Annotated in this window: 202 protein-coding genes, 1 other RNA gene, 3 pseudogenes, 1 riboswitch and 3 other annotated features (1 of these 210 running past the window's edge); of the genes and pseudogenes, 23 read left to right on the forward strand and 183 right to left on the reverse strand. The window is 43.7% G+C overall.

Annotation, left to right across the window (positions count from 1 at the left end; translation table 11 throughout):
• The 13 genes from FQV26_RS10145 to FQV26_RS10205 all read right to left on the reverse strand — a co-directional run.
• A protein-coding gene (locus tag FQV26_RS10145; RefSeq protein WP_146557363.1) for an aromatic acid exporter family protein crosses the window boundary here: on the reverse strand, positions 1-210 show its 5' portion. It extends 783 nt beyond the left edge of the window; 210 of the gene's 993 nt are visible here — the first part of the coding sequence; it begins with the start codon at positions 208-210; the stop codon falls past the left edge of the window.
• A gap of 55 nt (positions 211-265) precedes the next feature.
• Positions 266-706, reverse strand: coding sequence for a BrxA/BrxB family bacilliredoxin (locus tag FQV26_RS10150; RefSeq protein ID WP_146557364.1), 441 nt, complete (start codon positions 704-706; stop codon positions 266-268).
• Between the two features lie 65 nt (positions 707-771).
• Positions 772-1,836, reverse strand: coding sequence for a methylmalonyl Co-A mutase-associated GTPase MeaB (meaB, locus tag FQV26_RS10155; RefSeq protein WP_146557365.1), 1,065 nt, complete (start codon positions 1,834-1,836; stop codon positions 772-774).
• Positions 1,836-3,983 carry a methylmalonyl-CoA mutase gene (scpA, locus tag FQV26_RS10160; RefSeq protein WP_146557366.1) on the reverse strand — a complete coding sequence of 716 codons (2,148 nt, stop codon included), beginning with the start codon at positions 3,981-3,983 and terminating at the stop codon, positions 1,836-1,838. Before scpA ends, meaB begins: the two co-directional genes overlap by 1 nt.
• 1 nt (position 3,984) lies before the next feature.
• Entirely contained in the window at positions 3,985-5,679 is a 1,695-nt protein-coding gene (locus tag FQV26_RS10165; RefSeq protein ID WP_146557367.1) for a methylmalonyl-CoA mutase family protein, read from the reverse strand.
• Positions 5,680-5,776: 97 nt separating this feature from the next.
• Positions 5,777-7,120, reverse strand: a complete 1,344-nt coding sequence (locus FQV26_RS10170; protein ID WP_146557368.1) for a dihydrolipoamide acetyltransferase family protein — start codon at positions 7,118-7,120, stop codon at positions 5,777-5,779.
• Positions 7,121-7,333: 213 nt separating this feature from the next.
• On the reverse strand, positions 7,334-8,317 hold the full coding sequence (locus FQV26_RS10175) for an alpha-ketoacid dehydrogenase subunit beta (protein WP_146557369.1): 984 nt from the start codon (positions 8,315-8,317) through the stop codon (positions 7,334-7,336).
• Positions 8,317-9,321, reverse strand: a complete 1,005-nt coding sequence (locus FQV26_RS10180; RefSeq protein ID WP_146557370.1) for a thiamine pyrophosphate-dependent dehydrogenase E1 component subunit alpha — start codon at positions 9,319-9,321, stop codon at positions 8,317-8,319. The genes FQV26_RS10175 and FQV26_RS10180 overlap by 1 nt, the downstream gene beginning before the upstream one ends.
• 13 nt (positions 9,322-9,334) lie before the next feature.
• The gene (lpdA, locus tag FQV26_RS10185) at positions 9,335-10,762 is read right to left on the reverse strand and encodes a dihydrolipoyl dehydrogenase (RefSeq protein ID WP_146557371.1); all 1,428 of its coding nucleotides are present in this window, start codon (positions 10,760-10,762) and stop codon (positions 9,335-9,337) included.
• A gap of 75 nt (positions 10,763-10,837) precedes the next feature.
• Positions 10,838-11,920 carry a butyrate kinase gene (gene buk / locus FQV26_RS10190; RefSeq protein WP_146557372.1) on the reverse strand — a complete coding sequence of 361 codons (1,083 nt, stop codon included), beginning with the start codon at positions 11,918-11,920 and terminating at the stop codon, positions 10,838-10,840.
• A 294-nt stretch (positions 11,921-12,214) separates the two neighbouring features.
• Entirely contained in the window at positions 12,215-13,309 is a 1,095-nt protein-coding gene (locus FQV26_RS10195) for a Leu/Phe/Val dehydrogenase (protein ID WP_146557373.1), read from the reverse strand.
• 2 nt (positions 13,310-13,311) lie between these two features.
• Positions 13,312-14,244: a phosphate butyryltransferase gene (yqiS, locus tag FQV26_RS10200; RefSeq protein WP_146557374.1), complete on the reverse strand. Its 933-nt coding sequence runs from the start codon at positions 14,242-14,244 to the stop codon at positions 13,312-13,314.
• A gap of 135 nt (positions 14,245-14,379) precedes the next feature.
• The gene (locus FQV26_RS10205) at positions 14,380-16,425 is read right to left on the reverse strand and encodes a sigma 54-interacting transcriptional regulator (protein ID WP_146557375.1); all 2,046 of its coding nucleotides are present in this window, start codon (positions 16,423-16,425) and stop codon (positions 14,380-14,382) included.
• A gap of 125 nt (positions 16,426-16,550) precedes the next feature.
• Between FQV26_RS10205 and FQV26_RS10210 the strand changes: the two genes are divergently transcribed.
• On the forward strand, positions 16,551-16,784 hold the full coding sequence (locus tag FQV26_RS10210; protein WP_146557376.1) for a DUF2627 domain-containing protein: 234 nt from the start codon (positions 16,551-16,553) through the stop codon (positions 16,782-16,784).
• An 11-nt stretch (positions 16,785-16,795) separates the two neighbouring features.
• Here FQV26_RS10210 and FQV26_RS10215 read toward each other — a convergent pair whose 3' ends face one another.
• Entirely contained in the window at positions 16,796-17,524 is a 729-nt protein-coding gene (locus FQV26_RS10215) for a glycerophosphodiester phosphodiesterase (protein ID WP_146557377.1), read from the reverse strand.
• 316 nt (positions 17,525-17,840) lie between these two features.
• Here FQV26_RS10215 and FQV26_RS10220 point away from each other — a divergent pair, with 316 nt between their 5' ends.
• The gene (locus tag FQV26_RS10220) at positions 17,841-18,083 is read left to right on the forward strand and encodes a hypothetical protein (protein WP_146557378.1); all 243 of its coding nucleotides are present in this window, start codon (positions 17,841-17,843) and stop codon (positions 18,081-18,083) included.
• Positions 18,084-18,283: 200 nt separating this feature from the next.
• On the opposite strand, the gene spo0A is transcribed toward FQV26_RS10220, so the two are convergent.
• The 18 genes from spo0A to FQV26_RS10310 all read right to left on the reverse strand — a co-directional run bounded on the left by spo0A (position 18,284) and on the right by FQV26_RS10310 (position 37,100).
• The gene (gene spo0A, locus FQV26_RS10225; protein ID WP_146557379.1) at positions 18,284-19,057 is read right to left on the reverse strand and encodes a sporulation transcription factor Spo0A; all 774 of its coding nucleotides are present in this window, start codon (positions 19,055-19,057) and stop codon (positions 18,284-18,286) included.
• A 91-nt stretch (positions 19,058-19,148) separates the two neighbouring features.
• Entirely contained in the window at positions 19,149-20,846 is a 1,698-nt protein-coding gene (recN, locus tag FQV26_RS10230) for a DNA repair protein RecN (RefSeq protein ID WP_146557380.1), read from the reverse strand.
• 16 nt (positions 20,847-20,862) lie between these two features.
• Positions 20,863-21,312: a transcriptional regulator AhrC/ArgR gene (gene ahrC, locus FQV26_RS10235; protein ID WP_142827854.1), complete on the reverse strand. Its 450-nt coding sequence runs from the start codon at positions 21,310-21,312 to the stop codon at positions 20,863-20,865.
• 214 nt (positions 21,313-21,526) lie between these two features.
• Positions 21,527-22,348: a TlyA family RNA methyltransferase gene (locus FQV26_RS10240; protein WP_146557381.1), complete on the reverse strand. Its 822-nt coding sequence runs from the start codon at positions 22,346-22,348 to the stop codon at positions 21,527-21,529.
• Complete coding sequence (dxs, locus tag FQV26_RS10245; protein ID WP_146557804.1) at positions 22,345-24,249, reverse strand: 1-deoxy-D-xylulose-5-phosphate synthase; 1,905 nt, start codon at positions 24,247-24,249, stop codon at positions 22,345-22,347. The genes FQV26_RS10240 and dxs overlap by 4 nt, the downstream gene beginning before the upstream one ends.
• 91 nt (positions 24,250-24,340) lie before the next feature.
• Positions 24,341-25,222 carry a polyprenyl synthetase family protein gene (locus FQV26_RS10250; protein WP_146557382.1) on the reverse strand — a complete coding sequence of 294 codons (882 nt, stop codon included), beginning with the start codon at positions 25,220-25,222 and terminating at the stop codon, positions 24,341-24,343.
• Entirely contained in the window at positions 25,219-25,455 is a 237-nt protein-coding gene (xseB, locus tag FQV26_RS10255; protein ID WP_142827851.1) for an exodeoxyribonuclease VII small subunit, read from the reverse strand. Before xseB ends, FQV26_RS10250 begins: the two co-directional genes overlap by 4 nt.
• Entirely contained in the window at positions 25,448-26,809 is a 1,362-nt protein-coding gene (gene xseA / locus FQV26_RS10260) for an exodeoxyribonuclease VII large subunit (RefSeq protein WP_146557383.1), read from the reverse strand. The genes xseB and xseA overlap by 8 nt, the downstream gene beginning before the upstream one ends.
• A gap of 78 nt (positions 26,810-26,887) precedes the next feature.
• On the reverse strand, positions 26,888-27,754 hold the full coding sequence (gene folD, locus FQV26_RS10265; RefSeq protein ID WP_146557384.1) for a bifunctional methylenetetrahydrofolate dehydrogenase/methenyltetrahydrofolate cyclohydrolase FolD: 867 nt from the start codon (positions 27,752-27,754) through the stop codon (positions 26,888-26,890).
• 14 nt (positions 27,755-27,768) lie between these two features.
• Positions 27,769-28,158: a transcription antitermination factor NusB gene (gene nusB / locus FQV26_RS10270; RefSeq protein ID WP_146557385.1), complete on the reverse strand. Its 390-nt coding sequence runs from the start codon at positions 28,156-28,158 to the stop codon at positions 27,769-27,771.
• Positions 28,159-28,363: 205 nt separating this feature from the next.
• Entirely contained in the window at positions 28,364-28,759 is a 396-nt protein-coding gene (locus tag FQV26_RS10275; RefSeq protein ID WP_146557386.1) for an Asp23/Gls24 family envelope stress response protein, read from the reverse strand.
• Positions 28,760-28,774: 15 nt separating this feature from the next.
• Entirely contained in the window at positions 28,775-30,124 is a 1,350-nt protein-coding gene (gene accC, locus FQV26_RS10280) for an acetyl-CoA carboxylase biotin carboxylase subunit (RefSeq protein ID WP_146557387.1), read from the reverse strand.
• A gap of 17 nt (positions 30,125-30,141) precedes the next feature.
• A complete protein-coding gene (gene accB, locus FQV26_RS10285) occupies positions 30,142-30,648 on the reverse strand; it encodes an acetyl-CoA carboxylase biotin carboxyl carrier protein (RefSeq protein WP_146557388.1) in 507 nt (168 codons plus the stop codon).
• Between the two features lie 128 nt (positions 30,649-30,776).
• Entirely contained in the window at positions 30,777-31,337 is a 561-nt protein-coding gene (gene efp / locus FQV26_RS10290) for an elongation factor P (RefSeq protein WP_146557389.1), read from the reverse strand.
• Between the two features lie 17 nt (positions 31,338-31,354).
• Positions 31,355-32,422 (reverse strand): M24 family metallopeptidase, encoded by a 1,068-nt coding sequence (locus FQV26_RS10295; RefSeq protein WP_315898436.1) that lies wholly within the window; start codon positions 32,420-32,422, stop codon positions 31,355-31,357.
• A complete protein-coding gene (aroQ, locus tag FQV26_RS10300; protein ID WP_146557391.1) occupies positions 32,419-32,859 on the reverse strand; it encodes a type II 3-dehydroquinate dehydratase in 441 nt (146 codons plus the stop codon). Before aroQ ends, FQV26_RS10295 begins: the two co-directional genes overlap by 4 nt.
• Positions 32,860-33,517: 658 nt before the next feature.
• A complete protein-coding gene (locus FQV26_RS10305; protein WP_146557392.1) occupies positions 33,518-36,076 on the reverse strand; it encodes a vitamin B12-dependent ribonucleotide reductase in 2,559 nt (852 codons plus the stop codon).
• 187 nt (positions 36,077-36,263) lie between these two features.
• Positions 36,264-37,100 (reverse strand): lipoate--protein ligase family protein, encoded by an 837-nt coding sequence (locus FQV26_RS10310; protein ID WP_146557393.1) that lies wholly within the window; start codon positions 37,098-37,100, stop codon positions 36,264-36,266.
• A 99-nt stretch (positions 37,101-37,199) separates the two neighbouring features.
• On the opposite strand from FQV26_RS10310, the gene FQV26_RS10315 reads away from it, so the two are divergent.
• Together FQV26_RS10315 and FQV26_RS10320 are read left to right on the forward strand one after the other, a co-directional pair.
• Positions 37,200-37,583, forward strand: coding sequence for a rhodanese-like domain-containing protein (locus FQV26_RS10315; RefSeq protein WP_146557394.1), 384 nt, complete (start codon positions 37,200-37,202; stop codon positions 37,581-37,583).
• Positions 37,584-37,654: 71 nt separating this feature from the next.
• Positions 37,655-38,929: an AAA family ATPase gene (locus FQV26_RS10320; RefSeq protein WP_146557395.1), complete on the forward strand. Its 1,275-nt coding sequence runs from the start codon at positions 37,655-37,657 to the stop codon at positions 38,927-38,929.
• A 520-nt stretch (positions 38,930-39,449) separates the two neighbouring features.
• On the opposite strand, the gene gcvPB is transcribed toward FQV26_RS10320, so the two are convergent.
• The 16 genes from gcvPB to FQV26_RS10405 all read right to left on the reverse strand — a co-directional run bounded on the left by gcvPB (position 39,450) and on the right by FQV26_RS10405 (position 59,673).
• A complete protein-coding gene (gene gcvPB, locus FQV26_RS10330; RefSeq protein ID WP_146557397.1) occupies positions 39,450-40,913 on the reverse strand; it encodes an aminomethyl-transferring glycine dehydrogenase subunit GcvPB in 1,464 nt (487 codons plus the stop codon).
• Positions 40,906-42,273 (reverse strand): aminomethyl-transferring glycine dehydrogenase subunit GcvPA, encoded by a 1,368-nt coding sequence (gene gcvPA, locus FQV26_RS10335; protein WP_146557398.1) that lies wholly within the window; start codon positions 42,271-42,273, stop codon positions 40,906-40,908. Before gcvPA ends, gcvPB begins: the two co-directional genes overlap by 8 nt.
• A gap of 27 nt (positions 42,274-42,300) precedes the next feature.
• Positions 42,301-43,401, reverse strand: coding sequence for a glycine cleavage system aminomethyltransferase GcvT (gcvT, locus tag FQV26_RS10340; RefSeq protein ID WP_146557399.1), 1,101 nt, complete (start codon positions 43,399-43,401; stop codon positions 42,301-42,303).
• A 170-nt stretch (positions 43,402-43,571) separates the two neighbouring features.
• Positions 43,572-43,663, reverse strand: a riboswitch (glycine riboswitch).
• A 142-nt stretch (positions 43,664-43,805) separates the two neighbouring features.
• On the reverse strand, positions 43,806-44,318 hold the full coding sequence (locus FQV26_RS10345; RefSeq protein WP_146557400.1) for a shikimate kinase: 513 nt from the start codon (positions 44,316-44,318) through the stop codon (positions 43,806-43,808).
• Positions 44,319-44,524: 206 nt separating this feature from the next.
• Positions 44,525-44,962, reverse strand: coding sequence for a competence type IV pilus minor pilin ComGF (gene comGF, locus FQV26_RS10350; RefSeq protein WP_146557401.1), 438 nt, complete (start codon positions 44,960-44,962; stop codon positions 44,525-44,527).
• Positions 44,950-45,213: a hypothetical protein gene (locus FQV26_RS10355; RefSeq protein ID WP_146557402.1), complete on the reverse strand. Its 264-nt coding sequence runs from the start codon at positions 45,211-45,213 to the stop codon at positions 44,950-44,952. Before FQV26_RS10355 ends, comGF begins: the two co-directional genes overlap by 13 nt.
• A gap of 25 nt (positions 45,214-45,238) precedes the next feature.
• Complete coding sequence (gene comGD / locus FQV26_RS10360) at positions 45,239-45,682, reverse strand: competence type IV pilus minor pilin ComGD (RefSeq protein ID WP_315898441.1); 444 nt, start codon at positions 45,680-45,682, stop codon at positions 45,239-45,241.
• Positions 45,664-45,837, reverse strand: coding sequence for a competence type IV pilus major pilin ComGC (locus FQV26_RS10365; protein ID WP_261384303.1), 174 nt, complete (start codon positions 45,835-45,837; stop codon positions 45,664-45,666). Before FQV26_RS10365 ends, comGD begins: the two co-directional genes overlap by 19 nt.
• 246 nt (positions 45,838-46,083) lie before the next feature.
• Positions 46,084-47,160: a hypothetical protein gene (locus FQV26_RS10370; RefSeq protein WP_146557404.1), complete on the reverse strand. Its 1,077-nt coding sequence runs from the start codon at positions 47,158-47,160 to the stop codon at positions 46,084-46,086.
• Positions 47,161-47,618: 458 nt separating this feature from the next.
• Positions 47,619-50,243 (reverse strand): hypothetical protein, encoded by a 2,625-nt coding sequence (locus tag FQV26_RS10375; protein ID WP_146557405.1) that lies wholly within the window; start codon positions 50,241-50,243, stop codon positions 47,619-47,621.
• A 780-nt stretch (positions 50,244-51,023) separates the two neighbouring features.
• The gene (locus FQV26_RS10380) at positions 51,024-52,979 is read right to left on the reverse strand and encodes a TnsD family Tn7-like transposition protein (RefSeq protein ID WP_146557406.1); all 1,956 of its coding nucleotides are present in this window, start codon (positions 52,977-52,979) and stop codon (positions 51,024-51,026) included.
• Between the two features lie 6 nt (positions 52,980-52,985).
• Positions 52,986-54,650, reverse strand: a complete 1,665-nt coding sequence (locus tag FQV26_RS10385; protein WP_146557407.1) for an ATP-binding protein — start codon at positions 54,648-54,650, stop codon at positions 52,986-52,988.
• Positions 54,625-56,832, reverse strand: a complete 2,208-nt coding sequence (locus FQV26_RS10390) for a Mu transposase C-terminal domain-containing protein (protein WP_146557408.1) — start codon at positions 56,830-56,832, stop codon at positions 54,625-54,627. Before FQV26_RS10390 ends, FQV26_RS10385 begins: the two co-directional genes overlap by 26 nt.
• Positions 56,833-56,846: 14 nt before the next feature.
• The gene (locus FQV26_RS10395; protein WP_146557409.1) at positions 56,847-57,650 is read right to left on the reverse strand and encodes a TnsA endonuclease N-terminal domain-containing protein; all 804 of its coding nucleotides are present in this window, start codon (positions 57,648-57,650) and stop codon (positions 56,847-56,849) included.
• A 145-nt stretch (positions 57,651-57,795) separates the two neighbouring features.
• Positions 57,796-58,272, reverse strand: a complete 477-nt coding sequence (locus FQV26_RS10400) for a hypothetical protein (RefSeq protein ID WP_146557410.1) — start codon at positions 58,270-58,272, stop codon at positions 57,796-57,798.
• Between the two features lie 642 nt (positions 58,273-58,914).
• Positions 58,915-59,673: a Cthe_2314 family HEPN domain-containing protein gene (locus FQV26_RS10405; protein WP_146557411.1), complete on the reverse strand. Its 759-nt coding sequence runs from the start codon at positions 59,671-59,673 to the stop codon at positions 58,915-58,917.
• A 146-nt stretch (positions 59,674-59,819) separates the two neighbouring features.
• On the opposite strand from FQV26_RS10405, the gene FQV26_RS10410 reads away from it, so the two are divergent.
• Both FQV26_RS10410 and FQV26_RS10415 read left to right on the forward strand, forming a co-directional pair.
• Positions 59,820-60,122 (forward strand): hypothetical protein, encoded by a 303-nt coding sequence (locus FQV26_RS10410; protein WP_146557412.1) that lies wholly within the window; start codon positions 59,820-59,822, stop codon positions 60,120-60,122.
• 71 nt (positions 60,123-60,193) lie between these two features.
• Positions 60,194-60,754, forward strand: coding sequence for a GNAT family N-acetyltransferase (locus FQV26_RS10415; RefSeq protein WP_222433897.1), 561 nt, complete (start codon positions 60,194-60,196; stop codon positions 60,752-60,754).
• 262 nt (positions 60,755-61,016) lie between these two features.
• On the opposite strand, the gene FQV26_RS10420 is transcribed toward FQV26_RS10415, so the two are convergent.
• The 3 genes from FQV26_RS10420 to FQV26_RS10430 are packed head-to-tail and all read right to left on the reverse strand — an operon-like array spanning position 61,017 to position 66,794.
• Positions 61,017-62,195 (reverse strand): restriction endonuclease subunit S, encoded by a 1,179-nt coding sequence (locus tag FQV26_RS10420; RefSeq protein ID WP_146557414.1) that lies wholly within the window; start codon positions 62,193-62,195, stop codon positions 61,017-61,019.
• Positions 62,192-63,766, reverse strand: a complete 1,575-nt coding sequence (locus tag FQV26_RS10425) for an HsdM family class I SAM-dependent methyltransferase (RefSeq protein WP_146557415.1) — start codon at positions 63,764-63,766, stop codon at positions 62,192-62,194. The genes FQV26_RS10420 and FQV26_RS10425 overlap by 4 nt, the downstream gene beginning before the upstream one ends.
• A 34-nt stretch (positions 63,767-63,800) precedes the next feature.
• Entirely contained in the window at positions 63,801-66,794 is a 2,994-nt protein-coding gene (locus FQV26_RS10430) for a type I restriction endonuclease (RefSeq protein ID WP_146557416.1), read from the reverse strand.
• 567 nt (positions 66,795-67,361) lie between these two features.
• Between FQV26_RS10430 and FQV26_RS18940 the strand changes: the two genes are divergently transcribed.
• Positions 67,362-67,571: a hypothetical protein gene (locus FQV26_RS18940; protein WP_146557417.1), complete on the forward strand. Its 210-nt coding sequence runs from the start codon at positions 67,362-67,364 to the stop codon at positions 67,569-67,571.
• Positions 67,572-67,848: 277 nt separating this feature from the next.
• On the opposite strand, the gene FQV26_RS10440 is transcribed toward FQV26_RS18940, so the two are convergent.
• The 4 genes from FQV26_RS10440 to FQV26_RS10455 form a co-directional block, all read right to left on the reverse strand.
• The gene (locus tag FQV26_RS10440; RefSeq protein WP_146557418.1) at positions 67,849-68,649 is read right to left on the reverse strand and encodes a hypothetical protein; all 801 of its coding nucleotides are present in this window, start codon (positions 68,647-68,649) and stop codon (positions 67,849-67,851) included.
• A 114-nt stretch (positions 68,650-68,763) separates the two neighbouring features.
• Positions 68,764-69,327 carry a superinfection exclusion B family protein gene (locus tag FQV26_RS10445; RefSeq protein ID WP_146557419.1) on the reverse strand — a complete coding sequence of 188 codons (564 nt, stop codon included), beginning with the start codon at positions 69,325-69,327 and terminating at the stop codon, positions 68,764-68,766.
• Between the two features lie 28 nt (positions 69,328-69,355).
• Positions 69,356-70,090 carry an adenylate/guanylate cyclase domain-containing protein gene (locus FQV26_RS10450; RefSeq protein ID WP_146557420.1) on the reverse strand — a complete coding sequence of 245 codons (735 nt, stop codon included), beginning with the start codon at positions 70,088-70,090 and terminating at the stop codon, positions 69,356-69,358.
• Positions 70,091-70,329: 239 nt separating this feature from the next.
• Complete coding sequence (locus FQV26_RS10455; RefSeq protein WP_146557421.1) at positions 70,330-70,842, reverse strand: Pycsar system effector family protein; 513 nt, start codon at positions 70,840-70,842, stop codon at positions 70,330-70,332.
• Between the two features lie 49 nt (positions 70,843-70,891).
• Here FQV26_RS10455 and FQV26_RS10460 point away from each other — a divergent pair, with 49 nt between their 5' ends.
• Positions 70,892-71,878 (forward strand): adenylate/guanylate cyclase domain-containing protein, encoded by a 987-nt coding sequence (locus FQV26_RS10460; RefSeq protein ID WP_186759748.1) that lies wholly within the window; start codon positions 70,892-70,894, stop codon positions 71,876-71,878.
• Positions 71,879-72,167: 289 nt separating this feature from the next.
• On the opposite strand, the pseudogene FQV26_RS10465 reads toward FQV26_RS10460, so the two are convergent.
• From FQV26_RS10465 to comGA, 3 genes and pseudogenes are all read right to left on the reverse strand, one after another.
• Positions 72,168-72,293: pseudogene (locus tag FQV26_RS10465) on the reverse strand (competence type IV pilus major pilin ComGC); the annotation flags it as partial.
• Positions 72,294-72,304: 11 nt separating this feature from the next.
• The gene (comGB, locus tag FQV26_RS10470) at positions 72,305-73,348 is read right to left on the reverse strand and encodes a competence type IV pilus assembly protein ComGB (RefSeq protein ID WP_146557423.1); all 1,044 of its coding nucleotides are present in this window, start codon (positions 73,346-73,348) and stop codon (positions 72,305-72,307) included.
• Positions 73,302-74,345, reverse strand: a complete 1,044-nt coding sequence (comGA, locus tag FQV26_RS10475) for a competence type IV pilus ATPase ComGA (RefSeq protein WP_146557424.1) — start codon at positions 74,343-74,345, stop codon at positions 73,302-73,304. Before comGA ends, comGB begins: the two co-directional genes overlap by 47 nt.
• Before the next feature lie 314 nt (positions 74,346-74,659).
• Here comGA and FQV26_RS10480 point away from each other — a divergent pair, with 314 nt between their 5' ends.
• Complete coding sequence (locus FQV26_RS10480; RefSeq protein ID WP_006830462.1) at positions 74,660-74,902, forward strand: DUF2626 domain-containing protein; 243 nt, start codon at positions 74,660-74,662, stop codon at positions 74,900-74,902.
• Positions 74,903-74,981: 79 nt separating this feature from the next.
• On the opposite strand, the gene FQV26_RS10485 is transcribed toward FQV26_RS10480, so the two are convergent.
• On the reverse strand, positions 74,982-75,620 hold the full coding sequence (locus tag FQV26_RS10485; protein ID WP_146557425.1) for an MBL fold metallo-hydrolase: 639 nt from the start codon (positions 75,618-75,620) through the stop codon (positions 74,982-74,984).
• A 151-nt stretch (positions 75,621-75,771) separates the two neighbouring features.
• Here FQV26_RS10485 and FQV26_RS10490 point away from each other — a divergent pair, with 151 nt between their 5' ends.
• Positions 75,772-75,954, forward strand: coding sequence for a DUF2759 domain-containing protein (locus FQV26_RS10490; RefSeq protein ID WP_146557426.1), 183 nt, complete (start codon positions 75,772-75,774; stop codon positions 75,952-75,954).
• Between the two features lie 80 nt (positions 75,955-76,034).
• Here FQV26_RS10490 and FQV26_RS10495 read toward each other — a convergent pair whose 3' ends face one another.
• The 13 genes from FQV26_RS10495 to FQV26_RS10555 form a co-directional block, all read right to left on the reverse strand.
• A complete protein-coding gene (locus tag FQV26_RS10495; RefSeq protein ID WP_146557427.1) occupies positions 76,035-77,939 on the reverse strand; it encodes an LTA synthase family protein in 1,905 nt (634 codons plus the stop codon).
• Between the two features lie 130 nt (positions 77,940-78,069).
• Positions 78,070-78,276, reverse strand: a complete 207-nt coding sequence (locus tag FQV26_RS10500) for a YqgQ family protein (protein WP_146557428.1) — start codon at positions 78,274-78,276, stop codon at positions 78,070-78,072.
• Positions 78,273-78,848: a 5-formyltetrahydrofolate cyclo-ligase gene (locus FQV26_RS10505; protein WP_146557429.1), complete on the reverse strand. Its 576-nt coding sequence runs from the start codon at positions 78,846-78,848 to the stop codon at positions 78,273-78,275. Before FQV26_RS10505 ends, FQV26_RS10500 begins: the two co-directional genes overlap by 4 nt.
• Positions 78,849-78,912: 64 nt before the next feature.
• On the reverse strand, positions 78,913-79,062 hold the full coding sequence (gene rpmG / locus FQV26_RS10510) for a 50S ribosomal protein L33 (RefSeq protein WP_006830468.1): 150 nt from the start codon (positions 79,060-79,062) through the stop codon (positions 78,913-78,915).
• 229 nt (positions 79,063-79,291) lie between these two features.
• Complete coding sequence (phoU, locus tag FQV26_RS10515) at positions 79,292-79,951, reverse strand: phosphate signaling complex protein PhoU (RefSeq protein WP_146557430.1); 660 nt, start codon at positions 79,949-79,951, stop codon at positions 79,292-79,294.
• An 18-nt stretch (positions 79,952-79,969) separates the two neighbouring features.
• Positions 79,970-80,782, reverse strand: a complete 813-nt coding sequence (gene pstB, locus FQV26_RS10520) for a phosphate ABC transporter ATP-binding protein PstB (protein ID WP_146557431.1) — start codon at positions 80,780-80,782, stop codon at positions 79,970-79,972.
• A gap of 28 nt (positions 80,783-80,810) precedes the next feature.
• Complete coding sequence (gene pstA, locus FQV26_RS10525; protein WP_146557432.1) at positions 80,811-81,689, reverse strand: phosphate ABC transporter permease PstA; 879 nt, start codon at positions 81,687-81,689, stop codon at positions 80,811-80,813.
• A 1-nt stretch (position 81,690) separates the two neighbouring features.
• A complete protein-coding gene (pstC, locus tag FQV26_RS10530; protein WP_146557433.1) occupies positions 81,691-82,617 on the reverse strand; it encodes a phosphate ABC transporter permease subunit PstC in 927 nt (308 codons plus the stop codon).
• A gap of 72 nt (positions 82,618-82,689) precedes the next feature.
• Positions 82,690-83,664, reverse strand: coding sequence for a PstS family phosphate ABC transporter substrate-binding protein (locus tag FQV26_RS10535; RefSeq protein ID WP_146557434.1), 975 nt, complete (start codon positions 83,662-83,664; stop codon positions 82,690-82,692).
• Positions 83,665-83,825: 161 nt separating this feature from the next.
• Entirely contained in the window at positions 83,826-86,003 is a 2,178-nt protein-coding gene (locus FQV26_RS10540; RefSeq protein ID WP_146557435.1) for a peptidoglycan D,D-transpeptidase FtsI family protein, read from the reverse strand.
• Positions 86,004-86,116: 113 nt separating this feature from the next.
• Positions 86,117-86,725 (reverse strand): superoxide dismutase, encoded by a 609-nt coding sequence (locus FQV26_RS10545; RefSeq protein ID WP_146557436.1) that lies wholly within the window; start codon positions 86,723-86,725, stop codon positions 86,117-86,119.
• 154 nt (positions 86,726-86,879) lie between these two features.
• On the reverse strand, positions 86,880-87,359 hold the full coding sequence (locus tag FQV26_RS10550) for a DUF456 domain-containing protein (RefSeq protein WP_146557437.1): 480 nt from the start codon (positions 87,357-87,359) through the stop codon (positions 86,880-86,882).
• 303 nt (positions 87,360-87,662) lie between these two features.
• Positions 87,663-89,294, reverse strand: a complete 1,632-nt coding sequence (locus FQV26_RS10555; RefSeq protein ID WP_146557438.1) for a Na/Pi cotransporter family protein — start codon at positions 89,292-89,294, stop codon at positions 87,663-87,665.
• A 167-nt stretch (positions 89,295-89,461) separates the two neighbouring features.
• On the opposite strand from FQV26_RS10555, the gene FQV26_RS10560 reads away from it, so the two are divergent.
• From FQV26_RS10560 to FQV26_RS10570, 3 genes are all read left to right on the forward strand, one after another.
• On the forward strand, positions 89,462-89,986 hold the full coding sequence (locus FQV26_RS10560; protein WP_146557439.1) for a DUF1189 family protein: 525 nt from the start codon (positions 89,462-89,464) through the stop codon (positions 89,984-89,986).
• Between the two features lie 176 nt (positions 89,987-90,162).
• Positions 90,163-91,284 (forward strand): flavodoxin-dependent (E)-4-hydroxy-3-methylbut-2-enyl-diphosphate synthase, encoded by a 1,122-nt coding sequence (ispG, locus tag FQV26_RS10565; protein ID WP_146557440.1) that lies wholly within the window; start codon positions 90,163-90,165, stop codon positions 91,282-91,284.
• A 13-nt stretch (positions 91,285-91,297) separates the two neighbouring features.
• The gene (locus FQV26_RS10570; RefSeq protein WP_146557441.1) at positions 91,298-91,888 is read left to right on the forward strand and encodes a hypothetical protein; all 591 of its coding nucleotides are present in this window, start codon (positions 91,298-91,300) and stop codon (positions 91,886-91,888) included.
• A 47-nt stretch (positions 91,889-91,935) separates the two neighbouring features.
• Here the strand turns inward: FQV26_RS10570 and FQV26_RS10575 are convergent, their stop codons facing one another.
• The 5 genes from FQV26_RS10575 to FQV26_RS10595 form a co-directional block, all read right to left on the reverse strand.
• The gene (locus FQV26_RS10575) at positions 91,936-92,346 is read right to left on the reverse strand and encodes a Fur family transcriptional regulator (RefSeq protein WP_146557442.1); all 411 of its coding nucleotides are present in this window, start codon (positions 92,344-92,346) and stop codon (positions 91,936-91,938) included.
• Positions 92,343-93,197, reverse strand: a complete 855-nt coding sequence (locus tag FQV26_RS10580) for a metal ABC transporter permease (RefSeq protein WP_146557443.1) — start codon at positions 93,195-93,197, stop codon at positions 92,343-92,345. The genes FQV26_RS10575 and FQV26_RS10580 overlap by 4 nt, the downstream gene beginning before the upstream one ends.
• On the reverse strand, positions 93,194-93,961 hold the full coding sequence (locus FQV26_RS10585; protein ID WP_146557444.1) for a metal ABC transporter ATP-binding protein: 768 nt from the start codon (positions 93,959-93,961) through the stop codon (positions 93,194-93,196). Before FQV26_RS10585 ends, FQV26_RS10580 begins: the two co-directional genes overlap by 4 nt.
• 248 nt (positions 93,962-94,209) lie before the next feature.
• Positions 94,210-95,103, reverse strand: a complete 894-nt coding sequence (locus FQV26_RS10590) for a deoxyribonuclease IV (protein ID WP_146557445.1) — start codon at positions 95,101-95,103, stop codon at positions 94,210-94,212.
• Positions 95,104-95,115: 12 nt separating this feature from the next.
• On the reverse strand, positions 95,116-96,411 hold the full coding sequence (locus FQV26_RS10595; protein ID WP_146557446.1) for a DEAD/DEAH box helicase: 1,296 nt from the start codon (positions 96,409-96,411) through the stop codon (positions 95,116-95,118).
• Positions 96,412-96,541: 130 nt separating this feature from the next.
• Here FQV26_RS10595 and FQV26_RS10600 point away from each other — a divergent pair, with 130 nt between their 5' ends.
• Positions 96,542-97,522, forward strand: coding sequence for a 4-hydroxy-3-methylbut-2-enyl diphosphate reductase (locus FQV26_RS10600; RefSeq protein WP_146557805.1), 981 nt, complete (start codon positions 96,542-96,544; stop codon positions 97,520-97,522).
• Positions 97,523-97,685: 163 nt separating this feature from the next.
• On the opposite strand, the gene FQV26_RS10605 is transcribed toward FQV26_RS10600, so the two are convergent.
• The 6 genes and pseudogenes from FQV26_RS10605 to FQV26_RS10630 all read right to left on the reverse strand — a co-directional run bounded on the left by FQV26_RS10605 (position 97,686) and on the right by FQV26_RS10630 (position 102,288).
• Positions 97,686-98,000 carry a DMT family transporter gene (locus FQV26_RS10605; protein WP_146557447.1) on the reverse strand — a complete coding sequence of 105 codons (315 nt, stop codon included), beginning with the start codon at positions 97,998-98,000 and terminating at the stop codon, positions 97,686-97,688.
• On the reverse strand, positions 97,997-98,359 hold the full coding sequence (locus FQV26_RS10610; RefSeq protein WP_146557448.1) for a DMT family transporter: 363 nt from the start codon (positions 98,357-98,359) through the stop codon (positions 97,997-97,999). Before FQV26_RS10610 ends, FQV26_RS10605 begins: the two co-directional genes overlap by 4 nt.
• 443 nt (positions 98,360-98,802) lie before the next feature.
• Positions 98,803-99,240: a MarR family winged helix-turn-helix transcriptional regulator gene (locus tag FQV26_RS10615; protein WP_146557806.1), complete on the reverse strand. Its 438-nt coding sequence runs from the start codon at positions 99,238-99,240 to the stop codon at positions 98,803-98,805.
• Positions 99,241-99,659: 419 nt separating this feature from the next.
• The gene (locus tag FQV26_RS10620; protein WP_261384304.1) at positions 99,660-100,163 is read right to left on the reverse strand and encodes a hypothetical protein; all 504 of its coding nucleotides are present in this window, start codon (positions 100,161-100,163) and stop codon (positions 99,660-99,662) included.
• 430 nt (positions 100,164-100,593) lie between these two features.
• Complete coding sequence (locus FQV26_RS10625; protein ID WP_146557449.1) at positions 100,594-101,166, reverse strand: DapH/DapD/GlmU-related protein; 573 nt, start codon at positions 101,164-101,166, stop codon at positions 100,594-100,596.
• An 81-nt stretch (positions 101,167-101,247) separates the two neighbouring features.
• A pseudogene (locus FQV26_RS10630) lies at positions 101,248-102,288 on the reverse strand (NAD(P)-dependent alcohol dehydrogenase).
• Positions 102,289-102,572: 284 nt separating this feature from the next.
• On the opposite strand from FQV26_RS10630, the gene FQV26_RS10635 reads away from it, so the two are divergent.
• Positions 102,573-102,989 carry a MerR family transcriptional regulator gene (locus FQV26_RS10635; protein ID WP_146557450.1) on the forward strand — a complete coding sequence of 139 codons (417 nt, stop codon included), beginning with the start codon at positions 102,573-102,575 and terminating at the stop codon, positions 102,987-102,989.
• A gap of 154 nt (positions 102,990-103,143) precedes the next feature.
• Here FQV26_RS10635 and FQV26_RS10640 read toward each other — a convergent pair whose 3' ends face one another.
• The 10 genes from FQV26_RS10640 to ccpN all read right to left on the reverse strand — a co-directional run bounded on the left by FQV26_RS10640 (position 103,144) and on the right by ccpN (position 113,143).
• Positions 103,144-103,788: a GNAT family N-acetyltransferase gene (locus FQV26_RS10640; protein WP_146557451.1), complete on the reverse strand. Its 645-nt coding sequence runs from the start codon at positions 103,786-103,788 to the stop codon at positions 103,144-103,146.
• 7 nt (positions 103,789-103,795) lie between these two features.
• Entirely contained in the window at positions 103,796-104,380 is a 585-nt protein-coding gene (locus tag FQV26_RS10645) for a histidine phosphatase family protein (RefSeq protein ID WP_146557452.1), read from the reverse strand.
• 295 nt (positions 104,381-104,675) lie between these two features.
• Positions 104,676-105,788 carry a Nif3-like dinuclear metal center hexameric protein gene (locus FQV26_RS10650; protein WP_146557453.1) on the reverse strand — a complete coding sequence of 371 codons (1,113 nt, stop codon included), beginning with the start codon at positions 105,786-105,788 and terminating at the stop codon, positions 104,676-104,678.
• Complete coding sequence (locus tag FQV26_RS10655) at positions 105,775-106,488, reverse strand: tRNA (adenine(22)-N(1))-methyltransferase (protein ID WP_146557454.1); 714 nt, start codon at positions 106,486-106,488, stop codon at positions 105,775-105,777. Before FQV26_RS10655 ends, FQV26_RS10650 begins: the two co-directional genes overlap by 14 nt.
• 62 nt (positions 106,489-106,550) lie before the next feature.
• The gene (gene cccA, locus FQV26_RS10660) at positions 106,551-106,943 is read right to left on the reverse strand and encodes a cytochrome c550 (protein ID WP_146557455.1); all 393 of its coding nucleotides are present in this window, start codon (positions 106,941-106,943) and stop codon (positions 106,551-106,553) included.
• 262 nt (positions 106,944-107,205) lie between these two features.
• Positions 107,206-108,345: an acyl-CoA dehydrogenase gene (locus FQV26_RS10665; protein WP_146557456.1), complete on the reverse strand. Its 1,140-nt coding sequence runs from the start codon at positions 108,343-108,345 to the stop codon at positions 107,206-107,208.
• Between the two features lie 153 nt (positions 108,346-108,498).
• A complete protein-coding gene (gene rpoD / locus FQV26_RS10670) occupies positions 108,499-109,653 on the reverse strand; it encodes an RNA polymerase sigma factor RpoD (RefSeq protein ID WP_146557457.1) in 1,155 nt (384 codons plus the stop codon).
• Between the two features lie 33 nt (positions 109,654-109,686).
• On the reverse strand, positions 109,687-111,489 hold the full coding sequence (gene dnaG / locus FQV26_RS10675) for a DNA primase (RefSeq protein WP_146557458.1): 1,803 nt from the start codon (positions 111,487-111,489) through the stop codon (positions 109,687-109,689).
• Between the two features lie 198 nt (positions 111,490-111,687).
• On the reverse strand, positions 111,688-112,494 hold the full coding sequence (locus FQV26_RS10680; RefSeq protein ID WP_146557459.1) for a pyruvate, water dikinase regulatory protein: 807 nt from the start codon (positions 112,492-112,494) through the stop codon (positions 111,688-111,690).
• A 10-nt stretch (positions 112,495-112,504) separates the two neighbouring features.
• The gene (gene ccpN / locus FQV26_RS10685) at positions 112,505-113,143 is read right to left on the reverse strand and encodes a transcriptional regulator CcpN (RefSeq protein WP_146557460.1); all 639 of its coding nucleotides are present in this window, start codon (positions 113,141-113,143) and stop codon (positions 112,505-112,507) included.
• Positions 113,144-113,467: 324 nt separating this feature from the next.
• Here ccpN and FQV26_RS10690 point away from each other — a divergent pair, with 324 nt between their 5' ends.
• The gene (locus tag FQV26_RS10690) at positions 113,468-114,844 is read left to right on the forward strand and encodes a glycine--tRNA ligase (protein WP_146557461.1); all 1,377 of its coding nucleotides are present in this window, start codon (positions 113,468-113,470) and stop codon (positions 114,842-114,844) included.
• A 395-nt stretch (positions 114,845-115,239) separates the two neighbouring features.
• Here FQV26_RS10690 and recO read toward each other — a convergent pair whose 3' ends face one another.
• The 20 genes from recO to lepA all read right to left on the reverse strand — a co-directional run bounded on the left by recO (position 115,240) and on the right by lepA (position 135,685).
• Complete coding sequence (gene recO / locus FQV26_RS10695) at positions 115,240-116,022, reverse strand: DNA repair protein RecO (RefSeq protein ID WP_146557462.1); 783 nt, start codon at positions 116,020-116,022, stop codon at positions 115,240-115,242.
• Positions 116,023-116,034: 12 nt separating this feature from the next.
• On the reverse strand, positions 116,035-116,952 hold the full coding sequence (gene era, locus FQV26_RS10700; RefSeq protein ID WP_146557463.1) for a GTPase Era: 918 nt from the start codon (positions 116,950-116,952) through the stop codon (positions 116,035-116,037).
• Positions 116,936-117,346 (reverse strand): cytidine deaminase, encoded by a 411-nt coding sequence (locus FQV26_RS10705; RefSeq protein WP_146557464.1) that lies wholly within the window; start codon positions 117,344-117,346, stop codon positions 116,936-116,938. The genes era and FQV26_RS10705 overlap by 17 nt, the downstream gene beginning before the upstream one ends.
• A gap of 19 nt (positions 117,347-117,365) precedes the next feature.
• Positions 117,366-117,719, reverse strand: coding sequence for a diacylglycerol kinase family protein (locus FQV26_RS10710; RefSeq protein WP_146557465.1), 354 nt, complete (start codon positions 117,717-117,719; stop codon positions 117,366-117,368).
• Entirely contained in the window at positions 117,706-118,188 is a 483-nt protein-coding gene (gene ybeY, locus FQV26_RS10715; RefSeq protein WP_146557466.1) for an rRNA maturation RNase YbeY, read from the reverse strand. The genes FQV26_RS10710 and ybeY overlap by 14 nt, the downstream gene beginning before the upstream one ends.
• 14 nt (positions 118,189-118,202) lie before the next feature.
• A complete protein-coding gene (locus FQV26_RS10720; RefSeq protein WP_146557467.1) occupies positions 118,203-120,323 on the reverse strand; it encodes an HD family phosphohydrolase in 2,121 nt (706 codons plus the stop codon).
• Between the two features lie 181 nt (positions 120,324-120,504).
• Positions 120,505-121,464: a PhoH family protein gene (locus FQV26_RS10725; protein ID WP_146557468.1), complete on the reverse strand. Its 960-nt coding sequence runs from the start codon at positions 121,462-121,464 to the stop codon at positions 120,505-120,507.
• Positions 121,465-121,694: 230 nt separating this feature from the next.
• Positions 121,695-122,189 (reverse strand): YtxH domain-containing protein, encoded by a 495-nt coding sequence (locus FQV26_RS10730; RefSeq protein ID WP_146557469.1) that lies wholly within the window; start codon positions 122,187-122,189, stop codon positions 121,695-121,697.
• Positions 122,190-122,219: 30 nt separating this feature from the next.
• Positions 122,220-123,206: a flotillin-like protein FloA gene (gene floA / locus FQV26_RS10735; protein ID WP_146557470.1), complete on the reverse strand. Its 987-nt coding sequence runs from the start codon at positions 123,204-123,206 to the stop codon at positions 122,220-122,222.
• 4 nt (positions 123,207-123,210) lie between these two features.
• Positions 123,211-124,536: an NfeD family protein gene (locus tag FQV26_RS10740; RefSeq protein ID WP_146557471.1), complete on the reverse strand. Its 1,326-nt coding sequence runs from the start codon at positions 124,534-124,536 to the stop codon at positions 123,211-123,213.
• A 407-nt stretch (positions 124,537-124,943) separates the two neighbouring features.
• A complete protein-coding gene (gene rpsU / locus FQV26_RS10745) occupies positions 124,944-125,117 on the reverse strand; it encodes a 30S ribosomal protein S21 (RefSeq protein WP_008431605.1) in 174 nt (57 codons plus the stop codon).
• A 95-nt stretch (positions 125,118-125,212) separates the two neighbouring features.
• Positions 125,213-125,881 (reverse strand): deoxyribose-phosphate aldolase, encoded by a 669-nt coding sequence (deoC, locus tag FQV26_RS10750; protein WP_146557472.1) that lies wholly within the window; start codon positions 125,879-125,881, stop codon positions 125,213-125,215.
• 120 nt (positions 125,882-126,001) lie between these two features.
• A complete protein-coding gene (locus FQV26_RS10755) occupies positions 126,002-126,739 on the reverse strand; it encodes a 16S rRNA (uracil(1498)-N(3))-methyltransferase (RefSeq protein WP_146557473.1) in 738 nt (245 codons plus the stop codon).
• 12 nt (positions 126,740-126,751) lie between these two features.
• Positions 126,752-127,693: a 50S ribosomal protein L11 methyltransferase gene (gene prmA, locus FQV26_RS10760; protein WP_146557474.1), complete on the reverse strand. Its 942-nt coding sequence runs from the start codon at positions 127,691-127,693 to the stop codon at positions 126,752-126,754.
• A gap of 130 nt (positions 127,694-127,823) precedes the next feature.
• A complete protein-coding gene (gene dnaJ, locus FQV26_RS10765; protein WP_146557475.1) occupies positions 127,824-128,942 on the reverse strand; it encodes a molecular chaperone DnaJ in 1,119 nt (372 codons plus the stop codon).
• 113 nt (positions 128,943-129,055) lie between these two features.
• Complete coding sequence (dnaK, locus tag FQV26_RS10770) at positions 129,056-130,882, reverse strand: molecular chaperone DnaK (RefSeq protein WP_146557476.1); 1,827 nt, start codon at positions 130,880-130,882, stop codon at positions 129,056-129,058.
• A 22-nt stretch (positions 130,883-130,904) separates the two neighbouring features.
• A complete protein-coding gene (grpE, locus tag FQV26_RS10775; protein ID WP_146557477.1) occupies positions 130,905-131,513 on the reverse strand; it encodes a nucleotide exchange factor GrpE in 609 nt (202 codons plus the stop codon).
• A gap of 17 nt (positions 131,514-131,530) precedes the next feature.
• Complete coding sequence (gene hrcA, locus FQV26_RS10780) at positions 131,531-132,565, reverse strand: heat-inducible transcriptional repressor HrcA (protein ID WP_146557478.1); 1,035 nt, start codon at positions 132,563-132,565, stop codon at positions 131,531-131,533.
• Between the two features lie 90 nt (positions 132,566-132,655).
• Positions 132,656-133,795 (reverse strand): radical SAM family heme chaperone HemW, encoded by a 1,140-nt coding sequence (gene hemW, locus FQV26_RS10785; protein ID WP_146557479.1) that lies wholly within the window; start codon positions 133,793-133,795, stop codon positions 132,656-132,658.
• 60 nt (positions 133,796-133,855) lie between these two features.
• A complete protein-coding gene (gene lepA, locus FQV26_RS10790; RefSeq protein ID WP_146557480.1) occupies positions 133,856-135,685 on the reverse strand; it encodes a translation elongation factor 4 in 1,830 nt (609 codons plus the stop codon).
• Between the two features lie 216 nt (positions 135,686-135,901).
• Between lepA and rpsT the strand changes: the two genes are divergently transcribed.
• Positions 135,902-136,150 carry a 30S ribosomal protein S20 gene (gene rpsT, locus FQV26_RS10795; protein WP_146557481.1) on the forward strand — a complete coding sequence of 83 codons (249 nt, stop codon included), beginning with the start codon at positions 135,902-135,904 and terminating at the stop codon, positions 136,148-136,150.
• 377 nt (positions 136,151-136,527) lie between these two features.
• Here the strand turns inward: rpsT and holA are convergent, their stop codons facing one another.
• Entirely contained in the window at positions 136,528-137,556 is a 1,029-nt protein-coding gene (gene holA / locus FQV26_RS10800) for a DNA polymerase III subunit delta (RefSeq protein ID WP_146557482.1), read from the reverse strand.
• A 157-nt stretch (positions 137,557-137,713) separates the two neighbouring features.
• Between holA and FQV26_RS10805 the strand changes: the two genes are divergently transcribed.
• The gene (locus FQV26_RS10805) at positions 137,714-137,848 is read left to right on the forward strand and encodes a YqzM family protein (protein ID WP_006828710.1); all 135 of its coding nucleotides are present in this window, start codon (positions 137,714-137,716) and stop codon (positions 137,846-137,848) included.
• Positions 137,849-138,078: 230 nt separating this feature from the next.
• Here FQV26_RS10805 and FQV26_RS10810 read toward each other — a convergent pair whose 3' ends face one another.
• The 12 genes from FQV26_RS10810 to FQV26_RS10865 form a co-directional block, all read right to left on the reverse strand.
• Positions 138,079-140,268, reverse strand: coding sequence for a DNA internalization-related competence protein ComEC/Rec2 (locus FQV26_RS10810; RefSeq protein WP_261384327.1), 2,190 nt, complete (start codon positions 140,266-140,268; stop codon positions 138,079-138,081).
• An 83-nt stretch (positions 140,269-140,351) separates the two neighbouring features.
• Positions 140,352-140,924 (reverse strand): ComE operon protein 2, encoded by a 573-nt coding sequence (locus tag FQV26_RS10815; RefSeq protein WP_146557483.1) that lies wholly within the window; start codon positions 140,922-140,924, stop codon positions 140,352-140,354.
• Between the two features lie 82 nt (positions 140,925-141,006).
• The gene (locus tag FQV26_RS10820; RefSeq protein ID WP_146557484.1) at positions 141,007-141,561 is read right to left on the reverse strand and encodes a helix-hairpin-helix domain-containing protein; all 555 of its coding nucleotides are present in this window, start codon (positions 141,559-141,561) and stop codon (positions 141,007-141,009) included.
• A 202-nt stretch (positions 141,562-141,763) separates the two neighbouring features.
• On the reverse strand, positions 141,764-142,489 hold the full coding sequence (locus tag FQV26_RS10825; protein ID WP_146557485.1) for a class I SAM-dependent DNA methyltransferase: 726 nt from the start codon (positions 142,487-142,489) through the stop codon (positions 141,764-141,766).
• On the reverse strand, positions 142,486-142,824 hold the full coding sequence (gene rsfS, locus FQV26_RS10830; protein WP_146557486.1) for a ribosome silencing factor: 339 nt from the start codon (positions 142,822-142,824) through the stop codon (positions 142,486-142,488). Before rsfS ends, FQV26_RS10825 begins: the two co-directional genes overlap by 4 nt.
• The gene (gene yqeK, locus FQV26_RS10835) at positions 142,821-143,396 is read right to left on the reverse strand and encodes a bis(5'-nucleosyl)-tetraphosphatase (symmetrical) YqeK (RefSeq protein ID WP_146557487.1); all 576 of its coding nucleotides are present in this window, start codon (positions 143,394-143,396) and stop codon (positions 142,821-142,823) included. Before yqeK ends, rsfS begins: the two co-directional genes overlap by 4 nt.
• Complete coding sequence (locus FQV26_RS10840; RefSeq protein WP_146557488.1) at positions 143,386-143,952, reverse strand: nicotinate-nucleotide adenylyltransferase; 567 nt, start codon at positions 143,950-143,952, stop codon at positions 143,386-143,388. The genes yqeK and FQV26_RS10840 overlap by 11 nt, the downstream gene beginning before the upstream one ends.
• A complete protein-coding gene (yhbY, locus tag FQV26_RS10845) occupies positions 143,949-144,248 on the reverse strand; it encodes a ribosome assembly RNA-binding protein YhbY (protein WP_146557489.1) in 300 nt (99 codons plus the stop codon). The genes FQV26_RS10840 and yhbY overlap by 4 nt, the downstream gene beginning before the upstream one ends.
• Positions 144,235-145,062, reverse strand: coding sequence for a shikimate dehydrogenase (gene aroE / locus FQV26_RS10850; protein WP_146557490.1), 828 nt, complete (start codon positions 145,060-145,062; stop codon positions 144,235-144,237). The genes yhbY and aroE overlap by 14 nt, the downstream gene beginning before the upstream one ends.
• Positions 145,063-145,073: 11 nt before the next feature.
• A complete protein-coding gene (yqeH, locus tag FQV26_RS10855) occupies positions 145,074-146,177 on the reverse strand; it encodes a ribosome biogenesis GTPase YqeH (protein WP_146557491.1) in 1,104 nt (367 codons plus the stop codon).
• Positions 146,174-146,695: a YqeG family HAD IIIA-type phosphatase gene (locus tag FQV26_RS10860; protein WP_146557492.1), complete on the reverse strand. Its 522-nt coding sequence runs from the start codon at positions 146,693-146,695 to the stop codon at positions 146,174-146,176. The genes yqeH and FQV26_RS10860 overlap by 4 nt, the downstream gene beginning before the upstream one ends.
• 37 nt (positions 146,696-146,732) lie before the next feature.
• Complete coding sequence (locus FQV26_RS10865) at positions 146,733-147,506, reverse strand: phosphatidylserine decarboxylase (protein WP_146557493.1); 774 nt, start codon at positions 147,504-147,506, stop codon at positions 146,733-146,735.
• 95 nt (positions 147,507-147,601) lie between these two features.
• Between FQV26_RS10865 and pssA the strand changes: the two genes are divergently transcribed.
• Positions 147,602-148,141, forward strand: a complete 540-nt coding sequence (pssA, locus tag FQV26_RS10870; RefSeq protein ID WP_146557494.1) for a CDP-diacylglycerol--serine O-phosphatidyltransferase — start codon at positions 147,602-147,604, stop codon at positions 148,139-148,141.
• Between the two features lie 54 nt (positions 148,142-148,195).
• On the opposite strand, the gene mtnN is transcribed toward pssA, so the two are convergent.
• The 15 genes from mtnN to cymR form a co-directional block, all read right to left on the reverse strand.
• Positions 148,196-148,900, reverse strand: coding sequence for a 5'-methylthioadenosine/S-adenosylhomocysteine nucleosidase (mtnN, locus tag FQV26_RS10875; RefSeq protein ID WP_146557495.1), 705 nt, complete (start codon positions 148,898-148,900; stop codon positions 148,196-148,198).
• A gap of 499 nt (positions 148,901-149,399) precedes the next feature.
• On the reverse strand, positions 149,400-150,131 hold the full coding sequence (locus tag FQV26_RS10880; RefSeq protein ID WP_146557496.1) for a DUF1510 family protein: 732 nt from the start codon (positions 150,129-150,131) through the stop codon (positions 149,400-149,402).
• A gap of 132 nt (positions 150,132-150,263) precedes the next feature.
• The gene (gene greA, locus FQV26_RS10885) at positions 150,264-150,740 is read right to left on the reverse strand and encodes a transcription elongation factor GreA (RefSeq protein ID WP_146557497.1); all 477 of its coding nucleotides are present in this window, start codon (positions 150,738-150,740) and stop codon (positions 150,264-150,266) included.
• A gap of 80 nt (positions 150,741-150,820) precedes the next feature.
• The gene (udk, locus tag FQV26_RS10890) at positions 150,821-151,483 is read right to left on the reverse strand and encodes a uridine kinase (RefSeq protein ID WP_186759752.1); all 663 of its coding nucleotides are present in this window, start codon (positions 151,481-151,483) and stop codon (positions 150,821-150,823) included.
• Positions 151,480-152,085 carry an O-methyltransferase gene (locus tag FQV26_RS10895; protein WP_146557499.1) on the reverse strand — a complete coding sequence of 202 codons (606 nt, stop codon included), beginning with the start codon at positions 152,083-152,085 and terminating at the stop codon, positions 151,480-151,482. Before FQV26_RS10895 ends, udk begins: the two co-directional genes overlap by 4 nt.
• 91 nt (positions 152,086-152,176) lie before the next feature.
• Complete coding sequence (gene mltG / locus FQV26_RS10900; protein ID WP_146557500.1) at positions 152,177-153,301, reverse strand: endolytic transglycosylase MltG; 1,125 nt, start codon at positions 153,299-153,301, stop codon at positions 152,177-152,179.
• A 126-nt stretch (positions 153,302-153,427) separates the two neighbouring features.
• Positions 153,428-153,736: a DUF1292 domain-containing protein gene (locus tag FQV26_RS10905; RefSeq protein WP_146557501.1), complete on the reverse strand. Its 309-nt coding sequence runs from the start codon at positions 153,734-153,736 to the stop codon at positions 153,428-153,430.
• Positions 153,737-153,749: 13 nt separating this feature from the next.
• Positions 153,750-154,166 carry a Holliday junction resolvase RuvX gene (ruvX, locus tag FQV26_RS10910; RefSeq protein ID WP_146557809.1) on the reverse strand — a complete coding sequence of 139 codons (417 nt, stop codon included), beginning with the start codon at positions 154,164-154,166 and terminating at the stop codon, positions 153,750-153,752.
• A 2-nt stretch (positions 154,167-154,168) separates the two neighbouring features.
• A complete protein-coding gene (locus tag FQV26_RS10915; RefSeq protein ID WP_058386921.1) occupies positions 154,169-154,435 on the reverse strand; it encodes an IreB family regulatory phosphoprotein in 267 nt (88 codons plus the stop codon).
• An 89-nt stretch (positions 154,436-154,524) separates the two neighbouring features.
• Complete coding sequence (alaS, locus tag FQV26_RS10920) at positions 154,525-157,149, reverse strand: alanine--tRNA ligase (protein ID WP_146557502.1); 2,625 nt, start codon at positions 157,147-157,149, stop codon at positions 154,525-154,527.
• A gap of 41 nt (positions 157,150-157,190) precedes the next feature.
• Positions 157,191-157,400 (reverse strand) — a binding site (T-box leader).
• Between the two features lie 475 nt (positions 157,401-157,875).
• Positions 157,876-160,293, reverse strand: coding sequence for an SF1B family DNA helicase RecD2 (gene recD2 / locus FQV26_RS10925; protein WP_146557503.1), 2,418 nt, complete (start codon positions 160,291-160,293; stop codon positions 157,876-157,878).
• Positions 160,294-160,317: 24 nt separating this feature from the next.
• The gene (locus tag FQV26_RS10930) at positions 160,318-160,977 is read right to left on the reverse strand and encodes a tetratricopeptide repeat protein (protein WP_186759754.1); all 660 of its coding nucleotides are present in this window, start codon (positions 160,975-160,977) and stop codon (positions 160,318-160,320) included.
• 14 nt (positions 160,978-160,991) lie between these two features.
• Entirely contained in the window at positions 160,992-162,110 is a 1,119-nt protein-coding gene (mnmA, locus tag FQV26_RS10935; protein WP_146557505.1) for a tRNA 2-thiouridine(34) synthase MnmA, read from the reverse strand.
• Positions 162,111-162,124: 14 nt separating this feature from the next.
• Positions 162,125-163,258: a cysteine desulfurase family protein gene (locus FQV26_RS10940; protein ID WP_186759757.1), complete on the reverse strand. Its 1,134-nt coding sequence runs from the start codon at positions 163,256-163,258 to the stop codon at positions 162,125-162,127.
• Between the two features lie 15 nt (positions 163,259-163,273).
• Positions 163,274-163,690, reverse strand: coding sequence for a cysteine metabolism transcriptional regulator CymR (gene cymR, locus FQV26_RS10945; RefSeq protein ID WP_146557507.1), 417 nt, complete (start codon positions 163,688-163,690; stop codon positions 163,274-163,276).
• 536 nt (positions 163,691-164,226) lie between these two features.
• On the opposite strand from cymR, the gene FQV26_RS10950 reads away from it, so the two are divergent.
• Complete coding sequence (locus FQV26_RS10950; protein ID WP_146557508.1) at positions 164,227-165,516, forward strand: replication-associated recombination protein A; 1,290 nt, start codon at positions 164,227-164,229, stop codon at positions 165,514-165,516.
• Between the two features lie 106 nt (positions 165,517-165,622).
• Here FQV26_RS10950 and FQV26_RS10955 read toward each other — a convergent pair whose 3' ends face one another.
• From FQV26_RS10955 to hisS, 4 genes are all read right to left on the reverse strand, one after another.
• Entirely contained in the window at positions 165,623-166,387 is a 765-nt protein-coding gene (locus tag FQV26_RS10955; protein WP_146557509.1) for a tRNA threonylcarbamoyladenosine dehydratase, read from the reverse strand.
• Positions 166,388-166,488: 101 nt separating this feature from the next.
• Positions 166,489-166,671: non-coding RNA, 6S RNA (gene ssrS / locus FQV26_RS10960), on the reverse strand.
• A gap of 44 nt (positions 166,672-166,715) precedes the next feature.
• Positions 166,716-168,500 carry an aspartate--tRNA ligase gene (gene aspS, locus FQV26_RS10965; protein WP_146557510.1) on the reverse strand — a complete coding sequence of 595 codons (1,785 nt, stop codon included), beginning with the start codon at positions 168,498-168,500 and terminating at the stop codon, positions 166,716-166,718.
• Between the two features lie 2 nt (positions 168,501-168,502).
• Positions 168,503-169,783 carry a histidine--tRNA ligase gene (gene hisS, locus FQV26_RS10970; protein ID WP_146557511.1) on the reverse strand — a complete coding sequence of 427 codons (1,281 nt, stop codon included), beginning with the start codon at positions 169,781-169,783 and terminating at the stop codon, positions 168,503-168,505.
• A 57-nt stretch (positions 169,784-169,840) separates the two neighbouring features.
• Positions 169,841-170,080: a binding site (T-box leader), on the reverse strand.
• A 111-nt stretch (positions 170,081-170,191) separates the two neighbouring features.
• On the opposite strand from hisS, the gene FQV26_RS10975 reads away from it, so the two are divergent.
• A complete protein-coding gene (locus FQV26_RS10975; protein WP_146557512.1) occupies positions 170,192-171,766 on the forward strand; it encodes an N-acetylmuramoyl-L-alanine amidase family protein in 1,575 nt (524 codons plus the stop codon).
• A 498-nt stretch (positions 171,767-172,264) separates the two neighbouring features.
• Here the strand turns inward: FQV26_RS10975 and dtd are convergent, their stop codons facing one another.
• The 14 genes from dtd to ruvA all read right to left on the reverse strand — a co-directional run bounded on the left by dtd (position 172,265) and on the right by ruvA (position 187,735).
• The gene (dtd, locus tag FQV26_RS10980; RefSeq protein WP_146557513.1) at positions 172,265-172,705 is read right to left on the reverse strand and encodes a D-aminoacyl-tRNA deacylase; all 441 of its coding nucleotides are present in this window, start codon (positions 172,703-172,705) and stop codon (positions 172,265-172,267) included.
• Positions 172,706-172,714: 9 nt separating this feature from the next.
• The gene (locus FQV26_RS10985) at positions 172,715-174,907 is read right to left on the reverse strand and encodes a RelA/SpoT family protein (RefSeq protein WP_146557514.1); all 2,193 of its coding nucleotides are present in this window, start codon (positions 174,905-174,907) and stop codon (positions 172,715-172,717) included.
• 80 nt (positions 174,908-174,987) lie between these two features.
• Positions 174,988-175,512 (reverse strand): type 1 glutamine amidotransferase domain-containing protein, encoded by a 525-nt coding sequence (locus tag FQV26_RS10990; protein WP_146557515.1) that lies wholly within the window; start codon positions 175,510-175,512, stop codon positions 174,988-174,990.
• A 24-nt stretch (positions 175,513-175,536) separates the two neighbouring features.
• Positions 175,537-177,090: a glycosyl hydrolase family 28-related protein gene (locus FQV26_RS10995; RefSeq protein WP_146557516.1), complete on the reverse strand. Its 1,554-nt coding sequence runs from the start codon at positions 177,088-177,090 to the stop codon at positions 175,537-175,539.
• Positions 177,091-177,183: 93 nt separating this feature from the next.
• On the reverse strand, positions 177,184-177,696 hold the full coding sequence (locus FQV26_RS11000) for an adenine phosphoribosyltransferase (protein ID WP_146557517.1): 513 nt from the start codon (positions 177,694-177,696) through the stop codon (positions 177,184-177,186).
• Positions 177,687-180,029: a single-stranded-DNA-specific exonuclease RecJ gene (gene recJ / locus FQV26_RS11005; RefSeq protein ID WP_146557518.1), complete on the reverse strand. Its 2,343-nt coding sequence runs from the start codon at positions 180,027-180,029 to the stop codon at positions 177,687-177,689. The genes FQV26_RS11000 and recJ overlap by 10 nt, the downstream gene beginning before the upstream one ends.
• 86 nt (positions 180,030-180,115) lie before the next feature.
• Complete coding sequence (locus tag FQV26_RS11010) at positions 180,116-180,469, reverse strand: LapA family protein (RefSeq protein WP_146557519.1); 354 nt, start codon at positions 180,467-180,469, stop codon at positions 180,116-180,118.
• A 78-nt stretch (positions 180,470-180,547) separates the two neighbouring features.
• Positions 180,548-182,821, reverse strand: coding sequence for a protein translocase subunit SecDF (gene secDF / locus FQV26_RS11015; protein ID WP_146557520.1), 2,274 nt, complete (start codon positions 182,819-182,821; stop codon positions 180,548-180,550).
• Positions 182,822-183,153: 332 nt separating this feature from the next.
• Positions 183,154-183,468: a post-transcriptional regulator gene (locus FQV26_RS11020; protein ID WP_146557521.1), complete on the reverse strand. Its 315-nt coding sequence runs from the start codon at positions 183,466-183,468 to the stop codon at positions 183,154-183,156.
• Between the two features lie 117 nt (positions 183,469-183,585).
• Positions 183,586-183,861: a preprotein translocase subunit YajC gene (yajC, locus tag FQV26_RS11025; RefSeq protein WP_146557522.1), complete on the reverse strand. Its 276-nt coding sequence runs from the start codon at positions 183,859-183,861 to the stop codon at positions 183,586-183,588.
• A gap of 42 nt (positions 183,862-183,903) precedes the next feature.
• A complete protein-coding gene (gene tgt / locus FQV26_RS11030; protein ID WP_146557523.1) occupies positions 183,904-185,046 on the reverse strand; it encodes a tRNA guanosine(34) transglycosylase Tgt in 1,143 nt (380 codons plus the stop codon).
• The gene (queA, locus tag FQV26_RS11035) at positions 185,043-186,125 is read right to left on the reverse strand and encodes a tRNA preQ1(34) S-adenosylmethionine ribosyltransferase-isomerase QueA (RefSeq protein WP_146557524.1); all 1,083 of its coding nucleotides are present in this window, start codon (positions 186,123-186,125) and stop codon (positions 185,043-185,045) included. Before queA ends, tgt begins: the two co-directional genes overlap by 4 nt.
• Positions 186,122-187,120 (reverse strand): Holliday junction branch migration DNA helicase RuvB, encoded by a 999-nt coding sequence (ruvB, locus tag FQV26_RS11040; protein WP_146557525.1) that lies wholly within the window; start codon positions 187,118-187,120, stop codon positions 186,122-186,124. The genes queA and ruvB overlap by 4 nt, the downstream gene beginning before the upstream one ends.
• 18 nt (positions 187,121-187,138) lie before the next feature.
• On the reverse strand, positions 187,139-187,735 hold the full coding sequence (gene ruvA, locus FQV26_RS11045; protein ID WP_146557526.1) for a Holliday junction branch migration protein RuvA: 597 nt from the start codon (positions 187,733-187,735) through the stop codon (positions 187,139-187,141).
• 125 nt (positions 187,736-187,860) lie between these two features.
• Here ruvA and FQV26_RS11050 point away from each other — a divergent pair, with 125 nt between their 5' ends.
• On the forward strand, positions 187,861-188,394 hold the full coding sequence (locus tag FQV26_RS11050; protein ID WP_146557527.1) for a transcription repressor NadR: 534 nt from the start codon (positions 187,861-187,863) through the stop codon (positions 188,392-188,394).
• A gap of 92 nt (positions 188,395-188,486) precedes the next feature.
• On the opposite strand, the gene pheA is transcribed toward FQV26_RS11050, so the two are convergent.
• The 15 genes from pheA to FQV26_RS11125 all read right to left on the reverse strand — a co-directional run bounded on the left by pheA (position 188,487) and on the right by FQV26_RS11125 (position 199,378).
• On the reverse strand, positions 188,487-189,347 hold the full coding sequence (gene pheA, locus FQV26_RS11055) for a prephenate dehydratase (protein WP_146557528.1): 861 nt from the start codon (positions 189,345-189,347) through the stop codon (positions 188,487-188,489).
• 15 nt (positions 189,348-189,362) lie between these two features.
• Positions 189,363-189,815, reverse strand: coding sequence for an ACT domain-containing protein (locus FQV26_RS11060; protein ID WP_142827729.1), 453 nt, complete (start codon positions 189,813-189,815; stop codon positions 189,363-189,365).
• 16 nt (positions 189,816-189,831) lie between these two features.
• On the reverse strand, positions 189,832-191,121 hold the full coding sequence (gene obgE / locus FQV26_RS11065; protein WP_146557529.1) for a GTPase ObgE: 1,290 nt from the start codon (positions 191,119-191,121) through the stop codon (positions 189,832-189,834).
• A gap of 1 nt (position 191,122) precedes the next feature.
• Positions 191,123-191,638 (reverse strand): Spo0B domain-containing protein, encoded by a 516-nt coding sequence (locus FQV26_RS11070; RefSeq protein ID WP_146557530.1) that lies wholly within the window; start codon positions 191,636-191,638, stop codon positions 191,123-191,125.
• A 146-nt stretch (positions 191,639-191,784) separates the two neighbouring features.
• Entirely contained in the window at positions 191,785-192,075 is a 291-nt protein-coding gene (gene rpmA / locus FQV26_RS11075; protein ID WP_006828764.1) for a 50S ribosomal protein L27, read from the reverse strand.
• A 13-nt stretch (positions 192,076-192,088) separates the two neighbouring features.
• Positions 192,089-192,418, reverse strand: a complete 330-nt coding sequence (locus FQV26_RS11080) for a ribosomal-processing cysteine protease Prp (protein WP_146557531.1) — start codon at positions 192,416-192,418, stop codon at positions 192,089-192,091.
• Between the two features lie 2 nt (positions 192,419-192,420).
• The gene (gene rplU, locus FQV26_RS11085; protein ID WP_146557532.1) at positions 192,421-192,729 is read right to left on the reverse strand and encodes a 50S ribosomal protein L21; all 309 of its coding nucleotides are present in this window, start codon (positions 192,727-192,729) and stop codon (positions 192,421-192,423) included.
• Positions 192,730-192,743: 14 nt separating this feature from the next.
• Positions 192,744-192,825, reverse strand: a sequence feature (ribosomal protein L21 leader region).
• Between the two features lie 220 nt (positions 192,826-193,045).
• Entirely contained in the window at positions 193,046-193,984 is a 939-nt protein-coding gene (locus FQV26_RS11090; RefSeq protein ID WP_146557533.1) for a nuclease-related domain-containing protein, read from the reverse strand.
• Between the two features lie 60 nt (positions 193,985-194,044).
• Complete coding sequence (minD, locus tag FQV26_RS11095) at positions 194,045-194,845, reverse strand: septum site-determining protein MinD (RefSeq protein ID WP_146557534.1); 801 nt, start codon at positions 194,843-194,845, stop codon at positions 194,045-194,047.
• Position 194,846: 1 nt separating this feature from the next.
• Positions 194,847-195,536, reverse strand: a complete 690-nt coding sequence (minC, locus tag FQV26_RS11100) for a septum site-determining protein MinC (protein WP_146557535.1) — start codon at positions 195,534-195,536, stop codon at positions 194,847-194,849.
• Positions 195,536-196,066: a rod shape-determining protein MreD gene (gene mreD / locus FQV26_RS11105; RefSeq protein ID WP_146557536.1), complete on the reverse strand. Its 531-nt coding sequence runs from the start codon at positions 196,064-196,066 to the stop codon at positions 195,536-195,538. Before mreD ends, minC begins: the two co-directional genes overlap by 1 nt.
• Positions 196,063-196,947 (reverse strand): rod shape-determining protein MreC, encoded by an 885-nt coding sequence (gene mreC / locus FQV26_RS11110; RefSeq protein ID WP_146557537.1) that lies wholly within the window; start codon positions 196,945-196,947, stop codon positions 196,063-196,065. The genes mreD and mreC overlap by 4 nt, the downstream gene beginning before the upstream one ends.
• Before the next feature lie 13 nt (positions 196,948-196,960).
• Complete coding sequence (locus FQV26_RS11115; RefSeq protein WP_146557538.1) at positions 196,961-197,989, reverse strand: rod shape-determining protein; 1,029 nt, start codon at positions 197,987-197,989, stop codon at positions 196,961-196,963.
• Between the two features lie 94 nt (positions 197,990-198,083).
• Positions 198,084-198,776: a RadC family protein gene (radC, locus tag FQV26_RS11120; RefSeq protein WP_146557539.1), complete on the reverse strand. Its 693-nt coding sequence runs from the start codon at positions 198,774-198,776 to the stop codon at positions 198,084-198,086.
• The gene (locus FQV26_RS11125; RefSeq protein ID WP_146557540.1) at positions 198,770-199,378 is read right to left on the reverse strand and encodes a Maf family protein; all 609 of its coding nucleotides are present in this window, start codon (positions 199,376-199,378) and stop codon (positions 198,770-198,772) included. The genes radC and FQV26_RS11125 overlap by 7 nt, the downstream gene beginning before the upstream one ends.
• A 386-nt stretch (positions 199,379-199,764) precedes the next feature.
• On the opposite strand from FQV26_RS11125, the gene FQV26_RS11130 reads away from it, so the two are divergent.
• On the forward strand, positions 199,765-201,291 hold the full coding sequence (locus FQV26_RS11130; protein ID WP_146557541.1) for an AbgT family transporter: 1,527 nt from the start codon (positions 199,765-199,767) through the stop codon (positions 201,289-201,291).
• Between the two features lie 38 nt (positions 201,292-201,329).
• On the opposite strand, the gene FQV26_RS11135 is transcribed toward FQV26_RS11130, so the two are convergent.
• The 9 genes and pseudogenes from FQV26_RS11135 to FQV26_RS11175 form a co-directional block, all read right to left on the reverse strand.
• Entirely contained in the window at positions 201,330-202,085 is a 756-nt protein-coding gene (locus tag FQV26_RS11135) for a prepilin peptidase (protein ID WP_146557542.1), read from the reverse strand.
• A gap of 325 nt (positions 202,086-202,410) precedes the next feature.
• A complete protein-coding gene (locus tag FQV26_RS11140; RefSeq protein WP_146557543.1) occupies positions 202,411-203,172 on the reverse strand; it encodes a pilus assembly protein PilO in 762 nt (253 codons plus the stop codon).
• Positions 203,169-203,942: a fimbrial assembly protein gene (locus FQV26_RS11145; RefSeq protein ID WP_146557544.1), complete on the reverse strand. Its 774-nt coding sequence runs from the start codon at positions 203,940-203,942 to the stop codon at positions 203,169-203,171. The genes FQV26_RS11140 and FQV26_RS11145 overlap by 4 nt, the downstream gene beginning before the upstream one ends.
• Before the next feature lie 6 nt (positions 203,943-203,948).
• Positions 203,949-204,887 (reverse strand): type IV pilus biogenesis protein PilM, encoded by a 939-nt coding sequence (gene pilM / locus FQV26_RS11150; protein WP_146557545.1) that lies wholly within the window; start codon positions 204,885-204,887, stop codon positions 203,949-203,951.
• Between the two features lie 63 nt (positions 204,888-204,950).
• The gene (locus tag FQV26_RS11155) at positions 204,951-205,373 is read right to left on the reverse strand and encodes a prepilin-type N-terminal cleavage/methylation domain-containing protein (protein WP_146557546.1); all 423 of its coding nucleotides are present in this window, start codon (positions 205,371-205,373) and stop codon (positions 204,951-204,953) included.
• Between the two features lie 132 nt (positions 205,374-205,505).
• Complete coding sequence (locus tag FQV26_RS11160) at positions 205,506-206,717, reverse strand: type II secretion system F family protein (RefSeq protein ID WP_146557547.1); 1,212 nt, start codon at positions 206,715-206,717, stop codon at positions 205,506-205,508.
• A 1-nt stretch (position 206,718) separates the two neighbouring features.
• Positions 206,719-207,762: a type IV pilus twitching motility protein PilT gene (locus FQV26_RS11165; protein WP_146557548.1), complete on the reverse strand. Its 1,044-nt coding sequence runs from the start codon at positions 207,760-207,762 to the stop codon at positions 206,719-206,721.
• Positions 207,763-207,765: 3 nt separating this feature from the next.
• On the reverse strand, positions 207,766-209,424 hold the full coding sequence (locus FQV26_RS11170; RefSeq protein WP_146557549.1) for a GspE/PulE family protein: 1,659 nt from the start codon (positions 209,422-209,424) through the stop codon (positions 207,766-207,768).
• 22 nt (positions 209,425-209,446) lie between these two features.
• Positions 209,447-209,659 (reverse strand): annotated as a pseudogene (locus tag FQV26_RS11175) (hypothetical protein); the annotation flags it as partial.

Genomic DNA, 209,659 nt, shown 5'->3' on the forward strand with positions numbered 1-209,659 from the left:
AACGATGGCGATTAAACTGGCTACAAATCGGGAGAATGCTGCCCGTATTGATTTTTTTTTAGTTGGCTGTATGCACAGAATGGTTAAAATACCTGCAGACACATAGTAATCAAGCTGCAGCCACTGAGCGATGTAAATTGCGATTGCCACACCTAATGCGGTTTTCATCGTACGGTAACCAATTGAGTAAGGCTTTAAATTCAGCTTCATTGTCCCCTCCACATTTTGGCATGAAAAAAAATGCCTCCATAAGAGGCATTCCTTCTTAAACTTCGTCGCAATGCTGTTCAAATATTGCTTGAATATGTGTAATGACAGACATTGGATCGTGGCCTTCGATTTCATGGCGACCAATCTCGTCAACCATTTTCCCGTCTTTTAAGAAAACGAAAGAAGGCGAAGACGGCAAGTGATCGTCACCAAAAATCGCGCGGGCCTGGGCAGTCGCTTCTTTGTCCTGTCCGGCAAAGACCGTATACAGGTTATCCGGGCGTTTGTCATAATGGATTGAGTGCAAAGCAGCTGGACGTGCAATGCCGCCGGCGCATCCGCAAACAGAGTTGATCATGACAAGGCTTGTGCCTTTTTGTGAAAAGGCTTCATTCACTGCTTCAGGTGTCTCTAACTGAGTATATCCACCGTCAATCAATTCCTGGCGGGCCTGAGTAGCTATATCGTTCATCAGAAAGTTAAAATCCATGCTCATCGAATATCACTCCTTATACTTGCTTCTATTATCATAGCAGGTGTTTAACGGACTTGCAAAAAAGCTTACTCAAAAAGACGCACGATTGCCTGGGCCACCGTCAATTCATCATCCAGCACCTGGTTTTCCAGCACTCTTACCAATTGACGCCTGTCTGCGTCGTCAAAAAAGCGGCTATGCAACTCATCCGTAATCATGGAGCGGAACCAGTCTTTGGTCTGTTCCTGCCGACGCTTTTTCCAATAGCCGCTGCTTTTCACAGCTGTTTCAAACTCCTGCACCATATCCCAGACATCCGGAATCCCGGTATTTTCGATGGAAGAAGCGGCAATCGGCCGGGTTGTCCAGCTGTCCGTAGCCGGCTGCAAAAAATGAAGCATCTGCTTGTATTCCGCCACAGTTTTTTTTGCCAGCCGTGCATTTTCCCCGTCCGCTTTATGAACAACGATGGCATCCGCTAACTCAAGTATCCCTTTTTTCATTCCCTGCAGTTCATCTCCAGCACCGGTCAATACCAGCAGCAGGAACATATCAACCATGCCTCGGACCAGCGTCTCGCTTTGGCCAACACCCACCGTCTCCACCAAGATCACATCGTACCCCGCTGCTTCACAAAGCAACATCGTTTCGCGTGTCTTTTTGTGGACACCGCCAAGAGTTCCTGCGGTAGGAGAAGGACGGATAAAGGCTCTTGGATTACGGGCCAGCTGTTCCATGCGTGTCTTGTCCCCGAGAATACTCCCGCCGGTAAGCGATGAACTGGGATCAATGGCCAAAACGGCCACCCGGTGTCCAAGCCCTGTCAACATTTCACCGAAGGTTTCAATAAAAGTGCTTTTTCCAGCCCCTGGTACGCCGGTAATACCGATGCGAATGCTGTCACCGGTATAAGGCAGCAATTGGTTAAGCAATTCTTGGCCATTCTTCTTGTGTTCCGGATTTGAACTTTCCAGCAAAGTGATCGCTTTACCTAAATAAAGTCGCGATCCACTCCGCACTCCATCTGCAATAATCCCAATATCCAAAACTTCTGCAGCCGGCTTCTTGAACTTTTTCCTCGGCAGGGCCTTCATGCCATCATGAGCGGCATGAACACCATCCATTACACGCCTGGATTTTTTTTGGTCCATCAGTCTGCCACTTCCTCGTAACCGAGACGCACGTAAATCTCTTCAATGACTTTTTGTGCCGCTACAGGTATTACAGTACCTGGTCCAAAAATGGCACTGGCGCCGTTATTGCGGAGAAATTCGTAGTCCTGTGCCGGAATGACTCCGCCGACAACAATCAGAATATCTTCACGGCCAATTTTCGAAAGCTCGGCTTTTAAATCGGGAACTAATGTCATATGCCCAGCTGCAAGCGAACTGACCCCAATTACATGGACATCATTTTCCGCTGCCTGCTGAGCGGTTTCTGCAGGCGTCTGAAACAATGGACCAATATCCACATCAAAGCCCAAATCGGCAAATGCTGTCGCAATGACTTTTGCTCCGCGATCATGACCATCCTGACCCATTTTGGCTATCAGAATACGCGGGCGGCGTCCCTCGTTTTCAATAAAGTCTTCCGTCATTTCTTTAACGATTTCCATTTCCTGCTGGTTTGAGAAATTCGAACTGTATACTCCACTCACTGAACGAATCACCGCCTTATGTCTTCCGGATGCTTTCTCGATGGCATCGGAAATTTCACCGAGAGATGCTCGGTGGCGTGCCGCTTCTATGGCACAGGCTAAAATATTGTCTTCTCCGCTTTTTGCCGCTTTTGCCAATGTTGTCAACGCAGCAGTGACTTTTTCATTGTCGCGTTCCGCTTTCATACGGTTCAGGCGCTCAATCTGTGTTTTACGGACCATCGTATTGTCGATGTTCAGAATATCAATCGGGTCTTCCTGATCCAGACGGTAACGATTAACTCCAATGATCACTTCTTCATTGGAATCGATCTGCGCTTGTTTTTTCGCCGCTGCTTCCTCGATACGCATTTTTGGCAAACCGGTTTCGATGGCTTTTGCCATACCACCCAATTCTTCAACTTCTTCAATCAATTCCCATGCTTTTTCCATCAATTCCTTGGTCAATGATTCTACATAATACGAACCGCCCCATGGATCGATGACATTGGTCATCATCGTTTCTTCTTGCAGAAATAATTGGGTATTGCGGGCGATGCGCGCCGAAAAATCTGTCGGCAACGCAATGGCTTCGTCAAGGGCATTCGTATGGAGCGATTGGGTGTGTCCCATTGCAGCGGCATTCGCTTCAATCAATGTCCGGGTTACGTTATTGAATGGATCTTGTTCGGTCAAGCTCCAGCCTGACGTCTGTGAATGTGTCCGCAGCGCCAACGCTTTGTCGTTCTTCGGTTCAAATGTTTTCATCATTTTGGCCCAGATTTCACGTCCGGCACGCATTTTGGCAATTTCCATAAAATAATTCATGCCGATGCCCCAGAAAAAGGACAAGCGAGGTGCAAAATGATCGATGCCAATGCCTGCAGCTAAGCCGGTACGGACATATTCAAGGCCATCAGCAAGCGTATACGCCAACTCGAGATCGGCGGTTGCTCCCGCTTCCTGAATATGATAGCCCGAAATCGAAATCGAATTGAATTTCGGCATATGGTCAGACGTGTATTTGAAGATATCTGCAATGATCCGCATAGACATGGCCGGAGGATAGATATACGTATTGCGGACCATGTATTCTTTTAAAATATCGTTTTGTATAGTGCCTGCCAACTGCTCCGGTGAAACACCCTGCTCTTCAGCTGCAACAATAAAGAAAGCCATGATTGGCACAACCGCTCCGTTCATTGTCATCGATACCGACATCTGATCTAGTGGAATGCCATCAAACAGGATTTTCATATCCTCAACACTGTCTATGGCAACACCTGCCTTGCCGACGTCTCCCACAACACGCTCATGATCCGAGTCATAGCCGCGGTGCGTTGCCAGGTCAAATGCCACGGATAAACCTTTCTGACCCATCGCTAAGTTGCGGCGGTAAAAAGCATTGCTTTCTTCAGCTGTTGAGAATCCTGCATATTGGCGAACGGTCCAAGGACGTGAAACATACATCGTTGGATAAGGACCGCGAACGTTTGGTGCAAATCCGGGTAAACTTTCTTCCAAAAAATCGATGTCTTTCTCTGTATAAGTCGGTTTGATGTCAATGCCTTCATTTGTGGTAAAGGTGCTCTGTTGTGCAACCGTCTTCGAAGCAACAGCTAATTGATCGAGCGTGACTTTGGAAAAATCCGGTTTAGCCATCTTATAGCGCCTCCTTTCCTAGAGCAAGAATTTTCTCGAGTTTCGCAGTCATGTGTTTGCCGGAATACAAGGTATCACGGATGCCGAATTCTGCCCATTCGGACAATTGTTCTTTCGGGTATTTTCCAGCAAGGTCAATACAGGCGTCGGCTTTCAATTGAGGAATGATAGCGGCAACAGCTTCCTTAGATCCGCAAAGCACCGCATAATCAATATTCTCATCGGCAAGGAATTGATTGATTTCTTCCGCCGTAGCCAAATATGTGCTGATCAATGGTTCAATTCCGCCAACCGCCAAAAATCCTGATACAAAATCTATTTGAGCTTTAATTTTTTTCAGTGGTTCGACCAGAACGATTGCTGATTTTAATGTTGTTACTTTGCTTTGTGCCCGTAGGTTTTCAAAAGGCGTCGCTAAGCGTTTTGCGGTCATGTATTCTAGATGGCCGTCGTCGATTTTTGCATCCTTGACCGGTTCCTGTGGATTGGCATAGATATTTGTGCCAATTAGCGACTGTTTACGCGTTGCCACATTTTTTTCCCGTTCAATCCACTTTGCCTGAATATCGTCTGTCAGCCAGCCGGATTTGATGACTTCTGAATAGCCGCCAGCTTCTTCAATTTCCAAAAAGTAATTCCAGGCAGCTTCTACATATTCTTTCGTCAATGTTTCGATAAAATAAGAACCTGCTGCGGGATCGATTACATGGGAGACATGTGCTTCTTCTTTAATGACCAATTGGACATTGCGGGCAATACGGCGGCTTGAAGGATCAGGTGCAGTCAAAAAATCATGTGGATGGACGGTATGGGCATCCGTTCCCCCAAGTACTGCTGCAAACGTAGAGTTTCCAGCACGCAATAAATTCACGTAAGGATCCAACTTTGAATACGAGCGGACAGAGGTTTCCGTAAATATCGGAATCGTTGGTGCCTCTTGTCCGTATGCTGAACTGAAAGCCTGCCACAATACACGGAATGCACGCAGCTTGGCGATCTCCTGGAAAAACTGAGTATCTATCGCAAAACGGATCCAGGTATTTTTAGCAGTATTGGAAAAATCGGCATCTTCCATTCGCTCTGATAAGATGCTGAGCGCGACTCCGAGTTCGTGTACTGCAGTTCCTCCTGCATGATGAATGGGGACGGTATCAACCAATTGGGTACGGACATTATCTGGTGCCTTAACTGTTTCCTCGGAGAAAATAACGCCTTGCACCTGAGGAAGGTGCTCTGGAGCCACAAAATCGAAGACCCGGAGAATGTTCTGGTCATCGCCGGTCAATTTAAAGTAAATCGGGTACTGGACAATCATTTCTGCTAATTCAATCAACTGTTCATTTGTCCAGTCAAATTTATGGAATCCTGTATAGACAACGGTTTCATTTCCACGGAGAATATCGTCTTTCATCAATGATAAATACTCTTGTGCTGAGTCTGCCATCACTTCCTGGGAAACGAGCCAGCTTGGCTGATGCTTGCCGTGCTGGATGGCAGCCACTTGTGCGGGCACATAATCACCCAGTTGATCGAGCATATCTTTAGTGTATAAAGGTTCAAGTGTCACATCTTCAATTGTTGGTGTTTTAAGCGTTTCTTCGAAGGGCTTGCCTTTAATCGCTTTTTCAGCAGCTTGCTGCCAGTCACTGTATGTACGCGTTGGAAATTTTGTTTTTTTCATCGAATCGATTGTCAAACTATTCCCTCCTCAAAGGCTATCTGCCTCTATTTTACCCGAGTAGACGCCGACATTAAAGAAAAAAAAGCTTGAAGTCCGAAGACTCCAGCTTTTCTTAATAAACTGACGTATTTTCTTTTGACATGTTTTCTAGAATTTCTTTGACGCGAGCCAAAAATTGGCCGCATACCAGACCGTCAAGAACACGGTGATCAAGCGACAAGCATAAATTGACCATATCACGTGCAGCAATCATGCCGTTATCCATGATAACTGGACGTTTGACAATCGACTCTACTTGCATAATGGCAGCCTGCGGATGGTTGATGATGCCCATCGACTGGACAGACCCGAACGAACCTGTGTTATTTACAGTAAACGTTCCGCCTTGCATATCTGCAGATTTCAATTTTCCGGAACGTGCTTTCAGCGCCAGTTCATTGACTTCCTTGCCGATGCCTTTAACTGATTTTTCGTCCGAGTTTTTAATAACTGGAACGAATAAGGCGTTGTCTGAAGCGACGGCAATGGAAATATTGATGTCCTTTTTCTGGATGATCTTATCACCTGCCCACATTGAATTCATCATCGGGAATTCCTTCAAAGCCTGGGAAACTGCTTTCACAAAGAAGGCAAAATAAGTAATATTGAAACCTTCTTTTTTCTTGAATTCACCTTTGATGGAATCGCGGTATTGAACCAAGTTGGTGACATCCACTTCAATCATCATCCATGCATGCGGAGCTTCGTGCTTGCTCTTCAGCATATTTGCAGCAATCGCTTTGCGGACTCCCGTGACCGGAATTTCAATATCTCCTGGTGCACTTTCGATCGGCGCAGCTGCGGCTTTTGGTGCTTCCTGCGAAACTTGCTGTGCAGCCGGCTCATCCTGCTTTGGAGTCTCTTCCTGAGCTTGAACTTTCGGTGCATCTCCCGCTTTCGGGATATTGCCGCTGTCAATCAGCGACATCAAATCTTTGCGTGTGATGCGCCCTTCATTTCCGGAGCCTTCCACTTGCGACAAGTCGATATCATTATCCTGAGCCAAGCGCAAAACAGCCGGCGAGTAGCGCCCTTTCGCACCAGATGATTTTACAGTCTGAGCAGATCCTTGCGTACCTTCAAGCTTCTCAGTCGGCTTTGCACCTGCTGCTGGCATTTCGGCCGCTTTCTCTCCACTCACAGGTTTTGCTTCCTCAACAGGTGCAGCGTCGCCGCCTTCAGTTTCAATGGTACAGACAATTTCGCCTACCGCTAAAGTTTCACCTTCTGATGCAATCAATTCCTTAATGGTTCCGGTAAACGATGATGGGACTTCCGCTGTCACTTTATCTGTATTAACTTCAGCAAGCGGGTCGTATTTATTCACATGATCACCTGGCGCGACGAGCCATTTTTCAATGGTTCCTTCTGTTACGCTTTCGCCCAGCTGAGGCATTTTAATGTTTTCAATAGCCAAGGGAATTCCTCCTTTACTTGATGGTATCCAGTCGTTCTATGGGAGCAGAGTAGATTCGCCAGAGTTGCACGGGCACTTCCGCTTTTCTTTTTGTCCAGCTCCAACGGCCAGCTCCTCGGGTCATAAGCCACGCTGGCTGTGCGGCGGAAACATGCCGCTTCGCCAGCGTGCCTTATGCCCGTCGAATCTACATGGGCGCTTACGCTTTTCGTTTTAAAACTCTGCTAGTTCTCTCATTGCTTTTTCAACTTTATCCGGGTTGATCATGAAGAATTTCTCCATGGTCGGTGCATAAGCCATTGCCGGGATATCCGGTCCAGCAAGACGTTTAATCGGAGCATCCAAATCGAATAGGCAGTTTTCGGCGATGATCGCAGCTACTTCTCCAATAATGCTTCCTTCTTTATTGTCTTCTGTAACCAGCAGCACTTTGCCGGTTTTCTTAGCGGCTTCGATGATGCCTTCTTTGTCCAACGGATAAATCGTCCGCAAATCTAAAACGTGCGCAGAGATTCCATCTTCCGCCAGGCGTTCTGCTGCTTGCAGTGCAAAGTGAACCGCTAAGCCATAAGTAATGACGGTGATGTCTTCACCTTCGCGTTTGACGTCCGCTTTGCCGATTTCAATCGTGTAGTCTTCTTCCGGTACTTCGCCTTTAATCAGGCGATAAGCACGTTTGTGTTCAAAAAACATGACGGGATCTTCGTCGCGGATTGCGGCTTTTAACAGTCCTTTTGCGTCATACGGTGTAGAGGGGATGACGATTTTCAAGCCAGGCTGGTTCGCAAAGATCGCTTCCACTGACTGGGAATGATAAAGAGCACCGTGTACGCCGCCGCCAAAAGGGGCGCGGAAAACGATTGGGCATGTCCAGTCGTTATTAGAACGGTAACGAATCCGCGATGCTTCAGAAATAATTTGGTTAACCGCCGGCATGATAAAGTCAGCAAATTGCATTTCTGCAATCGGCCGCAATCCATACATTGCCGCACCAATTCCAACTCCCGCAATCGCAGATTCCGCAAGAGGCGTATCCAAGACGCGGTCTTCGCCGAATTGATCATAGAGACCCTGTGTCGCTTTGAAGACACCGCCTTTTTTACCGACATCTTCTCCGAGTACAAAGACGTTTTCGTCACGCTCCATTTCTTCTTTCATGGCCAGCGTGATGGCATCAATATAAGACATAATGGCCATTATTCGTCTCCTCCTTCTTCGGCGTAGACATATTTCATCGCATGCTCTGGTTCTGCATACGGTGCATTTTCTGCATAGTCAGTCGCTTCATTGACCGTCACCATAATGCGGTCATTGATATCTTTCTCAATTTCGTCATTCATAATGCCATGCTCTTTCAGGTAAGCGCCGAATGTCAGGATCGGATCCGTCGATTTCTGCGCAGCTAATTCATCTGCTGAGCGATATTGGCGGTGATCATCATCCGAAGAGTGGGCTGTCATCCGTTCAGAAACAGTTTCGATCAAGCTTGGACCTTCGCCGCGGCGTGCACGGTCTGCTGCCTCTTTAACATGCTTATAAACTTCGATTGGATCGTTGCCGTCAATCGTCACACCCGGCATACCGTAGCCAATCGCACGGTCTGAAACGTTTTTGCTGGCAAGTTGGCGTTCTACCGGCACCGAAATCGCGTATTTATTGTTTTCGACCATGATTACTACCGGCAATTTGTGGACGCCGGCAAAGTTCATGCCTTCATGGAAGTCTCCTTGGTTGGATGAACCTTCACCAAGAGTTGTAAACGTAATAAAATCTTTTTTCTTCATTTTCCCTGCTAATGCAACGCCGACTGCGTGCGGCAATTGCGTCGTAACCGGTGATGATCCGGTCAGTATGCGATTGCTCTTCTGCCCAAAGTGACCCGGCATCTGGCGTCCTCCGGAGTTTGGATCTTCCGCTTTAGCAAAAGCTGAAAGCATCAAATCTTTTGGCGTCATTCCAAAATGCAGGACCACCCCGATATCGCGGTAGTAAGGAGCAATATAATCTTGTGTATTGTCAAGAGCGAAGGCTGCGCCAACCTGTGCTGCCTCCTGCCCCTGACATGAAATCACGAAGGGGATTTTCCCTGCGCGGTTTAAAAGCCACATGCGTTCATCCACACGGCGAGCCATCAACATCGTTTCGTACATTTTCAGTAAATCATCATTTGTTAAACCGATTTCTTCATGTTTAGAAGCCATTGTTTTTCCTCCTTTAACTATGAATTGCTTTGCCGTCAACTGCCAATGCCGCTTCGCCCATTACTTCTGAGAGCGTCGGATGCGGGTGGATCGTTTCGGCAATTTCCCATGGAGTTGCGTCTAAGACCATTGCCAGACCAGCTTCCGAGATCATGTCTGTAACATGCGGACCGATCATATGGACGCCAAGTATGTCGTTTGTATCTTTATCTGCGATAATTTTGACAAACCCATCCGATTCACCGTATACAAGCGCCTTACCGATGGCTTTAAAAGAAAATTTCCCGACTTTGACATCGTGTCCTTTTTCTTTTGCCTGATCTTCAGTGATGCCGACGCTAGCCGCTTCCGGATTGGAATAGATGCAGCGTGACACTAAATCGTAATCGATGGCATGCGGGTTGTTTCCTTTGATGTGCTCAATGGCCGTGATGCCTTCATGAGAAGCGACATGCGCCAATTGCAGCCCGCCGATTACATCACCGATTGCATATATATGAGATTCTTTTGTCTGGAAAGATTTTTTAACTTGAATAAAGCCTTTTTCGACGATGATGTCCGTATTTTCAATGCCAATGTTCTCAATATTTGCTTGACGTCCAACAGATACCAGCATTTTTTCAGCAGAAAAACTTTCGTTTTTGCCATTGATCTCTGCTTTGATTGTTACGCCGTTTTCTCCTGTTTCCAATGTATCCGCTAACACTTTGGCACTTGTCGCAAACTTGATGCCTTTTTTCTTCAATAGCTTCAACATTTCCTTGGAGATATCTTTATCTTCTGTAGGGATGATTCGGTCTGCATATTCAATGACGGTCACATCAACACCGAAATCATTAAGCATAGATGCCCATTCGATTCCTATTACTCCTCCACCGACAATAAGAATGGATTGCGGCAGGCTTTCCATTTTCAGCGCTTCATCCGAGGTCATGACAAATTCGCCATCAACGGTCAATCCCGGCAATGTGCGTGGACGAGATCCGGTAGCGATAATGACATTATTCGGGATAAGCATCTCGTTTTCTTCGCCATTCTTCATTTCAACAGAAATGGTTCCGGCGTTGGGTGAGAAAATAGATGGTCCAAGGATTCGGCCGATGCCTTCATAGACATCAATCTTGCCTTTTTTCATCAATCCTTGCACACCCGCATGCAATTGATCAACTATCCCTTGTTTGCGCTGCTGGACACGTGCAAAATCCAAAGTTACCTCACCTGTTTGAACCCCGAAATCCGCTGCGTGATTTTTGGTGGTTGAATAAACCTCCGCACTGCGAAGCAAAGCTTTGCTTGGAATACAGCCTCTATGTAAGCAAGTACCACCCAATTCGCCTTTTTCGACGATTGCTGTTTTTAAACCGAGTTGTGCAGAGCGAATCGCAGCTACATAACCGCCTGTTCCGCCGCCTAAAATGACGACATCATAATTTTGAGCCATGGATTTATCCTCCTCTATCTCTTCAATGCTCAGAAGGAATATCGATCATTTCCTCTGATTGAAGTTTATCACTAGTTAATACGGATAGATCTTTACGCGTTCTTCTCCGTTCAATACCCTTGCTGCACCTTCAGCAAGTGCTTGAAGTTCATTTTCACCGGGCTGGATTTCAACATCGGCAATCCAGCCAACCCGCTCAGTTATCGCTTCAACAAAACTTTCTCCGTAAGCAAGGCCGCCGGTCAGGATAATGGCATCTACCTGCCCCTTTAAGACCGCACTGGCAGCTCCGATTTCGCGGGCAACTTGATAAGCCATTGCCTGATAAATCAATTCAGCTTTTTCGTCGCCTTTTGAAATCCGCTTTTCTACTTTGACTACATCATTGGTCCCCAGATAGGCAAACAGCCCGCCTTTTCCTACTAATCTCTTCAAAATTTCTTGATGGCTGAATTGTCCGGAATAGCATAATTCCACTAAATCACCTGCCGGTACTGTTCCAGCCCGTTCAGGACTGAATGGTCCATCACCATGCAAACCGTTGTTGACATCGATGACACGGCCGCCTTGATGAACACCTACTGTGATGCCGCGTCCCATATGAGCGATGATTAATCGGACCTCTTCATAGGACCGGCCAATTTTTTGTGCATAACGGCGGGCAACTGCTTTGTGGTTGAGAGCATGGAATATGGATTTTCGTTCAATTGACGAGAATCCCGATATACGTGCAATCGGCTCCAGCTCATCCACAACTACCGGATCGACGATAAATGCCGGAATATTTAAACCGTCTGCAATTTCAAAGGCAATAATGCCTCCTAAGTTGGAAGCATGCTGTCCAGAATACCCTTGCCGTAGATCGTTCATCATCCCATCATTAACTGCATAAGTTCCGCCTTGAATGGGACGGAGCAAGCCGCCCCTTCCACAAACTGCTGCCAAATTAGAAACATTCATTCCCTCTTCATCCAGAGCTTCTAAAATAGCGCCTTTTCTGAAAAAATGCTGTTCCGCGATGCTTGGAAATTTCCCAATATCTTCTGCTGTATGGCCTATGGTCTTCTCCATAATCAGAATATCGTTGTCAAAAACACCGATTTTAGTCGAGCTGGGGGCAGGGTTAATGACTAGAATTCGATTCAGCTGTTTTTGCACTCCGATCCCCCATTTCTATTATATAGTGAACCTATTTTCCGCAATTGTCGATAATCGGTATGTTATTAAACGCTGTAGCAAGTAAAATTCAGTTCTTTTGTTTAATCCACATCTCAATAAGGCATCCATCCGTAAAACGAAAGAAGAAGCCAGGTTTACTTGACCTGGCTTCTTACGGGAGCTATGCCCAAAGCGGCCGAAGCAGTATGAAGACAAAAATTTTCAATTGAATTTTTCTTCCATGCTGCTGACGGTCAATAAAGGCATCGAACTTTCACTGATCAAAGGCTCCCTTTATCTTCTGCTTAAAATATTGTGTTCATTTCTTAGGAATTGGGTTCTAGAATTGCGAACGCGCTCAATACGTTCTTCAGCCATACGATCTGCAGCAATATAACTTGGAACGTTATCACGTTTTGAGATAGCAAAGATTTTCGTAATGCTGTCATAGATGGTTTCTACACGCTTCATCGCACGCTCGTTGTTGTAGCCGTACAATTCATCTGCAACATTGATTACCCCGCCTGAGTTGATAACGAAATCTGGTGCATAAACAATTCCGCGTGCTTCAAGCTCATCTCCGTGGCGTTGTTCTTTCAATTGGTTGTTGGCAGATCCCGCAACTACTTTTACTTTTAACTGTGGGATCGTGTCATCATTGATGATAGCGCCCATTGCACACGGAGCGAAAATATCCGCTTCTTGCGAGTAAATATCGTTTGGTGCAACTGCTGTTGCGCCAAATGCTTCCACTGCACGCTGCACAGCTTCTTGATTAATATCGGTCACGATTAATTTTGCGCCTTCTTTATGAAGATATTCGCAAAGCGGGTAAGCTACATTTCCGACGCCTTGAACTGCTACAGTTTTGCCTTCCAATGAATCGTCGCCGAATGCTTCCATTGCAGCAGCTTTCATGCCGATATAGGCTCCGTATGCAGTAACCGGTGACGGATTGCCTGAAGAACCGAATGCTGGAGAAATCCCTGTAACAAAGTCTGTTTCTTCATGGATCAAGTCCATGTCCGCAACAGTCGTCCCAACGTCTTCAGCAGTTATATAGCGCCCATTTAAGCCTTGTATAAAGCGTCCGAATGCACGGAACATTTCTTCGTTTTTGTCTTTTAGCGGATCGCCGATAATAACTGTTTTTCCGCCGCCAAGATTAAGTCCGGCTGCAGCATTTTTATATGTCATTCCGCGTCCAAGGCGGATTGCGTCTTCGATCGCTTCTTCTTCTGTTGCATAATTCCACATGCGCGTTCCGCCAAGTGCCGGTCCGAGCGTTGTGTCATGGATGCAGATGATGGCTTTAAGCCCTGAGTTTTTATCTTGGCAAAAAATTAATTGTTCGTAGTCGTGCTGTTCCATTCTCTTGAAAATTTCCATTGTCAATTCCTCCTAATAGATGTCCCTAAAGTTGATGATGAACAAATGGCCAAGGCCAATGAGTACAATTTACTTTCGGCGCTGTCAGCACGTGAAGACAAAACGATGGGTGCTTTTGCACCTGCCACGATACTGCCGACTTTCGCATTCGAAAAAAAGACCAGTGATTTATACAAGATATTGCCAGACTCAATGGTTGGAACAAGCAGAATATCAGCTTTACCGGCATTATCGCCAGCTATGCCTTTATGTTTAGCTGCATTGATGGATATCGCATTGTCGAGGGCGAATGGCCCGTCCACAATGCAGCCCTTGATTTGGCCACGCTGGTTCATAGCAGTCAACGCGGCAGCGTCCAGTGTCGCCTGCATGTTTGGATTAATAACTTCCACACCCGCTAATGGCGTTACGACCGGCATCTCCACTCCCACAGAATGCGCTATCTGTACAGCGTTTTGAATGATTTGGACTTTTTGAGACAAGTTTGGATTGATATTCATACCCGCATCCGTCACAAAGATTAGCCGGTCAAATCCAGCAACTTCAAAAGCCGCAACATGCGACATGACCAATCCGGTCCGCAGACCATAATCAGGATTCAATACCGCTTTAAGCAGGACAGCTGTCGCAATCTGGCCTTTCATCAGAATATCTGAATCATTCCCGAATACCGATTTCACCGCTTCTTCTGCAGCTGTCTCTACATTGCTGACGTGGGACAGCTGAACGCGGGGATGATTGAGCAGCCGCGGAAAATGCTTTTGCATCATTGCGGTCATTGCAGACTCATCATCGTATAGCCGAAATTTCGCCATTTTCCGGTCGATGGCCATACTGACAGCTTCCAAAACAGCCAAATCAGCTGCAGCTGCAACTGCTACTGTATGCTCAAAAGCATTTGGAACGTTTTCAATTATATGGTTTAATGTGGCCATTGCTGCTCACCTCATTCTTTTTAATTAAAACAGAATGGTTGGCCGTTTATAAGGGATGAAAGCGTTTTATTTGCATTTTTACCCATAATACTTTGCAAATTTCTGCAAAACCCTGCAATAAATTGCAAAAACCGCTTACATCAATCCGTATTTTTCTAGTTTATAATATAAAGTCCGCAACGAAATTTCTAATTGTTTTGCCGTTTTTGATTTGTTGCCGTTAAATTGATTCAGCGCATGATGAAGGATTCCCCGTTCAACTGTATCCAACTGTTCTTGCAACGGGACAGAAGATTGGATAATTACTTCATTTTTTGCTTCGGCAACCCGCAGCATATTTAACGGAATATGTTCCTCAGTCATTATTTTGTCATTCATTTGCATAAAAATCATGGAACGGCTGAGTACATTCTCCAACTCCCTGACATTGCCTGGCCAATCGTAGACGCGCAAATACTGCAGCGCCTTGTCCGAGATGGATTCGACGCTTCGCCCATATTCCTGATTCAACTTCAACAACAGCCGCTCGACAATTCTTGGAATGTCTTGTTTTCGATTGCGCAGAGGCGGAATTAAGATAGGCATCCGGTTGAGACGATAATAGAGATCTTCACGAAATTTACCGTCCAGCAAAGCTTTTTCCATATTGGCATTTGTCGAAGCGATCACCCGTACGTTAACGGGAATGGGTTTGCTGCCGCCGATCCGCAATGTTTCGTGTTCCTGCAGCACACGCAATAATTTGCTTTGCAGCGCAGATGACAGCTCGCCAATTTCATCAAGAAAAATACTGCCGTTATTCGCTTCTTCAAACAGGCCCCGTTTTTCTCCGGTTTTGATGCCAGGGATTGCCCCTTCCTCATAACCGAACAGTTCGCTTTCCAGCAGTTCTTCTGAAAGCGCAGCACAATTTACACGTACGAATTTATTGTATTTGCGTTCACTGGCGCTGTGGATGGCATGCGCAAAAAGTTCTTTACCGGTTCCCGATTCTCCGCGAAGCAGCACTGTCACCAGCGTCTGAGCTGCCAGTTTGGCTTGCTGAAGTGACAATTGCATCTCTGAAGACAAGCCGATGATGTCATCGAACGTATACTTGGATTCCAAGGTCCGGATAATGCTGCGTGCACGGTCCAGTTCTTTCATCAAGGAGCGAATTTCAGTAGTATCGTGAATGACACCGACACTGCCTTTCAATTTATTGTCGACAATAATCGGTGCGACATTGACAATGACTTCCCGGTTTGATGGCCCGACCTTCAAATTGACGCCGCGCACCGGTTTTCGGGTCTGTAAGGCTTTAAGGTGCATGCTTTCCCCTTCAGATATATCGGCTGAAGCCGGCTGGCCAATGACATCTTTCATTTGCAGACCGGTGATTCGGGTATACGCCGGATTAACAAGCAAACCATTGCCTTTTTCGTCCACAACAGAAATAGCATCATCGCTCGATTGAATGATGGCTTCCAACATTGTTTGAATTTCTTTCAGGTCCGTAATCTCTTCAGCAAGTGATACGACTTCCGTAATGTCTTTAAAGACTGCAAATGCTCCTATGGTTTCCCCGTTGTCGTCAATCATTGGAAAACGGGAAGTAACGATTTTCGAGCCGTTTTTCAACTGCAGTTCCTTATTCAATTCAACTCGGCCAGTTTCATAGATTCTCGGCAATTCACTCAACGTAATAAATTCGTGAATATGCTTGCCAATCGTTTCTTCCACCGCTACTTCCAGCATTCTTGCTGCACTTTTATTGATAAAAGTAATGTGGCTCGTTTTGTCTATGCCGATCATGCCCTCTTCTATTGAATTAAATATGATTTTTTCTCTGTGGCTTTCTTTGCTGAGACGATTTATAAAATGTTCTTTTTCTTCCAGTAAACGAACCAATACGTTCGCTAAACTTCCTGGAATAATAACGGTCTTTTCCAAGAAATATGCTTGAAGTTCCTGATGAAGAGAGTTGTTTCCGGTAACATTAAAGATGATGTCAATATCAGAATTACTAAAGTCCTTGTAGTGCTCCGCCACTGGAATACCATGAAATTTAGCGGTTAAAATCGCGCTTGCTTCAGGATTTAAATCAACAACGCCGCGCACTTCCAAATAATCCGTTTCCAAAAGAGTGTTCAAAATAGCTGAACCTCCAATGCCGCCACCTACAATCAATACAGTTTGCAAATTGATTCAACCTTTCTATCGAGGTTTTGCAAGTAATTGCAAGAATGTTTTAAGCGTACCTCAGTAAGGTTTTCTTGACAACTTTAATGGAATTGGAAACAATAGATGCAGAAGGATGTGGAAATATGGGTCGTCTAATAGCGTTTATCATCTTGCTGATTCCTGGGATCATGGCGGCGTATGGCATAAAATTAATGCGTGATACCTTGTTCAATAAATTGATTGAGCCCTACCCGGCTCTTTGGCTCCAATTTACACTTGGCACCATTTTTGTCGTTCTGGGAATCGGTTTTTTTGCAGGTTTTCTGTTAAACCGTGACCGTAAAAAAGGAACCGTCTCAAAAAGATTCCAGAAATAAAAAAATTGCGTCTACCCCATAATAAGGGGAGACGCAATTTTTCTTTTGACCCGGTCTGGATAATTGGTGATAACTCCGACCATTTGCGGATCCAGTCGATTCATAAGCGACTCGGAACCAAGAACGCCGTATAACCGAACTTTTTTGTTCAGCTTCTGAATTTCAGCCCACAAGGACTTATCAAGAATCCGCTTATGGAGGTGAATACTGTCCACCCAGTCCATTTCTTTTATGTGAGCAACCTGAACATTCTTTTTGATGATCCAAGCCATCTCCGTTGAAGGCATTAATTTTTTCATTTCCTTCAATAGCTGCGAGTTGAAAGAAGATAAATGGATATCATCCATGCCTTCAAGCATGGCAGCCAGAATTTGTGGTCCTTTTGGATTTTTTGCAAAAGATTCCTTCAACTCAACATTCAATGGGATTTTCTTTTTCTTCGCCCATTGAAACACTTCATAAGCAAGCGGCATTTGATGAGATTGGAAATTCCGCATCCATATCCTTCCTACACGCAGGTCTTTTATCTCTTCATACGCAAGTGTCTCAATGCTCGCATTGACACCAGTTAAGCGCCTTAAATTGTTATCGTGATAAACGACGACAACTCCGTCTTTGGTAATCTGTACATCAAGCTCGATGCCGACACCAAACTCACATGCTTTTAAAAAAGCAGTCCATGTATTTTCCAATGCATATCCTGAAGCGCCTCGGTGTGCATACACTTTGACTTCAGACAATAAAATCATCCTCTTCCATTTCTGAAATCTACGGCTTTAATGCCGCTTTTTAATAGTTTCCCACCTATTTTAACATTTATCGTCATAGACTAAAAGCCTTGCCGGTTTTTCAATTTCTGCTGATAATTAATTTCTTGTTACGGTTTTATATTTTCAAATTTTTCCTTATGTAAAATGCTACATAGTAAACTTAAAACACCACTTTATCTATGGATACTGTCTTAATACTTTATAATTGCAGCATTGAGAATTTTTCACTTTATGTGCATATTTTGTTTTTCTTAACCATTAAAAAAACCAATAAGCTGGGATCTCATTGGTTGGGGGAATCTTCAATTTATCTATCGATTTATATTTATATTTGCACTTGCTACAAAGACGTCATAGTAAAAAACGCAATCAGTATGCTTACGCAATAGACACCGTAAAAGTACAGCCGGTCGACGACAGTCCCTTCACCATTACCCAAAAAGTAGTCATCAATTTGCCTGATCAATTGCAATTGCGCTCGCCTCTTTTCACTTTGCTGAATTTGCCGATTTTCGCATCACCAGTTTAAGCCGGATGCTTTTTTTCTGTCTAGAAAAACGGCGTCTTAACCTTTTCCTCTATTCCACTTTTCTTAAACACACAAATTCTTGTATAAAAATTAACTCGATCATCGAAAAGCGCATAAACTCTACACTTTCTTATTCATTGTTAAAAAAGTAAAAAAAAAACTTTCTTGACGCTGTTGCGGCGGCAAGAAAGTTCTATTATTTATTTTGGCATTTCGTTTCGCATTTCCAGCCGCAGGCTATCGGCCAGCATTGCGATAAATTCGGAATTGGTCGGTTTTGATTCTAAATGAGCTACGCTGTAACCGAAAATCTTAGAAATATGATCAACAGTTTCATGGCGATTCCACACCTGTTCTATGGCATGGCGAATTGACCTTTCGACACGCGTCGATGTCGTATCGAATTTAGAGGCAATTCCCGGATACAAGACTTTAGTGACTTTATTGAGGATTTCCGGCTGCTCCAATACTAAGGAAACCGCCTCCTTCAAGTAATTATAGCCTTTCAAATGAGGGGGGATGCCGATATCTTTGACCATATTCGTGATCCGGTCTTCTTTTGTCAGCTTGTTAGCTGGCTGTCCTGACATACCGGTCCGGGAATTCATTATGTGATTGATTTGCACTGCCAGACGGTCAGCCTCGAAAGGCTTCATGATAAAATAGGATGCTCCGTACTCAGCAGCCTGGCTCATGATCGATTCCTGTCCAAAAGCAGACAGCATAATGACATCTATCCCGCTCAAATCACCATTCTCCTTGATTGCATCCAGTACAGCAATACCGTCCAGATAAGGCATAATGATGTCCAGCAATAAAATATCCACTGTCTGGTTCTGAAGCATCTCGATGCAGGTTTTGCCGTTATAAGCAACATCCACCACTTCCATATTAGGTTGTGCATTTAAATAATCTTTCATCAGTCCGACCAATTCGCGATTATCATCTGCAATTGCGATTTTTATTTTGTCCATTCGACTCTCTCCTTGGTGACTGACTCTGGTAGATTCCGGTGCAGCCCTCCGGCAGTGGAAGCAACTCACTTCCCCCAACTGCCCTATCAGCTTATTTCATCAATAATTTGCGATCCGCTGCGAGCGACAGCAACTCTTCCGCATGTTGTAGTGTCAGATCTGTTATTTCAGCTCCTGACAGCATACGGCTCATCTCTTCTGTACGTTCACGTCCATCCAACTCAGTAACTGCAGTGGTTGTCCGCTGTTTATCCACTCTTTTTTCAATGAATAGGTGCTGGTCAGCCATTGCCGCTACTTGAGGCAAATGCGAAATGCATAGGACCTGGGAATGAACTGAAATAGCCGCAATTTTCTCGGCAATCGCCTGTGCCACCCGTCCGCTGACACCTGTATCCACTTCATCAAAAATAATGGAAGTAATGCCTTGATGCTTGGAAAAAATGGTTTTCAGCGCCAGCATCATACGCGACAATTCACCGCCTGAAGCTACTTTTGTCAGCGGCTTCAACGGCTCTCCAAGATTTGTCGATATGTAAAAGGATATCGCGTCATGCCCATTTCGGTCAAATCTTCCATTCGGCAATACAGAGAAATTCACTTCAAACGAAGCTTTGGCCATATGCAATTCTTTTAATTGCTCCATAATGGCCTTGCCTAAACTTTTCGCTGCTTTTCTGCGCAGAATCGTCAATTCTTCCGCTTCGACACGCAAATCTTCGGTTAATTCCTTTAATTTTTCCTGATCCAGCTGATAACGTTGGTCACGGTTGACCAATTTATCCAATTCATCTGTCTGCTTTTCATGATACAGCAAAATGTCTTCTACGGAAGCACCATATTTTCTTTTTAGGGACTGAATGACAGCTAAGCGCTGCTCAATGTCGTTCAACCTGGCAGGATCGAACTCCATATCATCCAAAATCCGTTTGATCTCTGTCCCTGTATCTTGGATCAGGTAAAAAGCGCCTGACAGCGTTTCAGAAGATCCAGTGAAGGTTTCATCCACAGCTGCTGCATCTTCAAGTTCAGACATCGCTGTACCGATCCAATCCAACCCTTTGCTTTCCCCTTGAATCGCTTCATGCGCTGCTGAAATGGATTCGTAGATTTTGTTGAAATTTTGCAGTTTTTTGCGTTCCAGTACAAGTTCTTCTTCTTCACCCAAAACCAGTTCGGCTGCTTCAATTTCCTGCAGCTGAAATGTCAGCAAATCAATGCGCTGAGCAATTTGCTGCTCGTTTTCCGTATAAGAGGAAAATTCCCTTTTTAACTTTGTGTATTTATCGAATGTGTGGCTGTAACTTTCTTTTGACTTGGCCAAACTTTTACCGGCAAATTGATCCAGCAGATGAAGATGTTGTTTTTCATCCATCAATTCCTGCGTTTCATGCTGTCCATGAATATCGATCAATGATGCACCGACTTCCCGCAGTATCGAAATAGTAACCAGTTTGCCGTTGATGCGGCAGACGTTTTTGCCTTTGTCATTTAATTCTCTGCGCAGCAAAATATCGCCATCACTCCGGGTGATGCCGAATTCCTCTAGTCTGCGAAATACCGGATGCTGTTCGTCTTCCAACGAAAACAAGCCTTCGATTTCCGCCTTTTTAGCACCATGCCGAATAAATTCTTGACTTCCCCGTCCACCCGCTAGCAGATGGACAGCATCAATGATGATGGATTTACCGGCGCCGGTTTCCCCTGTCAAAACAGTCAGCCCTTCAGAAAAACTGACGGTCAGGGCATCGATAATGGCAAAATTGCGTATATCTAATTCCCGAAGCATATCCGTTCACCTCTTCTTAAAGCATTTCAATTAAACGCTGTTTTAGAATTTCACGATGCTCTGTGTCTCTGCAAATAATCAGGCATGTATCGTCTCCGCAAATGGTTCCAAGAATTTCTTCCCAGTCCAAATGGTCAATTAACGAACCGATCGCATGGGCATTTCCGGGCAATGTCTTCATGACCAGGAAATGGCTAGCCCCGTCAATGCTAACAAACGCATCCGTCAATGCACGGTGCAGTTTCTGCATCGGATTAAAGCGCTGATCTGCAGGCAAACTGTACTTGTAGCGGCCATCCTGCAACGGAACTTTTACTAAATGCAATTCTTTTATATCACGCGAGACGGTAGCCTGTGTAACTTCATAGCCAGCTGATTTCAGCAAGTCCACTAGCTCGTCCTGCGTTTCGATTTCGCGATTCGAAATGAGATCGCGTATTTTGATGTGGCGCTGTCCTTTATTCATGGTGTTCCCCCTTGAATGAATAATTATTCCATATACTTAATATCCTACCTCTATTCCATGCATAAGACAAGAAAAGCATAAACGGTTACAAAGCAGGGATCAAGCGAAACGGCGAATTCCCAGTAGAGCTTATAGCTGAAAGCTGATAAAGAATCCAGGCATTAATCAACCAATATCCTAAGCTATAAGAAAACACATCCCCTTCGGAATGTGTTTACAACAATTCATGTGCTGCTTTAACAGTTTCATCAATCAACGATTCAGAAACTTGAGCTATTTCACTGCCTTCAGCACTGGATTGAAGATGGAATAAGAATTCAATATTGCCTTCTCCACCGGTAATCGGCGAAAACGACATGTTTTTAACATGGAAGCCGGACTCTACTGCGAAGCTGCCAACTTTTTTTAATACATCCCGATGTACTTTCGCGTCGCGGATAATGCCCTTTTTCCCGACATTTTCTCTGCCGGCTTCAAACTGAGGCTTTACCAGCGCAATGACATCACCGCCCGGAACCAGAACTTGCTTCAGGACAGGAAAAATAATACGCAACGAAATAAACGAAACATCGATTGTAGCAAACTCTGGCAGCCCTTGGTTGAAATCTTCAGGTTTGGAATGGCGGAAATTCACCCGCTCCATTACGGTCACCCGTTCATCCTGCCGAATCTTCCAAGCCAATTGATTATAGCCGACATCCAGTGCATAGCAATGCTTAGCACCGTTCTGAAGAGCACAGTCCGTAAATCCGCCCGTCGATGAGCCGATATCAAGCATCAGTTTGGCGTCGACCGATAAATCGAATTCCTGCAGGGCTTTTTCAAGCTTCAAGCCGCCACGGCTAACATATTTCAAATCATTGCCTTTCATCTGCAACGGTGCGTCTTCCAAAATCTTCTCGCCTGGCTTGTTCATGCGTTCAGATCCTGAATAGATAATTCCGGCCATGATGGCCCGTTTTGCTTTTTCGCGTGTTTCACAGATGCCCCGTTCAACTAACAGGACATCCACACGTTCTTTTTTAGGTTTATTCATAGAGTAGTTGAGCCTGCCTGTTTTTTAGATTGCGTCCATTTGGTAATCACACGGACAACTTCGTCGCTGTTCAGATGAATTTCATCCATCAATTCAGAGACATCGCCGTGTTCAATAAATTGATCCGGAATCCCCAGACGGTCAATAACTGACTCGCGGTAATTGTTTTCTTGGGCAAATTCCAGAACGGCACTGCCGAATCCGCCTTGTAGAACGGCTTCTTCAATCGTCACTACTGGAATGTTGCGTTCAAAAATGCTGTGCAGCATTGCTTGATCCATTGGTTTAATGAAACGTGCATTTACCACTTGGGCTGAAATGCCTTGTTCAAGCAATTGCTCCGCTGCGTGCAATGCCATTGGAATAGTTGTACCAAAAGTCAGGATTACTGCATCTGTTCCTTCTTTCAGCACTTCCCATGAACCAATCGGCAATGCCTGAAGCTCCTCGTCCATCGGCACGCCTAAGCCATTGCCTCTTGGATAACGCAAAGCAATCGGTCCGCCGTTGTAGTCAATAGCCGTTTTGACCATATGCTGTCCTTCATTTTCATCTTTAGGCATCATGATGACCATATTAGGCAAGTGCCGTAGGAAGGCGATATCGAACACACCTTGATGCGTTTCGCCGTCTGCTCCAACAAGCCCAGAACGGTCAATTCCGATAAAGACATTCAAATTCTGACGGCAAATATCATGGACCACCTGATCATATGCACGCTGCAGGAATGTCGAATAAATCGCCAGAAACGGTTTCATGTCTTGTGTGGCAAGACCCGCCGCCATCGTTGTTGCATGCTGTTCGGCAATCCCGACGTCAAACATCCGGTCAGGAAACTCAGAAGCAAAACCTTCCAGCTTCGAGCCGACCGGCATTGCCGGAGTAATCGCAACAATGCGCTCATCCGTCCGTGCCAATTTGCGGACAGTTTCAGCAACCAGCCCACTCCATGAAGGAGCTTTCGAAGAAGACTTCACTAAATCTCCAGTTTCCATCTTGTACGGTCCGGTACCGTGCCAAGTGCCGATTGTGTCCTGTTCAGCCGGCAAGAACCCTTTTCCTTTTTTTGTAACCACATGAAGCAGGACCGGTCCTTTTGTTTTCTTGGCATAACGCAGGTTATCTTCCAGCTCTTCCAGGTCGTGACCGTCAATCGGCCCCAGATAGGTAAAGCCCAGCTCTTCAAAGAACATACCTGAAACTACCAGATATTTTAAAGAATCTTTAACCCGTTCAGCAGTTGACGCTAATCTGTCGCCCACAGCCGGGACTTTCTTCAATAAATATTCCAAATCGTCTTTGACTTTATTGTATTTCCCAGCTGTCCGCATGCGGCCAAGCATGCTGTGCATAGCGCCGACATTCGGTGCAATGGACATTTCATTGTCATTGAGTATGACGACCATATCTGTCTGCGCGTGGCCAATATGATTAAGCGCTTCGAAAGCCATACCGCCTGTTAAGGCACCATCGCCGATGATCGGGATGACGTGATTGGTGTCTTTTTTAATGTCACGAGCTGCCGCCATTCCCATAGCCGCTGACAAGGAAGTCGAACTATGTCCAGTTTCCCACACATCGTGATCGCTTTCATTGCGTTTCGGAAATCCGCAAAGACCTTTAAATTGACGCAAGGTGTCAAATTGGCTGGCTCTTCCGGTTAGAATTTTATGGACGTAAGATTGATGCCCTACATCCCAGATAAATTTGTCAGATGGGCTATCGAATACTTTGTGCAATGCCACTGTCAGTTCCACTACACCGAGATTCGGACCAATATGCCCGCCTGTTCTTGATAAGTTCTCTATCAGAAACCGTCTTATATCTTCACTTAATACTTCAAGCTGTTTTGTAGTCAGCTTCTTTAAGAAAGATGGACCAGTAATCGAATGAAGATCCATTGCCATCACGCACCTTTTATAAAATTTTCCTTCAGACTGTCTGTTCATATTATATCAATACACAGGGAATGTACAAATCAGAGCCTTAGAATCAGCTTTTTCTTTGGACAATCAAGTGCGTCAATTGCAGTAGCAATGGTTTTTCGCCTTTCAGCGATTCGAGGGCTTTAATGGCTTCAGAAGCATGATAGTCTAGCTTCTCCTTCGCTTTTGGTAAAGTCAATAAACCAGGATAGGTACTTTTTTCACTTGATTCATCTTTTCCAGCTGTCTTGCCGAGCTCCTGGGAAGTTCCGGTGACATCCAAAATATCGTCCTGTATTTGGAATGCCAGACCCAGATGCTCTCCAAAGCGGCTGAGTGCAACGATTTCTTCATTCGATGCCTGAGCTAATATACCCCCGGCTAAAATGCTGTAAGTCAGCAATGCGCCGGTTTTTAAACGGTGCACCTGCTCCAGTTCTTCAAGCGTCAATTTCTTCTCTTCGCCTTCAATGTCCAGCACCTGGCCACCGACCATACCTTCAGCGCCTGCAGAAACACTCATCAAGTCAATGAGCCGCACTTTATCGTCGCTTGAGACATTAGATAAGCGCGCAACGATGCCGAAGCTGTAAGTCAAAAGGGCATCACCGGCAAGAATAGCGACTGCTTCTCCAAACACCTTATGGTTGGTCGGCATGCCGCGTCTCAAGTCGTCATTATCCATACTTGGCAAATCATCATGAATCAGCGAATAGGTATGAATCATTTCAATCGCAGCAGCCACTTTAAGGGCATCCGGATGTTCCTCACCGTTCAACTCATGAAGAACTGCCAGCAGCAGAATCGGACGGATCCGCTTTCCACCAGCCTGCAGCGAATAATGCATCGACTCTTTCAATACATCCGGAATCGACAAAGACAAGATCTGCTGAGCCATTTCCTGTTGGATAAGTGGTTCATAATGGGTTCTGAATTGAGTTAAATTCATTTGGCATTCCCGTCCATTTCTATGTCAGCCGGCACTTCTTTGCCGTCTTTCATCATCGTTACCAATTGACTTTCCGCGTTCTGCAACTTATCGTGGCAGACTTTTGAGAGCTCCATGCCTTTTTGGTAAAGCGTCAGTGCCTGTTCGAGCGGCACATCCCCTTGTTCAAGCTGGCGGACAATTTCCTCAAGTTGTTCCATTGCATCATTGAACATGATTTTCTTTTCAGCCATCGTTTTGGTCTCCTTCGTTTGCTGGAATTATTTCATCTACAGTTGTTTGGACAGTGCCATCCTGCATCGCGATGGTCAGACGGTCTCCCGTTTTGACCTGCGAAACGCTTTTAACGACGGTGCCCTCAATATAAGGAATCGAATAGCCGCGATCCATAATTTTAAGCGGGCTCAGCGCATCGAGTGTCCGAATCGCTGAAGATAATTGCTGCGAACGGTTCTTCAGCAACTGATTCATCTGATAATCGAGCCTTCTCGCGAGTTCCGTTACGTCTGTTTCAGACTGACGGATCCGTTGAAGTGGAATGCGTGACTTTAGCTGTTGGTCCAAAGTCCGGTAGCGTTCTTTAGAGCGGTTCAAATGCTGCAGGGATTCCCGCTGCAAAGATTCGGTTGCGCGCTCGACACGTTCAATAAACGGCCGGTACAGGCGCTCCGGATATGCCAGTGGAAATGAAGAAGCCAAACGGTTCAATGACTGCTTTTGCTGATTGACCGTTCCGGAAACGGTCCGGTACATTCGGTTGCGGTAACTCGATATGCGTTCCAGCAACTCCGCCTGGCTTGGAACGGCAAGTTCCGCCGCTGCTGTTGGTGTCGGCGCCCGAAGATCCGACACGAAATCGGCAATGGTGGTATCGGTTTCATGTCCAATAGCGGAAATGACCGGAATCTGAGAATCAAAAATGACACGAGCCACCGCTTCTTCATTGAATGCCCATAGATCTTCGATGGAACCTCCGCCCCGCCCGACGATCAAAACATCGAAATCACCTTGATTGGCGGCTTGAATAGACTGGACGATGGATTGTGTCGCACCGCCTCCTTGAACAAGGGTCGGGTACAATACAACATCAGCCAACGGATAGCGGCGATGAAGCGTAATGATAATATCGCGTACTGCAGCGCCTGTCTGGGCAGTCACTACTGCGATCCGTTTTGGAAACCGCGGCAATGGTTTTTTATGGGCAGCATTAAACAAGCCTTCTTTAGCCAATTTCTCTTTTAACTGTTCAAATGCCAGGTAATAATCACCGATGCCATCAGCCTGCATGGACTGGGCGTATAATTGGTATTGGCCGGATGCCTCGTAAACTGTAACATCCCCACGGATAAGTACAGTCATCCCGCTTTCCGGTTTGAATTTGACGCTTTTCGCACTGGCTGAAAACATAACGCCAGGCAAACGGGCAGCATTGTCTTTCAAGGTAAAGTAAATATGGCCGCTAGTATGGATTTTGACGTTCGACAATTCACCTTTGACATAAACATCTCGAAGATGAGGATCGGCATCAAATTTCTTCTTTATGTATTTGGTTAATGCTTTGACACTCAAGTACGGGTCGGTAGACACACTTTCAACCCCTGTCTGTGAATTTAAAAAGCTGTCTTTCTTTCGAAAAACAGCCCTATTGCTATTTATTTTACATGCTTATACTTGTTTTGTCTTTGATAATCCTTTTTCAGCTGATTCCAATGTATTGCCCATCAGCATCGCAATGGTCATCGGCCCAACGCCGCCTGGAACCGGTGTCACAAAACCAGCCGTTTCCTGAACATCCTGAAAGTCGACATCGCCGCATAATTTGCCGTTTTCGTCCCGGTTCATCCCGACATCAATAATGACTGCACCTGGTTTGATGAACGTATGGTCGATAAATTTTGCTCTGCCAATAGCGGCAATCAGAATATCGGCTTGTGCCGTGAAGCTCGACAGATCTTTTGTTTTTGAATGGCAGTAAGTCACTGTTGCATCCTTTTGCAAAAGCAGCTGGCCAATCGGTTTGCCGACAATATTGCTGCGGCCGACTACCACTGCATGTTTGCCTGCCGGGTCGATGCCGTAATGCGACAACAGCTCCATAATGCCATGTGGTGTACATGGCAGGAAGGCGTCTTTGCCAATCATCATATTGCCAACTGAAATCGGATGGAATCCATCCACATCTTTTTCAGGGCTAATCGCCGAAATCACTTTGAATTCATCAATTTGTCCGGGCAGCGGCAATTGAACAAGGATGCCATGTATAGCCGGATCGTTGTTCAATTCATCGATTTTCCCTAGCAATTCCTGCTCAGTCAATGTATCCGGAAATTGGTGAAGGTCTGAACGCATTCCTAAAGCTTCACAAGTTTTCTTTTTGTTTTTTACATATGTAAGGGAGGCGGAATTTTCCCCGACCAGCACAACTGCTAGTCCTGGGACAATTCCTTGTTGCGCTAATTTTTCTACGCGTTCTTTTACCTGTACTTTAATTTTCTGGCTTACCGCTTTTCCATCAATCAATTTTGCAGTCATGTAAACTCCTCCAATTAATTTGCTGTTTCGTCAGTAAATTTCGACAGGACCCCATTAACAAACCGGCTGGATTTGTCATCTCCAAAAGTTTTGCTCAATTCGATCGCTTCGTTCATGATTACGCGTGACGGAGCGTCTTCCATATAGCCCAGTTCAAAGACAGCCATGCGAAGGATTGTCCGCTCAATCTTTGGCAACCGTTCCAATGACCAGTTTTCCAAATGACCAACCAGCTTTTCGTCGATTTCTGCCATATTGGCATGGGTGCCCTGCACCAATAAGTTATAAAAATTATCATTTTCGCCAGCCATTACATGGTCCATCGCTTCATCGATGGTAAGTTCAGTGCCCTCTAGTTGAAATAAGGTCTGAAGCGCTTTTTCGCGTGCTTCGTGTCGTTTCATAATGTATCCGATCTCCTTTTCACAGCTAATTATCCCTCATTATACAGGTATTCGGGCCGAACTTCCATGTTTGAAATGTTCGGTCAATAGGGCATTTGCAACTCTATATACCGATTCGCTGCAGGAATATTTTGGGTATATCCGGCATAAACAAAGAGAAGGCTGTCCTCCAGCCATTGAAAGGGCTTGAAGACAGCCTTGCTGCTTATTCTGCTGCTTGCGGCTCGAAATTGACGCCGGTAATATGGACGTTCACTTCCTGAGTTTGAAGTGAGGTCATATTTTCGAGCGTCTGCCGTACCTGCTCTTGAATCTTTAACGCAGTCTTAGGAATCGACACACCGTAATTGATGACACAATAAACATCAATCGCCAGTCCTTCTTCGGACAAGTCGGTCTTAATGCCTTTGCCATGGACTTTCTTCCCTAAACGCTCCACAACCCCTGAAGCAAAATTACCGCGCATGCTGGCAACCCCTTCAATATCCGTTGCAGCAATGCTTGCAATAATCTCCAAAACTTCCGGGGCCACTTCGATATTCCCTAAATCCTGTGCTCCATGCGATTTCATGCGTACATAAGGTGCCGTTTTTTCTGCCATTCGAAAAGCTCCTCCTTATGATCCCAACACATCGTATTTTTCAAGGAATTTCGTATTGAAATCACCTGATTTGAATACTTCGTGATCCATTAATTTCAAATGGAATGGAATCGTCGTAAACACGCCTTCAATGACGAACTCATCCAGTGCGCGTTTCATTTTCGCTACTGCCTCTTCGCGTGTATCTGCAAAGGTAATCAGTTTGGCTACCATAGAATCATAGTATGGTGGAATAGTATATCCGGAATACATAGCCGAATCAATTCTCACACCCAAACCGCCTGGAGGCAGATACATATCAATTTTCCCTGCCGAAGGCATAAAATTCTTTGCCGGGTTTTCCGCATTGATGCGGCATTCAATCGACCAGCCTTTAAAAGTGACATCTTCCTGTTTATAAGCCAAAGTTTCACCTGATGCAACTCTCAATTGCTGTTGGATCAAGTCAATCCCTGTAATCATTTCCGTAACTGGGTGCTCAACTTGGATGCGTGTGTTCATTTCCATGAAATAGAACTTCTGATTGACAGCATCAAAAATGAATTCTACCGTTCCCGCTCCGCGGTAATTGACTGCTAATGCCGCTTTAACGGCCGCATCTCCCATTTCCGCTCGCAATTCAGGTGACAAAGCCGGTGATGGCGCTTCTTCAACCAATTTTTGCATGCGGCGCTGGATCGAGCAATCGCGTTCACCTAAATGAATAGCATTGCCATGTGAATCCGCCAGCACTTGAATTTCGATATGACGAAAATCTTCGATGAATTTTTCAATGTAAACACCGGGATTACCGAACGCTGCCGCGGCTTCTTTTTGAGTCATATTCAAGCCGGCAATGAAATCTTCACGCGTACGCGCCACACGGATTCCTTTACCGCCGCCGCCAGCCGTCGCTTTGATGATGACCGGAAATCCGAGTTCATCCGCAATGCGCAAACCGTCTTCTTCACTTGCTACAATGCCGGTAGAGCCCGGCACTACAGGCACGCCTGCTTTACGCATCGTTTCACGTGCCACGTCTTTAGTGCCCATCCGTGATATCGCATCCGCCGTTGGACCGATGAACATAATGTCGCAAGCTTCGCAAAGCTCAGCAAAGCTGGCATTTTCAGCCAGGAATCCGTACCCGGGATGAATGCCATCGCAATTGGTCAATTTAGCAACTGACATGATATTTGAAAAGTTCAAATAGCTATCTTTCGATAGTTTTGGACCGATGCAATACGCTTCATCCGCAAGTTCGACATGAAGCGCCTCTTTGTCGGCTTCTGAGTATACAGCGACCGTCTCGATATCCATTTCCTTACAGGCACGGATGATCCGGACCGCAATTTCTCCACGGTTTGCAATCAATACTTTCTTCATAGCCATCTCCCCTTTCCTCAGTTTGCTTTGACGAGGAATAAAGGCTGGCCGTATTCGACAAGCTGACCATCTTTTACAAGAATTTCAGCAATTTCCCCATCCACTTCCGCTTCAATTTCATTGAATAATTTCATCGCTTCGACGATGCAAACCACTTGATCGGCAGATACTTTAGTTCCTGCCTGCACATAAGGCGCTTCATCCGGAGATGGAGATTCATAGAAGGTACCGACCATTGGCGAAAGGATTTTATGGTATTCGGAATCATCGGAAACCAGGATCTCCGGTGCTTCCTGAGAAACCAATTCCTCCGCTTTCGGTTCTTTTGCAGGTGCAGGAGCGCTTGGTGCTTCAGAAGCTTTAGATGTCTGAGTTGCCTCCACAGGTGAGCTGCTTATCTGCTGAGCTTTACCCGAGCCGCTTTTCTTCATTTTAACTTTAACGCCTTCAAATTCGTAAGAGAATTCTTCGATGGATGACCCATCTACTAATTTGATAATTTCACGGATTTCTTGGATTTTCATATTCATCCTACTCCCCTAATATGTATTTAACTGATTCCTATTCCATTTTAGACTTTTTCAGCTTATTTTGAAATAGCAAAGCCGACTTTTTAAAAAAAGGCCTCTACAATAAGAGGCCTTTTCACTTATTATTGAGCTCTTGAAACGTAAGAAGAATCGGTTGTGTTGATGATCAAGTGATCCCCTTCATTGATGAAGAACGGTACTTGAACTGACAATCCTGTTGACAGTTTAGCCGGCTTTGATCCACCGCTTGCTGTATCGCCTTTAATGCCCGGGTCTGTTTCTACTACTTCGAGCACAACCGTGTTCGGCAATTCGACGCCAAGCACTTCGCCTTGAAACTGGATTACTTGGACTTCCATGTTTTCCTGAAGAAACTTCAACTCATATTCGATGTTCTGTTCCGGTAATTCGATCTGATCGTAAGTCTCTGTATCCATGAATGCATGTGTATCTCCATTGGCATACAAATACTGCATTTTGCGATTGTCAATTTGTGCTTTGGCAACTTTTTCACCTGCACGGAAAGTTTTTTCAGTAACACTTCCTGAGCGCAAATTGCGAAGTTTCGTCCGTACGAAAGCAGCGCCTTTACCTGGTTTTACATGTTGGAATTCCATTACGCGCCAAATTCCGCCATCTACTTCAATTGTTACACCTGTTTTAAAATCGTTTACTGAAATCATTATAGTTCCTCCGTTTGTTATAAAATGCGAAGCTCTTTTGTGGAGTTAGTCAACCGTACATTTCCTGACTCGGTTATCAGTATATCATCTTCGATGCGGACTCCGCCAACTCCTGGCAGATAAATTCCCGGTTCTACTGTTACAGCCATACCGGGCTCCAAAATCGTTTCTGATCTAAACGACAAGCCTGGGCTTTCATGAACTTCCAAGCCGATGCCATGTCCCGTTGAATGCCCGAAAGCTTCACCATAGCCTTTCGATTTGATATAATCACGTGCAATCGTATCAGCTTCAATGCCGCTCATGCCCGGACCGATTTTCTCCACACCCAATTCTTGCGCCTTCAATACGATATCATATATTTCCTTCATTTGCGCGGAAGGTTCTCCCACTGCAACCGTACGAGTGATGTCTGAAATATACCCATTGTAGAGAGCACCGTAATCCAAAGTGATCATATCGCCTTTTTCAATTACTTTTTCTGTTGCTACACCATGCGGCAGCGCCGAGCGCAAACCCGAAGCAACAATCGTATCAAAACTTGATGAAGCAGCTCCTTGCTTTCTCATGAAGAATTCCAGCTCGTTGGATACTTCAAGTTCTGTCAATCCCGGACGAATAAAACCGCAAATATGTTCAAAAGCGTCATCCGCAATCTTCGCGGCTGCTTTCAGTACAGCGACTTCATCTGGTGTTTTCACCATCCGGATCTTTTCGATCAAATTGCTGATGGGTTCTAATTCCACATCCAATTTCGCTTTGTACTGGACAGCCATAGCATAAGTCATATAATCCTGTTCAAAAGCGAGTGTTTGGATCTTCAAAGATTGGATGGCCTGAACGGCTTCATCCATCAGATTTTTTTGGGCTTGGACAACCTCAAACTCTTTGACCTGTTCACCAGCCTGTTCGGTATAACGGAAATCCGTGATGAAAACCGCCTTGTCCTCAGTTACAAGAGCAAGTCCAGCCGTACCTGTAAATTCAGTGATATAACGCAGATTAAAAGGACTTGTGACGAGTAGCGCCTCAACATCCCGACGTTTCATTTCAGCGCGCAATTTTTGAAGTTTCAATATGTTCATCCTCTCTCTTGTCTTAAAATCAACGCATGCAGCGCCAATTTGTAAACATCCTGCCCAAATCCAACAATTTGTCCGATGGTTACCGGAGAGATGTAGGAGTGGTGGCGGAATTCCTCACGTTTATGGACATTCGATATATGTACCTCAATTACCGGAACCTGAATAGCGGCAATGGCATCTCGAATAGCAATGCTCGTATGCGTATAAGCACCCGCATTCAAGACGATGCCAGACAGCCCTTCGTCGCCAGCCCCATGAATCCAGTCGATCAATTCCCCTTCATGATTCGATTGCCGACAAATCAATTCAATATTGTGATGATACGAAAATTCCCCCAGATCCTGTTCAAGCTCTTCTAATGTAAACGTTCCATATGATTCTTTCTCCCGCTTGCCCAAGCGGTTTAAATTCGGACCGTTCAAGACCAGCACACGCATTTGACTGTCTCCTCCCCTTGACACATTCTTCATTATTTTAACATATCGGAACAATCGAGCAACTATTAAAGAAAAGCTAAAGCAGCCATGTAGATTCGACGGGCATAAGACGGTCTGGCGAAGCGGCGGTCCTTTAGTCGCACAGCTAGAGTGGCTTATGACCCTAGAATCTGGCTGCTGGAGCTGGACAATAAGAAAAGCGGAAGCAGCCATGTAGCCCCGACAAGCGCTGGAAGCCTTATCGGTAATGGCGGTCTTTGCCATTGCTGGTAAGGCTGAAGCGACTCGAGGGGCTGGCTGCTGGAGCTGGACAATAAGAAAAGCGAAAGCGCCTGTTCAGAACCGACAGGCTTAAGGCCGTTTGCCGGAGTGGCGTTTCTGTGCCGCATAGGCAAGCGGTCTTAAGATCCCGAGGTTCTAGGCGCTGGAGCTAGACAAAAGAAAAGCGGAAGCAGCCGTTAAGTCCCGACGAGCGCTGGAAGCCTTATCGGTAATGGCGGTCTTTGCCATTGCTGGTAAGGCTGAAGCGACTCGAGGGGCTGGCTGCTGGAGCTGGACTATAAGAAAAGCGAAAGCGCCTGCCAAGAACCTGGAATGCCCATCTCTAAATTAATAAAAAAAACGCGACGGCTTGTCAGCCATCGCGTTTTTCATCATATTATAAACCGCATTTCAATTGAGCATTGCAGTTCGTGCACGTATTGCAGCCGCCCATTTCTTCAACTGTCCCTTTTCGGCAGACCGGGCATGTGTCGCCCACTTCAGATCCGATGGTGACATTAGTAGAACGGAGATCTTGGATTGTATCGATCAAAACAATCGGACGCTTGCCAGTTTCTTCAGGCTGTTGTTCTTCTTCAAAATTATTGTCTTCTGCTTTTAATGTCAAAACTTGTGAATCACGGCTGCCATCAACATAGACAGTACCACCTTTTGCTCCGCCTTTGTATAGACGCTCGTATACGCCTTCCACCTGTTCGACTGTATAGCCGCGCGGTGCGTTGACTGTTTTCGAGATGGATGAATCGATCCAGCGTTGAATGATGCATTGTACATCGGCATGGGCTTCTGGTGCCAAATCCATCGATGTAACAAAAGCTTTCGGCAGATTTTCTTCATCCGCTTCCGGGTTGTTCTTCAAGTATTCACGGACAATGTCTGCTTTTACTTCAATGAACTTGCCAAGGCGTCCGCTGCGGTAGTAAGTGAATGAGTAGTAAGGTTCAAGTCCTGTTGAAACCCCAACCATCGTTCCAGTAGATCCTGTCGGCGCCACTGTCAGTAGATGCGAATTGCGGATCCCTTTTTCAAGAACTGCTTCGCGGACATGTTCAGGCATGTCTTGCATAAATCCGGTTTCAGTGAAAGCTTTGCGGAGTGCTGCCGTTTCATCATCGGTTTTGCCGACAAGGAATGGGAAACTGCCGCGTTCTGCTGCAAGGTCCGTAGATACTTCATAAGCTGCTGTTGCAATCGTCTTGAAGATTTCATCCACAAGCTCATTGCCTTCAGGTGAGCCGTATTCTCGATCACAATAAATCAGTAAATCTGCCAGACCCATAACGCCAAGACCGACACGGCGTTCACCAAGTGCCTGCACCTGGTTTTCTTCCAAAAAGTATGGTGTTGCATCAATAACGTTGTCCTGCATGCGAACGCCGACACGGACTGTTTCTTTCAATGCTTCAAAATCAACCGTCTTCGTTTTCGGATCTGCGAATTGCGCCAAGTTGACCGCAGCCAAATTACAGACCGAATACGGTGCCAACGGCTGTTCGCCGCATGGGTTAGTTGCTACGACTTTTTGTCCGTATGCTGCAGCGTTGGTTTTTTCATTGGCGTTGTCAATGAAGAAAATACCGGGTTCTGCTGAATAAGTCGCACAAATATTGATCAGGTTCCATAGTTCACGGGCTTTCATCGTGCGGTAGACACGGACCCCGTGGCCCAAGCGTTCCCATTCACGAACATCGCCGACTTCCTGCCATTTCTCGTTGTAGATAGCCATTTCTTCTTTAGAATAAGATTCTACTGCCGGGAAGCGCAAATCAAAGTCTGCATCGTTTTCGACTGCTGTCATAAAGTCGCTTGTCAATGTGACTGAAATATTGGCTCCTGTCAAAAATTCTTCGTTATGAACCGAATAAGTTCCGCCATCACGTAATTTTGTTTCGGCGTCACGCATGATTTTTTCGTTGAACCCGCCCATTCCAGGAATAGCGCGGTAATTCAGGATACCTTGATACATCGCATCTTCCTGTTCTGTCAAAGGCTTGAATTTCAGTTTATCGTGAGCCAGCTTCTTGATGGTCTCATCTTCCGTGTTTTCAATCAAGTAACGAAGAATGCGTGGATTCTGCATTTTCGAAATGATAAATTCCGCAATATCCGGATGCCAATCCGCAAGCATAATCATTTGTGCTCCGCGGCGTGATCCGCCCTGCTCAACCAGGTGCGTAAGTTTAGCGATATCGTCCAGCCACGAGACAGAACCTGATGATTTGCCGTTGACTCCGCGCGCCAATGTATTGCGTGGACGAAGTGTTGATCCGTTGGTCCCAACACCGCCGCCACGGCTCATGATTTCCATTACTTGTTTACGGTGATCGGAAATGCCTTCGCGCGAATCGGCTACAAACGGCATGACGTAACAGTTGAAATAAGTCACATCGGTATCCGCACCTGCTCCATAAAGAACACGGCCCGCTGGGATGAATTTCAATCCGACCAATTGCTGGTAGAACTTCTCAAACCATTCCTGACGTTTTTCAGGTGTTTTTTCGACTGAAGCAAGTCCTGTTGCGTTGCGTTTCGCAATCTGCTCGTAAAACACTTCCAGCGGCTTCTCAATCACGTCGATCGGACGATTGACGATGCCTGCTTCCTGTTCCTGCGGATTGTCGATGGCGCTTCTGTAATCTTCCTCGATCCAAACCTTCGCTTTATTGGCCTGCTTATCGATGGAAACGATATAACCAAGGCCACGGGCTGGAAATTTAGGATCTTCTTTGACTGTCAAAACAACAAAATCTCCTGCTTTGAGCGTCTTTTTTTCCGTATCCTTAAAAGAATAACGGTCAATCATCACGAGGCGTGATACTCCTTTATGCGTCAAGTTCATATCAGGAGTAATTGCATGCACTTGCGGAAACGTTTCGATGTCTTCATTTAAAGCTTTTGAGTTTAATGAATACTGGGATTGTGTGGCGGAAACCATTTGACAATTCCTCCTTCGTGTTATATGGAGTCGGATACTATATATAGTATTACTACGATTCCCAGCATACTACATGTTGAAACTTGTTTTCAATAACAATTTTCTGCTGAAAAATTTGGCCAGTTTGAAAAGCTTTATTTACCAACGTTTCCAGCTTTGGAAATCTGGAAAATGAGTCAAAAGACTCTCACACCCGAAAATTCCATTCAGCATTGGCGTATTTTTTTTCTTCTAAAGCCTTGACTTCTGCAAGCTGTTGATCTGTCAATATGTAGGGCTGCAAATCAATGGATAGCGCCTGCTCAAAACCGCTTTTGAATGCCTCTACGCATTCTTCCACTGTTGCCGGCTGCTGACGCAGTGAATTGATCGAGACCGCTTTTTCGGGGATCTTCACGCGCATGCGCTCTTTAACCTGCTCGTTCGGAAATTTAAAAACCGACAGCAGCTTCTCCGCATCCAGGTCAATAAGGATAGCACCATGCTGCAAAATAACGCCCTTTTGGCGAGTTTGCGCACTGCCTGCCACTTTCTTGCCTTCCACGACCATTTCATACCAACTGGGTGCATCAAAGCAGACGGCCGATTTCGGTTTTTTAAGATCAGATCGTTTTTCCTCCGTATCAGGCACAGAGAAATAGGCGTTCAAACCAAGGTTCTTAAAACCTTCAAGCAAGCCTTCGCTTAATACACGATAAGCTTCAGTAACAGTTTCTGGCATATCCGGATATGCTTCGCTGACAATAATGCTATATGTAAGTTCATGCTCATGAAGAACCCCTCTGCCCCCGGTAGGCCGACGGACAAATCCAAGACCGAGGCGCTTGACGGCATCCATATCTATTTCTTTTTCAACTTTCTGAAAGTACCCGATGGACAGCGCAGCTGGCTGCCAACTGTAAAAGCGAATGACCGGCGGCATCAATCCTTCACTATGCCAAGTCAGTAACGCTTCATCAAGTGCCATATTGAACGAAGGGCTGCTTGCACCCGAATTTATAAAAACCCATTTTGGATATTTCACAAGATCGCCTCCTATTTCCGATAATTAGTGTAACATTGGCATTGAATATCCGTCATCTCTTCTCTTATAATAAAGGAAGATGAGAAAGGGGCAAGAACATTGGAATTTTTGTACATTACGATCGCCATCGTGTTGGCAATCATCATTTACGCGGTTATTTCGTATTTCCGCATCAAAAAAGCTGTCACTAACCTGACACAGGAACAATTTATCGAAGGCTATCGCAAAGCTCAGTTGATTGACGTTCGCGAACCGAAAGATTTTGCGGCTGGACATATCCTTGGAGCACGCAATATTCCACAATCACAATTGCGCCAGCGCTATAAGGAAATCCGTTCGGATAAGCCGGTTTACCTGTACGACCAGAATGGGGCACGCAGTGGACGCGTCGCAATCTTCCTGAAGAAAAAAGGCTACAACCAATTGTTCCAGCTGCAAGGCGGATTCAAGCAATGGACTGGAAAAATAAAATCCAAAGCCTAAACTCCAAACACCCCTCCACAATGCTGGAAGGGTGTTTTTTCGTCCAATTCCATTCGAAATGAGGAAATTATATGAAACCTGTCGTCCTTTTTCCACACCACCCATCCATCCGGGAGACGCTTCCGCATTACTCTGACATCGCCACTGTTTCCCAAAGCATACTAAACGTTCTTGATGAGCGCTCTGGCGGTTCTTGGATGCATATTGATGTTACAGAGCCTATTGAACAATTGAATAGCCACCTAATCGATATGATGGAAAAAAAGCTGATTCTTTTTGAAGTCTTGTCTTTTATCTATGAAGCTCGCCCTCTTGGAAAAATCGCCAATGCACCAGATGACTTGCACAGCGGCAATCTCAGAATACAGCAAAGCTTTGAGAACAAGCTCATCTATTTCCCTGAGCATGATGTGGCCATTACCCAGCTTCCTTTCTATACAACCGCTGACAACAGCTGGCCTGAATTTCATTGCTATGCCAAATCGGTCGAATCCGCTTTTGATTTTCTGACAGCCATGAATGAAATGCTGCGACAGATGCTAATGAACAACATCACTTATCTTGTCGATACCGAAGATGGCGTTCATCGCCGCAACTTTGGTGAACATGCCATTGTCGACCGTGCTGATGTGATGCTGGCGGATTCCGTTAAACAGGACATTTTCCGTTCCATTGATGAATTCTTTAAAGAAGACGGCCAGTTTTTCCGGGAATACGGCGTTCCCTATAAACGGGGAATCCTGCTATACGGTTCACCTGGCAACGGAAAGACCACACTGGTCAAATCCATCACTGGCTCCACAGAAGCGCCTGTCGTCTACTGGCAGATTACAGAGTTCACCAATAGCTATACCATTCAGGAAGTCTTTGGCATCGTCTCTAGACTCGCTCCGGCCATTCTAGTGATCGAAGACATTGACTCAATGCCCGACTTTACCCGCTCAGTCTTCTTGAACACCTTGGACGGCACTCAATCGCGTGAAGGACTGTTTGTCATCGGCACCACCAATTATCCTGAAAAAATCGATCCGGCATTAATTAACCGAGCTGGCCGTTTTGACCGGGCCTATGAAATACCTGCTCCTTCCAAATCATTGCGGGAGAAATACTTGCGTAAACTTGACATCAAACATATCTTTTCTAATGACGAACTTTTGGATATGGCCAAGTTGACAAAAGGGCTTTCAATCTCTCAATTAAATGAACTGTATATGTCCACCGCCTTGAATTGGCATTACGATGGTAATTCAGGATACGCGAAACGCATTGAAGAATTGCAGAAACAGAACAAGCGCACCGAAAAAAATGACTGGGAAAATCCAGAACTGTCAATCGGATTTTACTGATATGCAAAAAAAGCGTGGAAGCCAAAAGGCTTCCACGTTTCAGACTGTAGACAAAGTCGAATTAAAATGAATAGGATATATAATCCAACCGGGCTGGCCACTTCGCTTTCCGTGGGCTCAGCTTCAGCCTCCTCGTCACTGCGTTCCTGCGGGGTCTTCAGCTTTCGCTGATACCACAGGAGTCTTCGTAGCCAGCCCGGTCGGGATCGTATGGTTTCAATCAAAGGTACAAGCCTGCTAGTCAGCTCAGGGTAAATAAAGCCTGAGTAAAACTGTTAAAAACCCTTCACTCGAGGATCCGAAGCGCAGGGCGGCGACTCCTGCGGGATAGCGAAGTGCCGAAATCCACTCGGACGTAAGGCCGAGTTAGTTCGGCGCGAGCCCGCGGAACGCGTCCGCCTGGAGCGCAGGATCCGGTGCAAGTAAGATGAAATGAAGTTTCATTCGTTTAGTGACATATATATTCTTTTGTCTACAAGCTCAAACGTGGAAGCCAAAAGGCTTCCACGTTTTTATCATCCTATTCGTCTTTATAGTAGCGAAGCACTGGTTTGCGCGCCGCTTTTGTTTCATCCAAACGGTTGATCACCGTCGTATGCGGGGCGTTTTGAACGATTTCAGGATTTTCTTCAACTTCTTTTGCAATTTGAATCATCGCATCAATGAACGCATCCAATGTTTCTTTGGATTCAGTTTCTGTCGGTTCGATCATCATACCTTCTTCCACATTCAGTGGGAAGTAGATGGTTGGCGGATGGTAGCCAAAGTCAAGAAGGCGTTTTGCCATATCCAAAGTACGGACACCGAGTTTCTTCTGGCGACGGCCGCTCAACACAAATTCATGCTTGCAATGGCGGTCATACGGCAAATCGAAATGCGGCTGCAGTCTGCGCATCATGTAGTTGGCATTCAATACTGCATATTCCGTAACAGCCTTCAAGCCATCCGGACCCATGGAACGGATGTACGTATAGGCACGCACATTGATGCCGAAGTTGCCGTAGAATGGCTTCACGCGCCCGATTGACTCCGGACGGTTGTACTCGAATGTATAGGCATCGCCTTTTTTCACTAATACTGGTTTTGGCAAGTATGGAATCAAATCATTCTTCACGCCGACCGGACCAGACCCAGGTCCGCCGCCGCCATGAGGTCCCGTAAAGGTTTTGTGTAAGTTCAAGTGGACCACATCAAAGCCCATATCACCAGGACGTGCTTTTGACATAACCGCGTTCAGGTTGGCGCCATCATAATAAAGTTTGCCGCCAACTTCATGGATGATGGCTGCCATTTCAAGAATCTGCTCTTCAAACAGTCCAAGTGTGTTCGGGTTTGTCAGCATCAATGCTGCCGTATCTTCCCCGACCACACGCTTCAAGTCTTCCAGGTCCACAAGCCCCTGGTCGCTCGACTTGACTGTCACAGTTTCGAATCCAGCAACGGTCGCTGAAGCCGGATTGGTACCGTGCGCTGAGTCAGGCACGATGACTTTTGTTCGTTTAAAGTCGCCGCGTGCCTCGTGATAAGCGCGGATCATCATCAAACCAGTCCATTCGCCATGTGCTCCTGCAGCTGGCTGCAACGTCACTTCATCCATACCGGTAATTTCTTTCAAATGCTCCTGCAAATCAAACAGCAAGGCAAGAGCCCCTTGAACGGTTTTTTCGTCCTGCAATGGATGGATGTTCGCAAATCCTGGGAACCGGGCAACGGTTTCGTTGATTTTCGGGTTATATTTCATGGTGCATGAACCCAGTGGATAGAATCCCGAATCAACGCCGTGGTTACGGTTAGATAAAGCTGTATAATGGCGCATAATATCGAGTTCCGATACTTCCGGCAGTTCAGCAGCTTCTGTACGGATCAAATCAGTCGGCAATAACTCACTCAAGTCAACTTCGGGCACATCAAGAGTCGGCAAGCTGTAGCCGACGCGTCCTTCTTTGGTCAATTCAAAAATTAGCGCTTGGTTGTCCTTATGCATGAGTAGCCCCCACTTCCTGCACTTTTGCAGCAATTTCCTGCACGAATGCATCAATTTCTTCTTTTGTCCGTTGTTCTGTGACCGCTACCAGCATATGGCCAGTCAATTCATCATAGCTCAATCCAAGGTCATAGCCGCCAATCATTCCGTTTTCAAACAAGCGGTCGTTCAATTGCTTAACCGATTCTTTTGTTTTCACAACGATTTCATTGAAATGAGCACCTTCGAATGCGATCTCGAAGCCGGCTTTTTTCAATTGCTGTTTCATATAATGTGTTTTCACAATATTTTGTTTGGCGATTTCCTGTGTGCCGACTTTGCCGAGCGCCGTCATGGCGACCGAAGCAGCCAACGCATTCAAGGCTTGGTTCGAGCAGATATTTGAAGTCGCTTTGTCACGGCGGATATGCTGCTCACGCGCCTGCAGAGTTAAAACAAAACCACGGCGGCCTTCTTCATCCGTCGTTTCACCCACTAAACGGCCCGGAACTTTGCGCATCAATTTTTTCGTCACGGCAAAATATCCGCAATGAGGTCCGCCGTACGCTTCCGGAATCCCGAAAGGCTGTGCATCGCCCACTGTAATATCTGCGCCAAGCTCGCCTGGTGAAGTCAACGCGCCAAGTGCCAACGGATTGGACGATACAGCCAATAAGGCGCCTGCTTCGTGGACAATTGGTTCAATTGCTTTCAGGTTTTCAACTTGGCCGAAGAAGTTCGGATACTGGATCATCACGGTTGCAACGTCTTCATCAATCATGTCTTTTAATGCATCAAGATCTGTATGGCCATCTTTTAACGGGATTTCAATAACTTCGATAGACTGACCAAGTGCGTAAGTACGGACAACATCACGTGATTCCGGATGGACTGCGCGCGACACCAGAATTTTTTTGCGTTTCGTATGCCCTGCAGCAAGCATTCCGGCTTCGGCAAGTGCTGTTCCACCGTCATACATGGAAGAGTTGGCAATGTCCATGCCTGTCAATTCGCTGATCATTGTCTGAAATTCGAAAATAGCCTGCAGTTCGCCTTGAGAGATTTCAGGCTGATAAGGCGTGTAAGCCGTATAGAATTCAGAACGCGAAATCACATGATCTACAATAATTGGCTTGTAATGATCATAGACACCCGCTCCCAAAAATGATGCATAACGGTTGGTATCGGCATTTTTAGCTGCAAGCTGTGCCAGTTCCTTCGTCAACGAAGATTCTGATTTGGCTGCCTTGATCTTGTATTCGCCTTTGAAACGTACTTTTTCCGGGATATCCGAAAACAATTCATCGATCGATTCGATGCCAATCGTTTCCAGCATGTCTTTTTCGTCTTGAGACGTCATTGGTAAATAGCGATGTTTCATCGAGTGCTGTCCCCTTTTCAAGTTAGATTAGTTGGATCGTTTATAAAATGGCGTTTCCACCGTTTTCGCTTTTAATCGCTTGTTACGAATTTCCACTTCCAATTCGATTCCCAGTTCAGCGTGCTCACTTGAAACCAAAGCCAGCCCAATATTCTTCTTTAAAGTAGGCGATTGTGTGCCAGTAGTCACTTCTCCGACTTTTTGGTCTCCTGCATATACGGCATAACCGTGGCGCGGAATTCCTTTATCAATCATCTCAATGCCCACCAATTTGCGAGGGACGCCTGATTCTTTCTGTGCAGCCAATGCTTGTTTTCCGATGAAATCCTGCTCTTTTTTCAATTTCACCACAAAGTTTATGCCAGCTTCAAGCGGCGTGATGTCTTTCGACAACTCCTGCCCGTATAAGGCAAGACAGGCTTCAAAACGCAATGTATCACGAGCGCCAAGACCTACAGGCAATATGCCTTCCGGCTGCCCTTCTGCAAGGATTTTATCCCACAGAACGGTTAACGCTTCCGGTCCTGCATAAATTTCAAACCCATTTTCTCCTGTATAACCTGTTCGTGACAAAATGACTTTTTGGCCCGCCACTTCCACATCCTGCTTAAAGCGGAAAGGTTTGATTGTGGAAAGATCTTCCTCTGTCAGACGCTGCAGCACCGTTTCAGATAAGGGTCCCTGCAACGCCAACAATCCATAACGCTCGGATGCATTGTCCAATGTGACATTTTCCGCTTTAGATTGTTCCATCCATTCATAATCTTTCTCGATATTGGACGCGTTGACAACCAGTAAATAATGCTCGTCCGCAAGTTTATACACCAGCAAATCATCTACTGTTCCGCCGTTTTCATAGCACATTGCTGTATATTGCGCCTGGCCATCCTGTATTTTGGACACATCATTTGTCACGAGATGCTGAAGATATTCTAAACTGCCAGCTCCTGTAACGAAGATCTCACCCATATGCGATACATCAAAAAGACCTGCTTTTGTTCTGACCGCTTCATGTTCTTCCTTAATGCTTGAAAATTGCACGGGCAGTTCCCAACCACCAAAATCAATTGTTTTGCCACCATATTTTGAATACGTTTCAAACAGAGGTGTACGCTTTAACTGTGCCAATGATTTTCCTCCTCATTCTTTAAACCCTTTTCGGCCAGCGCCAATGAGCGCAAGGGCACGAAAAAAGGACAGAGATTTCCCTGTAAAGGGAAATCTCTGTCCTGGAACCTGAAAGTTTACCGTAATGGCTTTCCTCGTTGGTAGCTGACATGCAGCATTCTCCAGAGATGCGTCCTGTACGAGTCTTTTTGCCTGAGAGATTCATAACTTCTGTTACTTGCTCCTTCGGCGACGCATTCGCGTTCTCTCCTCGTACAATCATCCGCCCAAATCAAGATTGATTGGTCCAATCCGTTATACAGAATAGTATAACTTTGAATATATCCTAACATTGTTATGACGGAAGCGCAATCTTTTTTCTTTATAAGGACAAAAGGCGAACGATTGGATTAATTAAAATCCAATCATTCGCCTTTTAGTCGATTTACTTGAAAAGCGGCATATTGCGTAATTTGCCGCAAGGTACGGAATTCTGTACGGATTGTAATGTGTGCAGTTTGTTTATATGCACGGTAGCGTGCTTTATGCAGCGCTTCGATTTCCTCCCGGCTCGATTGGCGGACAATCGGCCGATTTGGATCCCGGTGAATCCTTCTCCAGATTTCGCGGAATGGAGCGTCTAAAAAAAGCACCAGGCCCGTATTCCTCATGATTTTTTGGTTTTCTTTCCGCATAGTAACGCCGCCGCCTGTAGAGATGATGCAATGATCATTTTTAAAATTTTGCAAAAACTGCGTTTCCAGGTTCCGAAAATATTCTTCGCCATGCTGCTCGAAAATTTCCGGAATCGTTTTCCCTGTTTGTCGGACAATCTCTTTGTCCATATCATAGAAGGGCAGTTTTAGCAGAAAGCTTAACCTCCTGCCGACCGCGCTTTTTCCGCAGCCCATGAATCCAATCAAATATATTCTGTTCATCCTACCCACCCGATACTTACCTCTACTCAGGTATTTTTTTTTGCTCTATTTCCATTAGTAGTTGTATCGTAGCATGTCTATGCATATTTTCCAAACCATCGTATGTTTTATATTGGATGGAATAGAGCGTAAGGGTGTGGGATAACAGGATCAGGGCCGTTATAAAAAAGACGATGGCAATAGGGTAGATGGCACCTTTCTCGTTTCTAAAGCGGCGTGAAAACATATTCTGCCTCTTCTACAGTACCTGTTGTGAATTCGATCCGGACTTTCACCGTATCACCTGTCAACGAGAAGCTGCATTTATGGACGCGGGTGAGCATGACTTCATGCCCTTTCCTTGCTTTTTGCTTGCGAATCATATCGGTATAAAGCTCGATGTCATACTCCTCCCCCATTTTAATAACACGAATTCCGCTGCCGCCATTGATAATTTCGAGTGAATCTCCATTGTTCAAGTAATTCTGCAAGTCGACGGCAAACAACCGCCATTCTGATTGATGCGGATCCAAGTCTTCTGTAAAGCCCATCGCAAAACCGTAAAAAAGGACGATCAACGGCAGCATCGTCAGCAGCACAAACAAATCAAAAAGTGAGGTCAAAAAGGAAAATCCACTTTCCCCCAGCCGTTTTATTCGATGCATAGCTGCTCCTGCTCTCCTTTAAAATCTGCATAATCAACGCAAAGCCGATCAGCCATTTCCCAGTTGTAAACGATGCCGTTGACTGTACGCTGCCCCTGTAATGCCCCCGACGAACTTATCTTTCTGGCGGCTTCGTGCAAAGTTTCAAAAGCGCTGGTTCTTTCTTTTTTCTCTTGAAGGCTTTGCTGAACGCTGAGCATGGCAGGCAGCAAGCTGCCAAATATGATAAACACCATGAACAGGCTGACCATGGTTTCCGCCCATGAAACCCCTCTGCTATTCAGAAAACACCACTCTCCCTCCTCCAAGATGCACAACCAATGTCTTTTCTCCGCTGCTCGTAGCGAAACGGAGCGTTCCCGACTGGACGACCGAGCCATTTGAATTAAAATTAATTTCAGTAAGGTTGCTGGTATTTTTCAACGTTACCGATTTAGGCAGCTTTCTGGACAGCACCACTGACTGAAGGTCTGTGAATATTTCATAGGCTCCTTTGGTATCCCTAAAAACAAGCTTCGCTGTCTTTTTCAAAGAAAGACTCTGGCTTTGTGCAAAATAAATATCCTGATGCAAAGTTTCAAAAAAGCGCTGTTCTTCTTTTTTAACTAAAAATGCCTGATAGCCTGTTATTGAAATTGCAACAATTGTCATTAACATCAACAATACTAAGAGCATTTCCAATAATGTAAATCCTTGTTCTTTTAAGATGATTTTGTAGATGTCACCACTCCATCAACCGAAATATTCACTACATCGCCGTTGGGACAATTTGTCTCTCCAGTTTTCAAATAGCCTTCTGATACAAGATCGGTTAGAGTTGGCACTACTTTCAAATCCATCCGGTAAGATTCTACCTGCCCCTGCACCATCTGCACAAATGCTTTGCAGCCTTTTTCATCTGTTAAAGGACAAAAAAGTCATGAACTAATAATGATTTTTAGTAGCATTATTGCATAGTAAAAAAACTAAAGAATTTATAAAAGCTACGAACTTAGAAAATTTACTTCAAACAAAAAAGTTGTGAACTGAACGAGTAATAAATAGGAAAAATACAACTAATAGAACAATAGTATTATCTTCAAAAAGCTGTTATCTTAAATTCTTCTCTTGCAGCCTCTATACTAATTGTCTAGTGATTTACTTTCCTGCTTTTTCTCTTTTTGATAAAGTCTACTATTTGAAAAACCACTTGCAATCACTAAAAGCACGTTATATAAAGTGAAACTTCCTATGTTCTCAATTCTTTGATAACAAATATTTAGTATACGATAAATAATTGCAAGGTTTTCTACTTTAACAGCAATCATGGTTTGACCAATCTTAAATACAGTAGGTTTATTTATTAAATCATCTTCATAAATTTTCATGTACTCTTCTTCAGAAAATTGATTCACAATGTTGCTATCTCTCTTCACTACATAAATGGTACGACATCCCTGATTGACTTGAGTATGTTCAACAAATAATGAGTTGCGTGGTTTATAAATGGATTTCGTCAAATTTGTTACTTGTTTTCGTGATGGTTGAATCCATGTATCTACATGGAATTCCTGCCATGGTAGATAAGTCAGCAACTGTGCTCTCATGCTAGCAATTATTCGTAATCGATCACCGACGTCTTGATAATTAGAAAGATTTATTAGTTGTTCAAGTACTTTTCCAGCGAAGATATGGTTGTTCCAATCGGTTAATTCATTCGGTTCTTGTTCCACACCGTTAATGAATGCCATTGCTTTTAATAGCTGTTTAGAATTAGCTTCTAACCGACTGATCAAAGTGTCTGGAAATAAATAGATAAATAAGATACCCATTTCTTTTGAAAGCCGATTAAGAGATTTCACTTCATCGCCACCTAAATAAAAATTGAAGACGAAGCAAATAGAATAATCCAAATGTTCATTTTCAGAAAAGTTCTGGATAGATTGAATATCTTTCTTTATTTTAGCTAATTTAGCAGGCCATCGAGTAGATTTCTCTGGTCCGTAAATCGAATAGAAAACAGGAGGGTTCTTTTTGCTTGATTCTCGTAAATATAAAATCCCATCCACTCCATTATCTTTATGGACGCGAGTGCGAGTATATTGAGGTTGAATTAGATTTAAGATGAATTGAGCGTAGAGTTCAAATTGTTCTCCCCACGCACTTTCTATTTCTCTTAATGTAGGAACAGATCTTAATATATTTCGATTATCAGCCATGAAATCCACTCCTTTAAGTATTGATTTGTATTCTATTTTATTAGAGACAATTATAATTTTTATAATAATAGCTGTAAATAGTGTTCAAAAGACCGATAATCATCTCTAGATTATCGGTCTTTTGAAATTAACAAAATCATCGAATTGATGAATGATGGCTTATGAGATATTTATTAAGATGTAACATTCAAATTTCAATAGGTAAATAATTGATAGTTCTTTCCCATTCTTCTTGAATAAAATGAACTCTACACGCCTATCTTCGAATTGCAGATTAAGAGCATTCCATGATATTTATTTGAAAAGTTCATTGCAAAACTCAAATGCTTCTTTTATAAGTGATATGCAAGAAGGCTAAAGTTCTACTGGTGATCGCAAGAAAACTTGTGTTTATACCTGCTGAATTTGATCTATCCCATTTAAATTGGAACTCATATTCACAACAGCTATGATTACAGCTATGATCGAGTCACCTGCAACAATTCTTCTTTTAAATCTGCTGTTATTTCATCAAAATTCGCTACCTGCTTCTTAGCCTGGCTTAATGTTTTTTTAATTATAAAATCGATATGATCATTGCTTATAAATTTCCCATTCAGTTCTTTTAAAGTTCGGCTTAATAAGAACATGAATAAATTTCGAGAACCTTCTATTAATGAAAAGTTCTCCCTATATTTTTCGTGCAAATATAAAAGAACATCCGTCGTTATAAAAATAATATCTGTATCATATGTTTGTTTAATCGCTTTTATAATTTCCTCATAAGTGTTTTGAGAATTTTTCTCCTTAAACTTATTACCAATAAAAATATGACCATCAAGATGATTACTATCAGTAAACTGAGAAAGTTCTAGACTATCGCTTAATGATTTTATATATCTTATGGCCTTGTCTCTTTCTCCAATAGAAAAGTTGTAGCCTAGCAGGTCTAAGTTTAGTTTACAATCATATGAATAAGCTAGTTTATGTGGAGCGTTTATCTTTCCTACATTTTTTTCATAAAACAATGTAAAAATGCCTTCTGGAAAAGTTTGTCCTGTATTTTCATGTCCCCATTTTTGAACATTTATAAAAAAATCTTTTAGCAATACGTACACATCATCTTCTAAATCAGTGGCGCTATATCCAGTTGACTTAGGGTCCGACACTTTGTTTTTAATCGTTTCGTAAGCTTCTGATGCAGCGTCAGCTATAAAGTCTTTGGTTTTCATGGTTAATGTATTGTAAGTTTTTAATAAAAGGGTCAATAAATCAGTTTTCTCCCTTTCGTAAAAGTTCCCAAAACTGACAGCAAAGAAGCACCCATTTGAATACCGTTCGGTGTTTTTCATAGATTGTCCAACAGTTATTACTAAAGTAGGGTCCAAAAGTTTTTTCATTTTATTAAAAGCTGCTTGTGGCATTAATTCTTGGCTAACTAAAACTTTAAGTATTTTCCCTGTACTGTTATTCTCTAATTTTAAAAATTCGAATTCCTCATTATTAATTTTTCTTTTTGAGAAGCCTAGAAAGGTCCATTCTTTGCCTTTACAAATTTCTCTAATTTTATTCTCAATAAACTTTTTTATTTCTACTTTGTTCAAATTTGACTGAACTTCTGAATAAACATACACATCATCTGATTCACAAGATGGGCATTCTTCTTTTTTGTCACTGATATCAAAAAGAATTTCTTCAAAACCACAGTTTTTATTTTTACAACCACTCCTGATTATTTCTTCTTCTTTTAGTAGTTTTAAATCAAGTAATTCTTTTTCCTTTTGTTTAGCTATTGATTCAAGACCCACTGTATTCCGACTCCTCATTATATAGTCGATCATATCCACACTGCCTTCTAATGAGTCAATATTTGATAATTGTTTATATAATGGAATCCCGAATCGTTTAAGGAATTTTTCTTCCAGCCGCTCTTTTTTGTCAGTACCAAGTCTGCTATCATCCATTTGAAATATTAAATTCCCATTCTCTAAAACACCTGAATAAACGGTCCTCCGTGTCCCTTCAGATCTAAAGGATATAGAATCAATACTTTTCACACTAGAAATTGATATTGCACCTTTGTTATAGGCATCGGCAACGGAAGGCCATACATCAATATTTTCTAGCGAGAAGGATAGAGAAGGTGAATTCTCTAATGGACTTTCTCGAAACTTAATTTTATCTACTAAAAAATCGTCTACTTGTTCTCCTGAAGGAGTCTTCCCTTCCAAAACGGCAGCCTTAACTTCCTCTTGCTTTAAACCTGTATATACTTCGCTTTCTATTTTTGTAGCTATTCCTGAGAATGTTTCTTCTAGATACTCCTTAATCGCCCGTTCTTCGTAATATGAATTACTTTTAATCTCAATTAAATTATTATCCATATCAAGAGAAAATATAACTCGACTAACTGCTTGATTTCTTATAGCTCGAGTAAAATCTTCTTTTGAAACGTCATCCATCAATTTATATAACTGTATAATTAGTTTATTATTATAGTGGCAATAAGAATGAATTTTATAGGCATGACTATTTCCAGATGCTTTGTATAATTTATTTACCAAAGCATCCTCGAAGGTACTTTCGGTGGCGATCTTTAGAGCAAGTGGTTTGGTTATTTTTTTATCCATGCCCATTAACACTCCCGAAGCATGATTTTGCCAAAGATTTAACGTTCTGATTGACAACAGGTGGGCTGGTGAGATTTTCATCAAGGAATATAGTTTGCTCAACGGATGTGTAAAGTTCTTTTGTTCTGAACATGATTCATAATAGTCGTTAATTGTCTTTTTCTTCCTAGACATGAAATCATGAAGGTTACACAAAAACAATTTTTGTTCTTCAGGTAAGTCGTACAGTTTTTTTAATAAAGGTCCTTTATTTTCATTTGAACCAACTTCTAATTCACATACTTCTACAATTTCTTTGATTGCATTTACATGATAGTTACCAATTCTTCCTTGTATAAAAGCATTAAGCTCAGATGGATTTTTAGCTTTATGTGCATCGGCTTTAACACCCACCTCGCGCCAAAACTCTAAATCCCCATCCTTCCCCTTTACTTGCGAGTCAGATTTAGCATACTCGTTACTAAAGTTAGTCAATTGATTACCCCTTCCAGCAGTGTTTTCTTTCATCATATACTAAAAATGAAATTTTTTACAATTCTGTGTTTTTATTAGATAATTCTAGTTCATATCAACAAGGCAATCATAGTAATTAGCAGCTACCCTTTCAGATGTTTTAATAGAAATAATAATTATTAGATTTGAAGGTTAGAGTTGGGCATTATCTGGATTTAGATATTCAAATTACAAATTTTCGTTACTGTAACAGCAGCACTTATTGCAAATATTGGAGGATCTTCGATTTCTCTGGTTATTATGCTTACGATCGAATAAAGTGGTATAAGAAGATTGCGAGAAATTAAACTAGATATTCAAAGAAAAGAAGAAAGGTAAGAATGTTTTTATCAAATTGGAATCATTAATTTTATTTCAAGAAAAATTCTAAGAACTTTTTAAATAATACAAAGCTTGAAGTGAATAATCACTTCAAACTTTATTTATGTAGATAGTTATCAATGAACGTAAGATTTAAAAAAGGTTTAATAAAAATAGATCATAATGAAACAGAGACTTTTATAAAAAAATATAAGTGAACTTCCTCAAAGAAAATATAAAAGACCACTAAAAGCGTAAATGCTTTTAGTGATCTTTTTTTATTTTGAAAAATGCTTAGTCAATTCTCTATTTCAAATTAAAAGCTAAAGAACTTTTTCTTTTTAAATAAAGTTATTCTTGTTCTGATACATGGATAAAAAACTTCTTTCTGTATTCAAAAATTGTAAATGTATGAAGATATACGACGATACTCTTTAATTATCAAGTTCTTGGTTTTCTTCGTCGCCCATTGCCAGTGTAAATTTCTGATTCAATATAGTTCTTTACCTGGACTGGTACCCTATCTTTACTCGAACCTAATTTACGGTAAATTTGATATTCTGTGTAATAATCCTCGGAAAATCTTAGTTGTTGAATTATAAATTTTGCTTTTCTCATCTTATAAACTTCAAAGCTTTCAATTTTACTCTCTAAGTATCTTTTTGTTAAAGGGATGTTATCAAATGATTTAGTTAAAATGTGTAATTTTCGAATCTTTTTTCCAACAGCCGTTTTGGTTATTCTGGTTATACTATCACTTTCACTGTCCCACAGTCTGATTACCTCTTTTGTTAGTAAAAGTATTTCAAGGTCTCTTTTTTTCCAATCAACGATAGTTCTATTATGGGAAGTTGTTTTCTTTGGAGGAGAATGAGATTCCAACCATTCTTTATCGTTTTTCTTCAACCAAGAATGTAAGTTTGGAGCCATTAATTGGAGTTTTGATCTCGATTTAGTGGCGTTTTCCATCAGTAGCATCAGCCACGACTCCCGTTTTGTTGCCAATTCTTCAAGTAACCTGCTGTCCTCGTAACGATCTTGTTTCATAAGTGGTTGTTTCCAGGATGTTTTAATGTTTAATATAGAAGCAAATTTCTTGACTGTATTTCCACTAACATTGAGCTCTATACAAATCGAAGCTAAACTATTGCCGCTGGCGATTAATTCTTCTAATTTATCATTCCACAATTTTCCGTAACTTTTCATTTTACCGATTCGGTAAAAGTCTTCCGAAGATATATCGGGACCGCTACGGACATATGCAAATCCACATTGACATTGAAATTCACCAACTGGTTTTTTTCTTTTCGAATCTTTGTAAATTGAAATGGTATTAATTACATTCTTTCTATAACTTGGACACACCATATTAAGGCACGGCCACGGACCTTTTCCAAATGGAAAATATACGTTTGTTTCTATTTCATTAATGTAAGCACCCCTTTCATAAATATTTGCAGTACTACTACTGTTTCGGTGATGAAATAAATCTTTCAAATCTAAATCAAGAAAAATCAATAACAGAAGGTGTCGTATGGGATGAAATGAAGATCTATGTTTTTGACAAATTCTTTTTAGCCAATCACTAGAATTAAATGAGGTAGGACTTTGTAATAAATTTAAAAAATCCTTTCCGTAAAATGTGTTAAAGTTTTGATTTAAGTCTTTATATCGGACGTAACCCCTAGGTGTGATATAACCCTTTTCATGTAGTCTTTTCAAGTAAACATTTTTAACTCTCTTCTCATAAAGCGGAGAAAATGGGTTTTCAAAAAGTGTCTCTATCATTGAAGAAAGTTTATATAAAAACTCCATTTCGTGATCGTTGTATTGGTTCACAGAATGTTCTTTTCTAAATAAATCTGGACAGGCAGGAGTATAATCTCTGTTATTCGATGAGTGTAGAGGAATTTCAGTCTCTTTGAGTAAAGTTAAATGTTGCGGACATGTAAAAACTCCGTGTGCTTGATGTACGCGATGCCAGTAAGTTTCACCATAAAGCTCCACATCCTTTTTAATGCACTCTTCACATATCCAGAAATTTATTTTACCTTTAACGAGAGTTTTAGTGAAACCTATTTGGCTGTGTATGAGATTGCCACCATTTCCAATCATCAATTTTACAACATTCGAAGATTGTTCTTTCTGTAAAAACGGAGCATAAAAATTAAACATAGTATTACGATAGATTAACATTTCTGGGTCCCACTCTTGTCCAAGTTTGTCTGTTAATAATTTCAGATTGGCGGGTAAATCACGAACTGGACGCAAATACATATTTCCAAACAGATTTTGAGAGGTCATTGTAGGAGAGGTATTCCCTGATCTTATATGATACCTAGAATAGAGACTATATAGAAGTTCGTCAGGATATGGCGTGGGAAAAGTAAATAGCACTATAACTTACCTCCAATCTTCTGAAGAAGGTTTTCTTATAATGTTCTTTTCAACTAAATAATCGTAAATTGGTGTTTTATTCTCTTTAGCTTCTTCAACGAACTTTAATAATAAATTTGAATTACTAGATCTTTTTAAAGTTTTCCTTCTATTTAAAGAACTTTTTTTATTAGTTTCTACATCCATTAAGTATACTGAAGTGTTCTTTATCAAAGTCAACTTATCAATATCATTACCTTCCGCTTGTAGAGACTTCGTTATTGCGTCATCTATATCTTTAAGGTTGTATTCCATAGTAATAAAAATTTTTCGCACTTGCTCCAGAAGTGTCTCCTGCTTTTTAGATGCTCTATTTTCTTGAATTTTATTTTGAATGTAAATTTTTTCTTTCATATTTATTGATGCTCGATATTTTTCAAATTCCATTTCAAAATTCACTGGTGCGAGGTCTTCGTATAAAGCTATTTGACTAAGTTCGCCAGATCTTAATGCATCTAACATTGGTTTAACCAATTTAAAGCTATCTTTATATACATCATTAATAATTCTAACGGTCAGTTTTTCTGCACCTATGCTTATTGCCCTTATTTGAGAAACCATAAATAGCTTAATAGCAATATCAACAATTCCTTGGCTTTTATCATAAATTAAATCATTTAATTCTGGCGTTAACTTCACAAATTTTTTAGTCCATTGGAATTCCCATAAACCTGAGATAAATAATTTCCAGGTTTCATCATTTCGCATTCGATCCCAAACCATATCCCCTTGGCCACTTCCTCTTCTCGCTTGACGAAATTCCTTTTGAAGTATTGGTGCCGCTTTATTTGTACCCACTAAAATTACTGCAACGCCGATTGTGTTTACAAGAGTAACAAAAAAACTAAGCATATTATCGGCTCCCCCATTTTTTGAGGTACTTAAATGTTGTATCTCGTCGATAACCAACAACCCGATTCCAAATAATTCACATAGACTAACAATTTTTTGAAGCATCGCACTTATAGAATTGTTTCTTCTTCCAAAGGTATACAAATAATTTGATCCTAATAAGCTATCTAATTTAGAAAAAAAGCTTGCACATAGGCCTTTAATAGTTCCATCATGAGGACAATCTAAAATTATCCAGCTTATCTGCGTAAAAGTGAACAACCGATTGTTATAGCGTTCATGCTTAATTACTTGAGTATAATTATTTAACACACGTTTAATTGCAGTGGTTTTCCCTACTCCTGAAAGACCTATAATTGTAAAGCCAATCCCGACTTGATTGATATTATTACTATATTCTTTTAAAAATTTCCCTTCCTTCAAAGCACGATAACTTTCATATGCTCTTTTCGTTCTCTCAATATCCATAGGATTTCGATGAACATAGCTTTGTCTAATGCAAGCTGAAATTCGCTGCTCGAGGTCAAGATGCTCTATTTGACCTTGATAATATTGAAGAATAGCAGGAATTAAATGATATCTTTGATTTGGACTCAAGTCCTCGCCATGTTGAAATTCAGGCACCGAAGACATCATCTCAATGACTTGGTCCTGTTCAAATATTGGCGGCAAAGCTTCAATAAGTGGATTACCTCGATACCTCCAAACTTTCTGTTCTGTATAAATTGCTTTTTCGGATGAAACCTCTTCGTTATTAGTCTCTTCTTGTTTCTTTAGCATTTTGTATATTCTCCTTCTGTTTTCGACGTATTAGGTCTAATCTTGAAGGTTCTTCGTTATCTGGAATTATCTCAATATTATCTGCTTCTAAAGCAATTTCTTCTGATTGTAAATTGTGAGCCTCCAGTAAAAAAGCCTCTTTTTTTCTATTGGCCTCTTTTTCCACTAACCCGTTCTTTCTAATTCCCTTAACCCGTTGTCGGTCACTGTCGTTGTTAATATCTTTTTTTACTTGCCGACTTGCTTCTTCAACTATATTTTCAATCTCAGACTGCATATCCGACTTCTTTTGTCTTTCTTTATTAAGATGTTGTTCATATTCATAAGATTGGTAAGCTAATTGGAGTTCAATTTCTTCTAACGTCTTCTTATTATATTTTTGATGATGCTTAATTAATTCTGCCGATTCAAAACTAGAACCATCTTGGTTATGCAAATATATTTTAGACATATCTCTTGGATCATAAGAAATTTCAATACGCCATGTTTTTTGCCTTGCTTGACTAAACCACTTTTGAGATACAGATTTCGGACTTAAATACCGCATCTTTTTAAATTCAATTCCGTGTCGGTTTACCCTTGCAAAGGCTGTCGGCAAAAGGTGCAGTTTTACTATGTTTTCAGGATAAGTCTTCAATTTTCCAGAACGATTCTTAATGCCCCAATGCCAAATTTCTTTAGGTGTCAATTTAACATCATTACTGATCATTGCTTCACTCTGATTATATTGATTAAGCCAATGATAATTATTATGATGTAAAGTGCAGTGAATAATCACCTGTGTGAATTCTTCCATCGTTAAAGAAGCATCTAATCGATAATCTTTGCCTCCTCTCACCCTGAAATCTTTGAAAATACTCCCAGGAAGAAATGGCTTTACACTAGTATGAATCGTTTTAAAGTGCTGCTCTACAATTCCTTTCCAATCCGCTCTATACGGAGCAGTATTTTGAATGTTTATATTGAAAGCTTCTAAAAATTTATCTATTTTTTTACCTGCCATTTCACCTCGGTCAGCCAAAAAAGTTTGAGGAAGGTGATTACAAGGCCAATCTTCCTTAATAATATCTATCCCATATTCTTTACAAAAGGCTACTTTATCACTTGCCGTGTTTGCAATGGCCATCATTGCACCCGCCCATGATGGTCCTTCTAAACCAACATACAATCCCACAACCATGCGGCTATACACATCTATTACTACATAGATTATAGGTCTTCCTATTATCCTTGAACGGTTAAAAGCGCTAACTATATAAACGTCCGCCACAGTTGAGTCAATTTGAAATTTCGTGCCAGGACCAAACATTTCTCCCACGGAAGTTCCCAAGACTGCCCGATAATCTAGTTCAAACTTACGGTCACCAACTCTTGCACGCATTTTCTCTTCAAATAAGTAATTCTTTTTATACCAATACTCGAATTGACGAAATGAAGGTATTTCTTCATTATTTTTAAGAATAGGTTTTTTTGTCCCGTTTTCTGTATAAAATCCATCATTAAAATATTGACGTAGCATTTGCTCGTAAGTGAATCTTAAAGCGTTTTCCTTTTGCAAATGATAATATCTTTTTACACTGATATGAAAAACTTTCTTTATGGCATCATCAACAACAATTCCATTTCCAGTTTCCGCTGAAGATCGTTTTTGTCGGCCGTTTTTAGTATCTGTCATTTTTTTCTCTTTACCTTTTCCTCCAGAAGCAAAATAGTCAGGTAGTAATGCATTTTTTATCTTACCTCTTTGCCAATATTGCGTTAGGTATTTGTAATACAAAGATTTACTTTTTTGATTTTTCTCCATCTCTTCTCTTATCATTTTACCTCGCCAGTCAGGTTCGTATATGCGTGGTTCGTCGTTTATTAGTGTTTTAATAAGTTCCCAACGTTGATCTCTACATTGTTTTGATTTTATAGATATCTTTTCTTCAGATTGGTATACAGAAGCAAAGGGTTCTGTAATATGGAGTGTTATAAGATTTTCATCCAATTGTTGATTCAAATCTGTAAAACTTCTTTTGACTGGCATAGCAGTTGATCTATTGATTTCAATTGTATAACAAATAACTCCACCCTCATCAATCCATAATATCCTCTCTATACTTTCATTTCTTATACCACTTTCACTACTTTCTTGTTCGTTTACGATTGTGACCTTGAATAAATCATTTACAGATAACATAAACTCACTCCTATTTATTCGAATTTTAAAACATCACAGACAAGTAAATGAGTTTGAATAGGAATTGTAATGTCTACCATGACTTGTTTATGTGAAATTAGATACATCAAGATACTTAGACCTGTTCCATCTTGTAAATTTAATTCGTGATCGAATAAATCAGTTGTTTCAACAATTGACATGGTTGATGTAAGAATATATTTTTTCATCTTATCTACATAGCTTTGAAAAATAGGTGAAGGAAAAAGCATGTCATTGTTATATGAACTGTACAGCCATTCCATGTTAGCAGCTAAACCTTGAGATATTTCTTTTTCGGTAACTATGCCCCAATCGATGTTTCTTTGAGTCCAATAACTACGTTCAATTTCAAATTTCTCCATTACACGCATTTTTTTTAATTCGTCAGATGGTTTTACCGTTCTGGCGTACTCCTTTTTGCCTTCAGGAAATTCCACCGTAATTAAAAAGTCTGTTGTCATAGTATAAGGCATACCATCAACATTATTAGTTGGATGTTTTATGCCTTTTTCGGCAGCCAATGACCAAGTGTCTTCACGGTTTAAAGGAAATTGTTCTCTAATATCAATTACTCGGTCACACCATTCTAAAGAATAAAAATAATTTAATTCATTGTTAGAAAAAAAATGATGAATTCGCTTTGTTTTCCAACCCATCGTTCTTGTAGTTAAGCCAAATGAATTAAAATCTTGTGTAGTAATCCATGGGATATATTCACTTAAAACTCCTGTCCCTCTTCCTTGCTTCTCCAGTTTTTGTATTTTCTTTTCGTCCATTTTGCCTCTATTACCATTCATATAACCGCCTCCTAAAAATGTTTTTACATAAAAAAATCTTTTATGGTAATTTACGAAATACATAAATTAAATTTTTATACAAAAAAGTATTTTATAAAATACCGTTGTTCTTAAAAAAACTGTTAGTAAACTAACAGCTGTTGTGTTACTTAATTTTTAAAAATTTGTTAGTAGCAACCAAATTCTTTAAAAACTCTTCTAGTTCTAAACTGTCACAGTACTCCAACAAATTAAAGAACAGTTCTTCAATTTCATTTTTTATGTCTTCTTCGACTAAAAAATTTTTTATATGTAAAGGAAGCTTGCTCTCTAGGGTGATTAGATGCGTTAAATGATCTTTAAAATTAGGCAAAGAAGGATAAGAACTTTTTAACGCTAAAATGGCTCCATCTCGTTTGAACTTATCAAATGTTAAAAGATAAGCTTCAAAATAATCTATTTTAGGAGGTTTACCGTTAATAAAAGCATCAACTCTCATTTTTAAGACTGAGGGTTTAAGACTTTTCTTATATTCTTCGAGCAAAACTTTTCTCAACTTCATTAAATAAGCTTCATATTCTACTGGAGATAAATTTTTTAATGCATCCCTAAGATTGTTAATATACAAATAATATTCCCCCACTAATTAAACTCTTTCATTGTTTGTTCATTTGAATATTAAATTTTTAATAAGTGTACACTAAACTTTTAGAAAATTCAAATTTTTTATTTTAGTTAAAGTATTCTCCTTGATTGTTAGCAAAACTAAAATATTTAATAACCTTGCACGCGCACATATGTTCTGTTATATATAAAATATACTGAATATTCAGTATAAATAAAGGTTGAGGATGTGATTATTTTACTAACATAATTTATTTACTCCAGGAATGAAAGGAGGTTAAGTAGATTTTTTGAACATCTAATTTTTTTAAATCGTACATCTTCTTACAAATACTTAATTAAAAGAAAGGATGATGGTATGTCTAGAAGTTTTAAAAACTACAACAAACCAATGGGTCCAAGGATTATGGATAAGTTTTATATGGATCAAATTATAATACATCTTAATGCTAATAAGGACGATTCTTGGATTACTAATCACTTGAACATTTCCAAAGAAACATTAGAAAAGTATAAGAGACAATTATACTTCGATGGTCGTTTAAAATAGCAAATGGTTTAAAATGCTTTCTCAAAATTAATATGAACTTTAAAAGACCTCTTAAATTCACTGGGTGAAGGAGGTCTTTTTTGCTCAAGTGTATATCAGAAATTGATACATCTATTTCAATTTACTATCAGCTAGATATTTGTGTAGTATTTCGAACAACTTTTTTATACTTTCCATGAAATCAATCATTACCTTTTTAATTTCCCCAGCAGTTGTATATTCTCCAATACCAAAAGATGCGCCTTTCGAAGAAAATCTAATCCCAGAAGTAATTTCATATGGTGGATGGTTATGTGCTATATCATTTCTCATAGCAACACCTTTTTTAAATGCATCAGAATATTTCACTTTATTTAGCGCTTTATAAAAATCAGGATAAATATTTTTCAAACGATAAATTGCACTGTTAAAACTTATTTGATCTAAAGAGTTCTTTTCATCAATTTTAAATTCATAGAATTTAAATAATAAATGACCTATTGTCTCACATACTGTGTACGCTTTTAAAAAATATATATCGGCGAAATAAGTGAAATTATATAAATTGCTATAATGTTTATTCTCAAAGTTAGGATAGTATTCGACAGACTGGCCTCCCCTTCCAGGTGAAATATACCATTCCTCATCAGGTATGCCTTTATAAAAGTAAAACATGCAATAAGAGAAGTTCAAGTTCACAGAAAGTAATCTGTTAGTCAAAATTGAATTCCAATGTGCTGCATCTAACTTTCGCAAAATAAGATGTGGATCGTTACCTGTTGGACGAAAAATATTTTCTGAAAATTTATAATCATGCAATGGGTTCTCTTTACTATAACTATTAATATCGAAATCATTAATCCCTTCAAAAGGTTCAATATATATTGTCATCTACCTTTACACCCTTTCAATAATGATATCCATTTTTAGTATGAAGTTTATTGAATAACTTAAAAATATTTAAAATTTTATGTATATAATTTTTAATGATTAAATTATACTAGATAAAAGCCTTAATTTGGAGAATGGAGATTTTCATGAAACGTCAACTTACTTTAACGGAAGCAAAAAACGAAATACAATCACTCGAGACTTTTGTACAAATTGTCGAAAATTATGAACCTAAGACATTACAAGAAGAAATCTATAAATTTTATGCAATTACTGGTAGCATTCCTAAAACAGCTGCATTAATTAATGAAAAACGTGTGCAAAATATGTTGACGCCGATTGATACTGTTTTAGTAACAGAAGCGATTAAAAGTAAACCTATTGACCAACTGCATCGTATCATTCGATCAGGTTATATGACTAAAACACGTCATATGCGTAAAAAGTAATATACCTAACTTAGTCACCCTTGATTAATAGCAGTTATATGGATTTTATTATAGATATGGAGATGTTCTTTTTGAACCCCTGCGACTTTTTATTTAGACGACCTTTTTTTCAAAATTTTTTCCCATTGCACAAAACAAAAGATTTTCAGTACGAAGTGAAAGTCCAGTCAGAGTCTATACTTAATGAAGCTAATGAAATTTTTGAAGCTATTAATTTATCATCTTCTACCCTTCTTTTATACAGACAGTTAGATAACCATTTACCTAGGGAAAAACAGCGTCACATATTCCTTAAGCTACGAATTGTATCTAAAATTAAGCGTTTCTATCCTGAACCTGTTCTAAAGGCATTTTTTAATGAAGATTATACAAAAATTGAACTAAGTGATATTGATATCAAAGAATCTATGGTCAATTTAGGTTATGGCAGTATTTTGCTTAATGGATTAATACAAATTGCCAAACATAGAAATGTAACTTTTATCAGCGGATGGATTTCCGAAGTTGATAGAAATCATATCGACCGACTTGTTCATTTTTATGAAAAACATGAATTTGAAGTTATATTGCACGAAGAGAAAAACTCTGCAAAAATTGGATCTTTGCTTTGGTCGAATGATTTAATCCAGTAATGGTAATAAATTAATTGAACTTTAAGTATTAATTTTCTTTCTAACGAACGTTAAAATAAAATATATTAGTATTTGCCGAGTAATAATCTTAGAATTAAGGCTTTAAATAGAACTATATAGTTGGAGCAGAAAATCTACGGAGTAATTTGACATAGCCTAATACTTTTGAGAATAGAAAAAATAAGAAAACGCTCAGCAAAATCGAGCGTTTTCTTATTTTTGTACAATATTGAAACTTATTCAGAAGTGCATTTTTGTTAGATTACAAAATTAATTTCTTAATTAATAGCTCTCTCGATTCTATAATAAAGTCAGTTTCATCTTCGAGAAGTTGTATTTTTTTAGACAATGGGTTTGTTGTTACTTGAAATTGATTTAAAACATCTGTCGTAGGTAAAATCACAGATAATCTTGACAACATTTCTTTCGATACTTCTTTAAAAGTAGATCCTGTTCCTATATTTTCAATCTTAGTACCTAATCGTTTTAGTGTGTAATACACGAATTCCGTACCAATACTATCTTTTGGTACAATAGATTTAAACCCCTGATTAGTTGTTACATCATTTTTTGCAATTGCTAAATAACCAATCGGAGCTCTAGAGCTCATTAATATTGTTCCTTTAGGTAGTAAATTAGCAGAACTATTCTTTAAACCTAACTCGGTGATTGATGTTTCACCTTTTTTTATATATTTATATCTTGATATCGCTAAATCTTTTGGCGTAATCCATGCTATTCCATTTGAATCAAAGTAATCTTGATTTGCTCTAGATGGAGTGCCACCCGATACTATTTCTCCTAAAGAAGATAGATTCGAAATTGTCCATCCAGGAGGAAGCTTTTTGCCTTCAATTTCTTTTAATTCTCCTCCGTGTTCTTTATAAGCTTTACCATGAACATTAGGGAAATTAAAATCTATAAACCATTTGTAATATAAGAGATATAAATATTCGTCGAGTTTTTCAAGTTGTTTGAAATTCAAAGCAATTTTCTTGTCTAAAAAGAAGATTTTATTTGCTATTTCCTCTTGAATTGACTTTTCTGGAAGTTTCAATTTAATTTTATTTAAATTTTCTTGATTTAGTTTTGGTTGTGCTGAACCTGTAATATATCCTTTCACATTAATTTTGTTTAACAAATAATAAAGATATTTAGTATCAGCTTTTTCATTCGCTTTGATAATATGAGCATGGTTATTAACCCAGAACTTTCCCGTAACTAAAGTACATAAGGGCTTCTTTTTAGATATCAGATTATTACCGTCTTCAGCGACTAATATATATTCGCCGTCGAAAATATATTTATCAATGTAGTCGACAACTTCCTGAGCCCCATAATACCGATATACCCCTGGTATTTTCTTTCTCTCCTTCTCAGATAAAGGAACTCTTTGATTATCATAGTTTAAGGTGACTTCTCCTAATTTATAATCCCTCATTTAAAATCCTCCTGAAGAATTTTAAATACCTCTTTATCAATCTTAGAATTTTCTTCTTGGTAAGCCAGTATGGCAGTTCCTATTTCCCTTAGTCTTTCATTAATATTAAAATCCAAAACTTCTTCTTTCACTTCTACATATTGTCCAGCTGAAATTGAATAATTGTTATTCTTAATATCATCACTATGAACATATGTACTAAATTCTTCTTCCTTGATTCGATTTCTAAACGTATGGATTAACTTAAAACGTTCTTCTTCATTCAAAACTGTACGTTGACCCTCATCTAACTTCTTCTTAGTACCTAAATTTGAGCCGTCTATTAACATCACGTTATCATCTTCTTTACATTTATCGATAAAAATAATCGAGACAGATGTGCCAGTATTAGCGAAAATATTAGATGGCATGTGTATAACACCTTTAAGCCAATTATTATCTACTAGTTCCATTTTAATTCTTTGGGGTATTCCACTCATTGCTGATACAAATCCTGTGGGAACTACGATTGCAGCTTTCCCCTTTTCAGATAATGTAGCTAAGATATGTTGAATAAATGTTTCATAAATTGCCATACCGCTTTTATTTTTATTTGGTATATTCGGCAATCCTGCAAAGAATCGATCATACTTATTTACTTTTAAGGTTTCTATACTATTACTAAAATCAGTTTTAAATGGTGGATTGCTAACAATAAAATCAAACTTCTTCAGCCGATCTGAATCTTCTTCATCTAAGTGATCTGGCTTTAACAATGTATCGCCTTCAACAACATTCGGTAAAGAATGAACTAACTTATTTAAAATTAAATTGATTCGTAAAAATTGCGTTGATTTTTGTGAAATATCTTGGCTATAAATAGAGCATTTATTAGTCCCAATTTTATTTGCCATAGATAATAAAAGTGTCCCAGATCCAGCTGCTGGATCATATACACTGACATTTTTTACAGGTGTGTCATCGTATAGAACTTCAGCAATAATGTCCGCTACACTTACTGGAGTAAAATATTCAGCATATTTACCACTGTCCTTATTGTAATCTTTAATTAAATATTCAAAGACACTAGAAAAATAATCAAATCCATCTTCATAAATATTTGTGAATTTGTGTTCCGCCATAATATTAATAGCTCTCTTTGCTAGAGCTAACTCTTTATCATGGTCTCGAATATACCGACCTAAAGGCTCAAACAAATTTTTCCTTTGGCCAGTGACAGTCTCGACTGTATAAATATCTTTATTTAAATCATTTACTTCAACAAATGCCTGATCTAATATCTGGTGGAAGTTTTTTTCGTTCTGTAATTGATAGAGGCTATCAACCAAATGTTCTTCTCTCATTTTTGCGATATTAATTGGAGCAAAATCTACAAAATCTTCAAACGTCTCTAATTTATCATCTCTCTTAGCAAACTCATAAAGTAATTTGTCGTTGAGAAATTTATACGTAAACAGTTCAGAAATGATTTTGTATTCATCACCAGTATTCGCTAATCCTAAATCGGAACTCATAGCTTTCAAGTCATCTATCATTTTTTTTATTTTATTTAAATATTCATCTATACTCATTACTTTACTTCCTTCCAGGTGCGTTTTGATTTTCTTAGTTGTATTTATCGTCAGTTATTAATTTTATTATGTCTAGAACTTGGCTCTTACCTAAATTGATGCCTTTATTTCTAAACGAATCACGTACTGGGCGCATTAACTCTTGTGTCATGATTTCCATTGATGGGTTTATACCACCTAATAAATCATCAATAGCAAGAATAATTTCAGTTATTATTTCATATGCAATTGGATTATCGATATGTTCACCATACACTTCTAATAGTCTTTTATGAAGTCGCATACAAGTTTCATCTCCACGATAGGTGGAAGCGAGTGCTTTATTACTTATATTTAAGCTTCTTAGCTGATTATGCAAGATATGTAGTGCTTTAATGAAATTTATTATTTTCTCTGTATTATTTCCATCACGTTTAATCTTGATCATAATATCTCTAAATTCTTGCTTCCGCTGAATGTAAGTTAAATCGATTTTATCTGTATTTGCATAAAATTCATTTTCGATATTAGCCACTATTTCTAAGACATCATTTTCAGTAGTGAAATCTAAATCAACTTCACCGTTCTTTAAAAATTCGACTATTAAGTTGCTAAAATCAATATCATCAAATTCATTATCATCATTTAATAAACGTTCTTCATCTCGTTTAAATTGAAGGCGATTGGAAACCTCTCTATAAGCAGCTCCTACGCTTTCAATAGGCATAGTCGATACATCTTCCTTTGCCATCCTTAGCTCGTTATAACATTCTTTATACGAGTTTAAATAGGCTCTTATTTCGCTTAATTGCTCTTCCTCAAGCGTTTCAATCTGGAGTCTGAAATCTTCTAAATTACTTTCAATATTCCCCATATAAATAAATAGTTTATTCTGAAGTGATTTTATTTGTTTCTTCACCTCAACCACATCTACAAACATATCATTTACGTCTGCTGCACCGTCTTCATCAATAATATCGTCTCTTAATTCTTCAAGATATCTCTTATTAGTTTCCTCATATTCTTCTGTTATATCAACGAAGTCTACGATATACCCGTAACGCATTTTTTTATATGGGCGATTTACTCTAGCTAACGTTTGTAATAGCGAATGCTCTTTAATACGTCTTAATAAATAAAGTCTTTTTAGCCTAGGTGCATCAAAACCTGTCAAAAGCATATTATACACTATGACCCCGTAATAATTACTTGTAATAATACTAGAATTTTCAGCTTGTCTTTTACCTCGAAAGTCCTCTTGTTTATCTTTATTATATTCTTCATCATACAAGACAAGAGCTGTCTTAAGATTCGAGTATCCTTTAAACCATTCCTGTATCATTCTTGCTTGTTCGCTGGAAGATGTGACGATCATAAATCCCAAACTATTATCTCTATAAATTTCTTTACTGAACACTTCAAAATCTTCTTCAATATATCCACATATTTTATTTACAAAAGGTGATTGTTTACCTACTAGTTCCCAATGTTTAGATGAAATCTTTTGGTTTTCTTCTAATTTAAACATTCCTCTTACTTCATTTCTGAGTTTTGTAGATATGTTTTCTTTCTTAATTTTAAGAGTATAGCCATCTGCAATAGACTTGTTGTAATAGTATTTATGTATATAGCCTGAAAATATATCTGTTGATTTGAATTCTTTTTTAAGAATGGGAGTTCCTGTTAAACCAATAAAAATTCCGTTAGTATCTACACCAAGTAAGTTGGAAAGGAAAGTTCCTTTAGGTTTATAACCTCTGTGGACTTCATCTAAAAAATAAATTCTTTGGATTTTTTTATCAATTGAAGAGTCTACCGCAGCTTCTTGCGAAAACTTTTGGATGTTAACAACATTCATAGTTTCTTTATACTCGTTATTGCCAACAGAAGAGACAATTACTGGCGATTTTATATTGTTAACAAAGTCTTCTTTTGAATTAATAGATGCAATTGACATTCCTCGCGATGAAAACTCACCAGATGCTTGTATTAAAAGGTCTAATCTATCAACGACAAAATAGAATTTCGTTATAATATTTTTTCGCGCGTAATAATCTCTGAGAATATTAGACGCAAAGTATGCAAGAGCAGTTTTTCCACTCCCTTGCGTATGCCATACGATTCCCCTTTGCATTCCATCTTTTAATTTTTCTAAGATAGCATCTAGAGCGAAAAATTGAGGATATCGAATAATATGCTTATTTAAGCCATCACGAACAGAATCAACATAAACTAATCCATAGCGAAGAATCCAAAGCAATCTTTCAGTTGAAAATACTGAAGTTATAAATCGATTACCTGGTGTATCAGGGTTTAAATTTGCTATGAATTCAGATGTTTCTTTTATCTTAGAAATGTTATTATCAGCCAACACAAAATTAATAATCTCGTCTGAGAGGTATTCATTTACACCAATCTTTTTTTCTTCTCTAAAATGGTTAAATGTTAACGAAGTACCATTTGGAGTAGTGTAAAAGCTGCCTGACATTTTCACTCGTTCACTATCATCATATTCTTGGTTATTCGAGAAGCCTAGAACTTGCATTTGATTTAAATATTGGACAAACTCACCTTTATTTGCTCTGTCTAATGCTCGTTGAAATTCAGCCTGTATTCCTTCTCTGTTATTTGGTTTTTTTACTTCTATGAATCCAAGCGGAATTCCATTAACTAGAATAGTGATATCTGGTCTAAACGTGGCACGGTCTTTCTCATACTTTAATTCTGCAACAACTCGAAAGTCATTATTTGCTACATTATTAACATCAATTAATTTGATTCCCGCAGTCATTAGCAATCGATTATAAAAAGCTTTACCTTTATCTTTTTTGTTGTTTGTGAGGTCAGAGAGCTCATTTATTAATAATTCAATACGCTTATCAGAAATTTTTATATTATTTATTCTGTTCAGTGATTCTCTAAAAACATCTATAAATATATTATTATTAGGATCTATGTTGGCATCTTTTTTAGATTGATAAGTATAACCTAGTCTCAAAAAGTGTAATAAACCAGGTATTTTAACTCTAGAATCTTCATTATGTATCATATATAACTTCCTCCAAGTAATGGATATTTAATCGGATACAATTCTCACGAATTTTTATGTAAAATAACTTGAATACACCATTCTTCTTATTTTAACTATTCTAATCCCTATACATTTTAAGAAAAACCTATGTAGAATACATTGTTTACAAGTCCTTACCAAAAATATTGGTATTAAAATAAGTTATATAATATTTTCCAGTATATCATTAAACTAAAATTTAAGATTTAACAAATCATTACTCTAAAAGCTTACAAAAAGTGGTAGACCTTCCTTCTAGACTTCTTTAGAAGCGGCAAGAAACTTTCCGACTTTAAAATCTTCAAGAGTCAAGAGTGTTTTTAATTCGGTCCTCAATTGTAAAATGCGCTCCATTTTTCTGTTAAGTCATTTTGTTTAATACTTGCACTACTCCCTTTGTAAATACTTAAGTAAAGTTAAAATAGAGGTTTACCACAACTGCATCTCGGAAATAGATAACTATGCTGGTCAGCACAAGCGGTTTAATTAACAAAGCCTGAAGCAAAAATCGCTTCAGGCTTTGTTAATTATAGAGGAGTAGATTTTATGAGTCGTATAATTTCCTTTATAGTGTTTTCTGATCGTACGTCTGATATCTTAAAAAAGGAATTTTTTTACCAATACTTGTGTATGTTTGCTTACAATGAAAGTAATCTAAGCATAGAAGATGCAGAATACAGTTGGCTTATGAATAAAGAAGTGATTCATGACTTGGATGATATCGATAAAGTCATTGAAGAATTGAAAAACGAATAGTAAGTAAGTAAAAGTTATCTCAAATCTACTGGAAGTCTTCTCTCTTTTTCTTTAACACTTAGCTATCAGGGGAAGGGTTCACAATACGCTCCTCCATGATAATCTAGTAATTTTCCAGTAAATAATATTACTGGTTTTAGTTTTATGATAACAGGCCGAGTCATATTCTTGTTTAATTTTATTTAAAATAGAAAGCCTAAAGTGGATATTCACTTTAGGCTTTTTTCAGTTATTCGATTGTGCTATACAGTGGTTAGGGCAGTATGAGCTTCTAGAATCATTTGAGGTTTGAATTTAGCAGCCCACTTTTCCAGCTTGGGCCAATAGCTATTAAACGTGTATTCTCAGATAAAATTAAATAGGTTAATCCATTATACTTTATGAAGCAAGGTAAAGGTTTTTTTATCGGGGTAATTAAAAAATTGGCTGGCACACACCTGTATTCTAAACAATTTAATGCATCGATATTCAAATCAAGTTCTTTTTTAAAAGAATTTGCTATAAAATTTGCTTCCATAATAAGCGTTTCGAAATCATCTGAATATTTTAAGAAAAGTGCATTTAAAGGAATAGTTTTACTTTCACCATCTTCATCAGTAGTAAGAGTATAAGAATCATTAAATCCCAACGTTATTTCATATTCTTGAGCAGAAAAATTCTTATAAATATTCATCGCAACTTTAGCTAGTAACGCTGGTCTTACTTTATCAAAACTAAATGCTTTTGCTTTATTAAAATCTTCGTGGGCAAATGTTAAGTTTTCGATACTACAATTGTGCGGATCATTATCTAAGTGTTCGATAATAAATTTTCGGTCTCGCATTTGATCAACAATTTCTTTACCGTACCATGCACACATGACTATTTCATATAATTTTTTATACCTTTTAGTAAATGGCGTACTACCAGTATATATGTAAGTTCGTTTCCCATTCTTTAAGTCGGTGTCACTGACGTACCAATTCAACTCTTCAATTATACCCCAAAGATGAGATGTATATTCTGTACTACCATAAATCTCATTGTTTTCAGAAATAAATGTAATTCTATCCTCATCATGATTAACTATTAGTCTCATTTGTTATCCCCTTCTAGAATGAAGAAAATGTACATACGCTTATTTTTTAAGGCACTCTAAACTATAAAAATATTCTTTATGATTTCACTTTTTTCTAGACACCACAACACTCAATTATCCGTATGTATTTGAAATCTTTTCAATTTGTCTATTAAAAGCATTTTTAAAATCAGTGGATAAGGAAGGTTTATTTTGAATTTCGTCTGCCACCCAGGGCTGTAAGAGATAAGGAACCTCAGCAGTATTTAAATCTTCAACCATGTATTTTCCACTAACTTGACCAATAATAAATTTTTGAGAAAGCACAGCAATAGCTCCGTCGTGTAAAGGAAGGTTAGCAGTATGGTTATCTTCTTGAAATAGTGTGTATACTATTGCTTTTTGATAGTCGGTGAGTTTTTTCAAATTCTTTTCAGCATCCGCGTAAAAATCTCGTCTATTTTTAGCTTCCACGGCACTTTTAACTAATTTATATGACAAGTTAACAACCAAAATCGACGTAGAAACTAAGAAAACTATTCCCACAATAAAACCATTTTGTTCTCTGAACTCCGTCATAAACAATCTTTCCAAAAAAGAAAGAGGAGAGAAAAGCAGAATGCCACTCGCTAAAGAAATTGCTGCCATAATTGATATTGGCAAAGTTAAAATTTCGGTAATTTTAAAATCCAAGTTCATATTTTCCTCCAATTCCTTTTCGTCTATTTTATTTTTTATTTAACCATTCTTCAATAAGCGTATTTATTACGGTTCCATGGTAATATTCTGGATCACTAAATCGACCTAAAGTATTCCACCCCCTCGTAAACCAACCTTGTTGTTCTTCAGTCAAATTTAGATGAAATGTTGGTGTGAGTACGATGGGACTGTTCACTACCTTATTTGCTAGGCCGCACATTTTTGATGCTTGATTAACTGCCTCTCCCATATACACGACCTCATTAATTGAAGAACCTTTGTATCCAGCTTTAATCATAAGCACTCGTCCATAAGATACACCGATCCCTACCTTAATTGAACTATAACTTCTTTTTTCCAGTTTGTAATTAAGAACCTGAATTAAACTATTTATAGTTGCTATCATTCCTAAGATATTTCTAATATTTGAAGTCTTAGGTGTTTCAAAAATTCCTGAAACGCAGTCACCAACAATATCGATTTCACGACACTCAGAATATCCATTCATTATGGCCACTATTTCACTTATATAAGCTCTGTATATCTTGGCCAAAACTCTATTTTGATGTATATCAGGAAGTTTAGACGAGTCACGTAAATCGACAAAAACCGAAGTGCAGTTTATGTAATAGCCATTAATAAAGGTTAGTTTATCGCTACTAGGAATGTGATCAAGTTCTTCAAAAGAACTTGAAGAATCTAGAATTTCGGTTAACCTCTTTTCACTTTCCTCAAAATCATAAAATTTATAATTATTTTTCATCTACTCGCCCCATTTCCATTTTTCAAGTGAATAATTTTGTGTAGTATGAATAGTCTTTTTCATTATTAGGAATAATAACTTATAAAATGGTTAACTGCTCACTGTCTTTGTTTCTCTTAAGGCAGACCATAAAATATATAATCCATTTACCTATTGAATGAACCATACAGAAGCAACCATTCATAAGCTTTCCCTCTTTTTGCATCAGGCTGATGAGTTCAATTTCATTTACCCTTCTGCTACTTTCCTATAAATGGAATAATATTTATCAAAACAAAATATGCAGCAAAAGAACCTAATGACCATGTTGAAAGCTTGATGGATAAATTAAGCCATTTGAACTTTCTGATAGCGATTTTCGAAGTCGTATGTATTTGACTTAAAAGATCGTCCACTTCATCTTCGGGTGTTTCGGAATCCTTTGCCCTTTTAAAATAATGCCAATTTTCATACTTTGCTACATCTCCAAAGAACCAATTGCCACGATGCGGATTGTAAAGCGTAGCTGATAACCCTTTGATTGCGGTTGTAATCCCTATTCCGAGCAAGATAAAGGCTAATGAGAAGGCAAATACAGCAAAGCCTTCTATTACTGTTAAACCATGCTTAAACAAGTTAAACACTTTTCCTTGCGATAAAATGATTCCGCCGAGAACTCCTAAAAATGCTAAAATAATAGATAGCTTTAAATCTGCATTTTGAATCCATTCATCATTTTTATTCAGTTGACTAGTTAGTTTTTCTGTTTCCATGAGTAATCACCGTTTTCCATTTATTATATCACGAAAGGAGTTGGATATTATGGGTTTGAAAGAACTAAAGGAAGAGTTAAATAATGATGTACATAGCATAATTAGTAATGAATTTGATGTAGAGGTAACAGAAACACGAATTGTTCCCACATTAGATTCTCAGGGTATAACCTATCCTAACTTGGATACTCAAACAATAAAGGCTAAACAAATTAAAACTTGTGTTTTATACATAGACATGCGAAAGTCGACAGAATTGAATCTGAAACACAAGCCAAAAACCGTTACAAAACTTTATGCTGCATTCATGAGGGCTATGGTAAAAGCAGCACAATACTACGGAGGAAAGGTTCGGAATATAATTGGTGATCGAGTGATGATTGTGTTCGATGAAGAGAACTGCCACACCGACGCAATCCAAACAGCAATACTGTTGAATTCAGTCGGATTATATATTATCAATAAACATTTTACTCATAATGATATCAGTTTTGGAATTGGTGTTGACTATGGCAGAATGTTGGTTTCCAAAGGTGGAATCCGTAAAAACGGCGAGGACAATGCTCCTTATAAATCACTTGTTTGGCTCGGTAGACCAGCGAATGTTGCAAGTAAACTCACTGATTTGGCAAATAAAGAGATTGAAATAAAAAATAAAGTAAAAAGCGAATTTATTTTAGCCAATGAAGGAGTTGGTATGCCAAGGACTAGGAAATCTATATCAGATTTCATGAAAAATGATTTATTAAATTATAGTGGGTGGGAGTCCTTTGAAGCGGCTTCATCGCAACCAGCTTTTTATTGCCAAAAACCCAGCATGAAGTTTTATTATATTGAAGAAGAAATAATAGAAACAATAACTACTTTAAAAACCCCCTCTATCCTTATTACGGAAACTGTCTATCTCGCATATAAAAAAGCGAATCCCAACCACAGTTCAATCAAAGAAAACCATTGGAAAGAACAGGATAGTAATCTTTATTACGAACAATCGATATATGGATCAAGTTTAATTTACTCGTCTATACAAAACTAAAATAAAGTTGATATGAATAAGAACCTTGGCTTCTAAGAAATTAGGGGTCAAGGTTCTCTATTTTAAATGAGTAACAATTAAGAACAACCAAAAGCCAGGCCATTAATTTATTTTATGTATAGAGTATATATTGAAGTGTCAACTCTATATTGTTTTTTCAAACATATTATTCTTTAAATAATTTTTAACATATCAAATGAAAAAGACCTCAACTTTTTTGTTGAGACCTCAACTTTTTTGTCGAGACCTCAACTTTTTTGTCGAGACCTTAACTTTTTTGTATTTCAACATCATCCACTGCAGATGATTGTTTGGTAACGTTCGGAATAGCGATAGCGATCAGCACCGTTATGATTAACATGACAATCAGCATTTCAATTAAAGTGAAACCTCTTTGATTTTTCAATAAACGCATAGTATTCCTCCTCAAATGGTATGGACAAGATTGTACATTGGCATCAATATGGCCAAATAAGCTCCTACAATACAAACAGCAATCAGTATAAAAAAGCTCGGTTGGATAATGCGCAGCAATGCTTGTGTCTGCTGTTCAATCCGCTCCATTAAAACTTCACTGTACAGAATCAATTCTTTTCCAAGATAGCCGGTCATCTCGCCATGCTGGACGAAAGCCGGCATATCCTTGGAAATGAACGATAAATGTTCGAGCGATGTGGAAAATGTTTGCCCCATCATCAGTTCTTCATGGGATAATCGCGTCATGAACTGAATGATCTTGTGGTAATTTTGGCGCTGAAGAAGATCGAGTGATTCCTGCATCGAAATTCCACTATGAAGTAATGTCCCCAATTCTCTGGCCAGCAAATGCGACCAATATAGCCTCATGAAGCCGCGAAGAATCGGAACGGCCAGCAGCCACTTGATTTGCTGGTGAATTTCCTGTCTTTTCAGCAGCAGCCCGAATACATATACCGAGAAAGCCGCTGCTAAAAAAACTGCTATAAAGAAGTCAGGCAGGCTCAATAAATAGGCCGGCACCCCTGCAGTTTCATCACCCGACTGCAAGGATTTCATCATTTCAGTCAGATTCGGAACATAACTGGTGCGAAAAAACAAAAAAAGCACAGAAGTGAAAATTAGGAGAGACACCGGATAAATCAAAATATTTTTCAGCTTCTTTTGTACTTGTTCCGTTCGTGAGAAGCTTTTCGCGATGCTGTCGATAGATTCCGGCAATCGTCCGTGGTATTCAGCAATTTCAACCGGAAACAGCACATGATCTTTAAAACCTAAAAATTTTAGGATTTCAGCGGCATTTCCTCCGCCTTTTAAAATGACGGTAATGCCGCTCAATGTCTGCTCCAACTTCGACGTATGCATCGGCAGCAAGAGCGTCAGTGCTACTGGCAACAGGTATCCTTCTTTCATCAGAACAGCCAGTCGTGTCAGAAATTGCTCACGGTCACGGAGACGGATCTTGTCTGAGTGCATAGGCAGCTTCAATCGCACCGATTTTCACTCCTTCCCGAACCTGGCCGGCAAAAGATAAATCATCCGGCAATGAATAGGTTTCCTTCAGACTCGCAGCCCGCAGCGCTTGTTCCAGCCGTTCCCCTTCAAGAATTTCATAAAGTGCACGGTAACATGCTTGAGATTGGCCAATATCTGAAAACATCGGAATAATCTTCTGGGCTGACACCGCTACCAGAGTTTGAACCATATCTTCAAAGGACACGCCTAAATCATGCAGGCGGTGCAGGCAGCCAACAGAATGCCTGGCATGGATGGTCGAAAAAACCAAGTGTCCGGTCAAAGCTGCGCGTACTGCAATTTGCGCGGTTTCAGCATCGCGGATTTCCCCGATCATGATAATGTCAGGATCATGGCGAAGAATCGCCTTCAGTCCGGCAGCGTAGCTGAGGCCGGCTTTTTCATTTACCTGTATTTGTAGAATTGACTGGTTTTTGCGCTCCACCGGATCTTCGAGCGTAATGATGTTCCGATTCAATTTTTCAGCGCAATGCTTCAGCAGTGAGTATAAAGTTGTCGATTTCCCACAGCCTGTAGGGCCTGTCAGTAAAATGAGGCCTTGGGACGCTTCAGACAACTTCTCCAGCAGGCGGGCAGAGTCACGGAAAGCTGCGAGCTGGTGAATGGATTGGGCAGTATCGTCCGGCATGATCCGGATGACAATGCTTTCCTTTGTCAATACGGAAGGCAAAGTCGATATGCGAAAATAATGGGATAACTCGTTGATGGGAAGCTGGAATGAACCGGTTTGGGGTTTTCTTCTTTCACTCATGTCTAAAAGGGATAGGTATTTGAAATAAGCGATCATGCGATCACCCAAATCAAAGGGGAGTTGTGTCACTTGCCGAAGGTTTTGGAACGAACGGTAAGTGACGGTATAGCAGGATAGTTCGGGTTTAATGTGGATGTCTGTCGTGCCATTTTTTGCCGCATCATGCAAAAGGTCAACACAGCGGCGTTCGATAATCGATTGCATATCCACCTCCTGATTCTCTTTGAACAAAGGCCGCTTCTCTGTTCCCACATAGTATAACCGGCTCTTTTTGAGAAAGAAACAGCTTTCGCCAAAATAAAATTTTAAACCTCCAATAGGGGGCAAATCTGAAATTTGAGAGCAATTACCAGAAGCATACAAATTCAAATTTTTGTATTTTACCTAACATTACTCGGCGGCCTAAAGCCGTACACCTGTTTGTCACAAAGAAAGAGGAACTCGCTGTTTACACATTCACTCTATTTCCTATATAATAAACAAGAGATTATTGTGTTGTGGCAAAGGAGGGATTACCCATGAATAATATGTTCAAATTAATGGGATGGTGGACTGGTATATTTGCAGTTCTCTTTTATGTAGGCGATATGGTCGAAGTATCATTATTAATGGTCGCTAACACCGGATTTTTTGTTCTTCTTGGATTCTTAAACATTTCTGAACGCATGTATTTGTATATTTTTGGTGCCTATTTGACAGTATTTTTCGTAGGCTTCACTTATTACTCTACGTTCATCCACGTTCCTGGTGCTGGACATTAATCAATACGAAATTTAAAAACAAAAAGGGCATCGGAGAAATCCGATGCCCTTTTTGTTTTTTATTGAAAGCTTTCGTCGCTTAGAATCCCGTAAGGAATGGATTGCTGTTCATTTCCCGTTCCGGGGTCGTTTCCGGGCCGTGGCCAGGATAAAGGATCATATGTTCAGGAAGAGTCAACAGCGACTCCTGGATGGATTGCAACAGCTTTTTCTCGGATCCGTCAATTAGATCCGTGCGGCCGATGCTGCCTCGGAAAAGCGTATCGCCGACAATGGCAAATCCTTCATTGCCGAATGAGAAACTAACACTGCCAGGAGAATGTCCAGGTGTGTGCAATAAATCCATATTGAAAGAGCCAATTTGCAAATGCTTTTCACTTGTCAGCAGAATATCCGCATCTTTGATCCGATAATCCGGCAAAGCTGCGTATTTTCCCGATCCATTTAAATTGGGCCGGCTGAGCCAATCCTTTTCCAGTTGATGCAGATAAACGGGAATCGAGTAGCGATCACGGATATCGTCTACTGCCCCGATATGATCGAAATGAGCGTGCGTCAGCAGGATAGCGATCGGCTTCAAATTCTTTTTTTTCAATAATGCATTAATCTTTTCGCTTTCTTCACCCGGATCGAAAATTAGACAGTTTTTCTGATCGTCCGAAATGATATAGCAGTTGGTCTGGACAGGACCCAGCTCCAATTGGTCAATTTTCAGCATTCTCTTCACCTCCTTTCGATTATAACATGCCGTACTTTGCCTGACTGTCAAGATACTGACACTTTTTATCCTCGACAAAACTGCCGATTATCTTTACAATATAAAGAGAACAAAGCGGCACTGGCTGTTTAAGTTGAAGGGAGTGTCATCGATGAGTTGGGTGTTAATGATTATTTTTGGACTTACTGCAGTTCTTGCAGCCATCGGCACTGTACAAACGCTAAAAAACAAGGAAGTCCTCGGTTTTCTTTTTAACTTTGGAACGTTTGTAATTTTCGGCGCCTTTACGGTTGCTACACTTATCACACAAGGTTATCCACCAGCACTACATTAATCAAAGAAAGCTGATGCCATCAAACGCATCAGCTTTTTTCTTTGCATGAAAAAAGAGAGGGCGCTCTGCGCTCTCTCTTTCTATTTTTCCAATACTACTTCAGGAATTGTAGTCAATTGGCCATCTTCTTCATCATAAAAACGTAATAGATCGCCATTGATAATCGATTCGGAATACTCGAGTTCTGTAAATGCCTGTTCGATGAAAGGCTCACACAGCTCTTGCTCGGTCGGTTCGCCAGTTTCCTTGTCGTAGCAGACATTTCCTGCATACACCACTTCATCTGTGACAAAACGTCCGTCGCGGAAGACCACGAATTCTTCATGTTCTTCAGAGAACAGATCGCCGCCAAACTGAATATCTTTCGACGTATCTATTCCCATCAAATTCATGATTGTTGGGCGCATATCCACTTGTCCACCCACTTCATCGTCTACATAACCTTCACCATAGCCCGGTATGTGAACAAAGAATGGAACTTTCTGCAATTCAGCAGAAGTGAAATCCGTCACTTCTTCACCCAAGTACTGGGTCATCGCTTCGTTATGGTTTTCGGAGATCCCGTAATGATCTCCATACATGACGATAATCGAATTTTCATAAAGCCCTTTTTCCTTCAAGTCTTCAAAAAGAACTTTTACCGCCTCATCCAAATAACGGGATGTCTGGAAATAACGGTTCACCGTTCCAGAATTAGAATCGTATTCACCGATCAATTTATCCTCTTCATCTAATGTAAATGGATGATGATTGGTCAATGTCAATAATCGGCTGTAGAAGGGCTGCTTCATTTCGGTCATATGATCAACCGATTGCTCCATGAACGGAATATCCTTCATGCCCCAATTGACTGCCTCGCCTTCAGCGATATCAAAACTCTCTATGTCATAGAATTCGTCAATATTCATGGATTCATACATGATATCGCGATTCCAAAAGCTTTTCGTATTGGCATGCTGGACATTTGTCGAGTAGCCATTTTCCCCGAGGCTTTCAGCCATGGAGTTGAAGGTATTGCCGCTATGTGTAAAGAATACCGCTCCACCGCCTAAAGGATAAAGTGAATTCTCAAGCAAAAACTCTGAATCTGAGGTTTTTCCCAATCCTGTTTGATGGTAGAAGTTCTCGAAATAGATTGTGTCTTCATCTTCAGTCAACGAATTCAGGAACGGCGTTATGGTTTCTCCGTTCATTTCCCCGTTGATTGTGAAGCTCTGTAATGATTCCAAGGTCACAACAATTAAGTTGCGGCCTTCCGCAATGCCCTTCATCTCTTCTGACGGGTCAATCTGGTTGGCGCGCACATAGTTATTGGCTTCAACCAATTCAGATCCATCCGCTAAAGCGCGCTGTGCTTGTGACTTGGATTGGACGTAAATATCGTACAGGTGATAATTGTACATGCCCAAGTTTTTCACCAGCATCTCACGATCAAAGCTGCGTGTCAGCAACTGTGGACGCTCTGCTTCAGCAAGCCCAAGGTTAAAGAACAGGACAGCAAGTGCTAAAACGTAATACGTTTTGCGCTGAACCGAAGAAGAAACTGCTTTGCCCGGTTTTACCTTAACAAATTTTATCGCCAATAAAATAATTAGGACATCTGTAAAGTAAAAGAGGTCTGTCCAGAATACACTGGCTGCCGCACTAGATCCCAAATCTCCGAAATTCTGTGTTTGAAACAAGACCGGCAACGTGATGAAATCACTGAAAAAGCGGTAAAAGGCGACATTGCCATAAAGAATGATTGAAGTTATGACGGCAATGGAAACCATATAACGGTTCTTAGCTTTTTCACTCTTGAAGAACAGTGAAATTCCATAAACAAATAACAGCATACTCAACGGGTTGATAAACAAGATGAATTCCTGCAGCACATTTTCAATCGTGATTGAAAAACTGGTCTTATAAACAATGTATGTTTTTAGCCAAGTTGTGATGATGGCTATTGCCAGTATGGAATGTTTCGGCCATTCTTTATTCAACATCCGCGGACATCCTCCTATTTCGTTCAAATTATTTCGTCAATTACATCATAATAGTTTAGTATAAAAGAATTTTTCGATTAAATGAAGTAATTGCCCTTATTCAAGACGAAATAAATGGGCTGAAGTTTCGTTAGCCGAATTTTTTTTTGTCATACTCTGATTTTTTTTGACGGAGAATCAACATGGCTGATGCATATTCTTTTGGAGAAATAAACTGCAAGCGATAAAGTTCCTTGACTTCATCTTCCATCAATTCAAGATCCGCTTTATAATCGGCCGTATAAATAATCGTGCCATAGCGCTTCAGCAATTGCATCACTTCGTATAAGTTTTTCATTCGACCACCGCCTCACTATTGATAAAGCCGCTTTCAGTATAAATGCCTTGTACCGGCACGTCATGGGCTTCCACCGGAATCGCCTCTGCAATCTGGCAATTGAAAGCTAAGGAGCGCGTAATCCCCGGATAATTTGCCAAAAAACGATCGTAGTAGCCTCCACCAAAACCGATTCTATAGCCATTTTTTGAAAATACTACGCCGGGGACGATCAATAAATCAATGTCATCCGGTTTTATATAGACCGTTTTTGAGACAATCGGTTCCTGCAGTTTCATATAAACGACTTCCAGTTGATCCATGTTTTCAACGAGGCGAAAATCCATACTGCGGGTTTTCGGATAGCATTTAGGCGCAGCAACTTTCTTGCCCACCGCCCAGCACTGCTTCATCAAGTCGAAGGTGTCGACTTCAGGAAATGCAGAAATGGTCATGCCAATGGTTTCCGCTGCCAAAAACGCAGGATCTTTCATCAACCCGCTAATTGCTTCTGCTGACTTTTTTCTATATTCTTCTTCTGTCATTAAATTAAGTAAGGTCAGTACTTCTTTTCGCTGTATACCTTTATCCATATCAGCACCTGCTCCTTTACAAAGAAAAAAGCCAAAACCCCTAAAGGTTTTGGCAATCAATGAATTACTTCGTTTCACGGTGTACTGTCATTTTCTTTTCACGTGAGCAATATTTTTTCATTTCAAGACGCTCAGGGTTGTTGCGCTTATTTTTAACAGTGCTGTAGTTACGTTCGCTACATTCTGTACAAGCTAAAGTGATGTTAACACGCATCGGTATCCCTCCTAATTCTTTCAAAGATCATTTGTAAATAAGCGTGATCTATACGACTTAATTATTATAGCATATTTCACAGCAAAGTCTACTCTAAAAACCTATTTAATTATACCTTTCAAAATAAAAAGAAAGACCGGCAGCTTTTTCGCTCCCGGCACTAATTTATCCCTCTTCTAGGGCTGTGAATTTTTTCGGTGTTCTGGCATATCTCCAGATTGACGCTTTTTTATTTATTCAAATCATAGTGCTGTCCACGAACTAAGTAAAACAATTGCTCAGCGATGTTGGTGGCATGATCGGCTGATCGTTCCATATAGCGGCTGATAAACGCCAATTGAGTGATCTGGCTAAGCCGATCCGGATTTTCTCCGCCTGCACGCATCAATTTACGGATCACATCTCCGTATAATTCATCCACCTGATCATCCAGCTCTGCAATCTCTTTCGCCTTAACGACATCTTCTTCTACAAATGCATCGATAACCTGACGAAGCATGGCGACTGCCAGCTTTTGCATCTGCTGGATCTGTCCAATTTGCGGAAGCAACTCTTGGTTGCCTATGCGGATGGTTTCTTTTGCGATATTAACCGCATAGTCGCCGACACGCTCCATGTCGGATGCGACTTTGATGGTAACGATGAGACGCCTTAAATCAGTGGCGACCGGAGATTGCTTGGCAATCAATAAAATGACACGATCGTTGATGAATTCTTCCAGCTGATTGATATCATTATCGTCTTCAATTACTTCAAGTGCTGCATCTACATCTTGGTTAATCAGCGCTTCCATCGATTTATTCAAGGCATTGACTGCCATCGTACTTAAATCAATCAATTGTTCTTGTGCAGAATTAAGTTCGAAATCAAATTTTTCACGTACGGACAAAAATTCCGCCTCCTTCCATCAACCGAATCGGCCTGAAATGTAATCTTCCGTCCGTTTGTCGGAAGGGTTTGAAAAGATGGTATCCGTATGGTCAAACTCAACCACTTCTCCATTTAAGAAGAATGCCGTTTTATCTGAAATCCGTGCGGCTTGCTGCATATTGTGTGTAACAATGATGATGCTATAGTCTTTTTTCAGCTCTTGAACCAGTTCTTCCACTTTCAATGTAGAAATCGGATCCAAAGCCGAAGTCGGTTCATCCATGAGGATGACATCCGGTTCGATTGCAAGTGCACGAGCGATGCAAATCCGCTGTTGCTGTCCGCCAGAGATGCTGTAGGCATTTTCATTCAGACGATCTTTTACTTCGTCCCAAATGGCTGCTCCGCGCAAACTTTTTTCAACGATTTCATCAAGAATTTTCTTATTCTTGATGCCGTGAATTCTTGGTCCATATGCTACATTGTCATAGATGGATTTCGGGAACGGATTCGGTTTTTGGAAAACCATGCCAACGCGCGTGCGAAGTTCTTCCACTCCGTAATCCTGATCAAAAATATTGCGCCCCCGGTATAGAATCTCACCAGAAGTTTTAACTGATGTCACCAATTCCACCATACGGTTCAATGTCTTAATATAGGTCGATTTACCGCATCCTGAAGGTCCAATAATCGCAGTCACTTCGTTTTCCATAATCTCAAGGTCAATGTTCTTTAAAGCATGATTGCTGCCATACCAAAGGTTAAGTTGCTTTGTTTCGTAAACAGCCTTTTTTGAGGGCTGGTTTGATACTGTCTCAATTATTGGTTTTTTTGTAATAATGGTGGTCATTTGCAGAACCCCTTCCACATAATTAGCCTTAATAGCGTTTATCGAATTTATTGCGGATGATGACAGCGATGGAATTCATGAATAGCAGCACAGCCATTAAAACGATGATGCCGGCGGCGGCTACGGTCTGGAATTCCTGCTGTGGACGACTTGACCAATCATAGATCTGCATTGGCAGGGCCGTGAATGTGTCCATGACACCGGCCGGTAAAAACTGAATAATGACCGGTATCCCGATGACGATTAAAGGTGCTGTTTCCCCAATAGCACGTGACAGCGCCAAAATGCTTCCTGTTAAAACTCCCGGTATAGCCGCCGGAAGAATAATTTTGACGATGGTCTGCCATTTAGTGGCTCCCATCCCGTAAGAAGCATCACGGAGTTCGCCCGGAACTGACCGGATCGCTTCTTGTGAAGCTACAACAATGACCGGCAGAATCAATAAACTCATCGTGAATCCTGCTGCTAAAACACTATTGCCCAGTGACAACGCCCGAACGAATATCGTCAGTCCAAGCAATCCGAACACAACAGATGGAACCCCAGCTAAATTGGAGATGTTCATTCGAATAAATGTCGTGATTCGGTTTTGTCTTGCATATTCTTCCAGATATATAGCCGATCCAACACCTAAAATAATAGAAGTTGGTGCAACGACCATCATCAGCCAAAGTGATCCAACAAGCGCCGCTTTTATGCCTGCTTGTTCAGGGAATCGAGAAGCAAAGTTCATCAGAAAATCGATTGACAGATGACCTGCGCCTTGCGTTACGATCCGGTAAAGCAAGATCACCAGGGCAAGTAAAGCTAATAAAGTAGCTGCCATAAATAGATATTTGAAGACGGCGTTGATAATCAATCTGCCATCCATCCGTTTGACTACCGTCTGCTGTTCTATATATCTCATATCAGTATTCCTCCCTGAAGCGTTTCGACACGTAGCCGGCAAGGATATTCATAGCCATGGTGAAAACGAAAAGAGTGAATCCTACCGCATAGATGGAATAGTAAATGGTTGTGCCATATCCAGCGTCCCCTTTTGATACCTGGACGATATAAGCGGTCATGGTCTGAATCGACCCGGTAAAATCACCATCAAATCGCGGTGTAGAACCTGCCGCAAGCGACACGATCATGGTTTCACCGATTGCTCTTGATACTGCCAAAACGACTGAAGCGATAATCCCTGAAAGTGCGGCTGGAACCGTAATTTTCCATGCCACTTCAAACTTTGTCGACCCCATTGCCAAAGCACCTTCACGGATGCTTTTTGGTACAGAAGACATGGCATCCTCCGACAGCGAAGCAATCATCGGAATAATCATGATGCCGACGACTATCCCTGGTGAAATTGCATTGAATATCTTAATTTCCGGGAACATCGCCTGAAGCACCGGTGTAACGAATGTCAATGCGAAAAAGCCATAAACAATCGTTGGAACACCTGCCAACACTTCAAGAATCGGCTTTACGACACGACGAATATTTTCGCTCGCGTATTCGCTCAAGTAAATCGCTGCTGAAATGCCGATCGGCACAGCTACGATTACAGCTATCAGCGTGACTTTCAACGTGCCGACGATCAATGGCAAAATCCCAAATTGAGCTTCTTTATTCGAAAATGGCAGCCATGTGGTGCCAAAAATAAAATCAAGGAAAGGAACACGGGTGAAGAATGTGACTGTTTCAACAATCAATGTCATGACAATACCAATGGATGTCAGCACTGAGACAGAAGCAATTAAAAATAAAATAATCGGAATGATCTTCTCGATCATTTGCTTGTTTTTCTTGCCTTTTGACTGCGCGATCATATCTTGAACAGATGGCCGCATATAGAATCCCCTTTCAACCGCAAAAGGCGAGCAGTGGCTGCTCACCCTCAGACTGGACTAAACTGTTATTTATTATTGTTTCAAAGCTTCTAATTCAGCCATATCTTTATCGTATTCTTCCTGCGGCAATGCTACATAACCAACAGCTTCTGCCATAGCGCCTGCATTTTCAATCGCGTATTTCATGAAGTCGTAAGCCGCTTCGTTTTCTGACAAAGCTGCGTTGCTGCCATAAGTGAACAACGGACGAGACAGCGGCGAATATTCTCCAGATTCAATCGTTTCATTGTTTGGCTCAACACCATTGATTGTGACGACTTTCAAGGTATCCTGGTTAGCAACGTAATACGCATAACCGAAGAACCCGATCGCGTTTGGATCCGCTTGAATCCCTTGCACCAATGTGTTGTCATCTTCTGAAAGTGTTGCCGAGCTAACCAAGTCTTCATCTTCCAAGATCACTTCATTGAAGTAATCATAAGTCCCTGAGTCTGTTCCTGGTGCATAAAATACAACTTCTTCATCTGGCCATTCCGGATTGATGTCTGACCATTTTTTCGTCGAGCCATCTTCTACCCATAATTTTTTCAAATCTTCGACTGTCAAATCTTCCACCCAGTCATTCTCCTGGCTGACAACAACGGATAGTCCGTCATAGGCCAATTGGAATTCAGTGTATTCGATGCCTGCTTCTTCGAGGCTCGCAGCTTCTTCATCTTTGATTGGGCGTGATGCATTAGAGAAATCTGTTTCACCTTGAATGAATTTTTCAAACCCGCCGCCAGTACCGGATGTCCCAACGGTTACTTGAACATCTGGCTGGGCTCCAGCATATTCTTCAACAATGCCTTCCATGATTGGCGCTACGGTAGAAGATCCGTCACCTGATACAGTTCCTTCAACAACTGCTTCATCCCCAGCTGTGTCCGAACTGGTTGACTGTGTATCTGAGCCAGTACCTGTACTTTCTTCTGTGCCGCCACAAGCACCAAGTATTAAAGCCGATCCAAGAATTGTTGAAGCCATTGCGAATTTCCAGTTTCTCATTACGTCGTTTCCCCCTATTGATTATGTTTGTTTACATTCTCTACTATAAAGATGGATTGTTGAGAACATATAAAGGCAATGTTAAGAAATTGTAAACGAGGTTTAAACACAGAAAGCCCCAGGAAAAATCTCATTTAAGAGATTTTTCCTGGGGCTTTGTTTTACTCGCCTTCCACCACAACCGAATCGCTGTAAGGCGCTTTTATTAAGTTTGATGCGGCTTGCGCTTCTTTGTTCTTCAGTTCGAAGTATTTATCAGCTGCTGCACGGGCAATTTCGTTATTGGCTCTTGGAACATTTTTTGGATCTGTCGTGACATACGGAATCACCACTGCATAAGCAATTTCCGGATTCTCATAAGGAGCGTATCCAACGTGCGCGATATTGATGGCATATTGTCCGTTCATCTCATGATCCTTTTCGAAGAAATACACTTCAGCTGTTCCGGTTTTGCCGGCAGCGGAATAAGGAGCATCACTGAATTGTGCACGCGCAGATCCTGAGCTGCCGACATACACATTACGCATCCCTTTTTGCACTTGATCGATTTCTTCTTGTGTATTATTAATGCGGTTTAAAATTTTAGGTTCGATAATGGTCTCAATAGGTCCCAGTGTCTCGCCGTCTCTTGAAGCTTCCCGTATCTCCTTGACGACATGGGGCTCCATCCGGTAGCCATCGTTGGCGATTGTAGAAATATATTGCGCCAACTGCAGCGGCGTATATGTATCAAACTGGCCGATGGCTAAATCGAGAAGCTTGGGTCCAGGAGAAGTTCCACCGAGATAACCTGTTGCTTCATTCGGCAAATCGATCCCAGTTTTAACACCAAGGCCAAATTGGGCAAATGAATTACGCATCGTAGCGAAACTTTCCGGCGGCACATAAAGACCACGGTTATATTGATACTCTGCTTCCGCAATCTTTAGGGCGATTTTAAACATATAAACATTGGAAGAACGCTCGATGGCCATAAGATCTGTCATTGGGATGCGGTTGAATAATTGCGTATTGAAAATGGAATTTTTTTGGGATGTCCCCGCAAATTTTAGCGGTTCATCGATTTGAACTTCACCGATCTCCACTGCATCCTGTGCATAGCCTGTCAATAATGTCGCCCCTTTGACAGTCGATCCCATTTCATGGGAAGCCGTAAAAGTGCCGAAAGCATAATCATATATTACCTGTTTGCCGTTTTCATCTTTGCCCAAACGCTTTCCTACCATAGACAGAACTTCGCCAGTCTTCGGATCCATCATAACCAAATAGGCATCTTTCACCAATTTTGAGCTCGGTCCGGCTTTCAACTGAAGCAATTTATTTTCTACGATTTTTTCCAATTCACTCTGCAATTCACTGTCGATTGAGAGAACCAGATCTTTTCCAGCTTTCCCCTCATCTACTGGAATGGTTTCGATGACACTGCCTCTACCATCGGTCACATTTTTGACAACTGATTTTTGGCCTTGCAGCACTTCTTCATACTGCTGTTCCAAAAAGCTGGTGCCGACACGATCATTGCGTGAATAATCACGGGCTAAATAATAGTCCAGCTTATTCGCCGGAATTCCCGTTTCCGGAGTCGTAGTGCTTCCTAAAATCGTTAAATCGCTCGATTTGACCCGCTTCCAATCGGTCACCGTATTCACGCCTTTTAAATTGGGGTCGGTCAGACGTTCCGAAACGCGTGCGAACTCTTCATCGGTTACGCCATCGTTTTTGATCATCTGAGGAGCCAGTGCATAGCCAGACGTCATTTCCCGATATATCGCTAGAACTTCGAGATCTTCGGCACTTAGACTGGCCAGATCCTCATCGGTTATTCTTTCTCTGACCAATGCATCCAGCTTGCGCTGTTTTTCTTTTTCCTGAATGTCTTCAGCAGCAATGGCTGCTTTTTCTTCATCCGTCACTTTACTATTGGCACTTTCGGTATTTAATTGTATATAAAAATCCTGTTTATCCCGCAGTGTCACTTTAGCATCGTCTTTTTCGATCAATTTGGCCAGTTCTTTTGCCACAGTCATCATTTCTTCTCTTTTGGTCGTCTGCATGGCCGTATAGGTTATGGCGTTGACAGGTGTATTTTCAACCTGAACCCGCCCTTCGCTGTCAAAGATGCGTCCTCTTGGCACACTGGTATTGACAGGAACTTCTTCAGTCCTTGCAATGGCACGCGCGTAGTCTTCTCCTTTAACAATCTGAAGAAATCCCAAGCGGAGAATCAGTACAGAAAACAATAGGAAGATGGTGAAAAAGAGGATATTCATCCGAAAGACAGTGTTGGACTGCAGTTTCACTCTTGCAAGCGAAACGCGTCTTTTTTGAGGCGGTTTCATGAGGGGTTTGCTCCTTTCGCAAAAAAATATCCATTTAACAGTATATCATCATAACAAAAAAACACACACTTTTTCAGACGAAAAAGTGTGTGTAAAGTTTCAATTATTGACAATTATTTTGCAGTTTCGTAACGGTTTGAAACTTCTTCCCAGTTAACAACGTTCCAGAATGCTTCAATATAATCCGGACGTTTGTTTTGGTATTTCAAGTAGTAGGCATGCTCCCAAACATCAAGTCCAAGCAAAGGTGTTTTGCCTTCCATTAAAGGAGAGTCCTGGTTAGGAGTTGAAGTTACTTCAAGTTCTCCGTTTGAAAGAACTAGCCAAGCCCAGCCTGAACCGAAACGTGTTTTGCCGGCAGCTGCGAATTTTTCTTTAAATTCATCAAAGCTTCCAAACTTGCTGTTGATGGCTTCGCCAAGAGCGCCTGTAGGGTTGCCGCCGCCGCTTGGAGATAATAATTTCCAGAACAACGAGTGGTTTGCGTGCCCGCCACCGTTGTTGCGAACAGCAGTACGGATGTCTTCAGGTACTGCATTCAAGTCAGAAATCAATTCTTCTACTGATTTTGAAGCCAGATCATCATGGCCTTCTAAAGCCGCATTTACGTTTGTAATGTACGTGTTATGGTGTTTTGTGTGGTGAATATTCATCGTTTCTTTGTCGATGTGTGGTTCAAGTGCGTCATACGCGTAAGGTAATTCTGGTAATTGATATGCCATGATTAAATTCCTCCTTGAGTCTATTGGTCTACCTTCTTAGCCTATCAAAGTTTTCAGAGCGTTACAAACATAATGCACGGCAAATCCTTTTATTCAGACCTTTGACTGATTTATCCTGATTTAGCAGCTCGTGGCATAAAAACAGGAGGCTGGATTAAATCGTGAAAAAGAAAATAATAACCATGACAACTTGAATAATCCCTTTAGTGAAGACAGACGTGATAAAACCTACTACCGAACCGATACCCGATAAAACCGACTTCTTCAATGATGATTTATTGAAGAGGATTTCTGCGATGATTGCCCCAAGAAATGGACCAATCAAAATGCCGACGATCGGAAGGACAAACGGACCGATAATAAGGCCGATTGTACTGCCCCAAAGGCCTGCCCTGGACCCTCCAAACTTTCTGACACCGAAAGCATTAGCGATGGCATCAGCACCGAATAACAAAATGACAAACAGGCTTTGGATTGCCCAGAACCACCATGGCAAATCGCTGAAACTGAAAAACAACCCGTATATAACAAAACCGCCGAAAATGAACAAAACCGCAGGTATAATCGGGTATACCAATCCGATAAAACCGATAACGAAACATAGCAGGATGACAATCCAGCCGACAACTTCCATCTATATTCCTCCCTATAAAAAAAGCTCTCTTCCATCGTGCCTTACATTTTTTAAAATGTAAAGTTTGATGAAGGAGAGCTTTTATGGTGTTTTGGTTTACTAAATTTTAGTTTCTAGTTTCAGCGCCCAGATTCTAGAGTCATAAGGCAGACGAATCTACACGGGCGCTTACGCTTTTCTATGTCCAGACTCCAGCGCCCAAATTCTAGAGTCACAAGGCAGACCAGCTGCGTGGCAAAGAACGCCACACTGCAGGTCTGCCTTGTGCCCGTCGAATCTACACGGGCGCTTACGCTTTTCTGGTTAAGCGCGGTTGCCTAGGATTGCTTCTGCGATATTGACTGAATGGTCACCGATTCGCTCCAGGTTGCTGACAATATCGACAAAAACGATTCCGGCTTGTCCCGTACATGCCCCTTCGTTCAGGCGCAAGATATGTTTTTTACGGAATTTGCGTTCCATTTTGTCGATCAGGTCTTCCTGTTCAGCTACTTCACGGGCCAGCTCATGGCTGGTTGTGTTCAGTGCATTTAGCGCTTTTTGGACAGTGGCAATGGTCAATGTGAACATTTCCGTTAAATCGTCCATTGCTTCTGATGTAAGTTTCACTTTATTGTTTTCCTGATAATCGACAAGCTCAATAATGTTTTCGAAATGATCACCGATCCGCTCAATGTCGCGGACAGTTTCCATTAACATCGTATGGCGTGTAGAGTCAGCTGCTGAAATGGATTCTGCTGAAATCAGCACAAGGTAATCTGTGATCTTGCTGTCGAGATTATTGATGGCATCCTCCAGCTGATAACCCATTTCCGCATGTTTTTTGCTCTTCGTCATTAAATATGAGTAGGTTTCCTGCAACCCTTGTACAGAATATTCACCCATGCGCAAGATTTCCTCTTTTGCCTGTCCCAGCGCAATTGAAGGAGATTGCTCGATAAAGTGGATATCCAGGTGCTTCGGTTTGAATTCAACCAATACCTCTTCCCCTGGAATGGCTTTTGTCACCAAGTATGCCCAGGCACCTATTAATGGAAATTGAATAATCGTGTTCGCTACGTTGAATGAACCGTGGGCAAATGCAATCTGCATCTTCGGTTCCAATGCCAGTACACCTGAAATCCATTCTACATAAGCAGTAAAAGGAATCAACAAAATCAAGAAAATGACCGAGCCGACGATATTGAACAGTACATGTACTGCTGCAGCACGGCGCGCGGCAATTGAAGTTCCCAATGCTGCAAGTACTGCCGTTATCGTCGTTCCAATATTATCACCGAACAAAACCGGTAAGGATGCTGCAAGTGTTAGGATATTTTCATCGTAAAGTCCTTGCAGAATCGCAACTGTACCACTGGAGCTCTGAACAATCAGCGTAAATACTGTTCCAACGACAACTCCAAGAATCGGAAACTCACTCAGACTGATCGTCATATCGATAAAAGCCGGCAATTCACGCAGTGGCTTCATGCCTCCGCTCATCAATTCCATTCCGTAGAATAATCCACCGAATCCGAAAATGACCTGTCCGATATTCTGAATTTGATTTTTCTTAATGAAGAAAATCATTGCAGCCCCGACTGCCATAATTGGCAATGCGTATGCCCCTACATCCAGCCCGATGATGAAGGCCGTGACAGTGGTACCGATATTGGCACCCATGATAACACCAATTGCTTGTCTTAACGTCATAAATCCGGCACTTACCAACCCGACTACAATTACAGTAGTACCTGAGCTCGACTGAATTAAGATGGTAACGATAATTCCGACCAGAACGCCCATAAATGGATTGGTCGTAAAGCGGTCCAGGATGTCGCGAAGTTTATCGCCTGCTGCTTTCTGTAAAGCATCACCCATAAACTTAATTGAAAATAAGAAAATCCCTAATCCACCAAAGAAAGAAAAGAGGATTTCCTGCCAGTTCATTTCCACGATACTTATTCAACTCCTAAATTTCATATTCACACCTAACCTATTATGAATAGTTTACTTAGTTTTTGTAAACACCTTTATTTAAAATTTACATTCCCGTAACAAAGCAGCATTTTTTTCTTCCTCTGACATGGTAGGATTATTATATAATCGAAAGGAAGATGAACGTGAATATATACCAGCTATTCAAAGCGAGTTTAATGGAACCTAAAAAGCAGGCAGCCGTCCGTATACTGACAATCGGCAAGATTATGCAATTTATTTTTATCTTTATAACTATGTTGACTGCTGTTTCTTTTGTGGAATGGATTCTCGGATTAGGGGACACGACCGGTAATGTAGAGGGACTCATGGAATTTGTGGAAGAAATCGAATGGCTTCTTTATCCGTTCGCTTTGATTTTTCTATTTGTTTCTACTACACTCTATCATTTCATCAAAATCAGCTTGTTTGCATTGGTTGCTTTATTAATTTTGAATGCCCGGAAAAGACGCGGCGAATATCGGCATCTATGGAGAACAACTGCACTCAGTGTCACAGTTCCGACATTATTGGCATTTATTCTAAGTTTTCTTGACTTAGGTTTTGGTGTCTCACTGGCCACCAGTTTATTAACCATCCTCTACTTATATTTAGCGATTGGCTATTATCCGAAAAAACCGCCTATTCAAATAAAACCGAACCAAGGTTAAGTTATTGTAAAGAACGCCGGTTATCAGCCGTCTTTCTTGTCTTTTTAAGCGCTACACTGCTAAAATGGCTATAGGTATTGGAATTGAGCCGCCAGCTATTGGGAAATTCGATAGTTGTCGGACAAAGACACGTGAGCCGAAAGTACAGGCCACCATTAAAAAGGAGAGATTTTTTCATGAGCGAGATGACACACCGTTCAAACACACGCCCCGTAAGAGTCGGAGATTTGACGATCGGCGGCAGTAATGAATTATTTATACAAAGTATGGCAACTACAAAAACACACGATGTGGAGGCGACCGTTGCCGAAATCTTGCGCTTGGAAGAAGCGGGATGCCAGATTGTCCGTGTAGCTTGTCCAGACGAACGCGCTGCCTATGCAATTGGCGCTATCAAAGAACGCATCAATATCCCATTAGTAGTAGATATTCACTTTGATTACAAGCTTGCTTTAATTGCAATTGAGCAAGGTGCAGATAAAATCCGGATCAATCCGGGCAATATCGGACGCCGCGAAAAAGTGGAAGCCGTTGTCAATGCTGCAAAAGCGAAAGGCATTCCGATTCGGATCGGTGTCAACGCCGGTTCATTGGAACGCAAAATCCTCGAGAAGTACGGCTATCCAACTGCTGAAGGCATGGTTGAAAGTGCCCTTCACCACATTAAGATCCTGGAAGATTTGGATTTCCATGACATTATCGTTTCATTAAAAGCATCTGATGTCAGCTTGGCTGTCGAAGCATATGAATTGGCCTCTAAAGCATTCGATTATCCATTGCACCTCGGCATTACAGAGTCCGGCACATTATTTTCCGGTACAGTAAAAAGCGCAGCGGGTCTTGGTGCATTATTCGCCAAAGGCATCGGCAACACCCTTCGTGTATCTTTGAGTGCTGATCCGGTTGAAGAAGTTAAAGTAGCGCGTGAAATGCTGAAGATTTTTGGTCTTTCATCAAACGCTGCAACATTGATTTCCTGCCCGACGTGCGGACGCATCGAAATCGACTTGATTTCAATCGCAAACGAAGTGGAAGAATACATCTCTCACATCAAAGCGCCATTAAAAGTAGCAGTTCTAGGCTGTGCTGTAAATGGGCCTGGTGAAGCGCGCGAAGCCGATATCGGCATTGCTGGAGCACGCGGTGAAGGTTTGCTGTTCATGCACGGGAAGACCGTTCGCAAAGTTCCTGAAGAAACAATGGTTGATGAGTTGAAAATTGAGATTGATAAATTGGCGGAAGAGTATTTCGCGAAGCAAGCTGCAGAGAAAAAAGAAATGGAAGAACAACAAGCATAAGGTTGTGAGCAGATTGAGATACCGTTTCGGAATTGATATTGACGGAACAGTGACTTCCCCAACGTCACTGATTCCGCACATTAATGAAAAATTCAACAGCGAATTGACTTTGGATGATATTAAGGAATACGATTTGACCTCAGCGCTTCCCCATTTGGCTCAAGGCGAGTTTTACTCCTGGTTCCGGGATTCAGAGCCGCATATTTACGCAGCTTCACCGGTCTCTGAAAATGCCAAGCAAATTCTAAATGACTGGAAAGAACAATACGAATTGTATTATATCTCTGCCAGAGGCGATAATGTCCGCGATGTAACTTTCGATTGGTTCGCCGAACACGCCATTGCTTATGACCATATCGAGCTGATCGGGTCACACAAGAAAATCGAAACTGCCAAAAGACATAATGTCCATTTATTCTTTGAAGATAAACACGATAATGCCGTGGAAATCGCTGAAGAATTGGATATTCCAGTGGTGCTGTTCGATACTCCTTATAACCGTCAGCCGACGCCTGACAAGGTCATACGCGTCTATAATTGGCTTGAGGCAAATGAATGGGTAAAGAATGAATTCAACGTCCAGAAGACCTTGAGCGGTAAATAATAGTTAAAAACAATAAAAGCGAGAGTGGATTTTTTCCACTCTCGCTTTTATTTGCATTCCGGGCATTTTCCGTAGATTTCAAACTTATGATTGGCAATCTCATATGCCGGCAATGCGGCACCTACCATATCCATCGGACAGACGGGGATTTCTTTTATCTTGCCGCAATCCATGCAAATAAAGTGATGATGATGATGGTCGCTTTCACATTGCATCCGGAAATGGCGCTCACCCGACAATTCCGTCTCTTCCAATATTCCGAGCGAGACAAAAGTTGCCAAATTCCGATATACCGTATCATAGCTCATGCTTGGGTAATCCTTTTGCATGACATCCAGCAAATCCCGCGCCGTCAAATAACGTTCATCATTGGCGAAAAGCTCCAGAATCTGATTGCGTTTCGAGGTTTCTTTGTAGCCGTTGTCTTTCAGGATATTCCATGCATTGGTTAAATTCATGCGATCGCTCCTTTTTTAAGTGAAACCATGATTTTTTTATAGGCAATGACCAGTAATAACAGAAAAATGGATGTCACAACAATAGTGCCGCCTGGTGCCAAATTGAAATAGAAAGCCGTAATAAGGCCGGTGATGACGGAAATTTCGCCAAAGATGATTGAAAGAACAATCGTCTGCTTAAAACTTTTTGTGACCCGCATGGCTGTTGCGACTGGAATCGTCATTAACGAAGACACTAAGAGTATCCCAACGATGCGCATGGAACCGGCAATGACCAGTGCCGTGACAATCATGAATATAAAATGTATCCATTTAGCCGGCAGTCCCGAAGCTCGCGCGTATTCATCGTCAAAAGATAAAACAAATAATTCTTTAAAGAAGAAATAGATGAATGCCAGCACAATAATTGCGATGCCTGCAACAATGTACAAGTCTTCCCTGCTGACCGCTGACACTGAACCGAATAAATAACCGAACAGGTCATTTGAAAAGCCTTGTGCCAATGAAATAAAAATTGCACCAAAGCCGATCCCTGCAGATAAAATGATGGGAATGGCCAGCTCTTCGTAATGCTTGTAGAGGCTTCTCAAGCGTTCGATTAACACCGAACCGGCTACTGATGCCGCAATCCCCAGAAACAAGGGGTTCAACAAGGCTAATGAAGCGACACTCTGGCTCAGGTACAAGCTTCCTGCGATTCCCGCAAGCGTTACATGGCTCAGCGCATCGGCAATCAAAGACAGCCTGCGGACTACGATGAAGACACCGAGAAGAGGCGCAATTACTCCGATGATTAATCCCGCTGCAAATGCATTCTGTAAAAATTCATAGGATAAAATAGCTTCAATCATGCATGGCTTCCTCCGATATGATGAATTTTCCGGACAGAATGGCCGTACCACGCTTCGCGCTGTGCGTCGCTCATTGTGTGAAGCTGTTCTTTAAATCCGTGGAAATGGATGGTCTGGTTTAAACAAGCTACATGGGTAATCCGGTCTGTCACCGTATCGACGTCATGCGTGACCAGAACCAGTGTGATATTCTTATCGCGGTTCAGCGATGCCAGCATATCGTAGAAGGCTTGTACATTCTGATGATCTACACCAACAGTCGGTTCATCCAGAATTAAAATCTTCGGTTTTGATACAAGCGCTCGTGCAATAAAAATCCGTTGCTGCTGACCGCCGGACAGCTCACTGACACTCCTGTCAATAAAGTCCTGCATCCCAACAGACTCCAACGCCTCTGCAACTTGTTCATTAGCTGATTTTGGCAACCGGCGGAACAAGCCTGTTTTCTTAGCCAGTCCCCCTGCTACTACTTCTTTTACAGTTGCCGGAAAACCTGAATTGAAAGAATTGGATTTTTGGGAAACATAACCAATCCATTCGCGGTTCTTGAAATTCTTCGCGTCTACACCAAAAAGCTCAATATTGCCTTTACTTGGCTTCATTAGCCCAAGCATAATTTTTAATAAAGTCGATTTCCCTGATCCGTTCGGCCCTAAAATGGCAAGAAAATCGCCTTCTTCCACTTTCATGGAAATATTATCAAGTGCTTTTGTCTGTTCGTATTGAAAACTGATATCTTTTATGTCAATCAATGGCGCGACCATTGTGTCGCCTCTTTTCTAATTAATAATGATTACGATTTACCTTAAGAAAGTATAGTAGAGTTTACCGTCAATGTAAATAGATTGGACTTAAATTACTTCGTGGGAAACCTACTCAATAGTGTAACATCTTTTGAAACATCATTTTTTGTTTTGATTTTTTACCGACCACAGCCAATACGTGTAAACATATAAAAACCGAAGACAATCCCCTATAAAAAGGGTTTGCCTTCAGCTTCAGTAGTTTAAATCTATAGTGGAGATTTCAATTCCTCGATGGCGCCCGGAGAAAAGATGCCCGCTTTGAACATTTCGATTTCAAATGCATAAGGCGGCTTTTTGTTTTTGGCATCCAACCCAACATAAGGCGTCTCGAGAATTTTCGGTACGTGCATAAGATCCGGGTGATGGACAATTCCATTTAAGGCTTCAAAGCCGATTTCTCCAAAGCCGATGTTTTCGTGGCGGTCCTTGCCCGCACCACGTACATTTTTGCTGTCATTAATGTGTAGTACTTGAAGGCGGTCGATTCCGACAATGCGGTCGAACTCTTCCAGGACTCCGCTAAAATCTTCCTTGATGTTATAGCCTGCATCATGGGTATGGCAAGTATCAAAGCAAACAGATAAACGTTCATTGTGAGTGACGCCGTTGATGATTGCCGCAATTTCCTCAAAGCTGCGTCCGCATTCTGTGCCTTTTCCAGCCATGGTTTCGAGTGCGATGTTAACCGGATAATCCTGTGTCAACACCTCATTCAAACCTTCAATGATCTTAGCGATGCCTGCATCTGCGCCAGCTCCAACATGAGCACCAGGGTGCAAAACGATTTGTTTAGCACCGAGAGCCGCTGTGCGTTCGATTTCCTTTTGCAGGAATTCGACACCCAGTTCGAAAGTTTCAGGTTTTTGGGTATTGCCTAAGTTGATAATATAAGGTGCATGGACGACAATGTTCGTGAGATTATTAGCAGCCATATGGGCAAGCCCTGCATCAATATTCAACTCTTCGATCGGTTTGCGGCGCGTGTTCTGCGGTGCACCAGTATAGATCATAAAAGTCGACGCTCCGTAAGAAGCGGCTTCTTCACTTGCTGCAAGCAGCATCTTTTTGCCGCTCATTGAAACGTGAGATCCTAATAGCATAAAACAAACTCCTTACTTTTTGCGGTTTTTGCGTCGTTCCGCTTTTTTGATTTCGTCCATTTTCCATTTCATTTTTTTCTTGTACATCGGTTTTACCGCTTTTGGCTTGTGAACCATCGTTTTCGCTTTCGCGTCCGCTTCATTCACTTTTCTTGTGCGGGTCGTCCGGCTGTGGCGTTCTTTCAAGTCGACAAATTCGCCTTTGACGATATCTTTCTGCTGGAAAGGAATGCCCATTTTTTCAATGCGCACGATTGCGTCGTCGTCTTCCGGTTTGAATAATGTAATGGCTACACCTTTCATTCCTGCACGAGCTGTACGGCCAACACGGTGGATAAAGAATTCAAGATCTTCGGGCAATTCGTAGTTGATAACATGGCTGACACCTTGAATATCAATTCCGCGTGCTGCAAGATCTGTTGCTACGATGTATTGGTATTCCAAATCGCGGATTTGGCGCATCATTTTGACGCGTTCACGGGGAGCCAAATCTCCATGGACACGGCCGACACGAATGCCTTCTTTTGCCAATTGGTCAGCAACATAATCTGCGTTGGTGCGAGTGTTAACGAAAATGATGGCCAAATAAGGATTGATGACTTTCATGACATCCTGAAGGCGCTCCATTTTCTTTTTGCTGCGCACTGGCACTAAATAGAAATCAAGACCGTCTGCAGTCGGACGCTTATCGCCGATCTTTACATGAACCGGTGATTCCATGTACTTTTTCAAGAAAGGCTTTAATTTTTCTGGAATGGTCGCTGAAAAGACATACATTTCCAAATCGTCTTGCATTTTTCCGGCCACTTGGTCGATTTCTTCGATAAAGCCCAAGTCAAAAGCCAAGTCAGCTTCGTCGACTACAAGTATCTTACCTGTATGAACCAGCAAGGCGTTTTCTTTTACCAAGTCTTTTAGACGGCCAGGTGTTCCGATAACGATATGGGGCTGTGTTTTTAATTTATTGATTGAACGTTGCTTGTCTGTTCCACCGATAAACGATTTCACTTCAATGCCGGATCCGACAACCAGTTTTTGCAACTCGTTGAAGATCTGCGTTCCAAGTTCACGCGTCGGTGCTGCGATTACCGCCTGCACTTCCTGTTTGCTGACGTCGATGCGTTCTACAATCGGAATGATGAAACTATGCGTTTTTCCAGTCCCAGTATGGGATTGGCCAATGGCACTTGAACCTTTCAATATATGGGGCATCATTTCTTTCTGGATCGGCGTCGGTTCTGTAAAACCGAGTTTTTCTACCGCTTCCAATAGGAATGGTTTGAATGGATATTCGTTGAATTTTGTCATGGGATTAAATTCCCTCCTTACGCTCTAGACATTATAGCATAAAATAGGGCCTTTACGCGATGCAACTTTTGTAAAGCTGCGCCGTCTCCGTTATAATGAATGTATGATTTTGAAAGGAGCGCGGTACTTGATGAAGGTAATGAAAATATCGCCAAGAGGATATTGCTACGGAGTGGTGGATGCCATGGTCATCGCTAAAAATGCTGCGATGGACGAAAGCTTGCCACGTCCCATTTATATACTAGGAATGATTGTCCACAATAAACATGTAACTGACGCGTTCGAAGAAGATGGCATCATTACTTTGGATGGCACAAACCGGCTCGAAATTTTGGAGAAAGTCGAGACAGGCACTGTAATTTTCACAGCGCATGGCGTTTCTCCGCAAGTCCGTGAACTGGCAAGACGTAAAGGTCTCGTGTCGATTGACGCCACTTGCCCAGATGTTACCGTGACACATGATTTGATTCGCGAGAAGACAGCTGAAGGCTATCAGATTGTTTACATCGGAAAAAGCGGACATCCGGAACCCGAAGGCGCAATCGGCGTCGCACCCGACATGGTCCATTTAGTGGAAAGCGTAGAAGACGTCAACCGCCTGGAGCTTGATTCCGAAAAAATTATTGTCACCAACCAAACCACGATGAGCCAATGGGATGTTGTCGATATGATGAAACGCTTAAAAGAAAAGTTCCCGCATTCCGAAGTCCACAAAGAAATTTGCCTAGCAACACAAGTACGGCAGGAAGCTGTAGCTCAGCAGGCTGGTGAAGCGGATCTGTTGATCGTCATCGGTGATCCGATGAGCAACAACTCAAATCGTTTGGCACAAGTGTCACAAGACATTGCCGGCACTCCTGCCTACCGCATTTCCGATTTGTCCGAATTGAAATTGGAATGGCTGGAAGGCGTTGAAACTGTAGGCATTACAGCTGGCGCTTCCACTCCGACGCCGATCGTCAAAGAAGTGATGAAGTTCTTGGATCTTTATGATCCGGCTGATCCAAGCACACATGAGCTGACCCGTTCTGTGCCGCTGAACAAGATCTTGCCAAAAATTAAACACCCGAAACCATCGGATCGCATTGAACCGTATCCGGTAGGCGAATAAAAAGAAGGCTGTCCCAAAAGTTAGTTTCCTGACTTTTGGCGGCAGCCTTTTCTTTATGGACAATATTTACCTATCAAAATTCTCTTTATTATTCTCGGTTGGGTAGGTTGTATTTACCTGTAATAATGATTTCATAAGAGCTAACTTAATTAAAGCTATTTATTTAAGCTATTAACTTTAAACCGACAGCGGAAGCTAAAATGACGGCAATGCAAGTGAGCCTTGTCCAACTCCTTGGTTCACCAAACAAATACATCCCCATGAGGGCAGAACCCACCGTGCCTATCCCTGTCCAAATTGCATAAGCCATGCCCATCGGGATTTCTTTCATGGCATATGACAACAACAGAAAGCTGATGCCAAAGAAAACAATCATGAATACGAGCGCATTTTTTTGTTTGTCAGCCAACCTTTTCACGTTCATTACGCCAATTACTTCAAAAACACCTGCAACGATCAATGCGAACCAATAGATCATACAACCACTTCCTGAGCTTCGAATTCAGACACTGCTTTTTCTTCTTTGCTGTTCAAGACTTTTAAGCCGATGACGCCGCATAGCAATGTCCCGATAAGGACGATTTTCATCAAGTTAAAAGGCTCTCCGAACACGAGCATTTCTGCTAAAACCGTGCCGGCTGTCCCGATACCGGCAAACACCGCATACAGGGTTCCAATCGGCAATTTTTTTGAAGCGAGTGTCAGCAAAAAGAAACTAACAGCAATTGCCCCGATGGTGATTCCCCACTCAAACGTGTTGGTTGCGTGTTTTAACCCGGATACCCAAAAAACTTCCAAAATTCCTGCTAATAAGACAAATGACCAATTTAAATTCATACTATTTGTACCTTCCAGTTCCTGTAGCATTCTTGATAAAGACATCCATCAATGTGCTGACTATTTTCATTTTTTCTTGCCAAATTCCATTACCCATATCGGAGAAGAATTCACCTTCGGTGCGTCTTTTTTTCCGCTGCATAGTCAGAATCTGTTTATCTGCGACCATTCGATAGTCAACCGTTTATTACGAATTAAAAATCATTTTAACAAATTTTCTTTTGCCTACTTGAATGATGGTGCCGTTCTCCAGCGAAACCATTTCTGCAGGATCCAGGACTTTCTGGCTGTTCACTTGGATGCCGCCGTTTTCAACCATGCGGCTCCGGAAATGTAATTCATGTTGCCTGTGTGCCGATTCACACCAACCACCGGCTCTCTGTTACAGGGAGGCAATCACTACTGGAGTTTCCTTCAATGCTTTTCTTTATTCAATTAACTAATTAAAAATCATTCGCTTTGATCACTTTTCGGATCAATGCGGAGACTTGCTTCTGTTCTGCTACAGAAAGGCCAGAAGCAATTTCTGCTTCTCCTTGATGGAATCTGGGGTACAGGTCTTCCATCACACTTCTTCCTTTTTCGGTGATCGTCACATAGGTCGCTCTGCGATCGCGATCTCCGGTTTTTCGGTAACAGAGTTCTTTGCGTTCCAAGGTTTTTGTGATGTTGCTTACGGTCGGCTTTGTGACGCCTGCCAACTCCGCCAACTTCTTTGTTTCGATGGAATCCCCTATCCACAGATCGTATAGCATCGAAAAAGAAGTCCATGATAAGCCATAGTCGGCCAGCACTTCCCGTTCCATCTTATTCTTCAATCCTTGTGCCATTCTGTATACATTTGTCACAACAGCGATGGCATCCAAATCCAATGACTCCATCGGAAGTTTCGTTAAACGATTGATGGTTTCTTTCTCTTCAGGGAGCAGCGCCCCTTCTTCATCGAATGAATGAATAGTAACTACCTCCTTAACTTTCACAATCGTTAGCTATGAAATGATAATAACAAATGGGCTAAATAAACGCAACGAATTAATTTCTTGATTGCGTTCACATGTGACAAAACGGAGAGAAGAACAGTTAAACTGTGCCCTTCTCTCCGCATGTATTCAATGAATATAAAAATGTTTGTTATGTACTCTTATTTTGGGAAACCACTTATAAATGGAGCTTTTATTTAAAAACACTTTCCCTAATAATTCTATTGTGCGGTCTACCTCAAAAGCTTGATACGTAATACAAAGGACGCTAGCTTATTGCTTGATCCAAGGCTATTTATAAATAGTAAAAACACTTCTTATTAGACTGAATTATGTTGTTTTCTAATCTTTTTGAGTTGGTTTAAGATCTGTAAGCCATCGCTTGGAAGTCCACCTAAAAATGATGGATAAATAAAGGGAATCAACGACGTAACGAAGAGGAAAAAATTAGCGCCTGCAAGAATAATCACAATGTGGCCAACCACGCCAGAAAAGAAGTGCGAAGCAAAGTATAGTAGTGTAAAACCTGCTAATGAAGCGAGCGGTCCACCCACAAGAAAAATAATCCTTTGTTTAGGTGTAGTGGGTGGTAATGCTTCGGAATTTGAAGGAAGACAGAACCCTGAAAGGGCAACCGTGATATAACAGGTAATTCTTCCAAAACATAGCTTCAGTTTCTTCTCTTTATTGGATGAACCCATATAAATTTCTGCCGTCGCTTGCTTGTTTTGTAGAATTGTTGCCATTGCATGGCCCATCTCATGGATTAAAAGTGCCATGGTAATAATAAGTAGAATGGTAAATACTTCCACTAGCATCAACATGTTAACCCCATTTCTATTTATATATTTTTTAAAAATTTTGCTCAGTTAATAAGAAAATATGACGAATTTACGGTTGTCTCACCATCTGCCTTGTTTACTTTTTTAGGTGTTTGCAGAATAGATTATTCACGTACAGAAAGAATATTTCGAATTCTATTTTACCATTTATTTTACTATAAACCATTATTTTCTATCCCTAAAATTGACATGAAATACTTATAATAAATTAATCCTTGCTAAAAATTTAACCAAATAAAAGTAAAAGAGCAGGAAATTTGTTGATAGTTCCTACTCTTTTGATATACAGTCTTATATTGGCTAAATAAAATTTCTTCTTTCAAAAACCACTACCCTTCATGGATCTAAACATGTTAAAGCTCATCAAACTATTGCTTTACATTTTGAAATTATCGATATTTGCCATCTGCCTTTAAGAAACGTCGATTTTCTTCAATACTTTTGCAGGTACGCCACCTGCAATTACATTTGAAGGTATACTTTTAGTCACTACTGCACCTGCAGCAATAATAGCGCCATCCCCGATCTCTACGCCTGGAACTACTGTAACATTCGCTCCAATCCATACATCTTTACCGATGGTGATTGGGGCAGGATGCATCTTACTGCGTTTTCTGGGATCGACGTCATGGTTAAGCGTAGCTAAAACCACATTGTGTCCAATCAGTGCACCATCCCCAATCGTAATGCCCCCTTGATCTTGAAAGCGACAACCTGAATTTATAAAGACATTCTTGCCTACATTGATATTTTTTCCGCAGTCCGTATAAAAAGGTGGAAACAAAGCAAATGTTGCATCTACTTGTTTAGCTATTAACCGGGAAAATAATTCTCGAACTTCTTCAGGAGTATGATAATGTCCGTTTAGTTCAACGGTTACTTTTAATGCTTCTTGTGAGAGCTTGTGCATCATTTGATGCGTTTGCGAACCGCCTATAACGGATTCTCCTCGGTTTAACTGCGCTAGAAAGTCATCGATGTTCATTTAAATCCTCCTCTCTATCCACAAAAGAGTTTTATATCAGCTTACTGCTTTTTCAGTTTCATATATAGATGTTATCTCTGTCTATATTGTTTTAGCATCAATTACAAAGCGGTACTTCACATTTGAAGCCAATACGCGCTCGTAGGCTGCGTCAATCTGATCCGCAGAAATCACTTCAATTTTTGGAACAATCCCATGTTCTGCACAGAAATCCAGCATCTCCTGTGTCTCACGGATTCCTCCAATCATAGATCCTGCAAACGAACGTCGGTGACCGATCAGCGAAAACACATTTACTTCTAATGGTTCTGCAGGTGCTCCTACATTTACTAGCGTTCCATCCAGTGATAATCATGAGAAATACGCATCGATGTCGATTTTTGCACTTACCGTATTAAGGATTAAATCAAAAGTCCCCGCCAGTTTCTCAAACGTTTCCGGATCGCTGGTTGCATAGTAATCACTTGCACCAAATTCCAATCCATCTTCTTTTTTGCTCAAGGTTTGAGAGAGCACCGTTACTTCTGCACCCATCGCAGCTGCAATTTTAACGGCTACATGCCCTAATCCGCCCATGCCTACAACCGCTACTTTTTTGCCGGGTCCAGCTCCCCAATGGTTCAATGGAGAATATGTCGTAATTCCTGCACAAAGTAATGGTGCTGCGGCATCAAGCTCGATGTTATCAGGGATACGGACTACGAAATCTTCTACTACCACAATGTGAGTGGAGTAGCCTCCTTGAGTAGGCTCACCGTATTTGTCTACACCAGCATAGGTTGGTACATTTCCTTTAAGGCAGTATTGTTCTTCTCCTTTTTGGCAATTCGCGCATTCCCCACAGGAATCAACCATACACCCGACTCCTACGCGATCGCCAACTTTGTACTTCGTGACCTCTGCTCCTACTTCCGTGACAATGCCTGCAATTTCATGTCCAGGGACAAGAGGATAGTTTACCGTACCCCATTCACCATGTGCAGTATGAATGTCCGAATGGCAGATCCCCGCAAATTTGATATCAATTAGAACATCATGCGTATCCAAATCCCGTCGTGCAATCTCTGCTTCTCGAAACGATTTGTCAGGACCATCTAAAGCCCACGCTTTAACAGTTAACATATAAAAAACCTCCTATTTTTTTAGAGAAACGCTCAAAAAGGTAAGTCAAGAATATCGGCACACAGCTTTTCACTTAACTACCTCTTGCTTCAATTCTCTTACATATCAATCCTAAGCCTTATAGTTAACTCTAGGTCAAGTACTTCACTACAATCCTTTCTATTAATTTCAACCAGATGTTAGCTGGTTGTTTTCACCTTTGACTTACACGGCATCCATTGATACTATTCTTTTAAAGTTAGAGTTAACTTAAACTATAGATTTTAAAAAGAGGAGATTTATAAATGAAGACATTTTCAATCGGCGAAGTTGCAAAAGAATTGAATCTGACTGCCTATACCCTACGTTACTACGATAAGGAGGGCCTAATGCCTTTTATAGAAAGAACAGCCAGTGGAACACGCCTATTTAAAGAATCCGATATAAGTGCATTGAAAATAATCGAATGCCTAAAATCCAGCGGAATGCCTATTAAGGAAATTAAAAATTTCATTGATTGGTGCTCGGAAGGGGATTCTACTCTCCAGCAAAGGTATGACATGTTTATGGAACGAAAAGCTATCGTTAAAGCCCAGATGGCGGAACTGAAAAAGACAATGGAAATCATCGAACACAAATGCTTCTATTACAAGAGTGCACTGGATGCGGGTACGGAAGATGTTCATAAAGATGCAAAAATAGAAATACCTATGCCTAATTAGCAGAACTCCCTTTATTTAATAAAGACTTCCAACGATTTAAAGAAATTCTATTAGATAAGGCTGAAGATTTGTCGAAGAAAATCTATGGTTCTCACTTAAAAGCCGGCGCTGTTTGATTCGTTATGAATCAAACAGCGCCGGCTTTTGTGTAATCCTAGTGATCCGTTTTCTCTGATTTTGTTAAATGAGATTGTAGCACCTCTTGACGAGAATTTACTGGTTCATACCAATCTGATTTAGCCAATATATAATGGTTATAGATTTCCTTATCAATGGTTTGCTGGCCTTGCGGGGCAAATCCGCATTTTACTATAACTTTATTTGAAGAAATATTGTTAGATAAAGCAACAGCATTCAGAAACTTTAAATCTGTATGGGTAAACAAATAATTGATTAGCCCTTTAGAAGCTTTGGTAGCATATCCTTTCTTTTGAAATTCTTTTGAAATGGCATACATAATTTCTCTGTTCGGCAGAGGCAGTTCATCTTTGATCCCTGTACAGCACCATCCAATAAGTTTATTTGTTTTCTTGAGAAATACACCTAATTTTAAAAGTTGAGCATCTATATGGGAAGTCGTTGCTACAGCTTTGAGAAATGCTTTATTTGCTGGTATTTCATAATTAATCATCCAATTTATCCTTTGTTCTTTTGTAGATTTCCAATCTGGCAGAAAATCAAATATTTCAGGCGTATTGGAAATTCGATAAATACTATCTACATCTTCAACAGAAAATTCTTGAAGATAAATATCCTCGCAATCTATTCTAAATAATCTCTCTGATTTCGTTTGTCCCATAGTTTTGTCAACTCTCCTTAATATTTCCGCTCCGCAATCTTTGAACAGTTACTAATTCCTGCTCATTGAATTCCATTTTATAAATATCTGGTTTTGTTAAGTTTTGCAAGAAGTCCAAATTGTACTTGTCGTCATAAAAGTTCATCATCAAAGTCATAACAACGCCATGAGTACCTATTACAATTTTTTTCTTTTGATAACTTGCTAATAGGTCTTTTAAGACTTTCACTGCTCTCTTTTGACAATCAGCATTTGATTCTCCTCCATTTAAAGCATAGTTGGGAACTGAAAATGATTTTTCTAATAGCGGAAGCAGTTCCGTCTCAGATATCCGCTCGTCTTCTGATGAGAATACTCTTTCTTTCAAACCTTCAAATACTAAAACTTCTTTGCCTATTTGTTGAGCTGTTCTTTCAACCGTTAAGATGGAACGTATATATGGACTTGAAATGACCACATTAATTTCTTCATCATTTAATGTAGCCGTTAACTGTTGAGCATCTATTCGACCTTTTTCGGTTAATCCTCTAGTTCTTTCATTTCCTTCCTTTGGCGACTCTCCATGTCTTACCATGTACACAAACGTATTCAAAATAAAACTCCCCATTCTTTTACTCTATATCTAATGACGATCTATCTTCATCAGTTTTTTATACGTAAGATTATCATGGCTATACAAATCCCACTCACACTCAATAACCCGGGCATACAGCTTTATTAATTTCATTTTACTAATAATGCCATATTAAAATCGTTAAACGTTCACCGTTTGGCACATACATTATCAAACTCTTTACTTGAACAGCGCCGAGTTCAGTACCTACTAACAATTACACTATTAACAAACTTTGAACTAAAAAAAAAGAAGAAGCCGTGGCTTCTTCTTTTTAAATGAACCGGAAAGGTTCCGTATTTGTCTGAGACGGCAAAAATTCACATTGCCAGGTTGGCTGTTGCTTGGACATATGATCTACCACACCTTGAATTATCACTTTTTCCACATGATGTCCGGGATCGATGACGTTCAGGCCCATTGCCTGTGCATCTTGTGCAACGTGGAAATACAAGTCGCCTGTGACATAAACATCCGCTCCAGCGCGCTTTGCCTGGTGGATGTACTTATTGCCATCACCACCAAGCACTGCCACTTTCTTAATGGTGGCCTCCATATCCCCAACAATTCGAAGAGCTGGAACATCCAATTGCTGTTTTGTCCACTCGGCAAATTCATGAAGCGTCATCGGATTTTCCAATGTTCCAACACGGCCTAGCCCCATTGCAATTTCTTTGTTTTCCAAAGTGAATACATCATAAGCCACTTCTTCGTATGGATGAGCGGAAATCATCGCTTTGATGACGCGATCTTTTTCGTTTTTGCGAACGACCACTTCCACTTTTGATTCGGCGGTCATTTCCATTTTACCGGCTTCTCCGATATATGGATCCGCTTCAGCTGTCGGACGGAAACGGCCAGTACCGGACAAGGTATAGCTGCAATATTCGTAATCGCCAATTGCTCCTGCGCCTGCCTTGCCAAGTGCTTCACGAATTGCCTCTTCATGGCTTTCAGGAACAAACACGGCGATTTTCACCAATTCCGCTTCATAAGTAGGAACCAGCACCTTGGTGTTTTTTAGTCCCAAAGCATCCGCCAGTAAATCATTGACTCCACCAGTCGCGACGTCCAGGTTGGTATGGGCAGCGTAAACGGCGATATCGGATTTAATGAGTTTCTCCATTAGGCTTCCTTGAGGAAAATCCGTCTGCAGGTTTTTCAACGGACGGAAAATTGGCGGATGATGCGCAATGATCAATCCGGCGCCTTTGGCAATCGCTTCATCAACGACTTTTTCATCGACATCCAGGGTCACTAAGACACGTTCGATTTTTTTATTTAAAGTTCCTACATGCAAACCGATCGGATCGCCTTCCATCGCTAAATACTTGGGCGACCATTTCTCGAATTCCTCGATGATCTGCTGGCCGTTAGGAATTTTCATGGTGCAGCACCTCTTCTACCAATTGTATTTTTTCAATCAATTCCTGTTTTTTTTCAATGATTTCGATGGTTTGGGCCGTTGATTCCATTGAAGCCACAATTTTTTTCCATTGGTCGCTTTCACGCTTCCACTTCTCATGGAAAATTGCTGTTTGGTTTTTCAGCAGTTCAGGACCCATCAGCAATTGCTGTGGAGACCAGGTAACAGGTGATTGCGTTCTTTCAAGCACCAGAATTTCGTAAATCTTATCATTTTCTTTTAATATCTCCTCAGCGACGATGTCCCAGCTGTTAGCTACTGCCCAATCTCGGATGGACTTGGCATGGACATTCGGCTGAAGGATCAATCTTTCGACTCCATCCAATCGTCCCTTGCCCTGTTCCAAAATCGAACAGATTAATGGACCTCCCATACCTGCAATCGCAACAGCCGTGATCCCGTCTTCGGGGAAAATAGCATCAAGTCCGCTCGCTAGCCGTACATCGATCTGAGCGGTCAACCCTTCCTGCCGGACTTGTTTTTTTGCTGATTCAAAAGGCCCTTTGACTACTTCCCCTGCGATGGCTTTGCTTACTACTCCGTTCAATACCAAGTAACAAGGCAAATAGGCGTGGTCGCTTCCGATATCTGCTATTACCGCATGTTTGGGTACATGATGGGCAACTCTCGTCAGCCGATGTGATAATTGTTGAGCATTCATTCAGATCCTCCTATTTTGACAGAAAAACCCTTAGCTCAAGAAGAACTAAGGGTTTTTAGATGCTATTCGAGTGATAATACCCACTCAGCCATTGCTGCTACGTTCTCTTCTGGAACAAGCCCGCCTGGCATAGTGCCTTTACCGTTGATCAAAATATCTTCGATGTCTTCTTGTGGAAGTTCAGTAGCTACCAATGATGGACCTACTCCGCCTTCATAGCTTGAACCGTGACAAGAAATACAGTTGGCTTGCGCGTGTGATTCAGGATCAAAATCTCCTGCAGCCGCATCTCCGCCTTCTTCACCTTCAGCAGCTTCTCCGCCGCCTTCTTCTTCTGCTGCATGTTCTTCTGTGATTTCAGCTTGATCGCCAACTCCTTGTACTGATAAGAAGAAAATTAGACCAATACCGAAAGCCATGATTAAGATATAAGGCACAATTGCATTTTTTTGCATCCGTTACCCCTCCCTCTACTAAGTTCTGCTTAATGATATTATTCGTATCATTCATTATTGTACTGTATTATCTACCAAACGAAAAGTCTTAACAGATAACTTTTCCTTGTTTGTGACAAAAACGGTAATTTAATTTCTTTTGACGAAGACCAATAAAATATCCTCTATATATTTTTTTGATAAAACTTATTAGTAGTTTTTAAAAACGAGTCCATATCCCACATGAAAAGCCCTGCCTACAGCAGGGCTTCAGACATTTTTCTTAACAGCCGATTTGGCGTGCAATGACCATGCGCTGGATTTCAGATGTACCTTCACCGATTTCCAATAATTTAGCGTCACGCATATAACGCTCTACTTCGTATTCTTTCATGTAGCCGTAGCCGCCGTGGATCTGAATGGCTTCGTCAGCCACTTCCATGGAAATTTCTGAAGCGTACAACTTCGCCATCGACGCTTCTTTTGTGAACGGACGGCCTTGATCTTTTAGCCAAGCGGCTTTATAAGTCATATTACGGGCCAATTCGATTTTCATCGCCATATCCGCCAGCTTAAACTGAGTGATTTGGAATTCAGATAAAGGCTTACCGAACTGTTTCCGTTCTTTGGAATAAGCAAGAGCTTTATTAAATGCTGCTTGTGCGATGCCTACAGCCATTGCCGCAATACCAATACGTCCGCCATCCAAGGTTACGAGGAACTGCTTAAAGCCATCTCCACGCTTGCCTAACAAGTTTTCTTTCGGTACACGGACATTATCCAGCACCAATTCAGTGGTGTTGGAAGAATGCAGCCCCATTTTTTCGTAATTGTCGATAATGGTGAAGCCTTCCGCGTCTGTTGGTACGATGATGGCACTGATTTCCTTCTTGCCTTCATTCATTCCAGTAATCGCGGTAATGGCTAAATGTTTGGCATAGCTGGCATTCGTGATATAGACTTTCGAGCCATTGATGACCCATTCATCGCCGTCTTCCACTGCACGCGTTTCAGTTCCGCCAGCATCCGAACCGGCATTCGGTTCTGTCAATCCGAAAGCACCGAACGATTCGCCGGTACAGATAGGAGCCAGGTATTTTTCTTTCTGTTCTTCGGTCCCAAATAAATTCAGCGGCGCCCCGCCAAGCGAAATATGTGCAGAATAGGTGATTCCTGTTGATGCGCAGGCACGGCTTAATTCTTCTGTTACAATAGCAAAACTGGTGGTATCCGCTCCAGCTCCGCCGTATTTTTCATCAAACGGCAAGCCCATCATCCCCATGTCGGACAGCTGTTTGAAGATTTCAGTCGGAAATGCCTTGGAACGGTCGCGGTCTATGGCACCTGGTGCCACCACCTTATCGGCAAATTCCTTGATGGTCTTTTTGATCATCTGTTGTTCTTGTGTCAAATCGAAATCCATTTGTGTACATCCCCTTTGTCGTGAATACGCTTACATCTATCATTATATAGGGAAAATTAAGGCAAACTCAAGCGTTAACTGGAATTCTGTTTAACTATTGTACAAAAAATGAGCCGCATCCCTTAATATCCGGATGCGGCTCGAGCTTTTTTTCTATTCAAGAAAATCTTTCAGGCGTTTGCTGCGTGACGGATGACGCAGTTTGCGCAATGCTTTTGCTTCGATTTGGCGAATCCGCTCACGCGTCACACCAAATACTTTGCCCACTTCTTCCAATGTGCGCGTACGGCCATCGTCTAAGCCGAAACGAAGACGCAAAACGTTTTCTTCACGGTCAGTCAATGTATCCAGAACGTCTTCCAATTGCTCTTTCAACAACTCATATGCAGCGTGGTCAGAAGGCGACTGTGCATCTGAATCCTCGATAAAATCGCCTAAATGCGAATCATCTTCTTCACCGATCGGCGTTTCCAATGAAACCGGTTCTTGAGCAATTTTAAGAATTTCACGGACTTTTTCAGGCAGAAGATCCATTTCTTCACCGATTTCTTCCGGAGAAGGTTCACGGCCAAGATCCTGAAGCAACTGGCGTTGCACGCGAATCAGTTTATTAATGGTTTCAACCATATGGACAGGAATACGGATTGTCCGTGCCTGGTCAGCAATAGCGCGTGTAATAGCCTGGCGAATCCACCACGTTGCATACGTACTGAACTTGAAACCTTTTGAGTAATCGAACTTCTCGACGGCTTTGATCAAGCCCATATTCCCTTCCTGAATCAAATCCAGGAACAGCATGCCGCGGCCGACATACCGTTTAGCGATACTGACAACTAAACGCAAATTGGCTTCAGCAAGACGTTTTTTCGCTTCTTCGTCGCCTTGTTCGATTAACTTTGCCAAACGGACCTCTTCTTCCGCTTTCAGCAAGTCTACACGGCCAATTTCTTTCAAATACATGCGGACAGGGTCATTGATTTTGACTCCTGGCGGAACGCTCAAATCATTCAAATCAAATTTATCTTCGGTCGGTTTCATTAAACGGTCCAAATGTTCTTCATCATCGGATTTTCGTTCCAATTCGATGCCATGGCCCTCTAATTGATCGATAAACTCTTCTACTGCGTCGGATTCCATTTCGAAAATCGCCAATTTATCGGCAATTTGTTCGTAATTAAGCTCTCCGGTTTTTTTACCTGTTTCAATCAGCTGTTTTTTCGCTTCTTCCACAGTTGCTTCCGGACCTTCAGTAGTCAATGGTACATTGCTTGCTTCAACTTCAGTTTGGCGTTCAGATTTCTCAGCCATGTGACTTCCTCCTTTAAAAAAACCGGAATTAACTTACAATGATTTCCGTAAAGCAATCACTTCTTGTGCAAGAAGTAAAGCGCGCTTAAGGTCATGCTGTTTTTCCGCTTCTTTTGATTGCTGGATTTTTAGATTGATTTGCTGTTCGACCCGATGTTTTTGCAGGTGCTTTAAACAATCGGAAATTTCTTCATCCGCATGTTCCGGATCGCGTTCGGATAATGCCGTTTCCATAACCAGTTTGCGGAGTTCTGCATCTTGCAGGGTCTCCAGGAATTTATGGAAGTCTGCCTTATCCCATTCTTCGTAGAAACCGAGCAGCTGAACATACAGTGCTTGGAATTCTTCACTGACAAAGGGTATGCCGTTGTCTTCTAGCGCCAATTTATCCATGACTCCCGGATCTGCCAAGGCGTGCGATAAGAGCATCCGCTCCGCCCTATGCAATGACGTGATGCGTTTTGGTTCTTTTTTAACCGTCTTTACAGCCGGTTTTTGCTCGGGGCGGTTACGTTCTATTGTTTTATTTTCCAATTTGCGGTAATGCTGCAGAATTGCTTCTTGTGATAATCCGGTTTCCTCTGATAATTGCTTTATATATAAATCCCGCTCCAAAGGCGAGGATCTACCGGCTAATAATTGCAGTACTTCCTGAATATACTGCAGCAGATCATTTTCGTATTGAAAATTCTTGTGCCTGCGGGCATGCATCATTGCAAAAGCAATAAACGCATGCGGCTTGCCGATAATTTGTTCCTTAAAAGCTTCAGCACCGTTTTCCCGAACATAATCATCCGGATCCATTTTACCTGGCAGGACTGCAACTTCCACTTTGAAATTATCTTCATTGAGAGAGATTGCCGCCCGTTTGGCGGCTTCCCATCCTGCATCATCGCCATCAAAACAAATGACCACTTCTTGGGCAAAACGCTTCATCTGCCGGATATGCTGGGCGGTGAGCGACGTGCCCATCGTTGCTAAAGCATTGTCAACTCCTGCTTTACCCGCTGCAATGACATCCATAAACCCTTCAAACAAAATGATTTTCCTATTTTTGCGTATAGCGCCTCTGGCATGATGGACGTTATAAAGCACTTGGCTTTTTTGGAAAATCGGGGATTCAGGACTATTCATATATTTCGCTTCCTGTTTTGTGTGCTCAAGGACCCTGCCCGAAAAGGCGATGACTTTGCCGCTTTCGTTCATGATTGGAAACATGATTCTGCCGCGGAACCGATCAAAATAACCACTTGATTGTTCACGGGCAATGGCGAGTCCGCTGGATTCCAGCTCTTCTTCACTGAATCCTTTTCGCTTGAGCGCAGAAGCCATGTAGTTCCACTCCGGAAGAGACCAGCCAATTTTATTCTTTTCAATGATCTCCCGGGTAAAGCCCCTATTTTCCAAATAGTCCAGTGCCTCCTGCCCTTCTTCCGTATTCAGTAAAATGTGATGGTACATATCCGCAGCAAACTCGTGCATCAAAATCAATTGATTGTCACTTTTTGATTGCACCGGACCTGAATCGGCGGGGGCCTGTATATCAACCTCGATGCCTGCACGGCTTCCTAATCTTGACAGGGCATCCTGGAATGTTAAATTTTCAATATCCATCAAAAAAGTGATGACGTTGCCACCAGCTCCACAACCAAAACAATGAAAAATCTGTTTGTCAGCGGTGACAGAAAAAGATGGTGTGCTTTCTCCGTGGAAAGGGCAAAGGCCGAACCAATTGCGGCCCCTCTTTGTTAACTGGACATACTCTCCGACAACATCCACAATATCTGTGCTGGAACGGATTTTTTCAATCACTTCTTCTGGAACTCGATTGGACATTTTTCTCACCATCTTTGTTTGCTTAACTTATTTAATTCGCGATGCAGAAACAAAATCCTTCATTTTTCGACAAAAAGATGGAGCAAACTATTTTATCCACTAGTAAGCTTTAGCCACAATTCTTCATTATAAAACGTTTTTATTAAAAAATCTACCAAAAAGAAAGAAAAACCGCCTGTGCAGGTGGTTTTCCCGAAATCATTTTTGAAGTTTGCTTAATATCAAATTAGCGGTTTCTTCTACAGCCCGATTCGTTACATCCACTATTTCGCAGCCAATCCGATCCACCACTTTGTGGAAATGGGTGATTTCTTCATGGATCCGGTCAATTTTCGCGTAATTGGCATCATCATTCAAGCCCAGTGCGATCAATCGCTCTTTGCGGATATTATTAAGTTTATCGGGAGAGATGACCAAGCCAAAACATTTTTTCGGATCTACATGATACAATTCGTCCGGCGGATCAACTTCCGGCACCAGTGGAACGTTTGCGACTTTTAGCCGTTTATGCGCCAAGTACTGGGATAAAGGGGTTTTGGACGTTCTTGAAATTCCGACTAGAACGATGTCAGCCATCAAGATGCCCCTTGGATCCCTTCCATCATCGTATTTGACGGCGAATTCAATGGCTTCAACTTTTTTAAAATAGTCGTCATCCAATTTACGGACCAGCCCTGCTTCCTGCAAGGGCGGCGCGTCGAGCTCTTTTTCCAATGCATCTAGGAGAGGACCCATCAGATCCACTGCTGTCACATGAAATTTGACTGTTTCAGCCTGCATATAGTCCCGCAACTTCTGGGAAACTAAGGTATAGACGATAAAAGCCTTTTGGGTAACGGCCAATTTAATGATTTCCTGTAGATGATCGATCGAATCGATGTAGGGAAAACGCTTTAAGACAGCATTTTGATCTGGATTTAAGTATTGGCTGATCGCTGCTTTTGCGACCAGTTCCCCTGTTTCTCCAACCGAATCGGAGACAATGAACAAGCGGAGTGAATTCATAGTTGGCACCTCACAGATCGTGGTTTTCCGATAGCGATAAAAACGCACGAGTAATATTCGTTTTTGTTAATCTGCCGACGACTTTGAAGCCATCCGGCTGTTCTTCCACCACAGGCAATGCATCGATTTGCTGATTGATCAGGCGATGCGCTGCCTGGATCAGGGATTCATTCTTCGCACAGTACGTAATATTTGGCATGCGCGTCATGATGATATGTACGGGAATAGCGGATAAGTTTTGGCTGCCTAAACTTGCCCGCAGCAAATCCTTTCTTGACAGGACTCCAGCCAAATAAGATTTTTTGTCCACGACAAAAAGCGTTCCGACATCATCCAGAAACATCTGGCTGATGGCGTCGTATACGCTGACATCTTCTCTGACGACAACTGGAATCGATTGAAAATCTTTGACCTTCATGTTATTCATCGTATCCGTGACATCTTGACCCGGTTTTTTGCCCGAATAAAAATAGCCAACACGCGGACGGGCATCTAGAAAGCCTGCCATTGTCAGGATGGCTAAGTCGGGGCGAAGCGTCGATCTTGTTAAGTTCAGGCGATCCGCTATCTGTTCCCCAGTTATCGGACCATTGCCTTTAACGATTTGCAGAATTTCCTCTTGCCGTTTATTGAGTTCGATTGGACTCACCGCCTCAAAATATATATATGTTATACTCAATACCGATTATTATATACTAATTAACACGATATTGCGAAGAAAACATTGTCATGGTACAATAATGAACGAACTTAACACAGGCAACGACGGATAGATAAGTACTGTAACAGAAGCGAGCAGGGATAGTGAAAGCCTGCAACTACAGGAAAAGGCGATCCAGAGCCATTCTTTATTTTAAGCGGGCTGCATTTTGCAGTCAATCGAGGTGGAACCGCGGGTCTTAACGTACTCGTCCTCGGACATGATGACATGTCCGAGGATGGGTACGATTTTTTATTTTATGGAGGTAATTTTATGTCAATGGAAGATGTAGTTGCGTTAGCGAAACACAGAGGATTTGTATTCCCAGGCTCTGAAATATACGGAGGATTGGCAAATACGTGGGATTATGGCCCACTTGGCGTCGAACTAAAAAACAATATCAAAAAAGCATGGTGGAAAAAATTCGTGCAGGAATCCCCTTATAATGTGGGATTGGATGCAGCCATCCTGATGAACCCGAAAACATGGGTTGCTTCTGGGCATGTCGGCAACTTCAATGATCCGATGATCGACTGCAAAAGCTGCAAAACCCGTCACCGTGCCGATAAATTAATCGAAGACGCATTGGATGCAAAAGGCATCGAATTGATAGTTGATGGATTGTCTTTCGAACGCATGGCCGAACTGATCCAAGAACACGATGTTAAATGCCCGACATGCGGCGCACAGGACTTTACGGAAATCCGTCAATTCAACTTGATGTTCAAAACTTTCCAAGGCGTGACTGAGGCTTCGACCAATGAGATTTTCCTGCGTCCGGAAACGGCTCAAGGGATTTTCGTCAACTATAAGAACGTTCAGCGCTCAATGCGTAAAAAAATGCCATTCGGCATCGCCCAGATCGGCAAAAGCTTCCGTAACGAAATCACACCCGGCAACTTTACTTTCCGTACGCGTGAATTCGAGCAGATGGAACTTGAATTTTTCTGCAAGCCCGGCGAAGATTTAGAATGGTACGCTTACTGGCGCGATTTCTGTAAAAAATGGCTATTGGATTTAAATATGGCCGAAGACAATATGCGCCTACGCGAACATGACAAAGACGAACTTTCCCATTATTCGAATGCCACTGTGGATATCGAATACAAATTCCCATTCGGCTGGGGCGAGCTTTGGGGCATTGCAGACCGCACCGATTTCGACTTAAAACGCCATATGGAGCATTCCGGAGAAGATTTCAATTACATCGATCCAATGACAAACGAACGCTTCGTGCCTTATTGTATCGAACCTTCTCTTGGAGCTGACCGTGTGACACTTGCATTCCTTGTCGACGCCTACAGCGAAGAAGAACTTGAAAACGACGACAAGCGTACCGTTTTGCGCTTCCACCCTGCTCTGGCTCCTTATAAAGCAGCCGTCCTGCCGCTTTCTAAAAAGTTAGCAGAAGGCGCGACAGAAGTATTCGCTGATCTAGCCAAGCACTTCATGGTGGATTACGATGAATCTCAATCCATCGGTAAACGCTACCGTCGCCAGGACGAAATCGGTACTCCGTTCTGTATCACCTATGACTTTGATTCTGTCGAAGACGGCCAGGTAACAGTACGTCACCGGGATTCCATGGAGCAAACACGCATGCCGATCGCTGAAGTGCAGGCTTATATCGAGAAGCACATTCAGTTTTAATCTTTCAACCTGATATTACGCAAAACAACTCCGCTTTCGGGCCTGCAGGATGCGGGTCATGCAGCTGGCGCGACAGGACGTCGCGGTGCGAGCTGCCAAGGGCTTGCGCTGAACTAACTCGGGCTTATTGCCCGAGTGGATTTCAGCACTTCGCTATCCCGCGGGAGTCTCCGTTGTTTTGCTCTATATCATAATAGAACTGTTCTATCTAATAAATAATTAACTACCTTGTATGTATAAGAAAAAATTTTTAAACTGATAATCTTCATAACTTTGAATAGAATGAGTGAAAAGCAATAAAAGACCAAGACCTGCTCCTGAACCGCTACGATGCTTTATCTGCCTAGAGCGACTTCTTCACTTTTTAACTAAAAACAAAAAGAGTTGCCGAGAGACTATTCGTCTTTCGGCAACTCTTCTTTTTTAGGCAAAAACTCAGGCGTCCGTTCCAATTGCTCGAGAAACTTCCGGGATTTTAAACGAATCCCTGCTTTTTCTTCATAAATCGTACGAACGATTTGTTTGAGCAGGCTCTTGGACTCTTTCTTTAAAGTTAACGAACCCACCCGTTCGATCGGCACAAAATAGAAGGTGCGAATCAACTTCACCAAAGCCGGGCTTAAGCGAATGATGTAGCGGTCGATATGAAAACAGCGGTGACAGAGAAAACCAAGTTCCTGAAACGAAAATGCGAATTCCCCTTCCGTCGCCCCGCAATTTGCACATTCGTGCAGTGTTGGCGCAAGACCCGCCGCTTGCAGCATTTTCCACTCCACAAACAAAGTAATCGCTTCTGGATCATAGCCATCATCAATCGCGTGCAATGCTTGATAAAGCATTTCGTAAACAGCAGGCTGTGGTTCATCCTGCTCGGTCAAACGGTCAACCAATTCAACGACATAACTGGCATAAGCGGTTGACATGATGTCTTCACGAATATGCCGCAGCGATTCCAATGGATCACCTGCCTGCAATGTCCCCATTCCTCTTCCTTTATAGATGGAAAAAGTTCCGTGGGTAAAGACCTGTGTAATTGCTGCCAACCTGCTGGCCGGCTTTTTTGCACCTCTTGCCATGCAGGTGATTTTTCCCGCTTCCCTGGTAAACAAGGTGACGATCTTATTCGTTTCGCCGTAAGGCATCGTACGAATGACAATTCCCTCTACTTGATTTTGCATGGGAAGGACTCCTTAGTATTCGTCTTCTCTGAAGCCGAAATCGCGTAAATGCATCGCTTTATTGCGCCAATCCTTTTGCACTTTTACCCATAGTTCCAGATATACTTTCGATCCAAGCAGGTTTTCGATATCCTGGCGGGCGCGCGTACCGATTTGCTTTAACAGCGCTCCTTTTTTGCCAATGACAATGCCTTTTTGGGAATCGCGTTCTACCATAATTGTCGCTTGGACACGTATCATGTCCTTGTTTTCGGAATCCGGTGCAATTTTTTCAATAACCACAGCGATCGAATGCGGAATTTCTTCACGCGTCAAATGCAGCGCCTTTTCACGAATCAGTTCAGAAATGATGAAGCGTTCAGGGTGATCCGTAATTTGGTCAGCCGGGTAATATTGCGGGCCTTCCGGAAGGCGTTCGTTGATTTTAGCCAGTAAGTTCTCTACGTTATTGCCTTGCAATGCTGAAATCGGAATGGCCTCTGCAAAATCAAATTCATTGCGGTACGATTCGATAATTTTAGGCAAATTGTCGGGATGGACTTGGTCAATTTTGTTAATAACCAAAAATACCGGTACATCTATGCCTTTCAGCATTTCGAGCACATAACGGTCTTCTTTACCGACACGGTCCACAGCGCTTGCCACAAACAGCAGAACATCCACTTCACGGAAAGTGTTTTTTGCCACTTTCAGCATGAAATCTCCCAACTTATGGCGTGGTTCGTTAATGCCGGGTGTATCAATGAAAATCATTTGGCTGTCGTTGGTAGTCACGACGCCCTGCACTTTGTTTCTTGTCGTTTGAGGCTTGTCGCTCATGATGGCAATTTTTTGGCCCACTACCCGGTTAAGGAATGTCGATTTCCCGACATTCGGACGGCCGATGATGGAAATAAAGCCTGACTTGAAACCGTTATTCTCTTGCTGCATATTTTAAATCCTCCGTTGAAAATGCGCCCGGAAGCAGTTCACTGATTGTCGTTTCCTGGACGTCACCTTTTAAATTTGTTAAATAAACCGGCATGTCCGGCGAGCAGAACTCTGCCAATACCTGTCTGCATGCACCACAAGGTGATACAGGGCCTGGAGTGTCCGCTGATACAGCTAATGCCGTAAAGGACTTGACGCCTTCAGAAACGGCCTTGAACACCGCTGTACGCTCTGCGCAATTCGTCATGGAATAGCCGGCGTTTTCGATATTACAACCCAGGTACACTGTACCGTCAGCTGACAGCAAGGCTGCACCGACGGGAAAATTTGAATAAGGCACGTATGCAGTGCCGCGTGCTTCTATTGCTTTCTTCATCAACTGTTCCTTTTCCATTTTTATCACCTCTGCGAATTTAAAACCATTTGGGTAGAAATATCAGTAATCCAATTATAGCACTTGCTGCTGCAAATACCAAAACGGCACCTGCTGCCATGTCTTTGGCCTGTTTGGCAAGAGGATGAAGCTCAGCAGTCGCCAAGTCGACGACCCGTTCAATGGCTGAATTGACCATCTCCAATGCAAGCATGCCTCCGATCAGCAGGATGACGATCAGCCACTCCAAATAAGACAGGCCCGTCAGCAGACCTGCAAGCACGACCACTACAGCCGCAAGAAAATGAAAGCGGATGTTCTGTTCACGCTTCAAAGCAGTTCCTATGCCCTGAGCTGCAAATTGGAAAGAGCGGAAAAATCTACGCGCCGTCATGCTTATCACGTGTTATGCCAAGCGAAATCAAAATTTCTTCTTGACGGGAAAACATTTTCTTTTCATCTTCTTCAGTCATATGGTCGTATCCCAGCAAATGCAAAAACCCATGAACTGCCAGGAAGCCCAACTCCCGTTCAAACGAATGGCCGTAATCTGCTGCTTGTTCTTTGGTCCGATCGAGTGAGATGATGATATCTCCGAGCATGCGTGGTTCCGGAGAGCCGATAATGGCCGTTTCCCCTTCGCCCAATTCCTCCATTGCAAACGAGATGACATCTGTTGGCTGATCTTTGCCCCGGTATTCGCGGTTGATATCACGGATCATTTCATTGGTGACAAAGGTCACGGACACTTCCGAGTCTCCTAATCCCTCTTCTTTCGCTGCGTGTTCAAGGATGTTTTGTACAAACTCCAGTTCCTGCTGATTCAGGCTTTCTGTTTCGTCCATAAAATCGATTGCTATCATAGCTGCTCCTCCTATCAATTGGTCTCTTTCGGATATTCGATGCGTGAATGGAAGATTCCATTCAACGTTTCACACATCACCGATTTCACCGTCTTCAGTTCTTTTAAGGATATATCACATTCCTCAAATTGCCCATCTTTCAGTTTATCTTCTACAATCGAATCCACCAATTTTTTTATTTTTTCTGATGTTGGCTCTTTCATTGAGCGGACGGCCGCTTCCAGGCTGTCTGCGATGCAGATGATGGCAATTTCCTTGGTTTGCGGTTTTGGTCCGACATAGCGATAAGCTTCTTCATTGGTATCCGGATTGGTTTCTTTCGCTTTGTAGTAAAAGAATTTCAATAGACTCGTGCCATGATGCTGTGCAGCCACATCAATGATTTCTTTCGGCATCTTATAGTTTTTAAGCATTTGAGCTCCCTGTACACCATGTGCCAAGATGATATCCCGGCTTTTTTCCGGCGGCAGACGGTCATGCGGATTTTCAATATTCACTTGATTTTCAATAAAAAACTGCGGCTGTTTTGTTTTGCCGATATCATGATAATAACAGCCCACCCGAGCTAACAGGCCATTTGCTCCGATTGCTTCACAAGAAGCATCCGCCAAATTCGCCACCATTAAGCTATGGTGATAGGTACCAGGCGTCTCCATAAGGATTTTCTTCAAAAGCGGATGATTTGGATTGGACAGCTCAATCAGACGCATGGCTGAAAGCATGCCAAAAGCTGATTCGAAAAACGGCAAAAATCCGATGGCCAATGCGCCGGAGAGCAAACCAGAGACAATCGCAGCTGTAAAATAAAAACCGATTTCCGACCAATTATATTGTGTCTGCCCAATCAATAAGTAAAAAGCGACGAACAATACATTGACTCCCGCTACAGCTAAACTGATTTGCAGCAAACGTCCGCGGCCGCCATCCTGGTCAATTAAGTAAATAGCAGTCAACCCGCCGAAGAGTATGTAAAGGGCCACATCAACTTGCAGAGAAGCTGAATAACCGCTTTGCAGCATGATGCCAGCTGCGGCACTAATCAGGATTGTCACATAGACAGCAGCCCGTTCATTAACCAACAGACGAACCAGCATGCCTGCCAGCGCCGTTGGAAAAATAAACGAAATCACCAAATCAAAGTTTCCGCTGACTGCATATAATAATTTCATAAGCGCCAATGAAATCGCGATAACCACAACGATGACCAGCAGCTCCGTGCTTTTGCTTTTATCATCTTTCTCTGAGCGGGACATGACAGCCATCAAGAGTCCTACAGCAATCAAAACAAAAATCAGCAGGCCCAGCAGCGGTTTGTAATTCAAATGCTCTTCTGTCATTCCGGCGAGCTCCAGCTGTCGGTATATTTCCTTGTCCACCACTTGGCCTTCTTGTACCAAGACTTGCCCTTGCAATATACGTGTCGGCTCAACGCTGTTCCGAACTTGCTGCACTTGGCTCGCTGTCAATTCTTCATTGACCAGCTCATTCGCAATGATGCCAAAGCGGCCAATGGTCACCGCTGCTTGGACTACGTTAGCTGGAATTTGTTCATTGCGCCGGATGTCCTGTTCTATTTCCGTCCGAATCCGCGCTACTTCCTCTATCCGTATCGGTTCACTCAAGTAGGATTGCAGCAAGTTGTCCAACTCTTCCCGTACATCGATCAACCGTTCATCGGATAGAGCCAATAAAGATCGGAGCATATCGTCTGTTAACCGCAATCCGTTTTCACTGGTTTCCATTAGACGCAAATCTTCTCTAAGCTGTGCAATCTTATCTTCTTCAGAAAGCTCCTCCTGTTCAGCTTCAGGGGCTGCCTTAGCATCCAAAAGGTAGTCGAAAAGAGACTCGATCAAGGCTGATTGGTTATCAGCAATTTCATCCATGAATTGATAGCTCGGCGCCACTTCATCAGCGAGCCTTTGCCTTTCAAGCTCGGTTTTAATTGGGTCTTCCACTGTTTTTTCTGAACGGATGGTCTCAGATGATAATTGGAATAACTGTATATCATATGCATCGCCTTGAACAGAGTCCGTTAAAAAAGCGTAAAGCATTCCAGCTGTCAATAAGATGCCAACCGCCATTATTTTTCGATAGCCCAGTTTTTCGAAGATTTTTTGTGCCCTATGACGCATGTTCTCACACCCCGCATTTCTTATTTCCATCATAACAACTAAAGAAATAGATTTCACGGTGTATTTCTAATAATTTGAAATTATCCCCATATTTATGAGGTGAATTGGATGGTGCAAAAGCAATAGTCATTTGCCCGCAAAAAAATGCAGGGATATGTATCCCTGCATTTTTCTAAGCTATTTAAGTGGGCTGATTTTCATAAGCTTCAATGATTTTCGCTACAAGCGGGTGACGAACTACATCGCCGCTTTCGAGATATTGAAAGTGGATATTGCGCACACCTTTTAAAATCGTTTCAGCTGCGATCAACCCGGATTCAGCTCCCCGAGGCAAATCGATCTGGGTTTTGTCGCCGGTAATAATCATTTTTGAACCAAAACCTAGACGTGTCAAGAACATTTTCATCTGGGCTTTTGTGGTATTTTGCGCTTCATCCAGAATAACAAAGGCCTCATCTAAAGTGCGCCCTCTCATATAAGCCAGAGGAGCGATTTCAATCGTACCGCGTTCGATAAATCGATTGGTCTGTTCTAACCCTAAAACGTCATGGAGAGAGTCATACAAAGGACGAAGATAAGGATCTACCTTTTCTTTTAAGTCACCCGGCAAGAAGCCCAGGCTTTCACCTGCTTCAACAGCAGGGCGAGTCAAAATAATTCTCTTTACTTGGCCATTTTTTAGTGCCTGGACGGCCATGACAACTGCCAGATAGGTTTTCCCTGTTCCGGCTGGACCAATGCCGAACACTAGATCCTTGCTCCTTACTGCATGGATGTAATGTCGCTGGCCAATAGTTTTAGCGCGAATTGATCTTCCATTGGCATTGCGTGCTACTTCTTCATCGTAAAGCTCAGCAAAATATTCAATCGTGCCGTTTTTAGCCATTTCAATGGCAGAGACGATATCCCGCTGATCGATATTGATATTTTTGCGAATGACCCGCAACAATTGTTCTATTAATAATTTCCCCGTCTGTTTGCCTTCTTCAGATCCTGATAATTTGATGACCTCACCGCGGGTAATAATTTGAATATCGAATGCTTCTTCGATTAAAGTTAAATGATTGTCTGATATCCCGAGCAGCTGAACCGCTTCATTTGGGTCTTTCACATGTAATTCGAGTAGGTTGTTTTCTGTCATGTGGACGCTCCTTGGAATCGAGTATTTACTACTAATTTCACTCTATCATTAAAGATAATCACTTGTAAAATATTTGTTTAGATAAGCTAGGTGAGAGAAGTAGCCTTTTGGGTACTGTTTTGCAGTAAAATAAACATAATTATCAAAAAAACACAGTATACATACTAATTAGTTTACATAATTTTATTATGATATATAAAAATCGGCCAGTTTCCACTGGCCGACAGCTATCATCTTTTCGACTTTGGCGGCATCAAAATTTCCGCCATAATAATTCCTCTTCTAACGTCCTCGTTGCTTAACGGCAATAGATCATCCTCATTGTTTTTCGTCCGAGGAGCAGCCGACTGGCTTCGCAAAGCGCTAGACTCTGTTGCTGTAATACGATCCTCAATTTCAGAAGAAATTTCCCGTGGAGATACACGACGCTGCACTTCCTGACGCGCTTCCCTTACTGGTCTCCGGTTTGCAACTTCTTCAACTTTTTTCTTCACCTGCTGTGTTCGTTCAGGCTGTGGGGTTTTTTGATTTTGCAGTTCCCCATAAATTTCTTTAGCATAATCTTCTACTCGTTTGAACGTTTTTTGTCCGGATCGGCTATCCCTGCCAGTTGACCTTTGCGGCGAGACGGGCTTTGCCGGAGCATCATCGGCTGAATCCTTTTTTCCTTTACTGAAAAAAGTGCTGACCGCCATGATTATTAGTCCAATTATGAGAGCTTCCATACGACAAACCTCCCTTATGGTTAACGGCCATTATTTATCGTCGGATTTGTCCATGCCTGTTTTCGAGATAGACTCTCGCATACCGGTATCCGCTTGGACATTCTTGTAATTTACATAGTCCATAACGCCAATATTCCCGGTGCGAAGTGCTTCGGACATCGCTAATGGCACTTCAGCTTCAGCTTCGACAACTTTCGCTCTCATTTCCACAACTTTCGCTTTCATTTCCTGTTCGCTTGCTACAGCCATTGCACGACGTTCTTCCGCTTTGGCTTGGGCAATTTTCTTATCTGCTTCTGCTTGCTCTGTTTGCAATTCGGCACCAATGTTCTTGCCGATATCAACATCCGCAATATCAATCGAGAGGATTTCGAATGCCGTACCTGAATCCAAACCTTTAGATAGCACTGTTTGTGAAATCAAGTCCGGGTTCTCAAGGACTTTCTTGTGGCTCGTACTTGAACCGAGTGTGGATACAATACCTTCACCAACACGAGCGACGATGGTTTCTTCACCTGCACCACCGACTAAGCGGTCAATATTGGCGCGAACCGTAATTCTAGCTTTTGCTTTAACTTCGATTCCGTCCATCGCAACACCTGCAATAAATGGCGTTTCTATAACTTTCGGGTTAACGGACATTTGAACAGCTTCCAACACGTCACGCCCTGCCAAGTCAATCGCTGCTGCGCGTTCGAAAGGCAATTCAATATTTGCACGGTGTGCAGCAATCAATGCATTAACGACACGGTCAACGTTACCGCCTGCTAAGTAATGGCTTTCTAATTGATTGATGGTTACTGTCAATCCAGCTTTTGACGCTTTAATCAGTGGGTTTACGATCCGTGACGGAATAACCCGGCGCAATCTCATACCAATCAGTGTAAAGATACTGATTCTTACCCCTGCGGCCAATGCTGAAATCCATAATGTAATTGGCACGAATGTGAAGAAAATTGCCAGAACGATGATGATACCTATTATTGCTGCACCTAAACCAATTGTTTCAAGTCCCATTCTTCTATTCCTCCTCTTGTTTTTCAAGTTCGCGTACTACAATACGAGAACCTTCTACCTTGATTATCTTAACATCTTTCCCATTGTCGATAAATCTGCCTTCAGAGACAGCATCTATGCGTTCATCATCTAACCTGATGGTGCCCGATGGACGAAGCGCCGTCACTGCTTTCGCAATTTTACCGACAAGTTCCGGGCGATTTGTAGTCGATACGTAACCATGTTCCGTATCGGTGGCATCCGTCAAGATAATCCGTTTGAACAAATCAAGCCGCTTACCAAAGAATTTCACTACAATCACCATCCCTACTGTTGCTACTATCATTGCAATAAGTACTGCTATGGCGGTGGTCTTCAGGTCCCCTCCCGCCAAAAGAATGCTTCCGAGAATGGCTGCAATACCTAAGAATCCAGCAACACCGCCCGGAATAATAAACTCTGCGACCAATAGCCCAAATCCGATCACCAATAAGATAATGGATTCATAGCCAGCCAACCCTGCCACCAGATGACCGTAAAAAAACAGCATCAGGAAAGTCAGACCAATAAATCCTGGAATCCCGACTCCAGGCGTAAACAATTCAAGCAGCAATCCAAGTGCTGCAAATGACAGGAGGATCGGTACGACTATCGGGTTGGTCAGAAAACGTGCCAAACTCTCCGAAAAGGTTTCATCAATCATAACTACAGCCGCATCTTCATACCCTTTCAAAGCAAGCAGCTCGTCTAAAGAAGATACAGTGCCTTCTGAGTACCCAATTTGTTCAGCTTCGGCTGCACCGAGGGTCAATAATTCCCCCTCATCAATGCCCAGCTCAGGTATACTCATCGAGGCATCGGCCATGGCCAATGCATACTGCGGATCACGATCGGCTGATTGGGCTGCACTTCTCATAGAAGACAGCCAAGCGCTGTTGGCTTTGTCCGCTGCTGCGTTTCCAGCCATATCAATTACTTGGGCTGCTCCCATTCGACCGTTTGGATGCATGTAAATCTCGTCATTATGCAAAGCCAGAAAAGCGCCGGCAGATAGCGCATCCTGATTAATGAAAGCTAAAGTCTGTATTGAAGTTTTGTTCAATAGACGGGCAATGCCATCCGCCGCGTCTACAAACCCGCCCGGCGTATCAATTTCGAATATGATGGCTTCGGCTCCAGCATCTTCTGCTTCTTCAATGCCCCGTTCGAGAAAAGCCTGCAGTCCTCTTTCAACTTCATCTTCGATTGGTATTACGTACACTGTCGAAGTGTCAGCCTGGATAGCCGGGAGCATGAGCAGAAACGATAACAGTAAAAGTCCAAAACCAATAAAGACTTTGACTCTGCTCAATGGGATCTCTCCTTTCGCATTTCAAATTTACTGTTTGTATATATACGGATAAACTGGCGTGTGGTTTCATTTTTACTATAAATAATTAAATCTATCAAACCGTTTTTTTATAGACTTACTGAAGAGCTCTTCAAATGAAACTGCGTTAAATAAAATCACTCCATTGAAAAGTTTTAGCTGGAACTAGTGTTGATAAAAACTAAGGAGAAAAAAAGAGGTGTTAAGGGAATAAAGATAAATGCATCTTTTCAATCTACCTATTTTCATTATAAAGGAAAGCTTCAGCAATAACGAAAGAATGCGCTTACAAATGTGACAATTAGAAAAACCGCCAACACGATGATCGCGTTGGCGGTTTAGGCTGGTCGTTCATATTTTTTAAAAGTCATTATACTCGTTAAAGTCAATTAAAATTTACGTTTACGCGCAGCTTCTGATTTTAGTTTACGTTTCACGCTCGGCTTATCATAGTACTCGCGCTTTCTAACCTCTTGCATTGTTCCGGATTTAGAAACAGTACGTTTGAAGCGGCGAAGAGCATCTTCAATCGATTCGTTTTTACGAACGGTAGTTTTTGTCATCTCTTTTTCCCTCCCTCCGAACACACGTTGAAGCGAAGAACAACAAGTGTTATATACTCAAAAATTATATCGTATTCTCAGGAAAAGGTCAATAGTTAATAATCGGAATCTGAAGTTAAGCCTTGCATGATTTTCACTCCAGAACTGGCACCAATGCGTGTAGCTCCTGCTTCGATCATTGCCTCTACATCTTCCAAGCTTCGAACGCCTCCAGATGCTTTTACGCCTAACTCAGGACCAACTGTCTGACGCATCAATTTGACGTCTTCAACTGTGGCACCACCGGTTGAAAATCCTGTAGAAGTTTTGACAAAATCAGCTCCTGCTTCTTTTGAAAGGCGTGAAGCTGTTTCTTTTTCTGAATCAGTCAGCAGGCAAGTTTCCAAAATCACTTTTACAATGGCTTTTCCTTTTGCTGCTTGAACGACTGCTTCGATATCTTTTTTCACATGATCCGTATTTCCGCTTTTCAACGCCCCGACATTCAAGACCATGTCAATTTCACCAGCGCCTTTTGAAATCGCGTCAGTAGTTTCAAATGCTTTCGTCTCCGGAGTTGATGCACCCAGGGGGAATCCAATAACTGTGCATACTTTTACTCCGCTGTCTGCCAACTCGGCTGCTGCTGTTTCCACCCAAGTCGGATTGACACAGACAGAGGCGAACTTGAACTCAGCTGCTTCTTTACAGAGCTGAATAACTTGGCTTTCTGTTGATTCAGGTTTCAATAAGGTGTGGTCGATATAAGATGCAATGTTCGTCATGATTAAAAATCCCCATTCTATTAAAAGTCATTTTGTTCATCCATCTATTCCCTGTACGGGAAATGGCATTGCAGTTCAGTGTCCTAAGCTTTTGATGTATTCAGAAACGGCTGTACTGCTTCATTCGAATTCACTGGAAATTGCCGCAAGAGCATACAATGGAGCCGTTTCTGTCCGCAGAATTCGCGGACCGAGAGAAGTGAAAATAGCACCTGAGCTTTTCAGCGCTGATGCTTCAGCTTCAGTGATTCCGCCTTCCGGACCAAATACGATCAGGACTGAATCTTTATCATACAATGATTTCAAAATTTCAGCAAACCGCGTTCTGCTGCCTTGGCGAGCCTCTTCTTCATAGGCAACAATAACTGCATCATACGAATCGGCTTGGTTGAGCAATTGCTTAAAAGTATGGACGCTATGTATTTCAGGAATATGGGTCCTGTGCGATTGTTCAGCCGCTTCTTTCGCGATTTTTTGAAGCCGATCGATTTTTTTCTGGCTTTTGGAAGTGTCCCATTTGACGATGGACCGCTCTGCTGCAAAAGGCAGCAAAGCATACACCCCAAGCTCGGTTGCTTTTTGCGTAATCAAATCAAGCTTATCGCCTTTCGGCAATCCACATGCGATGGTCACTTTTTTCGGCAGCTCCACTTGTGTTTCCAGCTTTTCACCTAACTCTACTTCCACATCAAAATCAGCCGTCAGTATTTTCGCTATATGAGCTTTGCCTTCCATGACCACAATCAGAGAACCACCGGCAGTTTGGCGCATAACTTTGGCGATGTGCTTTGCATCATCGCCTGTTATTGCCACTCTTCGGTTGTCTGGAATTTTGCCTTCTATAAAATATCGCTGCATTGTGGCACCCCGTTATTCAGGTTTTTTTGAAATGATAGTGACCCAGTCTTCCATCATCATGACGTCTTCAATAACAAATCCGGATGCTTCAAGAGCAGCTTTTACATCATTCTTTTTCGCCGCAATAATGCCTGACGTGATATAGCGGCCACCCGGTTTCACAATAGTGAATGCATCGTCCGTAAAGGACATGATGACTTCCGCTAAAATATTCGCGACTACCACATCTCCCGGCTGCCCTACTTTATCAGTCAAATTGCCTTCTTCTACAGTGACAATATCCTGGACTTTATTGAGCTTAACGTTAATGGTGGCTGATCTTACGGCAACTTCATCCAAATCCAGTGCGTATACTTCTTTCGCAGACAGTAATGCCGCTCCAATCGCAAGAACCCCTGAACCTGTGCCAATGTCGATGACGCGATCTCCCGGCTGCACCGTTTTTTCCAACGCTTGAAGGCTCATGACTGTCGTCGGATGAGTGCCTGTACCAAACGCCATGCCTGGGTCCAGCTCGATGATCAATTCATCGCTTGATACAGGATTATAGGTTTCCCACGTCGGAACAATCGTAAAGCGTTCGGAAATTTTAACGGGATGGTAGTATTTCTTCCAAGCCGTTGCCCATTCCTCTTCATTTACTTCGCTGATGGTCACTTCATTCTTGCCTAAGTTAATATCGAAGGCAACCAGGTTGTTGATCGCCAATTTAATGGCTTCAACCGTTTCTCCCAGAAAACTGTTGACCGGCAAATAAGCTTTTAGGATAACCCCATCAATCGGAAAATCTTCCGGATCCAGCGAATAGATTTCACCGAAACGATCTTCTCTTTCTTTTGTTAAATCTTCCGAATCCTCAATGACCACACCGCTGGCACCAGCTTCATGCATGATATTGGAAACCGCTTCTATTGCTTCGTTTGTCGTATGAATCGCCAGTTCTGACCATTTCAATTCCGCCCAGCTCCTTTTTCGCTTTTACAGTCAGTAAGACTCTCGCTTTTCGCAAGAGCCTTCTGTTTGTAAAACTTGAATTGCTTTAACTGACAGTGAAACAGAAATTCTTTTACGTTTTCAGCTTGTATCAATCGCCTTTAATTGTGCGTTTGATTTTTGCAAAAAGAGAGCTGCTGTGTTCTTCTGGAATATCTCCACTGATTTCAGCAAATTCCCGCAATAGCTGTTTCTGCTTCTCGCTGAGTTTCGTTTGTGTTTTTACGCGGACGATAACATGCTGGTCGCCAGTTCCGTAGCCATGAACATTTTTAACGCCTTTGCCTTTCAAACGGAAACGTGCGCCACTTTGTGTGCCGGCCGGAATTTTCAACTTCACTTTTCCTGAAATAGTCGGCACTTCGATTTCATCGCCCAATGCAGCTTGTGGATAAGTAATGGAAATATCCAGGTAAATATCATCGCCTTCACGCTGGAATTGCTTATGCGGTCTTACACGGAAAACAACATACAGATCTCCTGCAGGTCCTCCGTTGACACCTGGTGCCCCTTGCCCTGTAACGCGCAATTGCTGGCCATCATCAACACCGGCTGGAATAGTGACTTTGATTTTTTTGACTTTGCGTACTTTTCCTTCACCGCGGCAAGTCGGGCATTTCTCTTCAATGATCTGTCCAGTTCCTTCACAATGCTGGCAGGCACGGCGATTGACCATACGGCCAAACGGTGTATCCTGTGTGACATTCATCTGGCCAGAACCTTCGCAATACGGACATGTTTTTTTCTTCGTGCCAGGCTTAGCGCCAGAACCGTCGCACGTATCGCATGTTTCGTCTTTTGGAATTTCAACTTCCGTTTCTTTGCCGAACACAGCATCCATGAAATCGATGGTCATTGAATATTGCAGGTCATCGCCTTTACGCGGAGCATTCGGGTCACGTCGTCTCGAACCGCCGCCAAAGAACGTGCTGAAGATATCGTCGAAACCAAACCCATCGGCTCCGCTGAAACCGCCGCCAAAGCCTTGGTTCGGATCTTGATGTCCGTATTGATCGTATTGTGCACGTTTTTGTTCGTCGCTCAATACTTCATATGCCTCTTTAACTTCCTGGAATTTTTCAGAAGCATCGGTATCCTTATTGATATCCGGATGGAACTTTTTTGACAAAGTCCGGTATGCTTTTCTAATCTCTTCTTTAGAAGCGGACTTGGATACGCCCAATACTTCATAATAATCTCGCTTATTCATAAGTCACTCTCCCTCTAGCAATCAACTGTAATTGTACACGGTTTAAATCGCTCTTGCAAAGACATTGAAAAAGCCAAAGCATGTTGCTTTGCTTTGACTTTTCCATGTTTTGCTTATTTTTTGTCGTCGTTTACTTCTTCGAACTCAGCGTCAACCACATCGTCGTCTCCTGATGCTGCGCCTTCCTCTTGCCCGGCTTGCTGAGCTGCTGCTGCCTGCTCGTAAGCTTTCATGGATAAGCCTTGCAGGATTTCCTGAAGTTTATCTTTTTTCTCACGGATGTCTTCGATGTTATCAGACTCCAATGCCGCTTTTAGTTCGTCGCGTGCATCTTCTGCTTGTTTTTTCTCTTCTTCTGACACTACTTCACCAAGGTCGGTGATTGTTTTATCAGTTGTGAAGACAGCTTGATCCGCTTCGTTGCGAAGTTCCACTTCTTCTTTCACTTTAGCATCTGCTTCTGCGTTTTCTTCCGCTTCTTTGATCATGCGATCGATTTCTTCGTCTGTTAAAGAAGTGTTGGATTGGATTGTGATGGTCTGCTCTTTTTGCGTTCCAAGATCCTTCGCTTTTACGCTGACGATACCATTTTTGTCGATATCGAAGCTAACTTCGATTTGTGGTACACCACGTGGAGCCGGTGGAATATCAGCCAATTGGAAACGGCCAAGCGTTTTGTTGGCTGCTGCCATCGGGCGCTCCCCTTGCAATACGTGAATATCTACAGCTGGCTGGTTATCAGCAGCCGTTGAGAATGTTTGTGATTTTGAAGTTGGGATTGTTGTATTGCGCTCGATCAATTTCGTGAATACGCCGCCCATCGTCTCAATACCAAGTGATAATGGCGTTACGTCTAATAACACGACATCTTTAACGTCACCAGTTAAAACTCCGCCTTGGACAGCTGCGCCCATTGCAACAACTTCATCCGGGTTAACCCCTTTATGCGGATCTTTGCCAGTTTCTTTCTTAACTGCTTCCTGTACAGCCGGGATACGTGTAGATCCACCGACAAGAATAACGCGGTCAAGTTGTGAAGCCGAAATTCCAGCATCTTTCAATGCTTGGCGAGTTGGCCCCATTGTGCGTTCAACTAATGAAGAAGTCAATTCATCGAATTTCGCACGGCTCATTGTCACTTCCAAGTGAAGCGGTCCCGCTTCTCCTGCAGTGATAAACGGCAATGAGATTTGAGTTGAAGATACGCCGGAAAGGTCTTTTTTCGCTTTTTCAGCTGCGTCTTTAAGGCGTTGGGTAGCCATTTTGTCTTTAGACAAGTCTACGCCGTTTTCTTTCTTGAATTCCTGTACTAAATAATCGATGATCAATTTATCGAAATCATCTCCGCCCAGACGGTTATCGCCGGCAGTGGATTTTACTTCAAATACGCCGTCGCCAAGCTCAAGGATTGATACGTCGAATGTACCGCCTCCAAGGTCATAGACAAGGACTGTTTCGTCAGTTTCCATTTTATCAAGGCCGTAAGCAAGTGCTGCTGCAGTCGGCTCGTTGATGATCCGTTCCACTTCAAGACCTGCAATGCGTCCAGCATCTTTTGTTGCCTGACGCTCTGCATCGTTGAAATAAGCAGGTACTGTGATAACCGCTCTTGTTACTTTTTCGCCCAAGTATTCTTCAGCATATCCTTTAATGTACTGTAAGATCATTGCAGAAACTTCCTGGGGCGTGTATTCCTTGCCTTCAGCTGTAACTTTTTGCTGTGTACCCATCAAACGTTTTACAGATTGGATGGTGTTTGGGTTAGTGATTGATTGGCGTTTTGCCACTTCGCCGACTTGGCGCTCACCATTTTTAAATGCGACTACAGAAGGAGTTGTACGGTTGCCTTCTGGGTTTGGAATAATTTTTGGTTCGCCGCCTTCTAATACTGCGACTGCTGAGTTTGTTGTACCTAAGTCAATACCGATAATTTTGCTCATTTGTGAATTCCTCCAATAATTTTTATTCGTTTACTTTCACCATTGCCGGACGAAGAACTCGCCCTTTGAGCATATAGCCTTTTTGCAATTCCTGCAGGACAGTGCCTGGTTCAGCGGAATCGTCTTTCTCTTGCATGACCGCCTGATGGAAATTCGGATCAAACGGTTCACCGACTGCTTTGATTTCTTCCAAGCCTTCACGGCTCACTGCTTCAATCAAGGATTTCTGCACCATTTCTAAGCCTTTCAGCAAAGAAGCAGATTCTTCACTATTTGTCGTCACTGACATGGCACGCTCGAAATTGTCCAGTACCGGCAGAATATCCGACAGCAAGGATTGCGAGCGGAATTTATTGGCGATTTCTTTGTCTTTTTGTGTACGCCGTTTGAAATTATCATAGTCTGCCAACAGGCGCAAATATTTGTTTTGCTCTGCTTCTAACTGCTTGCGAAGCTCTTCAGCCTCATTAACAGTTTCCTCTTCTTCAACAGAAGAATCGATATCCGGCGTTTCTGTATCCGCCAGCTCCACCTGCTCTTCTGTTTCCGTTTCCGAGACTGGCTCTTTTACTTCAACTTCTTCAGCGGCTGCCTGTTCTTCTGTTTTTACTGGTTCATTTTTTTTAGACAAATCTGTTCCTCCTTTGTTCACGTTCCTTTAAACATACGGGTTAGTTCTTTCGACAAATCACCGCTCAACAGATCTAAAATGGAGACGATGCGTTTATAATCCATCCGTTTTGGGCCGACTATGGCGATAGAACCCGTCTGCTCTTCTCCAATGTCATACGACACCGTAATGACACTGCAGTCTTCCATTGCCGACAGCGTGTTTTCCGAGCCAATGCGAATATGGAGGCCTTGGCTTCCAACAGGCAGTATCATCGGAATGTGCTTGGCTTCTTCCATGACATCCATCAAATTCCTGATTTTTTGGAGATCATGAAAATCAGGCTGCTTCAGAATATTAAGCTTTCCGCCGTAAAATACATTTTCATCTTCATGCGGCAATAATACCGCTTGTCTGAATGTATGAAACAGTTCGCCGTAGCGTTCGACATGCTGCTTTAAAATCGTCAAAGTCTCTTGCTCCAGCCGCAGATGCAGGTTGTTGAGAGACACCCCGACCAGCCGTTCATTAAGGATATTCGCCATCTTTTCAATATCCGACGGATTGAGGCCTGGCGGAATCGAAAATACCCGATTTTCCACATGCCCTGAATCGGTTACGATAATCGCAACCGCAGCATCCTCCGTCAATGGGACAATCGACAATTTCTTGACGATGTGCCTGCGCACATCAGGTCCCAATAAAATGGATGTGTAATTGGTCAATTCCGAAAGAATCATTGCAGAGCGCTTGATGACTTCTTCTGTCTCTGTCAGTTTTTCCTCGAAAACCGAGCGCAATTGCTTAATATCCTGTTGTGCCAGCGGCCTTGGCGTCAGCAGGTGATCGACGTAATAGCGGTAGCCTTTTTGAGAAGGAATGCGTCCGGAAGACGTATGTGTTTTCTCCAGAAAGCCCATGCCTTCCAAATCCGCCATTTCGTTTCGGATGGTTGCCGGACTGAAAGGGATTTCAGGTTTTTTGGAGAGTTGGTTCGATCCTACCGGCTGAGCTGATTGAATATAATCATCCACTGTCACCTTTAAGATGAGCAGTTGCCGTTCTGTTAACATGATCATCACCTCTGTTAGCACTCTAAGTACCCGAGTGCTAATACTACATTAAAATTAACAAATATCATGATCGATGTCAACGGAAGAGCTTTATGCTAATAAAAATTGTTCAAAAACTTCATTGCCGACGAACCGGCCCTTTCTGGTAAGCCTTACAAAGTCACCGGCAATCTCGAGATTCCCTTTGGCAATTTCCTTTTCCAGGATAGTGCCGTAGACGGTCTTTATCGGTTTTTGGAATTTATTCTGAAAATGAAGCAAGGAAACACCGGAAGTTTTCCGGAGGCCTAAGAACATTTCTTCTTCCATCTTTTCATGAACTGGCACGATATGTGTATTGAGGATCGGCCGTTCGCCTTCTTCCAATGGCGACATGTATTTTTTCAACGGTCCAGCATTTGAATATCGGACTCCGTCCACATAGCCATGTGCACCGGCACCAACGCCGATATACTCGACGTTGTCCCAATATAGTAAATTATGGCGTGATTCATGCCCCGGACGCGCGAAGTTAGAGATTTCGTATTGCTTTAATCCGCGGCTGTCCATTTCATTCATCAATTTTTCATACATATCCGCTTCCAAATCTTCGGTTACGGTATTCAACTTGCCTTTTGTCATTAAATTATAGAAAACGGTTTTGGGTTCAATGATCAATGAGTAGGCAGAAAAATGCGGCAGGTCAAAAGCAAAAGCCTTTTCCAGCGTATCATCCCATTGCTGCATGCTCTGCCCAGGCAAACCGTACATCAAATCAAAGCTTAAATTTTCAAATCCAACCAGGCGGGCTGAATCAACTGCACGTGTAACATCTAAATTGCTGTGGGTCCGCCCAAGCCTTTTCAGAAGATCTTCATCAAATGACTGGACGCCCATGCTCAAACGATTAACGCCTCCGTCAAACAGCACCTGCATCTTATCTTTTGTCAGTTCATCGGGATTCGCTTCCGAAGTCCATTCCAAATCAGCCGACATCGGTACGTATCGGTGAATATGCGACAACAGCTTTTCCAATTGGGCAGGTGTCAGCGAAGTCGGGGTACCCCCTCCTAAAAAGATCGTCTCCAACGGCTGGTCGAGCGCTCCTTGCTCTTTCCATAATGCCAGTTCCTGGCCGACTGAATCGATATAGGCATCCACTGGCTGATCTTTGAAATAGACTTTATTGAAATCGCAGTAAAAACAAATTTGGTGACAGAATGGAATATGGATGTACAATCCTTTAACCATTTTATTTCCTCTTTTCTAATAAGAAAAGGAGGCTGAAATTCCCGCCTCCTTTTTTTTCGTTTATTTTGATTGGTCGTCCATTTTCAGGATCGCCATAAATGCTTCTTGGGGAACTTCGACAGAGCCAACTTGTTTCATGCGTTTTTTACCTTCTTTTTGCTTATCAAGAAGTTTCCGCTTACGGGAAATATCTCCGCCGTAACATTTGGCAAGGACGTTTTTACGCATGGCGCTGATGGTTTGGCGCGCTACGATCTTTTGGCCAATGGCGGCTTGGATCGGCACTTCAAATTGCTGGCGCGGAATCAAATTCTTCAATTTATCGACGATCACTTTGCCGCGTTCATAGGCGAAGTCACGGTGAACAATGAAGCTGAGAGCATCGACCTGCTCCGAATTAAGCAGGATATCCATCTTCACGAGTTTTGACTCTTTATAGCCGATCAACTCGTAATCGAAAGAGGCGTACCCTTTTGTGCCGGATTTTAATTGATCGAAGAAATCATAGACGATTTCCGCTAGCGGCAACTCATAAATGATGCTGACACGTGAATTATCCAGATAATCCATCGTCAGGAAATTCCCGCGTTTTTTCTGGCATATTTCCATAACAGCACCGACATAATCATTCGGTACCATGATAGTTGCTTTGACATAAGGTTCTTCTACATAATTGATTTTTTGTGCATCCGGCATCATAGCCGGGTTATCGATTTTAAGAACTTCTTCATCTGTCATATGGACATTGTAGATAACACTTGGTGCAGTGGTGATCAGGTCGATATTAAACTCGCGTTCAATCCGCTCCTGAATAATTTCCATATGCAATAAACCAAGGAAACCACAGCGATAGCCAAAGCCCAGCGCCTGTGAAGATTCCGGCTCAAACTGAAGTGCTGCATCATTCAATTCCAGTTTTTCGAGTGCATCTCGCAAATCATTGTATTTAGATGTATCAATCGGATAAAGTCCGCAATAAACCATCGGGTTCAAACGGCGGTATCCTGGCAATGCTTCCGATGCCGGTTTTCTTGCATGAGTGATGGTATCACCCACCGGTGCATCACCCACATTTTTGATGGCAGCCGTCAGGAATCCTACATCTCCAACCGTCAATTCTTCCCGGAGCGTGGCTCTCGGTGTGAACACTCCTGCTTCGATAACTTCAAACTCTTTATCGCTGGACATCATTTTGATTGTGTCGCCAGGCTTGACCGTTCCTTCAACAATACGGATATACGAAACGATTCCACGATACGGATCATAAAGCGAGTCAAAAATCATCGCTTTTAACGGCGCACTCGGGTCACCTGTAGGTGCTGGTATTTTTTCAACGATTTGTTCAAGGATCTCTTCGATTCCAATACCCGCTTTCGCCGAAGCCAGAACGGCTTCAGAGGCATCCAGTCCAATAACTTCTTCCACTTCCTGCCGTACACGCTCAGGATCTGCAGCAGGCAAATCGATTTTATTGATGACCGGCAAAATTTCAAGGTCATTATCCAAGGCTAAATAAACATTCGCTAAGGTTTGGGCTTCTATGCCCTGTGCAGCATCAACGACCAATACGGCGCCTTCACAGGCAGCAAGGCTGCGTGAGACTTCGTAAGTGAAATCGACGTGTCCGGGTGTGTCTATCAAATGCATGATATAAGTTTCGCCGTCTTTTGCTGTGTAATTTAATTGGACAGCGTTTAATTTGATCGTAATGCCGCGTTCGCGTTCCAAATCCATGGAATCAAGCAGCTGCTCTTTCATTTCCCTAGAGGTAAGGGCGTTTGTTCTTTCCAGTATACGGTCGGCAAGCGTAGATTTCCCGTGATCGATATGGGCGATGATCGAAAAATTACGTATTTTGCTTTGACGCGCTAATCTCTGTTCTTGGTTCATGGTCCACACTCCTATACAAACTACTATGAATTATAGCAGTACCACGGCCATTGAGCAATGAAAGCACCGGAAATGATTTCAGTGTCAAGGAAAACTTCTTTGCATGTATCTATTGCATTCCTTACGCCGATTTGATAAAATAACTCATGTTGTATAGAGACATTAAAGAGTTGGGATGTTTTCCTCTCTTTCTTACTTGTCTAGGAGGTGAAAGATATGCCAAACATTAAATCTGCAATCAAACGTGTGCGCACGAACGAAACTAAAAACGCTCAAAACTCACATGTAAAATCAGCAATGCGTTCATCTGTTAAAAAAGCTGAAACTGCTTTGACTAACAACGACGATAACGCTAGCGATTCTGTAAAAGCGGCGATTAAACAGGTGGAAAAAGCGGCTTCTAAAGGCTTGATCCATAAAAACACTGCAGCTCGTAAAAAAGCTCGCTTGATGAAACAAGCGTAAAATGCTTTAAAAAGCCGGTTCCTCCAGGGGAACCGGCTTTTTTCTGCTTGTTGAAAAAGATCTCATACTTTCATTTCGCTTCAGGCGGACGCGTTCCACGGGCACAGCTTCTGCCGCTTCCCTCGCTGCGCTCAGTCCAGTGGCTCCAGCTCGTGCTGCTCCCGTTGGAGTCGCCGCCTTCCGCTGCTTTCAAAGAATAAAGCATTCACAAAGTGGGGTGGAGAAGTGTCCGCTCTTAAATCCTTGTGCTCCCACAGTGTTTCCCGCTTGGATGAGAGCCCGCGGTAAGCTTCGAAAACCCACGGCTTGTTAGAAATTTCTTTACAGCCCGTAAAAGCCGGTTCCCCTAAAGGGAGCCGGCTTTTTTCTGTACATATTCAACGCTGAGCTTGCCCTCCGCGCTTCATCAGGAAAAACTCCAGAATGCGTTCGCGGTTGCCACTTAAGGTCTTCAGCTGCAAATCGATGTCAGCCAAATCACCCAGCACTTGGAGAAGCCGTTTTTCCGAAATCTGCTGACGCTTTTCAACCAGTAATTTCACACGATACGGATGAGCTTTCAGCTGTTTGGAGATTTGCTGTGCATGATAGCCTTTTTTCTGCAAATAATAGACTTGAATCATGAAGCGAATCTGTGAAGCCAGTAAAGCAGTCAAGGCAACCGGCTCTTCTTTTTGGCGCAATAAATCATAATAAACGCTGAGGGCACCGCTGACATCTCCATCCAGGTAGGACTGCAACATCTTGAAAGCGTCCTGCTCCAGTGTCCGTGCAGTCATTTGTTCGACTAGCTCTACTGTGATATCGCCATCCGCTGCCCCAAGGTACAAGGACATCTTCTCAATTTCCGAAGACAGCAACGTCAGGTTGGTTCCTGCCATTTCCATCAGCCGTTGAGCCGCCTTCAGGTCTATGCCTTTGCCGAAATTTTTTGCTTCGTGCATGAGCCAGCTTTCCAAATCATTCGTCTGCAAAGATTTAGCCTCTACCAAGACGGTGTGCTGCTTCATCAACTTGGTTACTTTTTTCCGTTCGTCCAGTTTTTCATAAGGCGCGACAAAAATCGTAACAGAACTGCCAGGCGGGTGCTCTAGCCATGCTTCCAATGCTTTGACATCGTGATTAATTTTTTCTTTGCCGCGCTCGGCCGCTTTTAAAAACGATGCATTACGCGCAATGATGAGCTTGCGGTCACTGAAAAACGGGATCGTATCTGCTTCGTCGATGACATGTTCGACAGGCACTTCATCCAAATCAAAAAAAGTCAGCTCCAATTCGCCGTTATCCGTCAATTTATCTTTTAATAAATCCAAAGTTTTTTCGATAAAATAGCTTTCTGTTCCTACGATGAGATAAACAGGGTCTATTTGTCCGCTGCGTATGGATTTCCACACGGAAGTAATCATCTTATCAGCCTCCCCTCTCTCTACTATATCGGATTTTTACTGCTTTGGGTATTTGACAGTTATGTGTCAGCTGCTAAATTCATTCGTTTTAGTCGACTTCAATCTAGATTTTTAAGTTGTCTTCGCTTATAATTAGAGGGAATTAGGAGGGATTTCAATGAATGAATTTGAACAGAATGTACAGTCCAAACGTAACGATGCAATCGACGCGGGTATGGGCTTCGTCGTATCCTTTGGATTTTTCGCCCTTATCTTTATCATCGCTGGAGTTGTACAATTCGCTGCACGGTAATTAAATCAAAAAAGGTTCCGGTTTTCATAATCGGGACCTTTTTTTGTTGGTTAGGAAAACATTACGTTTCTGGCCAGAGCTACACGGCCGCCTTCGCTTTTCTTATTGTCCTGACTCCAGCACCCAGCTCCTCGGGTCCTAAGCCACTATGGCTGCGCGGCAAAGAACGCCACTCGGCCAAACCATCTTATGCCCGACAGAGCTTACCGGGCGCTTCCGCTTTTCTTAGTTCAACGCATAGTTTCTATCTCAAGCTCCCCGTTATCGTACAGCAGTCGAATGGTTCCGTTTTCTGCGGTGCTCAGTGTCTTTAGCTGAAGTTCCGTGAAGCGCTCTACCACTTCCGCGCTCGGATGGCCATATCGATTGTCTGCGCCTGTTGAAAAAACCGATAATGCCGGCTGGAGTGCTGAAAGAAATTCTTTACTGCTGGATGTCTTGCTGCCATGATGGCCAACTTTCAGTACTGTCAACCCTGCAAGTTCACTGCCGTAAGGCTCAAGCAAATCCTTTTCACCAGCCGCTTCCAGATCACCGGTAAACAACACCCGATAATCTCCGGTCTTCATCAACAGCACCAGTGAATCGTTATTGCCTTCATACTCAGCATCCTTTGGCGAGAGGTAAATAAATTGAGTCTCGCCGACTACCCAGTTTGATCCAAGGGCAGGAAAGACAAGTTTTGCTTCAGCTGTATCGGGTGCCAACTGCTGCATCAGTGTGTTCGAAGCAGAACCCGGCGTCAAATGGAGCGCATCGACGGAAAACAGACGGAAAATTTCATCTGCTCCTTCTGCATGATCCGCATCAGGATGCGAAATGATGAATGTGTCAAGCGAAGAAATCCCATTTCCTTTAAGGTATGGAGCCACAATCTGCCGCCCGATTTCATAGGGCTGTTTCTTTTCTCTAAAAGCTTCCGTATCAAAACGCAGAACTCCTCCGCTATCGATTAAATAAACAGCTTTTCGGTAAGGCAGTTCGATTAACGCACTGTCCCCTTGGCCAACATCCAAAAAAGTAAGCTTTAAGCGGGGATCAAGATACGGAAATGCGGTGAACAGCAAAGCCGGCACTAATAGAATTAGCAATTGCCGAAAGCGGAAGCGCTGTTCGGCCGCACAATAAAACAGATAGACAGTCCCTGTCAGCAGAAATACCATAAAAACTCCGGGTTTTCCAGGATTCCATAACTGGTAAGGCAACCGTGCGAGCCAGTCCATAAATTGCCCGATCCATCCACGCAAAGGCTCATAAAAATAAAAAACAAAGTCTGCTGCCGGCTGGAAGACCGCCGTCAAAAACAGCAGGACGAAATTTGCCGGCAAAATTAACAAAGTAAATAAAGGAACAAACAAGCTATTGACCACAAATGCCGACAGCGACAATTCATAAAAATGAAACAGCAGCAAAGGGTACAAGGTCATCTGTGAAATAAATGTGATGACAAAACCTGTTTTGAAAGAGGATTCGATCTTACTTAGAAACTTCAGCGAGTAGATAATACCGAATGTGGCACCATAAGACAATTGAAAACCGATTTTATACATAGCATAAGGATCCCAAAGCATAAAAAGTATAAAGCTTGTTAACATAATATTTGCAATAGGAAACTTTAAACTGCATAACTTTCCAGCTAATACAACCGTAACCATGCTGACCGCACGCCAAACAGACGGTGCTCCGCCAGCGATGATTGCATAAAGAGGCAGCGCAATGAGTAAAATGATCATTGCTGCTTCTTTTCGCACATAAAGACGAATGAGGATAACGTACAGCAAACCCGATGCTATTCCCACATGCAAGCCTGAAATGGCAAACAAATGTGAAATCCCGAGCGTTTGATGCACGCGTTGGTCTTCGGGATCCATATTCTCTCGTTCACCGATTAGCAACGCTTCAGCCTCTGCTGCTAAGCTTTCAGGAAAATGATCCCGAATGTGGTTCTTCACAGCATCTCTTCTGCTTAAGAGCTGGTTGAACCATGTATCGTTCTCTTTTGCTCCATCAATCGATTGAATCATCAGTAGCGAAGCGGCTCCATTATGATGCAAGTATTTCGCCATGTCGAATGAGTAGCGATGAGATGGTGGAGATGGCGCTTCAAAAACGCCGCTTACCTGAAACACAGACCGATCCATCAGGTTTTCCAGTTGAAGCTTTTGTTCAGCTGAGGTCAGTCGGTACCGAGCATAAACCACCGTCTCTCCCTCTAACATCGCAAATCCTCTTAGGCTATCCCCGTCAATCACTGCCCCCGTCTTGAATATCAGTTCTCCTGAATAAGGCAATGAGGCAGCTAATTCATTTTGTTCGCGGATATCCTGCAACAGATATACGGTGCAGGCAAATAAAAGTACGCATATGAAGACTGCGGCACTTTCGCTTTTCCAGAACATCCAACAAAAAAGCAGCAACATGAACACAAGTTGAACCGGTGTTTCATGCGCTGCATATGTGGCAAGAGCTGTCGCTGTTGCCAAGTATAAAAAAAGAGTACTTGTTATACTTCGATTTCTCCGAATAATTGATTCACCCGTTCATTGTAATGGGCCAATTCTTCTTCGCTTCCGCCTTTTTCACGCAGCTTCTCCAGCAATTCCATGTACAAAGCCGATTTTTCGACACTCAAAAAATCGATTTTCCGTTCATCGAATACAACTTGTACGACTTCCACACCAGCCTGTTCCAGCAATTCGATCGCATATTCGTGATTTTTATAGTCGGTAGCGTAATACAGACGTGAAATGCCCGCTTGGATAATCGATTTCGTGCACTGGAGGCAAGGGAAATGGCTGACATACATATCTGCCCCGTTGACGCTGACGCCGTACTTCGAGCATTGCAGCAATGCATTCATTTCTGCATGAATCGTCCGGACACAATGTCCGTCTACGACATAACAGCCTTTGTCGATGCAATGGTCGCCTCCGGAAATCGATCCGTTATAGCCGCCCGCCATGATTCTCCGGTCACGCACGATGGTTGCTCCAACAGCAAGTCGTGTACAAGTGCTTCTCAGCGCGAGCAAATGGCTTTGCGCCATAAAAAATTGGTCCCAAGTTATTCGCTTCATTTAATTGCCTCCTGCTAGTGTAGTTAAAATAAGTGTAGCAGAGGCGACAATTTCGTCAACCGTCTTTTGATATACATAGTTTCTATTTGACGATAATGAGATCCTTTAATTTCTCGAAACTCTTGTCACCGATCCCGGTGACTTCCATCAATTCTTCCGGCGTCTTAAAGCTTCCGGCTTCCTCCCGGTAGGACAAGATCGCCGCAGCCTTCGATGGACCGATTCCAGGCAGTTCCATCAGTTCTTCTTCAGTAGCTGTATTGAGATTGATCAGGCTGCTCCCACTCGCGGGAGCCGTAGATGAAGCTGCAGGCAAAACCGTTTCTTCTCCGTTCGCTGGAACGTACAGACTGGTTTCGTCTACAACAATTAATGCCAGGTTGATCGCGCGGCTATCGGCTTCAGGTGTAAATCCGCCGGCTGCACTTATGGCATCCTGCATACGGGAACCTGGCGGAAGTTCGTATACGCCAGGCGTGACTACTTGGCCTTTTATATCAATCACTAAGTTGGATTCAATTATGGGATTTTCGTTTTCAGGGGTTTCTGTCTGCTGAGGGGTTTCAGCGCTGATTAGTTCGAGAGAAGAAACAGGAGCTGTTTCCGGCTTTCCTTGAGGAAAGAAGAGATATATCATCAATAGCGCTATGGCAACTGCGGGGATCAGCAGCCATGCGGGTTTGCTCTGAAGCTGGGATAGTTTCAGCTGACATTCCTCATTTCTTCAGAAGGCAATTAAATGGAAGCTGTTTGAATTATATAATAATTCTTTTGTGATTGTCCATCTTTTTTGAACAGACAAAAGCCATCTGCAAAATGCAAATGGCTCATTCGTTAGTCTATATTTTTTTTGCATGAAAGAAAATCCGTTCACTTTCTTCGTCCGGAGACTGGCCAGAAAAGTCGGCCGTGACCGACTCGACGGAAAATCCTGCAGCTTCCAGCCACGCAGTGTAAACATCGACGTGGAAGGTCTGCTGTTCATGTGTTTCTTCGAAACGCTCGAACAATCCATTTTGGCGAACAAAAAAAGTCATGTCGTGGATTACGCTATGTTCTGCTTCCCCAGGCTCAGTATGCCAGATATAAGCGATTTCTTCCGCGTCATAGACAAATGGACTGGCCATATAAACCATATCCACTTTAAAGATGGAATGCACATCAAAGAAAAAATGGCCGCCAGGGTTCAATGCTTCGTATACTTCTTTGAAAGTTTGCTGGACTTGTTGCTCACTTTGCAAATAATTCAATGAATCAATAGCAATCGTGACAATATCGAATCCAGCAAGTCCTTCCAGATTATCCATAGACAATTGAAGCACCGGAATTGATTGGTTCGCTTCCTGGAACCGCTGATTGGCGATCGTCAGCATGTCTTCAGACAAATCGCTTGCCGTCACCTCATAGCCTACTTCAGCAAAAAGCTGTGACAATGTGCCGGTTCCACACGCCACATCCAGCAATTTGCCGGATGGAGCGCGGGAAGCGACCCACTCCACATACTTTTCGTAAGGAATATCCTCCATCAGTCCATCATAGACTGCGGCAAATTTTCCGTATTTCATATTTCCATTTGCGGAGCTTCTCTCCACAGGCGTTCCAAGTTATAGTAGGTGCGTTCGTCTTTATGGAAAACGTGAGCCACTACATCGCCAAGATCGACAAGGATCCAGCGCGCAGAATCAAATCCTTCAACGCTTTTCACAACATGGCCTTCTTCATGGGCTTTGTCCATGATTTCTCTTGCGATTGACTGAACCTGACGATCAGAATTCCCTGTGCAGATGACGAAGAAATCAGCTAAAAGCGAAATCCCCTCCATATTCAAGACAACGATGTCTTCAGCTTTTTTATCTTCTGCAGCGTTATACGCTACTTGCAGTAAAGTTTCTTTAGTCATTCTTTCACTTTCCCTTTCTGTTGCACGAAGTAATTGTAGCACTTCAGTGAATCCGGAAATACCGGTTGATTTTTCGATACTAAAAATTCGATGGAATGTTTGACCGAGGCTTCCATCATAACATCCAATCCGTGTTCTTTTAATTGTCGCAATTCTTCAACACCTGTAAATTTTCGATTTGGTTCGACCAAATCAGCAATATAGACGACTTTTTCCAAATCAGACATGCTATCGCGTCCAGTCGTATGGTAGCGGATGGCGTTCAAGACATCTTCATCTTCCACTCCAAATTCGGTTTTTGCCAAATAAGCGCCAACAGGTGCATGCCATAGTTCTGCATGATATTCGAGTAATAAAGGATCCATTTTTTCGGAGACGATAATAGACTTCATCCATTCACGATCCGAGAATTTTGCTACGTCGTGTAATATCGCAGCGGTTTGCGCCTTAGACTCGGGAACATGAAATTCCCTGGCAAGTTCAATAGCCGTATCCACGACGCCTAGTACATGGGTAAAGCGATTTTCAGGAAGCCTTTCTTTTACAGCTTCCAGCATTTGGCTATGATCCATATAAGCGCTCCTTTCGAATGTAAGCTTCCACTTTTTCAGGAACTAAAAACGTCAGTGGCCGATCAATTGCAGCACGTTCCCTTAACATTGTGGATGACAGCAGCAATTCAGGCGAATCGATCATCATGACTGGGTAAGGTGTTTCTGTATTATACCCCGGACGCTTAACTCCGATAAAGCGAATCAACTTCATCAACTCGTCGATCCGGTACCAGGAAGGCAAACCTTCCACCATATCTCCCCCGATAATGAAATAAAATTCCGTACCGGGTTCCTTTTCGGTCAAGTTTGTCAAGGTATCAAAAGAATAGGAGACCCCGCCACTTTTAATTTCGAAATCCTCGACTGAAAATTGCGGATAGCCTGAAACAGCTAATTCTGTCATCTTCATCCGCTGTTGTGCCGTAGCTCCCGCAACATCTTTATGGGGAGCAATATAATTGGGCATGAAGCGCACTTCGTCCAATTCGGCTGCGTAGTATGCTTCATTTGCCATAATCAGATGGCCGAGATGAGGTGGATTGAAAGTTCCACCCAATATCCCTACCTTTTTCATCTTTTAACCGGCAACTCGATTTTTTTATTATTGACCGATTGCTTATAGAGCACTACAGTATGACCAATCAATTGAACCAACTGGGATTTTGTGCCTTTAGCAAGTGCATGTGCTACCTCTTCTTTGCCATCTTCATTATTCTGAAGAATACTGATTTTCACTAATTCACGCTTTTCCAACGCTTCTTTAATTTGAACGAGCATCGCTTCATTGACGCCGCCTTTACCTACTTGGAAAATCGGATCAAGATGATGTGCTTCGCTTCTCAAAAAGCTTTTTTGTTTAGTTGTTAACATAAGTGCCTCCTAGTTTTTCTGTAATCAATTTGATCATTTTATCAGTATCCGGCTGAATGCCTGTCCATTTTTCAAATGCGATCGCACCTTGATAGACAAACATGCCGACACCGTTTAATGTAACGCAATTTTTTTCTTCGGCTTTCTTTAAGAAAGGTGTTTCCAATGGATTGTAGATGATATCCGCGGCTATAGTTCCAGCCTGCACCCGGTCCAAAGATATTGGCAATGCTTCACCCGTCGCCAATCCGACCGAAGTGGTTTGAATGAGAACCACAAATTCTGCCAGCCGTTCCTCGGATTCTGTAAGCGTAACAGCGAAACCGCCGATTTCGGCAGCCAGTTCCTCTGCCCGGCGGAATGTCCGGTTAGTGACTGTGATATCCGTGAAGCCTGCACGCTTTAATGCAAAAGCAATCCCTCTTGCAGCACCGCCCGCTCCAATCAGCAACACTTTCTTTGTTTTATCGACTTGATGAACAAGCATTGACTGAACAAAACCATCACCGTCCGTATTTGAGCCGACGAATTTTTTGCCATTGCAGTGGACAGTGTTGACAGTATTCATCTGCATTGCGCTTTCTTCTAGCTTATCAAGAAACGGAACAATCGATTGCTTATGGGGCAAAGTAATATTAAAGCCACTGATACTTAAAGTTTTCATAGCTTCGAATGATTTTTCAAGCTGAGATGGTTCTACATGAATAGGAATATAAGCAGCATCAATGCCATGCTCATCAAACCATGTTTCATGCATAAAAGGGGATAAGGAATGGGCGATCGGATCACCGATCACCGCGTACCACTTCTTCATCTAAAAACCTCCTAAATCAGCGATGGGCGCAATAGAACTTCTACACCTTTAGGTGCATGGGCAGCAATGACTGCATTGCCGTGCTGAATCGTAATCCAGCCAAGACCCGAAAATACGATATCGGTTTTGGCTTCCTTGACGCTGAATTCATGGCGCACAAGCTCTGGAAAATCATCTTTATATTCAGCTGAAGGCGGGGCAAGCATATCACCTAAATGCTGCTCATACAAAGCATCTGCATTCTCCAATTTGGTCCGGTGAATCGGCAGGTCGTTGGCGATGTGAACCGTAAATGACGAGCGTTCCCCTTGAATAAAATCAAAACGCGCCAATCCTCCAACAAATAAGGTTTGTTCCGCATTCAGCTGGAAGACCCGTGGTTTGATTTCTTTTTTCGGCATGATCTGCTTAAGATCCGCCGTTTGAAGATGGTGTGCCAACTGATGGTGGTTAATAATACCTGGCGTGTCGAACAACGAACGCTCATCATCCAAAGGAATTTCAATCATATCCAATGTGGTTCCAGGGAAATGTGAAGTTGTGATGACATCAGCCTGACCTGTCGCCTGTTTGATGACACGGTTGATGAAGGTAGATTTTCCGACATTGGTACAGCCGACCACATAAACATCTTTGCCTTTGCGGTATTTCTCGATGGCTTCCATAGCTTCCGGAATCCCTGTTCCTCTATGGGCACTGACCGTCAAAATGTCAACCGGCTGCAATCCCAGTTTTCTGGCTTCCTGTTTCATCCAATGAATCAACTTATGTTGTTTGACCGACTTTGGCAAAAGATCCGCTTTATTGGCAATCAACAGAATGTTATTATTCCCTACAAAACGGTGAAGGCCTGGAAGCCAGCTGCCATTAAAGTCAAAAATATCAACAATTTTTACGATCAGGCCTTCGCGTTCCCCTAAGCCATTTAAAATCCGTAAAAAATCATCATCCGTTAAAGAAACCGGTTGAAGTTCGTTGTAGTTTTTCAGACGGAAGCACCGCTGGCAAATAATTTCTTCTTTTTCTAACGAAGATGGCGGAGCATATCCTACCTCTTCTTTATTCTCAGTTTGAATCTGTACACCGCATCCGATGCAAGTTGGCATTTCACTCAATTTTCTTCCTCCCACATCAATTGTCCTTTTTCTTTTAACCTCTTCATAATTCTGCGTTCCACTCTCCGGTTGAAGCGCGTGAAAAAGCCGTCAGATTGAGCTACTGGCAAGACCAAAATCGTATGCATCTTGTTCAGATTGCCGCCAAAAATATCCGTCAGCATCTGATCGCCAATTACCACTACCTGATCACGTCTTGCTTCCATAATCCGAAGCGCTTTCCGGAATGCACGCCCCATCGGTTTACGAGCCTGATGGATAAATGGAATGCCTAATGGATCCGCGAATGATTTTACACGCAGTTCCTTATTATTGGAGACGATGACAACTTGTATACCAGCATCCTTCATCGATTTCAGCCATTCGATCAATTTCGGCGTTGCGTCAGGACGATCCCATTCCACAAGCGTATTATCCAAATCAGTGATAATGCCCCTAATATTCTTTTCAATCAATGTTTCCGGCTTGATGTCAAAAACTTCTTTTACATATTGGCTTGGTACAAAATTCTGATACACTGCAACCCACTCCTGTTTTCGAACTTAATGCTATTGATTATATCATATTTCCTAACGCTTCTCCCACCTTGATCCGTTGACCGTTGGACATATCTTCGACAAATTTGATCGAATCTTTTTCGAAGAACAGAACAACTGTGGAACCGAAACTGAAATAGCCAATTTCGTTTCCTTTTTTCCAGTCGTTACCGGTTTCCGTCAACTTAATGGAATTGACAAACATGGCACCGACTTTGACTAACAGTATCTTACCAAATGCCGTTTCAAGCTCTGTTATCATGCGGTAATTGCCGCTGATCGGCGCCTTTCCATATTGTAGACCGGCAGCATTGACCGGATACGATTTCTTGCCAAGCACAAATTGTTTTTTCACTTTGCCGTCAACCGGGCTATGAATTCGGTGATAATCGGCAGGCGATAAATAAAGAACTGCATATTTGCCATTATGATAGCGGTCAGCCAAATCTTTATCTCCCAACAAATCGGCTAGGGAATAATGCTGGCCTTTAACCAGAAAACGGACATCTTCCTGAAGATCTCCTGCAATTTCAATTTTCCCGTCCACTGGAGATACTACTGAAACAGACGAGACCGGTCGGCTATCCACCGTCAGTTTACGCACAAAAAAAGCGTGGAGAGTCGGAAAGGAGTCCAATGGCTCTTCAACGTCATCCGTTAAGATTTGATAGGCTTTGATATAGCCCGGAATAAATCTGCGGCTGTTTTTGGATTGAGCAAATTGGCGTATCAAATTCGAAGTAAAAGCTCCGTTCGTCAGTTCGATTGAACGCTGGTACAAATATTTTTTCATAGAGATGCCTCCGTTGCTAAAATAGTCTACCATTTTTTTACCTTTCACAGTATAATAGAGTGAACAAGTTTACAAAAAAGAAGGAGTGTTTTCCATTGTTAATAACAGAAAGAATGGATCACACCATAAAAAAGTTGAGGTCTCAGACGGCAAATACCATCACTATCGGTAATATGCTGTTTGGCGGAGCTTCTCTTATGGCCACTTTAAATGGATCTTATAGCTATAGCGTGCTATTTATATTTATTGCGGCTTTTTTGGACCGCTTTGACGGTATGGTGGCAAGAAAATTTAATCAGGAATCCGATTTGGGCAAACAGCTCGATTCGATGAGCGACATATTATCTTTTGGTGTTGCCCCCGCAATTTTAATTTACCAGCTTGTCTTATCTGACTTTGGTTTTATCGGAATGGTATTCACTGTACTTTATATCTCATGTGGCGCTTTCCGATTAGCGCGCTTCAATATTACGGATTCCACCGGATATTTCACTGGGTTGCCAATCACAGCTGCAGGTACAGTTATCACATTTTCCTATTTTGCGCTGCCGGTTTTTTCTCCGGTCGTCTACATGTTTCTGTTCATCATCTGTGCCTTATTGATGATTAGCACATTCACCTTGAAAAAAGTTTAAAAAAGCTGAGCGACGTTGAGAAAACGTCCTCAGCTTTTTTGTGTCTTGAACAACTTAGATGCGTGCTGCCAATTGGCTGATCACGTTAAAGACAATTTCCGTAGAATGTTTTGCCGCCGTCGGCAAAAATTCATCGAATGATATGGAGGATTCTTTTCCGGCAATGTCTGATAAGGCTCGGATGACCACAAATGCAACATCAAATTGATAGCAGACCTGCGCAACTGCTGCCGCTTCCATTTCTGCCGCTTTCATAGTCGGGAAGTATTCACGCACTTTGGCTACACGCTCCGGGTCATTCATAAAAGAATCACCAGTTGCAATCAACCCGACTGCATAATCATGCTGGCCCATTTCCTTGACTGCTTTGACTGCCAATTCGATCAACTCTTCATTAGAAGTGAACGCGGCAGGCAATTGAGGCACTTGCCCCATTTCATAGCCAAAGACCGTGACGTCCACGTCATGATGACGTACTTCATCGGAAATGACCACTGCACCAACTTCAAGTTCTTCGTCAAAGCCGCCTGCTGATCCGATGTTGATGACAATATCCGGACGGTATTGCTGCAGAAGAATCGTAGTTGACATTGCAGCATTAACTTTGCCGATGCCACTTTTCAACAAAACGATTTCCTGTCCTTCGTATGTACCCAAAGTAAATTCGCATTTTGCGATTTCTTCCGTCTGAGGATTTTCCAGACCGCTTCTCAATAGTTGAACTTCTTCTTCCATCGCACCAATTACACCGATTTTCATTTTGCTATTCCCCATTCCAGCGTCAATTTATCTTACCTGAGTCAATACCCTATTACATATAAATGTTACTTATGATCTTCGCCTGCTGATATTCCCCAAAACAGCTCCGCTTTCGGGCCCGCAGGATGCGGGTCATGCAGCTGGTGCGACAGGACGTCGCGACGGCAGCTGCCAAGGGCTTGCCCGAGTGGATTTATTTTATATCGCTTCGCTGCTTTGCCCCATATCGTTTATGAAACCAGCAAAAAAAGTACTCGTATCATAATAATACATTTCTTAGCGCAGGCGCGTCCAGGGGCTAGGCGAAGTAAGAAGACAGGCGTCCTTTGCCCGGCTACTTGCGGGAGCCAATGAGGGACCAGGCATTCCTGGGACCTCATTTGCGACGAGCTTGCGCAGGAGCAGTTGTCTTTGCCCTACCTAAAGCGGCCGAAGCGATGTGTAAAAGCTTGTTTCTTAAGTTCAACTTAATATTATAACAAAGAAAAAGACGCCATTATTAATAGGCGCCTTCCAGTGTTTTCAAAACATCCATCTTCACTGGCTTCCAGCCTTCGCCGTCTACCCATTCCATGTGGACACGGTATTTCTCGGATTCGTCTTTAGACTGCACAGTCGCGATTGATTTTTGCGGACCGCCGCCATTTTTGATCATCATGACATACATATTGTTTGGATCAAGACCCGTAGCATAAGAAACTGCATTCACTTTTTCTTTCCAATCCACAGAATCTTTTTGGTAGACAGAGACATGGTCACCTTTCTGCTTGGTGCCAACCGGCTCCCAACTTGTATTGATGACTGTTTCTTCTACTATCGGATCGCTTGAATCCTCACGTGTAATGGTCCCGCCTTTTGTGACAGATCCCTCTTTTTCTTTAGCTTTTGCTTCTTCTTCAGCTTTCTTTTCTGCTTCTTCTTTAGCTTTTGCCTCTTCTTCAGCTTTCTTGGCTGCTTCTTCCGCTTTGGCTTCAGCGTCTTCATCCTCGTCACCGGCACTTGCACTTTCACCGTCTTCAGAGCCACTCGTTTGTTGTTCGGTTCCAGTTGAGATTGCTACTTCTTCAGACTCACTTGCCTGATTGTCCCCTCCACTAAACAGCATAGAAACTCCGATAATGAGAATCAATGCAAATACCAGACCGATCATAATATTTAATATGGAATTTGACCGGCTTTTGTCTTTCTTTTTCTTCAAACGAGAGGGATATGGTTTTTCTTCGTTAGTCATTAGATGTCCCCCTTTCTCAATAGTTTACCATAAATCCAGTATGACAAATTTGACGTTTTAGCGATAGTTTCGTTTCAGTTAAAGTATAAATAATGAGAAACGGCCATCCCCTTTTACAGAATGGCCGCTTTATCACGTGATTGAAACAATCTTGATTTCCATTTCTCCGCCTGGTGTCAAAACTTTGACGTTTTCACCAATCGTACGGCCAATCATGCTTTTCGCAATCGGGGAATCATTTGAAATGCGGCCTTCTAAAGGATCCGCTTCAGCTGATCCAACAATTGTGTAGGATTCTTTATCGCCATCTGGAACTTCTATAAAGGTTACAGTCGTACCTAACCGAACGATATCTCTATTTGATTCATTTTCATTTATGATAACCGCATTGCGGATCATCGATTCAAGTGTTGAGATACGGCCTTCTACAAAAGCCTGATCTTCTTTTGCAGAGTCATACTCTGCATTCTCAGACAAATCACCAAAATCACGGGCGATTTTAATTCGTTCAACTACTTCTTTACGTTTAATCGTTTTCAGAAAGTCCAGTTCATCTTCCAACTTCTGCTTTCCTGCAGCTGTCATTGGAAATTGTTTTTCGTTAGCCATTGTTTCCACTCCTTCAACTGCTGACCTGGATGCACATATGCAACCGTCAGTCTGGTCTCATCATATTATAGATTGTCAATCTATTCAAGAATAGTTTTGATTTTTGTGACCATTAAATCAATTGCCACTTCATTTTGTCCGCCTTCTGGGATAATAACATCTGCATAACGCTTTGTCGGTTCGATAAATTGATTGTGCATCGGACGGACAACAGTCAGATATTGTTCAATGACGGAATCAATGGTTCGTCCGCGTTCATTGATATCACGCAGCAAACGGCGGATGATCCTCAAATCGCCATCTGTGTCGACAAAAAGTTTTATATCCATCAATTCACGCAAGCGCACATCTTCGAGCACTAAGATGCCTTCAAGAATGATAACATCTTTCGGTTCTATTAACACCGTTTCTTCTGCACGAGTATGAATTGCATAATTATAGACCGGTTTTTCGATTGGACGGCGCTCAAGCAACTCATTGATATGCTCAATCAGCAAATCAGTATCAAATGCCAATGGATGGTCATAGTTTGTTTCCAACCGCTCTTCAAAAGCCAAATGGCTTTGATCTTTGTAATAATAATCCTGCTCGATTACTACCACTGAGTTTTCTTTAAATACTTCATAGATGGAGTTCGTTACACTCGTTTTACCCGAGCCAGAACCTCCTGCGATCCCAATAACGACCGGCCTTTTTTTAGACATGTTATTTAGCTCCTTGCCAACCTCTTTTAGTTTATTCATTTCTTTCTGCAGATCATAATGCCGTCTCCCGAAGACAGTAACTCCGTGTCATAATGAGGGTGATTGAGCATCTGTTCCTTAAAAGCCGCCAGATTGCGGATCATTGTCCGCTTTCTTCTTGGCACCTCAGCTATTGGAATATCCGAAAGGCCATGCATGGCCATATTATCGCAGTATATGATTCCGCCTGTTGGCAATAACGCTTCGTACTTATTGAAAAAGCGTTCATATTGCCCTTTTGCCGCATCAATGAAAATGGCGTCATACTGCGCATTGAGAGTAGACAACTCAAGTGCCAGTGCATCTGCATGAAAAATGCGGATGCGATCCTGCAGCCCCGTTTGCGCAATAAATTCCACCGCTTTTTGATACCTGGAATCATCGCGTTCAATTGTATCTACTGTACAAGCCGGTAAAGCTTCCGCCATTTTTATCGCTGAAAAACCGATTGCCGCACCAATTTCCAGTATCTTCTCAGGTTGCTGATCTTTTAACAAATCCAGCAGTTCCTCCATGCCCTGCTCTTCCATAATAGGCACATGATGCGCAGCAGCATAAGCCTGAATCGCTTCAAGCGTCGTTGATAATTGATTGTTCGCCATACTGGAATGCTCCTTTTCGACTCCGCAAAAATTACTTCAAATTTTACCATAAAAAGAGAAGGAAAGCGAGGACGCTTCCTTCTCGGTGGTTTTAGTTTCCGATATGTTCATCCCGGTTGGCTAAATGCTCTTCATATGTTTTGGCAAAATAGTTCTTGCCTTCGGAATCAGCCAGGAAATAGAAATAATCGGTGTCAGCGGGATCAAGTACCGCTTCGAGTGAAGATCCACCCGCGTTGGCAATAGGCCCTGGTGGCAATCCTTTGTTCTGGTAGGTGCTGTACGGATGTTCAAACTCGTAATCTGTATTGAACAAGCGATCTTTATGCTCGCCCATTGCATAGATAACTGTCGGGTCCGTCTGCAGCGGCATATCGTCTTCCAGTCGGTTATAAAACACACTGGCAATGGTCTGCCGGTCTGCCTGGGCTGTTGCTTCTTCTTCCAACAAGGATGCAAAAGTCAACAGCCAATGCGGCGACTTGTCAAGCTCTTCTAAAACGCTTTGATACTGCATGACATTTGCCTGTGTCGTACTCAGCATCTGTTCAATAAGAAGCGTTAATGGTGGATCTTCTTCGAAGATTGGATAAGTTGCCGGGAACAGATATCCTTCAAGCGCGTAACGGACATCTTCGCCCAATATTTCTTCTGTCAGCAAATCAGGGTATTTGATCATCAATTCTTCGATGTATGCAGGATCTTGGATTTTCTCCAAAAATTCTTCGGCAGTATATGAAGTCTTTTCCGCAATGACATTTTCAGCAATTTGTTCTACGGTCAAGCCTTCGGGAACGTTGATCGTAAACAGCGGCTCACGGTAGACCTTGCCGGTTTTCAGGCTTTCTGTGATCTCATCAAGTGTCATAGACGGCATCAGATCATACGTACCTGCCTGAAACTCTGATTCGTTGTTGAATTTCACGTAGTACTTGTATATACGCGCATCTTCAATAACGCCGTTTTCTTCAAGCAATGTCGCAATGCTGTCGAGACCTGATCCAATCGGCACTTCAACAGAAATAATTTCTTCTGAATCCGGATCAACAGGCTCCAATGCACTGGAAACATAATTATAAATTTGGAAGCCTGCTATTCCGATAATGATTAATAGAATCAGCGTAACTATCAATACGATGCGTCGGACGACTCTCACTTCCTTCTTCTTTTCTGACATTCTCTCAAACATAATCTCTTTTTTTGACGGTTTCTCCACGGGTTCCCCCCCTAGCTTTTCTCTTCTACAGAAATTGAACTGAAAATGTCCAACTTCTAACAGTATACAAGAAAAGCGCACAAAAGAAAAAGACGGAATCAGCAATCAATTCCGTCCCTCCCAATTTTAAAGCTCTTCGTTTTCTTCTTCTTCGTCAAGGAACGTGTTCAGCATTTCTTCGATCATGTCCCACTCTGCATCAGTTTCAACTGGGCGAAGCTCGCCGCCGCCTACAGTATCATCTGAGTCAGGATTTTCGGTAAAGGAAGATGCATGAATTTCAATTTCGCCTTCTTCATCTTCTTCAGCGCCTACCGGGAAATACAAAACGTATGATTTTCCGAAGTCAGCTGATTCAAATGTAAACAATACTTCAAATAATTGTTCGTTGCCGTTTTCATCAACGACTGTAATGTGCTCTTGTCCGTGTTCCATTTGCGTCACCTCATTATTTTTTAAAATCAAGATAGCCTTGCAAAATCATGACTGCCGCCATCTTGTCGATCACTTTTTTGCGATTTTTGCGGCTGACATCAGCGGAGATCAACATCTTCTCTGCTGCCGACGTCGTAAGCCGTTCATCCCATAGGACCACCGGTATACTATACGCTTCTTTCAGCAAAGCTGCAAATCTTTCAGATGCTTCAGCACGCGGGCCGATTGAATTGTTCATGTTTTTCGGATAACCGACAACCGCTTCGGTCACTTCATATTGCTTGATCAGTTCGCCGAGACGGTCCATTCCAAATTCTTCGATCGCTTCATTTATTTTGACGGTTTCGATTCCTTGGGCTGTCCAGCCCATCGGATCGCTGATTGCGACTCCGATTGTTTTCGAACCGACGTCAAGTCCCATTATGCGCATCATTATTCCCCGTTATTCTTCTTGATATAGAACTTTACCAGTTCTTCCAGAATTTCATCCCGTTCTAGTTTGCGAATCATATTTCGCGCATCCTGGTGGCGAGGAATATAAGCCGGATCACCTGATAATAAATATCCGACAATCTGATTGATCGGGTTATAACCTTTTTCTTCAAGTGCAGCATGGACTTGAAGCATCACCTGCTTCACTTCCTGCTCCATCGACTCATCAGACGAATCGAATTTCATAGTTCGATCAAATGAACTCACGACAAGCACCTCGCTTTCGGATTTTGAATAGGAATAATTGCTCCTGCTGTCTGTTTTCCATTATAACCGATAGCGTGGATTTATTAAACCTATTTAACTAAGCTGTACACTGATTCGAGCGCCGATTCCAGTTTCCCGGCATCTTTTGCGCCTGCCATCGCCATGTCCGGACGGCCTCCGCCTTTTCCGCCACATTGCTCTGCTACATGTTTGACGATTTTTCCGGCATGGTAGTTCCCGCCAGCCAAATCTTTTGTCACTCCTGCAGCAAGCATGACCTTGTCACCGTCTGTTGCACCTAAAACAATGACCGCTTTGTCAATTTTCGTTTTCAGGTCATCCATCATCTGACGCAGCTGGTTGTTGTCTTTCGCTTCAACTTTTACCGACAAGACGGTGATGTCGCCCACTTTTTGCGCACGATCCAGAATACCTGTAGATTGTGCATTGGAAATTTTAGCAAGCAAGGATTCATTTTCACGCTGCAGGGATTTCATTTCTGCTTGGACTGACTGGACTTTCTGAATCATGTCTTTTGGAGAAGATTTCAGTAGCCCTGCCGCCTGTTCCAGAACCTGTTCGCTGTCTTTCAGGCTGTTATAAGCGCCTTTGCCGGTCAACGCTTCAATTCTGCGAATACCCGCACCGATGCCGCCTTCTGAAACGATCTTGAACAAGCCGATTTCTGAAGTGTTGACAACATGGACGCCTCCGCAAAGCTCTAATGAATAGCCTCCGATTTCAACGACGCGGACAACATCGCCGTATTTTTCGCCAAACAATGCCATGGCACCCATTTCTTTTGCTTCTTGCAAGTTGTGGTAGCCGGTCTGAACCGCAATGCCTTCCCACACTTTTTCATTGACGATCTGCTCAATTGTCTCCAGTTCCTCATTTGTCACTTGGCCGAAATGAGAGAAGTCAAAACGCAGGCGATCAGGCCCTACATAAGATCCAGCCTGGTTGACGTGCGTACCCAATACATCTTTCAGCGCTTGGTGCAGAAGGTGCGTTGCTGTATGGTTTTTCACGGTGTGGCGGCGTTCGGATGCATCTACCTGAGCATGCACTGTCGACTTCGTCAACTCGCCAGTCTCTACGCGCACTGAATGCAGGTTCTGGCCATTCGGCGCTTTTTTGACATCCAGCACAGCCGCTTGAACCAAATCGTTGCTCAAAATTCCACGGTCTGCTATCTGTCCGCCACTTTCAGCGTAGAAAGGCGTCTGATTCAAGATGACTTGGACTTCTTCGCCTTCATGTGCGCTGTCCGCAAGCTCACCGTCTTTGATGATGTACAATATTTCTGCATCCGATACCGTTTGGCTGTAGCCGATAAATTCGCTGGCTTCTTTAATATTCCCCAGCACTTCGGATTGTGTCTGCATGGAATTGACATTTTGGCGGGCTTTTCTTGCGCGGTCGCGCTGTGCCTGCATTGCTGCTTCAAAGCCTTCATGATCGATTGCCATGCCTTCTTCTTCCGCATATTCTTCGGTCAGCTCTACCGGGAACCCATACGTGTCATACAGGCGGAATGCATCTTCGCCCGGAATTTCCGACTGGCCAGCTGCTTTTTGTTTTTCCACAACCGACGATAGAATGGCCAATCCGTCATGAAGTGTTTCGTGAAAACGCTCTTCTTCCAACTTCATGACACGAATAATAAAGTCCTGCTTGTCATTTACTTCCGGATAGAAGTTTTTCATGATATCACCGACGACCGGTACCAATTCATAAAGAAATGGTTTTTCGACACCCAACTTCTTCGCATAGCGGACAGCGCGGCGAAGCAAGCGGCGCAATACATAACCACGGCCTTCATTTGATGGCAATGCCCCGTCTCCAATAGCAAATGCCACGGTGCGGATGTGGTCGGCGATCACCTTGAAAGCCATATCCATCTCGGCATCTTCGCCGTATTTCTTACCGGAAATTCCTTCGGTTTTTTGGATGATCGGCACGAATAAGTCCGTATCGTAATTGGTCGGTACGTCCTGGACCACAGAAGCTATACGCTCCAAGCCCATACCCGTATCGATGTTCTGCTTTGGCAGCGGTGTGTAGGTATGATCTGGATTATGGTTGAATTGCGAGAAGACCAAGTTCCAAATTTCCAGGTAACGGTCGTTTTCCCCACCCGGGTACAATTCAGGGTCGTTTAAGTCATTTCCATAGCTTTCGCCGCGGTCGTAGAAAATTTCAGAGTTCGGTCCGCTTGGGCCTTCACCGATATCCCAGAAGTTGCCTTCCAGGCGGATGATGCGCTCAGCCGGAACGCCGACTTCGTTCAACCAAATATCATATGCTTCTTCGTCCTCCGGATGGATGGTCACGGATAACTTCTCGGCATCAAACCCAATCCATTTGTCGTCCGTCAGAAATTCCCAAGCCCAATGAATCGCTTCAGTCTTGAAGTATTCACCGATTGAAAAATTCCCAAGCATTTCAAAGAATGTATGGTGACGTGCTGTTTTGCCGACATTTTCAATATCATTAGTGCGAATCGACTTTTGTGCGTTGACGATCCGTGGATTTTCGGGAATAACCCGGCCATCAAAATATTTCTTCAGAGTCGCTACACCACTGTTGATCCACAGCAAAGACGGATCTTCAAAAGGGACAAGAGGCGCACTGGGCTCCTGGTCGTGGCCCTTTTCTTTAAAGAAGTCGAGATACAACTGCCTAATGTCTTCAGCTTTTAAATTTTTCATCTATTTTTCCTCCTTAACATAATAAAAAGCCCCCATCCCAAAAAAGGGACGAAGGCTTTATTCGCGGTACCACCCTAGTTACACGGACCATGAAGCTCCGTGTCTCTCGAACACCTTAACGCGGTTCAACGGCAGGGATTAGCTGCACTCCGGAGTAGCTTTCTAAAATCGTATGTCGTCGGGGCCTTTCAGCCAGCGGGTCCCGTTTCTGTCCGGATGCGATTTTATACTGTCTCCATCAATGTGTTTGTCTATCAGTCTAATTTGAATTATAGAAAAAGCTTTGAGTCATGTCAATAGAAGGGTGAAAAAATCGCTTCAGGCAGAAGCTGTCTTATCCTTAGTTAAGCATCTTTTTCGTTGAAATGGCTGCTTTCCGTTCCGGCGCTCGCTTTCCGCGGGTTCGCGCCCAAGCCTCCTCAGTCGCTATGCTCCCTGCGGGGTCTCGGTCGTCTCACTATTCCGCAGGAGTCGAGCACCTGCACTCCAAGCAACTAGTTTAGAAAAAATAAGGTTTCCACGGATACCGCCGAACCTCTTCCTTCACCATGTTCTATTCAGAGTCTTTAGCTTCTGTTAATTCTTTAGGAAAGAAACTGACCGAAATAGTACTATTAATATCTTTCCATCGAAGCAAGCTTAGCCGTATAGGAGCAGGCGGTTTTTAGCCAATTTCCGCTGTTTTGTGGAATATCAAAGCCTAATCTACCTTTGCAATTTTTAACATCAAACTTGCATAAATTTCTGTGGCGTGATGCCTTCCATGCCGATCATCGGGTGAATGGCGTGGACGTTTTCATTGGTCAGGCTGACGGGTCCACTTTGTTTGGCTTCAGCTTTTTGCTGTGTTTGCTCTTCGGTCTTCGGTTCCTCGGCAGCGACTGCTAAGCGATTTTTCAAAGTGGTCATCCGCTGTGCATCGTCTGTCCGTTCGACGCCGTAACGGAAAACGCTCGGATCGCCGCACAGGATGAGGAAGTCTTTGCTTCGGGTAATACCTGTATAGAGCAGATTGCGCCGCAGCATTTTCATGTAGCCGCGGACAACAGGCATAATGACGGTAGAGAATTCAGAGCCCTGCGATTTGTGAATCGAACAGCAGTAGGCGAGCGTCAGCTGGTTCAAGTCGCTTCGCTCGTACGTCACTTCGATGCCGTCAAAAGACGCCACCAGCATGTCCTGCTTTTCGACCGTTTCTTTCGCTTTTAGGATCGCTACAACTTCGCCCATATCGCCGTTGAAGACATTGCTTTCGGGCTGATTGACGAGCTGCAGGATTTTATCGCCGATGCGGTAGGTGACGTCGCCGAATACCAGCTCTTTCCGTTTGCCATCCGTGTTTGGGTTGACCATTTCCTGGATCATCCGGTTCAATGCATCGATTCCAGCAGGCCCTTTATACATAGGGGCCAACACTTGAACATCTTTGATGGAATGGCCTTTTGACAAGGCGCTCTTCACTACTTTTTCCACAACAGAAGGAATTTGGTCGATGCCTGCTTTGATAAAGGAGCGGTCTGCCGTTTTGGCGGTTATGTCTTCCGGCAATTGGCCATTTTTCATCTGATGTGCCAATTCGATGATTGACGAACCTGATGACTGGCGGTAAATATCGGTCAATTCCACAGTGGGGATCCGTTTTGATTCGAGCAGATCCCGCAGCACCTGCCCCGGTCCGACCGGCGGCAATTGGTCCTGATCCCCGACGAATATCAGTTGGGCATCTTCCGGTACTGCCTTCAGCAACTGATGCGCAAGCCAGGTATCGACCATTGACATCTCATCAATGATGATCAGTTTGCCTTCGATTTCTTTTTCGGTTTCTTCGTCTTTTTCTTGCCCGTTAAAACCAAGCAGCCGGTGAATAGTCATGGCCGGCAAATCCGTCGATTCGCTCAATCGCTTGGCAGCACGTCCGGTTGGTGCTGCAAGGATAATCGGAAACGGCTCTTTTTTCTTGGCGTATTCTTTTGGATCCAATGACAAGCCATGCAGTTCCGCATAGATTTCAACCAGACCGCGGACTACTGTTGTCTTCCCTGTTCCCGGTCCGCCGGTCAAAATCATGACGGAGGAATTAATGCTGTTCTCGATGGCATCGACCTGCGTTTCCGCATAATTCACTCCGAGCCGTTCTTCCGCTTCTCCCAGTGCTTTACGGACCTCTGAACTCGGGAATTTTGTGCGGGTTTCCTGTTCTGCAAGCAAGGTTTCTAGTTTGGTCGCAATGCCGACTTCTGAATAATACAAAGATGGCAAATAAAGCCGCGTTTCCTCACCAGCGACTTTGCCTTCTTCATTCAATTCAATCGCCGCTCTAGAAATCGCTTCGACTGGAATTTCTTCCTGCTGGCGTGATTCGAGCATCTCTTTCACCATCGGAATCAAGGTCTTGGCATCAACATATACATGGCCATCAGAAAGCGATGCCTGGTTAAGGATGTGCAGAATCGAAGCTTTGATCCGGTCCGGGTGACTGCCGGTGATGCCGAGTTTCATTCCCAGTTCATCGGCACGCTGGAAACCGATCCCTTCGATCTCTTCGATCAATTGGAACGGGTTTTTTGTCAGGATATCGATGGTCTCTTCCCGGTAAGCCTGATAAATCCGCATACCGACTTGTGGGCCAAAGCCCCAATCATTGAGCTGGATCATAACCCGTTCAAGGCCAAGGTTCATCTGCAATGTCGCACGGATGGTTTCTTTTTTATCATCCGACAGACGAGGCACTTTATCCAATGCATCCGGATCTTCCAATATCTTTTTGATAGCGTCTTTTCCGAGCTTTTTAACGATTGTCTCGGCCGTTTTCCGGCCAATGCCATTGAACATTTCACTGGACAGGTAATGGATAATCCCCTGCTCAGTTTCCGGCACTTCTTTGGTGAACGTCTCTACTTGAAATTGAACACCGTAGCGGGGATGATTTTTTACCACTCCGGTAAAACGGTACTGTTCCTCAAGCGACAGCATCGGAAAATAACCTGATACAATAATTTCTTTTTCGGTATAGGGGGTATTGGTTTCCTGAATCTTCACTTTCGCGATGGAGAATAAATTTTGGGGATTGTGAAAAATCGAGACGACAGGACGCCCTAATACAAACTGCTTTTCTTCATGAAATAAATCGATTTGTCCGGTCATTTCTGTCGTCTCCTTTTCACGTGGCTATTCCAGTGTCGTTGCAATCATATCGTAGGCGTAGCGCGCCATTTCATTTCGTTCATCAAGTGTATAGGCCTGTTTTAAATGGTGCATGGCATCTTCTGTACGATTCGTGGAAACCGCATAGAGAACCCCCAGGTTGTAATGAGCGTCTGAATGGTTTGGATCTCTTTCAAGCACTTCTAGAAACTGCGGTTCTGCAAGTTCGAACATTTCCATCGAGGCCAAAGTAATACCGTAGCTCAAACGGGCTTGGACATCGTTTTCATCCAGTTCCATTGCGCGCTGAAGGTACGGCAGCGCCAATTTCGGCTGCTCCAGTTTTTCAAAGCATTTGCCGATCATGAAATGCGCATCGGCGCCTTCCAATTCGTATTGCAATGCTTTTTCATATAATTTCAATGCTTCCGCGTAGCGCTCTGAATTGAAATACAGATTAGCCAGCCCATAGTAGGCAGTCGCTGATGTTTCATCCAGAGTAATCGCTTTTTGGAAAAACCGCTCTGCACGGTCGATTTCGTCCATTGAAGTCAACACATGGCCAAAGTTGATATAGCCAAGCGGGTTGTCCGGCTGTTCTTCAATGGCTTGTGTAAATGCTTTGATCGCTTCTTCGGTATTGCCTTCCTGTAATGCCTGTATGCCGATTTCGTTATAATTCATTGCTGTCTCTCCCATTAGCCTACATATTCCAAACGTGCGCCGTTTTTATAGACGCGGTCGATGGTGCCCCCGCCCAAGCAGACTTCGCCGTCATAAAAGACAACTGCCTGGCCTGGTGTAATGGCACGAACCGGTTCTGCGAAAGTGACGATCGCTTCTTCGCCTTTGAACTCCACAGTAACACCGATGTCTTGTTGGCGGTAGCGGAATTTCGCTGTGCATTCTAAAATTCCTGTAGGTGCCGTATTCGACGTGAAGCTTAAGTTTACCGCAGTCAGGCTGTCAGAGAAAAGGGCTTCGTGTTGAATATTTTGTCCGACGTATAAAACATTCTTCTCCAGGTCTTTTCCGATAACGAACCACGGGTCGCCCGCGCCGCCGATTCCAAGTCCCTGTCTTTGGCCGATTGTGTAATACATCAAGCCGTCATGCGTCCCCATTTTGACGCCTTCCAAGGTTTCCATCACTCCAGGCTGAGCTGGCAGGTATTGACCTAGGAATTCCTTGAAATTGCGTTCACCAATAAAGCAGATGCCTGTTGAATCTTTTTTCGTCGCTGTCGCAAGTCCTGCTTCTAATGCAATTTCACGGACTTTTTTCTTTTCCATGTGACCGATCGGGAACATTACTTTTGATAATTGACCTTGATCCAATTGGTTAAGGAAATAGGTTTGATCCTTGTTATTGTCTTTGCCGCGAAGCATTTTTGTTTCGCCGTTTTCCGCGTGCTCCACCTGTGCATAATGGCCCGTCGCCAAATAATCTGCACCCAAGCTCAAAGCGTGCTCAAGAAATGCTTTGAATTTGATTTCTTTATTGCACATGACATCCGGATTTGGTGTCCGTCCCGCTTTGTATTCTTCCAGGAAATACGTAAAGACTTTGTCCCAGTATTGCTTTTCGAAATTGACGGCGTAATACGGAATGCCAATCTGGTTGCAGACGCGGATGACGTCTTCGTAATCTTCTGTAGCTGTGCAGAAGCCATTTTCATCGGTATCATCCCAGTTTTTCATAAAAATGCCGATGACGTCATAGCCTTGTTCCTTTAATAAATATGCGGCAACCGAAGAGTCGACCCCTCCGGACATGCCGACGACAACACGTGTATCTTGTGGTGCTTTTGCAGTCATTTTTTCTCACCTTTTCATTTTAACGCCAAACGCTGGCTGATTTGAGCTGTCTTTGCGGCAGCTTGTTCTATATCTTCCGTCGTCAAACCGATACCGAAACTGAACCGGATCGAATTGCGGCTTTCAACAGCCTGTTCTCCGTACATCGCAACGAGCACATGGGAAGGATCAATAGACCCTGCCGTACAAGCAGATCCGCTGGAGGCTGATATTCCTGCTAAATCCAAGTTGACCAGAAACGACTCGATTTCAATCCCCGAAATGCTGAGATTCAGAATATGCGGCAATTGATCGCTGCCGTTTTCCTTATAGTCTACGCCTTGTTGGTCTAAAGCTGACTTGAAGATCGTTTTGTATTGTTCATAAGCAGCTGATTTTTCTGTCATAGTCGCCAATGAAATTTCTACAGCTTTGGCTAACGCAGAAATTGCCGGCACGTTTTCAGTTCCCGCGCGGCGCTTTCGTTCCTGTTCTCCACCGTACAGCAATGGAGCTAATGACGTCCCTTTTCGCTGATACAGGTAACCAATGCCTTTAGGACCGTTAAGTTTATGGCCGGATACCGATAAAAGATCGACGTTCAAGCTATCCACGTCGATCGGCAAAACACCGTAAGCTTGTACGGCATCCGTGTGGAACGTGACATCTGTTTCTTTCAGAAGTTCCCCAATTTCAGCGATGGGCTGCATCGTGCCGACTTCATTGTTGCCCAACATGACCGACACTAGAATTGTATCGTCACGCAGCGCATTTTTCACGTCTTCTGCTCGCACACGGCCATTTTCGCCAACCGGTAAATACGTTACATCGTATCCTTCGCGCTCCAGCTTCTCGCAGGCATGCAAAACAGCATGATGCTCAATCATCGTCGTGATGATGTGCTTGCCGCTTTTTTTGGCTGCGGTGCCGAAGATCGCCAAGTTATCTGCTTCCGTTCCGCCGCTAGTAAAAATGATCTCATTGTCATCAGCCCCAATGCTGCCTGCCAATAATTTACGTGCATCGTCCAACTCTTTCCGTGCTGCTCTTCCGGTTCCATGGATGCTTGAAGGATTGCCGTAGACCGTTCCAAGTGCTTCGGAAAAAGTCGCGACAACTTCCGGATGCATTGGCGAAGTCGCTGCATGGTCTAAATAAATTCGTTTCATGATCTGTTAACTCCCTTATATATAGTACATGTAATTTTTGGTCTCATCGTTGTTAGCCTTTGCCAAATCTTCGATGGTCGTCGTATCAAGCACATTTTTTACGGCATCACGGATGCGCACCCACAGCTCACGCTGCGGTTGCTTTTCATCTTCAATACCTTCTACCGGTTGGATCGGACCTTCCAGGACACGGATGACGTCTCCTGCGGAAATATCTCTTGGATGGCGTGTCAGCATATAACCGCCGTATGCCCCGCGGACACTTTTAACAAGTCCGGAGTTGCGCAACGGCCCCACCAGCTGTTCCAGATAAGCCTCCGACAACTCATTTTCTGCCGCAATCTTGCGCAGCGGCATCGGACCTTCGCCGTACTGTTTTCCCAATTCGATCATTATCGTCAGACCGTAACGGCCTTTGGTTGATATTTTCATCATTACACCTCTAAGTTTGATAAATTGAACTAAAGATCATTCTGTTTAAAATCGATAAGATACTTAAACCGAAGAAACCGCTGCAGACGGACAAAGACTTTGCCGCCTTGCGCTCATTCTTCTAAACATCCTGTAACTATGTCGCGAATAAAATAATCCAAGCTTTAATTAATACACTACAAAGTACGAGAGAAAGCGGAAGAACAAAAGCAATTGCTACACTCTCACTATGCAAATTTTAAGGGTTCTCAGCTAACGCCATATCTACCAGCAAGCACAAGAAAATCACTTTCAACGCCGGCGCATCCAAGGGCTAAGCAAAGCAGGAAGACAAATGCAATTTGCTTGGCTTTCTGCGGGAGCTATACCCAAAACGACCGGTGTGATTTGCAAAAGATAAATACTTTGATTCACTCTAAATAAATTCCAATATTCTTCAAAACAGTATAGCATAATTCGGGCCGAATGGACTTGCAATGACTTTTGAAACCTCAAACGCTATACTGATAGAACGAATGTACGGAAGGAGTTTTCTTATGCATAACGAACCTTTAGCTTTCCGTATGCGCCCCCGGACCATCGACGAAGTCGTCGGACAAAGAGACGTCATTGGGCCGCATACGGCTCTATATAAAATGATCAGCAATGGCCATGTACCTTCGATGCTGCTTTACGGGGAGCCGGGAATCGGCAAAACCTCCATTGCCCATGCCATCGCCGGCACCTCCAATTTGCCCTTCATCGCATTGAACGCCACTACTTCCGGCAAAAAAGATGTCGAAGAAGTCGTGACGGAATCACGGATGACCGGAAAAGTTTTGTTATTTTTGGATGAAATCCACCGCTTCAATAAATTGCAGCAGGATGCCCTATTGCCGCATGTCGAAAGCGGTTCGATCGTTCTTATCGGAGCAACGACGGAAAATCCGTTCCACGATGTCAATCCGGCCATCCGCTCTCGCTGTGGGGAGATCAAACAGCTGAAGCGCTTGTCGCATGAAGATATTGTCCAACTATTGAATTCTGCCTTGACCGATCCAAAGCGCGGCCTCGGCAATGAACAAATCGACATTTCCGAAAAACAAGTCGAACGCATTGCAGAAGGCACCAACGGCGACGCCCGCAAAGCGTTGACGATGCTGGAATCGATTGTTATCGCTTCTGATGAACGCGACGGCAAATTTATCGTCGAAGATCAGATGGTCGAGCAGATGATCAAGCGTGTCGGCGTGTTCGGCGATAAAAAAGGCTCCCATTACTTTAACCTGCTGTCTGCGCTGCAAAAATCGGTACGCGGCAGCGACGTCAACGCCGCTATGTATTATTTGGCGCATCTATTGGAAAACGGCGACTTGACCGCGGTCACACGCCGCTTGCTGGTGATGGCCTATGAGGACATTGGACTTGCCAACCCTGCAGTCGGCGGACATGTACTGGCGGCTTGCCAGGCAGCTGACCGTCTCGGCCTGCCGGAAGCGCGCATTCCACTTGCTCAAGCTGTGGCCGAAATGTGCCTGTCCGAGAAATCCAATTCAGCTTATAAAGCAATTGATGCTGCTACTGCTGCCATTAATAAAGGCGAGGTTGGCGATATTCCGATGCATTTGCGGGACACGCATTACGCCGGAAGCGCTGAACTTGGCCACGGCGGCTACCGCTATCCACACGATACACCGATTGGATCGTTCGGCGGCTGGACCGATCAGGATTATTTGCCGAAAGAAGTGAAATCAGCCGAGTTCTATAAACCGGTCATCGCCGGAGAAGAGAAAAAGTTCGCCGGCATCTACGAAAAACTGAGAAGTTTTCGGAAAAACAAAAAATGAAATCAGCATGACATCAGCCATTTCCTAAATTGGAAATGGTTTTTTTATTTCTCCATTCCATCAAAAAGACAGAGAAAAGCCGGCTCAGGAGTGAGCCGGCTGGATATTAATTCATGCGGACGCGGTTAATTGGAATAGATTTCGTGATGTCATTGACTACCCAACTTGCCGCAATCAAGCCGACTGTCGATGGTGCAAAAGCGTTCGAGGACGGTGGCATTTGTGCTTTTCGGATAGCCGCATCAGGCTTCCCGACATTGCCGACCACATCTTCACGGACAATGATCGGGCTTTCGTCTGAAAAGACGACCGGGATGCCTTTATAGATTCCGGCCTGGCGCAATTTTTTGCGGATGATTTTTGCCAGTGGATCCGTATGGGTCTTGGAGATATCCGCAATCTTAAAACGTGTTGGATCGGTTTTATTTGCTGCTCCCATACTGGCGATGATCTTAATGCCGCGTCTGTAGCATTCTTCCATCAAATGAACCTTGTAGATCATCGTATCGGATGCATCGATTACATAATCCGGTTGGTAGCTGAAAAATTCTTCATACGTTTCTTCGGTATAAAACATATGCAGGGAAATTACCTTGCATTCTGTATTGATGTCAGCGATCCGATCTTTCATGACCCCCGCTTTAGACTTGCCGACGGTCGACAAATTGGCGACCAGCTGCCGGTTGATATTGGTGATGTCGACATTATCCTTGTCCACAAGGATGATCGTGCCTACACCGCTTCGTGCACAAGCTTCCGCCGCGAATGAACCAACGCCTCCAATGCCCAAAATGGCGACGGTTGAATTTTTGAGTAAATCGATTCCTTCTTTTCCTACTGCTAATTCATTTCTTGAGAATTGGTGTAACATGAAGTCACTGCCTTTCAAAGTTGATACGCATAATAGGGATTATACACAATAAAAATCCCTTCGACAATTAATTGTCGAAGGGATAAAAATGATTTTTTATTAGGAATCCCAATCGTGCCGTTTTTGTTGGTGCGCATCGTTTGAACCCGCTGAAAGCAGGTGGGTGATCTCTTCACCACTTATAACTTCCCGTTAAGGCATGTTAGCCATGGTGAAATTCGATCTCCCGACGACATAATGTTGGGTCAAAATCGAATTGCTTAAAACGAACACATCAGGATTCTCTATAACCGTATGTTAGCACACCTTTTTTATTTAGACAAGTCTTTTACTCTGTTACTTTTTTATTATTCTGAATGTTCAGCGCTAAGCTTAATTCCTCAAGTTGAGCACCTGAAACCGGGCTTGGGGCGTTTGTCAACAGGTCGCTTGCGCTCGCTGTTTTCGGGAAAGCAATGGTGTCGCGCAGGTTAGTCCGTCCAGAAAGCAGCATGACAAGACGATCCAGGCCGAATGCGATTCCGCCATGCGGAGGCGTTCCATATTCAAATGCTTCCATCAGGAAACCGAATTGCTCATTGGCTTCTTCTTTGCTGAAGCCAAGCACTTCAAACATCTGCTCTTGGATTTCGCGACGGTAAATACGGGAAGATCCCCCGCCTAGTTCATAGCCGTTCAAGACAAGGTCATATGCTTGCGCGCGGACATTCTGCGGCTCAGTTGCCAATTTATCCAGGTCTTCTTCAAATGGCATTGTGAATGGATGGTGTGCTGCATAGTAGCGGCCATCTTTATCATCGTACTCCAACAGCGGCCAGTCTGTAATCCACAAGAATTTGTAGATCGAGTTGTCGATTAGGCCAAGCTCTTTGCCGAACTTCAAACGAAGTGCGCCAAGTGCATCTGCCACTACGGTCTTCTTATCTGCAACAAACAGCAATAAATCCCCTGCTTCTGCTTGTGCGCGTTCTGTCAAAGCAGTTGCCGCTTCGCCTTCAAAGAATTTGGCAATCGGTCCTTTGACGCCTTCTTCTTCGACTTTAAGCCAAGCCAGCCCTTTTGCTCCGTAAACTGCAGCAAATGCGCCAAGCGCATCAATGTCTTTGCGTGAATAGTTGGCAGCCTGTCCTTTAACGTTGATCAGTTTTACCTGGCCGCCGTTTTCGATCGCTCCGGTAAAGACTTTGAACGCTGAATCTTTTACCAGGTCTGATACGTCGACCAATTCAAGCCCGAAGCGTACATCCGGTTTATCCGAACCGTAACGGTCCATCGCTTCTGTATAGCTCATGCGCTGGAATGTCGGTTCAATGTCGATTTTTTTGACATCTTTCATCATTTGGACCATCAGGCGTTCGTTCATCCCGATAATGTCTTCCATCGTCTGGAAGCTCATCTCCATATCAATTTGCGTGAATTCCGGCTGGCGGTCTGCACGAAGATCCTCGTCACGGAAGCAGCGAGCGATCTGGTAATACTTATCAAAGCCGGATACCATCAGCATTTGTTTGAAAAGCTGCGGCGACTGCGGCAATGCATAAAACTCTCCGTCATGGACACGGCTCGGCACCAAGTAGTCGCGTGCGCCTTCAGGTGTCGATTTGGTCAAAATCGGTGTTTCCACTTCAATAAACCCTTCTTCGTCCAAAAAGCGGCGGATGGATTTGGTGATATCTGAACGCATTTTGAATGTTTCATACATAGCCGGACGACGTAAATCCAGGTAGCGGTATTTCAAGCGCAAGTCTTCGTTGACATCGGTGTTGTCCTCGATGGCAAACGGCGGATTTTTAGCTGCGTTAATGATGGATGCATGATCTACCTGCACTTCGATTTTTCCGGTTTTCATGGCTGCATTGATTTGGCCTTCTGCTCTTTCCACAACCAGTCCGTTGATATGAACCACGAATTCATTGCGCAGCGATTCGCCGATTGCTGCCGCTTCTTTCGAAATTTCCGGGTTGAAGACAACTTGCACGATTCCAGAACGATCCCGGACATCCACAAAAATCAATCCGCCCAAATCGCGGCGTTTTTGTACCCAGCCTTTTAATGTAACACGCTGCCCAATGGCAGTTTCATCGACTTCTCCACAATAATGCGTTCTTGACATAGTTATTCCTCCAGTGATTTCTTTTTCAATATGGTTTGGGCGATTTCTTCGAATGCCATTTCCTGCTGCTCACCCGTCGCCATTTCCTTCAATGCCACTTTTCCGCTTTCCAGTTCGGTTTCCCCGATGACGAGGACAAATCCTGCACCTTTGCGGTCAGCGGATTTCATCTGTGCTTTCACTTTGCGCCCGGCAAAATCCATATCTGCTGAAATGCCGTTCAAGCGCAGATCACGGACAACTGAAAATGCTTTTTTCTTTGTGGTTTCGTCCATTGCGACGACGTAGACTTCCAAATTATTTGATTGGCCGATTTCCACTTTTTCCATTTCCAGCGCCAACAATAGCCGCTCGATGCTCATCGCAAATCCTATGCCTGGAGATTCCGGTCCACCAAGATCTTCTACAAGGCCGTTATAGCGTCCCCCACCAGCCAAAGTCGTAATCGCACCAAAGCCTTCAGCTTCACTCATGATTTCAAATGCTGTGTGGTTATAGTAATCAAGGCCGCGGACCAGATTCGGATCGACGACAAAGTCGATGTCCATGCTGGAAAGGTATGATTGGACTTCATTGAAATAAGCCTGTGATTCTTCGTTCAAAAAATCAGCTAGAGACGGTGCGGTCGCCATCAAAGGATGGTTGCGGTCCACTTTACAATCCAGAATACGCAACGGGTTTTTCTCGAGGCGTGTCTGGCAGTCGCTGCAGAATTCATTGATGCTTGGTTCGAAATGTTTGATCAATGCTTCTTTGTGCGCCACGCGGCTTTCTGTGTCACCCAACGAGTTGATGACTAAACGCAATTGCTTAAGGCCGACAGAACGGTAAAGGTCCATCGCCAACGAAATCACTTCCGCGTCAATCGCTGGATCTTTGGAGCCGATCGCTTCGACGCCGAACTGAACAAATTGGCGCATGCGGCCTGCCTGCGGACGTTCATAGCGGAACATCGGGCCGGTGTAGAATAATTTTACCGGCTGATCCGGTACGCCGAACAATTTATTTTCCACATACGAACGAACGACAGATGCTGTGCCTTCCGGACGCAAAGTCAGAGAACGATCGCCGCGATCCTGGAAGGTATACATTTCCTTCTGGACGATATCCGTCGTATCGCCGACGCTGCGAAGAAATAATTCTGTGTGTTCGAAAATCGGTGTGCGGATTTCTTTGTATTGATAAAGTCTGCACAAATCATTGATTTTTTGTTCAACTTCCTGCCATTTAGCGGATTGATCAGGCAACACATCATAAGTGCCGCGTGGTGCTTGAATGTTCATCGGTCGGTTCACTCCTCTGTTTTTTCCATACAAAAAAGCCCCCGCCCCTTGCTTTACGCAAGGGACGAGAGCCTGTATAAGCTTCCGCGGTTCCACCCTAGTTGATGCAAAAAGATGCATCCTCTCATTCCGGGTAACGGCCGGTTCCGTTTTTTCCTAGTAAGCGGCATGCGCTTTTCAGAAAAAAGCCTCGAAAGTGTTTTTCGTCGCAGTTGTCTGCAGGAAAGTTTACAGCCCGAGACTTTCCCTCTCTTTTCAGCCAAATCATGCAATTACTTTCTTTGTCGTCAGCAAATATATAAGGATAATAAATCAATCTTAATAACTCCCACATAGCTTGTCAACCTTTTTACACAAGGCGCTTGTTTTTTGATACTATGGAATAGAAATTGTTTTAGGGGGAATGGCATGAAGCGCAAGGGGTTTATTGTACTTATTTTATTCTTTTTATTTATAGCCGGCAGCATTCCGCTGCTGGATAAAGATCATGTATCAGCTGACAGCGGCACCGTTGAGATTTCCGGTACAACGGTCAATGTCCGTTCCGGGCCAGGCTTGTCCTATAGTGTAACCGGCGACTTGGAACAGGGACAGACCGCTTCCGTCATTTCAAAACAAGGCGACTGGCTTGAAATCCGCGTTGATGGCCAAGAAGGCTGGATTGCTTCATGGCTCACAACCAACTCAGGTGAAGAACAACAAGCTTCCGGACAAACCGCAATCTCCTCAGTCAACGGCTTGAATGTCCGCGCACAGGCCGATCTTTCGGCCGCAGTGCTCACGAAAATGAAAGCTGGCGATGAAGCGAACGTCATCAGCACAACAGGTGAGTGGGTGGAAATCGATTTCCGCAACACGCGCGGGTTCGTCTCAACGCAATACATAAGCCTGACAGATAAAACGTCAACACCAAAGCAAACAGATGACAAGGCTGAACCTGAGCAGAAAAAAGACGCAATCTCCAAAGTATCCTCTTTTGAAATTGCCGTCAGTGCATTGAATGTCCGCTCAAAACCGGATCTGAGCTCAAAAATCCAACAGACAGTCAGCAAAGGCCAGGTATTTCCAGTCGTTTCTATGGCAGGCAATTGGGTAGAAATCAAATTGGCTGAAGATAAAAACGGTTGGGTATATGCGTTCCACGGCCAATTATCCGACAAAGCGGTCGAAACGGTCGCAAGCAATGAAGAAGAATCCATCACCATCCTGACCAATGGAACGAATCTGCGGACCGAAGCCACTACTGCTTCTGAAGTTGCCAGCCGCGCAGATGCAGGCACTCAACTCGCAGTGATCGGCAAACAAGGCGAATGGTATCAAGTTTCATTGCCTGACGGCAAAGCTGCCTTCGTCGCCGAATGGGTCGTATCATCAGAAGAAACGATTGTAGAAGACGAACAACCCGAAGTGCCTGAACAACGCAAAAAAGGAACATTGAATGGCGTTACAATTGTCCTCGATCCTGGGCATGGCGGAAATGACGGCGGTACAGTCGGAGTCCGCAAAACAGAAGAAAAAGACCTGACATTGAAGACGGCTGAAATCCTGTCTCATCATTTGAACGCAGCTGGAGCTGAAGTTGTCATGACCCGTCAATCCGACACGTATGTGGACCTTCGCAAACGTGTTGCGAGCAGCCATCAAGCCGGAGCTGACGCTTTTATCAGCATCCATTATGATTCCACTGATGACAGCACAGTGTCCGGATTCACTTCCTATTACCAGCACGATTACCAAAAAGAGCTGGCTGAATACCTCAACTCAGGTCTTAGCGATAAATTGACGCTCCATGACCGCGGTGTTCAGCATGGCAATTACCTCGTGCTGCGTGAAAACCGGCAGCCGGCCATTCTCGTCGAACTAGGCTTCCTCAGCAACTTTAACGAAGAACGCGTCCTGACGACTAATCAGTTCCGTGAACAAGCGGCACTCGGCCTCTATAACGGCTTAATTAATTATTTTGATGCACAACTTAGCGAATAAGACAAAGCACGGAGAACTTTTCTCCGTGCTTTTTTGTGCGGAAAATGCGGTTCGTGCATATTTCTTTTTGACTCCCTACCTGTCAAGCCGGTTTCTGCACGTTAAACGAGCGCATTGGTGCTTTGGGTGAACAGGCTGGCCGATTGCCGGCAATCGTGTTCGAAGCCACCGGCGTCTATTCACACCCACCAAACCTTGATTCTCCTTTCACCGGCTGCTTGAAGTGCAGGGCCTCGACTCCAGCGGAATAGTGAGACGACCGAGACCCCGCAAGGAGCGCAACGACTGAGGAAGCTTGGGCGCGAACCCGCGGAAAGCGAGCGCCGGAAAGGAAAGCAGCCCTTTGAGCTCCTTGCTTATTCTGTTCTCTCGGAATATCGAGGAGAAAGAGGCTTGACTAATGATAAGAAAGCGTCCGCCTGGAGCAATTTCTTCGAATTTAGGAAGTCAAAAAAAAAGAAGCACAGGCAAATTCGCCTGTACTTCTCCACCATTTCGTTATTTCGACTCCACTAAAATCGTCACAGGGCCGTCATTGATTAACTGGACGTCCATCATGGCGCCGAAGATGCCCGTTTCGACAATCAGTCCGTGACTGCGCAGCGCATCGTTAAAAGCCTGCCAAAGCGGTTCAGCCGTTTCCGGACGGGCCGCTGAAATAAAACTTGGACGGCGTCCTTTTTTAACATCGCCATATAGCGTGAACTGAGAGATGGAAAGAATCTCGCCGCCGTTGTCGAGAATCGACCGGTTCATCTTGCCTTCTTCGTCTTCAAACAGGCGAAGCTGCGCAATTTTGCCGGCCAGATAATCGGCATCCTTTTCTGTATCTTCATGGGTGATGCCGACGAGCAGCACATAACCGGAGCTGATGGCTCCAGTTATGTCTCCGTCGACTGTCACTGATGCTCTTTTGGATCGTTGCAAAACTACTCTCATGCGGCCTCCTTAATTCATCACACGCTGAACAGAATAGACATCGGGAATCGATTTGATTCGTTCGACGACACGGTTCAGATGTGAAATATGCGGAATCATGATCGACAGGTTGATCGTCGCAATTTTATCTTTATCTGCTCGGCCGCTCACTGCAGTAATCGTAGTCTTCGTTTCGCTGACCATGTGCATGACTTCATTGATCAACCCGGTGCGGTCGTATGCCTGCACTTCGATGTCGATCTGGTACGATTTATTGTCAGGCGAGCCTTCATTTTCCCACTCAACCGGAATCAGCCGGTCATTTGCCTCGGAATGAATATTTGGGCAATCGGTACGGTGGACTGAAACGCCGCGGCCTTTGGTAATAAACCCGATAATGTCGTCACCTGGAACCGGATTGCAGCATTTTGACAGGCGGATCATCATATTGTCGATTCCTCTGACGATGACACCAGACTCGGTCTGCTTTTTCGGTACATTGGACTTCATTTCGACCGTAATTTTTTCAAGCGCTTCTTCCTGCTCGCGCTTTTTGCGCATTTTTTCAGCCAGACGGTTGACGACTTGCTGGGCCGTGATGCCAGTAAATCCGACAGCTGCATACATGTCTTCTTCGCCCGCAAAATTGAATTTCTCACATACGCGTTTAATGTTTTCGTTCGTCAGCACTTCTTTGACGGGGAATTCCTGCGCCTTGATTTCTTTTTCAATCATATCGCGGCCTTTTTGAACATTGTCTTCGCGCAATTGCTTTTTGAAGAATTGCTTGATTTTATTTTTTGTTTGAGTCGATTTGGCAATTTTCAGCCAGTCACGACTCGGGCCGAACGACTGCTTGGAAGTCAGAATTTCCACGATATCTCCCGTGTGAAGTTCTGTGTCAAGCGGTGCCATCTTGCCATTGATTTTGGCGCCGATGGTTTTATTGCCGATCTCTGAATGGACCCGGTACGCGAAATCAATTGGGCAGGAACCTGCCGGCATTTCGATAACATCGCCTTTTGGTGAAAAGACATAGACCATATCCGAAAACAAATCGTATTTCAGCGACTCCATGAATTCTTCAGCGTTATCGGATTCGTTCTGGAAATCCAGGATTTCACGGAACCACGATAAGCGTGAATCAACAGAGCTTTTCGGTTTATCGATAGTTTTGCCTTCTTTATAAGCCCAATGCGCCGCTACTCCGTATTCAGCAATGCGGTGCATTTCTTCTGTACGAATCTGCACTTCCAGCGGGTCGCCTTGAGGGCCGATCACCGTCGTGTGAAGTGATTGATAAAGGTTCTGTTTCGGCATGGCGATGTAATCTTTGAAACGTCCAGGCATCGGCTTCCATGTGGAATGGATAATACCGAGTACTGCATAGCAGTCTTTGATGCTTTCTACAGTAATGCGGACAGCCAATAAATCATAGATTTCATTAAATTGCTTGTTTTGGACAGCCATTTTTTTATAAATGCTGTAAATATGCTTAGGGCGCCCGAAAAGATCCGCTTTAATGTCGACATCGTCGAGTTGTATGCGGATCTCATCCATGACCTTATTCAAATAATCTTCCCGTTCGGTCCGTTTCTTTTTCATCAAATTGACAATCCGGTAATACTGCTGCGGGTTTAAATAGCGCAGCGCGGTATCTTCAAGTTCCCATTTGATGGTATTGATTCCAAGCCGGTGCGCAATCGGGGCAAAGATCTCTAATGTCTCATTGGCTTTTATACGTTGCTTTTCAACAGACTGGTATTTCAATGTCCGAAGATTATGCAGACGATCCGCCAGTTTGATCAAAATGACACGGATGTCCTGTGCCATCGCCACAAACATTTTGCGGTGATTTTCCGCCTGCTGCTCTTCTTTCGACAAATACTTGATTTTGCTCAACTTGGTGACACCGTCGACCAGCATCGCCACTTCTTCATCGAAGTCACGGACGATGTCTTCACGGCTGACTTCCGTATCCTCTACCACATCATGCAAAAAGCCTGCGGCCACTGTAGCTGGATCCATTTGTAATTCTGCCAGGATTCCTGCCACTTGAACCGGATGCACAATATATGGTTCTCCGGATTTCCGGAACTGTCCCATGTGGGCATCGTACGCAACCTGATATGCCTTCTTAATCGTTTTTACATGATCGGCATTCATATAAGACGCAACCATCTCGAATACATCTTCAGCTGTTCTTACTTGATCTTTCGCCATAATTGCCCACCTTGCTTTAAATTTTTCCAAAAGTATATCTTTCTATTATAAAAAACAAAGTGCCAAAATGTAAAGCTTTGTTAGCTGTTCTCAAGCACTTTAATAAATTCACGCAGGTAGTCCGGCAGATCGGGCGGACGACGGCTTGAAACCAGATGTCCATCGACCACTACCGCTTCATCCAGCCACTCCGCGCCGGCGTTGACCATATCGTCTTTTATGCCTGGCGTACTGGTGACTTTCCGGCCGTTTAAAATATTGGCGGAAATAAGCACCCAGCCAGCATGGCAAATTTGGCCGATCGGTTTTTTCTGGTCATCCATCTGGCAGACAAGCTCCAGAACTTCAGGAAAGCGCCTGATTTTATCCGGTGCCCAGCCTCCCGGGACCAAAATGGCATCGTATTGGTTGTTTAGAGCCTCCCCATACGACAGATCCGATTTGGCCGGCACACCGTATTTGCCGATGTAATCGACGCCTGCCTCTTCACCTGCAAGTTCCACTTCAGCGCCTTCTTCACGCAACCTTAAAATTGGGTACCACAATTCCAAATCTTCAAATTCATGATGAACAAAACTCAATACTTTTTTTCCTGATAATCTCATTGTATTGCCTCCTAGTTAGTTGTTTCAAAGCAGATGGGCACTCCGCTTTCTGACCGCTTTCAAATGGACCAGCCGGCTGCCTTTCCCGACAATGACCGCCTGTTCAGCAGAACCCAGACTGACAAGATTCTCTACACGTATATTGTGGGCGTTTTGCTCGCCTCCTGCAACGGAAACGTCTGCGCTGGCCGTCGTGAAATTTCGAATTACCCCATTGGTTAATGAAACATTTGCAGCCCGGTATTGAATCGCTGCAGCCGGCTGCCCTTTATAATCATAATTCGGATCGCCTACGAACAAAAAACGGTTGATGGCGACATTACGGTAACCTGATACCACTAACGCACGAGGCGTCGATCCTTCATAGAGCGACGTTTCGATCGGTTCGAGCGCAACCAGCCGCTGTGCGCGTATATTGAACGCCGATCGCGATTCGGGATCGTCTTTTAGATGATGGCCAATATGACGGAAGTTGAACGACCGGTTGTCATGTACCGACAGATGTCCTGAAATATGGACACCGGCCGCCGCGGAGGAAGTCGCATGGGCTTTGATTTCCACTCCGCCGAAACAGCGGGTGCTTGAATTGTTGACCAGCCAGACATGGCGTGAGCCATCGTCCACTTCAAAGCCATTGGAATTGGAAAACCCAGCCTTATGTGCCCGGCCGCTCGGATCGCTGAAATGTGAATTTGATACGAAGATATAGTCGCTGTGATGGGTCGTCAAGCCGTCATCCCCAAAACCGGAACCGCTGACTCCATCAAGCCAGACAAACCGGCTCCCGCCTTTGCCCCGTAGTCCGTCTCCCGCGTAATTATAGAGAGGTGACGTAATATCAAAGCAATGAAGCCCCGGATTGAGCGCTTCTACATCTTTGACCCAGCCATAGGTAACATGGGCATAGGTCAGACAGCTGGAATAATTGCCGCCCGCACTGGTTTTTTCGATTTCCCCCAGCCGTTCGACATGCCAGTCCAACGTCAGCTGCTCGACAGAAATATTGCGATTGCCCGACAAGTAGTTGCTATTAGTCAAAAGACGGGCTTTCCGCGGCGCTTTCGGATGCAGTTTTAAAACGGTCCGCCCTTTTCCTGCTCCAATAAGACGTGTCCAAGATGGCAGCTGCAGTCCGTTGACCAAAAAGACACCTGCAGGCACCTTCACTTCCACAGCACCTTTGCCGATGGCTTTCTTAAAAGCTTCTGTGCAATCCGTTTCCCCGTCTCCAACAGCTCCAAAATCTCTGACATTGACGCGCTCATTAATGGTCGACTCAAGCTTTCGGTATTCACCGTCCAGCCGATCCTTCCATTCAGGATATAGTTTCGATCCGGAAACCTGGGTTTCAAAGCCGTGTTCGTCTTCCGGTTTGAATTCTTCGGCGAATAAAGACCAAAGTTTTTCAGTGAATGTGCTTTTTCGCCGAGCGTGTTTACTGACGGCGAAATCTTTTTTGATGGCAGCGAAGAATTGTTCCGTCTCGCGGGTGATTTTTTCAAGAGGAGTGCGATCGTCCAGCAATTGGTCAATCCATGCAGTATTTAATCGGGGGTTGTGCTCTTTTTCCAGCTTCACATCCAGTCACCTCCCATTCTTGGTCATTACTGTCTCCATACCCTGGTTACAAGAAAAAAATCCCTCCGCACAAAAAGGCGAAGAGATTCATTATCAATATTGCATTAAGGTCGTTACATCATAGCCATCCAAATTTTTGCGGCCGTCCAAATAAGTCAACTCGATCAAAAATGCGCAGCCGACTACGATGCCGCCAAGCTGTTCCACTAAATTGATGGTAGCACCGATTGTGCCCCCTGTAGCAAGCAAATCATCGGTGATCAAGACACGCTGCCCCGGTTTGATGGCATCTTTGTGCATCGTTAATACATCCGATCCATATTCAAGTCCGTATTGTGCACGAATGACTTCGCGCGGCAATTTGCCTTCTTTGCGGACTGGTGCAAAGCCAAGCTCAAGTGCATAGGCAACTGGGCAGCCGATAATGAATCCGCGTGCTTCAGGTCCTACGATAATTTCGGCGTTCACTGTTTTTGCGTATTCAACAATTTGATCTGTTGCATACTTATAAGCAGTTCCGTTGTCCATCAATGAAGTGATGTCTTTAAAACGGATTCCTGGTTTTGGCCAATCTTCAACAATAGTAATGTACTTCTTCAAATCCATATTTCTTCCTCCTTGGCAGACACTTTCGCATCGAACCACTCTTTTAAATCTTTATAAGATGCGTACAAAAGCTTCTGCTCCAGTGCAATCTGCTGCTCGCGCTTCTTGTAGATCGGCGCTTCCGACAAATCCTGTTTGCTCGGCGATTGTGCAATCTCGGTAATACCATTGTTAAGTGTAACAAAACCGAGTTCAAAAAACACCTGCAGCATGAAAAATAATGATTCACGTGTCCAACCTTTGTGTTTGGCAAGTTCATCGCAATGTTTATTGAAATCGAAAGATCCCCGTTTCTTAAGGAAAGCGAATAGCCATTTAAACTGTTCACGCGTCGGAATTTGCTCGAAATACTGAGAATCCTTGGCATGGAAATGTGCATAGATCCGCTTCGGCTTAAACTTAGAAAGCACCGCTGCTAATTGTTCTTCCGACTCGGGCAGATCCAACAGCACTAAATGGTCCTTGTCGCCAGCTAAAGCATCCAATTGAGCCACCGTACAAATTGGCTGGGGCAAGAACGACTGGAATAAAGCCGGCGTCTCTTCTTTAAATGCTAAGTACACTTGGTTTTCCTGCGGAATCAGCTTCGACCAGCGCGATACTTGGCGAATGCCCCGAATATCAAATAACTGCCATTGGTCAGTTCGGACATCTTCCACCATCAATTGCGGTTTTTTCCGGCCATTCCATTCATTGATCTGCAGATCGCCAATGACATCGATTTTAACATCCGGCGTCAGCTCATCTCCAACTGGACCGATGCCGAAACCAACAGCATCCAGCGAAGCAGCATGCTGCGTCAGTTCCATCTTCAAGTGGTTCTGCGCCGCTCCAATTTTGCGGATGGATGCCACTTTAACCCCTTCTAAGTAGAACTTCGGCTTGGCAAAGCCCATGCCGAACGGTGCAAGCTGCCGCATCGATTCAATGGCCGTAATATCGATTTCATCCAAACGGAGCGGGATGTCGATTTCTACGACCGGCAGCAAGTCTTCTTCCGTCAAGCTTGTTTCCGCCTGCTTATTGAGACGTTCGCGCAATTCATCCACATCAGCCGCTTCGAGCGTCATGCCGGCTGCCATCGGATGTCCGCCGAAATGCGGCAGGATGTCCCGGTTTTTTGCCAGTTCGTTGTATAAATGAAAGCCTTCGATGCTGCGGGCTGAGCCCTTCGCTTTTCCGTTTTCCGGATTTAGCGACAGCACAATCGATGGCCGATAGAATTTTTCCGTCAGTTTTGATGCAACAATTCCGACAACTCCCGGGTTCCATCCTTCCTGGGCTACGACAATAACGCGCGGAGACCCGTTCGGATAGCGCTGCTCCACTTGCTGCATCGCCTCATCAGAAATCTGCTTAACGATAGCCTGCCGTTCTTTATTCAAAACGTCCAGACCGGAAGCCAATGAACGCGCTTCTGCCGGATCGTCCGTCAAGAACATCTGGACGGCAGGATCTGCATCCTGCAGACGGCCGATCGCGTTGATGCGCGGCCCAAACATAAAGCCGATGGTCTCTTCTGTGATGTCCTGCTGCTTGATGCCGGCAACTTCACATAAGGCGGCAATCGCCGGACTTGGCGAGTCCACTAGCGCAGCTAGTCCTTCTTTAACAAAAAGCCGGTTTTCACCATGAAGCGGAACCAAATCGGCAACTGTGCCGATCGCCGTCAGCTCGATCAAGTGATCCGGAATTTCTTCGTATAAAGCATGCGCCATTTTGAAAGCCACTCCGACTCCTGCCAGTTCTCCGAACGGATAATTGCCTTCTGGATGTCGCGGGTGAACAATCGCCAGTGCATTCGGCAAGGTTTCTCCGATGTCGTGGTGGTCGCTGATGATGACGTCCATCCCTAAGCCATTAGCGAAATCGACTTGTTCAATTCCCGAAATGCCGTTATCCACAGTGACAATCAATTTTGTCCCGTTATCGAATGCCTGCTGAAACAATTCAGTATTCGGCCCGTACCCATGCTTAAAGCGATTCGGTATCATAAAGGACACATCGGCCCCTAAATCCTGCAATACGGTCATCATGACGGTGGTGCTGGTCACTCCGTCTGCATCGTAATCACCGTAGACCACTATTTTTTCCTGCTTGTCGATGGCAGCGCGAATGCGTTCAACCGCCACATCCATATCCTTCATCAAGTAGGGATTATGTATGCCGCTCTGGTCCATTTCCATAAATGCACGGGCTGCTTCCGCCGTATCCAAACCGCGTGTCACCAAAATCTTGGCCAATACGGATGAAATTTTTAGTTCGTTTTGTATGATTTGTACTGCCTTGTCATCAGGCGTCGTCAAACGCCATCTTTTTTTGGATTCAATCATCTGTATCACTTCCTCACCGGTTCATTATACAGTAAAAAAACGCAGACAAAAACCTTTCGGCGACTGCACCGAAAGGTTCATTTTTTTCAGATTTCCTCTTGTGTCCGTTCTTCACTGGTGACGATCTGCGCGTCCGGCACCACTCCGGCTTTCTGGTACTCGCCGATTTCGTTCTGCTGTGTCGCGATCAAGTTTTCTTTAACCGCCATTTCTTTCTGCAAAGCTTTTATTTTGCGCTGCATCTGGTATTGGCGCATGATTGCCAATACGCCGCTGAGCAAAAATCCGAGTAATGCGGAAGCGAGAATGACCAGGATCAACGGCCATTCGGCTTCGCCGAACACATAGTTGACCGGTACTTCGTCAACGTTAACAACGGCAAATACCGCAATAATAACTGCAAATACAAGTCCAACTAGAATGAGCCATTGCAATTTCATAGAAGATTCTCCTCTCAAAAATAAAAAAAATGGAACAAGGTCATAGTAACTATACCCTGTTCCATTTCAACTCTAAACTTATACGACAGGCTCGTCTGAACCCCATTTAGATTCTTGTTCTTTCTTCTCGATATCGATCGGCCCTTTTTTCTTCAGTTCGCCTTTTTTCAGAACCAGCCACAGTTGGGCAGCGATAAAGATGGAAGAATAAGTACCGGCGATTAAACCGATCAGTAAAGCGATGGAAAAATTAGTGATCGATGGTGCGCCGAAGATCAATAACGCAATGACCACCAATAACACAGTCATTACCGTATTGACGGAACGGCCAAGCGTCTGGCGAAGCGATACATTGACCACTTTTTCCAACTGCTCCACTGAATCGATTTTCTTCATGCGCTTCATGTTTTCACGAATCCGGTCAAATGTCACGATGGTGTCATTGATCGAATAACCGATGATCGTCAGAACCGCAGCGATAAAGGTGATGTCCACCTCAAGCCGCAGCAAACTGAATACGGCAATGATGAAGAACGCATCGTGGATCAAGGCTACCACTGAAGCCACACCCATGCGCCATTCAAAGCGGACGGCTACATAAATGATGATTCCGAGTGCAGCAATCGATAAGGCATACAATGCATTTTTCGCCAATTCCTGACCGACTGTCGGCGACACGGTCGAGACGTTTGGCTCTGCACCGAACTCTTCCACAGCCACTTCTTTCAAACTGTTGATGTCTTCCTGGCTAAACTCCTCGTTGTACCGGGCTACGCCGATATTGGAAGCATCACCCGAAATGACGATGTCGTCTGTTTCATAACCAGCGCCATCCAGGAAATTCTCTACTTCCTCTTTTGTCAGTGCCGCTTCCGAAGTGATTTCAACTCGTGTACCACTTGAGAAGTCGATGCCGAGATTTAGGCGGAATACTCCAAGAACAGCCATCCCCGCAACAATCAAGACAATCGAAGCCAAAAAGAATTTATTGCGGTTGCCCGCAAAATCAAAACGGTCGAAGCGTGTTGTAAGATCGGTGATTTCCAACTCTTCTTCTTTTGCATGGACATCCGCCTTTTTCAAACCGAAGAGGCCGAACTTATTGTCCAGTACTCCGCTGTTGACCCATAGGCCAAGCAGCAGGCGAGATCCCCAAACGGCTGTCAGGAAGCTGACCAGAATCGAAATAATCAGCAATGTCGCAAATCCTTTTACAGAGCTTGTTCCGTAATAAAACAGCACAACAGCCGCCAGCAATGTGGTGATATTGGCATCGATGATTGCGGAGAAGGATGAACGTGCGCCTACCCGGAAAGCATCTTTTACGGATTTTCCGACACGCATCTCTTCACGGATCCGCTCATATGTGATGATATTGGCATCTACTGCCATACCCACACCAAGCATGATTGCCGCGATTCCAGGCAATGTCAGAACGCCGCCGATCCATTCAAATACCAGAAGGATCAAATAAACGTAAGCTGATAAAGTAACGACTGCGATCATTCCCGGCAAGCGGTAATAAATCAGCATGAACAACAGAACCAACGCTATACCGACAGCCGCTGCCACCATTGTCTGGTCAAGCGCCTGTTCACCGAACTGGGCACCGACAGAAGTCGAATAGATTTCTTCCAGACTTACCGGCAATGCACCTGCATTCAGGATACCTGCCAGATTTTGTGTTTCTTCTACAGTGAACGATCCGGAGATTTCAACAGAAGGCGACGAAATCCGCTGCTGCACGCTTGGTGCTGAAACGAATTTCGGATCCGCCTTCATGCGTTCTTCCGCATAGGAATCTACGCCTTCTTCAAAATCCAGCCAGATGACCAGCACGTTATTCGGTGCCGGCATCTGAGAAACTTCTTCTGTCACTTCAGCGAATTTTCCTGGGTCATTCAATTCCAGCGTGACAATCGGATTGCCGTTCTGGTCGAATGTTCCAGTAGCGCCGCCTTGCTTCAGATCATTTCCGGAAAGCAGCAAATTGTCTTCCGCATCGCGGAAAGTCAGATTCGCTTCCGTCGACAGCAGTTCACGCGCTGAAGACTGATCCTCGACCCCCGCCAACTGCACGCGGATGCGGTTATCTCCTTCAATCTGGATGACCGGTTCACTGACGCCGAGCACGTTGATACGGTTCATCAACGCGTCTGTCGTATCCGTCAAAACACTTTCCGTAATTTCCTGGCCATCTAATGTTTCCACCTCGTAGAGCACTTCAAATCCGCCCTGAAGGTCCAAGCCTAATTTAATGTCTTTAGCGATGGGTAAACTCGTCGTGCCAATGATTCCTATCAGTACAATAACCAGTAAGAAAAAGGCAATGATGCGACCTCTTGCTTTCATATGTAAACTTCCTCCTCGGGTGTGTAAAACACAGCACTATCATTATGAAACAGCCGCTGATTACTGTCAAATCGGACTTGATGAGTTGAACTCAATCTGTTGATTTATCTGTTTTAGCGAGCGCTGCTCTGGCGTAGATATTCCGCATACCAGCTCCGCTTTCTGGCCCGCAGGATGCGGGTCAGAAAGCAGGTGCGACAGGACGTTGCGCTGCTTGCTTCCAAGGTCTTGCAACAAGGAGGCTCAGCGCTTCGTCCGCGGAAAGGGTCCCTCTGCAGCGACTTCTTCAGCTTGATTTTCTTAGTCAGGCAGAAAAGATTCTCTAGTTTAACTTACATCGGTTTTTTCGGGGATGGACGCAAGAGATGCTCGATGTTTTCGAGTGTGCTGTCGTCGTTCCAGCGCGCCTTCTTTAATGCCTCGACTTGGTGGTAGGCCAGGAAGTCGGAAGCAGTCATGTCCATGATGTCATTGATCATTTCATAGAGGTGCATTGTGCTTATATCTTTTTTTCGCCATTTTTTTCTGACACAGAATTCCCACAAATCTTCTTCTGTAAACGTATCGTATTCAAAATGGTGAAATTCACTGCGTTTGCTTTCAAGCGCCGGCAAAACGAATTCATATTGATCTGGATAACTCGCCATGCGTGTACTCCTTTCCAACGTACTAAATACATTGTACCTTGTAACTGGAAAATTTAGAATAAGGACATTATGATCATTAAAAAAACGCCTTCAAAGTCGAAGGCGTTTTTCATTGTTTTAGATTGTTGATTTTGCAGATTCCACAACACGTGCGATTGCTTGACGCTCGAACTGCAAGCGTGTGCCATCAGCTACAGTGACGTAGACGGTTGCATCATCAACTGCATCTACAAGGCCGTGCAAACCGCCGATTGTCACGATACGGTCTCCGCGTCTCAATTCAGATTGCATGTTTGCCGTTGCCTTCTGACGTTTCTGGGCAGGACGGATGATGAAAAACCACATTAGCAAGAACATTAATAGTAAAGGTGATAACGCAATTAAAGTTTCCATTATTCATTTTCCCCCTTTCACTTTCTCTATTCTCGTACAAACTCAGAAATTTTTAGCATTGGGTTTATTGAAACCGTAAGCTTCAAAAAATTCTTCGCGGAAATCTCCCAGGCGGTCTTCGCGTATCGCTTGACGCACCTGTTCCATTAAGTTTAACAGAAATTGCAGGTTATGATAACTAGTAAGTCTAATTCCGAAGGTTTCATCTGCACGGATCAAGTGATGGACATAGGCACGCGAATAGTTTTTGCATGTGTAGCAATCGCATTTTTCGTCAATTGGACCGAAATCACGCTTGAATGCAGCGTTTTTAATATTCAATCGGCCTGTGCTTGTCATTAAGGTGCCGTTGCGGGCAATCCGCGTCGGCAAGACACAGTCGAACATATCGATGCCGCGGATCGCGCCGTCAATCAAGGAATCGGGTGAACCGACACCCATCAAGTAACGCGGCTTGTTGGCTGGCATCAATGGCGTCGTAAACTCAAGCGCACGGTTCATGACGTCTTTCGGTTCGCCGACCGATAAGCCGCCGATTGCGTAGCCCGGGAAGTCGAGCGATACAAGGTCCTGTGCACTTTGTTTCCGCAAATCTTCGAATTCGCCGCCTTGAATGATGCCGAACAAGCCTTGGTCTGCTTTGCGCTCGTGAGCTTCCAGGCAGCGTTCCGCCCAGCGGGAAGTCCGTTCAACACTCGATTTCATGTATTCGTGGGTCGCCGGGAACGGCGGGCATTCGTCAAACGCCATCATGATGTCAGAGCCCAGGTCGTTCTGGATCTGCATCGCTTTTTCCGGGCTCAAGAACAGCTTGTCGCCGTTCATATGGTTGCGGAAGTGGACGCCTTCTTCTTTGATGTTGCGGAATTCACTCAATGAAAACACTTGGAATCCACCGGAATCGGTTAAGATCGGACGGTCCCAGTTCATAAATTTATGCAGGCCGCCTGCTTCTTTGATGATGTCGTTGCCAGGACGCAGCCATAAGTGGTAGGTATTGCTGAGAATGATGCCGGCGTTCATGGCCTTCAGTTCTTCAGGCGACATGGTCTTGACCGTCGCCTGCGTGCCTACTGGCATAAATGCCGGTGTTTCAAACGAACCGTGCGGCGTGTGGACGATGCCGAGACGCGCTCCCGTCTGTTTACAGGTCTTGATGTGTTCGTACGTTACTGCTGCTGTCATTGGTGAGTCTCCTTTTTCTGTGGTTCAATGAACATCGCGTCTCCGAAACTAAAGAAACGGTAGCGCTCATTAACGGCTTGTTGATAGGCGTTTAAAATATGGTCACGATTCGATAATGCGCTGACCAGCATGACCAACGTCGATTTCGGCAAATGGAAATTGGTGATTAGGCCGTCGATGGCTTTGAATTCGTAGCCCGGGAAAATGAAAATATCAGTCCAGCCGCTGTCTTCCTGCAGCTGTCCATCAAATTTCTGAGCAACGGATTCCAAGGTGCGTGTCGAAGTGGTTCCAACCGATATAATGCGACCGCCCTGCTCTTTGGTTTGATTGATCAAATCAGCGGTTTCCTGCGTGATGCGGTAAAATTCCGCATGCATCTCATGATCTTCAATCGAATCGACCGATACCGGACGGAATGTTCCGAGACCAACATGCAAAGTGATAAAAGCAATATTCACGCCTTTTGCCCGGATCTCTTCCAATAGCTCATCAGTGAAATGAAGACCTGCAGTCGGCGCTGCAGCGCTTCCCCGCTCTTTAGCGAAAACGGTCTGGTAGCGGTCCTGGTCTTCCAGTTTTTCACGGATATACGGCGGCAAAGGCATTTCACCCAATTGGTCCAAAATCTCGTAGAAAATGCCGTCGTAAATCATTTTGAAATGACGTCCGCCATGATCCAGGATCCCCGTGCATTCTGCACGCAGCAACCCTTCGCCAAAAGAAACGATGGTGCCGACTTTGACTTTCTTCGCCGGTTTGACCAAAGTTTCCCAGACGTCGTCTTCGATTTGCTTTAATAGCAGCACTTCAATATTGGCGCCAGTATCTTCCTTGACGCCCATCAAACGAGCAGGCAAAACACGCGTGTCGTTGAGGACAAGCGTGTCTCCTTTATGCAAATGATCGGTGATATCGCGGAAATGACGATGTTCCGTGTCTCCAGTGGATTTGTTCATGACCAATAGCCGGCTAGACGTACGGTCCAGCAGCGGTGTTTGGGCAATCAATTCCTCCGGCAATTCAAAATCAAAATCTTGTACATTTAAAGTTGTGGGTGGTGTAGTTAATTTAGTCATTCAGGCATCTCCATTTTAAAGTGTTCATAGGCAAGCGGTGTGACGGTGCGGCCTCTTGGCGTTCGCTGGATAAAACCGATCTGCAGCAAATACGGTTCGTAAACATCTTCGATTGTTGTTGATTCTTCTCCGATGCTTGCAGCGATGGTATCCAGACCAACAGGACCGCCGCGGAAACGTTCGATCATGCCCGTCAGTAATTTATGGTCAATATGGTCCAACCCGAGCGGATCGACCTGCAGCATTTCCAGCGCCTGCTCCGCCATGTCCATTGTGATGGAGCCGGTTCCGCGCACCTGCGCATAATCGCGGACACGTTTCAGTAAACGGTTGGCGATACGCGGGGTCCCGCGGGAGCGGCGGGCAATTTCAACTGCAGCGTTCGGATCGATGTCCGCTTCGAACAGTTTCGAGCTGCGGACGACGATTTCCGTCAATGCTTCCGTGTCGTAGTAATCGAGGCGTGACAAGACCCCAAAACGGTCGCGCAGTGGTGCAGATAAGGCTCCTGCACGAGTTGTGGCACCGATCAACGTGAACGGCGGCAAATCAAGCCGGACAGATCTCGCAGTCGGCCCTTTGCCGACCACGATGTCCAGACAGAAATCCTCCATCGCCGGATACAACACTTCTTCAATCGAACGGTTCAAGCGATGGATCTCATCAATGAATAAAACATCTCCAGGTTCTAAAGACGATACGATTGCCGCCAAATCTCCCGGACGTTCTATTGCCGGCCCACTGGTCATTTTGACGTTGACTTCCATTTCATTGGCGATAACGGCGGCCAATGTCGTTTTCCCGAGTCCAGGAGGCCCGTACAACAGCACATGGTCCAAACTCTCCTGACGCATTTTCGCGGCTTCGATGAAAATTTGCAAATTGTGTTTTACTTTTTGCTGTCCGATGTATTGGGACAACAATTGTGGGCGAAGCGATTGCTCAAAGCGTTCGTCGAACTCTGAAATTTCACTGTCTATGATGCGTTCTTCCATGCCGTTCGCCTCCTTTCATCAGTTTTGTTTAAGCAGCAGCTGCAGCGCTTTTTTCATGAATCCTTCTGTATCCAGATCCAGATCCCGCAGCTGTGGTTTGACCTTGGTGATTTCGCGTTCTGAATAACCCAGTGCCCCGAGTGCCAACATCGCTTCTTCCAGCTCTGCCTGGTCGCTTGACAGCAACGTATTCGTCTCTTCCGGATCGAAAGGATCGCCGAAAAACTCGGTCAGCTTGCCTTTCAAGTCGAGAATCATCTGGCGGGCCGTCTTCTTGCCGACGCCTGGGAATTTCACCAAATAGGATTCATCTTCCCGTTCGATCGCTTCGATGACATGCTGCGGCTGTCCGCTCGCTAAAATCGCGAGCGCGCCTTTCGGACCGATGCCGGATACTGAAATCAGCTTGCGAAACAATTCGCGCTGTTCAAGTGTCGGAAATCCGAACAATAGCTGTGCATCTTCCCGAACATGATGATGCAGAAATACCTGCAGTTCATCCGACCCGAAAGAATACGGATTCGGAGCAAAAATCTGCCAGCCGATTCCTTGCTGTTCTATTACTAAATATTCAGGCGTTACGCGTGTAACCTTGCCTTTTATGTAATCGTACATGGACAGTCTCTCCTTTAATTCAACCTATTGATTATAGCATATTCAGCTGCTTTAGACGAAATAAACCCGCTGCTGTTTAGCACATGTTAAGATAAAGATAACGAGTTGATAAGCGAGGGATCCACATGAAAAAACTATTAGGTGAACAGCGGCGCCAATTTCTGCTGGAAAAAATAAAATCTTCAGCGCAGCCGATGACCGGCAGCGAGCTCGCTGCACTTGCGAGCGTGTCGCGCCAAGTCATCGTCGGCGACATGACGCTGCTGAAAGCAAAAGGCGAACCCATCATCGCGACCAGCCAAGGTTACCTTTACCTGGCTGACCGTGCAGCAGAAGAAGCCAGCCGGCGCATCGCCTGCCGTCATCAGCCAGAAGATACCGAACGCGAACTAAAGCTGCTGGTGGAAGCCGGCGTTACGGTCAAAGACGTATCAATTGAGCATCCCGTATACGGTGAACTGACAGCGGGCATCCATGTCTCAAACGTCCAGGAAGTCGAAGCTTTCATGAAGCGCGTACGCGATACCGGTGCCAGCTACCTGCTGGAACTTACAGATGGTACCCATCTTCACACCATCACCGCGCCAGACAATACGACGCTGGCAAAAGCCGTCAATGCTATGCGGGAAAACGGCTACTTATTGGAAGAAAGTGAATAGATTTTTACGGCCCATGATTCCGCATTGCGGGGTTATGGGTTTTATATGTATTGAAAAAGCCCCGCAGCGTGTTCGCAGCGGGACTCCCAAAATCAGTACGTATAATACGAGCCGAGTGTTTTGACCGTACAGCCAAGTGCAGCCAGTTCTTCAAATGCGCCGCGCATCATGGCGTCTTTTTCATCAGCCAGCACATCGGCGATGAAGAAATAATCACCGAGGCCGGTTTTCAGCGGACGCGACTCGATTTTGCTTAAGTTCAGCCGGCGCCATGCGAAAACGGACAAGATCTGGTGCAAAACACCTGAACGGTCGTCATCTGGCGGCGTGATCATCAAAGTCGTTTTGACTTGATTGTCATGCTTCGGGTCTTCGAGCTTGTGATCGGTTTTTGACAGCACGAAAAAGCGTGTGTGGTTAAAATGGAAATCATGGATATCGCGCTGCAGAATATCCAGCCCGTATTTATGGGCAGAGAATTCATTGCCGATAGCCGCGATATTGCGTTCCGGCAATTCGGAAACCATCTTAGCCGCAGCAGCCGTCGAGCTGTATTGCTCCAAAGGCGTACTTCTGTATGTATAGAAAAGATATTTATGGCATTGCGCCAATGCATGCGGATGCGAATAAATCGCTTCAAATGATTCCGCGTTGCGGTTTTCAGGGTGTACCAGCAAATGCTGTTCGATCGGTGATAATACTTCCGCCGTGACATACAATTGCGCTTCGTGGAATAAATAATCCACCGTCAATGGAACAGATCCTTCCAACGCATTTTCCAGCGGCACGACAGCGTAGTCCACGCTGCCTTCTGCCACTGCTTCTATGCATTCGGGAATGGTTGTAAATGGCACCAGGGTACCTTCAGGAAAAACTTTTGTTGCCGCAAGGTGTGTAAATGACGCTTCCGGCCCTAAATAAGAAATACGTTTTTTAACAGCTTGTCCAGTCATTTATACATTCCTCCATTAAGATGATCCACTTGATACCACATCAGCCGACTCGACAAAATCGAGCTTTTTCAGCTGCTGCAGAAATACATCCAAATCCCCGTCCATTGCCGTTACATCCAGGGACAAGGTTACATTTGCCCGTCCTTGGATCGGTATGGTCTGGTGGATGGTCAAAATATTGCAGCCGTTTTCGGCGACTGCCTGCAAAAGCGTCGCGAGCGTTCCTGAACGGTCTTCCAATTGCAGGAAAACCGTCAGGATCCGTTCTTTGACAATCGAATGGAACGGAAATACAGCGTCCCGATATTTATAAAACGCAGAGCGCGAAAGACCTGTCTTGTTGACCGCGTCCATGATGGAAATACGGTCATTCTGCAGCATTTTTTTCACTTCGAGCGTCTTTTGCATCGCTTCTGTCAAAACGTCTTCACGCACTAAATAATACCGTTGTTCCGAAATATCCTTCATTCAAGCTACCTCCGCATCAATCCATAAATTCGAATTCGAATTCAAGCAGGCGAACCGTGTCGCCATTTTCCGCTCCGCGCTCACGAAGTGCATCATCAATTCCCATACCGCGCATTTGGCGGGCAAATCGGCGAATTGAATCTTCACGTGAAAAGTCGGTCATCTTGAACATGCGTTCAATCGCATAACCGGTCAAGACGAATGCTCCATCGGACTCACGCGTAATGTTGAAGCCATCTGCATCGGATTCGTGTTTGTAGAGAACCGTGCTTTCTGAATCTTCTTCGGTCTCGTCGATCAATGGGAATTCCGGCGTCACTTCGATTACATCGGCAATCGCGAACAAAAGATTGTTCAAGCCTTTGCGCGATAATGCAGAAATCGGGAAAATGCGGGCATCTTCAGGCAACTTCTCACGGAATTTCGCTAGATTCTCTTCCGAATCCGGCATATCCATTTTGTTTGCAACGATCAGTTGCGGACGTTCCGTCAAACGCATATTGTATTGCTTCAATTCTTCATTGATAGTGACATAATCTTCATAAGGATCGCGTCCTTCAAGACCTGACATATCGATGACGTGGATGATGACACGCGTCCGTTCGATATGGCGGAGGAATTGATGGCCAAGGCCGATTCCTTCGTGTGCGCCTTGGATCAAGCCTGGAAGATCGGCCATGACAAAGCTGCGATCGTCTTCCGTTTCAACCATACCGAGATTCGGGACGATCGTCGTGAAATGGTATTCAGCGATTTTTGGTTTGGCAGCAGAAACGACCGATAGCAAAGTCGATTTTCCGACACTCGGGAATCCGACAAGTCCGGCATCCGCCAACACTTTCAATTCCAGGATTACATTGCGTTCAAAGCCCGGTTCGCCTTTTTCAGACAGTTCCGGTGCCGGGTTCGCAGGCGTCGCGAAACGTGAGTTTCCTCGGCCTCCGCGTCCGCCTTTGGCGATGATCGCTGTTTGCCCATGCTCCACTAAATCGGCGATCGTTTCGCCCGTATCGACGTCTTTTACGACTGTGCCCGGTGGAACTTTGATGAATGTATCCTGTGCTTTCGCCCCGTGCTTATTGGCGCTCATTCCGTGTGTTCCGCGGTCTGCTTTAAAAATCCGCTTGTAGCGGAAATCCATCAGCGTCCGCAATCCTTCTTCAACGATAAAGACGATATTTCCGCCTTTTCCGCCGTCACCGCCGGCAGGTCCGCCGTCCGGTACATATTTTTCGCGGCGGAATGCAACCATGCCATCCCCGCCGTCGCCACCTCTAACATAAACTTTTACGTGATCGACAAACATATTATCCCTCCATCTGTGCACGAACAGCTATCAATGTGCTGTCTTCGCTGCACTCTTTTCGTACCGTAAATCCGTGTGTCTCCAAAACGTCCAAATCCAGCCAATTTCCTGGACATGTAATTGTCATTTCAAAAGATGCTGCGCTGGATGCCAACAAAATCGAGCCGTAAAATGCCTGATATGGATTCAGGCGCTGTTTAGCTGATTCAACGAAATGCTCCAGAAAGCGCCGAAACTCTGCATCCAAATGCGTAGGTGCCTTTAAGGCTGGACACTCCACATGAAAATTAAATCCAGGAAAACGCCAATTTGCAGTCAACAGCCATTCCTCTGTCAGCGGCAATCCAATGTCGGAGAGCCGGCTGGCATGCATAGCCGCTTCGGCATGCGAACGAATTATCGCCTGTGCCTCTTGAGGACGGCCAAGATCCAAATTCATTTTGATCAATTGCAATTCATTTAAAAAATCATGGCGCGCATGCCGAAGCGATTGTGCCACTGTGAGTGTTTTTTCCATAAGTCACGTCCCGGTTCAGCTTCTTATTCCAGTATACCAAGAGATTGCGGTAAATTCCTAAAATAATGCGTTCAGCCCGCCTCAGGAACCTGTCTTATTGTTATCAAAAGAAAAAGGACTGCGAAAGCAGCCCTTTTCGTTTTGTATTAAGCTTCTTGTGCAACTGGATATACGCTAACTTTTTTCTTATCGCGTCCGTAACGTTCAAAACGTACGACTCCGTCGATTTTAGAGAAAAGTGTATCGTCTCCACCGCGTCCAACGTTCTCACCTGGATAAATTTTAGTCCCGCGTTGACGGTATAAAATCGAACCACCAGTAACTTCTTGGCCGTCTGCACGTTTTGCGCCAAGGCGTTTAGATTCTGAGTCACGTCCGTTTCTCGTTGAACCTACACCTTTTTTAGATGCAAAAAACTGAAGATCTAATCTTAACATTCTGTCCCACCTCCTAAGCTGTGAAGGTTATTTTAATATATTCTTCATAGTCTTGTTCAATCGTTTTCAGTGAAACGATCATCGCGCGTACCAGCAGTTGAACCTGCTCGTCCGTCTTCTCATCCAGGTTCTCCGGAAAACCGACTTTTAAAAAGCCGCTGTTTGCCTGCTGAATGTCAGGTTCGATTCCCGTCAGCTCCATGATGGCGTTCACCGCTCCAAATGAGACAGCAGACGCTCCAGCACATACGAGGTCTTGCCCGTGTTCAGCATAATCCGCATGGCCTGACATTTCAAATGACGAAATGCGTTTTGACGTTTCTTTTACAGTTACTCGTATCATTCTTACAGGTTGATCGCATCGACAGTCAATTTCGTGTATGGCTGACGGTGACCTTGTTTTTTATGGTAGTTCTTTTTAGCTTTGTATTTGAAGACTGTGATTTTTTTCTGTTTACCGTTTTTTACAACTTTAGCAGTAACAGTAGCTCCTTCAACAAAAGGAACACCCACTTTAGTATCGTCTCCACCTACAAATAGAACTTTGTCAAATGTGATAACATCCCCAGCTTCTCCGTTCAATTTCTCAACGTAGATCTCTTGGCCTGCTTCAACTTTGATTTGTTTTCCACCAGTTTCAATAATCGCGTACATATCCTTGCACCTCCTCTTAGACTAAGACTCGCCTATTCAGGTGACCCGCCGGAGCGAATTCTTAAAGTAACCTGATTCGAGCGGTTGTAGCACGGTGCGCTACAAACATAACATTAGAATAATACCATGGGAGAACCTGTTGCGTCAATAGAAAATGTTATGTTTCGAGAAATTGGTTGGAGATGATTGGTTGATTGCTGGTGAGGTGCGGAGTTTCGTTGTTGAGGTGCGGTTATCTTGGTGCGAGGTGCGGTCTTTGCTGTTTGAGGTGCGGTTACCGGCCTGCGAGGTGCGGTCTTGCTCGTTTGAGGTGCGGTCAGCGATAGACACAGCTAAAATAGTTCCGCAATAGCTCCCGGTTCTCGACAATCCGGCGCTTGCCGCGCACATGGCTTTGAAGAGCTGTCTTTTCCAGCAGCCGGTAGAGAATGTATTTGTTTTCTATACCAAGCAAACGGTAAGCCGATGCCGTATCAAGTTCACTGCCGAACAGCACGGCGTATTCCTGGAGAGTCACTTCATGCGCATCCCGTGAATAAAATCCGCAGACGCTGCAATTCCATTTGCGCTCCCGCCAATCGAGCGAACTCTTCCGGCACGTTGGACAAGTCACGCCGAGTCGCAAGGATTCAAAGGCGATGTTGTGGCGCTCGAGCCAGTGGCGGCTGGAATTCCAAGCCGGCAACCCTGTCAGCTTGGATGACAGCGCCGCTGCATCGAAAAGTGCCACACCTTTTGCCAACTCTTCGAGATGAAATGGCAAGTAATCGAGTGACACGATTGGATAATGCTTCGGAGCCTCTACCACTTTTCCGGAACGGCTCGCCAGAACAATAACGCCTTGAACAGCAATACCGAGAAAACTGCTGACTGCTCGCACTGCTCGGTGCAGCTGCGCTTCCGGATTGCGCATTCCTTCCCTGCGACCGTCGACAATTCGGTGAAACTGGAAATTTACCGAATCAAAATAAAATTCGCCAATCATATTCTTCACTTCCAGCACACAGACAAATTCTTCATGAACCAGCAGCAGATCGATTTGTGCCATGCCGTCCTTATACGGGATATGCACATCATTCAAAAAAATCGCTTTACCCGGCAAATTCAATTCTCTCTTCAATAAAGCGGCCGTGCGCTGCTCACCACTTGCACCCGCCAGAGAATTTTTCAACTCAGATAAAACCGTGGATTTCGACTCGTGCCTCTCCGGCAATCGTTCCGCTGCGATCATCTGTGCCAATAAAAAGTCGTTCATACAATACCTCCCCAAAGTTTTAAAAAAGCCCCCGCTTTATCAGCGGAGGCTCTAGAAATCTTATTTAGTGAAAACAGCTTTGATTTTTGTGAACAAGCTCGGTGGCGCTTTTTCCATGCTCATCAATGGGACCGACTCTCCGAGCAGGCGGCGCGCAATATTGCGGTAGCCGAGTGCAGCGGTGTTCGACGGATCCATGACGATCGGTTCGCCTTTGTTTGAGCTCGAGATAACGCGTTCGTCATCTGCGATGATGCCCAAAAGATCGATTGACAAGTGAGTCGTGATTTCATTGATATCCAGCGCTTCTCCCGCTTTCATCAAATGTGGACGGATGCGGTTGATGATCAATCGCGGTGCGTCGATGTTCTCTTCCAGTTCCAAAAGTCCGATGATACGGTCAGCGTCGCGGACAGCTGAAATTTCAGGTGTCGTCACGACAATCGCGTGATCTGCTCCGACAACGGCGTTCTTGTACCCCTGCTCGATTCCGGCTGGGCAATCGATGAGGACGAAATCATAGTCTTTCTTTAATTCGAACACCAATTCTTTCATTTGTTCCGGATTGACATCATTTTTGTCAGCAGTTTGAGCCGCCGGTAAAAGGTACAGCATGTCTTCAAAACGCTTGTCTTTGACGAGTGCCTGATGCACTTTGCAGCGGCCTTCCAGCACATCGATCAAATCATAGATGATGCGGTTTTCTAACCCTAGGATGACGTCGAGGTTGCGCAATCCGATGTCCGTGTCGATCAGGCATACTTTTTTCCCTTGAAGAGCCAATGCAGTGCCGAGGTTGGCGGTTGTCGTCGTTTTACCGACGCCTCCCTTGCCTGATGTAATTACGATAGCTTCTCCCACACTAGCTTCCTCCTTTAAACGTTGAAATTTGCGGACGGATAAACCGCAATTCCTGCAAACGGTCAATGATGATCGTGCCGTTTGTATGTAAATAAGCACATTCCATTTCCGGTTGTTCCGATAGACTGGACAATTCGTCCGTCATCGTTTCCAGTTCGTCGTCGATTTTCAATTGCGTCGCTTCCAGCCACGATGCGGCAATGACCGCGTCGCGATTGCCTTTGGTTCCGGCATGCGCCGCACCTTTTAAGCGGCCCAGTACATAAACACTGCCGCCTGCTTCGACGCGGCCGTTCGGGTTGACATCGCCGATGACGACTAAATCGCCTTCCGCTTTGACGACCTGTCCGGAGCGCACAATGCCGACGTAAGTTTCCGACTGGCTTTCACGAATCAGCTGATCGCTTTTTTCAACCGTCAGAATGTCACTGGTCGTCGCTACCACCTTCAGATGAGGATTGGTTTGGACCACTTCGCTCAATTCCTGGATCTGGCTGTCGGTGCAATAGCGTTTATTCAGATGCACCGTCACTTCGGTATCACTGTCAAGCGCAGGATCCGACACTTTCGTCTTTAACTCGGCCAATAGATCAGTGTAAGCACATTGGTCATCGAGATACAGCACAAGCCCTTTATTTTTCCCTTTAATCGTAACGAGATTCTTCAAAAAATGTGTCACCTGCGCTTTCATTAATATAACCCTATCTTATTGTCACGCTCTGATAATTGCGTGACCATCACCGACTTGAAAACCCATCCCAGCATCACCAAAAAAATGGAGTTGGCGACCATTGTCGGCCATAGCCGAGTTGTTAAAAACGTACCCAGCGGCATTCCTGTTAAGGAGATAAGCAGGAAGAACTGATAAAGCAGAAATTCGAATACAGCCAATAAAACAAGCGTCAGCAAAGTTGCCGATAATAAATTCCGGGGTACCCTTTTGAACACAGCTGCTGCAGCCAGACAAATGGCTGGATACAAAAAAGAATATAATCCAATAATATCAATGTAAAAGACATCATACAAGAGCCCGAAAAATAATCCGTAAAACATGGCGTGCTTCAAATCATAATAAAGCGTCAGGAAAATCAGGAACATAATCAGGAAACGCGGCACAATATAATTCCATTCCCCACCGACATTAAGCGGTGAAAAAAGACCGAAAACCGGTTCCATGAAAAACAGGACGAGGCAGATCAACGGGATCAGGAAACGGATCATGATTCATCGTCCCCTGTCACGCCATTGTCTTCCCCGTCCACTTCCGGCACTACACGGTCCGCAATGATAACGTGGTTCAACAGTGAAAAATCAGCTGCCGGTTTAACGTAAGCAAGCTTCGTCAGACCAAACTCATCAATAGTAATTTCCGTAATCGTGCCGATCAAAATGCCTTTCGGGAAAATGCCGCCCAGTCCGCTGGATACGACCTGGTCACCTTCCTTTAATTCGATGTCGGCGTCAATCCGCTTCAACAACAATTCGCGGCGCTCCGCATCATAGCCTTCGATCAGTCCGAAAACATCCTTCGCACCACCGACGACCATTGCCGACACGCGGTAATTCGGATTGAGTGTGGAAATCAATTCAACAGTGGAAGTAGTGGGCGTCGTCAGCGTCACTTTGCCAATCAGCCCTCTTGCAGTCATGACAGCCATATTCTCCGCCACTCCATGATTGGATCCGCGGTTCAAAATGAGTTTCTCTTCCCACTGATCCGGATTCCGTGCAATCACAGTCGCCTGAATCGGGTTGTAATCCCGCAGGTCTTCTTCTTTTCCTACAATTTGTTTCAATTCTTCATTTTCAGAACGCAAGTCCTTGACTTCAGCCTGCACGCCCGCAAATTCCTCTAAGCGCGTTTTCAGATGCTGGTTTTCTTCAAATGTATTCAGCAAAGAATCGACATTATCAAAAATTCCAGTGACAAAATGAGCAGGGCGTGAAAATACCGACTGCCCGGCTCCAACTGCATCTTTTATAATTTGTTCCGGCAGCGACACATTGCCGCGGTCACGGAGCGAAAAAGAAATTAGTGCAACGAGCAGGATGACACCCAACAGCAGCAAAATCAGCCGCTTGTTCGTTAAAAGCTGTGGCATATTGCCATCCTCCTTATTTAATTGATAACTGGCGGCGGAATTGCTCCATATTCTCCAAAGCTTTGCCGGTGCCAAGTGCAACACAATCCAATGGATTTTCGGCAATAAAGACCGGCATGGACGTTTCAGCTGAAATGACGCGGTCGAGGTTTTTAAGCAAAGCCCCTCCGCCTGTCAGAACGATGCCGTTTTCCATGACATCCGAGCTTAACTCAGGGGGAGTCTTTTCGAGCGTCGCTTTGACGCCAGCAATAATGGCTTCGACCGATTCACTCAAAGCTTCCGCAATTTCCTCGGAAGTGACTTGCAGTGTTTTCGGAAAGCCAGTCAAAAGGTCACGCCCGCGAATTTCCATGGTGATGCCTTTATCCGACTCATCTATGATGCGTGCAGAACCGATTCCGACTTTCAACGCTTCTGCTGTTCGTTCACCGATCAAGACATTATAGGTTTTGCGGATATACTGGGTAATTTCTGTATCCAATGCATCACCCGCTACCCGGATCGATTCACTTGAAACGATGCCGCCCAAAGAGATGACCGCTACTTCAGTCGTTCCGCCTCCAATATCGACGACCATACTGCCTATAGGTTCCCAAACCGGCAAATCAGCACCGATTGCTGCTGCAAACGGTTCTTCGATCGTGAACGCTTCACGCGCACCGGCTCCCCGAGCAGCGTTCAAAACAGCACGCTGTTCGACAGACGTAATGCCGTAAGGGACACAAATCATGACAGTGCCGCTTTTCCATTTGCCGCCGCTCGCTTTTGCAGCCTCGGTGATATAATGCTTGATCATTGTCAGCGTTGTATCGTAATCGGCAATGACGCCGTCACGCATTGGACGAATCGCAACGATCGAGCTTGCCGTACGGCCCATCATATTCTTTGCCTGGCTGCCGACCGCTACGATTTCGCCGGTCTTTTTATTTTGAACGACAACGGAAGGTTCCCGAAGAACGATTCCTTTGCCTTTGATATACACCAATGTATTTGCAGTACCTAAGTCAATTCCAATATCTTTTGAACCAAATCCAAGCACAAGTTTTCTTCCTTTCTATAACAAGCCGATATTTCGGCAATTGCGTTGACACAATACCACTCATTATAGACGAAAAGAAAAAAAATAAACAGTGCTACATGAACCCCTTTTCTTTCAAGGAAATGAATTGGTGATCTCCGATGATGACATGGTCGAGCAGTTCGATGCCGATGATGCTGCCGGCTTCCACGAGCCGTTTCGTGACGTCAATGTCTTCCGGAGATGGCGCCGGATTGCCCGACGGATGGTTGTGGGCACAAACGATCGAAGCAGAAGAGCGCCGCACGGCTTCACGGAAAATTTCACGGGGGTGGACGATGGAGGCATTCAGGCTGCCGACAAAAATGGTCTGCCGGTGCATTACCTGATTCTTGATGTTGAGGAACAAGACGACAAAATGTTCTTGTTTCAGAGACGTCATATCGGTCATTAAATAAGAAGCTGCGTCTTTCGGGGATCGGATGGTGAATTTCGTATCGGTTTGCTTTGACGACAGGCGTCGGCCGAGTTCTACAGCTGCAAGCAGCTGAACGGCTTTTGCCTGACCGATGCCATTGATCGCCACCATCTCTTCAATGGTGGCATTTTTCAATTCCTGGATTTGTTCAAAGTGAGTCAGAACCCGGTTCGCCAGATGCAATACCGATTCCTGGCGGCTGCCAGTGCGCAGCAAAATCGCAATCAGCTCCTGATTGGATAAAGCCGCCGCTCCCTGGTTGACGAGTCGTTCGCGGGGGCGGTCGGCGATATGGACGTCGCGGATCATCAAAGGCGCTTCGTTCAGCATCGGACTTCGCTCCCTTCTAAGGAAATAAACCCTGCCGCAGCAAGTTTCTGTGCCAATCCTGCTACCGGCAAGCCCACTACTGCATTGTAATCGCCTTGTATTTCTTTGACAAATAAACCCGATATCGTTTGGATGCCATAAGCACCTGCCTTATCGTAAGGATCTTCGATCTTAATGTAGGCATCAATCCATGCTTCCGGCAATTCAAAGAATGTCACTTTGACCGCTTCATGAAAAGTCAGCTCGCTGTCTCCTTGGACTACGGTCACGGCCGTGATCACTTCGTGTGTGCGGCCCGATAATTTCTGCAAATAGCTTTTTGCTTGTGCTTGGCTTTTAGGTTTCAATAAAATCTCGCCCCCCAGCACGACGATGGTGTCAGAACCGATAACGACCGCATCTTTATTCTCTTCTGCAACTTCCTGTGCTTTTTGTGCAGCACAGGCCAGCACATAACCGAGGGCCGTTTGAAATTCTGTTGGATCGGGTTCGTCTTTGGTACTCGGGATCACATTAAAATCAGCGCCCAGTAAGTCAAGCAGCTCTTGTCGACGCGGCGATTGCGAAGCTAATATGAGGGGGAAATTGGATTTGAATTTCATATATAGAATCTCTCCTTTTTCATGAATCATACCACCTTCATTAGGCCTCAACAAACTGTGAAAAATAAAATTTGCATTGTATAGAGCATTCAAATATCATTTTTGCCTTGTCTTTTCTTCTCCTTCCTGCAGCTCCTGCCATTGAAAATTCATATTTGCTTTTTTTACCGAGTATCTTTCCGGTGGCCGCTTCAATAGGGGTTTTTGTATTACTCATAAAATCAACTTAATATTATTCAAAATTAACATTATTAGCACTTTTCGTGAGAGGTTTATTTTATAAAAACTAAGCTTTATACTTTAATTTGGTTTTCAATTTCTGAAAATTATTATTTCAAAAAACAAATAATGATTTTCAATCAACATTCAGAAAAGGAGCTGTCTTTTTGAAGACAAAACGTAAAGGGTTATTTCAGAAATCGCTGGATCGCATCGAATTTATCGGCAACAAACTGCCTCATCCCGTAACTTTGTTCGCGCTGCTCGCATTTGCTGTTCTCGTCGTTTCGGCAATCATTTCAGCAATCGGCATCACTGTTGAACATCCAGGGCAGGAAGGCGAAATCATTGCAGGCAAGAATCTGCTGAATGCAGAAGGCATTCAATACATATTCGCAAGCATGGTTGACAATTTCATCGGTTTTGCTCCGCTTGGCGTTGTTCTCGTTACGATGCTGGGTATCGGAATTGCGGAACGTACAGGACTCATCAGTGCCGTATTGAGAGCATTTGTCCTATCCGTTCCGAAGTTCTTGATCACAGGAGGGCTGGTATTTGCAGGAATCATGTCGAGTGTTGCATCCGACGCCGGTTATGTCGTCTTGCCGCCGCTTGGAGCCGTCATTTTTGCAGCGCTTGGTCGCCATCCATTGGCAGGTCTTGCTGCCGCATTTGCTGGTGTTTCCGCCGGATTCTCAGCGAACCTGCTGCTGTCGGCAACAGATGCTATGCTTGGTGAAATGACAATCGCCGCTGCTGCCATCATTGACCCAACCTATGCGGAAGGCATGAATATTGCGATGAACTATTACTTCATCATCGCTTCAGTCTTCATGCTGACAATTGTCGGTGCAATCGTCACGGAAAAAGTGGTCGAACCGCGTCTTGGCGAATACAATGGCCAATACCGCGAAGAGTTGAAAGGACTGACTGCAGAAGAGAAAAAAGGCCTTCTATGGGCCGGAATCTCTGTCTTGATCGGAATCATTCTGACTGCATTGTTAATTGTTCCTGAGAACGGCATACTGCGTGGCGAAAACGGCAATATTGTCCAGTCGCCCTTTATGAGTTCATTGGTGCCGATTATCACGATCCTCTTCTTTATCCCGGGATTGTTTTACGGCATCGCCACTAAAAATATCCGCAGCGATAAAGACGTTGCGGCGCATTTAACGGATACGATGGCAGCCATGGGCATGTTCATCGTGCTGGCGTTCACCGCCGGCCAATTCGTTGCCTATTTCACGGAATCCAATATCGGTATGGTTCTTGGGGTATATGGTGCTGAAGCATTGGAAGCCGCTAACTTGACGGGAATTCCATTGATTCTTGGGTTTATTCTGGTCACAGGGATCATTAATTTGTTTATCGGTTCGGCTTCTGCCAAATGGGCCATGATGGCTCCGGTCTTCGTGCCGATCATGATGCAGCTTGGCTATTCACCAGAGCTTACGCAAATGGCCTATCGCATCGCAGATTCGTCAACCAATATCATTACGCCGCTGATGACCTATTTCGCCATCATCATCGCCTTTGCCCAGAAATACGATAAGAAAATGGGAATCGGGACTTTGATTTCGGTCATGTTCCCGTACTCCATCTTCTTTATGATCGTCTGGTCATTGATGCTGATCGTTTGGATGCTGTTCGGCATTGATCTTGGTCCGGCATCACCGATCCTTTATTCAAAATAAAATCATAAAAAGCTCAAGGGAAATTCCCTTGAGCTTTTTTATATCCAAAAATTCCAATACCACGCAAGCATGGCGTCGCCCCAGAAATAAACGATGACAGCCGCAGCTGCAATCGATGGGCCGAACGGAATCGGCGTCTTCCGCCCTTTTTTCGTGACGCGCAATTGAATGATGCCGACAATCGCACCGATAAACGACGCAATGAATAAAGTCATCAGGGTGCCGGCCGTACCGAGCACGAGGCCGATGACGAAGAACAATTTGATGTCGCCGCCGCCCATGCCGCCTTTAGAGACGATCGCGATTAGGAACAACAACGAAAAACCAATTGCCGCACCGAGCAAACTGTCCCACCATGGGTCGAGCGGAATCGCCAGCCGAAGCCCGAGCAATACAACCGCGAAAGGCAGCAGCACCTTGTCAGGAATCAGCATATAGGCGATGTCCGATACGGTGATGATGACCAGCATGGAGACGAACAAGATGGCGACGATCAATTCCGGCGTAAAACCGAAAACCAAGTACGATGCCACAAATAAAATCGCCGTGACCGCTTCCATCAGCGGATAGACCCAGTGAATTTTCGAGCCGCACGTCCGGCATTGGCCTTTCAGAAACAAATAGGAGAAAACCGGCACAAGGTCGATTGCCGTCAACCGCCGTTCGCAGTTCGTGCAATGCGACGGCGGATAAGCGATCGATTCTTTTTTCGGCACACGCAAGCCGACGACATTAAAAAACGAGCCGAAAACGAGACCGAACAGTGAAATGAACACAGAATAAGTCAATACCATAGAAACCCTCTTTGCTTTAGTTTTTTGTGGTTGAAGAAATTGCTTCATTTTGACGCGCGACGAGGCAGTGCAGCAATACAAGAGCATCTAATGCATGCTTTTCGCAGGCGAAAAGCGATCGACAGAGCTTTTGTTTGTGGAATACGCGTTTTATTTGCAGAATCTGCTCGTTTATTTGCGGAATCCTGGGTTTATTTGCGCAATACCGTCGTTTGTTTGCGGAATATCATCGTTTGTTTGCAGAACGGTCTACGCGTTAGGCAAAAAAACTCTTTCATCCAACTCTACCAAAAAGAGAGAAATCGCAATGATTTCTCTCTTTCATTTATTCGCCTTCAGATGCTGCGGCATTTTCGTCGACATTGACTTCGACGTTCACATCAACATCTGGGTCTTCTTCGGGATTTTCCTCTTCAGCCAGAGCCGTTCCATCGTTTTGCGGCAACGGATTGATTTTGCCTGCCGGTGCCGGAGCATCGACTTTCGGCAAGGTGTCAGCCAATGCAATCAGGTCCGGACGGAAGTATGCGGAAAAAGTGACGTTGACATCGATCGCTTCTCCTACCTGGTCAGCAGCGGTAATTTCTTCATTGGATCCGAAATCGATGGCTTCAACGATCATGATGCGTTCCATCGCTTCGACTTCTTCAATAAAAGTGGAAATGCCCTGGTAATCGTCGGCTTTGATGGTGACAGTCGTCAGCACTTCCTGAAGGTTTTCCAAGCCTTCGACCGGAACCGGCAATTCAACCAAGCCTTCGGTGATGCCGATGTTATCGACCAAAGTATTGGAAATCAATTCAGCCTGTTCAATCTGCAGAACAATCAATTCCGTCAATGCTTCGACCGAAACTTTCTGCTGCAGTTCGCTGGTGCTGATTCTCTCGCCTTCCGGCAATTCTTTCAGCTGCGTCTGCAGCGCAATTAGTACGTCGCGTTCAGAGCTTAATGTTTGTTCAGCCTGCAGCCTTGATTCTTTAGCAGGTGCATATAAGGAAAAATAGGAATACGCCGATAATGCCAAAAGAAAGACAATGGCTAACCCAATCAACCCTTTTTCTTTTTGGCTTTTCGATAAATTGCTCATTGCCCGTCCCCTCCTGTTTCTGCTGGAGCGGTTTCAGCCGGTTCGACTGTTTCGGCAGGTGCTTCGGTTTCGGTATTGACTTCAACGTCCACTTCTACGTCTTCTGCCGGTTGTTCAACCGTTTCTTCTGCTGGCGCTTCGGTTACCGCTTCACCTTCTACAGGAACTGCGGTATCGTCTGTCGGAATGCGTTCATCGACAAAGATGAGTGTATATGTTGCTATGTAGCGCGGCATTTCCTGAATAATTGCTTCTTCGATTATAACGCCTTCTTCAGCTTCGGCAGATTCGAGTTCATTTTGCGCTACACTATCAAGCGTAGCAGACTCGATGGATTCGGATGCTTTCAGCTGCGCCAGATAATAAGCGGCTTCGCGCGCTGTATCAAATTGGACGGATAAAGTCGCCTGATCCAGACCGATATACGAGAAACTATCAAAAAAACCGCGAGATGGCAAAATTGATACCAGTTCGTCCAATAATGGAACCGTATCGAATTGATAGCTTTCTGCCCAGTCGACAGTTGCTTTTAATTGCTGTTCTTCGTTCATGCCTTGCGCCGCTTCTAATTGGGTGCGGATAGCCTCTTGTTCCGCGGCAACCTGCACAGATTGCGCTGCGAGGACCGCTTGTTCAGTTTCATGAGAGTTGGCAAGAAAAGCCAAAACCGCCCAGATGACGGCGGCCGCCAGTAAAATGGAAATCGCCGCAATGAGAAAAGCGGGACGGTCCCGTTCTTTTTGCGGCAATAAATTAATATCGACTAACATAAATCCTTACACCTCTTTCAGCGCGAGACCGATGGCCCGGTTAAAGCGTCTTGACACATCTTTTTCGTCGCCGCACGGAATGACATCGATTACGAGCGGCAGCACAGGCATTTGAAAGCGCATTTCCAGACTTTGCTGGAACAACGGCCAATCGTAGAAGTCACCGTTGCAAATAATCTTTGTAATGCCCAACTCTCCGGAATTCATGTTGTAGCGATAGAAGTTCGCCAGTTTTTCGGCTTCGATTTCAATCGACTCCATAACAGCGCTGCGGTCTGCCGAGAACGGCTCTTCAATTTCCAAATCGACCGGGCGCATGAACATTGGAAAATGTTCGTGAAAAATCGATACGGTGATTTTTTTCGATTGCAGATCGATGAGCATGATATGTTCATCTTCTTGAAAATCATGCTGCAAGTAACCAAGGCGGTATAGAGCGAGTGGCGTTATGTCTGCAACCACAGCTTTTAATTTCACCCGATCAAACGCATCTTCATAAGACTGCATGACCGATTCTTTGGAAGCGATGATGATGGCTTCCGGCTGTTCCTCATCCAAGTGGTACGGCACCACATCAAAGACGGGATCTTCGAAGGGCAAGTAAAGCGTCGAACCGATTTCAATGAAGAAATGGCCTTTCAATTCATCGGCTTCGACATCTTCGGGGTATGGTACTTTGCGGATAATAACGAATTCGTCAGGGGCGAGGAAGCGGACTGACTTCTTAGAGAGACCCCACTGATTGACAGCCTTATCGAGTTCCGAGGCCAGCGCTTCCGCGTCGATGATCTTGCCCTCTTCGATGATGCCTGCGGGAAGAAGTTGTTCTTCCGCGCAATTCAGCTCCATCGGCAGGGAGGACTTCAAATCGACATGACGGATCGCGTCTTCTTCTATTGTAATGGTGACGACGCGTGCTTTTCTCGATAAAAACGATAAGGCCATTTTTTCAGCTCCTGATTAATTGTAAATTCATTTCATTCCATACCTAGTCGCCATTCACGATATTTATTCTAGTACACTTCTACCTGCATCTAACTGAGCTTTAGTAGCACTCACACCTGTAAATGTCTCACTACCTGCTGTACCTGCAAATTCAATCGTGGTAGGAGTAGTTCCGTTATCTTTTGTAACAGTAAAACTAGTGATGTTTCCTGTGTCTTCAAGGTAATCATCTAATCCATTAGCTGCTTCGCCTCCAGCCCATCCGACTGTTGTTGCAGTTTCATTTTCTGCGAAAAATAAAGTAGCTGCAGATAATACATTTTGAGCGTCAGCCACAAGTGCATCTTCCCGAGAGTTTTGAATTATGTTGCTAATCGCTGGAATAGCGATCGCTGCAATAATCGCGATAATAACAATAACCGCTAAAAGCTCGATCAATGTCATCCCTTTTTCGTTGTTCAATTTCTTCTGAAGATACTTTTTCATTTTCTTTCCCCCTATTTTTTTACTTTTAAATACTACTTTGAGTACAGCTCAATTATAACAATAGTACCAATTTTAGCAATAGCTTTTTCTTGTTTTTTTGTAAAATATTTTAAATAGAAAATAAAAAAACCCCTACAAATTGTCTACATTCTGGAACATCTCGAACATCGGCATCATAATAGCCAGTACTATAGTCCCGACTAATGCAGCAAGGAATACGATCATCAACGGTTCAATCAAAGCTTTCAATCGGTCAGTCTCTGCTTCAACTTCTTTTTCATAGAATTCTGCTACTTTGCTGAGCATATGATCAAGGGAACCCGTCTGTTCACCGATAGAAATCATATGCGGAATGAGCGGCGGGAATGCCCAATGCTTGGTCATAGGTGCTGTTAACGAGCCTCCGCGTTCAAGTGAATCGCGCGCCGACAGGATAACTTTTGACATGACGGCGTTGCCGACCACTTTCTCAGTCATCGTCAAACATTGCAGAATCGGCACTGAACTGGAAAACAACGAACTTAACGTTCGGGTCAGGCGAGCTAAGGCTGATTTCTGCAGGATCTTGCCGAAAATCGGAATTTTCAAAAGCAAGGTATCCAGGATCATATTGCCTCTTGGATTTTTGCGCATGAGCCAAATGACGGCCACAATAGCGAGTGCACCCAGCAACAGCAAATACCAATAACCCATCACGAAGTCCGAGGCCCACATAACGATTTGCGTAATCATCGGCAATTCACCGCCAAAGCCTTCGAACATATCCGCAAACATCGGCACGATGGAAGACAAAAGAAAAATGACGACACCGATTGCCAAAATACCAACGACAACCGGATAAGACATGGCCGAGACGACTTTCTGTTTGGTCTGATAGGCTTTATCGTAATGAATCGCTAAACTCTCCAGTGAATCGTCAATGTTACCCGACATCTCTCCCGCTTTTACCAAGTTGATGGTCAAAGGTTCAAAGATCTTCGGGTATTTCGCCAAAGAATCGGATAAAGAGTTCCCTTTTCGCAGCTCATCGGCTATTTCCGATAATGCTTTGCGCAAGGCCTTGGATTCAACTTGCTGGGACAGGATGTGGATTGAATCGACAATAGTCACGCCTGCACGCATCAACGTTGAGAACTGGCGCAAGAACATGATGAACTGATCGCGTTTGACCGGATTGCCGATAACGATGTCTTTTTGCAGGGCAGTTGCCGGGATTTCGCGGATGTCGATGACACGAATGCCTTCGTCGCGAAGTTTCGCAACCGCTTCACGCCGGTTGCCCGCAATAGCGATGCCAGTTCTTATTTTCTTGCGGTCGCGGCCTTCGTATCTAAAGCGGGCCACGTCATTCCGCCCCTTTCAGGTAAGGCTGCGCGATTTCACGGGTGATCTTTCCTTTTTTCAGCAATTCCTGAACAGAAGTTTCCATCATGTGCATACCGGCCGCCCGGTTGGTCAGGATGACGTTTGGAATTTGGTGTACTTTCTCGGAACGGATCAAGTTGGCGATGGCCGGATTGGAAATCATGATTTCCGTTGCGGCAACGCGTCCTTTGCCGTCCGCGGTCGGCAATAAGCGCTGCGAAATAACGGCTTTAATAATGCCGCCAAGCTGGGTACGGATTTGGGCATGCTGTTCGTGCGGGAAAACGTCGATGATCCGTTCGATGGTCGACGCGGCACTCGAAGTATGCAGCGTGCCCATTACCAAGTGGCCGGTTTCAGCCGCGGTGATGGCGGTGGTAATCGTTTCAAGATCGCGCATCTCTCCAACTAAAATGACGTCTGGATCCTGTCTGAGCGCTGCACGCAAACCATTGGCAAATGAATTCGTATCAAAGCCGACTTCGCGCTGGTCGATGACCGAAGTTCCGTGGCGATGCATGTATTCAATCGGATCTTCTAATGTAATGATGTGTTTTGTCATATGTTCATTCATGTAGCGGATCATGGCAGCAAGCGTCGTTGATTTACCTGAGCCGGTCGGACCGGTTACGAGAATCAAACCTTGGTGCGTATCGGCTAACTTTTTCAAGGTATCGGGCATCTGCAGGTCATCAATCGTCGGAATCCGGGAAGGAATTGTTCGGAACGCATGGGAAATCGAGCCGCGCTGATGGAACGAGTTGACCCGGTAGCGTGCTACTCCGGCGATTGAATAGGAATAATCCATCTCGCCTTTTTCAAGAAAAGTGTCCCACAAGGATTCTGGCATCAATGTTTTTGCGATTGCCATGGTGTCGTCCGGCATCAGCTTTTTGTCGCCGAACTGAATCAAGGTGCCGTTCATCCTGAAAATCGGCGGAATGCCGGTGGTCATATGAATATCAGAGACATTGCGTTCTTTGGCTTCTGTCAATATATGATCGATAAATGCTGTAGTAGTCATAAGTTAATCTGTCATGGCAACGCGAAGTACTTCTTCCGTCGTTGTCATGCCCTCCTTTACTTTTAATAAGCCGTCATCGATGAGGAAGATGGTTTTATTGCGGATGGCGATTTCACGGATTTCCGCTGCAGTGCCGCCGCGATTAATAACGTCTTTGATGGCTTCGTCCACCACCAGCACCTCGTGGATTGCCATACGGCCTTTATAGCCGCTCATATTGCATTGCGGACAGCCTTTTCCGCGGGAGATGGCGTCAATCGTAAGACCACGTTTTGCGAAAATTTCTTTTTCCCGTATGGTCGCTTCCTGGATTTCACGGCAATCCCGGCAAACGCGGCGGATGAGGCGCTGTGCCACAACCGCATTCAACGAAGCTGTCACCAGGAACGGTTCGATTCCCATATCCATTAAACGGGTGATCGACGCGATTGAGTCGTTTGTGTGGATAGTGCTCAATACCAAATGCCCCGTCAAAGAAGCCCGGATGGAAATATCGGCCGTTTCTTTATCGCGGATTTCCCCCACCATGACGATATCCGGATCCTGGCGCAAAATCGACCGCAATCCCGCTGCAAACGTCAAGCCGACATTGGAGTTTACTTGAATCTGATTGATGCCTTCCAGTTGGTATTCGACCGGATCTTCAACCGTGATGATATTGACTTCTTCTGAATTGAGCTTGTTCAACGCTGCGTAGAGCGTCGATGATTTACCGGAACCGGTAGGACCTGAAATAAGAATGATGCCGTTTGGCTTATCGATTTCGCGCATAAAACGCTGCATGTTGATGTCGTTAAAGCCGAGCTTTGAAATATCGGTGAGGTTTTGGCTCAAATCCAAAATCCGCATAACGATTTTTTCTCCAAAAACGGTCGGAAGCGACGACACCCGCAAATCGATGGCACGGAAATCGACCGTAGTTTTGATTCGTCCATCCTGCGGAATGCGGTTCTCGGTAATATCTAAGTTTGCCAGAATTTTAATGCGCGCTGTGATCATCTGCTGCATCGTCTTCGGCAAGATCCGTTCCGTACGAAGCGTCCCGTCAATCCGGTAACGCACGAGGATGCGGTTTTCCTGCGGATCAAAATGGACATCGCTGGCTTTTTGCGAAACGGCATTTGACAGGATTTGATTGACCAGGCGGACAATTGGCGCATCCAAGTCATTCAAATCATTCTGCTGTTCTTCGGCTGCCTGCGGCAATTCTTCCAATAATTCATCATAAGATTCTTCGTCGTAGTATTTCGCAATTGTTCGAACGATGTCTTCTTTGGAAGCGATCGTCGGCTCAATTTGGAAACCCGTCGTCAACCGGAGATCATCGATGGTAATGAAATCCGTCGGATCATTCATCGCTATAAACAGCCGGTCACCTTCTGTTTTCAAAGGCACCAGCAGCTTGCGCTTGGCGAATTCCTTCGGAACCACATTGAATAGCATCGGATCGAACGGATAGCGGAACAGTGAAACATGCGGAATCCCTAACTGTACTTCCAATGTCTCAATCAATTGCTGCTCGGTGATAATGCCGCGCTGAAGCAAGGCGTCGCCAAGTTTTTGATCGTTCTGTTTGCCATTCAGCGTTTCCTGCAAATCCGCTTGTGTCAATAATCCTTGCTCGACTAATATATCGCCTAACCTTCTTCTGACAACTGCCAATTCGATCTCTCCTTCCGTGCACTTACTCTGTCACTAAATTGCCGCCTTTATCGTAGACAGGCTCTTGTTCTTTTTCATCGGCATCTCCAGCTGGAGCTGGTGTTGCCGGTACGTCATGGATGCCATCACCATTCCCATCAATAAACCCGGGTTGGCCGGCTATCGGAACTGTAGGCGTTGCCGCAACGCCATCGTGGACGCCGTCTCCATTCACATCAACAAAGCCAGGTTGACC

The organism is Planococcus sp. CPCC 101016 (assembly GCF_007859295.1).
In the GTDB taxonomy this organism is placed as follows: Bacteria; Bacillota; Bacilli; order Bacillales_A; family Planococcaceae; genus Planococcus.

Coding starts and splice junctions, on each gene's coding strand:
- dtd (WP_146557513.1), bottom strand. CDS start 172,705: ATGAGAGTAGTTTTGCAACGATCCAAAAGAGCATCAGTGACAGTCGAC.
- recJ (WP_146557518.1), bottom strand. CDS start 180,029: ATGATTGAATCCAAAAAAAGATGGCGTTTGACGACGCCTGATGACAAG.
- FQV26_RS10500 (WP_146557428.1), bottom strand. CDS start 78,276: ATGAAAAACTTATACGAAGTGATGCAATTGCTGAAGCGCTATGGCACG.
- mreD (WP_146557536.1), bottom strand. CDS start 196,066: ATGATCCGTTTCCTGATCCCGTTGATCTGCCTCGTCCTGTTTTTCATG.
- FQV26_RS10640 (WP_146557451.1), bottom strand. CDS start 103,788: ATGGGACAAACGAAATCAGAGAGATTATTTAGAATAGATTGCGAGGAT.
- rplU (WP_146557532.1), bottom strand. CDS start 192,729: ATGTACGCGATTATTGAAACTGGTGGAAAACAAATCAAAGTTGAAGCA.
- FQV26_RS10725 (WP_146557468.1), bottom strand. CDS start 121,464: ATGACAGAAAACAACCTACTCGAATTACATGTGAAAGACCCAAATGAA.
- FQV26_RS10895 (WP_146557499.1), bottom strand. CDS start 152,085: ATGGCGAACAATCAATTATCAACGACGCTTGAAGCGATTCAGGCTTAT.
- radC (WP_146557539.1), bottom strand. CDS start 198,776: ATGCTGAACGAAGCGCCTTTGATGATCCGCGACGTCCATATCGCCGAC.
- FQV26_RS10210 (WP_146557376.1), top strand. CDS start 16,551: ATGGGTCGTCTAATAGCGTTTATCATCTTGCTGATTCCTGGGATCATG.
- FQV26_RS10575 (WP_146557442.1), bottom strand. CDS start 92,346: ATGAATTTAACCAATGCATGGAATATCCTGAAAGACAACGGCTACAAA.
- FQV26_RS10275 (WP_146557386.1), bottom strand. CDS start 28,759: ATGGCAGAAAAAACGGCACCTTATGTACGCATGAAATCGCATGGAGCA.
- FQV26_RS10815 (WP_146557483.1), bottom strand. CDS start 140,924: ATGAAGCGAATAACTTGGGACCAATTTTTTATGGCGCAAAGCCATTTG.
- FQV26_RS10420 (WP_146557414.1), bottom strand. CDS start 62,195: ATGAGGGATTATAAATTAGGAGAAGTCACCTTAAACTATGATAATCAA.
- holA (WP_146557482.1), bottom strand. CDS start 137,556: ATGATTACTTCCGTGTGGAAATCCATACGCAGCGGACAAATAGACCCT.
- FQV26_RS10820 (WP_146557484.1), bottom strand. CDS start 141,561: ATGATATATCTCTTCTTTCCTCAAGGAAAGCCGGAAACAGCTCCTGTT.
- FQV26_RS10395 (WP_146557409.1), bottom strand. CDS start 57,650: ATGAATGGTAATAGAGGCAAAATGGACGAAAAGAAAATACAAAAACTG.
- accC (WP_146557387.1), bottom strand. CDS start 30,124: ATGAAGAAAGTATTGATTGCAAACCGTGGAGAAATTGCGGTCCGGATC.
- folD (WP_146557384.1), bottom strand. CDS start 27,754: ATGACTGCAAAATTGATTGATGGAAAAGCGGTAAGCCAGAAAATTAAA.
- floA (WP_146557470.1), bottom strand. CDS start 123,206: ATGGGACTTGAAACAATTGGTTTAGGTGCAGCAATAATAGGTATCATC.
- spo0A (WP_146557379.1), bottom strand. CDS start 19,057: ATGGACAAAATAAAAATCGCAATTGCAGATGATAATCGCGAATTGGTC.
- FQV26_RS10990 (WP_146557515.1), bottom strand. CDS start 175,512: ATGAGATTATCAGGAAAAAAAGTATTGAGTTTTGTTCATCATGAATTT.
- yajC (WP_146557522.1), bottom strand. CDS start 183,861: ATGGAAACTTTAATTGCGTTATCACCTTTACTATTAATGTTCTTGCTA.
- FQV26_RS10605 (WP_146557447.1), bottom strand. CDS start 98,000: ATGATCTATTGGTTCGCATTGATCGTTGCAGGTGTTTTTGAAGTAATT.
- FQV26_RS10880 (WP_146557496.1), bottom strand. CDS start 150,131: ATGACTAACGAAGAAAAACCATATCCCTCTCGTTTGAAGAAAAAGAAA.
- FQV26_RS10385 (WP_146557407.1), bottom strand. CDS start 54,650: ATGCTAAAGAAACAAGAAGAGACTAATAACGAAGAGGTTTCATCCGAA.
- FQV26_RS11070 (WP_146557530.1), bottom strand. CDS start 191,638: ATGGAAAAAACACTCACAGTGGCACAATCGCTTCGGCATGCGCGCCAT.
- pilM (WP_146557545.1), bottom strand. CDS start 204,887: ATGGCCTTATCGTTTTTATCGAGAAAAGCACGCGTCGTCACCATTACA.
- FQV26_RS10680 (WP_146557459.1), bottom strand. CDS start 112,494: ATGAATTCACTCCGCTTGTTCATTGTCTCCGATTCGGTTGGAGAAACA.
- FQV26_RS10410 (WP_146557412.1), top strand. CDS start 59,820: ATGAAACGTCAACTTACTTTAACGGAAGCAAAAAACGAAATACAATCA.
- greA (WP_146557497.1), bottom strand. CDS start 150,740: ATGGCTAACGAAAAACAATTTCCAATGACAGCTGCAGGAAAGCAGAAG.
- nusB (WP_146557385.1), bottom strand. CDS start 28,158: ATGAAACGACACGAAGCACGCGAAAAAGCGCTTCAGACCTTATTTCAA.
- queA (WP_146557524.1), bottom strand. CDS start 186,125: ATGACTAAATTAACTACACCACCCACAACTTTAAATGTACAAGATTTT.
- FQV26_RS10665 (WP_146557456.1), bottom strand. CDS start 108,345: ATGGATTTCGATTTGACACAAGAACAACAGATGATCAAAAAGACCATC.
- FQV26_RS10545 (WP_146557436.1), bottom strand. CDS start 86,725: ATGGCATATCAATTACCAGAATTACCTTACGCGTATGACGCACTTGAA.
- FQV26_RS10930 (WP_186759754.1), bottom strand. CDS start 160,977: ATGAATTATAACGAAATCGGCATACAGGCATTACAGGAAGGCAATACC.
- FQV26_RS10865 (WP_146557493.1), bottom strand. CDS start 147,506: ATGAAAAAATATTTGTACCAGCGTTCAATCGAACTGACGAACGGAGCT.
- cymR (WP_146557507.1), bottom strand. CDS start 163,690: ATGAAAATATCAACCAAAGGCCGTTACGGTCTGACGATAATGATCGAA.
- FQV26_RS10650 (WP_146557453.1), bottom strand. CDS start 105,788: ATGAAAATTCCTAACGGCCAGCAGATCATCGAGGAATTCGAGAAATGG.
- FQV26_RS10505 (WP_146557429.1), bottom strand. CDS start 78,848: ATGGATAAAGGTATACAGCGAAAAGAAGTACTGACCTTACTTAATTTA.
- FQV26_RS10705 (WP_146557464.1), bottom strand. CDS start 117,346: ATGGAAAAGGAACAGTTGATGAAGAAAGCAATAGAAGCACGCGGCACT.
- ruvB (WP_146557525.1), bottom strand. CDS start 187,120: ATGGAAGAACGCATCATAGACAGTGAAATTTCAGAGTTCGACGAACGC.
- FQV26_RS11135 (WP_146557542.1), bottom strand. CDS start 202,085: ATGGTATTGACTTATTCTGTGTTCATTTCACTGTTCGGTCTCGTTTTC.
- xseB (WP_142827851.1), bottom strand. CDS start 25,455: ATGGCTGAAAAGAAAATCATGTTCAATGATGCAATGGAACAACTTGAG.
- FQV26_RS10295 (WP_315898436.1), bottom strand. CDS start 32,422: ATGAACATATTGAAACTTCAAAAATTGCGCGCTGAAATGAAACGTCGG.
- FQV26_RS10480 (WP_006830462.1), top strand. CDS start 74,660: ATGAATAATATGTTCAAATTAATGGGATGGTGGACTGGTATATTTGCA.
- hemW (WP_146557479.1), bottom strand. CDS start 133,795: ATGGTTAAAGGATTGTACATCCATATTCCATTCTGTCACCAAATTTGT.
- FQV26_RS10320 (WP_146557395.1), top strand. CDS start 37,655: ATGAAACCTGTCGTCCTTTTTCCACACCACCCATCCATCCGGGAGACG.
- FQV26_RS10450 (WP_146557420.1), bottom strand. CDS start 70,090: ATGAAAAATAATTATAAATTTTATGATTTTGAGGAAAGTGAAAAGAGG.
- FQV26_RS10175 (WP_146557369.1), bottom strand. CDS start 8,317: ATGGCCATTATGTCTTATATTGATGCCATCACGCTGGCCATGAAAGAA.
- FQV26_RS11080 (WP_146557531.1), bottom strand. CDS start 192,418: ATGATACGAGTAACTGTAAAAGAAACGTCAAAACGCATTTCGTCATTT.
- FQV26_RS10150 (WP_146557364.1), bottom strand. CDS start 706: ATGAGCATGGATTTTAACTTTCTGATGAACGATATAGCTACTCAGGCC.
- ruvA (WP_146557526.1), bottom strand. CDS start 187,735: ATGTACGATTACATAAAAGGCAAGGTTACACGCGTAACGCCTGAATAT.
- ybeY (WP_146557466.1), bottom strand. CDS start 118,188: ATGATAGCAATCGATTTTATGGACGAAACAGAAAGCCTGAATCAGCAG.
- rpmA (WP_006828764.1), bottom strand. CDS start 192,075: ATGTTAAGATTAGATCTTCAGTTTTTTGCATCTAAAAAAGGTGTAGGT.
- FQV26_RS10955 (WP_146557509.1), bottom strand. CDS start 166,387: ATGTTACACCAATTCTCAAGAAATGAATTAGCAGTAGGAAAAGAAGGA.
- FQV26_RS10615 (WP_146557806.1), bottom strand. CDS start 99,240: ATGGAGTCATTGGATTTGGATGCCATCGCTGTTGTGACAAATGTATAC.
- ispG (WP_146557440.1), top strand. CDS start 90,163: ATGAGCGAGATGACACACCGTTCAAACACACGCCCCGTAAGAGTCGGA.
- FQV26_RS10585 (WP_146557444.1), bottom strand. CDS start 93,961: ATGGTCGCGCCATTGATTGACATAAAAGATATCAGTTTTCAATACGAA.
- FQV26_RS11125 (WP_146557540.1), bottom strand. CDS start 199,378: ATGAAATTCAAATCCAATTTCCCCCTCATATTAGCTTCGCAATCGCCG.
- FQV26_RS18940 (WP_146557417.1), top strand. CDS start 67,362: ATGAGTCGTATAATTTCCTTTATAGTGTTTTCTGATCGTACGTCTGAT.
- FQV26_RS10580 (WP_146557443.1), bottom strand. CDS start 93,197: ATGATTGAAGCTATTTTATCCTATGAATTTTTACAGAATGCATTTGCA.
- FQV26_RS10620 (WP_261384304.1), bottom strand. CDS start 100,163: ATGTTGATGCTAGTGGAAGTATTTACCATTCTACTTATTATTACCATG.
- FQV26_RS10600 (WP_146557805.1), top strand. CDS start 96,542: ATGAAGGTAATGAAAATATCGCCAAGAGGATATTGCTACGGAGTGGTG.
- FQV26_RS10610 (WP_146557448.1), bottom strand. CDS start 98,359: ATGAATTTAAATTGGTCATTTGTCTTATTAGCAGGAATTTTGGAAGTT.
- FQV26_RS10440 (WP_146557418.1), bottom strand. CDS start 68,649: ATGAGACTAATAGTTAATCATGATGAGGATAGAATTACATTTATTTCT.
- dnaJ (WP_146557475.1), bottom strand. CDS start 128,942: ATGAATAAGCGAGATTATTATGAAGTATTGGGCGTATCCAAGTCCGCT.
- gcvPB (WP_146557397.1), bottom strand. CDS start 40,913: ATGCATAAGGACAACCAAGCGCTAATTTTTGAATTGACCAAAGAAGGA.
- FQV26_RS10195 (WP_146557373.1), bottom strand. CDS start 13,309: ATGGAAATTTTCAAGAGAATGGAACAGCACGACTACGAACAATTAATT.
- alaS (WP_146557502.1), bottom strand. CDS start 157,149: ATGAAAAATTTAAAAGCTGAAGACATTAGGCAGTTGTATCTCGACTTC.
- ruvX (WP_146557809.1), bottom strand. CDS start 154,166: ATGCGCATAATGGGACTTGACGTCGGTTCGAAAACAATCGGAGTCGCA.
- FQV26_RS10305 (WP_146557392.1), bottom strand. CDS start 36,076: ATGGTTTCCGCCACACAATCCCAGTATTCATTAAACTCAAAAGCTTTA.
- accB (WP_146557388.1), bottom strand. CDS start 30,648: ATGAAAATCCAAGAAATCCGTGAAATTATCAAATTAGTAGATGGGTCA.
- FQV26_RS10495 (WP_146557427.1), bottom strand. CDS start 77,939: ATGTTGAATAAAGAATGGCCGAAACATTCCATACTGGCAATAGCCATC.
- FQV26_RS10180 (WP_146557370.1), bottom strand. CDS start 9,321: ATGGCTTCTAAACATGAAGAAATCGGTTTAACAAATGATGATTTACTG.
- deoC (WP_146557472.1), bottom strand. CDS start 125,881: ATGACGAACATTGCATCTTATATCGACCACACCTTATTGAAACCTGAA.
- FQV26_RS10950 (WP_146557508.1), top strand. CDS start 164,227: ATGCATAACGAACCTTTAGCTTTCCGTATGCGCCCCCGGACCATCGAC.
- FQV26_RS10805 (WP_006828710.1), top strand. CDS start 137,714: ATGAATGAATTTGAACAGAATGTACAGTCCAAACGTAACGATGCAATC.
- ahrC (WP_142827854.1), bottom strand. CDS start 21,312: ATGAATAAAGGACAGCGCCACATCAAAATACGCGATCTCATTTCGAAT.
- recN (WP_146557380.1), bottom strand. CDS start 20,846: ATGCTTCGGGAATTAGATATACGCAATTTTGCCATTATCGATGCCCTG.
- FQV26_RS10250 (WP_146557382.1), bottom strand. CDS start 25,222: ATGAATTTAACTCAATTCAGAACCCATTATGAACCACTTATCCAACAG.
- aroQ (WP_146557391.1), bottom strand. CDS start 32,859: ATGCGTGTGCTGGTCTTGAACGGTCCGAATTTAAACCGCTTGGGCAAG.
- pstB (WP_146557431.1), bottom strand. CDS start 80,782: ATGACCACCATTATTACAAAAAAACCAATAATTGAGACAGTATCAAAC.
- mreC (WP_146557537.1), bottom strand. CDS start 196,947: ATGCCACAGCTTTTAACGAACAAGCGGCTGATTTTGCTGCTGTTGGGT.
- FQV26_RS11140 (WP_146557543.1), bottom strand. CDS start 203,172: ATGAGCAATTTATCGAAAAGCCAAAAAGAAAAAGGGTTGATTGGGTTA.
- FQV26_RS10690 (WP_146557461.1), top strand. CDS start 113,468: ATGTCAATGGAAGATGTAGTTGCGTTAGCGAAACACAGAGGATTTGTA.
- yhbY (WP_146557489.1), bottom strand. CDS start 144,248: ATGTTAACAACTAAACAAAAAAGCTTTTTGAGAAGCGAAGCACATCAT.
- mnmA (WP_146557505.1), bottom strand. CDS start 162,110: ATGACTGCAAAAGCACCACAAGATACACGTGTTGTCGTCGGCATGTCC.
- FQV26_RS10370 (WP_146557404.1), bottom strand. CDS start 47,160: ATGGCTGATAATCGAAATATATTAAGATCTGTTCCTACATTAAGAGAA.
- FQV26_RS11020 (WP_146557521.1), bottom strand. CDS start 183,468: ATGGCGAGTTATCCAGATCAATATGAATTCGTTTTGCCGGCGCTTGAA.
- rpsT (WP_146557481.1), top strand. CDS start 135,902: ATGCCAAACATTAAATCTGCAATCAAACGTGTGCGCACGAACGAAACT.
- FQV26_RS11060 (WP_142827729.1), bottom strand. CDS start 189,815: ATGAAGGATATTTCGGAACAACGGTATTATTTAGTGCGTGAAGACGTT.
- FQV26_RS10940 (WP_186759757.1), bottom strand. CDS start 163,258: ATGAAACGAATTTATTTAGACCATGCAGCGACTTCGCCAATGCATCCG.
- FQV26_RS10975 (WP_146557512.1), top strand. CDS start 170,192: ATGAAGCGCAAGGGGTTTATTGTACTTATTTTATTCTTTTTATTTATA.
- FQV26_RS10455 (WP_146557421.1), bottom strand. CDS start 70,842: ATGGAAACAGAAAAACTAACTAGTCAACTGAATAAAAATGATGAATGG.
- hisS (WP_146557511.1), bottom strand. CDS start 169,783: ATGAACATTCAAGCACCACGCGGCACTTATGATGTGTTGCCTGATCAA.
- FQV26_RS11155 (WP_146557546.1), bottom strand. CDS start 205,373: ATGAAAAAGTATCTTCAGAAGAAATTGAACAACGAAAAAGGGATGACA.
- rpsU (WP_008431605.1), bottom strand. CDS start 125,117: ATGACAAAAACTACCGTTCGTAAAAACGAATCGATTGAAGATGCTCTT.
- FQV26_RS10485 (WP_146557425.1), bottom strand. CDS start 75,620: ATGCTGAAAATTGACCAATTGGAGCTGGGTCCTGTCCAGACCAACTGC.
- obgE (WP_146557529.1), bottom strand. CDS start 191,121: ATGTTTGTCGATCACGTAAAAGTTTATGTTAGAGGTGGCGACGGCGGG.
- FQV26_RS10590 (WP_146557445.1), bottom strand. CDS start 95,103: ATGCTATTAGGATCTCACGTTTCAATGAGCGGCAAAAAGATGCTGCTT.
- FQV26_RS10240 (WP_146557381.1), bottom strand. CDS start 22,348: ATGAATAAACCTAAAAAAGAACGTGTGGATGTCCTGTTAGTTGAACGG.
- FQV26_RS10710 (WP_146557465.1), bottom strand. CDS start 117,719: ATGACGGCGCGTAGATTTTTCCGCTCTTTCCAATTTGCAGCTCAGGGC.
- minC (WP_146557535.1), bottom strand. CDS start 195,536: ATGAAAGCGCAGGTGACACATTTTTTGAAGAATCTCGTTACGATTAAA.
- yqiS (WP_146557374.1), bottom strand. CDS start 14,244: ATGGCCACATTAAACCATATAATTGAAAACGTTCCAAATGCTTTTGAG.
- rsfS (WP_146557486.1), bottom strand. CDS start 142,824: ATGACTAAAGAAACTTTACTGCAAGTAGCGTATAACGCTGCAGAAGAT.
- FQV26_RS10730 (WP_146557469.1), bottom strand. CDS start 122,189: ATGGAAGCTCTCATAATTGGACTAATAATCATGGCGGTCAGCACTTTT.
- FQV26_RS10985 (WP_146557514.1), bottom strand. CDS start 174,907: ATGGCGAAAGATCAAGTAAGAACAGCTGAAGATGTATTCGAGATGGTT.
- dxs (WP_146557804.1), bottom strand. CDS start 24,249: ATGGATCTTCATTCGATTACTGGTCCATCTTTCTTAAAGAAGCTGACT.
- lepA (WP_146557480.1), bottom strand. CDS start 135,685: ATGAACCAAGAACAGAGATTAGCGCGTCAAAGCAAAATACGTAATTTT.
- pstA (WP_146557432.1), bottom strand. CDS start 81,689: ATGAGATATATAGAACAGCAGACGGTAGTCAAACGGATGGATGGCAGA.
- FQV26_RS10595 (WP_146557446.1), bottom strand. CDS start 96,411: ATGACAAAATTCAACGAATATCCATTCAAACCATTCCTATTGGAAGCG.
- rpoD (WP_146557457.1), bottom strand. CDS start 109,653: ATGGCTGAGAAATCTGAACGCCAAACTGAAGTTGAAGCAAGCAATGTA.
- mtnN (WP_146557495.1), bottom strand. CDS start 148,900: ATGAAAATCGGTGTAATTGGTGCGATGGAAGAAGAAGTTCAACTATTG.
- FQV26_RS11165 (WP_146557548.1), bottom strand. CDS start 207,762: ATGACTACTACAGCATTTATCGATCATATATTGACAGAAGCCAAAGAA.
- FQV26_RS10460 (WP_186759748.1), top strand. CDS start 70,892: ATGGGTTTGAAAGAACTAAAGGAAGAGTTAAATAATGATGTACATAGC.
- FQV26_RS11050 (WP_146557527.1), top strand. CDS start 187,861: ATGAAAAAACTATTAGGTGAACAGCGGCGCCAATTTCTGCTGGAAAAA.
- meaB (WP_146557365.1), bottom strand. CDS start 1,836: ATGGACCAAAAAAAATCCAGGCGTGTAATGGATGGTGTTCATGCCGCT.
- aroE (WP_146557490.1), bottom strand. CDS start 145,062: ATGAAGAAGTGGTACGCGGTGATCGGTGATCCGATCGCCCATTCCTTA.
- comGF (WP_146557401.1), bottom strand. CDS start 44,962: ATGCATCGAATAAAACGGCTGGGGGAAAGTGGATTTTCCTTTTTGACC.
- comGA (WP_146557424.1), bottom strand. CDS start 74,345: ATGCAATCGATTATCGAACGCCGCTGTGTTGACCTTTTGCATGATGCG.
- tgt (WP_146557523.1), bottom strand. CDS start 185,046: ATGACAGCAGCAGTAACGTACGAACACATCAAGACCTGTAAACAGACG.
- FQV26_RS10490 (WP_146557426.1), top strand. CDS start 75,772: ATGAGTTGGGTGTTAATGATTATTTTTGGACTTACTGCAGTTCTTGCA.
- FQV26_RS11145 (WP_146557544.1), bottom strand. CDS start 203,942: ATGTTAGTCGATATTAATTTATTGCCGCAAAAAGAACGGGACCGTCCC.
- udk (WP_186759752.1), bottom strand. CDS start 151,483: ATGAATAAACTAAAAGAGGTTGGCAAGGAGCTAAATAACATGTCTAAA.
- recD2 (WP_146557503.1), bottom strand. CDS start 160,293: ATGACCGGACAAATCGATTTATTTCATGAAGAAAAGCAGTTTGTATTA.
- secDF (WP_146557520.1), bottom strand. CDS start 182,821: ATGAAAGCAAGAGGTCGCATCATTGCCTTTTTCTTACTGGTTATTGTA.
- FQV26_RS10540 (WP_146557435.1), bottom strand. CDS start 86,003: ATGAAACCGCCTCAAAAAAGACGCGTTTCGCTTGCAAGAGTGAAACTG.
- dnaK (WP_146557476.1), bottom strand. CDS start 130,882: ATGAGCAAAATTATCGGTATTGACTTAGGTACAACAAACTCAGCAGTC.
- FQV26_RS10655 (WP_146557454.1), bottom strand. CDS start 106,488: ATGAATGCTCAACAATTATCACATCGGCTGACGAGAGTTGCCCATCAT.
- efp (WP_146557389.1), bottom strand. CDS start 31,337: ATGATTTCAGTAAACGATTTTAAAACAGGTGTAACAATTGAAGTAGAT.
- FQV26_RS10840 (WP_146557488.1), bottom strand. CDS start 143,952: ATGAAAAAGGTAGGGATATTGGGTGGAACTTTCAATCCACCTCATCTC.
- FQV26_RS10550 (WP_146557437.1), bottom strand. CDS start 87,359: ATGGAAGTTGTCGGCTGGATTGTCATCCTGCTATGTTTCGTTATCGGT.
- FQV26_RS11010 (WP_146557519.1), bottom strand. CDS start 180,469: ATGAAATTGCAATGGCTCATTCTAGTTGGACTTGTATTTGCAGTTATT.
- scpA (WP_146557366.1), bottom strand. CDS start 3,983: ATGGCTAAACCGGATTTTTCCAAAGTCACGCTCGATCAATTAGCTGTT.
- FQV26_RS10345 (WP_146557400.1), bottom strand. CDS start 44,318: ATGAACAGAATATATTTGATTGGATTCATGGGCTGCGGAAAAAGCGCG.
- pstC (WP_146557433.1), bottom strand. CDS start 82,617: ATGCGGCCATCTGTTCAAGATATGATCGCGCAGTCAAAAGGCAAGAAA.
- hrcA (WP_146557478.1), bottom strand. CDS start 132,565: ATGTTAACAGAACGGCAACTGCTCATCTTAAAGGTGACAGTGGATGAT.
- FQV26_RS10720 (WP_146557467.1), bottom strand. CDS start 120,323: ATGCGTCATAGGGCACAAAAAATCTTCGAAAAACTGGGCTATCGAAAA.
- gcvPA (WP_146557398.1), bottom strand. CDS start 42,273: ATGAAACATCGCTATTTACCAATGACGTCTCAAGACGAAAAAGACATG.
- cccA (WP_146557455.1), bottom strand. CDS start 106,943: ATGCAAAAAAATGCAATTGTGCCTTATATCTTAATCATGGCTTTCGGT.
- FQV26_RS11090 (WP_146557533.1), bottom strand. CDS start 193,984: ATGAACGACTTTTTATTGGCACAGATGATCGCAGCGGAACGATTGCCG.
- FQV26_RS10625 (WP_146557449.1), bottom strand. CDS start 101,166: ATGAACATCGATGACTTTCTAGCGCAGTTAAACCGAGGAGAATCCGTT.
- FQV26_RS10905 (WP_146557501.1), bottom strand. CDS start 153,736: ATGGAACACGGACAAGAGCACATTACAGTCGTTGATGAAAACGGCAAC.
- FQV26_RS10535 (WP_146557434.1), bottom strand. CDS start 83,664: ATGAGAAACTGGAAATTCGCAATGGCTTCAACAATTCTTGGATCGGCT.
- FQV26_RS10430 (WP_146557416.1), bottom strand. CDS start 66,794: ATGATACATAATGAAGATTCTAGAGTTAAAATACCTGGTTTATTACAC.
- FQV26_RS10355 (WP_146557402.1), bottom strand. CDS start 45,213: ATGGTCAGCCTGTTCATGGTGTTTATCATATTTGGCAGCTTGCTGCCT.
- FQV26_RS10825 (WP_146557485.1), bottom strand. CDS start 142,489: ATGAAATACGGAAAATTTGCCGCAGTCTATGATGGACTGATGGAGGAT.
- recO (WP_146557462.1), bottom strand. CDS start 116,022: ATGCAAAATCAAGTAGAGGGAATTGTCATTCGTACGATGCCTTACGGC.
- FQV26_RS10425 (WP_146557415.1), bottom strand. CDS start 63,766: ATGAGTATAGATGAATATTTAAATAAAATAAAAAAAATGATAGATGAC.
- rpmG (WP_006830468.1), bottom strand. CDS start 79,062: ATGCGTGTTAACATCACTTTAGCTTGTACAGAATGTAGCGAACGTAAC.
- FQV26_RS11000 (WP_146557517.1), bottom strand. CDS start 177,696: ATGGATTTGAAGAAGTACATTACTATTGTTGAAGATTGGCCAAAACCA.
- lpdA (WP_146557371.1), bottom strand. CDS start 10,762: ATGGCTCAAAATTATGATGTCGTCATTTTAGGCGGCGGAACAGGCGGT.
- pheA (WP_146557528.1), bottom strand. CDS start 189,347: ATGACTGGACAAGCTGTTAAAAAACGTATTTCTTATTTAGGGCCGGAA.
- FQV26_RS10635 (WP_146557450.1), top strand. CDS start 102,573: ATGAAGACATTTTCAATCGGCGAAGTTGCAAAAGAATTGAATCTGACT.
- FQV26_RS10810 (WP_261384327.1), bottom strand. CDS start 140,268: ATGTTGCTGCTTTTTTGTTGGATGTTCTGGAAAAGCGAAAGTGCCGCA.
- aspS (WP_146557510.1), bottom strand. CDS start 168,500: ATGTCAAGAACGCATTATTGTGGAGAAGTCGATGAAACTGCCATTGGG.
- yqeK (WP_146557487.1), bottom strand. CDS start 143,396: ATGGATCATAGCCAAATGCTGGAAGCTGTAAAAGAAAGGCTTCCTGAA.
- FQV26_RS10405 (WP_146557411.1), bottom strand. CDS start 59,673: ATGACAATATATATTGAACCTTTTGAAGGGATTAATGATTTCGATATT.
- FQV26_RS10445 (WP_146557419.1), bottom strand. CDS start 69,327: ATGAACTTGGATTTTAAAATTACCGAAATTTTAACTTTGCCAATATCA.
- FQV26_RS10390 (WP_146557408.1), bottom strand. CDS start 56,832: ATGTTATCTGTAAATGATTTATTCAAGGTCACAATCGTAAACGAACAA.
- dnaG (WP_146557458.1), bottom strand. CDS start 111,489: ATGTCCAATCGAGTTCCAGAAGAAGTGATTGAAAAAATCCGTTCCAGC.
- FQV26_RS10755 (WP_146557473.1), bottom strand. CDS start 126,739: ATGCAGCGATATTTTATAGAAGGCAAAATTCCAGACAACCGAAGAGTG.
- era (WP_146557463.1), bottom strand. CDS start 116,952: ATGCAGCAAGAGAATAACGGTTTCAAGTCAGGCTTTATTTCCATCATC.